General features: G+C 68.8%; 187 protein-coding genes, 7 tRNA genes, 3 rRNA genes, 1 other RNA gene, 1 pseudogene, 1 CRISPR repeat array, 1 riboswitch and 1 other annotated feature (1 of these 202 cut by a window edge). Of the genes and pseudogenes, 135 read left to right on the top strand and 64 right to left on the bottom strand.

Features of this window, described 5'->3' with window-relative positions:
• The 3 genes from ACTMO_RS0112765 to ACTMO_RS0112755 form a co-directional block, all read left to right on the top strand.
• The coding region (locus ACTMO_RS0112765; RefSeq protein WP_157063048.1) for a M48 metallopeptidase family protein at positions 1-329 on the top strand (329 nt) is incomplete at its 5' end.
• Positions 330-481: 152 nt separating this feature from the next.
• Entirely contained in the window at positions 482-655 is a 174-nt protein-coding gene (locus tag ACTMO_RS23725; RefSeq protein WP_245556159.1) for a hypothetical protein, read from the top strand.
• Complete coding sequence (locus ACTMO_RS0112755) at positions 652-1,245, top strand: DUF3558 family protein (RefSeq protein ID WP_019855080.1); 594 nt, start codon at positions 652-654, stop codon at positions 1,243-1,245. The genes ACTMO_RS23725 and ACTMO_RS0112755 overlap by 4 nt, the downstream gene beginning before the upstream one ends.
• Before the next feature lie 67 nt (positions 1,246-1,312).
• Here the strand turns inward: ACTMO_RS0112755 and ACTMO_RS0112750 are convergent, their stop codons facing one another.
• Entirely contained in the window at positions 1,313-1,990 is a 678-nt protein-coding gene (locus ACTMO_RS0112750) for a maleylpyruvate isomerase family mycothiol-dependent enzyme (RefSeq protein ID WP_019855079.1), read from the bottom strand.
• An 87-nt stretch (positions 1,991-2,077) separates the two neighbouring features.
• Here ACTMO_RS0112750 and ACTMO_RS0112745 point away from each other — a divergent pair, with 87 nt between their 5' ends.
• The 3 genes from ACTMO_RS0112745 to ACTMO_RS0112735 are packed head-to-tail and all read left to right on the top strand — an operon-like array spanning position 2,078 to position 6,612.
• Complete coding sequence (locus ACTMO_RS0112745) at positions 2,078-4,726, top strand: valine--tRNA ligase (RefSeq protein ID WP_019855078.1); 2,649 nt, start codon at positions 2,078-2,080, stop codon at positions 4,724-4,726.
• Positions 4,727-4,783: 57 nt separating this feature from the next.
• Positions 4,784-6,151 carry a bifunctional tetrahydrofolate synthase/dihydrofolate synthase gene (gene folC / locus ACTMO_RS0112740; RefSeq protein WP_026449187.1) on the top strand — a complete coding sequence of 456 codons (1,368 nt, stop codon included), beginning with the start codon at positions 4,784-4,786 and terminating at the stop codon, positions 6,149-6,151.
• Entirely contained in the window at positions 6,148-6,612 is a 465-nt protein-coding gene (locus ACTMO_RS0112735) for a DUF4233 domain-containing protein (RefSeq protein WP_019855076.1), read from the top strand. Before folC ends, ACTMO_RS0112735 begins: the two co-directional genes overlap by 4 nt.
• Before the next feature lie 94 nt (positions 6,613-6,706).
• Here the strand turns inward: ACTMO_RS0112735 and ACTMO_RS0112730 are convergent, their stop codons facing one another.
• Complete coding sequence (locus ACTMO_RS0112730; protein WP_019855075.1) at positions 6,707-7,822, bottom strand: zinc-binding dehydrogenase; 1,116 nt, start codon at positions 7,820-7,822, stop codon at positions 6,707-6,709.
• 251 nt (positions 7,823-8,073) lie between these two features.
• Between ACTMO_RS0112730 and ndk the strand changes: the two genes are divergently transcribed.
• From ndk to proB, 12 genes are all read left to right on the top strand, one after another.
• A complete protein-coding gene (ndk, locus tag ACTMO_RS0112725) occupies positions 8,074-8,490 on the top strand; it encodes a nucleoside-diphosphate kinase (RefSeq protein ID WP_019855074.1) in 417 nt (138 codons plus the stop codon).
• Complete coding sequence (locus tag ACTMO_RS0112720) at positions 8,487-9,023, top strand: GNAT family N-acetyltransferase (protein ID WP_019855073.1); 537 nt, start codon at positions 8,487-8,489, stop codon at positions 9,021-9,023. The genes ndk and ACTMO_RS0112720 overlap by 4 nt, the downstream gene beginning before the upstream one ends.
• A 201-nt stretch (positions 9,024-9,224) precedes the next feature.
• Positions 9,225-11,192 (top strand): TIGR03960 family B12-binding radical SAM protein, encoded by a 1,968-nt coding sequence (locus ACTMO_RS0112715; protein ID WP_019855072.1) that lies wholly within the window; start codon positions 9,225-9,227, stop codon positions 11,190-11,192.
• 101 nt (positions 11,193-11,293) lie between these two features.
• Positions 11,294-12,091, top strand: a complete 798-nt coding sequence (locus tag ACTMO_RS0112710; protein WP_019855071.1) for a TIGR03936 family radical SAM-associated protein — start codon at positions 11,294-11,296, stop codon at positions 12,089-12,091.
• Between the two features lie 301 nt (positions 12,092-12,392).
• On the top strand, positions 12,393-15,386 hold the full coding sequence (locus ACTMO_RS0112705) for a translation initiation factor IF-2 N-terminal domain-containing protein (RefSeq protein ID WP_019855070.1): 2,994 nt from the start codon (positions 12,393-12,395) through the stop codon (positions 15,384-15,386).
• A 399-nt stretch (positions 15,387-15,785) separates the two neighbouring features.
• Complete coding sequence (locus ACTMO_RS0112700) at positions 15,786-16,415, top strand: DUF6230 family protein (RefSeq protein ID WP_019855069.1); 630 nt, start codon at positions 15,786-15,788, stop codon at positions 16,413-16,415.
• A 48-nt stretch (positions 16,416-16,463) separates the two neighbouring features.
• Positions 16,464-17,021: a DUF6114 domain-containing protein gene (locus tag ACTMO_RS0112695; protein WP_019855068.1), complete on the top strand. Its 558-nt coding sequence runs from the start codon at positions 16,464-16,466 to the stop codon at positions 17,019-17,021.
• A complete protein-coding gene (locus ACTMO_RS23480; RefSeq protein WP_211212955.1) occupies positions 17,018-17,872 on the top strand; it encodes a hypothetical protein in 855 nt (284 codons plus the stop codon). Before ACTMO_RS0112695 ends, ACTMO_RS23480 begins: the two co-directional genes overlap by 4 nt.
• A gap of 290 nt (positions 17,873-18,162) precedes the next feature.
• Positions 18,163-18,471: a 50S ribosomal protein L21 gene (gene rplU, locus ACTMO_RS0112685; protein WP_019855067.1), complete on the top strand. Its 309-nt coding sequence runs from the start codon at positions 18,163-18,165 to the stop codon at positions 18,469-18,471.
• Between the two features lie 14 nt (positions 18,472-18,485).
• Positions 18,486-18,743 (top strand): 50S ribosomal protein L27, encoded by a 258-nt coding sequence (rpmA, locus tag ACTMO_RS0112680; RefSeq protein ID WP_019855066.1) that lies wholly within the window; start codon positions 18,486-18,488, stop codon positions 18,741-18,743.
• Positions 18,744-18,829: 86 nt separating this feature from the next.
• Positions 18,830-20,320 carry a GTPase ObgE gene (gene obgE / locus ACTMO_RS0112675; RefSeq protein ID WP_026449184.1) on the top strand — a complete coding sequence of 497 codons (1,491 nt, stop codon included), beginning with the start codon at positions 18,830-18,832 and terminating at the stop codon, positions 20,318-20,320.
• Positions 20,317-21,456 carry a glutamate 5-kinase gene (proB, locus tag ACTMO_RS0112670; protein WP_019855064.1) on the top strand — a complete coding sequence of 380 codons (1,140 nt, stop codon included), beginning with the start codon at positions 20,317-20,319 and terminating at the stop codon, positions 21,454-21,456. Before obgE ends, proB begins: the two co-directional genes overlap by 4 nt.
• Positions 21,457-21,489: 33 nt before the next feature.
• Here the strand turns inward: proB and ACTMO_RS0112665 are convergent, their stop codons facing one another.
• Positions 21,490-23,580, bottom strand: coding sequence for a RecQ family ATP-dependent DNA helicase (locus ACTMO_RS0112665; protein WP_051099292.1), 2,091 nt, complete (start codon positions 23,578-23,580; stop codon positions 21,490-21,492).
• A 151-nt stretch (positions 23,581-23,731) separates the two neighbouring features.
• Between ACTMO_RS0112665 and ACTMO_RS0112660 the strand changes: the two genes are divergently transcribed.
• The 5 genes from ACTMO_RS0112660 to nadD all read left to right on the top strand — a co-directional run bounded on the left by ACTMO_RS0112660 (position 23,732) and on the right by nadD (position 28,105).
• The gene (locus ACTMO_RS0112660; RefSeq protein WP_245556154.1) at positions 23,732-25,066 is read left to right on the top strand and encodes a glutamate-5-semialdehyde dehydrogenase; all 1,335 of its coding nucleotides are present in this window, start codon (positions 23,732-23,734) and stop codon (positions 25,064-25,066) included.
• Positions 25,067-25,182: 116 nt separating this feature from the next.
• Positions 25,183-25,779, top strand: coding sequence for a TetR/AcrR family transcriptional regulator (locus ACTMO_RS0112655; RefSeq protein ID WP_019855061.1), 597 nt, complete (start codon positions 25,183-25,185; stop codon positions 25,777-25,779).
• Between the two features lie 107 nt (positions 25,780-25,886).
• Positions 25,887-27,089: a cytochrome P450 gene (locus ACTMO_RS0112650; RefSeq protein WP_019855060.1), complete on the top strand. Its 1,203-nt coding sequence runs from the start codon at positions 25,887-25,889 to the stop codon at positions 27,087-27,089.
• A 35-nt stretch (positions 27,090-27,124) separates the two neighbouring features.
• Positions 27,125-27,346 carry a ferredoxin gene (locus ACTMO_RS0112645; protein WP_026449182.1) on the top strand — a complete coding sequence of 74 codons (222 nt, stop codon included), beginning with the start codon at positions 27,125-27,127 and terminating at the stop codon, positions 27,344-27,346.
• 135 nt (positions 27,347-27,481) lie between these two features.
• A complete protein-coding gene (nadD, locus tag ACTMO_RS0112640) occupies positions 27,482-28,105 on the top strand; it encodes a nicotinate-nucleotide adenylyltransferase (protein ID WP_026449181.1) in 624 nt (207 codons plus the stop codon).
• A 784-nt stretch (positions 28,106-28,889) separates the two neighbouring features.
• Here the strand turns inward: nadD and ACTMO_RS22950 are convergent.
• Entirely contained in the window at positions 28,890-29,528 is a 639-nt protein-coding gene (locus tag ACTMO_RS22950) for a hypothetical protein (RefSeq protein ID WP_157062875.1), read from the bottom strand.
• A gap of 576 nt (positions 29,529-30,104) precedes the next feature.
• Between ACTMO_RS22950 and rsfS the strand changes: the two genes are divergently transcribed.
• From rsfS to ACTMO_RS0112615, 5 genes are all read left to right on the top strand, one after another.
• Positions 30,105-30,515, top strand: coding sequence for a ribosome silencing factor (gene rsfS, locus ACTMO_RS0112635; protein WP_033401925.1), 411 nt, complete (start codon positions 30,105-30,107; stop codon positions 30,513-30,515).
• Positions 30,512-31,126 (top strand): histidine phosphatase family protein, encoded by a 615-nt coding sequence (locus ACTMO_RS0112630; RefSeq protein WP_019855056.1) that lies wholly within the window; start codon positions 30,512-30,514, stop codon positions 31,124-31,126. Before rsfS ends, ACTMO_RS0112630 begins: the two co-directional genes overlap by 4 nt.
• 67 nt (positions 31,127-31,193) lie before the next feature.
• Entirely contained in the window at positions 31,194-32,084 is an 891-nt protein-coding gene (locus ACTMO_RS0112625) for a DegV family protein (RefSeq protein WP_019855055.1), read from the top strand.
• Positions 32,085-32,202: 118 nt separating this feature from the next.
• Positions 32,203-32,985: a ComEA family DNA-binding protein gene (locus ACTMO_RS20995; protein ID WP_019855054.1), complete on the top strand. Its 783-nt coding sequence runs from the start codon at positions 32,203-32,205 to the stop codon at positions 32,983-32,985.
• Entirely contained in the window at positions 32,982-35,360 is a 2,379-nt protein-coding gene (locus tag ACTMO_RS0112615) for a ComEC/Rec2 family competence protein (RefSeq protein ID WP_019855053.1), read from the top strand. Before ACTMO_RS20995 ends, ACTMO_RS0112615 begins: the two co-directional genes overlap by 4 nt.
• A 43-nt stretch (positions 35,361-35,403) precedes the next feature.
• Here the strand turns inward: ACTMO_RS0112615 and thrC are convergent, their stop codons facing one another.
• Complete coding sequence (gene thrC / locus ACTMO_RS0112610; RefSeq protein WP_019855052.1) at positions 35,404-36,675, bottom strand: threonine synthase; 1,272 nt, start codon at positions 36,673-36,675, stop codon at positions 35,404-35,406.
• Positions 36,676-36,689: 14 nt separating this feature from the next.
• Positions 36,690-36,820, bottom strand: a riboswitch (SAM riboswitch).
• A 106-nt stretch (positions 36,821-36,926) separates the two neighbouring features.
• Between thrC and holA the strand changes: the two genes are divergently transcribed.
• Complete coding sequence (gene holA / locus ACTMO_RS0112605; RefSeq protein WP_019855051.1) at positions 36,927-37,895, top strand: DNA polymerase III subunit delta; 969 nt, start codon at positions 36,927-36,929, stop codon at positions 37,893-37,895.
• Between the two features lie 123 nt (positions 37,896-38,018).
• Here the strand turns inward: holA and rpsT are convergent, their stop codons facing one another.
• The 3 genes from rpsT to ACTMO_RS0112590 form a co-directional block, all read right to left on the bottom strand.
• A complete protein-coding gene (gene rpsT, locus ACTMO_RS0112600) occupies positions 38,019-38,279 on the bottom strand; it encodes a 30S ribosomal protein S20 (protein ID WP_019855050.1) in 261 nt (86 codons plus the stop codon).
• A gap of 242 nt (positions 38,280-38,521) precedes the next feature.
• The gene (locus ACTMO_RS0112595) at positions 38,522-38,731 is read right to left on the bottom strand and encodes a type II toxin-antitoxin system antitoxin (protein WP_019855049.1); all 210 of its coding nucleotides are present in this window, start codon (positions 38,729-38,731) and stop codon (positions 38,522-38,524) included.
• Positions 38,732-38,740: 9 nt separating this feature from the next.
• Positions 38,741-39,655, bottom strand: a complete 915-nt coding sequence (locus ACTMO_RS0112590) for an SPFH domain-containing protein (protein WP_019855048.1) — start codon at positions 39,653-39,655, stop codon at positions 38,741-38,743.
• Between the two features lie 167 nt (positions 39,656-39,822).
• On the opposite strand from ACTMO_RS0112590, the gene ACTMO_RS0112585 reads away from it, so the two are divergent.
• Together ACTMO_RS0112585 and lepA are read left to right on the top strand one after the other, a co-directional pair.
• Positions 39,823-40,203: a VOC family protein gene (locus tag ACTMO_RS0112585; protein WP_019855047.1), complete on the top strand. Its 381-nt coding sequence runs from the start codon at positions 39,823-39,825 to the stop codon at positions 40,201-40,203.
• A 196-nt stretch (positions 40,204-40,399) separates the two neighbouring features.
• Positions 40,400-42,253 (top strand): translation elongation factor 4, encoded by a 1,854-nt coding sequence (gene lepA / locus ACTMO_RS0112580; protein WP_019855046.1) that lies wholly within the window; start codon positions 40,400-40,402, stop codon positions 42,251-42,253.
• 147 nt (positions 42,254-42,400) lie between these two features.
• On the opposite strand, the gene ACTMO_RS0112575 is transcribed toward lepA, so the two are convergent.
• Complete coding sequence (locus ACTMO_RS0112575) at positions 42,401-43,873, bottom strand: XRE family transcriptional regulator (protein ID WP_026449179.1); 1,473 nt, start codon at positions 43,871-43,873, stop codon at positions 42,401-42,403.
• A 116-nt stretch (positions 43,874-43,989) separates the two neighbouring features.
• On the opposite strand from ACTMO_RS0112575, the gene aceA reads away from it, so the two are divergent.
• From aceA to ACTMO_RS0112535, 7 genes are all read left to right on the top strand, one after another.
• Positions 43,990-45,309: an isocitrate lyase gene (gene aceA, locus ACTMO_RS0112570; protein WP_019855044.1), complete on the top strand. Its 1,320-nt coding sequence runs from the start codon at positions 43,990-43,992 to the stop codon at positions 45,307-45,309.
• A gap of 514 nt (positions 45,310-45,823) precedes the next feature.
• On the top strand, positions 45,824-47,323 hold the full coding sequence (locus ACTMO_RS0112565) for a CoA-acylating methylmalonate-semialdehyde dehydrogenase (RefSeq protein WP_019855043.1): 1,500 nt from the start codon (positions 45,824-45,826) through the stop codon (positions 47,321-47,323).
• 170 nt (positions 47,324-47,493) lie between these two features.
• On the top strand, positions 47,494-48,675 hold the full coding sequence (locus ACTMO_RS0112560; protein ID WP_026449178.1) for an acyl-CoA dehydrogenase family protein: 1,182 nt from the start codon (positions 47,494-47,496) through the stop codon (positions 48,673-48,675).
• Positions 48,672-49,730 (top strand): enoyl-CoA hydratase/isomerase family protein, encoded by a 1,059-nt coding sequence (locus ACTMO_RS0112555; RefSeq protein WP_019855041.1) that lies wholly within the window; start codon positions 48,672-48,674, stop codon positions 49,728-49,730. The genes ACTMO_RS0112560 and ACTMO_RS0112555 overlap by 4 nt, the downstream gene beginning before the upstream one ends.
• 53 nt (positions 49,731-49,783) lie before the next feature.
• On the top strand, positions 49,784-50,692 hold the full coding sequence (gene mmsB, locus ACTMO_RS0112550; protein WP_019855040.1) for a 3-hydroxyisobutyrate dehydrogenase: 909 nt from the start codon (positions 49,784-49,786) through the stop codon (positions 50,690-50,692).
• Between the two features lie 108 nt (positions 50,693-50,800).
• Positions 50,801-51,067 carry a hypothetical protein gene (locus tag ACTMO_RS0112545; protein ID WP_019855039.1) on the top strand — a complete coding sequence of 89 codons (267 nt, stop codon included), beginning with the start codon at positions 50,801-50,803 and terminating at the stop codon, positions 51,065-51,067.
• A gap of 230 nt (positions 51,068-51,297) precedes the next feature.
• Positions 51,298-51,675, top strand: coding sequence for a barstar family protein (locus tag ACTMO_RS0112535; RefSeq protein ID WP_245556150.1), 378 nt, complete (start codon positions 51,298-51,300; stop codon positions 51,673-51,675).
• 74 nt (positions 51,676-51,749) lie between these two features.
• On the opposite strand, the gene ACTMO_RS0112530 is transcribed toward ACTMO_RS0112535, so the two are convergent.
• From ACTMO_RS0112530 to ACTMO_RS0112520, 3 genes are all read right to left on the bottom strand, one after another.
• A complete protein-coding gene (locus ACTMO_RS0112530; protein ID WP_026449176.1) occupies positions 51,750-52,517 on the bottom strand; it encodes an enoyl-CoA hydratase-related protein in 768 nt (255 codons plus the stop codon).
• A gap of 68 nt (positions 52,518-52,585) precedes the next feature.
• Positions 52,586-54,988 carry an ADP-ribosylglycohydrolase family protein gene (locus ACTMO_RS0112525; RefSeq protein WP_019855035.1) on the bottom strand — a complete coding sequence of 801 codons (2,403 nt, stop codon included), beginning with the start codon at positions 54,986-54,988 and terminating at the stop codon, positions 52,586-52,588.
• Positions 54,989-55,146: 158 nt separating this feature from the next.
• Positions 55,147-59,910 carry a type VII secretion system-associated protein gene (locus tag ACTMO_RS0112520; RefSeq protein WP_026449175.1) on the bottom strand — a complete coding sequence of 1,588 codons (4,764 nt, stop codon included), beginning with the start codon at positions 59,908-59,910 and terminating at the stop codon, positions 55,147-55,149.
• Positions 59,911-60,515: 605 nt separating this feature from the next.
• On the opposite strand from ACTMO_RS0112520, the gene ACTMO_RS0112515 reads away from it, so the two are divergent.
• Together ACTMO_RS0112515 and ACTMO_RS0112510 are read left to right on the top strand one after the other, a co-directional pair.
• A complete protein-coding gene (locus ACTMO_RS0112515) occupies positions 60,516-61,457 on the top strand; it encodes a hypothetical protein (RefSeq protein WP_019855033.1) in 942 nt (313 codons plus the stop codon).
• Positions 61,458-61,654: 197 nt separating this feature from the next.
• Positions 61,655-62,446 carry an FkbM family methyltransferase gene (locus ACTMO_RS0112510; RefSeq protein WP_157062874.1) on the top strand — a complete coding sequence of 264 codons (792 nt, stop codon included), beginning with the start codon at positions 61,655-61,657 and terminating at the stop codon, positions 62,444-62,446.
• 83 nt (positions 62,447-62,529) lie between these two features.
• Here the strand turns inward: ACTMO_RS0112510 and ACTMO_RS0112505 are convergent, their stop codons facing one another.
• The 7 genes from ACTMO_RS0112505 to ACTMO_RS24115 all read right to left on the bottom strand — a co-directional run bounded on the left by ACTMO_RS0112505 (position 62,530) and on the right by ACTMO_RS24115 (position 68,561).
• Complete coding sequence (locus ACTMO_RS0112505) at positions 62,530-63,291, bottom strand: sirohydrochlorin chelatase (RefSeq protein WP_026449173.1); 762 nt, start codon at positions 63,289-63,291, stop codon at positions 62,530-62,532.
• Between the two features lie 16 nt (positions 63,292-63,307).
• Positions 63,308-64,663, bottom strand: a complete 1,356-nt coding sequence (locus ACTMO_RS0112500) for a sulfate adenylyltransferase subunit 1 (protein ID WP_019855030.1) — start codon at positions 64,661-64,663, stop codon at positions 63,308-63,310.
• 1 nt (position 64,664) lies between these two features.
• A complete protein-coding gene (gene cysD, locus ACTMO_RS0112495; protein ID WP_019855029.1) occupies positions 64,665-65,627 on the bottom strand; it encodes a sulfate adenylyltransferase subunit CysD in 963 nt (320 codons plus the stop codon).
• A 105-nt stretch (positions 65,628-65,732) separates the two neighbouring features.
• Positions 65,733-66,458: a phosphoadenylyl-sulfate reductase gene (locus tag ACTMO_RS0112490; protein WP_019855028.1), complete on the bottom strand. Its 726-nt coding sequence runs from the start codon at positions 66,456-66,458 to the stop codon at positions 65,733-65,735.
• A complete protein-coding gene (locus tag ACTMO_RS0112485) occupies positions 66,455-66,646 on the bottom strand; it encodes a hypothetical protein (protein ID WP_019855027.1) in 192 nt (63 codons plus the stop codon). The genes ACTMO_RS0112490 and ACTMO_RS0112485 overlap by 4 nt, the downstream gene beginning before the upstream one ends.
• Positions 66,643-68,355 (bottom strand): nitrite/sulfite reductase, encoded by a 1,713-nt coding sequence (locus tag ACTMO_RS0112480; protein ID WP_019855026.1) that lies wholly within the window; start codon positions 68,353-68,355, stop codon positions 66,643-66,645. The genes ACTMO_RS0112485 and ACTMO_RS0112480 overlap by 4 nt, the downstream gene beginning before the upstream one ends.
• Positions 68,356-68,468: 113 nt before the next feature.
• A complete protein-coding gene (locus ACTMO_RS24115) occupies positions 68,469-68,561 on the bottom strand; it encodes a putative leader peptide (protein ID WP_342670108.1) in 93 nt (30 codons plus the stop codon).
• Positions 68,562-68,693: 132 nt separating this feature from the next.
• Between ACTMO_RS24115 and hemW the strand changes: the two genes are divergently transcribed.
• The 9 genes from hemW (at position 68,694) to ACTMO_RS0112435 (ending at position 77,262) form a co-directional block, all read left to right on the top strand.
• Positions 68,694-69,920: a radical SAM family heme chaperone HemW gene (gene hemW / locus ACTMO_RS0112475; protein ID WP_019855025.1), complete on the top strand. Its 1,227-nt coding sequence runs from the start codon at positions 68,694-68,696 to the stop codon at positions 69,918-69,920.
• Positions 69,921-70,124: 204 nt separating this feature from the next.
• On the top strand, positions 70,125-71,150 hold the full coding sequence (hrcA, locus tag ACTMO_RS0112470) for a heat-inducible transcriptional repressor HrcA (protein ID WP_026449171.1): 1,026 nt from the start codon (positions 70,125-70,127) through the stop codon (positions 71,148-71,150).
• Between the two features lie 89 nt (positions 71,151-71,239).
• Positions 71,240-72,418: a molecular chaperone DnaJ gene (gene dnaJ, locus ACTMO_RS0112465; RefSeq protein WP_019855023.1), complete on the top strand. Its 1,179-nt coding sequence runs from the start codon at positions 71,240-71,242 to the stop codon at positions 72,416-72,418.
• 80 nt (positions 72,419-72,498) lie between these two features.
• A complete protein-coding gene (locus ACTMO_RS0112460) occupies positions 72,499-73,239 on the top strand; it encodes a 16S rRNA (uracil(1498)-N(3))-methyltransferase (RefSeq protein ID WP_019855022.1) in 741 nt (246 codons plus the stop codon).
• Positions 73,240-73,303: 64 nt separating this feature from the next.
• Positions 73,304-73,663: a histidine triad nucleotide-binding protein gene (locus ACTMO_RS0112455; RefSeq protein WP_019855021.1), complete on the top strand. Its 360-nt coding sequence runs from the start codon at positions 73,304-73,306 to the stop codon at positions 73,661-73,663.
• 274 nt (positions 73,664-73,937) lie between these two features.
• A complete protein-coding gene (locus ACTMO_RS0112450; RefSeq protein ID WP_019855020.1) occupies positions 73,938-75,011 on the top strand; it encodes a PhoH family protein in 1,074 nt (357 codons plus the stop codon).
• Positions 75,008-75,559, top strand: coding sequence for an rRNA maturation RNase YbeY (gene ybeY, locus ACTMO_RS0112445; protein ID WP_019855019.1), 552 nt, complete (start codon positions 75,008-75,010; stop codon positions 75,557-75,559). Before ACTMO_RS0112450 ends, ybeY begins: the two co-directional genes overlap by 4 nt.
• A 13-nt stretch (positions 75,560-75,572) precedes the next feature.
• A complete protein-coding gene (locus ACTMO_RS0112440) occupies positions 75,573-76,901 on the top strand; it encodes a hemolysin family protein (protein ID WP_019855018.1) in 1,329 nt (442 codons plus the stop codon).
• Positions 76,894-77,262: a hypothetical protein gene (locus ACTMO_RS0112435; protein ID WP_019855017.1), complete on the top strand. Its 369-nt coding sequence runs from the start codon at positions 76,894-76,896 to the stop codon at positions 77,260-77,262. The genes ACTMO_RS0112440 and ACTMO_RS0112435 overlap by 8 nt, the downstream gene beginning before the upstream one ends.
• Positions 77,263-77,378: 116 nt before the next feature.
• Here the strand turns inward: ACTMO_RS0112435 and ACTMO_RS0112430 are convergent, their stop codons facing one another.
• Positions 77,379-77,879 (bottom strand): MarR family winged helix-turn-helix transcriptional regulator, encoded by a 501-nt coding sequence (locus tag ACTMO_RS0112430; protein ID WP_019855016.1) that lies wholly within the window; start codon positions 77,877-77,879, stop codon positions 77,379-77,381.
• 54 nt (positions 77,880-77,933) lie between these two features.
• Here ACTMO_RS0112430 and ACTMO_RS0112425 point away from each other — a divergent pair, with 54 nt between their 5' ends.
• Both ACTMO_RS0112425 and era read left to right on the top strand, forming a co-directional pair.
• Positions 77,934-79,709, top strand: a complete 1,776-nt coding sequence (locus tag ACTMO_RS0112425; protein WP_033401920.1) for a chloride channel protein — start codon at positions 77,934-77,936, stop codon at positions 79,707-79,709.
• Between the two features lie 24 nt (positions 79,710-79,733).
• On the top strand, positions 79,734-80,642 hold the full coding sequence (gene era / locus ACTMO_RS0112420) for a GTPase Era (protein ID WP_019855014.1): 909 nt from the start codon (positions 79,734-79,736) through the stop codon (positions 80,640-80,642).
• A gap of 117 nt (positions 80,643-80,759) precedes the next feature.
• Here era and ACTMO_RS0112415 read toward each other — a convergent pair whose 3' ends face one another.
• Positions 80,760-81,221, bottom strand: coding sequence for a DUF4190 domain-containing protein (locus ACTMO_RS0112415; RefSeq protein WP_019855013.1), 462 nt, complete (start codon positions 81,219-81,221; stop codon positions 80,760-80,762).
• 155 nt (positions 81,222-81,376) lie between these two features.
• Here ACTMO_RS0112415 and ACTMO_RS0112405 point away from each other — a divergent pair, with 155 nt between their 5' ends.
• The 5 genes from ACTMO_RS0112405 (at position 81,377) to ACTMO_RS0112385 (ending at position 84,695) form a co-directional block, all read left to right on the top strand.
• The gene (locus ACTMO_RS0112405) at positions 81,377-81,808 is read left to right on the top strand and encodes a DUF2752 domain-containing protein (RefSeq protein WP_245556148.1); all 432 of its coding nucleotides are present in this window, start codon (positions 81,377-81,379) and stop codon (positions 81,806-81,808) included.
• 28 nt (positions 81,809-81,836) lie between these two features.
• Entirely contained in the window at positions 81,837-82,721 is an 885-nt protein-coding gene (recO, locus tag ACTMO_RS0112400) for a DNA repair protein RecO (RefSeq protein WP_019855011.1), read from the top strand.
• Complete coding sequence (locus ACTMO_RS0112395; protein WP_019855010.1) at positions 82,718-83,335, top strand: GNAT family N-acetyltransferase; 618 nt, start codon at positions 82,718-82,720, stop codon at positions 83,333-83,335. Before recO ends, ACTMO_RS0112395 begins: the two co-directional genes overlap by 4 nt.
• Positions 83,336-83,403: 68 nt before the next feature.
• Positions 83,404-84,246: an isoprenyl transferase gene (locus ACTMO_RS0112390; RefSeq protein ID WP_026449169.1), complete on the top strand. Its 843-nt coding sequence runs from the start codon at positions 83,404-83,406 to the stop codon at positions 84,244-84,246.
• Positions 84,246-84,695 (top strand): hypothetical protein, encoded by a 450-nt coding sequence (locus ACTMO_RS0112385; RefSeq protein WP_019855008.1) that lies wholly within the window; start codon positions 84,246-84,248, stop codon positions 84,693-84,695. The genes ACTMO_RS0112390 and ACTMO_RS0112385 overlap by 1 nt, the downstream gene beginning before the upstream one ends.
• Positions 84,696-84,756: 61 nt before the next feature.
• On the opposite strand, the gene ACTMO_RS0112380 is transcribed toward ACTMO_RS0112385, so the two are convergent.
• Together ACTMO_RS0112380 and ACTMO_RS0112375 are read right to left on the bottom strand one after the other, a co-directional pair.
• Positions 84,757-85,176 (bottom strand): Fur family transcriptional regulator, encoded by a 420-nt coding sequence (locus tag ACTMO_RS0112380; protein WP_019855007.1) that lies wholly within the window; start codon positions 85,174-85,176, stop codon positions 84,757-84,759.
• Positions 85,173-85,583 carry an ArsR/SmtB family transcription factor gene (locus ACTMO_RS0112375; protein WP_211212952.1) on the bottom strand — a complete coding sequence of 137 codons (411 nt, stop codon included), beginning with the start codon at positions 85,581-85,583 and terminating at the stop codon, positions 85,173-85,175. The genes ACTMO_RS0112380 and ACTMO_RS0112375 overlap by 4 nt, the downstream gene beginning before the upstream one ends.
• 358 nt (positions 85,584-85,941) lie before the next feature.
• On the opposite strand from ACTMO_RS0112375, the gene ACTMO_RS0112370 reads away from it, so the two are divergent.
• From ACTMO_RS0112370 to ACTMO_RS0112350, 5 genes are all read left to right on the top strand, one after another.
• Positions 85,942-87,327 (top strand): glycine--tRNA ligase, encoded by a 1,386-nt coding sequence (locus tag ACTMO_RS0112370; protein ID WP_026449168.1) that lies wholly within the window; start codon positions 85,942-85,944, stop codon positions 87,325-87,327.
• A gap of 57 nt (positions 87,328-87,384) precedes the next feature.
• On the top strand, positions 87,385-88,041 hold the full coding sequence (locus ACTMO_RS0112365; protein WP_019855004.1) for a YdcF family protein: 657 nt from the start codon (positions 87,385-87,387) through the stop codon (positions 88,039-88,041).
• 80 nt (positions 88,042-88,121) lie between these two features.
• Complete coding sequence (locus tag ACTMO_RS0112360) at positions 88,122-89,414, top strand: deoxyguanosinetriphosphate triphosphohydrolase (RefSeq protein ID WP_019855003.1); 1,293 nt, start codon at positions 88,122-88,124, stop codon at positions 89,412-89,414.
• Positions 89,415-89,539: 125 nt separating this feature from the next.
• The gene (locus ACTMO_RS0112355) at positions 89,540-89,737 is read left to right on the top strand and encodes a hypothetical protein (RefSeq protein ID WP_019855002.1); all 198 of its coding nucleotides are present in this window, start codon (positions 89,540-89,542) and stop codon (positions 89,735-89,737) included.
• A gap of 157 nt (positions 89,738-89,894) precedes the next feature.
• Positions 89,895-91,001, top strand: a complete 1,107-nt coding sequence (locus ACTMO_RS0112350) for a serpin family protein (protein WP_019855001.1) — start codon at positions 89,895-89,897, stop codon at positions 90,999-91,001.
• Positions 91,002-91,011: 10 nt separating this feature from the next.
• On the opposite strand, the gene ACTMO_RS20990 is transcribed toward ACTMO_RS0112350, so the two are convergent.
• On the bottom strand, positions 91,012-91,953 hold the full coding sequence (locus tag ACTMO_RS20990) for a sigma factor-like helix-turn-helix DNA-binding protein (RefSeq protein ID WP_019855000.1): 942 nt from the start codon (positions 91,951-91,953) through the stop codon (positions 91,012-91,014).
• 150 nt (positions 91,954-92,103) lie between these two features.
• Between ACTMO_RS20990 and dnaG the strand changes: the two genes are divergently transcribed.
• The 7 genes from dnaG to ACTMO_RS0112310 all read left to right on the top strand — a co-directional run bounded on the left by dnaG (position 92,104) and on the right by ACTMO_RS0112310 (position 97,028).
• Positions 92,104-94,002, top strand: coding sequence for a DNA primase (gene dnaG / locus ACTMO_RS0112340; protein ID WP_019854999.1), 1,899 nt, complete (start codon positions 92,104-92,106; stop codon positions 94,000-94,002).
• Positions 93,999-94,544, top strand: a complete 546-nt coding sequence (locus ACTMO_RS0112335; RefSeq protein WP_019854998.1) for a hypothetical protein — start codon at positions 93,999-94,001, stop codon at positions 94,542-94,544. Before dnaG ends, ACTMO_RS0112335 begins: the two co-directional genes overlap by 4 nt.
• Before the next feature lie 82 nt (positions 94,545-94,626).
• Positions 94,627-95,388: a trans-aconitate 2-methyltransferase gene (locus ACTMO_RS0112330; protein ID WP_019854997.1), complete on the top strand. Its 762-nt coding sequence runs from the start codon at positions 94,627-94,629 to the stop codon at positions 95,386-95,388.
• Between the two features lie 107 nt (positions 95,389-95,495).
• Positions 95,496-95,567 (top strand) — tRNA-Asn (locus ACTMO_RS0112325).
• 510 nt (positions 95,568-96,077) lie between these two features.
• Positions 96,078-96,290, top strand: coding sequence for a hypothetical protein (locus ACTMO_RS0112320; protein ID WP_019854996.1), 213 nt, complete (start codon positions 96,078-96,080; stop codon positions 96,288-96,290).
• Between the two features lie 139 nt (positions 96,291-96,429).
• Positions 96,430-96,507, top strand: a tRNA-Ile gene (locus tag ACTMO_RS0112315).
• 32 nt (positions 96,508-96,539) lie between these two features.
• A complete protein-coding gene (locus tag ACTMO_RS0112310; RefSeq protein ID WP_019854995.1) occupies positions 96,540-97,028 on the top strand; it encodes a DddA-like double-stranded DNA deaminase toxin in 489 nt (162 codons plus the stop codon).
• 234 nt (positions 97,029-97,262) lie between these two features.
• Positions 97,263-97,737: a CRISPR direct-repeat array (repeat unit 37 nt; unit sequence GTGGCGCCAGCCTTTCGGGGCTGGCGAGGATCGCAAC).
• 510 nt (positions 97,738-98,247) lie between these two features.
• On the opposite strand, the gene ACTMO_RS0112300 is transcribed toward ACTMO_RS0112310, so the two are convergent.
• Together ACTMO_RS0112300 and ACTMO_RS0112295 are read right to left on the bottom strand one after the other, a co-directional pair.
• Positions 98,248-99,276, bottom strand: a complete 1,029-nt coding sequence (locus ACTMO_RS0112300) for a hypothetical protein (RefSeq protein ID WP_026449166.1) — start codon at positions 99,274-99,276, stop codon at positions 98,248-98,250.
• Positions 99,273-100,346, bottom strand: coding sequence for a hypothetical protein (locus tag ACTMO_RS0112295; RefSeq protein WP_026449165.1), 1,074 nt, complete (start codon positions 100,344-100,346; stop codon positions 99,273-99,275). The genes ACTMO_RS0112300 and ACTMO_RS0112295 overlap by 4 nt, the downstream gene beginning before the upstream one ends.
• Positions 100,347-100,689: 343 nt before the next feature.
• On the opposite strand from ACTMO_RS0112295, the gene ACTMO_RS0112290 reads away from it, so the two are divergent.
• Positions 100,690-101,082 (top strand): hypothetical protein, encoded by a 393-nt coding sequence (locus ACTMO_RS0112290; protein WP_019854993.1) that lies wholly within the window; start codon positions 100,690-100,692, stop codon positions 101,080-101,082.
• Between the two features lie 231 nt (positions 101,083-101,313).
• Here the strand turns inward: ACTMO_RS0112290 and pobA are convergent, their stop codons facing one another.
• Both pobA and ACTMO_RS0112280 read right to left on the bottom strand, forming a co-directional pair.
• Positions 101,314-102,489: a 4-hydroxybenzoate 3-monooxygenase gene (pobA, locus tag ACTMO_RS0112285; protein ID WP_019854992.1), complete on the bottom strand. Its 1,176-nt coding sequence runs from the start codon at positions 102,487-102,489 to the stop codon at positions 101,314-101,316.
• Between the two features lie 376 nt (positions 102,490-102,865).
• Positions 102,866-103,699: an LLM class F420-dependent oxidoreductase gene (locus tag ACTMO_RS0112280; protein WP_019854991.1), complete on the bottom strand. Its 834-nt coding sequence runs from the start codon at positions 103,697-103,699 to the stop codon at positions 102,866-102,868.
• A 385-nt stretch (positions 103,700-104,084) separates the two neighbouring features.
• Here ACTMO_RS0112280 and ACTMO_RS0112275 point away from each other — a divergent pair, with 385 nt between their 5' ends.
• The 4 genes from ACTMO_RS0112275 to ACTMO_RS0112260 all read left to right on the top strand — a co-directional run bounded on the left by ACTMO_RS0112275 (position 104,085) and on the right by ACTMO_RS0112260 (position 107,318).
• A complete protein-coding gene (locus ACTMO_RS0112275) occupies positions 104,085-104,579 on the top strand; it encodes a SigE family RNA polymerase sigma factor (RefSeq protein ID WP_019854990.1) in 495 nt (164 codons plus the stop codon).
• Positions 104,576-105,595: a hypothetical protein gene (locus ACTMO_RS0112270; protein WP_019854989.1), complete on the top strand. Its 1,020-nt coding sequence runs from the start codon at positions 104,576-104,578 to the stop codon at positions 105,593-105,595. Before ACTMO_RS0112275 ends, ACTMO_RS0112270 begins: the two co-directional genes overlap by 4 nt.
• Positions 105,596-105,721: 126 nt before the next feature.
• Complete coding sequence (locus ACTMO_RS0112265) at positions 105,722-106,468, top strand: hypothetical protein (protein WP_026449163.1); 747 nt, start codon at positions 105,722-105,724, stop codon at positions 106,466-106,468.
• A gap of 346 nt (positions 106,469-106,814) precedes the next feature.
• A complete protein-coding gene (locus tag ACTMO_RS0112260) occupies positions 106,815-107,318 on the top strand; it encodes a DUF3145 domain-containing protein (RefSeq protein WP_026449162.1) in 504 nt (167 codons plus the stop codon).
• Between the two features lie 74 nt (positions 107,319-107,392).
• Here ACTMO_RS0112260 and ACTMO_RS0112255 read toward each other — a convergent pair whose 3' ends face one another.
• Both ACTMO_RS0112255 and ACTMO_RS0112250 read right to left on the bottom strand, forming a co-directional pair.
• Positions 107,393-108,094, bottom strand: a complete 702-nt coding sequence (locus tag ACTMO_RS0112255; protein ID WP_019854986.1) for an ABC transporter ATP-binding protein — start codon at positions 108,092-108,094, stop codon at positions 107,393-107,395.
• Positions 108,091-109,179, bottom strand: coding sequence for an FtsX-like permease family protein (locus tag ACTMO_RS0112250; RefSeq protein WP_019854985.1), 1,089 nt, complete (start codon positions 109,177-109,179; stop codon positions 108,091-108,093). The genes ACTMO_RS0112255 and ACTMO_RS0112250 overlap by 4 nt, the downstream gene beginning before the upstream one ends.
• 275 nt (positions 109,180-109,454) lie before the next feature.
• On the opposite strand from ACTMO_RS0112250, the gene ACTMO_RS0112245 reads away from it, so the two are divergent.
• From ACTMO_RS0112245 to ACTMO_RS0112235, 3 genes are read left to right on the top strand one after another with little or no spacing between them, the layout of a single operon-like run.
• Complete coding sequence (locus ACTMO_RS0112245) at positions 109,455-110,663, top strand: sensor histidine kinase (protein ID WP_019854984.1); 1,209 nt, start codon at positions 109,455-109,457, stop codon at positions 110,661-110,663.
• Positions 110,660-111,295 (top strand): response regulator, encoded by a 636-nt coding sequence (locus tag ACTMO_RS0112240; protein WP_019854983.1) that lies wholly within the window; start codon positions 110,660-110,662, stop codon positions 111,293-111,295. Before ACTMO_RS0112245 ends, ACTMO_RS0112240 begins: the two co-directional genes overlap by 4 nt.
• Before the next feature lie 57 nt (positions 111,296-111,352).
• Positions 111,353-111,955, top strand: coding sequence for a hypothetical protein (locus ACTMO_RS0112235; RefSeq protein WP_026449161.1), 603 nt, complete (start codon positions 111,353-111,355; stop codon positions 111,953-111,955).
• A 147-nt stretch (positions 111,956-112,102) separates the two neighbouring features.
• Here ACTMO_RS0112235 and ACTMO_RS0112230 read toward each other — a convergent pair whose 3' ends face one another.
• The 7 genes from ACTMO_RS0112230 to ACTMO_RS20985 form a co-directional block, all read right to left on the bottom strand.
• On the bottom strand, positions 112,103-113,539 hold the full coding sequence (locus tag ACTMO_RS0112230) for an acyl-CoA carboxylase subunit beta (protein WP_019854981.1): 1,437 nt from the start codon (positions 113,537-113,539) through the stop codon (positions 112,103-112,105).
• Positions 113,540-113,699: 160 nt separating this feature from the next.
• Positions 113,700-114,947: a beta-ketoacyl-[acyl-carrier-protein] synthase family protein gene (locus ACTMO_RS0112225; RefSeq protein ID WP_026449160.1), complete on the bottom strand. Its 1,248-nt coding sequence runs from the start codon at positions 114,945-114,947 to the stop codon at positions 113,700-113,702.
• Entirely contained in the window at positions 114,944-115,183 is a 240-nt protein-coding gene (locus ACTMO_RS0112220; RefSeq protein WP_026449159.1) for an acyl carrier protein, read from the bottom strand. The genes ACTMO_RS0112225 and ACTMO_RS0112220 overlap by 4 nt, the downstream gene beginning before the upstream one ends.
• A gap of 68 nt (positions 115,184-115,251) precedes the next feature.
• Positions 115,252-116,235, bottom strand: a complete 984-nt coding sequence (locus ACTMO_RS0112215) for a beta-ketoacyl-ACP synthase III (protein ID WP_026449158.1) — start codon at positions 116,233-116,235, stop codon at positions 115,252-115,254.
• Positions 116,232-117,179 carry an ACP S-malonyltransferase gene (locus ACTMO_RS0112210; RefSeq protein WP_169509064.1) on the bottom strand — a complete coding sequence of 316 codons (948 nt, stop codon included), beginning with the start codon at positions 117,177-117,179 and terminating at the stop codon, positions 116,232-116,234. The genes ACTMO_RS0112215 and ACTMO_RS0112210 overlap by 4 nt, the downstream gene beginning before the upstream one ends.
• Positions 117,180-117,427: 248 nt before the next feature.
• Entirely contained in the window at positions 117,428-118,645 is a 1,218-nt protein-coding gene (locus ACTMO_RS0112205; RefSeq protein WP_211212951.1) for a PucR family transcriptional regulator, read from the bottom strand.
• 69 nt (positions 118,646-118,714) lie between these two features.
• Entirely contained in the window at positions 118,715-118,987 is a 273-nt protein-coding gene (locus ACTMO_RS20985) for a DUF3263 domain-containing protein (protein WP_019854975.1), read from the bottom strand.
• A 353-nt stretch (positions 118,988-119,340) separates the two neighbouring features.
• Here ACTMO_RS20985 and ACTMO_RS0112195 point away from each other — a divergent pair, with 353 nt between their 5' ends.
• On the top strand, positions 119,341-119,997 hold the full coding sequence (locus ACTMO_RS0112195) for a nicotinamide mononucleotide transporter family protein (RefSeq protein WP_019854974.1): 657 nt from the start codon (positions 119,341-119,343) through the stop codon (positions 119,995-119,997).
• Between the two features lie 53 nt (positions 119,998-120,050).
• Here the strand turns inward: ACTMO_RS0112195 and aceE are convergent, their stop codons facing one another.
• A complete protein-coding gene (gene aceE / locus ACTMO_RS0112190) occupies positions 120,051-122,900 on the bottom strand; it encodes a pyruvate dehydrogenase (acetyl-transferring), homodimeric type (protein ID WP_019854973.1) in 2,850 nt (949 codons plus the stop codon).
• 376 nt (positions 122,901-123,276) lie between these two features.
• Here aceE and ACTMO_RS0112185 point away from each other — a divergent pair, with 376 nt between their 5' ends.
• The 6 genes from ACTMO_RS0112185 (at position 123,277) to ACTMO_RS0112160 (ending at position 127,056) form a co-directional block, all read left to right on the top strand.
• A complete protein-coding gene (locus tag ACTMO_RS0112185; protein ID WP_019854972.1) occupies positions 123,277-123,714 on the top strand; it encodes a DUF3052 domain-containing protein in 438 nt (145 codons plus the stop codon).
• A 102-nt stretch (positions 123,715-123,816) separates the two neighbouring features.
• On the top strand, positions 123,817-124,281 hold the full coding sequence (locus tag ACTMO_RS0112180; protein WP_019854971.1) for a peroxiredoxin: 465 nt from the start codon (positions 123,817-123,819) through the stop codon (positions 124,279-124,281).
• Positions 124,282-124,327: 46 nt separating this feature from the next.
• A tRNA-Val gene (locus ACTMO_RS0112175) sits at positions 124,328-124,402 on the top strand.
• A 70-nt stretch (positions 124,403-124,472) separates the two neighbouring features.
• Positions 124,473-124,823, top strand: a complete 351-nt coding sequence (locus ACTMO_RS24110; protein ID WP_051099078.1) for a DUF1348 family protein — start codon at positions 124,473-124,475, stop codon at positions 124,821-124,823.
• A gap of 492 nt (positions 124,824-125,315) precedes the next feature.
• Complete coding sequence (locus tag ACTMO_RS0112165; RefSeq protein ID WP_026449155.1) at positions 125,316-125,897, top strand: TMEM165/GDT1 family protein; 582 nt, start codon at positions 125,316-125,318, stop codon at positions 125,895-125,897.
• A gap of 91 nt (positions 125,898-125,988) precedes the next feature.
• Positions 125,989-127,056 (top strand): saccharopine dehydrogenase family protein, encoded by a 1,068-nt coding sequence (locus tag ACTMO_RS0112160; protein WP_019854969.1) that lies wholly within the window; start codon positions 125,989-125,991, stop codon positions 127,054-127,056.
• Between the two features lie 18 nt (positions 127,057-127,074).
• Here ACTMO_RS0112160 and ACTMO_RS0112155 read toward each other — a convergent pair whose 3' ends face one another.
• The 4 genes from ACTMO_RS0112155 to ACTMO_RS0112140 are packed head-to-tail and all read right to left on the bottom strand — an operon-like array spanning position 127,075 to position 135,429.
• The gene (locus ACTMO_RS0112155; RefSeq protein ID WP_019854968.1) at positions 127,075-128,343 is read right to left on the bottom strand and encodes a TIGR02679 family protein; all 1,269 of its coding nucleotides are present in this window, start codon (positions 128,341-128,343) and stop codon (positions 127,075-127,077) included.
• Positions 128,340-132,545, bottom strand: coding sequence for a TIGR02680 family protein (locus tag ACTMO_RS0112150; protein ID WP_019854967.1), 4,206 nt, complete (start codon positions 132,543-132,545; stop codon positions 128,340-128,342). The genes ACTMO_RS0112155 and ACTMO_RS0112150 overlap by 4 nt, the downstream gene beginning before the upstream one ends.
• Positions 132,542-133,777, bottom strand: a complete 1,236-nt coding sequence (locus tag ACTMO_RS0112145; protein WP_019854966.1) for a TIGR02678 family protein — start codon at positions 133,775-133,777, stop codon at positions 132,542-132,544. The genes ACTMO_RS0112150 and ACTMO_RS0112145 overlap by 4 nt, the downstream gene beginning before the upstream one ends.
• Positions 133,778-133,794: 17 nt before the next feature.
• Positions 133,795-135,429 (bottom strand): DUF2397 domain-containing protein, encoded by a 1,635-nt coding sequence (locus ACTMO_RS0112140; protein ID WP_019854965.1) that lies wholly within the window; start codon positions 135,427-135,429, stop codon positions 133,795-133,797.
• 353 nt (positions 135,430-135,782) lie between these two features.
• Between ACTMO_RS0112140 and ACTMO_RS0112135 the strand changes: the two genes are divergently transcribed.
• The gene (locus ACTMO_RS0112135) at positions 135,783-136,730 is read left to right on the top strand and encodes a cobalamin biosynthesis protein (RefSeq protein WP_019854964.1); all 948 of its coding nucleotides are present in this window, start codon (positions 135,783-135,785) and stop codon (positions 136,728-136,730) included.
• 28 nt (positions 136,731-136,758) lie between these two features.
• On the opposite strand, the gene ACTMO_RS0112130 is transcribed toward ACTMO_RS0112135, so the two are convergent.
• The 3 genes from ACTMO_RS0112130 to ACTMO_RS0112120 form a co-directional block, all read right to left on the bottom strand.
• A complete protein-coding gene (locus ACTMO_RS0112130; RefSeq protein WP_019854963.1) occupies positions 136,759-137,613 on the bottom strand; it encodes an SURF1 family cytochrome oxidase biogenesis protein in 855 nt (284 codons plus the stop codon).
• 116 nt (positions 137,614-137,729) lie between these two features.
• On the bottom strand, positions 137,730-138,632 hold the full coding sequence (locus ACTMO_RS0112125; protein WP_026449153.1) for a fructosamine kinase family protein: 903 nt from the start codon (positions 138,630-138,632) through the stop codon (positions 137,730-137,732).
• A gap of 109 nt (positions 138,633-138,741) precedes the next feature.
• Positions 138,742-139,266 (bottom strand): low molecular weight protein-tyrosine-phosphatase, encoded by a 525-nt coding sequence (locus ACTMO_RS0112120; protein ID WP_211212949.1) that lies wholly within the window; start codon positions 139,264-139,266, stop codon positions 138,742-138,744.
• Between the two features lie 188 nt (positions 139,267-139,454).
• On the opposite strand from ACTMO_RS0112120, the gene cobC reads away from it, so the two are divergent.
• The 14 genes and pseudogenes from cobC (at position 139,455) to npdG (ending at position 153,482) form a co-directional block, all read left to right on the top strand.
• Entirely contained in the window at positions 139,455-140,501 is a 1,047-nt protein-coding gene (gene cobC / locus ACTMO_RS0112115; protein WP_026449152.1) for an Rv2231c family histidinol phosphate aminotransferase CobC, read from the top strand.
• Between the two features lie 61 nt (positions 140,502-140,562).
• Complete coding sequence (locus ACTMO_RS0112110; RefSeq protein WP_019854959.1) at positions 140,563-141,423, top strand: Nif3-like dinuclear metal center hexameric protein; 861 nt, start codon at positions 140,563-140,565, stop codon at positions 141,421-141,423.
• Positions 141,420-142,154, top strand: a complete 735-nt coding sequence (locus tag ACTMO_RS0112105) for a zinc ribbon domain-containing protein (RefSeq protein ID WP_019854958.1) — start codon at positions 141,420-141,422, stop codon at positions 142,152-142,154. The genes ACTMO_RS0112110 and ACTMO_RS0112105 overlap by 4 nt, the downstream gene beginning before the upstream one ends.
• Positions 142,151-143,296 (top strand): bifunctional RNase H/acid phosphatase, encoded by a 1,146-nt coding sequence (locus tag ACTMO_RS0112100; protein WP_019854957.1) that lies wholly within the window; start codon positions 142,151-142,153, stop codon positions 143,294-143,296. Before ACTMO_RS0112105 ends, ACTMO_RS0112100 begins: the two co-directional genes overlap by 4 nt.
• A gap of 111 nt (positions 143,297-143,407) precedes the next feature.
• Positions 143,408-143,802, top strand: an RNA gene (gene rnpB / locus ACTMO_RS22115) — RNase P RNA component class A.
• Positions 143,803-144,327: 525 nt separating this feature from the next.
• Positions 144,328-144,648 carry a hypothetical protein gene (locus ACTMO_RS0112095; protein ID WP_019854956.1) on the top strand — a complete coding sequence of 107 codons (321 nt, stop codon included), beginning with the start codon at positions 144,328-144,330 and terminating at the stop codon, positions 144,646-144,648.
• A gap of 36 nt (positions 144,649-144,684) precedes the next feature.
• A pseudogene (locus tag ACTMO_RS24105) lies at positions 144,685-145,054 on the top strand (hypothetical protein); the annotation flags it as partial.
• Between the two features lie 243 nt (positions 145,055-145,297).
• Positions 145,298-148,225 (top strand): ATP-binding protein, encoded by a 2,928-nt coding sequence (locus ACTMO_RS0112085; protein ID WP_019854954.1) that lies wholly within the window; start codon positions 145,298-145,300, stop codon positions 148,223-148,225.
• 11 nt (positions 148,226-148,236) lie between these two features.
• Positions 148,237-150,186 (top strand): hypothetical protein, encoded by a 1,950-nt coding sequence (locus tag ACTMO_RS0112080; RefSeq protein ID WP_245556146.1) that lies wholly within the window; start codon positions 148,237-148,239, stop codon positions 150,184-150,186.
• Positions 150,187-150,213: 27 nt separating this feature from the next.
• The gene (locus ACTMO_RS0112075) at positions 150,214-150,831 is read left to right on the top strand and encodes a hypothetical protein (protein ID WP_019854952.1); all 618 of its coding nucleotides are present in this window, start codon (positions 150,214-150,216) and stop codon (positions 150,829-150,831) included.
• 1 nt (position 150,832) lies between these two features.
• Positions 150,833-151,816 (top strand): C40 family peptidase, encoded by a 984-nt coding sequence (locus tag ACTMO_RS0112070; RefSeq protein ID WP_019854951.1) that lies wholly within the window; start codon positions 150,833-150,835, stop codon positions 151,814-151,816.
• A gap of 117 nt (positions 151,817-151,933) precedes the next feature.
• Complete coding sequence (locus ACTMO_RS0112065; protein WP_019854950.1) at positions 151,934-152,389, top strand: hypothetical protein; 456 nt, start codon at positions 151,934-151,936, stop codon at positions 152,387-152,389.
• 68 nt (positions 152,390-152,457) lie between these two features.
• Entirely contained in the window at positions 152,458-152,661 is a 204-nt protein-coding gene (locus ACTMO_RS0112060; RefSeq protein ID WP_033401913.1) for a hypothetical protein, read from the top strand.
• A 155-nt stretch (positions 152,662-152,816) separates the two neighbouring features.
• Positions 152,817-153,482, top strand: coding sequence for an NADPH-dependent F420 reductase (gene npdG, locus ACTMO_RS0112055; RefSeq protein ID WP_019854948.1), 666 nt, complete (start codon positions 152,817-152,819; stop codon positions 153,480-153,482).
• Between the two features lie 140 nt (positions 153,483-153,622).
• On the opposite strand, the gene panB is transcribed toward npdG, so the two are convergent.
• On the bottom strand, positions 153,623-154,501 hold the full coding sequence (gene panB / locus ACTMO_RS0112050; protein WP_019854947.1) for a 3-methyl-2-oxobutanoate hydroxymethyltransferase: 879 nt from the start codon (positions 154,499-154,501) through the stop codon (positions 153,623-153,625).
• A gap of 174 nt (positions 154,502-154,675) precedes the next feature.
• On the opposite strand from panB, the gene ACTMO_RS0112045 reads away from it, so the two are divergent.
• The gene (locus tag ACTMO_RS0112045) at positions 154,676-155,506 is read left to right on the top strand and encodes an arylamine N-acetyltransferase family protein (RefSeq protein WP_026449149.1); all 831 of its coding nucleotides are present in this window, start codon (positions 154,676-154,678) and stop codon (positions 155,504-155,506) included.
• 192 nt (positions 155,507-155,698) lie between these two features.
• On the opposite strand, the gene ACTMO_RS0112040 is transcribed toward ACTMO_RS0112045, so the two are convergent.
• Genes ACTMO_RS0112040 through ACTMO_RS22420 form a run of 3 tightly spaced genes read right to left on the bottom strand, consistent with a single transcriptional unit; the run spans position 155,699 to position 157,013 of the window.
• A complete protein-coding gene (locus tag ACTMO_RS0112040; protein WP_019854945.1) occupies positions 155,699-155,887 on the bottom strand; it encodes a DUF397 domain-containing protein in 189 nt (62 codons plus the stop codon).
• 54 nt (positions 155,888-155,941) lie between these two features.
• Complete coding sequence (locus tag ACTMO_RS0112035; protein WP_019854944.1) at positions 155,942-156,148, bottom strand: DUF397 domain-containing protein; 207 nt, start codon at positions 156,146-156,148, stop codon at positions 155,942-155,944.
• Positions 156,135-157,013: a helix-turn-helix domain-containing protein gene (locus ACTMO_RS22420; RefSeq protein ID WP_084792119.1), complete on the bottom strand. Its 879-nt coding sequence runs from the start codon at positions 157,011-157,013 to the stop codon at positions 156,135-156,137. The genes ACTMO_RS0112035 and ACTMO_RS22420 overlap by 14 nt, the downstream gene beginning before the upstream one ends.
• A 135-nt stretch (positions 157,014-157,148) precedes the next feature.
• Here ACTMO_RS22420 and ACTMO_RS0112025 point away from each other — a divergent pair, with 135 nt between their 5' ends.
• Positions 157,149-157,574, top strand: coding sequence for a hypothetical protein (locus tag ACTMO_RS0112025; RefSeq protein WP_019854942.1), 426 nt, complete (start codon positions 157,149-157,151; stop codon positions 157,572-157,574).
• Positions 157,575-157,665: 91 nt separating this feature from the next.
• On the opposite strand, the gene ACTMO_RS0112020 is transcribed toward ACTMO_RS0112025, so the two are convergent.
• On the bottom strand, positions 157,666-159,444 hold the full coding sequence (locus ACTMO_RS0112020; protein ID WP_019854941.1) for an NAD+ synthase: 1,779 nt from the start codon (positions 159,442-159,444) through the stop codon (positions 157,666-157,668).
• Between the two features lie 159 nt (positions 159,445-159,603).
• Here ACTMO_RS0112020 and glnA point away from each other — a divergent pair, with 159 nt between their 5' ends.
• The 6 genes from glnA (at position 159,604) to ilvD (ACTMO_RS0111985) (ending at position 175,049) form a co-directional block, all read left to right on the top strand.
• Entirely contained in the window at positions 159,604-160,947 is a 1,344-nt protein-coding gene (gene glnA / locus ACTMO_RS0112015; protein WP_019854940.1) for a type I glutamate--ammonia ligase, read from the top strand.
• Positions 160,948-160,997: 50 nt separating this feature from the next.
• Positions 160,998-164,795 carry an FkbM family methyltransferase gene (locus ACTMO_RS0112010; protein ID WP_084792118.1) on the top strand — a complete coding sequence of 1,266 codons (3,798 nt, stop codon included), beginning with the start codon at positions 160,998-161,000 and terminating at the stop codon, positions 164,793-164,795.
• 489 nt (positions 164,796-165,284) lie between these two features.
• Positions 165,285-166,848: ribosomal RNA gene (locus ACTMO_RS0112005) — 16S ribosomal RNA — on the top strand.
• 153 nt (positions 166,849-167,001) lie between these two features.
• Positions 167,002-169,784, top strand: a sequence feature (most likely nonfunctional fraction of RNA operon).
• A 153-nt stretch (positions 169,785-169,937) separates the two neighbouring features.
• Positions 169,938-173,048: ribosomal RNA gene (locus ACTMO_RS0111995) — 23S ribosomal RNA — on the top strand.
• Positions 173,049-173,157: 109 nt separating this feature from the next.
• A 5S ribosomal RNA gene (gene rrf / locus ACTMO_RS0111990) occupies positions 173,158-173,275 on the top strand.
• A 67-nt stretch (positions 173,276-173,342) separates the two neighbouring features.
• Positions 173,343-175,049, top strand: coding sequence for a dihydroxy-acid dehydratase (gene ilvD / locus ACTMO_RS0111985; RefSeq protein WP_026449148.1), 1,707 nt, complete (start codon positions 173,343-173,345; stop codon positions 175,047-175,049).
• Positions 175,050-175,063: 14 nt separating this feature from the next.
• Here the strand turns inward: ilvD (ACTMO_RS0111985) and ACTMO_RS20975 are convergent, their stop codons facing one another.
• The 3 genes from ACTMO_RS20975 to ACTMO_RS0111970 form a co-directional block, all read right to left on the bottom strand.
• Positions 175,064-175,741 (bottom strand): alpha/beta hydrolase, encoded by a 678-nt coding sequence (locus ACTMO_RS20975; RefSeq protein WP_019854937.1) that lies wholly within the window; start codon positions 175,739-175,741, stop codon positions 175,064-175,066.
• Between the two features lie 115 nt (positions 175,742-175,856).
• Complete coding sequence (locus tag ACTMO_RS22010) at positions 175,857-176,699, bottom strand: phosphatase PAP2 family protein (RefSeq protein ID WP_157062871.1); 843 nt, start codon at positions 176,697-176,699, stop codon at positions 175,857-175,859.
• Positions 176,700-176,807: 108 nt separating this feature from the next.
• Positions 176,808-176,880 (bottom strand) — tRNA-Lys (locus ACTMO_RS0111970).
• Between the two features lie 477 nt (positions 176,881-177,357).
• Between ACTMO_RS0111970 and ACTMO_RS0111960 the strand changes: the two genes are divergently transcribed.
• From ACTMO_RS0111960 to ligA, 3 genes are all read left to right on the top strand, one after another.
• Positions 177,358-178,509, top strand: a complete 1,152-nt coding sequence (locus ACTMO_RS0111960) for a L,D-transpeptidase (RefSeq protein WP_019854934.1) — start codon at positions 177,358-177,360, stop codon at positions 178,507-178,509.
• Positions 178,510-178,679: 170 nt separating this feature from the next.
• The gene (locus ACTMO_RS0111955; RefSeq protein ID WP_019854933.1) at positions 178,680-179,384 is read left to right on the top strand and encodes a hypothetical protein; all 705 of its coding nucleotides are present in this window, start codon (positions 178,680-178,682) and stop codon (positions 179,382-179,384) included.
• Positions 179,385-179,525: 141 nt separating this feature from the next.
• Positions 179,526-181,721 (top strand): NAD-dependent DNA ligase LigA, encoded by a 2,196-nt coding sequence (ligA, locus tag ACTMO_RS0111950; RefSeq protein ID WP_019854932.1) that lies wholly within the window; start codon positions 179,526-179,528, stop codon positions 181,719-181,721.
• 82 nt (positions 181,722-181,803) lie between these two features.
• Here ligA and ACTMO_RS0111945 read toward each other — a convergent pair whose 3' ends face one another.
• Positions 181,804-182,457: an ACT domain-containing protein gene (locus ACTMO_RS0111945; protein WP_026449145.1), complete on the bottom strand. Its 654-nt coding sequence runs from the start codon at positions 182,455-182,457 to the stop codon at positions 181,804-181,806.
• 295 nt (positions 182,458-182,752) lie between these two features.
• Here ACTMO_RS0111945 and gatC point away from each other — a divergent pair, with 295 nt between their 5' ends.
• From gatC to gatB, 4 genes are read left to right on the top strand one after another with little or no spacing between them, the layout of a single operon-like run.
• On the top strand, positions 182,753-183,052 hold the full coding sequence (gene gatC, locus ACTMO_RS0111940) for an Asp-tRNA(Asn)/Glu-tRNA(Gln) amidotransferase subunit GatC (RefSeq protein ID WP_019854930.1): 300 nt from the start codon (positions 182,753-182,755) through the stop codon (positions 183,050-183,052).
• On the top strand, positions 183,052-184,602 hold the full coding sequence (gene gatA / locus ACTMO_RS0111935) for an Asp-tRNA(Asn)/Glu-tRNA(Gln) amidotransferase subunit GatA (RefSeq protein ID WP_019854929.1): 1,551 nt from the start codon (positions 183,052-183,054) through the stop codon (positions 184,600-184,602). The genes gatC and gatA overlap by 1 nt, the downstream gene beginning before the upstream one ends.
• Positions 184,599-184,793 (top strand): hypothetical protein, encoded by a 195-nt coding sequence (locus tag ACTMO_RS0111930; RefSeq protein ID WP_019854928.1) that lies wholly within the window; start codon positions 184,599-184,601, stop codon positions 184,791-184,793. Before gatA ends, ACTMO_RS0111930 begins: the two co-directional genes overlap by 4 nt.
• The gene (gene gatB / locus ACTMO_RS0111925) at positions 184,790-186,298 is read left to right on the top strand and encodes an Asp-tRNA(Asn)/Glu-tRNA(Gln) amidotransferase subunit GatB (RefSeq protein ID WP_019854927.1); all 1,509 of its coding nucleotides are present in this window, start codon (positions 184,790-184,792) and stop codon (positions 186,296-186,298) included. The genes ACTMO_RS0111930 and gatB overlap by 4 nt, the downstream gene beginning before the upstream one ends.
• Before the next feature lie 67 nt (positions 186,299-186,365).
• Here the strand turns inward: gatB and ACTMO_RS0111920 are convergent, their stop codons facing one another.
• Positions 186,366-187,556: a PQQ-dependent sugar dehydrogenase gene (locus ACTMO_RS0111920; RefSeq protein WP_245556144.1), complete on the bottom strand. Its 1,191-nt coding sequence runs from the start codon at positions 187,554-187,556 to the stop codon at positions 186,366-186,368.
• Between the two features lie 168 nt (positions 187,557-187,724).
• Here ACTMO_RS0111920 and ACTMO_RS0111915 point away from each other — a divergent pair, with 168 nt between their 5' ends.
• Positions 187,725-188,432: a DoxX family protein gene (locus ACTMO_RS0111915; RefSeq protein ID WP_157062870.1), complete on the top strand. Its 708-nt coding sequence runs from the start codon at positions 187,725-187,727 to the stop codon at positions 188,430-188,432.
• 50 nt (positions 188,433-188,482) lie between these two features.
• Here ACTMO_RS0111915 and ilvD (ACTMO_RS0111910) read toward each other — a convergent pair whose 3' ends face one another.
• Both ilvD (ACTMO_RS0111910) and ACTMO_RS20965 read right to left on the bottom strand, forming a co-directional pair.
• A complete protein-coding gene (ilvD, locus tag ACTMO_RS0111910) occupies positions 188,483-190,327 on the bottom strand; it encodes a dihydroxy-acid dehydratase (protein ID WP_019854924.1) in 1,845 nt (614 codons plus the stop codon).
• 168 nt (positions 190,328-190,495) lie between these two features.
• Positions 190,496-191,077 carry a PH domain-containing protein gene (locus tag ACTMO_RS20965; protein ID WP_019854923.1) on the bottom strand — a complete coding sequence of 194 codons (582 nt, stop codon included), beginning with the start codon at positions 191,075-191,077 and terminating at the stop codon, positions 190,496-190,498.
• Between the two features lie 296 nt (positions 191,078-191,373).
• Here ACTMO_RS20965 and ACTMO_RS0111900 point away from each other — a divergent pair, with 296 nt between their 5' ends.
• From ACTMO_RS0111900 to ACTMO_RS0111865, 8 genes are all read left to right on the top strand, one after another.
• Positions 191,374-193,206: an acetolactate synthase large subunit gene (locus tag ACTMO_RS0111900; RefSeq protein WP_019854922.1), complete on the top strand. Its 1,833-nt coding sequence runs from the start codon at positions 191,374-191,376 to the stop codon at positions 193,204-193,206.
• An 8-nt stretch (positions 193,207-193,214) separates the two neighbouring features.
• Complete coding sequence (gene ilvN / locus ACTMO_RS0111895) at positions 193,215-193,721, top strand: acetolactate synthase small subunit (RefSeq protein WP_019854921.1); 507 nt, start codon at positions 193,215-193,217, stop codon at positions 193,719-193,721.
• A gap of 43 nt (positions 193,722-193,764) precedes the next feature.
• Positions 193,765-194,760: a ketol-acid reductoisomerase gene (gene ilvC, locus ACTMO_RS0111890; protein ID WP_019854920.1), complete on the top strand. Its 996-nt coding sequence runs from the start codon at positions 193,765-193,767 to the stop codon at positions 194,758-194,760.
• 102 nt (positions 194,761-194,862) lie between these two features.
• On the top strand, positions 194,863-195,120 hold the full coding sequence (locus ACTMO_RS0111885; protein ID WP_019854919.1) for a DUF397 domain-containing protein: 258 nt from the start codon (positions 194,863-194,865) through the stop codon (positions 195,118-195,120).
• 239 nt (positions 195,121-195,359) lie between these two features.
• On the top strand, positions 195,360-196,955 hold the full coding sequence (gene serA, locus ACTMO_RS0111880; protein ID WP_019854918.1) for a phosphoglycerate dehydrogenase: 1,596 nt from the start codon (positions 195,360-195,362) through the stop codon (positions 196,953-196,955).
• 261 nt (positions 196,956-197,216) lie between these two features.
• Positions 197,217-198,260, top strand: a complete 1,044-nt coding sequence (locus tag ACTMO_RS0111875; RefSeq protein ID WP_019854917.1) for a 3-isopropylmalate dehydrogenase — start codon at positions 197,217-197,219, stop codon at positions 198,258-198,260.
• A gap of 307 nt (positions 198,261-198,567) precedes the next feature.
• Positions 198,568-200,253, top strand: a complete 1,686-nt coding sequence (gene cimA / locus ACTMO_RS0111870) for a citramalate synthase (protein ID WP_019854916.1) — start codon at positions 198,568-198,570, stop codon at positions 200,251-200,253.
• A 66-nt stretch (positions 200,254-200,319) separates the two neighbouring features.
• Positions 200,320-201,102 (top strand): fumarylacetoacetate hydrolase family protein, encoded by a 783-nt coding sequence (locus ACTMO_RS0111865; RefSeq protein ID WP_019854915.1) that lies wholly within the window; start codon positions 200,320-200,322, stop codon positions 201,100-201,102.
• A gap of 81 nt (positions 201,103-201,183) precedes the next feature.
• Here the strand turns inward: ACTMO_RS0111865 and ACTMO_RS0111860 are convergent, their stop codons facing one another.
• Positions 201,184-202,422, bottom strand: coding sequence for an FAD-dependent oxidoreductase (locus tag ACTMO_RS0111860; protein WP_019854914.1), 1,239 nt, complete (start codon positions 202,420-202,422; stop codon positions 201,184-201,186).
• A 99-nt stretch (positions 202,423-202,521) separates the two neighbouring features.
• Here ACTMO_RS0111860 and gltX point away from each other — a divergent pair, with 99 nt between their 5' ends.
• The 5 genes from gltX to ACTMO_RS0111835 all read left to right on the top strand — a co-directional run bounded on the left by gltX (position 202,522) and on the right by ACTMO_RS0111835 (position 205,598).
• Positions 202,522-204,054, top strand: coding sequence for a glutamate--tRNA ligase (gltX, locus tag ACTMO_RS0111855; RefSeq protein ID WP_019854913.1), 1,533 nt, complete (start codon positions 202,522-202,524; stop codon positions 204,052-204,054).
• 208 nt (positions 204,055-204,262) lie between these two features.
• On the top strand, positions 204,263-205,051 hold the full coding sequence (locus ACTMO_RS0111850) for an HAD family hydrolase (RefSeq protein ID WP_019854912.1): 789 nt from the start codon (positions 204,263-204,265) through the stop codon (positions 205,049-205,051).
• 202 nt (positions 205,052-205,253) lie between these two features.
• A tRNA-Gln gene (locus ACTMO_RS0111845) sits at positions 205,254-205,325 on the top strand.
• Between the two features lie 43 nt (positions 205,326-205,368).
• Positions 205,369-205,441: transfer RNA gene (locus ACTMO_RS0111840), tRNA-Glu, on the top strand.
• Between the two features lie 84 nt (positions 205,442-205,525).
• A tRNA-Glu gene (locus tag ACTMO_RS0111835) sits at positions 205,526-205,598 on the top strand.
• A 144-nt stretch (positions 205,599-205,742) separates the two neighbouring features.
• On the opposite strand, the gene ACTMO_RS0111825 is transcribed toward ACTMO_RS0111835, so the two are convergent.
• Positions 205,743-206,444, bottom strand: coding sequence for an IclR family transcriptional regulator domain-containing protein (locus ACTMO_RS0111825; protein ID WP_169509063.1), 702 nt, complete (start codon positions 206,442-206,444; stop codon positions 205,743-205,745).
• Positions 206,445-206,530: 86 nt separating this feature from the next.
• Here ACTMO_RS0111825 and leuC point away from each other — a divergent pair, with 86 nt between their 5' ends.
• The 3 genes from leuC (at position 206,531) to ACTMO_RS23925 (ending at position 209,481) form a co-directional block, all read left to right on the top strand.
• On the top strand, positions 206,531-207,931 hold the full coding sequence (leuC, locus tag ACTMO_RS0111820) for a 3-isopropylmalate dehydratase large subunit (protein ID WP_019854910.1): 1,401 nt from the start codon (positions 206,531-206,533) through the stop codon (positions 207,929-207,931).
• Positions 207,932-208,054: 123 nt separating this feature from the next.
• Positions 208,055-208,657, top strand: coding sequence for a 3-isopropylmalate dehydratase small subunit (leuD, locus tag ACTMO_RS0111815; RefSeq protein ID WP_019854909.1), 603 nt, complete (start codon positions 208,055-208,057; stop codon positions 208,655-208,657).
• Between the two features lie 209 nt (positions 208,658-208,866).
• Entirely contained in the window at positions 208,867-209,481 is a 615-nt protein-coding gene (locus ACTMO_RS23925) for an HU family DNA-binding protein (RefSeq protein ID WP_019854908.1), read from the top strand.
• Positions 209,482-209,665: 184 nt separating this feature from the next.
• Here the strand turns inward: ACTMO_RS23925 and ACTMO_RS0111805 are convergent, their stop codons facing one another.
• The 3 genes from ACTMO_RS0111805 to cofC all read right to left on the bottom strand — a co-directional run bounded on the left by ACTMO_RS0111805 (position 209,666) and on the right by cofC (position 213,745).
• Positions 209,666-210,694 (bottom strand): NUDIX hydrolase, encoded by a 1,029-nt coding sequence (locus ACTMO_RS0111805; protein ID WP_019854907.1) that lies wholly within the window; start codon positions 210,692-210,694, stop codon positions 209,666-209,668.
• A gap of 6 nt (positions 210,695-210,700) precedes the next feature.
• The gene (locus ACTMO_RS0111800) at positions 210,701-212,995 is read right to left on the bottom strand and encodes an RNA degradosome polyphosphate kinase (RefSeq protein ID WP_019854906.1); all 2,295 of its coding nucleotides are present in this window, start codon (positions 212,993-212,995) and stop codon (positions 210,701-210,703) included.
• 93 nt (positions 212,996-213,088) lie between these two features.
• Positions 213,089-213,745 (bottom strand): 2-phospho-L-lactate guanylyltransferase, encoded by a 657-nt coding sequence (gene cofC, locus ACTMO_RS0111795; protein WP_019854905.1) that lies wholly within the window; start codon positions 213,743-213,745, stop codon positions 213,089-213,091.
• 106 nt (positions 213,746-213,851) lie between these two features.
• Here cofC and ACTMO_RS0111790 point away from each other — a divergent pair, with 106 nt between their 5' ends.
• The 4 genes from ACTMO_RS0111790 (at position 213,852) to ACTMO_RS0111775 (ending at position 217,655) form a co-directional block, all read left to right on the top strand.
• Positions 213,852-214,631 (top strand): lysophospholipid acyltransferase family protein, encoded by a 780-nt coding sequence (locus tag ACTMO_RS0111790; protein ID WP_019854904.1) that lies wholly within the window; start codon positions 213,852-213,854, stop codon positions 214,629-214,631.
• Positions 214,624-215,658 (top strand): NAD(P)H-dependent glycerol-3-phosphate dehydrogenase, encoded by a 1,035-nt coding sequence (locus tag ACTMO_RS0111785; RefSeq protein ID WP_051099077.1) that lies wholly within the window; start codon positions 214,624-214,626, stop codon positions 215,656-215,658. The genes ACTMO_RS0111790 and ACTMO_RS0111785 overlap by 8 nt, the downstream gene beginning before the upstream one ends.
• Before the next feature lie 89 nt (positions 215,659-215,747).
• Entirely contained in the window at positions 215,748-216,848 is a 1,101-nt protein-coding gene (locus tag ACTMO_RS0111780; protein WP_211212948.1) for a cystathionine gamma-lyase, read from the top strand.
• A gap of 360 nt (positions 216,849-217,208) precedes the next feature.
• Complete coding sequence (locus tag ACTMO_RS0111775) at positions 217,209-217,655, top strand: cysteine dioxygenase (RefSeq protein WP_019854901.1); 447 nt, start codon at positions 217,209-217,211, stop codon at positions 217,653-217,655.
• 47 nt (positions 217,656-217,702) lie between these two features.
• Here the strand turns inward: ACTMO_RS0111775 and ACTMO_RS0111770 are convergent, their stop codons facing one another.
• Both ACTMO_RS0111770 and ACTMO_RS0111765 read right to left on the bottom strand, forming a co-directional pair.
• A complete protein-coding gene (locus ACTMO_RS0111770) occupies positions 217,703-218,155 on the bottom strand; it encodes a GNAT family N-acetyltransferase (protein WP_019854900.1) in 453 nt (150 codons plus the stop codon).
• Entirely contained in the window at positions 218,152-218,814 is a 663-nt protein-coding gene (locus ACTMO_RS0111765; RefSeq protein WP_019854899.1) for a pyridoxamine 5'-phosphate oxidase family protein, read from the bottom strand. Before ACTMO_RS0111765 ends, ACTMO_RS0111770 begins: the two co-directional genes overlap by 4 nt.
• Before the next feature lie 59 nt (positions 218,815-218,873).
• Between ACTMO_RS0111765 and pdxR the strand changes: the two genes are divergently transcribed.
• Positions 218,874-219,947, top strand: the 5' portion of a protein-coding gene (gene pdxR / locus ACTMO_RS0111760) for a MocR-like pyridoxine biosynthesis transcription factor PdxR (protein WP_019854898.1). 336 nt of this gene lie beyond the right edge of the window; the window shows 1,074 of its 1,410 coding nt (coding positions 1-1,074); its start codon is at positions 218,874-218,876; its stop codon lies beyond the right edge, outside the window.

Here is a 219,947-nt window from a genome sequence, read left to right as displayed (position 1 = left end):
GCCAACTGGCCGGTGGCGGTCCTTCGTGGCGAGCGTCCGTGCCGAAGCGTAGCCGGAAACTCCTCCGGAGGGTTGTGGAGCGGCTGGACGTGCGCGATCTGGGCTACCGGTGGGGATCGCTGGGCACGGGTTCCCGCTTGAACCCGCACTGGGCCGTGATGCAGCCACCCCCGAGCCCGCTCGACTACGTGCTGGTGCACGAACTCGCGCACGCCACCCAGGCGCACCACACGCCGGCCTTCTGGCGGTTGGTGGAACGTGCCCTGCCGGACTACGAACAGCGCAAACAGCGCCTGGCCGGGTCGGGAGCGGAACTGTGGCTGGGCTGACGTGGCGGTTTCCCGGGAAACCGCCACGTGGCGTACAGCCGGAGATGTTGCCTCGGTTGCTGGCGGGGTTGGACCGGGTGCGGAGTGAGTATGCGCAAGCTCAACAGCTTGCCCAGCGGCTTTCTTATGCTCAGCCGCCTGCCTACGACGAGGTGACCGCACAGATCACCAGGAGTATCGCCCAGCGTGCTCAGGGCGGAGAGAACAGCCTGTTCGACACGGCCGAGGGTGTGATCAAGTGGGTCGATGACTTCAAGGCCGCCGTACAGCAGGCGATCACAGACACCCAGCGTGTCGAGGAAGCCAACAGGATGGGCCGGTCGTGACGCCGCATCGTAGTATTCGCGGACTGCTGGCCGTGGTGTGTCTGTGCACGGTGACGGCTTGTGGTGGAGAGTCCCCCGACAGGGCGAAGGACGGTTCCGGCGGAGGAGTAGCGAAGAGTTCCGAGGCTCCTTCCGGGGATCCCTTCGCCGTCCCCGAGGCGTTGGACCTGTCCGCGGCCTTCGGTCCGTGCGAGCTGCTCACCCGGCGGCAGGTCGAACGTCTCGGAGCGGGCCGGCCTCAGCCGGACGGCGAGTCGGCATGGGGGCAGGAGCAGTGTCGGTGGAAGAACGAGAGTTTCTCTGTCGTTCTCGCTCCGGATACCACCCAGAAGCAGGGATTGAAATTCGCTGCTTACACCAGTACTGCGGACGGTGAGCCGACGCACGAGGTGAAGGAGTATCCCGCCGTGCACGGAAACGGAAAAACCGAAACGAGATGCTCGACGATCGTCGGAACATCACGCGAGGACGTGATCTATGTTTCTTTCGCTATCGGCACGGACGGTAGGGACGATCCGGAGTACGCGCGGCCGTGTGCCATGTCGGACAGGATCGCGGGCATGATGCTGGAGAACCTGCCCGCCGAGTAGCCTTCCGGACCGGGCGGGTTCGGAGCGGACCTCGGTCGCCCGCACCGCCCGCCTTCCCGGGTGTTGCTCACGGCCACGGCCCCAGCTCGGGCAGCGGCCCGTCGCCGTCCGGGAGCCGCCGCGGGGTGCGCCCGGCCATCCAGCACGCGATCTCCCGGCACGAGCCCGTGATCCTCCGGGTGGGGGAGTCCCCGAGCTGCCAGGTCCGATCCAGCTCCTCGGGGGCGAGCACCACCCCGGCCCCCTCCAGACGCGGCAGCAGGAAGTCGATCGCGTGCTCGCAGAACTCCGGCGTCCAGTGCTGTTCGGTGTGGTCGAGGTCGAGGTCGACCGTGTGGATCTCCAGTTCGCGCCAGCGGCACAGCACCAGGTCCGCCACGGTGCCGTCACGGAAACGCACCGGACGCTGCCAGTCCCGCTCGGCCACCGAGTCCCAGACGATCTCCAGCTGGGCCTGTGAGGTCGCCAACTGTTGCACCAGCGCGATGCTCTCCTGGGCCGCGTCGCGTTCGATCGCCTCGTCCCGGTCCCCGGCGGGATAGGGGTCGACGAGTTCCCCCCGACCGGCGGCGCTGGTCATGTTCGCCAGGGCGATGGCGTTGTTCGCCAGATGGGCGACCACGTGCGCACGGGACCAACCAGGCAGTCGGGAGTCCGCGCGGAACTCCGCGGGCTCCAGTTCGCTGACCAGGTCCAACAGGGTGTGGTGGCCGTCCCTCACCCGGTCGAGAACAGTGTCGTTCATGGTTCGCGAGCCGCCTTCCACACTCGGATCCGCCGTTGAGGCCCAGCACCGTACAAGGATGCCCGAAGGGGTTCGTAGAATCCCGGTGTGACACAGACCAGCCCAGCACAGCGCCGTGAACTTCCGTCGACCTGGAACCCGGCCGACGTAGAGGCCGAGCTGTACCAACGCTGGGTGGATGCCGGCTACTTCGAGGCTGACGCGAACAGCGACCGCCCGCCGTTCTCGATCGTCATCCCCCCGCCGAACGTCACGGGAAGCCTGCACATCGGCCACGCGTTCGAGCACACGCTGATGGACCTGCTCACGCGTCGGCGTCGGATGCAGGGCTACGAGGCCCTCTGGCTGCCGGGCATGGACCACGCCAGTATCGCGGTCCAGGCTCTGGTGGAACGCCAGCTGCGGGAAGAGGGCATCGACCACCGTGAACTCGGCCGGGAAGGCTTCCTGGAACGGGTGTGGCAGTGGAAGGAACAGCACGGGGGAGCGATCCTGTCCCAGATGCGCCGTCTCGGGGACGGTGTGGACTGGTCCCGCGAGCGTTTCACCATGGACGCGGGGCTGTCCCGGGCCGTGAACACGATGTTCAAACGGCTCTACGAGGACGGGCTGATCTACCGTGCCGAACAGCTGGTCAACTGGTCGCCGAACATGCGCACCGCGATCTCGGACATCGAGGTCGAACACCGCGAGGTCGAGGGCGAGCTCGTCACGATGCGCTACGGCGACGGGGACTCCGCTCTCGAGGTCGCCACCACCCGCGTCGAAACCATGCTCGGTGACACCGCCGTGGCGGTACACCCCGAGGACGACCGGTACAGGCACCTGGTCGGCACCGAGATCGAGCTTCCGCTGACGGGCCGGACGATCCCCGTCATCGCCGACGAACACGTGGATCCCACCTTCGGCAGCGGTGCGGTGAAGGTCACCCCCGCCCACGACCCCAACGACTTCGAGATCGGGCGTCGACACGACCTGCCGATGCCGACGATCATGGACGAAGGGGGGCGTATCGCGGACACCGGCACCCGGTTCGACGGAATGGACCGGTTCGAGGCCCGCGAGGCGGTGCGGGAGGCCCTGCGGGAGCAGGGGCGCATCGTCGCGGAGAAGCGCCCCTACGTGCACAGCGTCGGGCACAGCTCCCGCTCGAAGGAGCCGATCGAGCCCCGGTTGTCCATGCAGTGGTTCGTCAGGGTGGGGCCGCTGGCCAAGGCGGCCGGGGACGCCGTGCGCGACGGGCGGGTCGAGGTGCACCCACCCGAACTGGCCAAGCGCTACTTCGACTGGATCGACAACCTGCACGACTGGGCGATCTCCCGGCAGATGTGGTGGGGTCACCGCATCCCGATCTGGTACGGGCCGAACGGGGAGGTCGTCTGCGTCGGCCCGGACGAGGAGCCACCCACCGGGGAGGGCTGGCACCAGGACGAGGACGTGCTGGACACGTGGTTCTCCTCCGGGCTGTGGCCGTTCTCCACGATGGGCTGGCCCGACGACACGGCCGACCTGCGCAAGTTCTACCCGACCAGCGTGCTCGTCACCGGTTACGACATCCTGTTCTTCTGGGTCGCGCGGATGATGATGCTCGGCCTGTACGGGATGTCCGACCGCTCGCCGGAGGAGGCGGTGCCGTTCCGCAGGATCGCGCTGCACGGCATCGTCCGGGACAAGCACGGCAAGAAGATGTCGAAGTCCTCCGGCAACACCGTCGACCCGTTGCAGTGGATCGACACCTACGGCACCGACGCCGTGCGCTTCACCCTCGCCAGGGGCGCCAACCCCGGTGCCGACGCCCCGATGAGCGACGAGTGGGTCGCCGGGGCGCGCAGTTTCGTGACCAAGCTGTTCAACGCGACCAGGTTCGCGCTGGGCAAGGACGCCTTCGCTCCCGAGCGGCTTCCGGACCGCGCCGAACTCACCGACGCGGACCGGTGGATCCTCGACCGGTGCGACGCGTTGGTCACCGAGGTGGACGAGCTGCTGGAGGACTTCCAGTTCGCCAAGACGGTGGAGGCGCTGTACCACTTCACCTGGGACGAGTTCTGCGACTGGTACGTGGAGCTGTCCAAGGTCCAGCTCGACGAGGGCGGTCGGCGCGCCGAGCACACCAGGGCCGTGCTGGGGCGGGTGCTCGACGTGCTGCTGCGCCTGCTGCACCCGATCACTCCCTTCGTCACCGAGGTGCTGTGGACGGCGCTGACGGGGCGGGAGTCGGTCGTCGTCGCCGAGTGGCCGGTTCCCACCGGGGAACCGGCGGACGCCGCCGCGGCGGGTCGGATCGACGCGCTGCGGCGTCTGGTCACCGAGATCCGTCGTTTCCGGGCCGACCAGGGGGTCAAACCGAACCAACGGGTGGCCGCCGACCTGGAGGGGTTGGAGACGGTGGGTCTCGTCGGGCACCTGCCCGCCGTCCGTTCCCTGGCCAGGCTCGACGCGCCCGGCGAGGGCTTCAACGCCTCCTCCTCCATGCGGGTGGGGCTGGCCGACGGCGAGGTCACCGTGGGGATCGACCTCTCCGGGGCCGTGGACGTCGCCGCCGAGCGCAAGCGTCTCACCAAGGACCTGGAGGCGGCCCGCAAGGAACTGGACGGCACCGAGAAGAAACTGAACAACCCGTCGTTCACCGAGAAGGCTCCGGCCGAGGTCGTGGACAAGATCCGGTCGCGCAGACAGACGGCGCTCGCCGAGATCGAGCGCCTCAACACCCGACTGGAGTCACTTCCGGAGTCGTGAGCGTGTCGCGGTGCGGGGGCCCGTGCGGCCCCCGCACCCGGGAGGAGAGTGTTGTACGTGGCCGACTCCGAACCCTCCGAGCTGCGCGAGCTGCGGGTCGTCGAGTCCGAGCTCAACGAGCGCTGGCCGGAGACCAGGATCGAGCCCTCGCTGGACCGGATCCGGGCGTTGACCGACCTGCTGGCCGAGCCCCAGCGGGGCTACCCGGTGGTGCACGTCGCCGGGACGAACGGCAAGTCCTCCACGGCACGCATGATCGACGCCCTGCTGAGCAGGATCGGTCTGCGTGTGGGGCGCTACAGCAGCCCGCATCTGCAACTGGTCACCGAGCGGATCAACATCGACGGGGGGCCGATCAGCCCCGAGTCCTACGTCGAGGCCTACCGGGACATCGCCCCCTACGTGTCCATCGTGGACTCGAACAGCGAGGTCCCGATGAGCAAGTTCGAGGTGCTGACCGGTATGGCCTTCGCGGCCTTCGCCGAAGCGCCCGTGGAGGCGGCCGTGCTCGAGGTCGGACTCGGGGGCAGCTGGGACGCGACCAACGTGGCCGACGCCCAGGTGGCCGTGCTGTGCCCGGTCTCGTTGGACCACGCCGAGTACCTCGGCTCCGACATCGCGGGCATCGCCGCGGAGAAGGCCGGCATCATCAAGAAGGACTCCGTGGTCGTGATGGCCTCCCAGAGCGAGGAGGCCCAGGAGCCCATCCTGCGCAGGGTCGCCGAGATGGACGCCACCGTCGCCCGCCAGGGTCACGAGTTCGGGGTGCTGGAGCGCTCCGTCGCGGTCGGCGGCCAGATGCTGCGGTTGCAGGGACTGGGCGGCACCTACGAGGACGTCTTCCTGCCGGTGCACGGCGAACACCAGGCCCACAACGCGGCCCTGGCGCTCGCCTCGGTGGAGGCGTTCTTCGGTGCGGGAGCCGAACGGCAGCTCGACATCGAACAGGTGCGGGAGGCCTTCGCGGGGATGGTCACCCCCGGACGGCTGGAGCGGGTGCGCACGGCCCCCACGGTGCTGGTGGACGCCGCGCACAACCCCCACGGGGCACGGGCGCTGGCCGACGCGGTCGGCTCCGAGTTCTCCTTCCGTAAACTGGTCGGCGTGGTCGGGGTGATGAGTGACAAGGACGCCCGGGGCATCCTCACCGAACTGGAACAGGTGGTGGAGGAACTCGTGGTCACACGCAACTCCTCCCCGCGTTCCACGGCCCCCGAGGAACTCGCGAGCCTGGCCGAGGAGCTGTTCGGCCGGGAACGGGTGCACGTGGAGCCCAGGTTGGACGACGCGGTGGCCTCGGCGATCACTCTCGCCGAGCAGACCACCGACCCCAACGAGTCCCTCTCCGGTGCGGGCATCGTGATCACGGGTTCGGTGGTCACGGCCGGGGAGGCCCGCGCCCTGTTCGGCAAGGAGCCCTCGTGAGCTCCGCAGGCGGGAACGGTGGACAGTCCTCCGGCGGAAGGGAGCGGGGACTGCCGCAGGCCCCGCCCGACGTCCGCGACCCGTGGAAGGGGCTGCGCGGGGTCATGGCGGGCACCCTGGTGCTGGAGTTCGTGGTGTTCGGGCTGGCGCTGCCGGTGGTCTGGCAGCTCGGTTCGGGCGTCGGCAGCGTCGGTTTCGCCGTGGTGGCCGTGCTGACGGTGCTGTTGTTGCTGGCCGGGTTCGTGCAGCGGCGCCGCTGGGGCCTCGGCGTGGCCTTGGTGTTGCAGCTCGCGCTGATCGGGTGTTTCGCGGTGCACCCTGCGATCGGCGTCATGGGTCTGCTCTTCGCCGGTGTCTGGGGCTACATCCTGTATCTGCGCCACGACGTCGCCACACGGATGCGGGAGGGCAGGTTGGCCGACCAGCTCGGTCATCCTCCCGGCCATCCGCCCCGGGGGTGAGTCCGCCCGCCACGCGTTCCCGACCAACCGGCTCATCCGTGCGGGCCGCGAGGGCGAGGCGGCGCGGAAGCCCTCGCGACCCGCACGCGAAGGGTCACTCCGACTGACGAGCCACGTCGATGACCGCCCGCCCCCGGATCTCCCCGCGGTCCAGCGCGCCGAAGGCCTCGTTCACCTCGTCCAGGGAGTAGTGTCCGCTCACCGTGTCCTGCGGTCGCAGCAGGCCACGGGCGACCAGGTCCAGCAGCACCGGCATGTCCCGGCGTGGCTTGGCCCCGTAGGAGCCCTGCACCCGCAGTTTGCGCCGGGCGATCGTGGCCAGGTTCACCTCTCCCGTCGAGCCGGGTGGGGCGATGCCCACCACCACGACCTGCCCCCCTTCGACCACCGAGTCCCTGGCGACCTCGAAGGTGGTGGTCGATCCCAGCGCCTCGAAGGCCACGTCGACGCCACGTCCCCCGGTGTGTTCCCGGATCGCCTCGGCGGGGTCGGTGACCTCGGCGGAGTTCACGGTGGCCGTGGCACCCAGGCGCACGGCCGCCTCCAGTTTCTCCGTGCCGATGTCCACGGCGATGATCTCGGAGGCGCCGAACACGCGGGCCAGCTGGATCAGGGCGGAGCCCACACCTCCGGCGGCGATCACGGCCACCTTGTCCCCCACCCGGATGTCGGCGGCGTGGCGCAGCGCCCCGTAGGCCGTCATGGTCGAACACCCCACCGCGGCGACGTCGGAGAGCTCGACTCCCTCGGGTACCCGGTACACCGAGGTGGCGGGGGTGACCACCCGCTCGGCCAGCCCGCCCATCGAGTACATCCACACCGGGGTGCCGTCCGGGAAGGACAACCTGCTCCGACCGTCGTAGAGCTGTCCCTTCGCGCGGTTGTGGGCGAAGAACTCCAGACAGATCTCCTCGTTGCCCGCCGCGCACTGCGCGCACCTTCCGCAGGGCATGATGAAGCTCGTGACCACCCGGTCACCGGGGGAGAGCCCGCTGACCGCGCGCCCCGTTCCGGCGACCACCCCGGCCACCTCGTGCCCGAGCACGGCGGGCGTGGGAAAGGGCAGTTCGCCCTTGTTGACGTGCAGGTCCGAATGACAGGCCCCGCACGAGGTGACCTCGACGAGCACCTCGTCGTCGGCGGGGTCGGCGTGTTCGACGTTCTCCAGCCGCAACGGTTCGTTGGGGGCGGTGTGTACGGCGGCGCGCATGGGTGAGCTCCTCTCACTCGGACGACAGACCAGCCGGTCGGTACGTTGCCGCCGAAGTTATCGCGCGACCCCGCCGCGTAACAGACTTGACAGTCGGACCGCCGGTGGGGCGGGTCTCGGGGCACAGAGGTCCGGCGGGCGCGGTGCCCCCACCGGGGTGGGCGGGAGTGTGGCGAATACCCTTGACCGGAAGAAGAACCGGACTCGTCCGACCGGGTCCGCGGTGACCCCGGATTCCAAGGAGAAACCCGTTGAGTGAGCGCACACTCGTCCTCGTCAAGCCAGATGGTGTCCAGCGGGGGCTGATCGGTGAGGTGATCAGTCGGATCGAGCGCAAGGGGCTCAGGCTCGTCGCCCTCGAGATGCGCCACGTCGACCGGAAGCTCGCCGAGCAGCACTACGCCGAGCACGACGGCAAGCCCTTCTTCGAGTCCCTGCTGGAGTTCATCACCTCCGGCCCGGTGGTCGCCGCGGTCGTGGAGGGACCGAAGGCCGTCGCCGCGTTCCGGCAGATCGCCGGTGGCACCGACCCCGTGGAGAAGGCGGACGCGGGCAGCCTGCGGGGCGACTACGGCCTGGAGGTGCAGTACAACCTCGTGCACGGCTCCGACTCCCCCGAATCGGCGGAACGTGAACTCAAACTCTGGTTCCCGGATCTCCAGGCATGAGTGACGACGAATTCATCACCGGACCGCACCGTGTGGACCAGCCGCACCCCGATCTTCCCCGGGCTCTGGCGGACCTGCTCGGTCGGGTGACCGTCGCCGGTGGGATCACGGGATTCACGGCCGACACCGAGCTGGAGACGCTCACCGCCACCGCGCAGCGGATCGTCGACGACACCTCCGCGAGTCCGAAGCGGCGGCACGTGCTGACGGCGGGCAAGCAGCACACCCTCGCCGGAGCGGTGGTGCTGCGCCTCGGTGAGTTCCCGGTGGAACAGCACCGTGCCGAACTCGACTGGTTGCTGGTCGATCCCGAGGTCTCCGAGAGTGACGTGGCCGGGAAGCTGTTGGACGCCGCCGAGTCCCACGCCACGGCGCTCGGACTCACCCAGTTGACGCTGCGCGTCGGTGCCGACGGTCGGACGGAGCGGTTCTACACCGACCGGGGCTGGGTCGAGCGCGGACGCTGGCCCCGGGCACGGTACGCGGGTGACGGCGAGTACCGCGACGAGATCTGGTTGACCCGTGATCTGTGACCGACCGGTCCCCGGGCGCACGGTTCGTGCCCCGGGGACGAGTCCGTGGGCGGGTGTGCGGTGAGCACCGGCCCCGGTGGTGCCGTCCCCTGACCGAACGGTCGGGTAGACGGTGCGTCGCCGGTTGCCGAAACCGAACACTCGAAAGTGCCCACGTCGCACTGCTGCCCGTATCCGCTCGTTACGCTGGGGAATGTGCCTGTGGAATCCGTATACGACCGCCTGGAACCGCTGCTGTCTCAGGTATCCAAGCCCGTCCAGTACATCGGGGGTGAGCTGAACTCCTCCGTCAAGGACTGGGACGAGGCGACCGTCCGCTGGTGCCTGATGTACCCGGACGCCTATGAGGTCGGGCTGCCCAACCAGGGCGTGATGATCCTCTACGAGATCCTCAACGAGCAGCCCGGCGTGCTCGCGGAGCGCACCTACTCGGTCTGGCCCGACCTGGAAGAACTCATGCGCGAGCACGGGATTCCCCAGTTCACCGTGGACGCGCACCGGCCGGTCGGAGCCTTCGACGTGCTGGGAGTCAGCTTCGCCACCGAGCTGGGCTACACGAACCTGCTCACGGCGCTGGACCTGGCCGGCATCCCGCTGCACGCACGGGACCGCACCGACGAGCACCCGATCGTGTTGGCCGGTGGGCACGCCGCGTTCAACCCGGAACCGGTCGCCGAGTTCGTCGACGCCGTGGTGCTCGGTGACGGCGAGCAGGCGGTGCTGGAGATCACCGAGCTGATCCGGGCCTTCAAGGAGGAGGGCACCCCCGGGGGACGCGCGGAGCTGCTGGCACGACTGGCCGCGCAGGGGGTGTACGTCCCCGGCTTCTACGACGTCCACTACCGGGAGGACGGCCACATCGAGGAGGTCGTGCCGAACCACCCCTCGGCCCCGCACCGGGTCTTCAAACGCACGACCATGGACCTGGACGAGTGGCCGTATCCGAAACAGCCGCTGGTGCCCACCGCCGAGAGCGTCCACGAGCGGATGAGCGTGGAGATCTTCCGCGGCTGCACCCGAGGATGCCGCTTCTGCCAGGCGGGGATGATCACCCGGCCGGTGCGTGAACGCTCCAACCGGGGTATCACCGAGATGGTGCAACGCGGCCTGGAGTCCACCGGGTTCGAGGAGGTCGGTCTGCTGTCGCTGAGCTCGGCGGACCACTCCGAGATCGGCGAGATCACCAAGGGACTGGCCGACCGTTACGAGGGAAGCAACACCGGGCTCTCCCTGCCCTCCACCAGGGTGGACGCGTTCAACGTCGACCTGGCCAACGAGCTCTCGCGGAACGGTCGTCGCTCCGGGCTCACCTTCGCCCCGGAGGGAGGCAGCGAGCGCATCCGCCGGGTCATCAACAAGATGGTCTCCGAAGAGGACCTCATCCGGACCGTGTCCACCGCCTTCTCCAGCGGTTGGCGTCAGGTGAAGCTGTACTTCATGTGCGGGTTGCCCACCGAGACGGACGAGGACGTGCTCCAGATCGCCGCGATGGCCAAGGAGGTCATCCGGGCTGGTCGGGAGGTGTCCGGGCGCAAGGACATCCGCTGTACGATCTCCATCGGTGGTTTCGTGCCGAAACCGCACACTCCGTTCCAGTGGGCCAGTCAGGCCCATCCGGACACCGTCGACGAGCGGATGCGCAAGCTGCGCAAGGAGATCACCTCCGATCGACGCTTGGGACGGAGCATCGGTGTGCGCTACCACGACGGCAAGCCCTCGTTGATCGAGGGACTGCTTTCCCGGGGCGACCGCCGGGTCGGACACGTGATCGAGCGGGTGTGGCGTTCCGGAGGTCGTTTCGACGGCTGGAACGAGCACTTCTCCTTCGACAGGTGGGTCTCCGCCGCCGCCGAGGTGCTGCCGCCGTTGGGGGTGGACCTCGACTGGTTCACCACCAGGGAGCGTTCCGAGGACGAGATCCTTCCGTGGGACCACCTGGACTCCGGCCTGGACAAGGAATGGCTCTGGACGGACTGGCAGGACGCCCTCGCCGCGCGTGAGCAGGACGACTGCCGTTGGACCCCCTGCTTCGACTGCGGGGTGTGCCCGACCATGGGCACCGACATCGAGGTGGGGCCCTCCGACCGGCCTTTGCTGCCCATCACCCCGGTGAACAGTGGTACACCGGTACGGAACACGGCGTTCGAATCGGCGGGCGGAGCCGACTGAGACCGTATGGTGCGGGATGTCCCGGTTGGTGTCCGCCGGGGCGGTTCGCTCTCGACACGACCACGGAGGATGCTCTGAGTCAGCAACACCAGCCTCATCCCGTGCTTTCGAGTGGCCACCGGGTGCGTTTCCGCTACACGAAGCGTGGCCATCTGCGATTCACCTCGCATCGTGATCTGGCCCGGGTCTTCGAACGCGCCTTACGGCGTGCCGGTGTGCCCGTGGCCTACTCGGAGGGCTACAGCCCGCACCCGCGGATCTCCTGGGCGGGGGCCGCTCCCACCGGGGTCGCGAGTGAGGCGGAGTACGCCGAGATGCAACTGGCCCGGGAGGTTCCCCTGGCCACGTTGCACGAGGAGCTGCGTTCCACGCTTCCCGCGGGTATGGACATCGCCGAGGTGGTGCCCGCGGGAACGGGTTCGCTGCCCGACCGGCTGGAGGCCAGCACCTGGCGGGTGGAGGTCGAGGGGATCGACTTCTCCGAGCTGCGGCGCGCGGTGGAGCTGCTGAGGGCCTCCGAATCGGTCGAGGTCGAACGAATGACGAAGAAGGGCCGTCGTACCCTGGACGCACGGGCGGCTCTGGTCGACATCCGCCTGCACGGGGCCTCGACGTCGGGTGTCGGTCCGGACGCGGAGAGTGTTTCCGGGGCGAGCGATGTCCCACGCGTGGACGATTGCCCGGATCGTGTACAGCGATATGGGATAATCGTCATGGTCGTACGGCATGCGACACCGGTTGTGCGACCCGACGACGTACTCAAGGCCCTTCGCGTCGTCGCCGACTTGCCCACGCCGGAGGTTGCGCGAGCCACCAGGTTGGAGCAGGGTCGGCTCGACGACGGAGGCACGATCGTCGATCCGCTGGCTCCGGACAGGGCGGCGGCCGGAACCCGCTAGGTGTTTGCCTCCTTCGGGTGACGGGATCGACGGACGCCGTCGACCCACCATGCGATCGCCTGGGGCTTGGCCAGGGCGCAAGGGATCCAACAGAATTACCGCCACCGAGTGGCGGAGGGCCGACAACGTATGTAGACCCCTGTGTGGCCGCGTCCGTCACGGACGCGCCCGGGGGTGAAGGAGTTGAATGTTGAACAGGGAGACGTCCGCTGGGGACTCCGGCGGACAATCAGTGGCATCCCGACGGGATGGACGGGCGCAGGGGGAAAACACCCAGCGGACCTTCGAACTGCCCCCCAAGATGCGCGTGCACGCCTTGGCGAAGATGCTGGAGGTAACCAGTCGCGAGGTGATCGCCAAACTGGGGGAGCTGGGGCACTCGGTGCGCAGCGCGCAGGCGAACATCACCCGGGAGGTCGCGCTCGAGGTGGTGGGGTCGTTGCGACCCGAACGTGTCGAGCCCACCGCGAACGGCGGACGACCCCCCGAGCGGCACACCCGGCGGGGCGAGAGCGCCGACACGGGAGCGCGTGAGGAACCGGCCACCGCATCCGAGGCGGAGGAACGGGCGAGCTCGGAGCGCGCGCTGAACGGGAGCTCCGGTGCCGAAGGACGCCAGAGCGCCTCCGCCGAGGTCCCGGCCGAGGAGAGCGGCGAGGCGGAGTCCGACCCCGCGCAGGAGGCCCTCGCCCCCACCTTCGCGCCACCCCAGGCCATGTTCCTGCCTCCCAGGCAGTCGGAGACCACGGGGGAGACCGACACCGCTACCGAGGAGACCGGTGAGTCCGCCCCCGCCGAGGAGCAGTCCGCTGCTCCGGAGTCCACCGAGAGGAACGAGAACGGCGAGTCCTCGGGCGGAACCTCGACACGCCGCAGGCGGCGACGCGGCCGCAGGGGCCGCGGACGTGGCCGGGGCGGGGACGAGGAAGGAACCTCCTCGGCCGGTGAGGCCACCGCGAGCCCGACCGCCACGGGAGAGGAGACGGCCAAGAGCGGCAAGTCCACGAAGAAGGACCGCAAGGACCGCAAGGCCAAGAAGGACAAGAACGTCGACCCCGGCGCGGAGACCTCCGCCAAGGACGAGGGGGAGACCGCCAGTGGCGCTTCCGGCTCCGAGAGCCCCGGTGCCGAGGAGGAGACGGAGGCGACTTCCGTGAGCAGGAGGAGGCGCCGCAGGCGTCGGAAGAGTTCGGCAGAGTCCGACAACCTCACCCGCGAGGACGATCCGCCGAACACGGTGGTGCACGTCCGGGAGAGCACCGGAGAGGGCTCCCGGCAGGAGGCCGAGGACGAGGTCCGCGCCATCAAGGGCTCCACCCGCCTCGAGGCCAAGCGCCAGCGGCGCCGTGACGGCAGGGAAGCGGGTCGGCGGAGGGCCTCGGTGCTGTCCGAGTCCGAGTTCCTCGCCCGGCGCGAGTCGGTGGACCGCAAGATGATCGTGCGGGAGAACGACGGTCAGACGCAGGTCGCCGTGCTCGAGGACGACATCCTGGTCGAGAACTTCGTGACCTCGGCGGGCAGTGACTCACTGGTGGGTAACGTCTATCTCGGCAGGGTGCAGAACGTGCTGCCGAGCATGGAGGCCGCCTTCGTCGACATCGGTCGTGGGCGCAACGCGGTGCTCTACGCGGGGGAAGTGGACTGGGAGGCCGCCGGACTGGCCGGTAAGTCCCGCAGGATCGAGCAGGCCCTCTCCACCGGAGACAGCGTGCTGGTCCAGGTCACCAAGGATCCGCTGGGGCACAAGGGAGCGAGGCTGACCACCCAGATCAGCCTGCCCGGGCGTTTCCTGGTGTACGTTCCCGGGGGTGGGGCCACCGGGATCAGCCGGAAGTTGCCGGACAACGAGCGCAAGCGTCTCAAGGAGATCCTGAAGCGGATCGTGCCGGACGAGTCCGGCGTCATCATCCGCACCGCCTCCGAGGGCACCAGCGAACAGGCCCTCGACCGGGACGTGCGCCGGTTGCAGGCACAGTGGGAGGTCATCAAGGAGAAGGCCGAGACTCCCAACGCCCAGGCGCCCCAGCTCCTCTACGCCGAGCCGGACCTGCTGGTCAAGGTCGTGCGGGACCTGTTCACCGAGGACTTCTCCGCGCTCACCGTCCAGGGGAACCAGGCCTGGGAGACGATCGAGGCCTACGTGCAGCACGTGGCCCCCGAACTGCTCGGACGGTTGCACAAGCACGTGAGCAACACCGACGTGTTCACCGAGTACCGGGTGGACGAGCAGATCACCAAGGCGTTGGACCGCAAGGTCTGGCTGCCCTCCGGCGGGTACCTGGTGATCGACCGCACCGAGGCCATGACGGTGATCGACGTCAACACGGGCAAGTTCACCGGATCCGGGGGGAACCTGGAGGAGACGGTCACCAGGAACAACCTGGAGGCCGCCGAGGAGATAGTGCGCCAGCTGCGGCTGCGTGACATCGGCGGGATCGTGGTCATCGACTTCATCGACATGGTGTTGGAGTCCAACCGCGATCTCGTGCTGCGCAGGCTCACCGAGTGTCTGGGAAGGGACCGGACCCGCCACCAGGTGGCGGAGGTCACCTCGCTCGGACTGGTGCAGATGACCCGAAAGCGGGTCGGCACGGGTCTGTTGGAGGCCTACAGCAGCACGTGTGAGCACTGCCGGGGTCGCGGTGTGCTGGTCTCCACCGAGCCGATCGACCACAGTCACCACGGTGGTGGCGGCGGTGGTTCGCGGCGCAACAAGCAGCGTGGCAAGTCCTCCCAGCAGGACAACTCCGGCGGGCAGCAGCGCCCGGAGAAGACGGAGTCCACGGCCGAGGACGCTCCGGCGGCCGAGTCCGGCGGTGGCAAGCAGGCCCCCGCCGCGAAGTCAGCTTCCCGGCAGGAGTCGTCCTCCCGCACGGGCTGGAAACGCGAGACGGTTCCCGCCGACGTGTCCGGTGGGGCGGAGTCCGGGGAGACGGAGGCCGCTCCGGCGGCCGCGGCGTCCACCAACGGGACGGCTCCCGCCGGGGAGGCGGAGGCGGCCGCCGGCTCCGGTAAGCCTGCCGGGGGAGAACAGCAGAAGCAGCCCGCCCAGGGCAACGAGGTCGGTGTGTCGAGTGGCTCCTCCGGGAGGGGACGGCGCAAGGCCAGCAGGCCCGCCGGAAGCGTCGGGCAAGCCCCGCAGCCCGTGGTGGTGAGCGGCTCGGGGTCCGAGGACACGGAGCGGACGGTGTCGTCCTCGGACTCCTCCGTCGTCTCGGTGGGGCCGGCGCGGCGTTCCGGACGGCGCGCCGCCGGGCGTGCGACGGGACCTCCGGTGCGGCACTCCGGGGAGTGAGAGTCCGGTTCCCGGCCGGGAGCGCTGCCCGCGCTCCCGGCCGGTTTTTTGTGCCCGCCGGGTTCCGTTGCCACGGGGCGCGGCCGAGGGCGGCCGTCCGACTCCGTCCGCGGGGTGCGACGGGTGTTGCCGTGGGGTTCTGCCGAGGTTCGCCGGTTCTTTTCCGCGTTCGGTCGTTCGCGGTGGGTGAGGAGGAACTATCTCCGTGATCGCTCCCAGGGCGGTGCGAAGTGACTAATTTCACGAATAAGCTTCGTGTTTGTCGTCACGGTATGGCGTTCCCTGTGATGTGCGTCTATGGTTACTTCCCGGTAAGAGTAATGGACGTCACTCCGTGTGTTTTTTCTCCCATGGCAGGAGTGACACCGCCACCCAGTCCCCGAGCCATCGAGGTGAACCATGGCCACTGGTCGCAAGGCCGACACCGAAGACGGCAACACGGCGGGCGGACGCACCCGCTGGAAGGTTTTCGCGCTCGTGCTCGCCGCGGGCTTCTCCGGAGTGGCCGTGATGCTCACCGGCCTGTCCAAGGGGGCCGTGGCGGCCTCCTTCACGGTCTCCGGGACGAGCTACAAGGCCTCGGCCGACAAGCTCACCGGAGAGGGCGTTGTGCAGTTCGGCTCCGTGGACCGCAGCGCCGACGAAGCACACCCGGTGCTGGTCAACGGCTTCCAGCACGCGAAACTGACCAACTTCTGCCAGTCCATCCACGTCACCGACCTTCCCGGCCTCGGTGACGCCACGGTCCGGATCAAGGCCGCCGACGGCATGAGCGCCGACAACCTGGTCCTCGGAATCGACCAGGTCGACGGTGACCTGACACTCAACAACGTCGAGATCGGCAGGGACGCCTCCGAGCTGAGCGCGGGCCCGGACGGCGCCCAGGGCGCTCCGGGAGGATTCGGGATCCAGGCCAGCGGAGCGACCATCGACGACCTGCGCCAGCAGGCGTGGTCGACCACAGCTTCCACGCTCAACCTCAACGACGTGAACATCTCCGTCGTGCCGGGCGACAAGCCCTGTTTCTGACCCGGCCGGGATCGCAGGCCGTGACACACGAGCAGAGGAGGGGCGCTCGTGGAGAAGTCGACGAAGGTTCTCCGAGGAAACACCAGGGCCCGACTGTCCACGGTCCGCAGGGCTTTCCGGAGCTGGCGCAGAACCAGACCGTTCTGGGGTGGGGTGTTCACCCTGGGGGCCGCGTTGCTGCTGCTGTACCCGCCGTACGCCTCACTGGAGTTCGGTGACATCCAGATCGCGCTGCGTACCACCGCCGGTATCACGGGTCTCGTGATCGGCATGGTGCTGATCGCCGCGGGGACGTCCTTCTGGTTCCGCCCGGAATGGAGGATCCCCGCCGGAGTCGTGACCCTGGTGCTGTCCGTGGTGGCCATCGTCACCGTCAACCTGGGATCCCTGCTGACCGGCACCCTCAGTGGTCTGGTCGGAGGTGCGCTGGCGATCGCGTGGTCGCCCCGCCAACGCCCCGGAAAACACGGAACCGACCGGGCGAGCGCCTCCGGGCGCGCGCGGGAGGGAGCGAAGCCCTCCCCGGTTCCCCGGGAACGCCCCAACCACTCCCGGCAGGAGGTCCCCACGGGTGAGACCGTAGGAACCGAGGGAGGAGAGGCGTGAGCCAACAACGGTGCCGTCCACGTTCCCCGCTGGTCGGCGGACGTCGCCGCGGAGGTCCCGCCGCTCGCGCGCGGGTGTTCGCGGTGACCTCGTTGATCACCGGCCTGATCGTGGCCGTCGGCACGACCGGCTTCGTCGGGACTCCGATCGTGGCGGCTCAGCAGCTCGAACCGAGCGGTTCCCTCCCGCCGCCCGCGAGCACCTCCTCCCCGGAGGAACCGGATCGGCCGAGCACCGACGTTTCCTCCCCGGAGGAGCCCTCCGCAACGGCGACTCCGGAGACCTCGACGGAACCCGCTCCCCCGGAGGAGGACGGAGCGAACACGGACACGGAGGAGTCACCGAGCGGGTCCACCTCCGCCGAACGACTGCCACCGGCTCCGAACCAGCCTCCCGACGTGCGGCCGGGGCCGGGGCGTGTCTGGACGTTGACGGCCAGCACGCTGACCCTGGAGGGGGTGCGCTACAACGGCTTCGCGCTCAAGGAGGTCGACGGCGAGCAGGTGCGCACCATGCACTTCACCGTCGACACGCTGCGCATCGGTGATCTGGTGCAGCGCGGCGGACTGACCGGCGACGACAGTGTGCGCGTTGCCGCGCGTCCCGGTTCCGTCTCCACCATCACCGAGGGCCCCATAGACCTGTACACGCGCAAACTGACCGGCACGCTCAACGTCGCCGGGTACCCGTTGGTCCCGATGGAGCTGTCCCCGGAGTCACTGTTGATCCCGGATCTGGACCTCGGCTTTCTCGAACTGCCGAAGCTGACCTTCACGGACGCGGTGGTGCGCAACGTCGAACTGGACGGGGGTAAACTGTTCATACCGGGCGCGAACATCGCACCGGAGTGACGGAGAGTGCGATGGGCGCGGATCCCGGACCGGGGCCTCACTGCCCCTGCGCGGAAGGCGCGCGACACCGCACTGTATGATGGTGTGGAATTTCTCGCCGCCGGACGGGCGGAGGGGGTTCGGCGTCTGTCAGACGAGGTCCGCCCGGTAAGGTCGGCCGCCGTCGTGGAGGCAGGAACCCACTGTGGCGCCGCCTGGTCGGCGTACTGGGAATCCCCGTGCGAACGGGGATGTGCGTACGTCGCAGACTGGTGAACTAGCGAAACCGAGCAGCAGGAGACTTCCGACTCATGTACGCGATCGTCAAGACCGGCGGCAAACAACACAAGGTGGCTGTCGGGGACGTCGTCGAGGTCGAGAAGCTCGAGGGCGAGCCGGGTTCCGAGGTCACCTTCCCGGCGCTGATGGTCGTCGACGGCTCCGAAGTCACCGCCGACGCCGACGCGCTCAAGAAGGTCTCGGTGACCGGTAAGCTGCTCGAGCAGACCAAAGGTCCCAAGATCCGCATCCACAAGTTCAAGAACAAGACCGGCTATCACAAGCGGCAGGGGCATCGGCAGCAGCTGACCCGCGTCGAGGTCACCGGCATCACCAAGTGAGGGCGTGAGAAGACATGTCGACCAAGAAGGGTGCGTCCAACTCTCGGAACGGCCGTGACTCGAATCCCAAGTTCCTGGGAGTCAAGCGTTTCGGCGGCCAACGAGTGAACGCTGGCGAGATTCTGGTGCGGCAGCGCGGTACCAAGTACCACCCCGGCGGTAACGTGGGACGCGGCGGCGACGACACGCTGTTCGCGCTCTCCGCCGGCTCTGTGGAGTTCGCCCGCAGGCGCGGCCGCAAGTACATCAATGTCGTGCCGAGCGAGGCCTGAACCGGCTTCGGGCACACCCGTGTTTTTCCGCGAGGGGCGGGGTCGGTCACGCACCGAACCCGCCCCTCGACTGGTTTCGGCCCCGCTTGGAGGTTCCCGTGTCGCGCTTCGTCGATCGTGTGACGATTCATGTCACCGCAGGTGACGGAGGTAATGGTTGTGCCTCGGTGCACCGGGAGAAGTTCAAGCCCTACGGCGGGCCGGACGGAGGCAACGGGGGCAAGGGTGGGGACGTCACTCTCGTCGTGGATCCCGGCGTGCACACGCTGCTGGACTACCACTACCGGCCCCACGTGACGGCCGAACGGGGCAAACAGGGACGGGGCAGCATGCGCAACGGGGCCTCCGGTACGGACCTGGAGCTGCCCGTGCCCGAGGGAACCGTCGTCTCCGACGCGGAGGGCAACGTGGTCGCCGACCTGGTGGGGGAGGGCACCAGGTTCGTGCTGGCCCGCGGCGGCCGCGGAGGCCTGGGCAACGCGGCGCTGGCCTCGAAGGCGCGCAAGGCCCCCGGTTTCGCCCTGCTGGGGGAGCCCGGCGAGAGCGGCGACTTCGTACTCGAACTGAAGTCGGTGGCCGACGTGGGACTGGTCGGCTTCCCCTCGGCCGGCAAGTCCTCGCTGGTCTCGGTGCTGTCGGCGGCACGTCCCCGGGTCGCCGACTACCCCTTCACCACGCTGACTCCCAACCTCGGAGTGGTGACCGCCGACGACAAGGTGTTCACCGTGGCCGACGTGCCCGGCCTGATTCCGGGAGCCAGCCAGGGGCGCGGACTGGGGCTCGAGTTCCTGCGTCACATCGAACGCTGCGCGGTACTGGTGCACGTGGTGGACTGCGCCACCTTCGAGCCGGAGCGCGATCCTCTCTCCGACATCGACGCCCTCGAACACGAGCTGGCCGAGTACACCCCGGCGTTGAGCCGGGAGCAGGGTGCAGTGGACCTGAGCGAACGTCCGCGCCTGGTCGTGTTGAACAAGATGGACATCCCCGACGCGCGCGCCATGGCGGATCTGGTGCGCGAACAGCTGCGGGAACGGGGCTGGCCCGTCTTCGAGGTCTCCACGGCCACCCACGACGGTCTGCGGGAGCTGCGTTTCGCCCTGGCCGAGGAAGTGGAGAACTTCCGGGCCAACCTGCCCGCCCCCGAGCCGCCGCGAGCCACGGTGCGTCCGCGCCCCGTCGACTCCGGTGGGTTCGTCGTCGAACCGGATCCGGAACTCGACGACGCCTACGTGGTGCGTGGCGAGAAACCGGAACGGTGGATCAGGCAGACCAGTTTCGACAACGAGGAGGCCGTGAGCTACCTGGCCGACCGCCTCGCCAAACTGGGCGTGGAACAGGAGCTGGCCCGACAGGGGGCCCGCCCCGGCAGCCAGGTCACCATCGGTTCCGTGACCTTCGACTGGGAGCCCACCACCCCGGAGGGCAACCTCGAGTCCGGGTCTGGTCGGGTCAGCGCGGACGAGCGCAAGGCCGCCAAGAGGGCCCGCCGTGCCGGGACCACCGACGAGGCGGGTTTTCCCGCCGACAGCGGCGAGTACCACGAGGACACCGAGACGGACGAGGACGACCTGTGACGAGTTCCGAGACTGTCACCGCCGGGCTCTCCGCCACCCGGCGGGCCGTGGCCACCGCCCGCAGGATCGTGGTCAAGATCGGCTCCTCCTCCCTGACCACCACGGAGGGCGGTCTGGACGGGCGGAGGCTGGACACGCTGGTGGAGACGTTGTCCCGTCGGGTGGCGGAGGGAAGCCAGGTGGTGCTGGTCTCCTCCGGTGCGATCGCGGCGGGCCTCGCCCCACTGGGGCTGGGCGGGCGCCCCGGAGATCTGGCCACGCAGCAGGCCGCGGCCAGTGTCGGTCAGCAGACCCTGGCCCACGCCTACGCGGCGTCCTTCGCCCGGTTCGGGCTGACGGTGGGCCAGGTGCTGTTGACCGCCGACGACGTGGTGCGCAGAGCGCACTACCGCAACGCGCGCCGGACCCTGCGGCGGTTGCTGAACCTCGGTGCCGTGCCCGTGGTCAACGAGAACGACACGGTGGCCACCGCCGAGATCCGCTTCGGGGACAACGATCGGTTGGCCGCGCTGGTGGCCCACCTGGTCGAGGCCGACGCTTTGGTGCTGCTTTCCGACGTCGACGCCCTCTACGACGGGGATCCCCGCGCCGGGCGGGCGCGGGCTGTCCGCGAGATCACCACGGCCGAGGACCTGGAGGGGATCTCGGTGGGGGGAACCGGTTCCTCCGGGCTCGGAACGGGCGGGATGACCTCGAAGGTGCAGGCCGCGCGGGTGGCCTGTTCGGCGGGAATCCCCGCCCTGCTGACCTCGGCGGAACTGGCCGAGGAGGCCCTGGGCAGGGCCGAGGTGGGAACCGCGTTCGGGACCACCGGCCCCCGACTCTCGGCCAGGAGGTTCTGGCTGGCCCACGCGGCGAGCGCCCGGGGCAGGCTGCACCTGGACGCCGGTGCGGTCTCCGCCGTGGTGCGGCGCCGTCGTTCCCTGCTCGCCGCCGGCGTCACCGGGATGGAGGGCTCCTTCGAAGGGGGCGACGTGGTCGAGTTGGTCGGCCCCTCCGGGGAGGTGGTGGCCCGAGGGGTGGTCGCCTACGACGCCTCCGAGCTGCCGGAGCTGATCGGCAGGTCCAGCCACGAACTGCCCGCGGAACAGCGGCGTGAGGTGGTGCACGCCGACGACCTCGCCCCGCTCGACTGACGGAACCGCCGGAACGGTTCGGCGTGCTCCGGTTCAGGTGGTGGCCAGGGTCAGAGGAAGCACCCCGACGGCGCCCGCCCGACGCAGCAGTCGGCTCACGACCGTGAGGGTCCATCCGGTGTCGGTGTAGTCGTCCACCAGCAGCAGCGGCCCCCCGAGCCCGGAGAGGTCCCCGCCGGAGGGGAGCTCGAAGCGGTTCCACAGTTCGGCCAGCCTCCGGGCGCTGTTCGGTCCGGCCGTGGGCGCGTGCCCGGAGACGGGAGAGACCGGGGGCAGCAGGGGGAGCCTTCCGATGGAGGCGATCCGTTCGGCCAGGCTCGACACCAGTTCCGGCCGACGCAGCGAGCCCACGGCGATCACCCCGGCCGGTCGCCGGGACCAGTCCCAGTCGGCCAGCACTCCCACACAGGCCTGCACCAGCTCCTCGGGGATGCCGGTGTCCGGGGACTGCGGGGAGAGCAGCTCCCGGAGCCGGTTCCCCCAGCCGATGTCGGTCAGCCTGCCGAGGGCGCGTCCCGGCTCGTGCTGCTCCCCGGCGGGAATCCGCCCGGCCACGTCGACACCGACCTCCTTCATCCCGGCGGGCCACATCCTGCGCGGTGTCAGGATGGTTCCGGCCCGCCGCAACTGCTGTTCGGCCCGCTCCAGCGTCTCCGCGGAGACCTCGGCGGTGAACCCCCGGCCGGTGCAGTTGTCGCACCTCCCGCACGGCCGCGCCCCCGGGTCGTCCAACGCGGAGCGCAGGAACTCCATGCGACATCCGGTGGTGGTCAGGTAGTCGAGCATGGCCCGTTGTTCGTGCTGGCGCTGTTCGGCGATCCGCCGGTAGCGTTCCGCGTCGTAGTCCCACCGCAGGCCGGTGGCGGTCCAGCCGCCCTTGACCCGGCGCACCGCTCCGTCCACGTCGAGCACCTTGAGGACCATCTCGATGCGGGAGCGGCTCAGTTCCACGTGGGGTTCCAGGGCAGCCGTGGAAAGCGGGCCGTCGGCCTGTTCGAGGGTGTTCAGCACCGCCCGCACGGTCGACTCGGGCGGGAAGGTCAGTGAGGTGAAGTAGTCCCAGATCCGCTGGTCCTCCCTGCCGGGAAGCAGCAGGACCTCGGCGCGGCGCACTCCGCGACCGGCTCGGCCGATCTGCTGGTAGTAGGAGATGGGGGAGGGCGGCGCTCCCAGGTGGACCACGAAACCCAGGTCCGGTTTGTCGAATCCCATGCCCAGGGCCGAGGTGGCCACCAGGGCTTTCACCTCGTTGTTCAGCAGGGCCTGTTCGGCGGAGCCGCGTTCGGCCGCCCCGGTGCGTCCCGAGTAGGCGGCCACCGTGAACCCCTGTTGGGTGAGGAACTCGGCCACCTCCTCGGCGGTGGAGACCGTCAGGGTGTAGATGATGCCGGATCCGGGCAGTGTGGGAAGGTTCTCCGCGAGCCAGGCCAGCCTGCGCGGTGTGTCCGGCAGGTCGAGCACCCCCAGGTGCAGGCTCTGCCGCTCGAGTTCGCCGCGCAGCACCAACGGGGCCTCGGTGGCGCCGTCGTCGCCGGTGACTCCCAGCTGCTCGGAGACGTCGTGCACAACGCGGTCGTTGGCGGTGGCCGTGGTGGCCAGCACCGGCACGCCCTCGGGGAGCTCGGCCAACAGGCTGCGCAGTCTGCGGTAGTCGGGGCGGAAGTCGTGTCCCCAGTCGGAGATGCAGTGTGCCTCGTCGACGACGAGCAGGCCGGTGGTGTGGGTCAGCTCCGTCAGGACGTTGTCCCTGAACTCCGGGTTGTTCAACCGTTCCGGGCTGACCAGCAGCACGTCCACCGCCCCCACGGCGACCTCCTCCTCGATCGAGGCCCACTCCTCCGGGTTGGCGGAGTTGATCGTCGCCGCGTGCACTCCCGCGGCGGCCGCCGCCTCCACCTGGTTGCGCATCAGGGCCAGCAGCGGGGAGACGATGACCGTGGGGCCCTCTCCGAGTTCCCGCAGCAGCGCGGTGGCCACGAAGTACACCGCGGACTTGCCCCAGCCTGTTCGCTGTACCACCAGGGTCCGTTGGCGCTCCAGGACCAGCGCGCGCACCGCGCGCCACTGGTCCTCCCGGAGGGCGGCCTCCGGCCCGGCCAGAGCGCGGAGTCGTTGCTCGGCCATCTCGCGAAGTGCCTGTTCGTCCACGGGGGGATTCTTGCGCAGTCCCCGTCGGGCGTCGGGAACGGGCCGTGGGGCTCGTCCGAAGCGGAGGGGCGTGTCGGTACCGACCACCCCGGCGGGGCCTCGCCCGGCGACTCCTTAGGCTGGGGGTGTGACTACCCACACCAACGCCGCAGAGGACACGGCCACCGTGGTCGGGACCTCCCACGACGAGCACGGGTTGCGCGAGCGCGTCCGTTCCGACGCCCGCCGGGCCCGGGCGGCCGCCACCGAGCTCGGGCTGGCCACTCGGGACGCCAAGGACGCGTTGCTGCACGCCCTGGCCGAGGCGTTGCCGCGGCGCTGTGACGAGATCCTCGCCGCCAACGCCGCCGATGTCGAGTCGGCCCGCGCCGCCGGGGCGGAAGCCAGCATGGTCGACCGACTGACCCTGTCCGAGGGACGTGTCGCCGGTATGGCCGAGGGGCTGCGCGCCCTGGCGGAACTTCCCGACCCCGTCGGTGAGGTGGTGCGCGGCAGCGTGCTGGGCAACGGACTGCGCCTGCGGCAGGTCCGGGTGCCGTTGGGGGTGGTCGGCATGGTCTACGAGGGCCGCCCCAACGTCACGGTCGACGCCGCCGGTCTGGCCCTCAAGGCGGGTAACGCCGTGCTGCTGCGCGGGTCGGCCTCGACGGAACGTTCCAACTCCGCCCTCGTGACGGTGTTGACCGACGTGCTGCGTGAACAGGGTTTTCCCGAAGACGCGGTGCGGCTGCTGCCCTGCCACGACCGGGAGTCGGTGCGTCACCTGGTGACCGCGCGCGGGCTGGTGGACGTGGTGATCCCGCGTGGCGGTGCCGGGCTGATCTCGGCCGTGGTCGAACAGGCCACGGTGCCCGCCATCGAGACCGGGGTGGGCAACTGCCACGTCTACGTCGACGCCGCCGCCGAGCACGACACCGCGCTGAGGATCCTGCTCAACTCCAAGACCCGACGGACCAGCGTGTGCAACGCGGCCGAGACGCTGCTGGTGCACCGGGACCTCGCGGAGTCCTTCGTGCCGGAGGCGGTGGCCGAGCTGCGGGCCGCCGGCGTGACCGTGCACGCCGACGAACGGGTCTGGCGGCTGGTGGGGGACACCGACGGTGTGGTGCCCGCTGCGGAGGAGGACTGGGACACCGAGTACCTGTCCTCGGACATGGCCGTCGCCGTGGTGGACTCCCTGGGGGAGGCGATCGAGCACATCTCAGCGCACGGTTCCGGGCACACCGAGGCTATCGTCACCGAGAACCTGCGTGCCGCCCAGCGTTTCACCGCCCGGGTGGACGCGGCGGCGGTGATGGTCAACGCCTCCACCGCGTTCACCGACGGTGGGGAGTTCGGCATGGGGGCCGAGATCGGGATCTCCACGCAGAAGCTGCACGCCCGCGGGCCGATGGCCCTGCCCGAGCTGACCACGACCAAGTGGCTGGTGTACGGCGAGGGACAGGTCCGGCCCGCGAACTGATCCCCGTCTGGGGCGGTGGTCTCCGCCGAGGGCGCGGTGTGGTTGCCGGTGACCTCACGGGCCGGATGCTCTACCGTCGGTGTCCTGGTGTCTCGGTTCGGTGTCGGGAGGCGGGTGTGTGTGAGGACCGGCGATCACGGCGCAGACGTGATCCGGCCGCGACCAGGACGGCGTTGTTGCGGGCCGCCGCCGAGTTGTTCGCCGAACGTGGTTTCGAGCAGACGACGGTGCGGGACGTGGCGGCCAGGGCCGAGGTCAATCAGGCTCTGCTGTTCCGTTACTTCGGTTCCAAGCAGGAGTTGTTCGCCGAGGTCCTCAACCGCAACAGCGAGACGTTGTTGGAAACCGTGCCCCCGGCCGAGCTGCCGAGACGGATCCTGGAGAACGTGCTTTCCGAGGGTGCCGTGGTGGGGGGTGAGCACACGCTGGTGGGGATGCTGCGTTCCTTCGGTGACGAGCGGGCCGCCCGCGTGTTGCGGGACGAGTTGGGCGAGTCCTACTCCCGACGGTTGGCCCGTCTCAGTGACGCCCGGGACGCGCGGCTGAGGGCCGACCTGGTGCTCGCGTGGTTGTTCGGCATCGGGATGCTGCGTTCGGTGCTGCGTAAGTCACCGTTGGCCGAGGCCGACGAGCGGGAGGTGCTCGACCACGTGACCCGCACGGTCGCCCTGCTGCTGGAGAACTCCGAGTCCGGCGATCCGGCGGAGGAGTGAACTCGCCGAATTCCACCTTTTCGGAGGAGTGCACGGCCGGAGACGGCTTCCTACCATGACTTTTGGTAAGCGGTTGCTTACTTTTGTCTCGTGTCCGGGAGCCGCACATGACCACGACCGACCCGACGCCGCGGACCTACCCCTTCAACGCCCCCGACAGGTTGCGCCTGGACCCCTTCTACGCGGAGCTGCGCAGACAGGAACCGGTCTCCCGGGTTCGGCTCCCCTATGGGGAGGACGCCTGGTTGGCCACCAGGTACTCCGACGTCAGGACCGTCTTCGCCGATCCCCGGTTCAGCAGGGCCGCCGCCGTGGGCCGGGACGAGCCCCGCGCCCGCCCCACGGCGCAACAGACCGGCATCCTCACGATGGACCCTCCCGAACACACCAGGTTGCGCAAACTCGTGGCCAAGGCGTTCACCGCACGCAGGGTGGAGCAGCTGCGTCCCCGCGCCCAGCGGATCGCCGACGACCTCGTCCGGGGGATGCACCGCAAGGGCCCGCCGCTGGACCTCGTCGAGGAGTTCGCCCTGCCACTGCCGATCACCGTGATCTGCGAACTGCTCGGAGTGCCCTACTCCGACCGGAAGGACTTCCGCGTCTGGTCCGACGCCTTCCTGTCCACCAGCAAGCTCTCCGCGCAGCAGGTCGAGGACTACATCACGCAGATGCGGGGCTACATGGCCGGACTGATCGAACAACGCCGCGCCCAGCCCGCCGAGGACCTGCTGAGCGGTCTCATCCAGGCCCGCGACGAGCAGGACAAGCTCTCCGAGACCGAACTGGTGGACCTGGCCGTCGGCCTCCTGGTGGCCGGGCACGAGACCACGGCCACCCAGATCCCCAACTTCGTCTACGTGCTGCTGACGCACCCGAGTGAACTCGAATGGCTGCGGAACAACCCGGACCGGGTTCCCGACGCCGTCGAGGAGCTCATGCGATTCGTGCCGTTGGGGGTCAACGCCGCCTTTCCCCGCTACGCCCTGGAGGACGTGGAGCTCGGCGGGGTGCTGATCCGTGCCGGAGAGCCGGTGCTGGCCAGCCTCGCCTCGGCCAACCGGGACGAGAGCGTGTTCGACGACCCGGAGGAGCTGAACCTCACCCGGGAGTCCAACTCCCACATCGGTTTCGGGCACGGGCCGCACCACTGCCTGGGGGCCCAGCTCGCCCGGATGGAGCTACAGGTGGCCCTGGGGACGTTGTTGCGCGAGTTCCCCGGGCTGCGGCTCGGGGCGGACGAGCAGGACGTGGTCTGGAAGAGCGGGATGCTGGTCCGTGGGCCACAGCATCTTCCGCTGGCGTGGGACTGAAACCCGAGAACGAGACGGACTGGAGGTCACCCGAGATGAGCTGGCTGGTAGAGGTCGACGGACAGACCTGCATCGGATCGGGAATGTGTTCGGCGATCGCGGAGGGCTATTTCGCGGTGGAGGAGGGGGTCTCGCGTCCGCTGCACAGCGACGTCGAACCCAACGACGAGGTGGTGGACGCCGCGGAGTCCTGCCCGGTGGAGGCCATCGCGGTGTGGGAGCGGTCCTCGGGGCGGAAGTTGGCTCCCGAGGAGTGAACACCGTGAACCCGGCGGGAGGCTCCCGCCGTTCTGATGGGGGACACGCCGGACGGGGGACCGCCCGTGGGCTCGCTCACCGGGCGGGCGCCTGCCCCTCCGGTGGCGTGTCACGGCGGGTTAGGCTGGGGCACCATGTCGCGTCCTCGTCGAATCGGCATCATGGGGGGAACCTTCGACCCCATCCATCACGGGCACCTCGTCGCCGCGAGTGAGGTCCAGGCTCAGTTCGGCATGGAGCAGGTGCTGTTCGTGCCCACCGGGCAGCCGTGGCAGAAGGAGCACGAGGACGTCAGCCCGGCCGAGGACCGGTACCTGATGACGGTGATCGCCACCGCCTCGAACCCGAGGTTCTCGGTGAGCAGGGTGGACATAGACCGCGGCGGCCCGACGTACACGATAGACACCCTGTCCGACCTGCACGCCCAGTATCCGGACGCGCGGTTGTACTTCATCACCGGCGCCGACGCGTTGGAGCAGATACTGTCCTGGCACCGGGTGCAGGACCTGTTCGACCTGGCTCATTTCATCGGTGTCACCCGGCCCGGTTATGCACTCGACGACGAGCACCTGCCGCGGGGATCGGTCACCCTCGTGGAGATTCCCGCCATGGCGATCTCCTCCACCGGGTGCCGTCAACGGGTCTCCGCCGGGCTGCCCGTCTGGTACCTGGTTCCGGACGGGATCGTGCAGTACATCAGCAAACGCGGCCTCTACCGGAGCTTCGGCCAGTCACCGGCACCGGAGTGGGGACCATGATCATCCGGTACAACACGGGTACAACTCGGATCACCTCACCCGGTCGCTCCGCGGTCGGGAGCCGAGCCCAACGCCGAATCAACCAGTGAGCGGGTGCGCTCGATCGCCTCGGGCCACTCGTGGGTGTAGGGGTTGCGGAGCCTCTTCCGGAGTCGCCTGCCTGCTTGCCTGGTGCGTCCGTGGGAGAGCCGCCAGCTTTCTGGGCGGCGGCCAAGCCGGTGTTGGGCGTGCGGCATCCCCGGACGCGGAGCGGAAGGCAGGCGACCCAGGCGGCAGGGACCGCCGAGGAGGCTCATCACCCGCACACCGGTACGGCTTGGCACCGTGGCCGGTTGAGTACCTGTCCCTGGTGTCGTTTGCTGATGTTGTGCGAATCGAACAGTCTCAAAGGGACTCTTCGTGGGAAGATACCTCCGAGGCTGTTCGTTAATCAGCGCTGAACAGGGACCTGGTAAGGGTCCTTGGTCTGATGAGGGTCGCTACCACTACTGGTATTGGTGACCAGACCAGAGAAGATGATGAGTCCGACCACTGCGATAGCCGCACCGACTATCTGAGCGACCCGGGCCAGCCCCGGATCCCGGCGTCTCCCCCAGAACCCTGCGCCGAGCAGGACGAGTCCAACCAGTAGGGGACCATACCCGAAGGGGATCGATGCCCAGAACACTACTCCAACAAGGACCGTGAACGATATATAACGAAACGCTATGGCCCTGTTGCTTCGATGAGGTGTATCAAGCTCCGTGCTCGTCATGGGGATCTCGTCTCCTCGGCTCAATGCGGGTTAGCCTGATGTCTCCCAGTATAATCCACCATCGGCTTGTGCTTGTTGGAAAATAGAGACATTAGCCTGCTGGATGCAGTTGAAGTATTCGACGAGGCAGAACTGGCCCTGCGTACGAACCTCCCATATGTTCCAGCCAACACCGTAGGACACGTTCCGGTTAGTTTCACCCTTGTAGTTCCAGCCGGGGACATACGTCGATCCCCAGGTGCTGATCTTGTTGGTGGCAGTGATGGTCATACCATCGCCGCACCAGCCAACTTCCTGGTTGTACCTCCATATCGCGCCGCCGTAGGCGTTCTGGCCTTCGTACCACGTATGCTCGCTCCAGCATCCTGCGGCCGCGATGGCACGTTCGCGCTCTTGTGTGCTCAGGGGGTCTCCGGCTCGTTCGGCAAGCTGGGCATACTCTTCCGGAGTAACAGCTTCCGCTGATGGCGGCCCCCCAGAAACAACCTTGACTACTTTCGCCTCCGTCGGGACATCTCCGCTGGTGGAAGCGTTCGCAGCGGGGGCGGCGGAGACCGTCACCACTAAAGCAACTCCAGCCAAGAATAAGCCTCTGAGTCTTGCTAGCACAAGCAACCTCTCTTCCGTATCTATCGAAGGGAAAACCTTCCCGATCTTCTTATCAACCACAAAGGCGAAAGTGTTTCTAGTTTGCATGAATTGAAGCAGTTGGGTATCACACAGAAAAATTAACTCTTTTGGTGGTGCATAAAAGTATCTTTTTCTGGCGATGTGAGCACTTAGGGGACTCTTGACTTCCCGATTTGCCCGCTGGGAGCGGCTCGGTGCCGGATGAGCTAGGGGAATGGAGCCTGGACGCTCAGACGTGCGATGGGGTGGCTCCGTGCCTCGACCGGTACAAATCCGGTACATCCGAGGGTGGCCATCGACCGCAGACGATGGCAAACCACGATCACCGTTTGGCCTGTTCAGAGAGCCACACCGTCTCGTCGTTCCCGGGCAGGGAAGTCGAGGTGCAGTACATCAGCAAACGTGGCCTCTACCGGAGCTTCGGCCAGTCACCGGCACCGGAGTGGGGACCCGCGTGAGCGGCGACACCCCTACCGTTCCGTGGGGCGGGCGGGGCGTGTCCTCTCGTCCGCCGTCGGGCGTCCCGGAAACCGGCGGATTCCGCGTTCCGGACACCGAGTGGTTATCCTCGTTCGAGGTATGCGGTCGCAGCACGTGACCACCGAGAGGAGCGATGTGGCAGCCAGCGAAGACGCCCGTGAACTGGCCCTGGTAGCGGCGCGGGCCGCGTCGGACAAGAAGGCCGAGGACCTGGTCCTGCTCGACGTGTCCGACCGGCTCGTGGTCACCGACTGTTTCGTGATCGCCTCCGCGCCGAACGAGCGGCAGGTCGACGCGATCGTCGAGTCGGTCGAGGAGAAGATGCGCGCGGCGGGAACGAAACCCGTGCGTAGGGAGGGCACTCGGGAGGGACGCTGGGTGCTGCTCGATTTCGTCGACGTCGTCGTGCACGTTCAGCACTCCGAGGAGCGCGCCTTCTACGAGCTGGAGAGGCTCTGGAAGGACTGCCCGGTCATCGAGTTCGAGGAGGAGACCGCGGCGACGAACCTCCCCCGGACCGGCGACGAAGAGGACGACCAGGCGTGACCCTGCAGCGATTGGTGCTCTGGCGGCACGGTGAGACGGAGTTCAACGTGACCGGCCGCATTCAGGGACACCTGGACAGTGAACTCACCGAGGTGGGGCTGGAGCAGGCCAAGCGGGCCGCTCCGGTGGTCGCCGAGTTCGGCCCCGAGGTGGTGGTGAGTTCCGACCTGCGCCGGGCGCGGGCGACGGCGGCGGCTTTCGCCGAGGTCAGCGGCCATGAAGTCAGACTGGACAAGCGGTTGCGCGAGACCCATGTCGGTGAGTGGCAGGGACTCAGCGGGGCCGAGGTCGAGGACGGCTGGCCCGGCTGGATGGGAACCTGGCGGGCCCAGCCGACCTGGGCTCCCCCCGGAGGGGAGTCCAGGGTGGAGGTGGCCGAACGGGCCCGTGAGGTCGTACGCGAACTCGACGAGTCCTGCGGTGGAACGGCGCTGGTGTGCGCACACGGCGGGTTGATCACCGCGTTGACCGCCAGCCTGCTGGAGTGGCCCACGGAGATGTGGCCGAGTCTGGGCGGGGTGGGCAACTGCCGATGGGCGGTACTGTCCCGGAACGCGGTGGGCAGACAGGGATGGCGGTTGCTGACCTACAACGGTGGGTTGCCGGAATGACCGCGGTCGCGAAGGCGGGGGCCGGTGCGGCTTCCCGCGGTGGGCGCGGACGAGCGTGGGTTCTGCCGTGACCACGGCCGTGGTCACGGATTCGGCGGCCGGTCTGCCGCCGGAGCGGGCCGAGTCCCACGGCGTGCGCGTGGTGCCGTTGCACGCCCGGGTGGACGACCCCGCCGGGGGCGGGAGGATTCTCGCGACGGACGAGTTGACCGCCGCCCTCGAACAGGGCAGACGGGTGAGTACCGCTGGTGCCACGGTTCCGGAGTTCACTCGCGTGTACCGCGAGGCGCTGGGCTCGGGCGCGGACTCCGTGCTGTCGGTGCACCTGTCGGGAAGGCTGTCCGGTACGTGTGACGCGGCGCGGGTCGCCGCGCGCGAGGTGGATCCCGTCCGGATCCACGTGCTCGACTCCCGCTCCGTGGCGATGGGGCTGGGGTTCGCCGCGTTGGCTGCGGCGGAACGGGCGCGCTCCGGCGCGACGGTGTCCGAGGTGTCCGGTGTGGCGGAACGCGCCGCCTCGCGTGCCGCCGTGCTGTTCTCGGTGCGGACGCTGGAGTATCTCCGTCGTGGTGGACGGATCGGCTCGGCGGCGGCGTTGGTGGGCACGGCGCTGTCGGTCAGGCCGCTGCTGCGGGTGCGGGACGGCGCGATCGAGGCCGTGGAGAAGGTCCGCACCACGAACAGGGCCCTGAGCAGGCTGCGGGAGCTGGCCGTGGCCACCGCCGGTGCGCAACCCGGGGTGGCGGTGGCCGTGCAGCATCTGGCGGCTCCGCGACGGGCGAACGAGCTGGCCTCCTCGCTGGTGCGGCGTCTGCCCTCGTGTTCCGACTGTGTGGTCTCCGAGATCGATCCCACCGTCGGGGCGCACATCGGGCCCGGCGCGTTGGGGGTGGTCGTGTTGCCCGGCGGATGGCACGTGCCGGACACGGAGAGGCCACCCGGCGCGGGGAACCGGTGAGGAGTCGGCAGCCGAACCTCCCGTGACCGGGAAGCGTTCGTCCACAACCCGCACTGTTGTGCACAGGAGGACGGATCGTCCGTTCCGCCTCTCCGCCAGGCCGGGCTAGTTTCGCACCATGTCCGACTCCTTCTCCCTCCGTGGCTCCGAACGGTCCGCCGAGTCCGGTGAGTCCGGTCGGCACGCCACCGAGCCGCCCGCACGTCGACGGTTGCGGGAACTGATGGCCGATTCGGACCAGGACGAGCAGGGCGAGGCCTCCACCGAACGGGCGGGTGGATGGCGGGAGCGGATCGCGGGGGTGCTGCGCCGGGCACTGCCCGATCCCGGGCGTGCGGGGTGCCTCGGGACGAGTGCCGTGGCCGTGCTCGGATGTCTGGTGTTCGCGTTCGGGTGGGGCTCCGGGAACGAGCCCGCCCGGGTTCCCGTGCGGGAACCGACCACGGTGGATCCGGTGTCCACCACGACCGCCGCCACCGAGAGCATCGTCGTCAGCGTCGTCGGACGGGTCCACCGGCCCGGACTGATCACCCTGGACGGGGGCGCGAGGGTCGCCCAGGCGTTGCGGGCCGCGGGTGGGCCGCTGCCGGACACGGACACGCTGGGACTCAACCTGGCCCGGCAGCTCTCCGACGGTGAGCAGCTCTACGTGGGGGTCGAGCCTCCGGAGGAGGCGTCCTCGGGCGGGAAGGCGGAGGGGACGGAGCGCTCCACCGTCGACCTCAACGAAGCGGGGGAACGGGAACTGCGGGAACTTCCCGGCGTGGGACCGGTCACCGCCGACAGCATACTCCGGTGGCGTGCCGAGCACGGGCCGTTCGCCTCCGTGGAACAGCTGCGGGAGGTGGACGGTATCGGACCGGCCACACTCGCCAGGTTGCGTGAGCTGGTTCGGGCGTGAGCACGGCGCGGGCGTTCGTCTCCTCGGCGGAGACCTCGTCCACACTCGACTTCCGACTGGTCCCCGGAGCCGTGGGTAGCTGGGCCACCACAGTGGTCTGTCTGCACTTCGGTTGGCCGACGGCGGCGGTGCTGGCGGCGCTGGGAGCTCTGCTCGTCGTCTCCTCGGTGGTCTCCTCTCCGCGAGGACGGTGGGTGAACGGAGCCGTCCTGCTGGCCGTGTTGGTCACCACCACGGCGTTCGGGCTGGCCGTCCGGCTCCGCCACCTCGACGGGCACGAACTGCGCGCGGTGGGGCGACGAACCGACAGCGTGCAGGTCCGCGTGGAACTCACCGAGCGCCCCACCCCCACCGCCGCCGCCCCGGAAAAGGGACGTCCGGCGGGGAAGAGGGCCGTGGTCCGTGCCCGGCTACGTGCCTTTCGGGCCGACGAACACTGGTACTCCACGAGCGGGGACGTGCTGCTACTGGTTCCGGGTTCCTCGTGGCAGGGACTGTTGCGGGGACAGCGGATCGGGACCACGGCAGCCGTGCTGCCCCCGCACGGCCGGGATCCGCTGGTGGCGGTGCTGGCGGTGCACCAGCCTCCGGGGAACGTGACGCCTCCACCGCTGTCCCAGCGGGTGGCGGAGAACCTCCGCGCGGGACTGCGACGCGCGAGTTCGAGCTCGCTCGGACCGGAAGCGGCCGGACTGCTTCCCGGGCTGGTGGTGGGGGACACCGGCGGTCTGCCCGCCACGGTGCGCGAGGATTTCCGGGACGCCGGACTGACCCATCTCACCGCCGTGTCCGGGGCCAACCTCGCCATCGTCTGCGGTGCCGCGCTGGTGTTGTTGCGCTCGGTCCGGGCGCCACCGGTCGTCGCCGCCTCAGGTGCGGCGGGAGCGCTGCTCGGTTTCGTCGTCCTGGCGGGAGGGGAACCGAGCGTGCTGCGTGCGGCTGTGATGGGGGGCATCGGTCTGCTGGCGCTGCTGCTGGGCAGGCGGGGACAGGCGTTGCCCTCCCTGGCGACGAGCGTGATCGTGCTGCTGGTGGCGGTTCCCCGGCTGTCCGTCAGCCCCGGGTTCGTGTTGTCGGTGGCCGCCACGGCCGCGCTGGTTCTGCTGGCTCCCCGCTGGTCGGGATGGCTGCGTGCCCGGGGCGTGCCGCGTGGCTTCGCCGAGGTGCTCGCCGTGCCCGCTGCCGCCCAGGTGGCCACGGGTCCGGCCGTGGTGGCCCTGTCCGGTGAGTTCAGCCTGGTGGGAGTGCTGGCCAACATGGTGACCGAGCCGATGGTGGCTCCGGCGACCGTGCTGGGGGTGTTGGCCACGGTGACGAGTCCCTGGTTCCCGTGGTTGGGGGAGGTCCTCACCCTGGCCGCGGCGCCGGCTCTGGAGTGGATCCTGCTGGTCGCCCGCCAGGCGGGCGGTCTTCCCACGGCCACGGTGCCGCTTCCCGGTGGGCTCACCGGAGCTGCCGTGTTCACGGTCGCGGTGCTCGTGCTGTGGCTGGTGGTCCGTTTCGGACGGTTCCGTCCCTGGACCGTGGTGGTCCTGGTGCTTTCGTTGGTCGTGGTGCTGCTCGGCCCGGTGGCCGTGCGGCGGCCCTGGCCGCCCCGCGACTCCTGGGGGGTGGTGGCCTGTGACGTGGGACAGGGCGACGGGTTGGTGTTGGCCACCTCGCGGAGTGGGACCGCCGTGGTGGTGGACACCGGTCCCTCGGCGGAGCTGATCGACGAGTGTCTGGACCGTCTCGGGGTGCACCGTGTCCCGCTGTTGGTGCTCACCCACCCGCACGACGATCACTTCGCCGGGCTGGCCGGAGTGTTCGCCGGTCGTGAGGTCGAACGGGTGGGCCTCGCCCGACAGCGGAGCTGGGCGGACACCGACGTACTCGGGCGAGTGCGTTCGGCCGGGGCGCGGGTGGTGCGCCTGGCGGGCGGACAACGGTGGAGCTGGCCCGGGCTGGGGGTGCGGGTGCTCGCCCCGGAGGGCGACACCGGAGTCGCGCCCGGAAGGAGGGTCAACGACTCCTCGGTGGTGCTGAGGGCCACCACCCGGGTGGGGAGGGTGTTGTTGACCGGTGACATCGAGCTGCGTGCCCAGCGCAGGCTGCTCGACGACGGGGAAGCCCTGCGCGCGGAGATCCTGAAGGTTCCCCATCACGGCTCGCGGTACACGAGTGAGAAGTTCCTGCGGACGGTGGATCCACGGTTGGCCCTGGTCAGTGTGGGCAGCGACAACGACTACGGGCACCCGAGCGCCACCGTGCTCGACACCCTGCGCGCCACGGGGGTGTTGGTACGGCGTACGGACCGGAGTGGGACGGTCGCCGTGCTCGGAACAGCGGAGGAGATGACCGTGGTCTCTTCGGGAAGCCCGGTGCGCCGGCGGTGACACCACGCCGGGGCACAACCCGACGTGGTGTCCGTGGCGCGGATCAGTCGTTCAGGGCCCGGTCCACGGCCTCGGTGGTGGGGGCCACGGTGGCCTTCGGCCCGATGTGCTCCTGCAACGAGTCCATCGTCTTGAGACCGTCACCGGTGATGAGCAGCACCGTCTCGGCGTCGGGGTCGATCTGCCCGGCCTCGATCAGCTTCTTGGCCGTGGCGACGGTGACCCCACCCGCGGTCTCGGCGAAGATGCCCTCGGTGCGGGCCAGCAGCCGGATGCCCTCCACGACCTCCTCGTCGCTGACGTCCTCGACGGCCCCGTTCGTACGACGCACGGTGTCCAACACGTACGGCCCGTCCGCGGGAGCACCGATGGCCAACGAACGCGCGATGGTGTCCGGCCGAACCGGCTGGACCACGTCCTGGCCCTCCTTGTAGGCGTTGGCCACCGGGGAGCACCCGGAGGCCTGGGCGCCGAAGAGCCGGTACGGACTGGGTTCCACCAGTCCCACCTCGCCGAGTTCCCGGAAGCCCTTGTCGACCTTGGTGAGCTGGGAGCCGGAGGCGATCGGCACGACCACCTGTTCGGGAAGACGCCATCCGAGCTGTTCGGCGACCTCGAAGGCGAGGGTCTTGGAGCCCTCCGAGTAGTACGGACGGACGTTGACGTTCACGAACGCCCAGTCCTCGTGCTCACCGGCGAGTTCGGTGGCCAGCCTGTTCACGTCGTCGTAGTTGCCGTCCACGGCCAACAGCGAGCCGTCGTACACGGCCGTCATGAGCACCTTCGCCCGTTCGAGCGAAGAGGGCACCAGGACCACCGAGTCCCAGCCTGCCCGGGCCGCTGCCGCTCCCACCGCGTTGGCCAGGTTGCCGGTGGACGGGCAGGCGAGGACCTTGAAGCCGAACTCGCGGGCGGCGGCCAGGGCGACGGCCACCACCCGGTCCTTGAAGGAGTGCGTGGGGTTTCCGGTGTCGTCCTTGACCCAGATACGTTTGACACCGAGCGCCTCGGCCAGGGCGTCGGCGCGTATGAGCCGGGTACAACCGGGGTCGGTGTTCGGGTGCCGTTCCACATCGGACGGAACGGGCAGCAGTTTCTTGTACCGCCAGATCGAACGGGGCCCGGATTCGATGTCCTCACGGCGGACCCGACCGAAGTCGTAGGTGACTTCCAGCGGAGAGAAGTCCTCCAGGGAGACGAACTCGGGGGCCAGGGGTTGCCGGTGGCCCTCCTCCTTCGAAACCAGTTCCGCGGCCGGTCCCAGGTCGAGTTTCCGGTTCGACGTGTCGGCCTGTGTTCGGGCGGCAGCTGTCATCGCGAGGTCCTTTCCCCTCATCTGTCCCGCTGGCGGGTCGGAATTGGCACCACTTGCGTCGTCTGCCTCGCGCTCGTGATCACGACAGGCGACGCCGGTTGCCGGGGCTTCACAGGGCCGTTCCCTCTGCCCCTCTGGATGAGCTATCCATGTTGTGCGGGCAACGCTACGGCATGAGCCCGTGATCCGACCACTGTGATCCAGCATCCGGGACGGGAGGGGGGAGCCCGGCCCGGTGCGAGAATGGGGGCATGAATCCGGCACCGGCGTCGTTGCATCTCGTGGTCGGCGAAGAGGAACTGCTGGTGGAGCGTGCCGTTTCCGAAACCCTCGCCGCCGCGCGGGAGAGTGATCCCGGTACCGAGCTCCGCCGGGCGAGGGTGAGTGAACTCACTCCTCCCGAACTCGACGAGATGCTCAGTCCCTCGTTGTTCTCCGAGGGGCGTGTCGTGGCACTGGAGGCGGCCCAGGAGGCGGGCAAGGAGATCGCCGAGGCGGTGCTCTCCCACGCGCGTGCGCCCGCCGAGGGAGTGGTTCTCCTCGTGCTGCACAACGGCGGTGGGCGTGCCAAACAGGCCAAGGAACTTCCCGCCACCCTACGGAAGCTCGGTGCCACGGTGACCGAGTGTCCCCGGCTCACGCGTCCTTCCGAGCGGGAGAGCTTCGTGAAGGCCGAGGCGAGCCGTTGCGGGGGACGGATCGAACCCGCCGCGGTGAGCGCGTTGCTGGAGACCGTGGGCAACGATCTGCGTGAGTTGGCCTCCTCGGTGTCGCAGTTGGTCGCCGACACCGACGGGAAGGTGGACGAGGCGGCGGTGCGGCGCTACCACCAGGGCAAGGCCGAGGTGACCGGTTTCGTCGTGGCGGAGAAAGCGGTCATGGGGGACCGTGCCGGGGCACTGGAGGCGCTGCGCTGGGCGCTGCGGCTGGGGGTGCCGCACGTGTTGATCGCCGACGCCCTGGCGGACGCGGTGCGCACCATCGGTCGGGTCGCGAGCGCCGGAGGAGGGGACCAGTACCGGCTGGCCAAGGAACTCGGCATGCCCCCCTGGAAGGTCAAGAAGGCCCAGTCCCAGGCACGAGGGTGGAACCGGGCCGGTGTCACCAGCGCCATGGGGCTGGTGGCCGAGCTGAACGGGCAGGTGAAGGGACAGGCGGCCGATGCCGACTACGCCCTGGAACGGGCGGTGCTCGGGTTGGTCGAACTGCGTGCGCGGTGACCCCACGAACCGGCGGACCTCCGCGCCGAGTGGGGAGGTCCGCCGGTGGGGAAGTCGCTTCGCCCGCGCCGGGCCGGGCCGTCACCGGGACGGGCTCGCCCCTGGAGAGCGGTGCGAGGGGCCTCAGAGCTGGTTCAGCTGCCGGGCCATCGAGGACTTCTTGTTGGCCGCCTGGTTGCGGTGGATGACGCCCTTCTTGGCCGCCTTGTCCAGCGCGCGGCTCGCGGCCCGCTCCATCTCGGCGGCCTTCTCCCTGTCGCCGGCGGCAGCGGCCTCACGGAACCTGCGCATCGCGGACTTGACCGAGGTCTTGACCGCCTTGTTGCGCCGGCGGTTGCGCTCGTTGATCAGGATGCGTTTCTTGGAAGACTTGATGTTGGCCACTGGTACGCCTCTTTCTGATCGACCGGAGTGTGCTACCGCGTTCGAACGGCGCCGCCCCACCTCACGAGGTTCTCGTCCCGGTGCGACCGGGAGCGGGCGGCCTTCCTCCACGTCGGAACTGCCACGCGGTGCGGTCGGCCATGGTAGCAACGGGCTCCCGACCCCCCGCGCGTGGCCTCCGTCGGCTCGGTGTCCGACTCGTGTACGAGCCCGTCTCCACGGGCATGGGGCGCGGGGCCCGCTCAGTCCGGGGGGAGTTCGTCCTTGCGGGGTCTTCCCCTGCCACGTTGTCGCGTGGTTTCGCTGGGCAGTCTGCCCGCCTCCTGCAGTGCCTTGCGCAGCAGGAACTCCATCTGCGCGTTCGTGCTGCGCAGCTCGTCCGCCGCCCAGCGGGCGAGCGCGTCGTGCACTGCCGGATCCAGCCGGAGCAGGAAGCTCTTGCGGGAGGCCACCTGAGTTCCTCACTGGTACAGCGAGCCGGTGTTGACCACCGGTTGGGTCGCCTTGTCACCACACAGTACGACCAGCAGATTGCTGACCATAGACGCCCTGCGCTCCTCGTCCAGCTCGACGACCTGGTCCTCGGCCAGTTGTCCGAGGGCGGACTCGACCATACTCACCGCGCCCTCGACGATGCGCTGCCGTGCGGCCACGACCGCGTCGGCCTGCTGGCGTTGCAGCATCGACTGTGCGATCTCCGGGGCGTAGGCGAGGTGGGTGATCCTGGACTCGATGACCTTCACTCCGGCCGAGTACACCCGTTCGGAGATCTCCTTGGACAGCTTGGCGGTGATCTCCTGGGCGTTCTCCCGCAGTGAGAGTTCCCGTTGTCCCCGGCTGTCGTAGGCGTAACTGGTGGCGATGTGTCGCACCGCCGTCTCGGCCTGGGTCTCGACGAACTCGACGAAGTCGTCGACGCCGAAGGAGGCCTGCGCGGTGTCGTCCACCTGCCAGACCACCACGGCGGCGATCTCGATGGGGTTGCCCTCGGCGTCGTTGACCTTCATCACGCTGGTCTCGTGGTTGCGGATCCGGGTGGAGATGCGTTCCCGCGTGGTGAACGGGTTGACCCACTGCAACCCGGTAGGACGCAGGGTGCCGGTGTAGCGGCCGAGGAACTGCAGCACCCGCGCCTCGCCGGGTGAGACGGCCACGAACCCCGCGAATCCCACCAGGGTGAGGATCCCCAGCAGGAGTCCCGTCACGAGTATCCACCAGGTGGAGCTCGCGATGCCGGAAACGATCAGTGCCGTGGCCACGACCAGCAGCAGGATGCCCAGCCCGAGTATCGGAAGCCCCGGGACTCGGTGCGCGGGGTGTTCCCGGATCTCCGGTTGCGGCATCGCCACGTCCGTGTCGGTGCTCTCGGTGCTCATCGGGACCTCCTCGCTCGTTTTTTCGGTGTCCACAAGACATCATAGTGATATCACTTTTTGGTTGGGGAGCAAACCTTCGGACACGAAGGATCCCCGTCGCCGGGGACGGATCGCCGGTGTCCGGCGACCGTTCGGCGGATCCGGCCGCGATCGGGTAGGACGGGGACATGGAGGTACTCAGCAGCAGGATGATTCTGCGGCCCGGCGACCACGACCGTTCGGTACGCTTCTACCGGGACACGCTCGGACTGGCGATCCACCGCGAGTTCCCCGGCGGCACGGTGTTCTTCCTCGGTCAGGGTCTGCTGGAGGTCTCCGGCAGCGGCGGTGCCGGTCCCAGCGAGGACCAGATGCTGTGGTTGCAGGTGCGCGACGTGGTCGAGACCGTCGACGAGCTGCGCGGACGTGGGGTGGAGGTGCTTGCCGAGCCCGTGCGCCAACCCTGGGGGTTGATCGAGGGAACCGTCGCCGATCCGGACGGGATGCGGATCGTGCTGGTGCAGGTGCCGCCCGAGCACCCGCTGCGTGCCGACACGCGAGCGGGCTGAGCGGGAGGTCCGGACCGCGACCTGTCGTCGGCTGGAGTGGCCCTCCGGGAGCGGTTCCGGCGCGGCGTGTCGGGCACCGCGGACCTCACGAGGTGGTCTTTTCCGGAGCTGGCATCGGACATCCGGAACTTTCGTGGGACGATGGGGAGCAAAAGCCCGCCCGTACGCGAGTCGACATCCCGCGAGGAAGACTTCAGTGAGCACCTTCGCAGACACGACCTTCACCTCTCCTGAACGCATCAGGAACTTCTGCATCATCGCCCACATCGATCACGGCAAGTCGACCCTGGCCGACCGGGTGTTGCAGCTCACCGAGGTGCTCGACGAGCGCGCGTACCGGGACCAGTACCTGGACCGGATGGACCTGGAACGTGAACGCGGCATCACCATCAAGTCGCAGAACGTGCGGCTGCCGTGGCAGCTCGACGGCGAGGACTACGTGCTGCACCTGATCGACACGCCGGGACACGTGGACTTCACCTACGAGGTCAGTCGCTCCCTGGCGGCCTGTGAGGGAGCGATCCTGCTGGTCGACGCGGCACAGGGAATCGAGGCCCAGACCCTGGCCAACCTCTACCTGGCCATGGAGCACGACCTGGAGATCATCCCCGTGCTCAACAAGATCGACCTGCCCGCCGCGGAGCCGGACCGCTACGCCTCCGAGCTCGCCCACATCATCGGTTGCTCCGAGTCCGACGTGCTGCGGGTCTCGGCCAAGAGCGGTGAGGGCGTGGCCGATGTTCTCGACGCGGTCGTGCTCAACGTGCCCCCGCCGGAGGGAGAACAGAACTCCCCCGCCCGTGCGATGATCTTCGACTCGGTCTACGACACCTACCGGGGAGTGATCACCTACATCCGTGTCGTCGACGGCAGGATCTCCCCGAGGGAGAAGATCCGGATGATGTCCACCGGCGCCACGCACGAGCTGCTCGAGGTGGGGATCATCTCTCCGGAACAGAAGCCCTCCGAGGGGCTGGGAGTGGGGGAGGTCGGCTACCTGATCACGGGGGTGAAGGACGTTCGCCAGTCCCGGGTCGGTGACACGATCACCCTGGCCAAGGGGGGTGCGGAGGAACCGCTGCCCGGCTACCGCGATCCGATCCCGATGGTCTACTCCGGGCTCTACCCCATGGAGGGCTCGGACTACCCGGTCCTGCGGGACGCCCTGGACAAGCTGTTGCTCAACGACGCCGCGCTGACCTACGAGCCCGAGACCTCCGGGGCGCTCGGGTTCGGTTTCCGCTGCGGGTTCCTGGGGCTGCTGCACCTGGAGATCACCCGGGCCCGCCTGGAACGGGAGTTCGGGCTCAACCTGATCTCCACGGCCCCGAACGTGGTCTACGGGATCACCCTGCAGGACGGCACCGAAGTCGAGGTGACCAATCCCTCCGACTGGCCGGAGGCCAAGATCGCCGAGGTCCGTGAGCCGATCGCCAAGTGCACGATCATCGCTCCCTCGGAGTTCGTCGGTGCGATCATGGAGCTGTGCCAGGCGCGGCGGGGACGGCTCGACAGCATGGACTATCTCTCCGAGAGCCGGGTCGAGCTGCGCTACACCATGCCGCTGGCCGAGATCGTGTTCGACTTCTTCGACCACCTCAAGTCCCGCACCCGGGGGTATGCCTCCATGGACTACGAGGAGTCGGGAACCCAGGCCGCGGACCTGGTCAAGGTGGACATCCTGTTGCAGCACGAGGCGGTGGACGCGTTCAGCGCGATCGTGCACAAGGACAACGCCTACGCCTACGGCACCAGGATGGCCTCCAAGCTGCGGGAGCTCATCCCCCGCCAGCAGTTCGAGGTGCCGATCCAGGCCGCCGTGGGATCGCGGATCATCGCCCGCGAGACGATCCGGGCCATGCGCAAGGACGTGCTCGCCAAGTGCTACGGCGGCGACATCAGTCGGAAGCGCAAGCTGCTGGAGAAGCAGAAGGAAGGCAAGAAGAAGATGAAGACGGTCGGCCGCGTCGAGGTGCCGCAGGAGGCGTTCGTGGCCGCGCTGTCCACCGACGAGGGTGCCAAGGACGAGTCGTCCAAGGGCAAGAAGTAACCCCTGGGGTTTCGCGGCGACCGCGCCCGTGAGCCGCACCGGCACGTGAGGCGGGCCTCGCGGTGGTGTGGTGGGGCGGTCGAGCGCCCGCACCGTGTCCACTGGACCGCGAGACCCTCCGGCCCACGCACCGACGGGATCGACTTCCTACTCGTGGGCTTCCAGGAAGGCGTAGACGTCGGCCTCGTCCACACCCGGGAAGGTGTCCGAGGGCAGCGCGGAGAGCACGTGGGAGTGGGCCCGGGCCGAGGGCCAGACCATGCCCTGCCAGCGGTTGGCGAGTTCGGCGGGGGGACGTTGACAGCACTCCCCGTGCGGACAGCCGGACTTCGAGTGGTTGGTGGTCTCCCGTCCGCGGAACCATCGGGACTCGGTGTAGGGAACACCCAGGGTGATGGCGAAGTCCCGTCCCCGACTGGGGTCGACGTGGGCGACGCACCAGTGGGTGGCTCCCGGTTTGTCGGTGTACTGGTAGTAGGTGGAGTACCGGTCCGGTGAGGAGAACACCTGCCTGCCCGCCCAGTACCGGCACATCCGTTGGCCCTCGATCGCTCCGGTGGGATCGGCCGGGAACTCCAGGCCGTCGTTGGCGTAGGCCTTGTAGATGATGCCGGTTTCGTCGTTGCGGACGAAGTGGCACACCAGGTCCAGGTACTGGGTGGCCAGATTGGTGAAACGGTGGGCGGCCATCTCGTAGGACACGGAGAAGACGTCGCGCAGGTCCTCCACGGCGAGGTCGCGTTCCGCCTTGGCCTGCCGCAGGTACTCCACGGCCGGGGCCTCCGGGATCAGCACGGCGGCGGCGAAGTAGTTCGCCTCCACGCGTTGCCGCAGGAAGTCGGCGAAGTCGCGGGGCTGGCGGTGGCCGAGGGTGAGATGCCCCAGGGTCTGGAGCAGGATGGTGCGGGGGCTGTGCATGCCCAGCGACTCCCGGCGCAGGAAGATCCGCTTGTGCCGCAGGTCGGTGACGGAGCGGACCGAGCGGGGCAGGTCGGTGACGAACCGCAGCCCGTAACCGAGATGGGTGGCGATGGACTGGATCAGTCCCTCGGAGAGCGGCCCACCGTGGTAGCCGACCCGGTGGAGTATCCGGCCGGCGGACTTCTCGATCTCGGGGAAGTAGTTTCCGTGTTCGCGCATCATGGCGCGTAGTTCCGCGTTGGCGGCCCGGGCCTCTTCCGGGGTGGCCACGCGTTTGGTCTCCCGGCGTCGGAGTTCCTCGTAGAGCGCGAGCACGTGCTCCAGGACTTCGGTGGGGACGCGTTTGCTGATCTTCAGCGGCGGCACGTCGAGCTGCTGGTAGAGCGGGTCCAGTTGGGCCTGTTCGACGGCGATCTCCAGCTCGGCCCGACGGTTCGGTGGTTTCTTGGACATCAGCTCGTCGACCGAGCTGCCCAGTGCCGCGGCGAGTGACCTGAGTAACGAGAGCTTGGGCTCGCGGTGGCCGTTCTCCAGCAGCGAGAGCTGCGAGGGAGCGCGGTCGACGCGTTTTCCCAGCTCGGAAAGGGTGAGTCCGGCCGCCTTGCGCATGTGGCGCAGGCGCTGCCCGAACACCAGCAGGTCCTGCTCGGTGGAGAACGTGCCGCTTTCTTTCTCCGAGTCGTCCGTGAACTCCGACATGAGCTTCACTGTAACAGAAAAAATCCAAAATTTTGTCTTGATAGCTCCTCGTTTTTTCTTGGTGAGGTACCAATACTGGTCAGTAGCAGGCCGCAAGCGATCGAAAGGGACACACCATGCCTCAGCCCGGCACCCGCGAACAGGCCCTCCAGGCAGCCGAGGAACTCCGGCGCGACTGGGAGACCAACCCCCGCTGGAAGGGGGTCGAGCGCAGCTACTCGGCCGCCGACGTCATCCGTCTCCGTGGCTCCGTCCAGGAGGAGCACACACTGGCTCGGCAGGGAGCCGAGCGGCTGTGGAAGCTGCTGCACGAGAACGACTACATCCACGCCCTCGGAGCGCTGACCGGTAACCAGGCGGTCCAGCAGGTCCGCGCCGGACTGCAGGCGATCTACCTGTCCGGCTGGCAGGTCGCCGCCGACGCCAACCTGGCCGGCGAGACCTATCCGGACCAGAGCCTGTACCCCGCGAACTCCGTTCCCCAGGTGGTCCGGCGCATCAACAACGCGCTCAAGCGGGCCGACCAGGTCGCCTGGGCCGAGGCGCTGGACGCCGAGGCCACCGAGGTGGAGCAGGAGGACCGGCACTGGCTGGCCCCGATCGTCGCCGACGCCGAGGCCGGTTTCGGCGGTGTGCTCAACGCCTACGAGCTGATGAAGGGCATGATCCAGGCCGGCGCCGCCGGTGTGCACTGGGAGGACCAGCTCGCCTCCGAGAAGAAGTGCGGCCACCTCGGCGGCAAGGTGCTCATCCCCACCAGCCAGCACGTCAAGACGCTCAACTCGGCCCGGCTGGCCGCCGACGTCGCCGGGGTGCCCACTCTGGTGGTCGCGCGGACCGACGCCCAGGCCGCCACGCTGTTGACCAGCGACGTCGACGAGCGGGACCAGAAGTTCGTCACCGGTGAGCGCACCTCCGAGGGCTTCTACAAGGTCAACAACGGCATCGAGCCGTGCATCGAGCGCGGGCTCGCCTACGCGCCCTACGCCGACCTGATCTGGATGGAGACCTCGACTCCGGACCTGGACGTGGCCAAGAGGTTCGCCGAGGCGATCAAGGCCCAGTACCCGGACAAGATGCTGGCCTACAACTGCTCGCCCTCGTTCAACTGGCGCAAGAACCTGGACGACAGCACCATCGCCAAGTTCCAGCGTGAGCTCGGCCAGATGGGCTACAAGTTCCAGTTCATCACCCTGGCCGGCTTCCACGCGCTGAACTACAGCATGTTCGACCTGGCGAAGAACTACGCCTCCGAGGACATGAGCGCCTACGTCGACCTGCAGGACCGGGAGTTCGCCGCCGAGAAGGACGGCTACACCGCCACCAAGCACCAGCGGGAGGCGGGCACCGGCTACTTCGACCAGATCAGCATGGCGGTGAACCCGGACTCCTCGACCACCGCCCTGGCCGGTTCCACCGAGACGGCCCAGTTCTGAGTCGGTTGTCGGCAACCGGGCGCAACGTCGTGCGGGACGGGGCCGCGGCGCCGTCCCGAGGACCCGGATGCGCCGGGCCGCGCGGGATCCCCGGTTTCGGCGCGGTCCGACCGTCGGAAGAAGGAGGTGCACACCAGCTCCCACGACCGTGAGCACTCCACTCCTGCGGGGGTGTTCACCCAGACGCACCAGCGGCCCTGTGGCGGGGTGTGATGATCGCGATGGTGCGAGTGGGCGGGAACCCGGATCGGCGGGTTCCCGCCCACGCTTGTGTACGGCCTGGGGAAGGGCTCACACGGTTCGTCGTGCTCGTGCGGTGCCCGGTTTCCGGGGTGGCCTGCCGCCGTTGTCCCGTCCGCCTCTCCTCGCGCGGAACTTTTCTTCACCCGATCGCGTTGTGATGTAGCACACCCTTTTGCGGTGTGGTGGAGTGGGTGAATGATTGGCCCACCAAAAGTTTGTCTTCCTAGTTATGGCGTCCGCCCAGCGGTGCGGGGGAAGGGTGCGTAGGCAGATGACCGACGAGCTGGAGCACTTCATCGGAGGCGAACGTGTCGCGGGCACCTCGGGGGCCTACGACGACGTCTTCGACCCGAACACGGGCACGGTGCAGGCCAGAGTGCCGCTCGCCTCGGCCGAGGAGGTGGACTCCGCCGTGCGGGACGCGGCCGAGGCACAGCGCACGTGGGCGAGCTGGAACCCCCAACGGCGCGCCAGGGTGCTGATGAGGTTCCTCGAACTGTGTAACGAGGAGATGGACTCGTTGGCCCGGCTGCTGGCCTCCGAGCACGGCAAGACGGTCCCGGACGCCAAGGGGGACGTCCAGCGGGGTCTGGAGGTGGTCGAGTTCGCCACCGGGATCCCCCACCTGCTCAAGGGGGAGTACACCGAGGGAGCCGGTGCGGGCATCGACGTGTACTCGATGCGTCAGCCACTCGGTGTGGCTGCGGGAATCACCCCCTTCAACTTCCCAGCGATGATTCCGCTGTGGAAAGCAGCCCCCGCGATCGCCTGCGGAAACTCCTTCGTGCTCAAACCCTCCGAAAGGGACCCCTCGGTGCCGCTGCGGCTGGCCGAGCTGTTCGTCGAGGCCGGACTGCCACCCGGCGTGTTCAACGTCGTCAACGGCGGCAAGACGGCCGTGGACTCCCTGCTGCTGCACCGGGAGGTGGCCGCCGTCGGCTTCGTCGGCTCCTCCGACATCGCCGAGTACATCTACTCCACGGCAGCGGCCCACGGCAAACGCGCGCAGTGCTTCGGCGGCGCCAAGAACCACATGATCATCATGCCGGACGCCGACCTGGACCAGGCGGTGGAGGCGCTGGTGGGAGCGGGGTACGGTTCCGCCGGCGAACGCTGCATGGCCATCTCGGCGGCCGTGCCGGTCGGACAGCCCACCGCCGAGGCACTCGTGGAGAAACTGACCGAGCGGGTCCGCCGACTGCGGACGGGAACCAGCTTCGACGAGTCCGCCGACTTCGGACCGCTGGTGACCGAGCAGGCCAGGAAGCGGGTCGAGGACTACATCGCCCTCGGGGTCGCCGAAGGCGCGGACCTGCTGGTCGACGGTCGCGGGTTCCGGATGCCGGGCCACGAGGACGGGTTCTTCCTCGGTGCCTCGCTGTTCGACAACGTCACCCCCGAGATGCGGATATACCGCGAGGAGATCTTCGGGCCGGTGCTGTCGGTGGTGCGCGCGGCCGACTACGAGGAGGCGCTGCGCCTGCCCAGCGAACACGAGTACGGCAACGGAGTCGCGATATTCACCAGGGACGGCGACTCGGCACGGGAGTTCGCCAGCAGGGTCAACACCGGAATGGTCGGTGTCAACGTCCCCATCCCGGTCCCGATCGCCTACCACACCTTCGGCGGGTGGAAACGTTCCGGCTTCGGGGACCTCAACCAGCACGGCCCGGACTCCATCCGGTTCTACACCAGAACCAAGACCGTGACCTCGCGCTGGCCCTCCGGGCGCAAGGAGGACGCCAGCTTCACCATCCCGACGATGCACTGACCCCGCGACCGGCCGCGAACACCGACGGTGTTCCGAGTGCCGGGAAGGGCCCCGTGGGAGCGGCGTCGGCGATCCCGTCGCGCGATCACGGGGCACCCGTGGCGGGACGACAGGTCGACAGCGAGGAAACGACGTCGCGATCCGACGTCACGACCGAGCAGGAGTTCCCAGTGACCGCTTCCGTCGCAGCGACAGCATCGCCGCGGTCCCCGTTCGCCCTCACGGAGGACCAGCGTGCGATCAAGGAGACCGCCGGTGAGTTCGCGGCCGAACGTATCGCCCCCCACGCGCAGGAGTGGGACCGCGACAAGCACTTTCCCGTGGACGTGCTCGGGGAGGCGGGCGATCTCGGCATGGGAGGTGTCTACGTCGACGAGCAGTACGGGGGCAGCGGGCTCAGCCGCTTCGACGCCGCGCTCGTCTTCGAGGAACTGGCCACCGGCTGTCCCACCATCGCGGCCTACGTCTCGATACACAACATGGCCGCCTGGATGATCGACGCCTACGGCGACCACGAGCAGCGCGCCGCCTGGCTGCCGCGGATGTGCTCCATGCGACGACTGGGCAGTTACTGTCTCACCGAGCCCGAGGCGGGCTCCGACGCGGCCGCGCTGCGCACCAGGGCGGTGCGCGACGGCGACCACTACGTGGTCAACGGCGTCAAGCAGTTCATCTCCGGAAGTGGCTACGCGGGCGTCTACGTGGTGATGGTGCGCACCGGCGAGCCCGGCCCGAGGGGCATCTCCACGCTGGTGGTCGACGGCGAGACCGAGGGGATCTCGTTCGGGCCGGAGGAGCGGAAGATGGGCTGGAACGCCCAGCCCACCCGGCAGGTCGTCTTCACCGACGCGCGGGTTCCCGTGGGCAACCGGCTCGGGGAGGAGGGCGACGGTTTCCGGATCGCCATGTCCGGACTGGACGGAGGACGACTCAACATCGGAGCGTGCTCCCTGGGCGGGGCGCGTTCCGCCCTGGAACTCAGCACCACCTACGCCGAACAGCGGCACGCCTTCGGCTCCCGCATCGGCGACTTCCAGGCCGTGCGTTTCAAGCTCGCCGACATGGCCACCGAGCTGGAGGCCGCCCGCACCCTGCTGTGGCGGGCCGCGGCCGCGCTCGACGCCCGTGACCCGGAGGCCACGCGGCTGTGCGCCATGGCGAAACGCCTCGCCACCGACAGCGGTTTCCGCGTGGCCAACGAGGCTCTTCAGATCCACGGGGGTTACGGATACCTTTCCGAGTACGGACTGGAGAAGATCGTGCGTGACCTCCGGGTACACCAGATCCTGGAAGGCACGAACGAGATCATGCGTTTGATCATTTCCCGTGGACTGTTGGAGTCTGACTCATGACCACCCAGGAGAACGCCGAGCAGCAGGTGCTGTTCGAGGTACAGGGCGCGTTGGGGCGGATCACGCTCAACCGGCCGAAGGCCCTGAACTCGTTGACCTTCGACATGGTGCGGGCGGTCACGTCCGCGCTGGAGCAGTGGCGCACCGACGACCGGGTGCGTGCCGTGCTCGTCGAGGGGGCCGGGGAACGCGGCCTGTGCGCGGGCGGCGACATCCGTGCCATGTACGACGCGGTCAGGGCCGGACGGGTCGACCTCACCGAGACGTTCTGGGCCGCCGAGTACCGGATGAACGCCGCGTTGGCCCGCTACCCCAAGCCGGTCGTGGGGATCATGGACGGCATCTGCATGGGCGGTGGCGTCGGGATCTCGGCACACGGTTCGCACCGGGTGGTCACCGAGCGGTCCAAGGTGGGGATGCCCGAGGTGGGAATCGGTTTCGCCCCCGACGTGGGGGGAACCTACCTGCTCTCCCGCGCCCCCGGTGAGCTGGGCACGCACCTGGCGCTGACCGGGGAGCCGGTGAGCGGGGCCGACGCGCTGCACTGCGGCCTGGCCGACCACTACGTGCCCGGTACGGACCTGGACGACCTCGTCACCGCGCTCACCTCCGGTGAGGTCGACGCCTGCCTGGAGAAGTACTCCACCACGCCGCCGCGTTCCGAGCTGGGGCGGGCCGCCGCCTGGATCGACGAGGTCTACGCCCGGGACTCGGTCGAGGAGATCCTGGAAGGGTTGCGTTCCCGACCCGAGGAGGAGGCCCAGCGGGCCGCGAGCACGATCGCCACGAAGTCCCCCACCTCGTTGAAGGTCACGTTGCGGGAGCTGCGCGGCGCCCGGGAGCTCGACTCCCTGGAACGGGCGCTGGAGCAGGAGTACCGCGTGTCGCTGGGGTGCGTCCACCGCGGCGACTTCATGGAGGGGGTGCGCGCGACGGTGGTGGACAAGGACCGTAATCCCTCCTGGTCACCGGCCACCCTGGCGGAGGTCGACGAGGAGCGGGTCGCCGCCTTTTTCGAACGTCCGGCCGGTGGGGACCTCGTGCTCCCCACCTGAGCCCGAGCCCCCGGCCGCAGGAACTGTCGGATCACGAGAAAGGTGGATCGGCCATGGCTGTCATCGGATTCATCGGGCTGGGACACATGGGAGGCCCGATGTCGGCGAACCTGGTCAAAGCCGGACACACCGTACGGGGCTTCGACCTCGCGTCCGAGGCGACGCGGCGGGCCGCCGAACACGGGGTGACGGTCGCCGCTTCGGCGGTCGAGGCGGTGGAAGGGGTCGATGCCGTGGTCACCATGCTGCCGGGGGGTCAACACCTGCTGGAGTGCTACGACCGGATCCTCGCGGCCGTCTCACCCGGGACACTGCTGATCGACTCCTCGACGGTGGACGTCGCCGACGCGCGACGGGCGCACGAGCTGGCCGAGGAGGCCGGTCTGGACTCCGTGGACGCGCCGGTCTCCGGCGGCACCGCCGGAGCGGAGGCGGGGACGCTGACCTTCATGGTGGGGGGAACCGAGCGGGCCTACCTGGCCGCGCGGGACTTCCTCGAACCGATGGCCCGCAAGGTGATCCACTGCGGCGGTGCGGGCAACGGGCAGGTCACCAAGATGTGCAACAACCTCATGCTGGCGACCTCGATGCTCGGGGTGGCCGAGGCCTTCGTGCTCGGCGAGCGACTCGGGCTGTCCCACCGGGCGCTGTACGACGTCGCTTCGGTGTCCACCGGCCAGTGCTGGTCGCTGACCACCAACTGTCCCGTTCCGGACATGGTGGAGACCAGCCGGGCCAACCACGACTACGAGCCCGGTTTCGCCGCCTCCCTGATGCTCAAGGACCTGGGGCTGGCGGTCTCGGCCGCGGACCGCAGTGGCGCGGACACGGAACTGGCCCGGCTGGCCGCGCGGATCTACGAACGCTTCAACGAGGAGGGCGGTGGCGGCTACGACTTCAGCGCCGTGATCGACTCCATCAGGCGCCACTCCGGGGAGGTGGGCACGGAGCAGCGGGGCTGAGCCCGACCCTGGTGCTCTCTCCGCTGCGGTGCCCGCCGGGAGACGCCGTGGCCTCCGGGACGCCCGTCGCGCAGGCGGGTGTCCTGCGGGGTAGGCTGGCTTGCCGTGATGGGCGGAGTGGTCGCGGTGTGGGACGGGATCGAGTCGTGGCTGGTGATGCTGCCCTACCCGTTCCAGGTGACGCTGGTGCTGGCCGTGCTCATCCCCCTGTGCTGGCTCGTGGCTCGGGGCCTCGACCGTGGGGTGGACGAACTCGTGGCCAGGTTGACGAGGACACGCGAGGCCGACCCTCCGGTGCGTGTGGGGCGGCGGCGTGTTCGCGTGCGAACCGGCACGGGCCTTATCGTGAAGGGGCGACGTGTCGAAGCGGAGTAGTGCGGCGTCCCCCGCCGGAGAGTTCCGGGGGAGGCGCGGGTGAGTTCGCGAGGCCGCGTCACGTTCGTGTTGCTGGTGATGCTCGCCCTGGTGGTCTTCGGGTGGCTCGCCGAGCACGTGGACCTCGTGTGAGCGGCGAGACGGCGGTTTCGGTGCGGAGCGCGAATCGTGGGCGACTGACGATGAGTCCGGTGGGGTTTCCGAGACGGGGTTCGAGAAGGGACGTCGAGGTGGTCGAATCCGCTCCGTTGCCCGTGTTCGCCACCACCGGTGAGGCGGTGCGCCGGGCCCGGGCTTCGGGAGCTTTCCCACACGTGCTCGACGGCGGTGAGGTGTTCGGCAAGAGGGCCATGCTGGACGCCGTGGCGGCGACACTGTCCTTCCCCGAGTGGGCGGGGCGGAACCTGGACGCACTGTACGACTGTCTGATCGACCTGTGTTGGCTGCCGCCGGGGGAGCACGTGCTGGTGTGGTCGCGTCACCGCGTGCTGGCCGAGCACGACCCGAAAACCTACCGCCGGATCGGCACGGTGCTGCGCACCGCCACCGGAGCTTCCGGTGAGCGGGTGTTCCGGGCGGTGTGCGCCGACGACGAACCCGGCGGGTGAACCGCACGGCAGTCCCACCCTCTTCGGTGGGGGCGGGGTCGGGGGGGACCCCGCCCGGTGGTCTTCCACGCAGCTCAGCGCTCCCAGGAGGGCGAGCGTTTCTCGGCGAAGGCCCGCATTCCCTCGGCCGCCTCCTCGCTGGCGAAGTGGCGGGCCGACAGCTCCAGCATGTTCGCGAAGTCCGTACGCATATCCTCCGGTCGGGGAGTGCGCAGCATCTCCTTGGTGGCGGCCAGGGCGTTCGGAGCTCCCTTGGCCAGCATCCGCGCGTAGCGGTCCACTTCGGCGTCCAGCTCCCCGGCGGAGACCGCGGAGTTGAGCAGGCCGATCTCGACCGCCCTGCGCGCGTCGAAGGTCTCGCCGGTGAGGAACAGTTCGTGGGCCTGCCGGGGGTGCAGCCTGGGAAGTACGGTGACCGAGATCACCGCGGGGACGACGCCGATGCGCACCTCGCTGAACGCGAAGGTGGCCTCCTCCGCCGCCACCGCGATGTCGGCCGCGGCGACCAGCCCCAGACCGCCGGCGCGGGCCGGACCGGCGAGCTTGGCGATCACGGGTTTCGGGCTGGTCCACACGCGTTCCACCAGCTGCGGGACCTCGTTGATGCCCTGGTTCCGCGCGTCCTCGGTGCGGGACTCCTTCAGGTCCATCCCGGCGCAGAACACGGATCCGGTGTGGGCCAGTACGATCAGACGGACCTCGGGGTCGGCGAGGGCACCGTCCAGCGCCTCCAGCAGCTCGTGACGCAACCGTCTCGACAGGGCGTTGCGATTGTGCGGTGAGTCGAGGGTGATCGTGGCGATCCCGTTGTCCACAACGCGATGCACGAGTTCGTCAGCCATGCGCCGCAGCCTAGTCGGGAGAGGACCGCTGTGACGAGATCGACGACGAAATCCTGGGAAGCCCTGATTCAGTTCACCGGGTAGCGCTCGAACCACTCGGGGGTCTCCGGGGGAGCGGGGCCGAACTCCAGCGCGGCGTCGGTGGCCATGCGTTCCACGGTCTCGCGCAGCTCCAGTTCCCGGGTCCAGCGTTCCTCCACCGTCTCCGGAGCCGAGGCGGCCAACAGCCCCCCGGCCACCGCCCCGCACACCGCACTGTCCCCCGAGTGGTTGACCGCCGTCCGGATGCCCAGGGCGAAGTCCCCCCGTGCGCAGAGCGCGGAGTAGACCCCGATCCCCAAAGCCCCCACGGCGGTGAATCCGGTGCCGAAGGTTCCGGTGACGCGTTCCGGCGGGACCGGCCCCTCCTCGGCCAGGTCCACGGCGGTGGCCAGGGTGGACCGAACGTGCTCCCCTTCCTCCCGGCGCTCCACCATCGCCAGGGCCTCCGCCACCGACTCGGACAGCGGGACTCCCCGTAACAGCCGGGAGACCACCACGGCCAGGCTCGCCGTGCCCATCCGGGCGTCGGGGTGACCGTGGGTGAGCCCGGCCAGCTCGGCGGCCACCCGGAACGTCTCGGCCGGGTCCGCGCTCCACAGCGCGGCGGGAACGGCGCGTAACAGGGCCGTGCCGCCGTCGGAGTCGCTCTCCGGTGTCTGCGGGTCCCCCATCTCCCGTTGCCCCTTGGCGAAGGCGATCAGCGTGCGCATCATGGTCCGTCCCGGCGTGCGGGTCTGGAACAGTCCGCGCAGGCCCACCAGCCAACCGTCCGGTTCGGGTGCCACCGACAGGAACTTCCCGGCGGCGCGGGGCCAGCTCAGGTGCTGGGTGTGCAGCCACCGCTGGTAGGCGTGCTGCACGTACCCGGTCGGGAGGTCGACCTCCGTCCCGCGCCGGGCGAGCCCGGCACGAACCATCCCCTCCAGGGTGAACAGCAGGATCTGCGTCTCGCTGCCGATCCGCCCCGAGGGATGGCCCGCGGGCACGTACTCCAGCAGCCCCGAGGGACCGTAGCGGTCCGTGATCTCCTGCCAGGAGTCCCCGGCCACCGCCCCTCCGAGCGCCTCGCCGACGGCGCAGCCGAGCACGCAGTGCGTGAAGAGCCCCTGCCAGACCTCGCTGGTGCGGTACTGCCCGCTCGGTTCGTCCTCGTCGTTCTCCGCGGCTTCCTCGAAGGTCGGGACTGTCGGAGGAGACTCCCCCCGCCGCGGGGCGTCGCCGGCAGTCACCCCGAACTCGCGTACCGCCTCGGCGGTGACTCGTTCGACCAGGGGATCGACGCGCGGAACCCGCCCCGTGACCTCGTGAAGCCGGTCCGGACCGTGGCGGGCTCCGAACAGCTGCCCGCAGAGCAGCGCCGAGACGAGGGTGTCTCCGCCGTGGTCGACGGCCACCCGCAGTGCCCCGGCGAAGTCCTCGGGAGAGCTGATCACCGCGCGCAGCGCCACGGCCAACGCCCCGGCCCCCGTCCGGCAGTCCGCTGCGGCCTCCAGGTTCCTCCTGGTGGGACGGCTCCCCGCCGGGCGGAACCCGCTCAGCCGCACGGCTTCGGCCACCTCGGGGCAGACACGTTCGCGTCCGGCCAGTTCCACGGCCTCGGCGGCGCAGGATCGCGGGTCACCACCCCGCATCAGTCCGAACAGGACGGCCGCGGCGAGCCCGGCGGGCCGGTACCCCCGGAGGCCGCCGTGCGTCAGGGCGGCCATCCGTTCGCCCAGCAGCAGGGCCGAGGACGGGTTCTCCGCCCACAGCGCCGCCGCGACCGCCGCGACCGGAACGGCACCGGCCGACTCGGCGGTGTTGACGGGTTCCTCCGGGGTGCCGGGGCGAGCGCCCTCCTCGATGCGGCCCAGGGTGAACAGCGTCACCGGATCGGCCTCACCACCCGGAGAACTCCGGGAATCGACGGTAGGCTCTCCGTCCGCGACACCGCCCCCACAGGCGGACGAGTCGGGGCACTCGGGGTGGGTGGCTCCGTGGGGGTGCGGCAGACACCGCTGACCGCGTAGCATCGCCTCCACCGGGTGGGCCTCGCCGTGCTGGTGGAACTCGGCCCGCGCCCGAACCAGTTCGTCAACAACGGACAGAACCGTGCTCGTGCGCGGCACCTCCGGGGCCCGCCGGACGAACGTCTCGGCCACCGCGCACCCCCGGAGCATGCCCAGCAACCTTCCCCGCGCCTCGGGACAGTCGCCGAACAACGTTCCCGTCTCCGTTCCGGGGACGCTGCCGGTGTGCGTGAGCCCGTTTTCCAGCGTTCTCGCCCACAACGGTCCGTGCGGATCGGTGCGGAGCAGCCGCCAGTGGTTCAGCAGGGCGCGCTCCCGCCCGTCCCGCAGCGGGGGTCGTACGGAACGTCGCCTGTCCGCGCGGAACCTCGCGAGCAGCCGCGCCTCGTCCTCCCCGAGGGGAGTCGTCGTCTCCTCCACGGCACCAGTCATCCTCGTCGTCGGGGCGGAGTCCCGCCTGTCGCCCAGGGTCCCGCCCGGTCGACCTCCGGGAAAACCCACGGAAAGGCTCCAGCCGGTTCGGCCGGTTGACGGTGTACCGGCACCTCACGGGCCGCCGTCCACACCGGTGCATCGACTCAGCGGGAGGTTCCGTTACCGCCGCTTTCCTCGCCGAGATACCGTGTCATCCATTCCGGAGGCTGCTCTTCCGAGAACGGTTCCTCCGGATCCCGCAGACGTTGCCGGTCCGCCAGCAGCGTCTCGGCGACCTCACGCGGTTCGAGCCGTTCGACCAACTCGGTCGGTAGTGCCTCGTCACCGCGGGAGGCGCCCAGCAGGCCGCCGCAGAGGGCGGCGGTGGCGGCGCTGTTGCCGGGGTGGGAGGCGGCCAGGGTCACGGCCTCGCGCCACGAGTCCGGACGGGACAACGCTGCCGCCAGGGCGATGGCCAGTGCCTCCGGGGCCCGCCAGCCGCTGCCGAGCTCCCCCAGGGCCGTGGCCTCCGGTGGTCCGTTCTCGGCCAGTCGCACCGCCGAGCGGACCGCCTCCGCCGTGTTCGTGCTCCCCTCGTACTTGTCCAGTTCCGCCAGCGCCCGCCGGGTCGCCTCCGCCAGCGTCGTACCCCGCAGCAGCGCGTTGACCAGCCCGGCGAGCATCCCGGCGGGAAGGTAACCGTCCGGGCTGCCGTGAGTCAGCACCGCGCTTTCCGCGCCGAGGGTGAAGGCGACCGCGAGGTCGGGGGCGAACAGCCCGAGCGGGGCGGCGCGGGCCGTGCCGAGGAAGCCGTCCGCGTCGTTGGGCGGGTTCAACGGTCCCGGCCTCGTGCCGTGCTGGGCCGGGGCGGCGAGGGCGGCCAGGCTGGCATGGTCGGGAAAACGCTGGGCACGCAGGACGGGCGTCTCACCCGGCCAGTGCTCGCGTGGAGGATGCCGCAGCACGACCCCCTGGGTGCCCAGCCACTGCCGCAGACTCGTGCGGATGTTGTCCACGGTGGTGGTATCGGAGTCGTGCAGCCGTTTCCGCAGTTCGGCGCGCAGCACACCGTGCAGCACGAACAGCAGCTGTTGGCTGAGGCAGCTCCCCCGGCCGTCCGTGCCCACGAGTCTCTCGAGCTCGTCGGCGTCGAGCTTTCCCGTGTCGGTGGAAAACATCAACGGTGTACCCAGGACGTCGCCGCACAACGTGCCCAGCACGCAGCCACGGAGACGCTGGTCGAGGTCCAGCTCCGAAGGGGACTCCTCCGCGAGAGCCCCCGTGTTCCGGTTCCGCCCGTGCGTCCCGAGCAGCCGCGCGGCCTCCTCGGCACCGAACGTGTCGATCGCCAGTGCGCGCAGTCCCTCGTACAGCTCGGTGGGCACGTCCCCGTCCCCGTCCTGGATCCGCCTCCAGGCACTCAACAGCCGGGACTCCTCGGCAGACAGGGACTCGTTGCCCGTGGCCTCCTCCGTCGGGGGCGGTTCCTCCGCGTGCCGTTCCCACTCCGGGGGTGCCTCCTCGGCGGAGGAGGGATCTTCTTCCTTCCCGGCGTCCTCGCCCTCCGCCGGGGAGGCCGGGGAGTCGGAGATGGCTACGTCCGTGCCCGTGGGCGCGTGCTCCTCGGGCGGCGGTGCGTCTTCCTCGGTGTCCGGGATTCCCTCCCCCTCCTGTTCGTCGGTCCCGGGAGACGGCCGTTGCGCTTCGGACTCCGCCGAGGCGGAACCCGAGGAGGCCGTGTCGCGCACGGGCAGCCACGTCCGGGGCGGTGTTTCCCCGCCCGCACCGGAGGCCTCCGCCGCTCGTTCTCCGGGGGGAAGCGGGTAGCGCCGCAGCCATTCCGCGTCCTGGGGCGGGGCCGGTCCGAACTCCAGCTCGGCGTCGGCGGCGATCCGTTCGATCGTCTCGCGCAGGTCCAGCGTCCGTACCCATTCCTCCGGAATCGAGTCGGCGGACAGCGCGGCCCCCATGACGGTGCCGCAGACGGAGCCGGTGGAGTCGCTGTCGCCGGAGTGGTTGACCGCCAGCAGCACGGCGTCGGTGAACGAGTCGGGGTGGGTGAGCGCGGCGTAGACCGCTATGCCCAGCGCTTCCTCACCGACCCATCCGCCACCGAGCCGCCGCTCGATCGTCTCCGGTCCTCGTTCCCCGGCGGCGGCCAGCTCCTCGGCCCGTTTCAGGCAGGCCGTCGTCTCCTGGTGCTCGTCCCACCGGCTCAGTTCCCCCAACGCCGTGTCGAGGGCCTGGTGGAGGGAGAACCCGTCGAGGAGGGCCCGCACGATCACGGCGAACGCCCCGGCCGGGAGGTAGCCGCTCGGATGGCCGTGCGTGAGGGCGGCGCTTTCGGCCGCGACGCGGAAAACCTCCCGCCGATCGGTCGACCACAGCGCCACGGGGGCGGCTCGCATGACCCCGCCGCACCCCTTGGAGTCGTTCAACGGAGCGGCCACCGAACCGGCTCTGCGTTCGCGGCCGAAGCCGTGCAGGGCCTGGATGCACGTGGTGCCCGGGGCCCGTCGTTTGAACAGCTCGCGCCGCCCGATCAGCCACCCGTCCGGTTCGTCCTCCTCCGCGGGGCCGCGCGCCTCCTTCCAGTCGAACCCCTGGGTGTGCAGCCACCGTTGGTAGGCGTGTCGCACCACCTCGACCGGAGGAGTCGCCCTCCCCAGGCGCCTGGAGGTCCCCGCACGGATGATGCCCTCCAGGGTGAACAGGGTCATCTGGGTGTCGTCGCTGACCACCGCGGACGCGTTCCCCTTCTCCGGGAATCCGGTCACCCCGGCGGGACCGAACCGTCCCCGGATGGTGGCCAGCGGGTCGAACTCGACGAGATAGCCGAGCGCGTCCCCCACCGCCCCTCCGAGCAGGGGACCGCGGAACCCGCCACCGCCGACAGCGGAGTCCGGAGGATCCTCCGTGGGAGCGGTGGTGCCGGAGGACTCTCCGGTGGAGCTTTCCGTTCCGGAGGGGTCGGGGACCTCCTCCACCACGGCGGAACCGCTCGGGGAGGAGTGTTCGGCGGGGGCCCGCCCACCGAACGTGGGATCGAATCCCAGGGAGGAGACGTCCCCGTGGCCGGGGTAGCGCTGCCGCCATCCCTCGTCGTCCGGAGGGGAGGTTCCGAACTCCCGCAGCGCGTCCCGTCCGAGGTCCTCGACCGTTTCGCGTTGACGCAGGTCCCGCAGCCACACCCCGGGAAGCGCCGACCTGCCGTACATCGCCCCGGCCAGGGCTCCGCAGACGGCCCCGGTGGAGTCGCTGTCGCCGGAGTGGTTGACCGCCAACAGCACCGCCCGGGCCAGGTTCTCCGTGCTCGACACGGCACAGACGGCGATGGCCAGCGCCTCGGAGGCCGTCCAACCGGCCCCGAGCACGTCCTTGAGGCGTTCGGGGGTGGGGCTGCCGTGCTCGGCGAGCTCCACGGCACGGGCCAGGGCCTGTTCCGTGCCGCAGTCGGGCGCGTACTCGGCGAGGACCGTGCGGGCCCGCGCGAGTGCCGTGGCCAGTTTCTGACCGTCCCACAGCTGACGCAGCAGCACCCCCAGCACTCCGGCGGGAAGGTACCCCTCGGGCGCGCCGTGGGTCAGCGCGGCACAGGCGCAGGCCATCTCGAAGACGGTGTGCGGATCGCGCGACCACAGCGCGGCGGGCAGCGCGCGCAGCATCCCGCCGTTGGTCTCCGAACGCCCCAGCGGTTCGGCGACACTGCCCGGCCGTTCGGAGGAGACGAACTCCCGCAGGGCGCTGATGTTGCTGCTGGCGGGGGAGCGCACCGCGAAGAACTCCGGCAGGGCGACCAGCCACCCGTCCGGTTCGGGGTGGGTGTGCAGGAACGGCCCGGCGGCACGTTCCCAGGAGTACCCCTGGGTGTGCAGCCAGCGTTGCAGTCCCAGCTGGATCGCGGGCAGCGGGTTCTCGCTCACTCCGGTGCGGACGGCGAGATGACCCCGGATCATGCCTTCGAGGGTGAACAGCGTCAGCTGCGTGTCGTCGGTGAACGCACCCGGGTGCTCGGTGTTGCGGTCGTAGTCGGTCACCCCGTCGGTGCCGTAACGACTTCTGATCTGTTCGAGCGGGTAGAACTCGACGGGGGCTCCGAGGGCGTCCCCGGCCGCCGTGGCCAGCAGACTTCCCAGGAAACGTTCCCCGAAGGGATCGTCGCCCACCCGCTCGCGTTCCTCCTGCTGGGGCGGTGACGGCAGGTCCGGCGCCGACTCGGAGGAGGTGGACTCCGGGGCCGTGGCGGAGGAGGGGGTGCTCGTGGTGGGACGGCCGGGGGTGGTGATCGTGGAGACGTCGGTCCGCGCGGTCGTCTCGGCGGCGGAGGCTCCGTTGGCGGTGTGGTTGGCCGTGACGGGAAGCCCCGCCGCGCGGATCAGGTCCTCGGCGGGAACACGGACCTTGACGACACTGTTCGGGTTCACCTGCAGGTCCGTGCCGAGGGGACGCATTCCCGCCAGGGAGCGGCCCGTCATGCGTTGCCAGCTGGTCCAGTTGCCCGGCAGCTGTGTCTCCGAGGTGAAGACCTGCAGCTGTTTGCGGCCCGAGTGGTGGTTGAGGGTGAACAGCCCGTCGCCCTGGGGTTGGGCGAACAGGATGAGTTCGGTCTCCAGCAGGGCGGCCAGCAGGGTCTGGGCGGGGGCGTAACCGGTGGTGGTCAGCTGCAGGGCCCGTTCCACGTCGTTGGTGGGGGCGGGCAGCCGCAGCGCCACCGGGGACGGGCGGTAGTTCGGGTTCGGGGAGAAGTCCTCGGTGATCCGACCGTGTTCGTCGACGCGGAAGCCGCCGATGAATCCCCAGGGCGGTACCTCCGCGTTGGGGTCGGTGAAGATCGGATCCACCACGTACAGCCAGCTGTTCGGCTGTTGCGCTGCCTGTTCCCGCATCGCGGGTGTAATAGCCGGTCGGCTCGGCTGCTGACTGCTCATCGCCCCCGCTGCTTCCCCTTGTCAGGTTCTCGGTGTGGTCCGGCGGTCTTCGTCACGTGATGACGGAGGCCGCTTCGAACGCGGTTCGGTCGGGACGTGCCTGCCTGGCGGCCCGCCGAGCGATCGGTTGAGCGCGTCACTGCGTGGTCGTTACTGTCTCATGACCTTATGGAGTGAATATCGGTATCTCCTGTTTACCAAACACGCGTGCTGTGCTGGCCGGTACTCGTTCGAACCGGAAGCTGAGGCCCGGCGACGGGCGGAGTGTCGGGGGTAGCGTCCGTCCCGCCGCCGGGGCGCGCCCCGTGGGCGCACTCCGATCATGAGGGTAGATCCCCCTTCTCCGGGGCGTATCGCCCCGAATTGCTCCGAATACCTCAGCGCGGGGCGGTGTGACTGCTCCGTTCGGAGCAATTCGAGGGGTGTGCGTTTGTCGGGTAAGCCGCGCGGGAATTCGGAACCGGGGCGGAGAACGGGTGTGCCGTGCGGAAAAGCGGTTCGCGACGAATCGATGTGCACGCGGAAGGCAACTTTCGCCCTCCCGGCGCGTCCCACGGGACAGAAAACCGAAAGGGAACTCCCCACGCGAGAAGGAGAAGTCCGACATGCACAAGACGTTTGCCGCCGCCTTCGCCGCACTGACCGTTCTCGGAGGCGCGGGAACGGCTGTTTCCGCGACCATCCCCGAGAAAACGGAAAAGGATCCCGCTACGTCCGTGTCACAACACGGGGGTCTGTTCACCACGGTCACCGGAAAACTGGTACGCGCGGAGTCCGGCTACGCCATCACCGACTCGGAGAGCGGGACCAGTTACGCCCTCGACTTCGACTCCAAGGTGGTGCTTCCCTACGTCGGTGAACGCGTCCGGGTCACCGGCAGTCTGCCGGGGCGCTTCGGGGGTGACACGGATGATCCGCTGACGGTGCGCACCGTGGAACCGGTGGAGAGTGACGGGAAGCTGCCCGAGCGGGGAACCACGGAACTGCGGATGCAGGTCCGTACCGACGGAAACGTCCCCGCCGGGATGACCTTCTACGGTCTCTTCGACCAGCCGGAAGGCCCCGCCCAGGGCGAGGTGGACGGAATCGAGGACCTCGGGGCGATCGCGCTGAACGACTTCGACGGCGACGGGGTGTACTCCGCCTCGGTCGGTCTGCGGCAGGGGAGCAGCTCGGTGGCACGTGTCGCCGTGGGCAGTACCGCCACGGGCCCGCGCGAGGTGATCCACCCGCAGAGCACAGTTCGGCAGGACAACACGGTCGTGCTCGACGGGGACACCACCGTCACCGCCGACTACACGCCCGTCCGCTCCTGCGGTGACGTGCCCTTCAGCCCGGAGACGGACCACGGGGCCTTCGGCGTGAACGCCACCGGTGTGGACTGCGGCGTGGCCCGTGACGTCGCCGCCGACGCCGAGGGCAACCTCGGCGAGAACTACCGCAGCCACGACTTCACCTGCCTGGCCGAGGAGTCCGGCGGTGAACTGGGTGGTTACGACTACACCTGCCTCCACGGGGTGCGGAAGGTGACCTTCTCCGCCTCCTGAGCCGCATCCCCGCGGCTTCTCCGGCCGGACGGCCCGTCGCCCGGCCGGAGAACCGTGTGCTCCACGGACCCGGTCTGTCGGCGGGGAGGTAGTTCCGTTCCTTACACGAGCGGGGGACACCGAGTGTCCGAAGAGGACGTGGTTGGGTTAGTTTGGACCGTCGGCAGAGACGGTTTCTGGGGGAGGTGTATCCACGCATGAGGAATGAACCAGCCGGTGGCCGAACGCGTCCCGAACCGCGCGGATCCCGTGCCCACGGGCGTCGACTGCGGACGATGGCAGCCGCGTTGCGGGGTGCCTCGCGGTGGTCGGTGATCGAGCCGGAGGTCGAGGGGCTGAAGGAGGTGGTCGGAGCCGGGGACGTGTGCTTCGACGTCGGTGCCGCCTACGGCATGTACAGCTTCGCCCTGGCCCGTCTCGTCGGCTCGGCGGGGGAGGTACATTCCTTCGAGCCCCAGCGCAAACCGCACCGGATACTGGCGACCGGCGCGCTGCTGACCGGCGTGCGCAACCTCCGGATCGCCCGCGCGGCGCTGGGTGGGCGTTCGGGCAGGGGCAGGATCACCGTTCCCACCCGTTTCGGACTGCCGATCCACGGGCACGCCCATGTGGGTGAGGGGGTGGCGAGCGCTCCTCCCACGGGGCTCTTCCGCGGAAGTCGTTCGGTGGTGACCGACACGTTCTCCGTGGACCAGATACGGCGTTTTCGGGGAATTCCCCGGGTCGATTTCATGAAAATCGACGTCGAGGGCTATGAGCCCACCGTTCTCGACGGTGCGGAGAAAACCCTGGAGGAATGCAGACCAACGCTGTTGCTCGAAATCGAACAACGGCACCTTTCCCGCTACGGTCTCGATCCGTCCGCATTCCTGGTCCGGTTGCGGAAAATGGGATACCGACCCCACGTGTGGCATTCGGGGAGCTGGATTCCCGTCGACGGGGTGACCCCGCGCAAACGAAACTACCTGTTCACCGCATCCCGGCCGTGAACGGGTCCACGACACCGGCGGAGATCCGGCGCAGCACCTCCGGCCGGGAGCGAGGTGCGGAGAGCGCCCCCTGCCGGTGGAACTCATCGTCCTTCCGGGCCGAGCGCGGCGAGAGGCCGGTCCAGCGCCGACTCGTAGCGGCCCACGACCAGTTCGGCTACGTCGTGGTCGTCCCCCATGGGCTCGGCCAGCAGCGGCTCGGAGACGTGCTCAAGCGCTCGCTCGATCACCCGGTCCGGCAGCCTGCCGGGGGCGAGGAACCAGGAGCCCACCGCGAAGCGCCGGGCCCCGGCCGCGCGCAGCCGTTCCACGGCGGTGGGCACGTCCGGCTCGGACGCCGCGGCGAAGGCGGGCACCACCCCGGCCCAGGCGGTACGCCGACGCCAGGACTCGGCCACCTCCGCCACGAGCCTGTTCGCCGGGGGGTGGGCCGAACCGGCGCCGGCGAGCACCACCCCCATTCCCGTGTCCCCGAGGTCCACCCCCGTGTGCAGCAGCCTGCGCCAGGCGGCCGCGCGCAGCCGCGGATCCGGTCCGAGGACCCCGGAGACGCGCACCGACAGTCCCGGATTGCGCCGCCGCGCCTCGGCCACGGCCTCCGGGATGTCCACGCTCGCGTGGTAGGCGTGGCCCAGCAGCAGCGGAACCACCACCCCCTGCCGGTGTCCGTCGGAGTACACGGAGTCGAGTACCTCGCCCAGCGACGGCGCGGACAGGTCGAGGAACGCCTCCCGGACGTCCAGCTCGGGACGCACGGAACGGACCACGTTCAGCAGCCGCCGGACGGTCTCCGCCGAACGTGGGTCCCTGCTTCCGTGCGCCACCGCGACCAAGGGGGCACTCATGTTCCGGCTCCCGGAGTCAGTGGTTCACGCTCGCCGCGAGCGGGGCCAGTGGCACACCGACGAGACCGGCCGCCAGCGTCGAACCGTCCGAGGGGTCGAGCACGATGAACGAGCCCGTGCGCCTGCTGTCCGCGTACTCGTCGACGGGCAGCGACTCGGAGGTGCGCAACCGGACCCGGCCGATCTCGTTGAGCTCCAGCTGTTCGGGAGAGTCCACTCCGGACAGTTCCTGCTCGTCGAAACGGGTGGTCAGCTCGGTGGCCATGGCCTGTACCGTCCGCGTGCCGTGCTTGACGAGCAGGCGGGCGCGTGGTGTGAGCGGTTTCTCGGCCAGCCAGCAGAGCGTGGCGTCGAACTCGTCGGTGACCCGGGGCTGGTTCTCGGCGGCGACGATGACGTCGCCGCGTGCCACGTCCACGTCGTCCTCGAGCAGCACGGTCACCGACCGGCCCGCGGCGGCACTGGGAACCTGCCCGTCCGGGGTGTCCACCTTGGCCACCCTGCTGCGGATACCCGCGGGCAGCACGACGACCTCGTCGCCCTCGGAGACCACACCGGCTGCCACCTGCCCGGCGTAGCCCCGGTAGTCGGGGTACTCGGTGGTGCGCGGGCGGATGACGTACTGCACCGGCATGCGGAACGGCACGTCGTGCGGATCCGGTGCCACCGGGACGGTTTCCAGGTGCTCCAACAGCGACGGTCCCGTGTACCAGGGAGTGCGCTCGGAGCGCTCCACCACGTTGTCGCCGTGCAGGGCCGACACCGGCACGGTCACCACGTGCTCGTCCGCGTACCCCAGCGCCCGGGCGTGTTCGGTGAACTCGGCCGCGATGCCGGCGTGCACCGACTCGTCGAAGTCGACCATGTCGATCTTGTTCACGGCCAGCACGAGCCGGGGAACCCCGAGCAGGGCGAGTACGGCGGCGTGCCTGCGGGTCTGTTCCAGCACCCCCTTGCGTGCGTCGACGAGCAGCACCGCGAGCTGTGCGGTGGATGCCCCGGTGACCGTGTTCCTGGTGTACTGCACGTGGCCGGGGGTGTCGGCCAGCACGAAGGTGCGCTTGGCCGTGGCGAAGTACCGGTAGGCGACGTCGATGGTGATGCCCTGCTCCCGCTCCGCACGCAGCCCGTCGACGAGCAGGGACAGGTCGGGGGTGCTCAGGCCGCGGTCCGCGCTCGCCCGGTGCACCGCGTCGAGCTGGTCGGCCAGCACCGACTTGGTGTCGTGCAGCAGCCGACCCACCAGGGTGCTCTTGCCGTCGTCGACCGAACCGGCCGTGGCCAGCCGCAGCAGGTCGGTGTGCACCGGCAGGGCCACCTCGGTGCCGCTGTCCGGAGCGAACCGCGTGAGGGTCTCGGTGTCGTCGGTCATATCAGAAGTAGCCCTCCCGCTTGCGGTCTTCCATGGCCGCCTCGGACATCCTGTCGTCGGCTCTCGTCGCGCCGCGCTCGGTCAGGTGACTCGCGGCGACCTCGGCGATCACGTCGTCGACCGTGTAGGCCTCGGACTCCACGGCACCGGTACACGAACCGTCCCCCACGGTCCGGTACCGGACGGTCTTCTCGACGACCTCCTCGCCCTCACGGGGACCTCCCCACGGGCCCGAGGTCAGCCACATGCCGTCCCGCTCGAAGACCTCCCTGCGGTGGGCGTAGTAGAGACTGGCCAGCTCGATCTTCTCGCGCTGGATGTAGCGCCACACGTCCAGCTCCGTCCAGTTGGACAGGGGGAACACCCGCATGTGCTCACCGGCGCGGTGCTTGCCGTTGTAGAGGTTCCACAGTTCCGGGCGCTGCCTGCGCGGATCCCACTGCCCGAAGGAGTCGCGCAGGCTGAACACGCGTTCCTTGGCGCGGGCCCGCTCCTCGTCGCGCCGGCCCCCACCGAACACGGCGTCGAAGCGGTTCTGCTCGATGGCCTCCAGCAACGGCTGGGTCTGCAGCGGGTTACGGGTTCCGTCCGGGCGTTCGGTGAGCCGGCCGTCGTCGATCCAGTCCTGCACCCGGGCGACGACCAGGCGAAGGTCGTGCCTGCTGACGAGCTCGTCGCGGAACCGCAGGACCTCTTCGAAGTTGTGGCCGGTGTCCACGTGCAGCAGGGGGAACGGGACGGGGGCCGGGCGGAAGGCCTTCAGCGCCAGGTGCAGCAGTACCGTGGAGTCCTTGCCTCCGGAGAACAGGATCACCGGGCGGTCGAACTCCCCGGCGACCTCCCGGAAGATGTGGATCGCCTCGGACTCCAGCGCGTCGAGGTTGTCCACCTGTGGCGGAGCCTCGGACGTCGCCGGATCCTCCGACAGGTCGAGATTCTGATCCATGATCGCTTCCGTCGTCATCAGCGTGCCTTTACACAGTTGTCGGATCACCCCGTGGAGGGATGGCGGAGCACACGGTGTGTCGTCTCGACACGGCCCCGGAACGTGTCGCGACACACCGGACCGCTACGCGTGCAGCCCGCACTCCGTCTTCGAGAACCCGCTCCAACGACCACTGCGCGGATGCTCACCTGGCGCGGGTTTGGCCGTGCACGGCTGGCACCCGATCGAGGGGTATCCCGCGGGGACCAACGGGTTCACCAACACATTGTGCTCGGCTATGTAATTGTCCATGTCCTCGTCCGTCCACGCCGCCATCGGATTCAGCTTCACCAGGTTGTTCCGCTCGTCCCAGGTGACCAGGGGGGTGTCCGCCCTGGTGGGAGAGTCGACCCGGCGCAGCCCGGTGACCCACGCCTCGTAGCGGGCCAGGGTGTTCCGCAGTGGAACCACCTTGCGCAGGTGGCAGCACCGACCCGGATCCCGTTCGTACAACCGTGGCCCCTCGGAGGCGTCCTGCTCCTCCACGGTCTGTTCGGGCATCGCGTTGACGATGTTGACGTCGTAGCTCTGCGCGACCGCGTCCCTGGTGCCGAGGGTCTCGGCGAAGTGGTAGCCGGTTTCGAGGAAGAGGACGTCCACCCCGGGCTGAATCCGTGACACCAGGTCCACCAACGAGGCGTCCTGCATGTTGGAGGCCACGATCATCCTGTTGCCGAAGGTCCGCGCCGCCCAGGAGAGCACCTCCGTGGCGCTCGCTTCGGACAACTGCTCACGGGCCTCTTCCACGAGGGCTTGAAGCTCTTCGTCCCCACGCCGAACGCCGATGTCGGGGGTGCTCTCCGCGGTCATGGTTGCTCGTCCTCCTCGGTCAGTGCCAATCCTGCGAGTCGTACCGTGAACACACGGCGGCACGCCTGACATTTCCACGCGCCCGTGGGCTCGGCCTGCGGCACGAGCTCCTCGTCCCCGCAGTACGGGCAGTAGAACGGAACAGCCCTGCCCTCGGGGCCGGGCTCGGTGGAACGTCCCCCGTTCACGTTAGCTCCCCATCACTGACGCGGTTGGCCCACTGGGCGAAAGTCTCGTCCTCCGACCGCTGGTCGAGGTAACGACGCACCAGACGTTCCACATAATCGCCCACCTCGGCCGAGGTCACCTTGTGGCCACGGATCTTGCGTCCGAACCCGGCGTCCCGACCGAGTCCGCCACCCAGGTGCACCTGGAAGCCCTCGACCTGGTTGCCCTGCTCGTCCTGCACGAGCTGCCCCTTCAGGCCGATGTCGGCCACCTGGGTACGGGCACAGGCGTTCGGGCAGCCGTTCAGGTTCACGGTGACCGGGTTGTCCATGTTCCCCTGCACGTCAGCGAGCCTGCGCTCCAGGTCCTCGACCAGCTCCGTGGCCCGGTTCTTGGTCTCGACGATGGCCAGCTTGCAGAACTCGATGCCGGTGCAGGCCATGACGCTGCGTCGCCACGGCGAGGGGCGGGCCCGCAGGCCGAGCTCGTCGAGGTCGGAGATGAGGTTCTCCACCTCGGAGCCGGGCACGTCCAGCACCAGCAGGTTCTGTTCCACCGTGGTGCGGATGCGGCGGGAGCCCACGCGCTCGGCGGCCTTGGCGACCTCGATGAGCGTGGAACCGTTCACCCGGCCCGCGACCGAGGTCACCCCCACGTAGTAGTTGCCGTCCACCTGCTGATGGACGCCGACGTGATCCCGCGGCCCATCGGGCAGCGGCGGTTCCGGACCGTCCAGGAGCCCGCGGCCGAGGTACTCGTTCTCCAGCACCTCGCGGAACTTCTCCGCTCCCCAGTCGGCGACCAGGAACTTCATCCTGGCTCGGTTGCGCAGCCGTCGGTAGCCGTAGTCCCGGAAGATCTGCACGACCGCGTGCCAGACCTCGGGGACCTCCTCCAGGGGCACCCAGGTGCCCAGGCGCACGGCGAGTTTGGGGTTGGTGGACAGCCCGCCACCGACCCAGAGGTCGAAGCCGGGACCGTGCTCCGGGTGGTGCACCCCGATGAACGAGACGTCGTTCGTCTCGTGCACCACGTCCTGGCGCGGAGACCCCGAGATGGCCGTCTTGAACTTCCGCGGCAGGTTCGACAGGGAGCTGTCACCGATGTAGTGGTGGGCTATCTCACGGATCGCGGGAGTGGCGTCGACGATCTCGTCGGCGGCTATCCCCGCCACCGGCGAGCCCAGGATCACGCGGGGGCAGTCCCCGCAGGCCTCCGTGGTGTAGAGACCGACGGACTCCAGCCTCTCCCAGATCGCGGGCATGTCCTCCACCCGGATCCAGTGCAGCTGGACGTTCTGCCGGTCGGTGACGTCGGCGGTGTCCCGCGCGTAGGTCTGGGAGATCTCGCCGATGACCCGCAGCTGCTCGGTGGTGAGCGCGCCACCGTCCACCCGGATGCGCAGCATGAAGTAGGAGTCGTCCAGCTGTTCGGGCTCTATGGTGCCCGTCCGCGCTCCGGGGATCCCCGGAGCGCGCTGGGTGTAAAGCCCCCACCAGCGAAAACGCCCGCGCAGGTCCGAGGGGTCGATGGAGTCGAAACCGCGCCGGGCGTAGATGTTCTCGATCCGGCTGCGCACGTTGAGCGGGTTGTCGTCCTTCTTGGACTGCTCGTTGCCGTTGAGCGGTTCGCGGTAGCCGAGCGCCCACTGTCCCTCCGCGCGTCCTTTGCCCCTGCGGGCCGGTGCGCGGCGTTTCGGCTGGCTCGGTGCTTCCGTCGGGGGGACCATGCGGCCGACCTCCGGGATGACGTGGCGTGCTTGGGCAGCGAAAGACTGTCTGGGAAAAGCGACCCACGATTCGGCCGAGCCGAATCGGGTATGACGGGAAACTCGGGGACGCGCTAGCCCGCGCTACGGCACAGCGCGCTGGACACCCGGCGAAGATCCACGTAGCGGCGGGCGACCAGCAGCAGCTCGGTGGGGGTCGCGTCCATGTTCGTCAGCGTGCCAGGAGCTCACCGGGTGGTCCAGCGTCATCCGCATGGTGGGACGAGTATGACCCGGGTTACCTTCGGGAGCGGGCTCGGTGCTCCGTGCGGTGGGACGGGGCTGGGACACTGGGAGTCGTGAGCGCGCATCCACCGACCGGCGAAACCCCGCCCCGGGACGGAACCCTGCCCTCCGAGGCGTTCGAGGGGCTCGGCGAACGTCCGTTCGGGGTCTACGTGCACGTGCCGTTCTGCGCCACCCGGTGCGGCTACTGCGACTTCAACACCTACACGGCCGACGAGCTGGACGGGGGTGGCGGCAGCACCGGCGGGTGGTTGCGCGCGCTGCGGCGTGAACTCCTGCTGGGAGCGCGGGTACTCGGCGGGCAGGCGGCTCCCCGCGCGGGGACGGTGTTCGTCGGTGGCGGGACTCCCTCGTTGCTGGGAGGAGAGGGACTGGCCGAGGTGCTGGAGGCGGTCCGCGACTCCTTCGGGCTGGCACCCGGTGCGGAGGTGACCACCGAGGCGAACCCGGAGTCCACCTCCCCCGAGTTGTTCGAGCGGATCAGACAGGCGGGCTACACCAGGGTCTCGCTGGGGATGCAGTCGGCCGCCGAGCACGTGCTGCGCGTGCTGGACCGCAGGCACACCCCCGGGCGTGCCGTCGCGGCGGCGGGAGAGGCCCGGGCGGCCGGCTTCGAGCACGTGAGCCTGGACCTGATCTACGGTACTCCCGGCGAGAGCACCGGGGATCTGCGCACGACCCTCGACGCCGTGCTGGAGGCCGGGGTGGACCACGTCTCGGCCTATTCACTGATCGTGGAGGAGGGTACCGCCCTGGCCCGGCGGGTTCGGAAAGGAGAGCTTCCCGAACCGGACGAGGACGTACTCGCCGAGGACTACGAACTGATCGACGGAACGCTGTCCGAGGCCGGGTTCCGGTGGTACGAGGTCTCGAACTGGGCCGCTCGCCCGGAGGGGCGGTGTGCGCACAACCTCGGCTACTGGCGGGGCGGCGACTGGTGGGGGGCGGGCCCTGGGGCGCACAGCCACGTCGGCGGGGTCCGCTGGTGGAACCTCAAGTACCCGGCGCGCTACGCGGCGGCCCTCGACGAGGGGATCTCCCCCGCGGCGGGTCGGGAGGTGCTCACCTGCGAGGACCGGCGCGTCGAACGGATCATGCTGGAGCTTCGGCTGGACAGCGGACTGCCCGTGGACGTGCTCGACGGTACCGGGCTGTCCGAGGCCCGCCGGGCCGTCGAGGACGGGCTGCTCCGGCGGGACGCGCTGCGCGCGGGCCGGTGTGTGCTCACCGACCGGGGGCGGCTGTTGGCCGACGGGGTCGTACGGCGTCTGATCGGATGAGTTCGGCCCCTCGGGCGGGCCTTCCCACGGGCGGGGCCGAGAGATCCGCCCCCGTAAGGGGTGGTCTCCCGCCGACTCCCGACCGCACCTCTCGGCTGAGAGCCCGAAACACCGTAAACTCGGACAGTGGACGGCAGGCACGAACCCGTGTGTGCCGAGTCGGACGTGTCCGCGAGTGAGGACGCGCCGGAGGAGGAGGTGACGCTGGTGAACGCGGACGAGCGCCGTTTCGAGGTGCTACGCGCGATCGTTGCCGACTACGTGTCCACCAACGAGCCGGTCGGTTCCAAGACGCTCGTCGAACAGCACAATCTCGGCGTGTCCAGTGCCACTGTACGCAACGACATGGCCGTGCTCGAAGAGGAAGGCCTGATCGCCCAGCCGCACACGAGCGCGGGTCGGATCCCCACCGACCAGGGGTACCGCACCTTCGTCGACCGGTTGCACGAGATCAAGCCGTTGACCTCCCCGGAACGCAGGGCGATCCACGCCTTCCTGGAGGGCGCGCTGGACCTCGACGACGTCATGCGGCGCAGCGTGCGGTTGTTGGCCCAGCTCACCCAGCAGGTCGCCGTGGTGCAGTACCCGACGTTGACCCAGTCGACGGTGCGGCACGTGGAAGTGGTGACCATCACTCCGGCGCGACTGATGCTGGTGTTGATCACCGACACCGGACGTGTCGACCAGCGTATGGTCGACCTCGGTGACGTCCTGGGTGACGAGGACGTTTCGCGACTGCGGACCGTGCTCAACTCGGCCATGGTCGGCAAACGGCTGGCCGACGCCTCCGCCTCGGTCTCCGAGCTTCCCGAGGAGGCACCTCCGGAGCTGCGGGAGATCATGACCAGGGTCTGCGGGGTGCTCATCGAGACACTGGTGGAACACCCCGACGAACGCATGGTCCTCGGAGGTACCCACAATCTGACCCGAAACGTCGCGGACTTCCCGGGGTCGCTGCGCCAGGTGCTGGAGGCGTTGGAGGAGCAGGTGGTCGTGCTGCGCCTGCTGGCCGCCGCCCGGGACTCCGAGGGCGTGACGGTCCGGATCGGGATGGAGAACGAGGCCGAGGAGATGCAGAGCACCTCGGTCGTTTCCACCGGTTACGGTTCCCATGGGACGGTGCTGGGGGGCATGGGCGTGGTCGGCCCCACTCGGATGGACTATCCGGGAACGATGGCAGCGGTTCGTGCCGTTGCGTCCTACGTGGGAGAGATCCTGGCGGGACGGTGACCCCCGCCTGGCAGGCGTGTCGAGCGGCACCCGTCCCCCGGGAATCTTCGGCATGTACCCGCTAGACGAGCAGAGGAAGAACGCACAAGGTGGCCAAGGACTACTACGGGATCCTCGGGGTATCCAAGGACGCGACCCAGGATCAGATCAAGCGGGCTTACCGCAAGCTTGCGCGGGAACTGCACCCCGACGTCAACAAGGAGGAGGGTGCCCAGGAACGCTTCCGGGAGGTGAGCACCGCCTACGAGGTCCTCTCGGATCCCAAGAAGCGTCAGGTCGTCGACCTGGGCGGCGATCCGATGGACAACGGCGGCGGTGCGGCCGGAGCGCGTGCCGGTGGCGACCCGTTCGCCGGTTTCGGCGGTCTTGGCGACATCATGGACGCGTTCTTCGGCGGTGGTGCCGGAGGGGCCGCGGGTCGGGGACCCCGCAGCCGGGTCCAGCAGGGCTCCGACGCGTTGCTGCGCCTGGAACTGACCCTGGAGGAGTGCGCCCGGGGAGTCAACCGTGACGTCACGGTCGACACCGCCGTGGTGTGCGACGCCTGCCAGGGTGGCGGTTCGAGCGCGGGAACGGCTCCCTCCACCTGTGACACCTGCGACGGGCGGGGTGAGATCCAGTCCGTGCAGCGTTCCTTCCTGGGGCAGGTGATGACCTCACGGCCCTGCCCGGTGTGCCGGGGCTTCGGTGAGGTCATCACCGATCCGTGCCAGCAGTGCGGAGGCGACGGGCGGGTGCGTTCCCGCCGCACGATCACCGTCAAGATCCCGGCCGGTGTCGGGGACGGGATGCGGGTCCGTCTCGCCGGTGAGGGCGAGGTCGGCCCGGGAGGTGGCCCGGCGGGCGACCTCTTCGTCGAGGTGGAGGAACAGCCGCACGAGCGCTTCGTGCGCGACGGCGCCGACCTGCACTGCACCGTGCAGGTGCCGATGACGGCCGCCGCGCTGGGCACGGTGGTGACCATCGAGACCCTCGAAGGCGAGGAGGAACTCACCGTCGAACCGGGAACGCAGCCGGGAACCGAGTACGTGCTCGACGGGCAGGGGCTGCCCAAGCTGCGGTCCAACGGGCGGGTCAGCGGTCACGGCGACCTGCACGTGCACCTGGACGTGGTCGTACCCACCAAGCTGGACGAGCACCAGGCCGACCTGCTGCGGCAGCTCGCCTCCAGCCGGGGCGAGGAACAGCCCGAACCCACCGTCAGCGCGAGCGGCAACGGGCACCGGGGCGGGATCTTCTCCCGGTTCCGTGGGTTCGGTCACCGGTGAGATGCGGGCGGCCCCCACGGGTGGCCGCCTTCGGATCTCGTCCGTGATCCTGTCCGTCTCCCCCGAGTGAGTGAGTTCCGATGTCATCCACGCTGCCGGTGTTCTCGGTCGACGAGTTGCCCGCCGAGTCCCGTACCCGGTTGACCGGCCCGGAGGGCAAACACGCGGCTACCGTGCGCCGTATGCGTTCCGGGGAACGGCTGGTGCTCTCGGACGGGCGCGGCGGACTCGCCGAGTGCGGCGTCGTGGAGGTGCTCAAGGACGCGCTGGAGCTGGAGGTGCGGCAGCGTCGGGAGGTTCCCCCCTCCGAACCCCGTGTGGAGCTGGTGCAGGCGCTGGTGAAGGGGGATCGCGGGGAGCTGGCCGTGGAGCTGGCCACCGAGGCCGGGGTGGACTCGGTCATCCCCTGGAGGGCGGAGCGCTGTGTGGCCAAGTGGGACGACGGTCCGCGCGGTGCCAAGGCGCTGACACGGTGGCGCAACGCCGCGTCGCGGGCGGCCAAACAGGCGCGCAGGGCGTGGGTCCCGAGCGTGGAGGAACCGGTCGGCACCGCCGCGGTGGCCGAGTTCCTGCCCGACTACACGGCGGCTCTGGTGCTGCACGAGTCGGGGGAGTGCTCCCTGCCGGAGATCACCCTTCCCCACAGCGGGCGGCTGGCGCTCGTGGTGGGCCCGGAGGGGGGAGTCACCGAGGCCGAACTGAGCGCGCTGTGCGCGGCGGGGGGCAGGCCGGTCCGCCTGGGCCCCGAGGTGCTACGCGCCTCGACGGCAGGGGCGGTGGCGCTCGGTGCCCTGGGAGCTCTGACGGGACGGTGGGCGTGAGCGGCGTACGCCCCGGCGTGGATCACTCTTCGGGCGGAGAGCGTCTCACGGATAGTCTGCGGGCATGGTCGACAACGAAGCCTCACTGTTCGAGCGCATGATCTCCGGGGAGATCCCCGCCGATTTCGTGTACCGGGGCGAGCGTGTGATCGCCGTCCGGGACATCAACCCGCAGGCCCCGGTTCACGTGCTGATCGTCCCGCGCGAGCGCTACCGCAACGCCGCCGAGCTGGCCACCCACGACCCGGAGCTGACGGCCGAGCTCGTCCGGGTGGCGGCCGAGATCGCCGAGAGCGAGGGGATCGCCGAGTCCGGGTACCGTCTGCTGTTCAACACCAACGAGGACGCGGGGCAGACGATCTTCCACGTGCACCTGCACCTGTTGGGCGGGCGGCAACTGGGCGCACTGGCCGAGCCGGTCTGAGCACCGGCCGGAGCCTTCGCGGTAACCGGGTCGGTGCTCGCCCGGTGCGGCCGGCGAGGCGGAAGCGGTGAGCGCTCCGTGTCCCCGGACTCCGTCCGGCGGGCCGCCGACCCGGGGTTTCCGAAGGGGAGGATCGTTACCACCGCCGCCGGTCACGGCGAGGGGCACGACACCCCGCGTGGCGGCGGGCGAGTTGTCGGTTGCTCTACCATCGGGGTGGAAGGGATCCAGTAACTGACCGCGCGGAAAGCGCAGAAAGCAGGCCGGTAACAGCGTGGCCGGAATCGCAGCGGATGGGGAGGCTCCCCGGACGGGAGAGCAGCTACCCCGGACCCAGCGGACCCAGTCGAGTCGCACCGTCCCGGACACGGCGATCCTCGCCCTGCTCGGTTCCCGGGACGAGAACCTGCGCACACTCGAGGAGGTTCTCGACGCCGACGTGCACGTGCGGGGCAACGAGGTCACCCTCACCGGGGAGTCCGCCCAGGTCACCTTCGCCGAGCACGTGTTCGACGAGTTGATCGAGCTGGTTTCCAAGGGCAACCAGCTCAGTCCGGACGTCGTGCGGCGCAGCGTGTCCATGCTCGCCACCGAGAACGGTGACTCTCCCGCCGACGTGCTGAGCATGGACGTGCTGTCCAGACGTGGACGCAGCATCCGTCCGAAGACGGCGAACCAGAAGCGTTACGTGGACGCCATCGACGAGAACACCGTGGTGTTCGGTATCGGTCCGGCGGGTACGGGAAAGACGTACCTGGCGATGGCCAAGGCGGTGCGGGCGTTGCAGGCCAAGGAGGTCAACCGGATCATCCTGATCCGGCCCGCCGTGGAGGCGGGGGAGCGACTCGGCTACCTGCCGGGAAGCCTGTACGAGAAGATCGACCCCTACCTGCGTCCGCTCTACGACGCGTTGTACGACATGGTCGACCCCGAGTCGATCCCGCGACTCACCCAGGCGGGCACCATCGAGGTCGCTCCGCTGGCGTACATGCGGGGTCGTACGCTCAACGACGCCTTCATCATCCTGGACGAGGCGCAGAACACCACGCCGGAACAGATGAAGATGTTCCTCACCCGGCTGGGGTTCGGCTCGCAGATCGTGGTCACCGGCGACGTGACCCAGATCGACCTGCCCGGAGGCCAACGCAGTGGGCTGAAAGTCGTTCGTGAGATCCTGGACGGCATCGAGGACGTGTACTTCTGCACCCTGGACAGCCAGGACGTGGTGCGTCACCGCCTGGTAGGGGAGATCGTCAACGCCTACGACCGTTGGCACGCGCTGCAGGAGGCCGGGGTGGACACCTCCTCGGCGGGGCAGTTCGAGGACCGAGCACGGAAACGGGCATGAGCATAGAGATCGCTAACGAGTCGGCTGTCAGCGTTCCGGAGACGACCATCGTTTCCGTGGCTCGCTTCGCGTTGGACCGCATGGGGGTCAGCAGCCTGGCGGAGCTCTCCATCGTGCTGGTCGAGCTCGACGTGATGGCGGACCTGCACGAGCGGTGGATGGACCTGTCCGGTCCCACCGACGTGATGGCCTTCCCGCTGGAGGAGTACGAGACCCCCCGTGCCCCGGAGTCCACGGAGCCGGATCCGGGGATGCTCGGTGACATCGTGCTGTGCCCGGAGTTCGCCAGGGATCAGGCCCGCAACGCCGGACACCGGATGGAGGACGAGCTCTATCTGTTGACGGTGCACGGCGTGTTGCACCTGCTCGGCTACGACCACGCCGAACCGGAGGAGGAGCGTGAGATGTTCGCGCTGCAGAACCGGTTGTTGGCGGAGTTCCGGGAGGCCAAGTCGGAGGCGGACCGCGCGGCACAGCAGCGGGACGCCGACTCCCGGGTGCTCGGGGTGGTCGGACTGGAGGAGTCCGGCGAGGACACCGAGCGGTAAGACGGGTGCGGCGTTGTTGTTTCCGGCGGGAACGTGGTTGATTCTCTGGGCGGTGCTGCTGGTGCTGGCCGCCGGGGTGTTCGCGGCCGCCGACGCGGCCGTGGGCACGGCGTCCCGGGCCAGGGCCGAGGAGCTGCTCCGGCAGGGGCGCTCCGGGGCGGGCCAGCTCGTGCGGGTGCTGGCCGACCGCCCCCGACACGTCAACCTGCTGCTGCTGTTGCGGCTGACCTGCGAGTTGACCGCCACCGTGCTGGTGACTGTGGTGGTGCTCCGCGCGTTTTCCTCTCCCGGCTGGGCTGTGCTGCTGTCCGTGCTGATCATGCTGGTGGTCTCGTACGTGCTCGTCGGGGTGGGGCCGCGCACCATCGGCCGTCAGCACCCCTACGGGGTGGGGCTCGTCCTCGCGGGGCCTGTGGCCCTGCTGGCGCGGGTGCTCAACCCGTTGACGAGACTGCTGATCCTCGTCGGTAACGCGATCACCCCCGGCAGGGGTTTCCGGGAGGGGCCGTTCTCCTCGGAGGTGGAGCTGCGCGAACTGGTCGACCTGGCCGGTGAGCGTGGCGTGGTGGCCGCCGGGGAACGCGAGATGATCCACTCGGTCTTCGAGCTGGGGGACACCGTCGCCCGAGAGGTGATGGTCCCGCGGACCGAGATGATCTGGATCGAACGTACCAAGTCGGCGCGGCAGGCCCTCACACTCGCCCTCCGCTCCGGTTTCTCCCGTATTCCGGTGATCGGGGACAGCGTCGACGACGTGGTCGGCGTGGTCACGCTCAAGGAGTCGGCCAGGGCGCTGGCCGAGCGTTCCGCCTCGGACTCACCCGAGCCCACCGTGGCCGAGCTGATGCGTCAGGCCAGCTTCGTCCCGGACTCCAAACGGCTGGACGAGCTGCTCAAGGAGATGCAGCTCTCGCGCAGTCATATGGCCATAGCGGTGGACGAGTACGGCGGCACGGCGGGTCTGCTCACCATCGAGGACATCATCGAGGAGATCGTCGGCGAGATCACCGACGAGTCGGACCGGGAGGAGCACCGCCCGGTGGAGTGGCTCGACGAGGAACGGGTGCGGGTCAGCTCGCGGCTTCCCGTGTCCGATCTGGGGGCGCTGTTCGGGGTGGAGCTGGACGACTCGGAGGTGGAGACGGTCGGGGGGCTGCTGGCGCACAGTCTCGGACGTGTCCCGCTGCCCGGTGCCGAGGCCGAGATCTCCGGGCTGCGTCTGCGGGCGGAGGGCGGCAAGGACCACAGGGGGCGCATCCGGATCAACGCGTTGTTGGTCGGCAGGGCCGCGGACACCGGTGCGCACCACGGTGAGGAAGGAAGGGAAGCCCATCATGGGTGAACGGATCGAGCCCGCTCCGGAGCAGCTCGACGCGGAGGACTCCAAGATCGTGACGCTGGCCCGGTCGGCCCGGGCCCGGATCGGGGCTACCGAGGGGGCGGCGGTACGGGACACCGACGGCAGGACCTACACGGGATGCACCGTGGATCTGGGTGTGCTGCGGCTGAGCGCCCTGCAGTCCGCCGTGGCGGCTGCCGCCTCCAGCGGTGCCGAGGGGCTGGAGGCCGCGGCGTTGGTCACCGACGGGACGGAGATCGACCCGGATTCGCTGGCCGCGGTGCGGGCGTTGGGCAGGCGGGTTCCCGTGTTCCGGGCCGACGGCGGGGGCGTCGTCTCCGACGTGACCCGCGACGTCGAGTAGTCGGGGGAACAGCCGGGGGAGGTTCGCCCGGAGGCCTTCGAGTAACGACCCTCCGGATCGGTCGGGTGTGGTGTGCCGGAGTCCGGCGATGTCGGGAACCGTTCCGCGAGAACTCTTCAGGTCCAGTGCGTCAGCCCCGCGTCGTAGGGCGAGGCACGTGGCGGGGGTTCCTCCCCCGCCTCGGTGAACGCCTGGAGGGCCTGCACCAGCCCCGCGCGCTGTTCGTGGGGGATGCGTTCGACGATGGCCGCGATCTCGCCGCGGCGGTACTCGGTGACCCGGTCCACCAGATCGCGACCGGCCGTGGTGAGACCCACCGTGATCTCCCGGCGCGAGTCCGGGTTGCTGTTCCGTTCGGCCCATCCGGCCGTGACGAGCCTGTCCACGGTTCTGGTGGCCGTGGAGGGGTTCACGCCGAGCATCTCGGCCAGCGACACCAGTTTCAGCGGCCCCCGGGAGCCCAGTGCCACCAGCAGGCGGAACTGGGGAAGTGTGATCGGCCCGGCAACCGCGGCGACCGATTTCGCCGAGATTCCCACCAGTAACCGGGACGCGGTCAGCACCGCCTCGGTGATCGCGTCCACTTCGTCACCGTGTGGCGGCTTCTCATCACTCATGTCGCCATTTTCACATTGACGTGCACGGGGCAAGAATTGCATTATGCAATGGTGATGGCGGTGGCCGGAAAACGATCAGCAGCCCTGACCGGATCGGTGTGTGGGCGGATCGCTGCCTGGCTCCGCGAACGCGGCAGCGGCCTGATGGCCCTCGCTCTGCTGGTCGGGGTCGGCGCCGGACTCGGCGCCATCGCGTTCCGGTGGTTGATCACCTCGGCGACCGAGCTGTTCACCGGCCGGCCGGAGTACACCACCGCCCCGGGGGCCGCACACGAATGGCTTCCCGGGCTCGGCGTCTGGTTCCTCGTGCTCGCGCCCGCCGTGGCGGGACTGCTCTACGGCCCCCTGATGTACTGGCTGGCCCCGGAGGCCAAGGGACACGGTGTTCCCGAGGTCATGTACGCCGTGTCCGAACAAGGGGGGCGCATAAAACCCCAGGTCAGCTTCGTCAAGGCCGTGGCTTCGGCCCTGTGCATCGGTGGTGGGGGCTCCGTCGGCAGGGAAGGACCGATCGTCCAGATCGGCTCGGCACTCGGCTCCACGGTGGGACACAACATCCGCCTGCCCGAGCGCCGGATGCGTGTGCTGGTCGCCTGCGGTGCCGCGGGGGGCATCGCCGCGACCTTCAACGCTCCGATGGCGGGCCCCTTCTTCGCCATGGAGCTCATTCTGCGGGACTTCGCCGTGGAGTCCTTCGGCGCTGTCGTGCTCTCCAGCGTCACCGCCAGCGTCATCGGCCGGGCCGTGATGGGCAACGAGGCCTTCCTCACCCTGCCGGACTTCCACCTGCACAACCCGACCGAGTTCCTGCTGTTCGCCCTGCTGGGGATCCTCGTCGGCGCCGCCGGAGTGCTGTTCGGCAAGGTGCTCTACGGGATCGAGGACGTCTGTGACCACCTCTGGCGGGGACCGGAGTGGTTGCGTCCCGGGGTCGGAGGGCTGCTGCTCGGTCTGGTGCTGCTGGTACTGCCGCAGATGTACGGGGTCGGCTACCCCGTGCTGAACCACGCCATCGGCGGGGACTACGCGGTGTGGTTCCTGCTCGTGCTGCTGCTCGGCAAGATGCTGGCCACCAGTCTGACCATCGGTATCGGCGGCTCGGGCGGAGTCTTCGCCCCCGCCCTGTTCATCGGGGGGATGGGCGGAACCGCCTTCGGCATGATCGCCAACGAGCTGCTGCCCGGGGTGGCCGGCTCCCCGGGAGCCTACGGGCTGATCGGCATGGGGGCCGCCTTCGCGGGCTCGGCCCGGGCCCCGATCACCGCGGTGATCATCCTGTTCGAGCTGACCGGACAGTACTCGATCATTCTGCCGCTGATGCTGGCCGTGGTCGTGGCGACCCTGGTCAGCAGGACCCTGAGCAGGGACACCATCTACACGAGCAAGCTGAGCAGGCGCGGCATCGACCTGGACGCCAGGTACCGCCGGGGCCGCCTGCCGGACCGCACCGTGGCCGACGTGATGGAACCGCTGCCCCCCGCGCTGGAACCCCACACCACGCTTCCGGAGGCCGCCCAACGTCTGGCCCACTGCGGGGACTCCGCGTTGCCCGTGGTGGACTCCGAGGGCGGGTATCGGGGATGTGTCACGGCCGCGGCCGTCGCCGAGGTGCTCGGTGACGGCACCACGAACACCGGCCAGGTCGGTGACCTGCTCGAAAAGCCCCCGGAGGTGGGGACTTCGACCTCACTCGTCGACGCCCTGGACGCGCTGGTCTCCCTGGACGTCACTGCCGCTCCGGTACTGGACGAGCGGGACGGTCGACCCGTGGGCTGGATCAGCCACCGCACCCTGTTGAGCTGCATGGGGACCACCGCTGGCAGGCGCTGAGCCCCCTACGGCGACAATGGGGCCGTGACCAGCTCAAGTGAAACACACCGTTCAGGGTTCGCCTGCTTCGTCGGACGGCCGAACGCGGGCAAGTCGACACTGACCAACTCCCTCGTCGGGACCAAGGTGGCCATCACCTCCAGCAAGCCGCAGACCACCCGGCACACCATCCGCGGCATCGTGCACCGCCCCGACGCGCAGTTGATCATCGTGGACACTCCCGGGCTGCACCGGCCACGGACCCTGCTGGGGGAGCGACTCAACGATCTGGTGCACACCACGTGGTCGGAGGTCGACGTCATCGGTTTCTGCGTGCCCGCCGACCAGAAGATCGGCCCCGGTGACCGCCACATCGCCCAGGAACTGGCCAAGGTCGCCCGCCGCACTCCGGTGATCGGGATCGTGACCAAGACCGACCTGGTCGCCAAGAAGCGTGTCGCCGAACAGCTGGTGGCGATGCAGGAACTCATGGACTTCACCGAGATAGTCCCGGTCTCCGCCGTGGACCGTTTCCAGGTCGACCTGCTGTCCGACCTGCTGGTGCGTCAGGTGCCGGAGGGCCCGCAGCTGTACCCGGAGGGAGAGATCACCGACCAGCCGGAGGAGTCACTGGTGGCCGAGCTCGTCCGGGAGGCCGCGCTGGAAGGGGTCCGCGACGAACTGCCGCACTCCCTGGCGGTGACCATCGACGAGATGGCCCCCCGGCAGGGCTACGACAACCTGGTCGACATCTACGTCTCCCTGCACGTGGAGCGTTCCAGCCAGAAGGCCATCGTGATCGGCAGGAACGGGGAACGGCTCAAGGAGGTCGGGGAGCGGTCCCGCAGGCAGATCCAGGCCCTGCTCGGCAGCAAGATATACCTGGACCTGCAGGTCAAGATCGCGAAGGAGTGGCAGCGGGATCCGAAGCAGTTGCGCAAACTCGGCTTCTGAACTCCGGTGGCTCGCACGGCCCGAGGCCCCGTCCCGCGACGAACCGGTGTGGGACTCCCGAGTCGGTGGAGTGGGGCTCGCGCCGCATACCCCGATGCTCCTGACCGGGATGCTCCCTCACACGCTCGTACCGGCGGTACCGACCAGGAACGGCAGGCTGCCGAGTCCGAACGCGAGGAAGGAGAGGACCCCCAGCAGGAACAGGCCCAGCAGGCAGTAACCGATCACGAGCCCCGCCGTGGCCATCCCACTGCCCCGGGTGCCGTCGCGGCTGATCTGCGACTGGGCCACGTGACCGAAGATCACCCCAAGAAGCGCGAGTAGTCCACCGGGCCACAGACCACACATGAACGGGATCGCGACCAGCGACAGCACCATCGAGGTGATGGCCAACCCGTTGTTGCGTGGGAGCTGTCCCCCCTCGTAACCGATGTAGATGTTCTGGCTGCCGGGATACTGCTGACCCGGTTGGTAGCCGGGATACTGGAAACCTCCCGTGTAGGAGGACTGGTGCGGTTGGGAGAAGTCGCCGCTGTTCGGCGGCTGGTCGTGCGGTCCCGACCCGTACGGGTTGGTCATCTACAGGCTCCTTCGACGACGTCGTGCGGATCCAATCATGCCGCCACCGTGGTTGTGTGCCGTCTTCGGTAATAGGATCACCGATCGGGAGGGCGCTCCGTCAGGCGACGGTTCGACGTCCGGGCAGCCGTGTGAGGTTCCCGAGGGGAGCCACCGTGACGTGGAGGTCGGTGGTGCGCACCGTGATCGCGCGGACTCCGTTCAGAGCCTGGCGTACGGCACTGCTCGCCCTGGGACTGGGAACGGCCGGAGCGTTGTTGGTGATCTCACCTTTCGACCTCCCCTGTGTGTTCGCCGCGCTGGGTTGGAACGGCCCCATGTGCGGGGGAACGCGGATGCTCGCCGCGCTGTTGCGGGGACACCCCGTCCGTGCCCTGGAGTACAACGCCTTCGCCGCCTTGGTCCTGCTGCCCTCGACGGTGGCGCTGCTGGTTGCCGGGGCGCGCTACGAGACGGGACGTGCGCGGCGACTGTGGCCATCGGGGGTGGCCGGGACGGTGGCCGCGGCCCTGATGGGGGGAGGGCTGCTGCTCTGGACGGTGCTGCGCAACCTGCCGGTGGAACCCTTCACGACGTTGGCGGTCTGACCTCTCGACCCGGTGGGAGGATGGCGGGGTGAGCCTGTATCGGGATGTCGGTGTCGTGCTGCGGGTGGGCAAACTCGGTGAGGCGGACCGGATCATCACCCTGTTGACCCGGCGGTACGGCAAGGTCCGTGCCGTGGCCAAGGGGGTGCGTCGTACGGGATCCAGGTTCGGCGCCCGTCTGGAACCCTTCGCGCACGTGGACACGCAGCTGCACACCGGCCGCACTCTCGACGTGGTCACCCAGGTCCAGACCCTGGACGCCTTCGGCGTGGGCATCGTCGCCGACTACCGGCGTTACACCACGGCCTGCGCGGTGCTGGAGACGGCGGACCGGATCGTGGCCGAGGAACGCGAGCCGGTGCTGCGCATGTACTTGCTCGTGGTGGGGGTGCTACGGGCGCTGGCCGACGGGCGGCGGGACGCCTCCCTGCTGCTGGACGCCTTCGTGCTGCGTGCCATGGCCTTCGCCGGATGGTCCCCCGCTCTCGGGGAGTGCGCACGCTGTGGCCTCTCGGGCCCGCACACCGCCTTCAGCGTTCCGTTGGGGGGCACGGTGTGTGGCCAGTGCCGCCCAGCCGGGGCGAGCCGTCCCTCCTCGGCCACGATCTCGTTGATGCGGGCGCTGCTCGACGGGGACTGGGACGAGGCCGAGATCTCCGAGGACCCGGTACGCAGGGAGGGAAGCGGTCTCGTCGCGGCGCACCTGCAGTGGCACCTGGAACGTCAGCTGCGTTCCCTGCCGCTGGTCGAGCGTTCCACGGCACACGGCACGGAGGCAACGTCCGGGAATTCCCCCGAAGCCGGATCCGGGCAAGGGGGGCCGGATCCCGTTCCCGAGCTGATCCGCGAACGGGCCGGGACACTGGAGCCCTCCCGGGGGGAGCACCCCGCCGGTCCCTCGGGGCGTCGTTGAGGGTTCGTCGTTTCCGCCCCGGTGACGAGGTGGACGTGCGTCGGATCTGCGTGGCCACGGGCGATGCCGGTGAACACGCGCGCAACATCCTGAACGAGCCCGAGCTGATGGCGCACGTGTTCGCCTCCCCCTACCTGGCGCTGCAACCCGAGCTGTGTTTCGTGGCCGAACTCGCGGGACAGCCGCTCGGTTACGTGGTGGCCGCCCGCGACTCGGTCGGGTTCTTCCGCGACTGGCGACGTCACTGGTCGCCACGGTTCGCGCGCAGCCACCCCGCTCCCTCCCGGCGGGAGTCCCTCCTCCGTGCCGGTGACGCCGACGTCCAGCTGCGCTCACTGCTGCACCGGCCGTGTTCGATGTTGCTTCCGGACACGGAGACCTATCCCTCCCACCTGCACGTCAACGTGCTCGCCGGAGCACGCGGCAGGGGAGTGGGCGCCGCACTGCTGCGGGTGCTGTTCGAGGCACTGGCCGAGGCGGGATCTCCCGGGGTGCAGCTCGGCGTGCGGGCCACGAACGCCTCGGCGCACGCCTTCTATCGGGCGATGGGAATGACCAGGCTGTCCTTGGACGACGGTCCGGCGATCCGTTTCGCCCGCCCGCTGGGCCGGTGAACGGCACGCGTCCGGGAGAATGGGGCCGCCGTAGTCGAACCGGCTCAGTGATCACGAAGGGAAGCCCGATGCTGCGACGCCGTGGGCGGGGCAGGGAAGCTTCGGACGTACGAGCACCCGACCCGCACCCCTCCGGTGCGAAACCTCCGGAACTGCCCCTGGAACTGGTTCCCCATCACGTGGCCGTCGTCATGGACGGCAACGGCAGGTGGGCCAACGAGCGGGGACTGCCGCGTGTCGAGGGGCACAAGCGGGGCGAGGCCGTGGTGCTCGAACTGGCCCGCGGCGCCATCGAGCTGGGGGTGCGGTGGCTCTCGCTGTACGCGTTCTCCACGGAGAACTGGAAGCGCAGCCCGGAGGAGGTCAAGTTCCTGATGGGCTTCAACCGGGACGTGATCCGTCGTCGGGTGGACGAGCTCGACGAGCTGGGGGTGCGGGTCCGCTGGGCGGGGCGTCGTCCCAAGCTGTGGCGCAGTGTGGTCAACGAGCTGCGTTCGGCCGAGGAGCGGACCGCGGGTAACCAGGTCATGAACCTCACGATGTGCGTCAACTACGGTGGACGCGCGGAGATCGGCGACGCCGCGCGGGAGATCGCCAGGCTGGCCGCGCAGGGACACATAAACCCGGACCGGGTCGACCAGCGTACGGTGGCTCGCCACCTCTACCAGCCGGAGATGCCGGACGTGGACCTGTTCATCCGCCCCTCCGGGGAACGTCGCACCTCCAACTTCATGCTCTGGCAGTCCGCCTACGCGGAGATGGTCTTCCAGGACACGTTGTTCCCCGACGTGGACCGGCGGCACCTCTGGGAGGCCTGTCTGGCCTACGCCGGACGGGACCGGCGTTTCGGAGGCGCGGTGGACCGGGCGGCGCAGCACACCGCCGGGGAGTCGGAACAGGGGGACGACTGATGTCCAGGGAAGCGGCGACCACCGCCGATCTGCTCACCTCGGCCAAACGGGTCCTGGAGAGCTACTACGAGGTCCGGGTGGACGACGACGGCGCGTTGAGCTTTCTGCACTCCGGGATCCCCTGCGCCGTGCAGGCGATGCAGCTCGCCGACGGGCTCACGGTGCTGAGCCTGACCTGTGTGCTGGCCTGGGACCTCCCCGAGTCCGGGGAACTCTCCCACTGGGTGGCCGAACGTGCCGGTGAGGGGCTGTTCGGAACACTCGGGACGGTGCGCACCACCGGCGGCACGGATCTCACCCTCCGCTACGCCTTCCCCGCCGAAGGACTGGCCCCCGCTCCGCTGAGTACCCTGCTGATGCTGGTCGTGTCCACCGCCTCGCGGTTGCGCGAGGAGTTCGAGGCCCGCTTCGAGGCGGGGGGAGGGGAGGAGCCGCCGGAGTCCGACTGAGCCACCCGGCGGGGACGGAGGTCGGCGGGGAAGGGTTCCTCCCTGCCCTCGGGGGAGGGCCTCAGCGCGCGCCGCAGTCCGCGCAGGTCCCGACGATCTCCACGGTGTGGTGGACCTGGGAGAACCCGTGTTCGGCGGCGATGCGTTCGGCCCAGTCCTCCACGGGAGGGTCGGCCACCTCCACGGTCCGGCCGCAGTGTCTGCAGACCAGGTGATGATGGTGCTGGTCGGAGCACTTGCGGTAGACGGCCTCCCCGGACTCGCTGCGCAGTACGTCGACCTCTCCGGCCTCCGCGAGCGACTGCAGGGTCCGGTAGACCGTGGTCAGCCCGATGCCCTCCCCCCTGTGCCGCAGTTTCTCGTGCAGCTCCTGCGCGGAACGGAAGTCGTCTATCTCGTTGAGCAGACGCGATACCGCCGCTCGCTGTCTGGTGGCCCGCAGGCCCGGGATCGCGGCCGCGGGACGCTCGCTGGAGGTCACGCTGTCTCCGTCTCCTGTCGGTGTTCTCCGGGGACGTGTGTCGGCTCGTCGAGAGGCTCCTCGGTGCGGTGTGCGTCCTCCTCGGCGTGCGCCACGGCGTCCACGACGATGTGGGCCAAGTGATCGTCGACCAGCCGGTAGACCACCTCCCGACCGTTCCTCCTGCCGTGCACGACTCCGGCGTCCTTCAGCACCCGAAGGTGCTGACTGATCAGGGGCTGGGTCACTCCCAGGGCGTCGACCAGGTCGTGGACGCAGCGTTCCGCCCTTCGTAACTGGAGCACGATCGCGATCCGCACCGGGGCGGCCAGGGCCCGCAGCAGGTTGCCCGCCTCGGAGAGCGTGGCCGGATCGCAGGGGGGCGCCGGGGCGGCCCGCTCGTGAAGGTGCCCCTCGTCGCTGTTCATGAGATGTTCCGGGGACGTGACCATGCGGTGATCACCCACTCGTTCCGGACGGTGCCGCGGATGCCGCCGTCCCTTGACCGTGTCATCCTCTCGGCTTTTCGTGGCGCAGGCCTCGGGGCCGACGGGGCCATTCTACGGGCCGTGACACGGGGGCGACGTCCCTGTGGACGGGACGACGACGCCTCCGGGACGTGAGGGACCGTCGCCGGTCGGGTGGGCGCGTGGGCTCACGGACCACCTGGGTACGCTGGGGACCCCACCGGCAAGAATCCGTACCAGCTTGGTCGGCTCGTCCTCTCCGGGGTCGCCGAGAGCACCGACCAGAGCCCGAACAACCAGCGACGAGCGTGGAGTGAACGTGCCCACCGACCAGATCGAAACGATCGTGAACCTGTGCAAGCGCCGTGGCTTCGTCTACCCGAGCGGGGAGATTTACGGCGGTACCCGGTCGGCATGGGACTACGGGCCGCTCGGGGTGGAGCTCAAGGACAACATCAAGCGCCAGTGGTGGCGCAGCGTCGTACAGGGACGCGACGACGTCGTCGGACTGGACTCCTCGGTCATCCTGCCGAGGCAGGTCTGGGAGGCATCCGGCCACGTCCAGGAGTTCGTCGATCCACTGGTCGAGTGCACGGCCTGTCACCACAGGCACCGTTCCGACCAGCTCGCCGAGGACTACGCCGCGCGGACCGGCAAGGAGGTCGACGAGAACGACCTCTCCGAGGTTCCCTGCCCCAACTGTGGGACGCGCGGTCAGTTCACCGAGCCCAGGATGTTCAACGGTCTGCTCAAGACCTTTCTCGGGCCGGTGGACTCGGAGGAGGGGCTGCACTACCTCCGCCCGGAGACCGCGCAGGGGATCTTCGTCAACTTCCTGAACGTGATGACCACCGCGCGGAAGAAACCGCCCTTCGGGATAGGGCAGGTCGGCAAGTCCTTCCGCAACGAGGTCACCCCGGGCAACTTCATCTTCCGCACCCGTGAGTTCGAGCAGATGGAGATGGAGTTCTTCGTGGAGCCGGGCGAGGACGAGTCCTGGCACGAGTACTGGATCGCCACCCGGACCGAGTGGTACACCGACCTGGGTATCAACCCGGACAACCTGCGGCACTACGAGCACCCGAAGGAGAAGCTGTCGCACTACTCGAAGCGCACCGTGGACATCGAGTACCGCTTCGGGTTCAGCGGCAGCGAGTGGGGTGAGCTGGAGGGTATCGCCAACCGTACCGATTTCGACCTGACCACCCACTCCAACCACTCCGGGGTGGACCTCTCCTACTTCGACCAGTCGAGCAACTCGCGCTACCGCCCCTACGTGATCGAACCGGCGGCCGGGTTGGGCCGTCCGATGATGGCCTTCCTGGTCGACGCGTACCGGGAGGACGAGGCCCCCAACGCCAAGGGGGGCGTGGACAAGCGGGTCGTGCTCAAGCTGGACCGGAGACTGGCGCCGATCAAGGTGGCCGTGCTGCCGTTGTCGCGCAACTCCGACCTGTCCCCGAAGGCGCGTGACGTGGCCGCGGCGCTGCGCCGCAACTGGAACATCGACTTCGACGACGCCGGAGCCATCGGGCGTCGTTACCGCAGGCACGACGAGATCGGGACGCCGTTCTGTGTGACGGTGGACTTCGACACCCTCTCCGACCACGCCGTGACGGTGCGCGAGCGGGACACGATGGAGCAGGAACGGGTCTCCGTCGACAAGCTGGAGTCCTACCTCGCGGCCCGGTTGGTGGGCTGCTGATCGACCGAGGGGCGGGTACCCCGCCGGAGGTGTCGACGGATCTGCAACGATGCCGGTGTGAGCGATCACCCCGATTCCACGCGGATTCCGGCCTCCCGGCGGGTGGCCCGTTGGTTGCGGCGGAGTGTGCTCGGCGCGGTGTTGGTGGCGCTGTTGGTACTGGGCGGCACGGTGTTCCGGGTATGGCAGGTCGCCCAGGTCGACGAGCGGAGCAGCGCCGACATGATCGTGGTGTTGGGAGCGGCGCAGTACAACGGTGATCCCTCGCCGGTGCTGCGGGCTCGGCTCGAACACGCCCTGGAGCTGTACCGGCAGGGGCGGGCGGGCCACGTCGTGACGGTGGGTGGCGGACAGCTCGGTGACAACTACACCGAGGCCGAGGCGAGCCGGATGTGGTTGGTGGAGCACGGAGTGCCCGCGGGTGCCGTCACCGAGGCGGAGGTGGGCAGTGACACGCTCCGCAGCATCAGCGCCGTGGCCGAGGTCGCGCGGGAGAACTCGTGGAACTCCGCCCTCATCGTCAGCGACCCCTGGCACTCCTGGCGTTCCCGCACGATGGCCGAGGACCTCGGCCTGCGGGCGACGGTGTCCCCGACCCGCAGCGGTCCCACCGGGGAGGTTCGTACCTACTACATCCTGCGTGAGGCCGCGGCGATGCTCTTCTACCGTCTCACCCACGCCTCGGCCGGGGTGGCCGGGCACGGTCTGGGCTGAGCCGGTACCCGCCCGCCCGGGCCCGGCACACCCGTTGCCGAGCACGGGAGGATGTCGGGGTTTTTCGTAAGCTGTGGGCGATGTCCTCTGGTGACACACCCGGCTACACCGGGTACGACCGGCAGCGGTGGTTCGCCGAACCCCCGAAGCGGACCGAGGTGGCCGACGGTTCGGATTCGTCGCGTTCCCCTTTCGCGCGGGACCGGGCACGGGTGCTGCACTCGGCGGCGCTGCGTCGTCTCGCGGGCAAGACACAGGTGGTCGGTCCGGAGGAGGGGGACGTTCCGCGCACCCGGTTGACCCACTCGCTCGAGGTCGCCCAGATCGGACGGGGCATCGCGGTCGAACTCGGTGCCGACCCCGACGTGGTGGACACGGCGGGGTTGGCGCACGACATCGGGCATCCGCCGTTCGGGCACAACGGGGAGTGGGCTCTGGCCGAGCTGGCCGTGGACTGCGGTGGTTTCGAGGGCAACGCGCAGACGCTGCGCATCCTGACCCGGCTGGAACCCAAGCTGCTCGGTTCGGACGGACTCGGGCGGGGACTGAACCTGACCAGGGCCTCGCTGGACGCGGTCTTGAAGTACCCCTGGCCGCTGTCCGCCTCCCGGGACGGGAAGTTCGGGGTCTACGGGGCGGACTCCGCCGTCTTCGAGTGGGTGCGTCAGGGGGTCCCTGCCGGGAGGCGGTGCCTGGAGGCCCAGGTGATGGACTGGGCCGACGACGTCGCCTATTCGGTCCACGACCTGGAGGACGGGGTGCGTGCCGGCCGGATCTCGTTGCGCGCCCTGGGCGACGAGGGGGAACGGGACGAGATCCTGCGGATCGCGAGCGGGAACTTCCTGCGGCAGCGGATGTTGTCCGCCGGACTGCTGGAGGAGGCGGTCACCGGCTTGTCGGGGATGCCCGCCCTGGCCGAGGTGCTCGACTACGACGGTTCGGTCCGGGCGCAGGCGGCGCTCAAGGGGTTGACCAGTGAGCTCGTGGGCCGGTTCGTCACGGCGGCGGTGCGGGGCACGCGTGGCGTGTTCGGGCAGGGGCCGCTGACGCGTTACGAGGCCGAGCTGGTGGTGCCCGACCGGGTGCGGGCCGAGGTCGCCGTGCTCAAGGCCGTCGCGCTGCGTTACGTGATGCGGGACGAGCGGCGGCTGCGGGTGCAGCGGAGGCAGCGGAGGATGCTGCGGGAGCTGGTGGAGGCCCTCCTCGAGGGCGCCCCCGACTCGTTGGATCCGCCGGACCGGCTCGCGTGGTCGAACGCCGCCGACGACGGCGAACGGATGCGGGTCGTGTTGGACCGGGTCGCTTCGCTCACCGACTCCCAAGCCGTGACCTGGTATGAGCGGTGCGTGTCCAAAGACGGCGATTTCGTGTGAGCTATGTCAGACAGGGCGGCGTTTGCCGTTCCTGTTGGGGCACGCTGACACGTAGCGTGATTTTCGCTGGTCATGATTAACTCTTTCGAGTGAAACAGGTCCGTGAGGCCGCGAGGAGACCCCCGATGTCCAACGAGACGAACCGGCACCACATCCAGAAGCTCGTCGTCGACGGGGAGCCCTATGTCAACTGCGACAACGTCGCCGACTGGGTGAAGGACCTGCGCTGGCAGGACCCCGCTGCCGAACGCGCAGCGGGCTACATCGCCCAGGAGCTTCGGCTGATGGGGCTGGCCGACATCGAGGAGGAGTCCCTGCGCTGAGCCGCAGGGGAGAGCCACGGCGGGCTCACCGATCGAGCCGGACGGTGACGAGCACCGGAAAGCCCGCTCACACTCGCCCCGAGCCACCGGGGAGTGGCAGACTCGCGCGGGACCGGAGCGAAGCGGCTCCCGTGGTGGATCGGAGCGCGACGTCATCGTGGACGCACAACTCGAATTCCCGCTGCGCCTGCACCGAGTTCTCACCTCCGAGGTCGGGCGCAACTTCTGCTGGTCACCCTATTCGGTGGTGAGCACGCTCGGTATGCTCGCCTCGGCCGCCCGAGGGAGTACCCGGGCGGAGACGGCACGGATGCTGGGGGCCGAGCCCGACGGACGTTTCCCCGAACAGCTGCGCGCGGTGGCCGAGCAGACCGTCGCCGTCGCCGAGGACGTGGACGCCGCCGTGGCCAACCGGTTGTGGGTCGACGAGGAACTCGTTCCGCGTGCCGAGTACCGCGCGGAGTTCTCCGACTGGCCCGGAAGCCGGATACGCACCACGCCCTTCCGCGTCGCCCCGGAGCGAGCCCGGCAGGAGATCAACGCGGACGTGGCCGAGGTGACCAGGGGGCTGATACCGGAGTTGGTCAAGGCGGGAACGGTCGACTCGGAGACGGTCGCCGCCCTGGTCAACGCGCTCTATCTGAGAACCCCCTGGAACAGTGCCTTCGAGCGGCGGGACACCGCCCCGCTGCCGTTCCACGCTTCCGGAGGCACCCGGTCGGTTCCCACCATGCGGGTGAACGCGACGCTGGGCTATGCCCGTGTCGAGGGCTGGCAGGTGGTGCGGTTGCCCGCCCGTGGTGAGGTGGAGGCGCTGGTGCTGCTGCCCGACTCCGCGCTGGAGGCGGCCGAACCGGCACTGACCCCCGCGCGGCTGCGCCGTCTGGTCACGGCCCCCCAGCAGCGGCAGGTGGAACTGAGGATGCCGAAGTTCGAGGTCACGGGCTCGGCGGAGCTGAACGAGCCGCTCACCGCGCTGGGGATGCGCACCGCCTTCACCCCCGAGGCGGATTTCGGTGGGCTCACCGAGAAACCGCTGCGGATCTCCACAGCCGTGCACGAGGCGGTGCTGCGGGTGGACGAGAACGGCCTGGAGGGAGCGGCGGCCACGGCGGCGATGATGCGGCTCACCGCGTTGGTGGAGGAACCGGAACCGCTGCGGGTGACGGTGGACCGTCCCTTCTGGTTCCTGGTACGCCACTCCCGAGGGGGAGCCGTCTACTTCCTCGCCCGGGTCGTATCCCCGGAAGGTGAGGCGGGGTAGGAGAGGGCCGTCACGGCGCCGTGGCCAACAGCCGAACCCGGGTGAGCTTGTCGGGGTTGACGATGTCGTGGATCTCGGCGGCACGCCCGTCGCGGACCGCGAAGCCCACTACTCGTGGGGCCACCGCACGGTCGAACGGGGTGCCCGCCGGCGAACCGGGCAACAGCAGTCCCGGATCACCGTTGACCAGCACGGACCGCATGTTCTTCAGGGCCGAGCTGGCGTATCTGCGGATCAGGGCGAGCAGGAAACGGGTGACCCTGTCCCGGCCGTGCACGGGACGCAGCGCGGTGCGCGCCTTGCCGTCGCTGTCCCCGTGCACGCTGACCCGCGGGTCCAGCATCCGGGCCACCGCCCACTGGTCCTCCGCCGAGAGCGCCGCGAGCAGGGCCTGGACCGTCTCGTGCTGTTGGGATGCGGGTACCCGTCGCGGCGGGTGTGCCTCGTCCACGGTCCGGCGTGCCCGGCAGGCGTGGTGTCCGGCCCGCTCCTCGGTGCAGCCGAGCAGGACGGCGATCTCGGTGAGGGGAAGCCCCACCACCTCGCGCAGTACCAGGGCCACGCGCTGTTCCGGGGGCAGCTGCTGGACGATCCGCAGTGCGGCCATGCGTACGTCCTCGGCCCGCACCACGCTGCCGAGCGGGTTCGTGGCCGGGCAGTGGTGCTCGGTCACGATGGGTTCCGGAAGCCACGGGCCCACGTAGTGTTTCCGGCGGCTGACCGCCAGCCGAGCCCGCTCCAGGGCGAGGGCGGCCACGGTTCGGGTCGTTTGGACTTCGGGACGGTCCCCTTCGGGGGCCTCGGTGCCGGGGAGGCCGCTGAGCCGCGTCCGGGTTTCCTCCACCACGTCCTCGGAGTCCGAGATGCTTCCCGTGAGTCGGTAGGCGAGTCCGAACAACCGAGCGCGCTGCTCGTCGAACTCCGTGGCGAGGACGTCTTCCGTGGATCGCACACCGCGATTCTGCCCGAAGAACCCGGGTGTGCTCGGTGGATGCCTCGGTCGGGTGGTTTCGGGGTGTTCGGGTGAGCCCCGCCGCCGACGGCGTCAGCACTCCGGCGACCATCACGGGTCCCTGCCGCGAGGACCCTTTAGACTGACCATGTGGCGGGACGAATCCGGGAGAGCGACATCGCCGAAGTCCGCGAACTCAACCGGATCGACGAGATCGTCGGTGAGTACGTCGCGTTACGCCGTGCCGGAGGGGGTGCGTTGAAGGGGCTGTGCCCCTTCCACGACGAGAAGACCCCCTCGTTCAACGTGCGCCCCAACCACGGGACCTTCCACTGCTTCGGCTGTGGTGAGGGCGGCGACGTGATCGCGTTCCTGATGAAGACCGAGCATCTCGGTTTCGTCGAGTCCGTGGAGCGCCTGGCCGACCGGGTGGGAGTGCGGCTGCGTTACGAGGGCGGAGAGCCCACGAGCAGACGTGAGCCCGGTACCCGGACCCGACTGGTGGAGGCGAACCGACTGGCCGCCGAGTTCTACGCCGAGCAGCTGCGTTCCGGGGAGGCCCAGCCGGCCAGGGAGTTCCTGCTGGAACGCGGTTTCGACGAGTCGGCCGCCGCCCGCTTCGGCTGCGGCTTCGCGCCCAGTGGGTGGGACCGGCTGACCAAACACCTGCTGAACAAGGGTTTCGAGCTGGAGGAGCTCTACAAGGCCGGGTTGTCCCGGGAGGGACGGAGGGGGCCGATCGACCGCTTCCACCGACGTCTGCTGTGGCCGCTGCGGGATCTGGGTGGTGACGTGGTCGGTTTCGGCGCCCGTCGTGTCTTCGACGAGGACCCGATCGAGGCGAAGTACGTCAACACCCCCGCCACCCCGCTGTTCAACAAGTCCCAGGTGCTGTTCGGGCTGGACCTGGCCAAGAGGGAGATCGCCAGGCGGCACCAGGCCGTGGTGGTGGAGGGCTACACCGACGTGATGGCGATGCACCTCGCCGGGGTGCCCACCGCCGTGGCCTCCTGCGGCACGGCCTTCGGCGAGGAGCATCTCGGGGTGCTGCGTCGGCTGATGATGGACGACGACACCTTCCGGGGCGAGGTCATCTACACCTTCGACGGGGACGAGGCGGGCCAGAACGCGGCTCTGAAGGCTTTCGAGGGTGAGCAGCAGTTCGCCGCGCAGACCTACGTGGCCATCACCCCCGAGGGCAGGGATCCCTGCGAACTGCGCCAGCACCACGGCGACCGGGCGGTCCGCGACCTGGTGGCCCGGCGGCGTCCGCTGTTCGAGTTCGCCATCCGCAGCCTGCTGGATGGCTACGACCTCGACTCGGTGGACGGACGGGTGGCCGCGCTGCGCAGAACGGTTCCGTTGGTCGCCCGGATCAAGGACCAGGCCAGCCGGACCGGTTACGCGGTGCAGCTCGCGCACTGGACCGGTTGGAACGACGAGAACCAGGTCGTCCGCCGCGTGCGGGAGTACGCGGGCGAGCCCGTGCGGGAGTCGCGGCGCCGGGGTGTGCGGCGCGCTTCCGCGGCAGGTACGACCGAAGTGGGGGCGGACCTGCCGGAGCGGCCCGCCCGTCACGATCCGCGCTGGTGTCAGCGGGAGGCGTTGAAGGCGGCGTTGCAGGCGCCGGCCCTGGCGGGTCCGGTCTACGACTCCCTGCCCGAGGAGGCGTTCACTGAGTCGGCGTACAAGGCGTTGCACGAGGCCCTGTTGAAGGCGGGCGGTACCCAGTCCGGGCTGGCGGGGGCCTCCCTGGTGGAGGCCGTGCGCGCCCAGTGTCCCGACGAGACCACCGTCCGACTGTTGTCACAGTTGGCGGTCGAGGCCCCGGACACCAAGTCCGAGCAGGATCACCGCTATGTCAGCGGGGTGCTCGGCAGGGTCCGAGAACGGTTGGTCGCCCGCCAGATCGACGACATCAAGTCGCGGGTACAGCGGCTCTCCCCCTTGGAGAACGCCGAGGAGTACCGGGCGTTGTTCGGTGATCTGGTCGCTCTGGAGCAGTACCACAAGTCGCTGTTGCAGCAGGCGGTGGAGGGTGTGACATGACCTCCTGGTTCGGGCGGGTGCTCGCGCGGCTGCGCGGTACCGCCGAGCTGCCGGAGCGTTTCGACGGGGTGCTGGGGCCGGAGGAGCGGGTGCTGGCCTCCGCACGGAGCCCGGAGGGCGCCTTGGTGGCCACCAACCACGGTCTGTGGGTTCCCGAGCCCGCCGGCTCGCGCAGGATCGGCTGGCATCTGGTGAACCGGGCCGTCTGGCGGGACGGGGTGCTGGTGCTGACGGAGGCGAGTGAGCACCGTAGCGCCGGAGGGGCCGTGTTGCTGCGTGACCTGCCCCGGCGGCGTTTCCGGTTGGAGGCCCCCGGCCGGTTGCCGGACGTGGTGCACGCCAGGGTGACCGGTTCGATCAGGTCGACCCAGTACCGTGAGTTGCCGATGGGCGGTGCCCGTTTCGTGCGGCGGAGGGTTCCCGGCAGGGACGGAACGGTGTTGCAGGTGCGACCGGACCGCGACGCCGACGAGAAGACCCTGGCCGAGTACGCGGACGAGGTCGCCCGGCGTCTGGCGGACGAGGAACGCGGCTCGGTGTGAGTTCTTCCCACACGCTTTCTTCTCCGGCCGAACCCGTATACAGTACGGTCGTACTGTTAATGGTTTCGAGGAGTGACGTCCCGTGTGGGATCCGGAAAAGTACCTGGAGTTCGCCGCGTACCGGCAGCGTCCCGCTGTCGATCTGCTCGCCAGGATGGGGGAGAACCCGGCGCGGCGGGTGGTCGACCTGGGATGCGGAGCCGGTGATGTCACTCCGCTGTTGACCCGCAGGTGGCCGCGGGCGCGACTGGAGGCGCTGGACTCCTCCCCGGAGATGGTGCGCGCCGCCGTGGCGGCCGGGGTTCCCGCGCGGGTGGAGGACGTGCGGGAGTGGGAACCTCCCTCCGACACCGACGTGGTGTTCTGCAACGCGGTTCTGCACTGGGTGCCGGGGCATCTGGAGCTGGTTCGTGGTTGGCTGCGTGCGCTGGGCTCGGGGGCGGTTCTCGGAATGCAGGTGCCCGGAAACTTCGACGCCCCGGCGCACCGGACGTTGTACCGGCTGGCCACCGAGCCGGAGTGGGCCGAGGAGCTGGGAGGGGTTCCGCGAGGGCCGGAGTGCGTGGCGGAGCCGGTGGAGTACGCGCGCGGGCTGACCGGGCCGGGGGTTCGGGTCGACGCGTGGGAGAGTACCTACGCGCACCAGCTGTACGGTGCCGATCCCGTGTTGGACTGGTTGTGCGGAACCGCGTTGCGTCCCGTGCGGGCGTTGCTGGGCGAGCGGCGGTGGCGGTGTTTCCTGGACGAGCTGGCGCCGCGGCTGCGGGAGGTCTATCCGCGCGAGGCCGACGGGTCCACGTGGTTCCCGTTCCGGCGGATCTTCGTCGTCGCATGGCGCGAATAGGTTCTGAGCAGGGATTTTGCCGCGAGGGGAGGGGGGTGTTCGGGCGGGTTCGCGGGTGCGCTACAGTAGATGACGTCAGCGCGGGGCGCTGGGAGAAAAGAAAACATTCCTCCGTAGCTCAATGGCAGAGCATTCGGCTGTTAACCGAAAGGTTGCTGGTTCGAGTCCAGCCGGAGGAGCAAGGGCCCAGGTGAAAGCCTGGGCTTCTTTGTGTGTCCCGGGTTTCCCCGGCGAGGAGTGTGTACGGGACCGTCCGGAATGTCTCCTGTCCGTTGAGGCGTGGATCGTCCGTTTCCGGGAAGGGACGAGAAGAGGTGCCCCGCGCCTTTCCCAGTCGTCCTCAGACGTCGGATCCTACGGTGTTCTCCGGTTTTCGGTTTTCCGGCGGGGTGCTGCGCATCGAAGTGCCATCATCCCGGATACATCCGATCGGGTGCATCGGTGTCGGAAAGGTCAGTCTCGGGTAACGATCCGTGGTCCATTGACGATCTTGTGGGTGCGGCGACAGTGACCGTTCGTTTATTTGTGCAGTACACGGCTTGATCGCTGCCTCCAGGTGGGAGAGACCGCCGGAGTAGAGTGGTTGTCGCGATCGATTCGTTGCCGCGAGAACACAACGTGGCCTCCTCGCTCTTCGTCCCCGGGGCGAGGGAATATGACAGGGGATCGCAGGAAACGGGGGAGATATCATGTCCGCACCCGGTATCGGAAAGGATCCTCGGCAGCTCTCGTTGCCCGACTTCTCGTCGGTGAGCCGACTGCCGAAGCCGCTCAAGGCGCTGGTTTACCTGGTCATGTTGGCGTTGCTGACAACGGCGGGGGTGAGTGCGCTGTTGGCGACCACCGTGATCATCGGCCAGCTGACCGGTTCGTTCGACATCACGATGTTCATCGGCCGTTGAGAGCCCGCCGGACTGGATCACGGGATCGGCGCACTTCGGGTGCGCCGATCTTTTCGTGGGAACGGTACCCTGGAGTCACGCGGACCCCGGCGCACCAGGGGGCAGCGGACCCGATACGATCAGTGCGTACGGTCCGCGCGGGGCGGTAGCTCAGCAGGTCAGAGCAGCGAACTCATAATTCGTCTTGTCGTGGGTTCAAGTCCCACCCGTCCCACCACAACACCGGGGGAAAATCCGCCCGGTTCGTCCGTGCGGATTTCTCGCGGGCAGCAAACGGGCAGCAGTACGGCCGAGTTGGCCGAGGCCGTGGCGCTGTTCCAGCACGCCCGTGAACTCGTCGACGACGTGCTGGCCCTGTCCGAGAGCACCCGCGGGCACGTGGTGGGCTATCTGGCCACCCTCGGCGTGAGCGGCGAGCAGCCCCCGCCGAGCCTGCCGCACCCGTCCACGCTGGACCGCGTCCCCACCGACGCGGCCGGAGACCACCGCTGGGTCGAACGGGTGCGCTCACGGCTGCCCGACTACACCGGCGGACAAACCACCGGGCTGGTCTACGACCAGGACGGCACCGAACTCACCGAAACCAGCGGGCGCGAGGAGGTCTCCGGGCGTGCCCGCGACCTCATCGTGCTGAACAATCGTATGTGTCCCGGTGAACGGAACTGTGAGGCCGCCGTGACCGCGATCCTGCCCCAAGGGGCCACGTTGGTGGTATGGCAGCCTGGCCAGTGGTACTGACCGCTCCCTGTCCGGGTACGACAGTGCTGTGTCCGCAGCGAGAAGTACGGGCCGTGGTGGGCCGGTTTTAGGCAAAATCGGGACATGTACCCCCGCGCAGGCGGGGACTCGGTGGTTGGGGAGGGGAAGTGTGTGTCGACACGCCGGGAGGTTCCCAAGCCTCTGCTCGGCGTGTCGGTCACGGGATGGTCACAGCGCCAGTGTGGATATCCCGGACATCCCTGCTCATCTGCCGTGGCGCCAGCCTTTCGGGGCTGGCGAGGATCGCAACCGGGAGTGTCGGCCAGGGTTTTGAAGAAGGCCAACGCATGTGGCGCCAGCCTTTCGGGGCTGGCGAGGATCGCAACTGTTGGGACTCGGTGCGGGTGCGGCTGCTGGACGGGTGGCGCCAGCCTTTCGGGGCTGGCGAGGATCGCAACCGCGGCTGCGCCATTGGTAGAGGGTGTGCACGGGGATGTGGCGCCAGCCTTTCGGGGCTGGCGAGGATCGCAACGGTTGTACCGTCCGCGAACTGCTCTGGCGAATGGAGTGGCGCCAGCCTTTCGGGGCTGGCGAGGATCGCAACCGCGACTCCGAACAGCACGTTCCTGAGGTCGTCGAGTGGCGCCAGCCCTTCGGGGCTGGCGAGGATCGCAACACGCCGAGTTCGTCCAGTACCTGGTGGTGCCGGTAGTGGCGCCAGCCCTTCGGGGCTGGCGAGGATCGCAACGACTTCCCGTCCGAACAGGAGGTGGACGGGGTCGCAGTGAGTGGGCGTGGGCGCTGAAGTACACCGGGATTGGCCATGTCCGCCCCCACGACCTCCGGAACACGTACGCGTCGTGGCTGTTGCGACGGGGATCTCGCCGGAGGGGCGTAAGCTGCTCGGCCACGCCAGTCACCAGACGACCGAGCGGTACGCGCCTCTGATGGACGACGGGCACGACGAGGTCGGGCGGCGGGCAGCACCCCTCCCCACAACGACAACCAACCACGCCCGACGGGACCCAACCGAGGGCGCGGCCTAACCAGGATCGGACCACGATCCTCCCCACACCTGTCCCTTTCCGGCCGGGTTCACAGCTGTTCGAAGACGGTTTTGCCCGATTCTGGTTTCACGGCGTGGTGATCCGCCGCTTGTGCTCGTGCTCCTCGCAGATTTCCGGACGGTTCTTGTGTCTCCGACGAGGGGACCCTCCGTCCACCGTGTTCTCCCGGGCGGGAGGAAACCGTGCCGGTTCTATCCGGTGTTTTTGCGGATGAGTCCGGTGTATCCGGCCACGAACAGGGTGGCGAAGGCCCAGCCGAGCGCGGTGAACAGGTATCGGCTGAGATAAAGGGCTTGGCCCCAGTTGGTGGTGGTGGCGATCTCGCAGCGTTGTCCGCCCCCGGTTTTCAGTAGCGGTATGGCGGTGTCGATGCCGAGTCCGATGCTTTCGGCCGCCGAGCACACCCCGGTGTCGGGGTGGGTGCGTACGGCCAGGCCGAACAGCCCCGCCAGCAGCACCAGCCCGACGGTCAGTACACACAGTCCGGCCAGATAGCCCAGTGCCCGGAAGGGGCGGTGTCCGTAGCCGATGAAGGTACCGCTGAGCCGGTGCAGCAGCCTGCGGAGCCAACCGCCGAGTTCGCCACGGCGGCGCAGGTCGCGTTGTTGGGCGATGAGGATCTCCCGAGCCTCCGGTTCGTGTCCGGCCGCGCTGTGGACATTGGCCAACTGTTGGTAGGGCTGGGGGACGTAGCCGGGGGTGTGCCCGCTCAACATCCGCAGCCACTGGTGGTAGCTCGCCGCCTTCGGAATGAGGGGATAGCGCAGCCCGTCCACCCGTAGTCGTCGTGGTCGGTCGGATCCGGTGACTAACTCGTCCAGCGGAATGACCACGTCTCCGGAGACCTGTGTACTCCGTAGATCCAGCACCAACCGTTCCCCACCGGCGTTGTGCACCGTTGCTTCGGTCAGTTCCAGATCACCGGCGACATGTGCTCCCAGCAGTCGCAGCGTCCCCCGGTGGCTGTCGGATTCGGCGGTGAATCCCCGGTCGAGGACCAGGTTGTTGCCGACGGTGATTCTCTCCACATGCAGGGCTGGCCCGTTGCTCGCGGTCAGGCGTGCCCCGCGCAGGCTGAGTTGGCCGGTGACGGTGGCTCCGGGCAGCCGGAGGGTGCCCTCGGTGCTGTCGGATTCGGCGACGAAGCCTTCGTTGAGGAAGAGATTGTTTCCTACGGCGAGGTTGTCGGCGGCCAGGGCCGGCCCGTTGCTCGCGGTCAACCGCGCCCCCCCAGGCTGAGTTGGCCGGTGACGGTGGCTCCGGGCAGCCGGAGGGTGCCCTCGGTGCTGTCGGATTCGGCGACGAAGCCTTCGTTGAGGAACAGGTTGTTACCGAGGCTGGCTCGGTCGGGCCCGTTGTTCGCTATCAGGCGTGCCCCGCGCAGGCTGAGTTGGCCGGTGACGGTGGCTCCGGGCAGCCGCAGGGTACCCCGCTGGCTGTCGGACTCGGCGACGAAGCCTTCGTCGAGGAACAGGTTGTTGCCGACGGTGGCCCGATCCGCGTGCAGGGCGGGGCCGTTGGTGGCTCTGAGGTGGGCACCGCCCAGATTCACCTGACCGGTGATGCCGGTCCCCGGCAGTCGAAGGGTGCCTCGTTCGCTGTCGGATTCGGCGGTGAACCTCTCGTTGAGAAAGAAACTTTCTCCGACGGTGGCTCGGTCGGCGGCCAGGGCCGGCCCGTTGCTCGCGGTCAACCGCGCCCCACCCAGACTGAGTTGACCGGTGACACTGGCCCCGAGTAGTCGCAGCGTACCCCGCCGGCTGTGCGACTCCGCGACGAAATCCCGATGGAGAAAGAGATCGCCGCCGATGAGGGCCCCCTCGATGTCCAGGGCGGGAACCTCCCCGGCGACCAACCGGGCTCCGCGTAGACTGAGATCGCCGGTGATGTTGGCGTCCACCAGACTGATCCCGGCGCTTCGGATGTCGTCCAACCCCACGTCGTGTTCACACACCAGGTCGTTCGCGTCCAAACCGACCAGTGTGCTCGCGGAGAGATCCAGGTGCGGCAGATGGGCCCGTGTGCCCGTGAGGACCTCCTCGAACTCGCACCGGTGCAGCACCAACGGAACCACGGCCCGGACGTCGGTCAGATCCAGTACGCCGGTGATCCGTGCTCCCCGCAGCCACACCCCGCGTGGATCGAGTTTCCCGGCTTCGGGGCCGAACAGCAGTTCCCGAATCGCCGCGGCCGGAACCTCGCGAGCGGGCTCCTCGGTGACGTCCAGGACCTCGCCCGCCTTCGCGGCTCTGTGTAAACGAGTCCTTGCCCGCGCGGCATCAGACACCATGTCCGGATCATAGGAAGTCACGCCGCACTGTGGGCCGCTTTGGCGTCGAACAGTCACGTTCGCTCCGAGCATGGCGCGTTCCGGACCGAACCGACACACGATGTTGATCAATCCGTCGATCGGCGGTAAGCAGGCAACCGTGGAGTGCGTCTTCGGGGGCTGTCCTCCGGGGCCACCACAAGAAGATTCTTCCTGGAAAGTTTTCGGGGTGGTTCCGTCGTCGGGGTGTGATTCACGATACTGTATCGATTCAAAAGAGGGAACCCGAATCCTGGATCGACCACCGGAGTGTGCCGCCTCGGGTGGGTCGACGCTGTCCCGGCGTCGAAGGAGAGCGACACCGATGCGTGATTTCGACGAGTGGCACCGGCTCGGAACCCACTGGCACGCCTATGTGGAGGTACGGGAGCAGGGTTTTCCCTCCACCCGTGCGGGACGGTTACGGCGCACGCCGGACCGCGTGTTGTGCAGTCCACGTGCGGTGGCCGAATGGCTGTACCGGATGAAACGTGTCTATCTGCCCGCGCGGCCGGTGAAACTGCTCGGCTCCGGAGCGGGGTGGGGAGTGCTCGGGGACGAACGCCACCTGGAACGGGACCTGTTCGAGGACGAGCTCGCGGCTTCGCGTGGCGACAGTCTCTATCTCTCCTTCGGCTGCGAGCACGACCGGATGGATCTCTGGGTGGAGGCGGTCACCGCGCAGGACTGCTCGGAGCCGCACCGGGAACAGGAGTAGTACCGAGGATGTGCCCCATATGCGGAGGACCGACCATCCCGCCGCAGGGCGGTGGCCCACCGAAGTGCCCGAGGTGTGGGTGAGGCGCGCTCGCGAAGGGTGGCTACCGGGGCGAAGCGCCGCCGACGGCCCGCCGACACCGGCGAAGGCCGGGCGCGAGTCCCTCGGAGTCAGCCGTGGGGAGCTCCGCCCGGCCTCCCAGCGGTCCGGGCGGAGCCTCGGCGGGGCGGGTCAGACCGCTGCCAGTCCCACGTAGTTCTCGGCGAGGGTGGTGGCCGCCGCCGTCGACGAACGCAGGTAGTCGAACTGGGAACGTTGCAGCCTGCGGTCGTAGGCGGCGTCCGGTCCGTCGAAGCGGTGGGTCAACGAGGTCATCCACCAGGAGAAGTGCTGCACGCGCCACACCCTGCGCAGGCACTCCTCGGAGTACGTCTCCAGCCCCGTGGTGCTCCCGTGGTGGTAGTAGTCGGTCAGCGAGCGAGCCAGCCGGTCCACATCGGCCACGGCCAGGTTCAGCCCCTTGGCACCGGTGGGCGGAACGATGTGGGCCGAGTCACCCGCCAGGAACAGTCTTCCGTACCTCATGGGTTCCGAGACGAAGCTGCGCAGCGCGGTGATGTTCTTGTCGATGACGGGGCCCTCGCGCAGTTTCCAGTCGGAGGTTCCCAGACGCGTCTGCAGTTCCTCCCAGATCAGGTCGTCGGGCCACTGTTCGATCGATTCGTTGGGGTCGCACTGCAGGTACAGTCTGCTCAACGTGGAGGAACGGAGACTGTGCAGGGCGAAGCCGTTGGGGTGGTTCGAATAGATCAATTCCTCGCTGGACGGTTCCACCTCGGCGAGGATCCCCAGCCAACCGAACGGGTAGACACGTTCGTAGGTGGTGAGTTCCTTTTCGGGAATGGTGGTTCTGCTGACTCCGTGAAAACCGTCGCATCCGGCCACGTAATCACAGTGCAGTTCTCGGACGCGGCCCTCGGAGGTGAAACGTACGACCGGTTTTTCGGTTTCAACCCCTTCCACCGTTACGTCCGGAACCTCGTAGTAGACCCGGCCGCCGTCCCGTTCCCTGCGTTCCGCGAGGTCCTTGACGACCTCCTGCTGGCCGTAGACGGTGATGCTGCGTCCCCCGGTGAGTTCGCTGAGGGGAATACGTAGCCGGTCCCCGTCGAACTGGACGTTGACCCCGTGGTGGGGGTGCCCCTGTTTCTCCAGACGGTCGGCCACGTCGGCCTCCCGCAGCACGTCGACGGTGCCCTGCTCCAGAACTCCGGCGCGGACCCGCTGTTGGACGTACTCGCGGCTGCGCCGTTCGAGCACGACGGAATCGATCCCCTGTAGGTGCAGCAGCTGGGACAGCAGCATCCCCGCCGGACCCGCGCCCACGATCGCGACCTGGGTGCGCATTCCATCCTCCCCTCTCGTCATGCGGTTGACTCAGCTTCTCAGTCGTGAATGCGAATTCAGCCACAGGGCTTCCGCTCAGCGAAAGCAGCAGGGTGTTATCGGAGTAGCGTTTCGTATTCGGTCGCGGACCTCGTGTGTCGGGATGAGCCTGTTCGGGGAATTCTTCCGAGGAGATGACGAATTGTTCCGTGGTCGTGGCTGTGCGGAACGGATGGCCCGGTGTGTGTTCGGTCACGACGGCGTGGGGAATCGTTCTCTCGTTGGTCGTGTCGTTCCACCGAAACGAAAAGTAAGATTTTCTTCGTCCATTGTGACGTTTCGGGGAACGGCCCCGCCTTCCGTCGGGCTCCGGGGCGGGGCCGTTCGGAGCAGTCGGCTACGACCCCAGCTGTGACTTCCGGGCGGACTCGGCGAACCGGTCGAGATGACGCAGCGTCTCGTCCCGGACAACCGTGGGGAGGTAGAACAGCACCCGGTCCACACCGGCGCGTTCGTACTCCTCCAGCGTGGCGGGATCGTCTCCGGCGGCGTACAGGGACACCGGGACACGCCATCCCGCACGGTCCCGCACCCGGTTTATCCGCCCGGACAGGTCCGAGGTTCCGGCCCTGGGCAGCCACCCTCCGCCGTACTCGGCGACCCGTTCCACCGAGCGTTGGCTCTCGCCGCCGACGTAGATCGGCGGGTGGGGTCGTTGGACCGGCTTGGGCCAGCAGTACGAGGGTTCGATGTCCACGTGCTCGCCGTGGAACTCGGCCTCCTCCCGCGTCCACAGCCGCTGGACGGCCCGGACCCGCTCGTCCATGAGCGTTCCCCGCCCCCGCGGCTCGGTGCCGTGGTTGCGCATCTCCTCGCGGTTCCAACCCGCACCGACCCCGAGGATCGCTCTTCCACCCGAGACCCGGTCCAGACTGGCCACCTCCTTGGCCGTGATGATCGGATCCCGTTGGATCATCAACGCGATCCCGGTGGCCAGCAGCATGTGCTCGGTGGCCACGGCCGCCGCCGTGAGACTCACGAAGGGGTCCAACGTGCGGTAGTAGTGCCGGGGCAGCTCACCCCCTCCGGGGTAGGGCGTCCGCCTGCTGCTGGGAATGTGGGTGTGTTCGGCGAGGAACAACGCGTCGAAACCACGCTGTTCGGCGGCTGCGCCCAGCTCGTCGGGGGCGATCCCCTCGTCGGTCACGAACGTGGAGATACCGAATTTCATGTGTCCTCGGCGCCGACACGGCGCCTTCCTCCCAACCGGTGTGTTCGTTTCCGGCACGGACTCCCCGGCACGACGGGACGGCTTTTCCGGCGCGGCCTCGCACACCGCGGCACCGAGTCCCGTCGACGGATCCCGGGCTGTCCGTGGCCGATCCGTCACGTTGACGAACAACCGTGATCGCCGGTGCGTATTCCCGACCGGGTAAGATCACGGTCCCGTTCCGGGGACGTCGCCGGCGTGGCTTTTCCGGACGCACCGCAGCACGGTCGGTGACCGTGTCCGTCGGGGTGTCGTGGAGAAGGTCGGGCCCACGACTTCCTGCCGGAATGCGTCGGTTGACAGGTGCCGCCCGGCCCGGCGGGAGTCGGACGACGGACTGACGGACATGGATGATGAGCTGACGACCGAACTCGTAGCCCTCTACCACGAGCACTACCGCCAACTGCTGCGGATGGCCCTGTTGCTCGTGGACGACAGGTCCGCAGCCGAGGACGTGGTGCAGGACGCGTTCGTGCGTGTGTTCGACTCCAGAGCCCGTCTGCGCGATCGGGACAAGGCCCTGGCGTTCCTGCGGCGGGCCGTGCTCAACAGGGCGAGATCCTTGTTACGCAGGCGCCAGGTGTCCAAGCGCTACCAGCACCGCCTGGTGCAGCGCGAGCCGGCTCCGGACGAGAGCGTGCAGCGGGTCGACCGGACCGTGCTCGCCGAAGCACTCGCCCGGTTGCCCCGGCGTCAGCGGGAGGCTGTCGTACTGCGTTACTACGCTGATTTCAGCGAGGCTTACGCGGCGGAAATAATGCGGGTGACCCCCGGGGCGGTGAAGGCCTACTGTTCGCGCGGAGTCGCGCGGTTGTCGAGTTTGCTGAGGGAGCGCGTGTGACGGAGCGAAACGCCGCCTCCGAGGAGAGTTCGGACGAGCGTTTGCTGCGTGCGGGGCTGCACTCGCTCGTCGAGGGCGTGGAACCGGAACGGAACGCGTTGGCCCGGTTGCTCGCCCGGCGGCGCCGTCGCATGGTGCTCCGCTCCGTGTTCGTGGGCAGCGGCGTGGCGGTGGCCACCACGGTCGTCCTGTTGTTCGCGTTGGTGGTGCCGAACGGCCTGTGGAGCACGGAGCCCGTCCCCGTGGGGATCGGTCCCGACAGCTACCTGGTCCGTTCGGGCGGTGGCTCCCTGGTTGCGGTCTCCCTGGAGTCCGGCGACGTGATCCGGGAGCTCGGTGATCCCGGTGACCTGGTGGCGGTGGCCAGGGGCCGGGATCGGGTCTATGTCGCCCCGGCCACGGGCGGGGTCGTGGCCATGGGTTCTCGCCGGACGGAGGAACCGCTGGAGGGGGTGCCCGAGGGGGAGGTGGTTACCGCCCTGGCGGCCGCGGGCGAACGAGTGGCGGTGGCCTACGAGGACAGGGTGCTGGTGGTCTCCGACGGAGGGGCACGTCGGATCGGGTTCGAACCGGGACTGGTGGTACGGGACGTGGCGGTCGAATCCGGCGGCAGGCTCGCGCTGGTGGTTCAGGATCGGGACGGATCCGTCGGGCTGCGGACGGTGGTGCCGGGAGAGGACGGACCCCGGCGGTTGGGAAGGTCCGTGGTCTCCTGCGGTCCGACGCGTGTGACGTGGACGTCGACGGGCTTGGCGGTGTTGCGTCCCGTCTCCTGTGGGGACGGGGAGTCCGTGCGGATCACCACGGTCGATCCGCGTGAGGGCACCAGGCTGGCCGGCGGGGTGCGCGTCGGTGTGGGCGCTCCGGTGGGACAGAGCCTGCGACTGTCGGCCGACACCGCCGATCGGATGCTGGTCTCCGCCGGGGGGAACAGGAACTGGCTGGTGGAGGGGGGAACGGTGCGTTCCGTTCCGTGCCCGGACTCGGGGTGTTCCGCCGGAACCGCCGTCATGTGACCGGTTTCGCCGGTGGTGTGCCCGTTTTCCGGAAGGAACTCGCTTTCGGTCACCGAACGTGTTCGGAACACACCGCTGATCGGGCAATGGACTGCCCGGTGGTTGGCCGGTGAGGATCCCCGTGGTGTGGCGGTTTCCGAGTTCCGGAGGGTGATCGAGGTGGGCGCACACTGGTGGGAAGTGCTCCGGCTGTGTCGGGTGGCGGGGCAGCGTCCGTCCTGGCAGCACGCTGCGGCGTTCGTCGTCTCGGTCTGGACGCTGTGGTGGATAGGTGGCCAGTTCCTGGTGCCGCAGGCGGCTCCTTCGGCCCTGGAGATCTGGACCAACCTGCTGGAGCGGGCGGGAATCACCGATGTTTCCTGGAGTGACCGGGTGGTGCGGGCCTGGCAGCGGGCGGGCATGGTTCTCGCGGTGGCCGGTGGTCTGTTGTGGGCGGCGACCACGGAGCGGGGACAGACCCCCGCCCTCGCGGGCTGGGTGGCCGTGATGCTCGCCTCCCAGTATCTGGGGTACCAGCCGGCGGTGCTCGTGGCGCTGGTGTCCCTGGTCGGTCTCGTGTCCGTGTTGTGGCTCGTTTCCCTGGTGAACGGGCGGTTCGTGGACAGGTATCCGCGTCTGTTGCCCGCCGATGTCCTCCGTGCCGGGGTCACGGCCGCCGCTCTTTCGGCGGTGGTGCCGTTGTACGCACCGGCGATCGGGGTGTTCCGTTTGTTGCGTCCCTACTTCACCCAGCCGCCGAGAACGCTGTCCGCCGCGGACGCGGAGGTGGTCGGCCTGTCCGGCACTTCCCGTGTTCCCGTGCGCGCGGAGGAGGCGCCGGAGCGGGAGTCGACGCCCCCCGGGCGGCGGACGCACGGAGCCACCGAGTCGTGAGACGACGGCTGGTGTGACGACGGTCGACGTATCGTGTGTCATGTCCCCTTTCGAGTGGAGTTGGTGCGGAGTCAGACGGAGAGGAATATCCTTTTAGGACATAAGAGAGGGGGGTCGTCCCCTGGACGGAATCGTTTCGAACTGCTGTTTTCCCGTGCGGGGACGTGCCCTCGGACTGGTCCTCCCGCCGGTTCCCGAGCACTGTAGTCCTCAGTGGACAAACGGTCGTGGTTTCGCGGTGCGTGTGGAGCGTGCGAAGCCGGAACTGTTGTGATCGACTGGTGGACGTCGAACTTCGCTTCGGGGTCGTGGACGACGTCTCTCGTGGCACGGGCGGAGGTCAGCAGTGAGTACGTCCGACCTTACGAGCGGGGTGGTCTACATCCACTCCGCGCCGGGCACGGTGTGCCCGCACGTGGAACGGGCTGTCGCGGGCGTGCTCGACACCCGCTGTGCTTTCCGGTGGACGGCCCAGCCGGCCGCCCCCGGACAGCTGCGCGCCGAGCACGTCTGGTCCGGTCCCGCCGGCACCGGTGCACGACTGGCCGCCGCACTGTTGGCCTGGCCGATACTGCGGTTCGAGATCACCGAGGACCCCAGTCCCGGCGTCGACGGGGAACGTTTCTGCCACGTCCCGAGACTGGGGCTCTGGCGGGCACGCACCGGAGCCAACGGGGACATCGTGGTCGGTGAGGACCAGCTGCGTACCCTCGTCGCGGAAGGGCACGACACCGAATCCTTCCGCCACCGCGCGAGTGAGCTGCTGGGCGGTTCCTGGGACGAGGAACTGGAACCCTTCCGCGGCGCCGGAGAGGGGCCTCCGGTGGAACGCCTGCACAGCGCGGGCTGAACCGCGCCGCTGCCGGAGGACGAACGACTCGGAACGGGTAACGGGGGCCGTGTGGGCGTCCTCGCCCCCGATCCCTAACCGGCCGCCACACCACCGCCCGGCACCACCCTGCCGCTCATCCTGCCGTCCCGGATCGACACGTGCCGGTTCGCCCGGTCCAGGTACTCGGTGTCGTGGGTGACCATGACGGTGGCCACCTCGTACTGACGCGTCACCTCGGCCAACAGGTCCACGACGGCGGCGCCCCTGTCGTGGTCCAACGCCGCCGTGGGCTCGTCCACCAACAGCACGGAGGGGCGTGTCACCAGCGCGCGCGCTATGTTGACCCGCTGGCGTTCCCCTCCGGAGAGCCGGTGCGGTCTGCGGTGTTGTTTGCCGGACAGTCCCACCGTGGCGAGCAGTTGTTCGCACTCCTGCCGAGTCTTTCGTGGGCTCAGTCCACGCATGTGTTGGGTGACCTGCAGCTGTTCGACGGCGCTCAGCGAGGGGACCAGGTTCGGCTGTTGGAAGACGATCCCGATCCGTTCCAACCGCAGCCGGGTCACGGCCGCACGAGGCAGCGTGGTGATGTCGGTGTCGTCCACCAGGACCGATCCGTCCGTCGGTGACAGCAGTCCCGCCGCCACGGCGAGCAGACTCGACTTGCCCGAACCGGACGGTCCCGTGACGGCCAGCAGCTCACCGGCGCCCACCTCCAGGGAGACGTCCCGCAGGGCGGTCACGGTTCGCTCCCCGTCCGGGTAGCTCAGCGATATGCCGCTCATGGTCAGACTCATCGTCCGCCTCCCAACGCGGTGAGTGGGTCCACGGACGTGATCCGCCGTACCGCGAGTGCGGCACCGGCCATGCCGAGCACCACCATTCCCAGTACGGGCAGCAACGTCGTGGACAGGGTCAGTTCGAAGGGCACGACTCCGGAGGCGAGCCACCCCAGGACCACACCGGCGGCACCGCCGAGTCCCGCGCCCAGCACCAGCACGACGAGGGACTGGGTCAACGCGTCCCGCAACAGGTAGCGGGTGGATCCGCCGAGTGCCTTGAGCACGGCGATGTCCCCGCTGCGTTGGATGGTCCATACCGTCAGGAAGGCCCCGACCACCAACGCCGATATGACGTAGAGGAAAGCCTGCATCATCAGTAGTGAACCGTTCTCGGAGGAGAACGAGCCGATCGCGTTCAGGCTTCCGCCGAGCGTGGTCGAAACCGTGTGGGCCGCGGAGTCGGCCGCCGCGAGGTCGGCCCCGTCGGTGGTGCGCACCGCCAGGACGGTCGCCAGCGGGGCCTCGGTGCCCGGGGCGCGGGCCGTGCGCAGCTCGCGCCACGTGTCCAGGCTGGTCCAGACCACCGGGGTATGACTGTAGAAGGACGAGGAGGCCTGCCGGTCGATCCGGAGCTCTCCCGCGCCCGTGGAGAGGTGCTCTCCCGTGGACAGCCCCTCCTCCTCGGCCAGGGAGTGACTGATCACCACACCGCCCTCGGTGAGCCCGCTCGGGGCCGCCGGAGTCCGTGGGGGCAGGCCGAAGACGGTGACCGTGGTTTCGGCACCGTCCGGTGTCGCCACTCTGACGGTGCTGATTCCGAGGGGAGTGACCTCGTTGACCCCCTCGGTGCTGCTCCAGACGTCACGTTGTCGTTCGGTCACGGAACTGTCCGCGAAGGACTCCGTGGGTGGCTCCGAGCCGCTGCCGCCGAACACCACGTGGGTGGCCGGCAGCTCCTTGACGGCGGAGGTGGACTGGGCGGCCAGCCCCGAGGTCAGCCCGGAGAGCAGCACGATCAGCAGTGTGATCAACAGGACGACCGACCCCATGAGGGTGAAACGCCCCTTGGCGAAACGAATGTCTCTGATGGCGACGAACACGGCTCTTTTCTCCTCGTGCCGTTGGGCTTACGACTCCACCCTCGCCCGCGGCGGCCGCGTTGCCATCGTTCCGGAGTGCGAAACCCGCCTGCCGTGGGGTTGACTCGGAACTCAACCGAACGATTGATGCGAACTCCGGGACTTCGTTGAACACTGGTACCGACGACTCCCGTCGTGACGCCCCCGGGAAAACTCCCTTCCCCCGTCGATCGTCCCGGACCCGCCCGTCGGGGACCGTGCCGTCCCGGGCCCCACTCCCAGGAGGTAGCGCGCTGTTGAACGGTCACCATCCGGCGGAGTCGGTGGTGCTGCGCGTGCTGCGAGTGGCACTGCACGCCGGGTTCTACCTGCTGCTCGGCATAGCCACCGTGCGGCTGCTCGGCACCCGCGACGCCGGGACCACGACCTTCGCCGCGTTGGGCGGGGCGGTGGCGCTGGCGGCGCTCTACACCGTGGGTGCCCTGCCACCCCACCGTGCCCACGGACGCCGTGCCGCACTGGTCTGGTTGGCGGGTGTGACCGGACTGTGGGCCCTGCTCCTGCTGGCAAGCCCCGACTTCTCCTGGATCGCCTTCCCGCTGTTCTTCCTGCACCTGCACCTGTTGCGCAGAGTCCACGCCGTGACGGCCGTGGCCGTGATCACGGGGTTGGTGGTCACCACCCAGGTGCTCCACACCGACGAGGTCAGCGTGGCCATGGTGCTCGGCCCGAGTCTCGGCGCGGTGTTCGCCGTGGTGATGGCCTGGGGGTATGCCGCCGTCCACACCGAGAGCCAACAGCGGCGACGCCTCATCGAGGACCTGCGTGAGACCCGCGCCCAACTGGCTGCCTCCCAGCACGAGGCGGGGGCCGCCGCCGAGCGCGAACGGCTGGCCAGGGAGATCCACGACACCCTCGCCCAGGGGCTGTCCAGCGTGGTGCTGTTGCTGCGTGCCGCCGAGTCGAGCCTCGACGAGAGTCCGGAGCAGGCGCGTTCCCGGATCGCCGAGGCCCGCCGAACCGCCTCGGAGAACCTGGAGGAGGCCAGGGGGTTCGTGCGTGAGCTGCGGCCTCCGGCCCTGCGCCAGGCCGGCCTCGGGGACGCCTTGCGGAGGCTGTGCGCCCGAACCGAACGCGAGTCCGGGTTGCGCTGCCGCCTGCGGGTGGACGGCGAGGCGGTGGCGCTGCCTCCCGAGTACGAGATCGCGCTGTTACGGGCCGCCCAGGCCAGTCTCGCCAACGTCGTCCAGCACGCCCGCGCCGACACCGCCATGGTGACCCTGGGGTATCTGACCAAGCAGGTGACGCTGGACGTCTACGACGACGGGGTGGGATTCGACCCCTCCGTGCTCGGCCAGGCGCGGGGGGACGGCACCGGCTACGGGCTGTCCGCGTTGAGCGAGCGTGTCGAGCTGCTCGGTGGTGAGTTGAGCGTGGAGAGCGCGGAGGGCGGTGGCACCGTGGTCGCGGTGCGACTGCCGTTCGGGGAGGAGGTGGACCGGTGAACGAACCGCTCCGGCTGCTGCTCGTCGACGATCACCCGGTGGTACGCAGCGGGTTACGGGCCATGTTCGAGGACAGTTCCGACATGCTGGTGGTCGCCGAGGTCGCCGACGGTGAGGCCGCCCTGGAGGTGCTGCGGCACACGGAGGTGCGGGTGGTGCTGATGGACCTGCAGATGGGGGAGGGGATGGACGGTGTCACCGCAACCAGGGAGATCACCTCGCTGCCCGACCCGCCCGCCGTGCTGGTGCTGACCGTCTACGACACCGACGCGGACATCCTCGCCGCGGTGGAGGCGGGGGCGACCGGTTACATGCTCAAGGACGCCCCACCGGAACAGCTCCGTGCCGCGGTGAAGTCGGCCGCGGCGGGGGAGACAGCGCTGGGGCCGGACGTGGCCTCCCGGTTGTTCGACCGGTTGAGATCCCCGGGCGAGGCCCTGAGCCCGCGTGAGGTGGAGATCCTGCGGCTGCTGGCACAGGGGCTGTCGAACAGGGCCCTGTCCCGGGAACTCTTCATCAGCGAGGCCACGGTCAAGACCCACCTGGTGCACATCTTCGACAAACTGGGTGTGGACAACCGCACCGCCGCGATCACCACGGCCCTGCGGCGGGGGATCATCCGAAGCGGGTGACTCCTCTGCCCGTGAGAGCCCCTCCGGGCGGGTTCGGGCGTATGGCACGCTCGTGACGTGCCACCGAGAACCGGTTTCCGTCGTCGGCGACGCCTGCTCTGGAACGCGTGTCTGACCCTCGCCGTCGTGGCGGTCTCGGTGGGGGGAGGGGTGTTGGCGCGCTCGTTCTACGCTTCCCCCACCTCGTCGTCGGGGGAGACCTCCGCACAACTACCGCCGTTCACGGATTCCTCCCAGGACCCGCCGGGAAGGCAGCGGGTGGTTCTGAAGCCCGGGGCCCGACGGCACCCGGACAGCACGGTGGTGCGGAACCTGCTGCAACGGCACTTCGACGCGATCAACCAACGCAACTACCAGCAGTGGCGCACCACGGTGGTGCAGGCCAAGAGACTCAACCAGCCCTACGGGAAGTGGCGGGAGGAGTACGAGAGCACCAGGGACGGTTCGGTCACCGTCCACCGCATCGTCCGTGGCCCGGAGGGTACGTTGCGGGTGATCATGTCGCTGGTCAGCGTGCAGGACAGGGAGGACGCACCGAAGGACATGCCCGCGACCTGCCTGCGGTGGCGTGTGGTGTACCAGCTCGTCGTCGAGGAGGGCAAGCTCAGGCTCGGTCAGGGGCTCCCGGACAGCTCGCTGCACAACGAGTGTGCGAACTGAAAAGCCCCCGGCGCGCGGGCGGGTGTCCCGCGGCGTGGCGGGACACCCCGTGCGGCGGGTGATCCTCACGTGCCCCGAGGGGCGGCGGGGCTTCCCGACGCCCCGTGTACTTCGCCCACCCGGGGGCACACGTGCACGCGGGAGCGGTCACAGCGGTATGTTGCCGTGGTTCCCACGCCTGGGGGGGACGGAGTCGAGCGCGCGGGCCAGCCGTTCCCGGCTGGTCGAGGGGTCGATGATCTCGTCGACCACGCCGATCGAACGGGCCCGTTCGACCCCTCCGGACACGCGCTGGTGCTCCTCGGCCAGCCGGTCCTGCAGCGCCTCCCGTTCCTCCTCCGGGGCCGCGGCGATCTCCTTGCGGTGCAGGATCCCCACGGCGGCGCGGGGTCCCATGACCGCCACCTCGGCCTCCGGCCAGGCGAACACGGTGTCGGCGCCGAGCGAGCGGGCGTTCATCGCGATGTAGGCCCCGCCGTAGGACTTGCGGGTGATGAGCGTGACCCTGGGGACGACGGCCTCGCCGAAGGCGTGGAGCAGTTTCGCCCCTCGGCGCACCACACCTCCCCACTCCTGGTCCACCCCGGGCAGGTATCCGGGAACGTCGACCAACACCACGAGGGGGATTCCGAACGAGTCGCACATCCGCACGAAGCGCGCGGCCTTCTCCGCCGACAGTGAGTCCAGACAGCCACCCTTGCGGATCGGATTGTTGGCCAGCACGCCCACCGTGCGACCGCCGAGGCGCCCCAGACCGGTGACCATGTTGGGAGCCCACTTGGCCTGGATCTCCTCGAAGACGCTCGCCCCGGAGGGGTCGCTGTCCAGAATCCCCCTGATCACGGGTTTGACGTCGTAGGCGCGTCGTGCCGTTTCGGGAAGCAGCGCACGCAGGTCCTGCCTGTCGCCGGTAACCGTGTGATCGAACTTCCCCTGGGCCGCGATCAGGTTCGTCACGTGCCGGGCACGCGCGTAGGCGTCGGGTTCGTCGGAGGCGACCACGTGCACCACCCCGGACTTGCTGCCGTGGGCGTCCACGCCGCCGAGCCCTTCCTGGTCGATCTCCTCGCCGGTGACGCTGCGCACCACGTCGGGGCCGGTGACGAACACCCTCCCCGAGGGGGCCATGACCACCACGTCGGTCAACGCCGGGCCGTAGGCGGCTCCGCCCGCCGCGGGACCGAGAACCACCGAGATCTGGGGAACACGCCCGGAGGCCCGGATCATCGCCGCGAAGACCCGGCCGACCGCGTCCAGCGCTTCGGCCCCTTCGGGCAGGCGCGCACCACCCGAATGCCACACCCCCAGGACCGGAACCCCCTCCTCCAGGGCGGTGTCGATGGCCGCCACGATGTGGCCGCACCCCGCCGAGCCCATGGCGCCGCCCTTCACCGTCCCGTCGGTGCAGTAGGCGATCACCGGACTGCCCTCGATGCGACCCCGCACCGCGAGGGCACCGCTGTCGTCCCTGTCGTGCAGGAAGGTCAGGGAGTCGACGTCCAACAGTTGGGAGAGCCGCAGCTCGGGGTCACGCGGGTCCCAGTCGACACCCGGTGTTTCGGTGTGGGAGGCAAGCGCTGTCACGGGATACTCCGATGCTGGATACGTGGGTGGTGTTGCCGGGAACCGTCCTCGACGGTGCCGACGCGGCTTTCGTTGGCGGGAGCCCTCGTGCGGGAGAGCGGTGTGCGGACGCCGCCGGAGGACGACGGCGTCCGCACCGATCCTGCTCTCCCGGCGGTGCTCACGCGCGGGTGAAGGCCAGCGCGACGTTGTGACCGCCGAAGCCGAACGAGTCGTTGACCGCGGCGGTCAACTGCTTCGTTCTCGGCTCGCCCGCGACCACTTCGAGTTCGACCTTCGGATCGGGCTCCTCGAGGTTCCTCGTGGCCGGGATCACCCCGTGGTACAGCGAGAGCACCGTGATGATGCTCTCCACCGCGCCGGCTCCGCCGACGAGGTGCCCCAGCGCCCCCTTGGGGGCCGTGAGCAGCACGTGATCCCCGAGCGCCTTGCGCACGGCGGCCGCTTCCCCTACGTCGCCGACCACCGTGGAGGTGGCGTGGGCGTTGACGTGTTCCACGTCCGTGGTGGACAGTCCCGCCGAGCCGATGGCCTCGTTGATCGCGTTGACCTGCCCGATACCGTCCGGGTGGTTACCGGTGATGTGGTAGGCGTCGGAGGTGATACCGGCCCCGGCGAGCCGGGCGTACACCCGCGCACCGCGCGCCGCGGCGTGTTCGGCGCTCTCCAGGACCACCACACCGGATCCCTCACCCATCACGAAACCGTCCCGAGCGGCGTCGAACGGCCGGGAGGCACCCTCCGGATCGTCGTTGCGGGTGCTCAACGTGCGGGACTGGGAGAAACCGGCCACGGTGATCGGCCGGATACACGCCTCGGCCCCGCCCGCGACCACGACGTCGGCACGTCCGGAACGGATCATGTCCAGTGCCTTGGCCAGCCCCTCGGCGCCGGAGGCACAGGCCGAGGCGGGGGAGTGCACGCCCGCCCGGGCCCGGAGCTCGATGCTCACGTGTGCCGCGGGCCCGTTGGGCATCAGCATCGGCACGGTCAGCGGTGAGACCTTGCGCAACCCCTGCGACTTCAGCAGGTCGTGCTGTTCGAGCAGTGTGTTGGGCCCACCGATCCCGGTGCCGATGGAGACTCCCAGTCGCTCGGGATCGACCGGCTCGTGCTGCTCGTCCGGCAGGTCGAAACCGGCGTCGGACCAGGCCTGCCGGGCGGCGATGAGCGCGATCTGCTCACAGCGGTCCATGCGTCGCAGCCGGACCCGGGGGAGTACCTCGGAGGGCTCCACAGCCAGCGGTGCCGCGATGCGGGAGGGCAGGTCGTAGGTGTCGACCCAGTCCTCCTCCAGCGGACGGCCGCCGCTGGCACCGTTCAGCAAACCGTCCCAGGTGGACGCGACGTCCCCGCCGAGCGGAGTCGTCGCGCCCATCCCGGTGATCACAACGTCGTTTACCGTCATGCGTTCTTGACGATGTAGTCCACCGCATCGCCCACGGTCTTGAGGTTGGCCAGTTCGTCGTCGGGGATCTTGACCCCGAACTTGTCCTCGGCCTGCACGGCGATCTCCACCATCGACAGCGAGTCGATGTCCAGGTCGTCGACGAACGACTTCTCGACCGAGACCTCTTCGGCGTCGACTCCGGCGACCTCCTCGACGATGCTCGCCAGGCCCTGCGTGATTTCCTCGTTCGCCACCTTGTTTCCTTCCTGTTCCGACTGGATCGGTGCTCCGTTTCCGGGAGCGGTTCCCGGGGAGCCGGTGTTCACGGACAGATGATCACCTGGCCCGCGTAGGACAGTCCTGCCCCGAAGCCGACCAGCAGCAGCACGTCACCGCTGTTTATCTCCCCCGCCGAACGCATGTGGTCGATCGCCAGCGGGATGGACGCGGCCGACGTGTTGCCGGAATGCACGATGTCACGGGCCACCACGAGATCGTCACGGGCTCCCCGGGAACGCAGTTTCTTGGCCACGGCCTCGACGATGCGCAGGTTCGCCTGGTGCGCCACCAGGACATCCACATCGGACAATTGGAGGCCGGCCTGTTCCACCGCACGGGCGGCGACCGGGGCCACTTCCGAGGTGGCCCAGCGGAACACGGTCTGCCCCTCCTGGTAGATGTAACGGTTCTCCCGCAGGTAGATCGTGTCCACCATGTCCCCCGCGCTGCCGAGGGCCGCCGGGCCGATGGCCGGCTCCTCGGCGGGGGAGACCACGGCGGCCCCGGCGCCGTCCGCGAAGATGATGCAGTTCGCCCGGTCCTGCCAGTCGAGCCACTCCTGGAAGCGTTCGGCCCCGATCACCAGAACGTTGCGTGCCGATCCGGCCCGCACGAGGTCCGAGGCGGTGTTCAGCGCGTAGCAGAATCCCGCACACGCCGCGTTGAGGTCGAAGGCCCCGGCGGCCTTGATGCCGATCCGGTCGGCCACCTGGGCGGCGGCGTTGGGGATCGGTCCGGGCATGGTGCAGGTCGCGATGATCACCTGGTCCACTTCGGCCGGAGAGAGACCGGCGTCGGCGACCGCCTTGGATCCCGCCTCCACCGCCATGTTCACGACGGTCTGGTCGTCCTCGCCCAGCCTGCGGCTGACGATGCCGACGCGTTGCTGGATCCACTCGTCGCTGGTGTCCACGATGCGTGCCAGATCGTCGTTGGTGACGGTCCGGTTTCCCTGTGCGCTGCCGAAACCGATGACCCGTGTAGCGCTGGGGCCCTCGGTCAGGCGCAATGTCGACGTTTTGCTCACGAATCGCTCTCCGAATCGGTCCGGCCGTGGGAGGACAGCGTATCCCCGGCCTTGTCCAGCTCGGCGGGGGTCTTCACGGCGACCGCCTTGGTGCCCTTGAGCTCCCGGCGCACCATGCCCGCCAGGGTTCCCGCCGGAGGGAGCTCGATCACGGAGCGCACACCGCGTTCGGCGAGCGTGGCCATGCACGCGTCCCAACGGACCGGTTCGGTGACCTGGGCGACGAGTCGACGCAGGATCTCGGATCCGTCGGTCACCGCCGCCCCGTCGGCGTTGGACAGCATCGGCCTCCGGGCGTCGGAGGGGGAGAGTTCCTTCGCGTGGGCCTCCATGGCCTCGCGGGCTGGGGCCATGAACTCGGTGTGGAAGGCGCCGGCGACCTCCAGAGGGCGCACCCGACTGCCTTCGGGAGGTTCGGCGGCGAGCTTGTCCAGGTTGTCCGTGCGCCCCGCCGCGACGATCTGTCCGGCCCCGTTGTGGTTGGCCGCGCGCAGGTCGAGTTCCTCCAACCGGGCGAGCACGTTCTCCCGGTCACCGCCGAGCACGGCCGCCATTCCGGTCGGTTGCAGGGCACAGGCGGCGGCCATCTCCCTGCCGCGCACCGCGGCCAGTGACATGGCCTCGGCGGGTTCGAGGACCTCGGCCAGCGCGGCGGCGGCCACTTCCCCGATGGAATGGCCCGCCACGGGCAGGTCCGGCGGAAGCTCGCCGTGGTCCTTCCGCAGTCGCTCGGCCGCGAGCAGCGCGTTGGCGACCACGAGAGGTTGGGTCACGGAGGTGTCCCTGATCTCGTCGGAGTCCGCGGTGGTCCCCAGTCGGAGCAGGTCCAGACCGGTGATCTCGGACCACTCGGTCAGACGTTGCTCTGTTCCGTCCAGTTCCAGCCACGGTTGGAGCATTCCGGGTGCCTGGGCACCCTGGCCTGGAGCTAGCAGCGCGATCACACTCAACACTGAACACGTTCCGGCCGGGGGTACGTGATGCTGGCACCCACGAAGTCAGCGTTGATTTTTTGTGGGAACCCTACAAAAACAGTGTGGTGAAGGTGCCCTCCCGGGCGATCCCGACCCCGGCTTATTCGTCACCCGGGGCGGGAGGGAACAAAACGGACCCGTCTCCGCCCGGTGTGAGCGACCCTACAGAGTCCCACGGTGTGGAGCCAAGCCCGCCGAACGGGTGTCCCGCGCGGAGCTCACCACAGTCCGCGTGCCCTGGCGAGCCGCCCCACCCCCAGCGCCACACGCAGCGTGTGTGCTCCACGCGGACTGGAGGGGGTACGGCCGGTGATCTCGGAGATGCGGCGCAGCCGGTAGCGGACCGTGTTCGGATGCACGTAGAGCTTGCGCGCACAGTTCTCCAGGACCCCGCCGACCTCCAGATAGGTGTTCAGCGTCTCCATGAGCGCCCCACCCGCGTCGGTCAGCGGCAGTACCATCCCCTCGACCAGAAGTCGCTCCGCCTCCGGATCACCGGCCAGGGCCCGTTCCGGAAGCAGGTCCTCCGAGGCCACCGGACGCGGCGCCTCCGGCCAGGCCACCACGGCACGCAGCCCCGACATCGCGTCCCCCGCCGAGCGGTGCGCCTCGGCCAGACTCTCGACCGTGGGACCGACGATCACCGGCCCCTCGCCGAAGGCCTCCGCGAGCACACTCGCGGGGTCCCGCACGGCACGACCGTCCGAGGCCTTGCCGAACACGACCACCAACCTGCTCCCCTGCACCCCGAGCAGCACCGAGCGACCGGCGCGGGCCGCCCTGCTGCGTACCTGGTAGACGATGCTCGGCGGATCGTCGGAGGGAGCGCTGCCCACCATGACGGTGGCCTCCGAGGAGGGTTCCCACCCCAGCGCGGCGGCCCGGGAGAGCAGGGACTCCTCCGCGTCCCCCCGGACGATCCCGTCGACCACGAGTGCCTCCAGCCGGGCGTCCCAGGCCCCGCGCGCCTCGGCGGCGGCCGCGTAGGAGGTGGCCGCGGCGAAGGCGATCTCCCGGGTGTAACGCAGGATCGACTCGGTCAGCAGCACCCGCTCGGAGTCGTTCTCGGCGAGGTCGGGCAGCTGCTGTTCGAACACGTCGATGGCCGTGCGCACCATTTCGAGCGTCTGACGCAGGCTCACCCAGCGCGGCAGGTCGCGGGGAGCGGCACGGAACGCCTCGGCGGTGAGCCGGATGGCCTCGGTGGGGTCCTGCAACCAGGAGACGAAGTTGGACACGCCGGTCTGGGTGACCAGCAGCACATTGGAACGTTGGTCGGCGGGGAGTCGGGAGAACCACGGAAGCCGTCGTTCCATGGCGCTGATGCTGGCGGTGGCCAGTCCTCCGGAGGCCCGTTCCAGCCGACGCAGCGTGCCGGCCGAAAGTTCGGTGCTCGTCCGGTGGGCGCCGTTGTTCTCGTCGTCGGCGACCTGCATGTTCACCAGCCTCGCACGTTCCGGCGAAGCCGTTCGGGCAGGTGGCGGAAGCGGCGTTCGCGGGAGGGGTCAGCCGTGGGAGGGCCCCGGCTCCTCGTCGGCGGTGCGTCGGGCGTCGGTTCCGGCCGGATCGGGGAACCGGCGGTCGCGCACCCGCAGCAGTCTGGTGACCAGTGCCGGTTCCTGGTCCAGGGCCTCCGGCTCGTCCAGCAGTCGGTTCAGTCGCTGGTAGTAGCGGGTGGCGGACAGCCCGAACCGCTCCTCGATGAGCCGTTCCTTGGTCCCGGTATGTCGCCACCACTCGCTCTCGAAGGCGAGTATGGCCCGGTCGGTGTCGTTCACCTGCTTCTCCCCTGGATGACGGGACGCGGTCGGCGGGGACGCCGCGGTGCGGTCCGCGGTCCGGAAAAGGGCGCTCGGCGGCCGTCGTGCCGTGGAGCGGGACGTGTCGTCGAGTCTACGCGTGGATCCTTCGCGAAGGCGACGAGTCGTTGCTCTCCTCACGGAAGGGCGGACGGTGTCGTGTGGTTGTCCGGGAGGGGCTCCTGTGGGCCGGTTCGCGCGGCGGGGAGTCGTGGCCGGACTAGGGTGGCACGGCGACCGTGCGTTCCGTCGGTGGTTTCCGGGTGCGGCCACCGGGCCGCCGGGAGAGCCCGCTGTCCGCCGCGTCGCGTTCCGGGTGGGGAAGGAGTGTGATGGAGGAGATCGCCGGATGGCCGCTTCGGCACGGGATCGTCGTGCTCGGACAGTCGGTGTCCTGGGCCGAGCTCGTGGGCCAGCTCGCCGCGCTGGCGGTGGTGTTTCTGGCTCGGCTGCGCGCGTTGGTGACCTGGCCGGTGCAGATAACGGCCACCGTACTGCTCTTCCTCGTCTACGCCGGGGCGGAACTCGGTGGGATGGCCACCAGACAGGTACTGATCATGATGATCTCGGTGTACGGCTGGTGGGCCTGGCGACGGGGGCGGGACGCGGTGCACGGTGTCGCCGTCCGTCGCGGCACGAACCGGCAGCGGGTGGGCACGACGGCGGTGTTCCTGGCCGGCGTGGGGCTGTGTGGAACCGTGTTCGCGGCGCTGGACGTCTCCTGGGCCCCCTGGCCCGACGCCTGGATCTTCGTCGGCACGTTGGTGGCGTTCTGGGCGCAGGCCAAGGGGTTCGTCGAGTTCTGGCTGGTCTGGCTGGCCGTGGACGCGGTCAGCGTGCCGCTGCAGATCATGTCGGGACTGTGGTTCAGCGCCGTCGTCTACGTGGTGTTCGCGGGGCTGGTGCTGCACGGTTGGTTCGGCTGGCGTCGCGTGGAACGGAGACGCCGTGCCCACAGGGACTCCCGCGCGGACTCCGTGGCCGCGTGAGCGACGGTGGGCCACGGCGTGCTGCCCCGTCGCCGCACACCGTGGCCGGAGGTTCAGGCGTCGCCGGACTCGGAGCGCTGCGGTCCCGCCGCCTGGGGGTCGGCTATGCGGTACCGGGCCGCCGCCTCCGTGACGGTGGAACGGTCGACCTCGCCGCGCCGGGCCAGTGCGGCCAGTGTGGCGACCACCGTCGACTCGGCGTCGACCAAAAAGACCCGACGCGCCGCCGGTCGGGTGTCGGAGAAACCGAACCCGTCCGCGCCGAGGGTGGTCATCTCCCCGGGAACCCAGGGGCGGATGAGGTCGGGAACGGCACGCATCCAGTCGCTGACCGCGACCACCGGACCCGGTTGTCCCTCCAGCATCCGGGTGACGTGGGGTTTGCCGGTCGGTTCCTCGGGGGAGAGCAGGTCGGCCCGGTCCGCGCGTTCGGCCTCGCGGCGTAGCTCGGTCCACGAGGTCACCGACCACACGTCGGCCGCCACTCCCCAGTCGGAGAGCAGCATCTCCCGCGCACGCAGTGCCTCGGGCATGGCCACCCCGGACACCAGCAGCTGAGCCCGGAGACCGGTGTCCTCCTCGGCCGGGAGATAGCGGTACATCCCACGCAGCAGCGCCTCCACGTCCAGCCCCTCTGGTTCGGCGGGCTGTTGGTAGGGCTCGTTGTAGACGGTGAGGTAGTAGAAGACGTTCTCCTGCGGCTGTCCGTACATCCGGCGCAGGCCGTCCCGCACGATGTGGGCCACCTCGAAGGCCCAGGCCGGGTCGTAGGAGACCACCGCCGGGTTGCTGGCCGCCAGCAGTTGGGAGTGCCCGTCGGCGTGTTGCAGCCCCTCCCCGACCAGGGTGGTGCGCCCCGCCGTGGCTCCCAGCAGGAACCCCCGTGCCATCTGGTCCCCGGCCGCCCACAGACCGTCTCCCGTGCGCTGGAACCCGAACATCGAGTAGAAGATGTAGACCGGGATCATGGGCTCGCCGTGGGTGGCGTGACTGGTTCCCGCCGCCGTGAACGAGGCGACCGATCCGGCCTCGTTGATGCCCTCGTGCAGGATCTGTCCCCGGTCGCTCTCCCGGTAGGCGAGCATCAACTGGTAGTCCACCGGGGTGTAGGTCTGCCCGGCGGGGTTGTAGATCTTCTGGGAGGGGAACATCGAGTCCATCCCGAAGGTGCGGGCCTCGTCCGGGATGATCGGAACCAGGCGCGGGCCGATCTCGGAGTCCTTGGCGAGTTCCTTCAGCAGACGGACGAACGCCATGGTCGTGGCGACCTCCTGCTTGCCGGAGCCCTGGCGGACCACGTCGTAGACCCTGTCACCCGGAAGTACCAGCGGCTTGGAGCGTGTCCGGCGTTCCGGCAGGTATCCGCCGAGTCGTTCCCGGCGCTGCCGCAGGTACTGGATCTCGGGTGCGTCACTGCCCGGGTGGTAGTAGGGCGGCAGGTAGGGGTCCTGTTCGAGCTGGGCGTCCGAGAGGGGGATGCGCAGACTGTCCCGGAACAGTTTGAGGTCGTCGAGCCCGAGCTTCTTCATCTGGTGGGTGGCGTTGCGTCCCTCGAAGTGGGCGCCGAGCCCGTAGCCCTTGATCGTCTTGGCGAGGATGACCGTGGGTTGGCCGTGGTGCTCCAGCGCCGCCTTGTAGGCGGCGTGGATCTTGCGGTAGTCGTGTCCGCCCCGGCGCAGGCCCCAGATCTGGTCATCGGTGTAGTTGCTGACCATCTCCTTGGTGCGCGGGTCCCGGCCGAAGAAGTGTTCGCGCACGAAGGCGCCGTCGTTGGCCTTGTAGGTCTGGTAGTCCCCGTCCGGGGTGGTGTTCATCAGGTTGACCAGGGCCCCGTCCCGGTCGGCGTGCAGCAGCGCGTCCCACTCGCGTCCCCAGATGACCTTGATGACGTTCCAGCCCGCTCCGCGGAAGAACGCCTCCAGCTCCTGGATGATCTTTCCGTTGCCCCGCACCGGGCCGTCCAGTTGCTGGAGGTTGCAGTTGACCACGAAGGTCAGGTTGTCGAGCCCCTCGTTCGCGGCGACCTGCAGCAGTCCCCGGGACTCCGGCTCGTTCATCTCCCCGTCGCCGAGGAAGGCCCAGACGTGCTGGTCGCTGGTGTCGCGGATCCCCCGGTCCCGCAGGTAACGGTTGAACCGTGCCTGGAAGATCGCGTTCATCGGCGACAGCCCCATGGACACGGTGGGGAACTCCCAGAAGTCCGGCATCAGCCTGGGGTGCGGGTAGGAGGGCAGCCCCCCTCCCGCCCCGGCGTGCGAGTACTCCTGGCGGAAACCGTCGAGCTGTTGCGCCGAGAGCCGTCCCTCCAGGAAGGCACGGGCGTAGATCCCGGGGGAGGCGTGCCCCTGGACGTAGAGATGGTCACCTCCTCCCGGGTGGTCCTTGCCGCGGAAGAACCAGTTGAACCCGACCTCGTAGAGGCTGGCCGAGGACGCGAAGGAGGAGATGTGCCCGCCGACGCCGATGCCGGGACGCTGGGCCCGGTGGACCATCACGGCCGCGTTCCAGCGCATCCACGCCCGGTAGCGTCGTTCGGTTTCCTCGTCCCCGGGGAACCAGGGTTCGAGTTCGGTGGGGATGGTGTTGACGTAGTCGGTTCCGGTCAACGAGGGCACCCCGACTCCCTGTTCGCCCGCCCGTTGGAGCAGGCGCAGCATCAGGTATCGGGCGCGTTGTTTCCCTCCCGCGGACAGCGCCGAGTCGAAGGATTCGAGCCATTCCTCGGTTTCCTCCGGGTCGATGTCCGGAAGCTGCGCCGGCAACCCGTTTCGGATGACCCGCACTCGTTGGGGTGAGTTCGCGCCGCCGGTGTCGCTGCTGTGCGGGGACAAAGGACTCTCCTCGAAGACGTGGTGCGCGTTCTCCGGGCCGGTGTGGCCCGTGCTCGGTTCATCGTCTCCCATACTGTGCCGCGTGCGCGAACCGTCACAGTTACCGGCCGGTATGTCCGAGACCGGGTTGTGTGTGTGCCGAAGTGCCGTCAGTCTCGTGGCGTGAACAGTGACGAGCCCCGCGACACTCGCGGGATCGGTGGTGTCTCGGGGACGCGGGAGGTACCCGGACCGCCCGTGCGTGGGAGGACCGGGGCGGAGGCCCCTGTTCTGCGGGGGTGGGTGTCGCGCTCGCGAGGTTCACTGGGAGTGTTGACGTGCGATGTCGGGCGATCCGTGGTTGCGCCGGGAGGCGTGGACGGTGTTCGCTGTCGACAAGATCGTGCAAACTTGTCCGTGCGTGGGGCGACCGCCTCGCGCACATGGGAATTGGAGGAGTGAGAAAGCCGTGGTCGCCGCGGAAGACGCCGGTAGGAACACAACCGACGTCGCCGAAAAGCTCGATATCGAGCCCGACATGGTGGTGCAGGAAATCGGCTGGGACGAGGATGTCGATGACACCGTCCGAGAAGCGATCGAGCAGCGGTGTGGCGCCGAACTGCTCGACGAGGATGCCGACGAAGTGGTCGATGTCGTCTTGCTGTGGTGGCGTGACGAAGACGGCGACCTGACGGACACACTTCTCGACATCATGACGCCGCTGGCCGACGACGGTGTCATCTGGGTGCTGACGCCCAAGACGGGGCGGGAGGGACACGTGGAGCCCAGTGACATCGCGGAGGCCGCTGCCACGTCCAATCTGGCCCAGACTTCCAATCTGAGTGTCGGCGAGGGGTGGACCGGAACCCGGTTGGCCTACCGCAAGCCCGCCAAGACCAAGAAGTGACCGCGGCGCGCACCGGTGGTCGTCCGACTGCCGGTGCGCGTTTCCGGCGAAGCGGTGTAGGTTCGGCGCCGCAACACCGTCGTCTTACGGAGGTATGGGCGCATGACGCTCGAGGTCGGTGCCGCAGCGCCGGACTTCACGCTGCCGGACTACAACAAGGAGAAGGTGTCGCTGTCCGACTTCCGGGGCGACAAGAACGTGCTGCTGGTCTTCTACCCGTTCGCCTTCAGCGGGGTCTGCCAGGGCGAGCTGTGCCAGGTCCGTGACGACCTCGGCGAGTTCCAGAACGACCGGGTGCAGGTTCTCGGGGTGTCGGTCGACTCCCCGTTCGCGCTCAAGGCGTGGGCCGAGCAGGAGGGCTACACCTTCCCGCTGCTTTCCGACTTCTGGCCGCACGGGGAGGTCGCCAAGGCCTACGGCGTGTTCAACGAGCAGTCCGGCATGGCCAACCGGGGAACCTTCCTCGTCGACACCGAGGGCGGGATCCGGTTCGCCGAGATGAACCAGCCGGGCGAGCCTCGTGACCAGGAGGCCTGGAAGAAGGCGCTCGCGGAACTGTCCGCGTGAATCTCCGCGGTGGTCGGCCTGTATGATGTGGGTCGGCCATCGCCGAGGGCGCATAGCTCAGCGGAAGAGCACCTGCCTTACAAGCAGGGGGTCGCTGGTTCGATCCCAGCTGCGCCCACCACACCCACTCTGACCAGTGAAAACGTCGACGAGTCGGTGTTCGTGTCGATCGTCTGACGTGTGGCGACACGGTGGTTTTCGCCGCCACCGCTCCGATCCTTCGGGCCGCCGTGCGAGGCACGAACCGCGCTGAACAGGCGCTTACCGCCGAGCACCCCCGGAAACCCCGTGCTGCCGAGCGGGTGACCGCCGCCTGCACCACGAAGACCGTCCGGCGCGATCGGGACCTTTTTCTCACCGGGCGTGACCGGATGGTGGATTTCCCGCGGAAGAAATGGGTGAGGGAACCGGACTCCGTGTTGTGCGGGAAGCTGTGTTCGTTCGGAAACGACGTGATCGCGATATGTTTCCGGCGTGGGTTCCGGGGGTGGCGCGGCTACGACAACGGGGGACCTGGGAGTTTCGCGGGAACGGGCCCATGACCGTGATGAGGCGACCGTCGACGACGTTGTGATCCGACGACGTCTCCACGGCCGGAACCCCGAGTGCGGGTGGGAAAGTCCGCTGCCGGCTCACCGGGTTCGCCGGCCCCGCACCGTCCGCGCGGGTTCCTCCCGTGCCCGAACGTGCCGTGCGGCGCCGAGCTCCCCGTTTCGTCCCGGAAACTCCCGCTTTGCGTTCCGACCGCATCGGGAGAATGGGTTCTGCGGAAAAATATATTTCCCGAAGTGGACATGCGGTTTCGACGAACCGAAAATGTTTTTTGGGTCCGTTTCGGCGCCGATTTTGCCGTTCCTTTTTTCGTCCGTGGTGTTTTTTCTTCCCGTCCTTTTCGTTAGTCTGCTGTCGCGGCGCCGCGGAAAAGGATTCTCCCGTGGAGAACGATCTGCCGGGAAACGCGCGGGTTCCCGACGGCGTGATCCGTCCGTGCCGCCTGGTTCTTCTCGTTCGACGTGTGAGAGGTGGAACAGGGCGTGTTGGCCAGTTTCGCGCTCAGCTCGGCGGCCATCTTCCTGGCCGAGCTCGGCGACAAGTCGCAGCTGCTGGCGATGAGCTTCGCCACGCGCTACCGGATCCGGCACGTGCTGCTGGGGATCACGCTGGCCACCGCCGTGGTGCACGCACTCTCGGTGGCGCTGGGGCTCGGACTCGGTGCGGCGCTGCCCACCGACTGGATCGGGATCTTCGTCGGCGTGGCCTTCCTGGGTTTCGCGGCCTGGACCGTGCGGGGTGACGAGCTGTACGAGGAGGAAACAGGACGAACCGGACGGCGTGCCGCAGGTTCCGCCCTGCTCGCGGTCGGCACGGCGTTCCTGCTCGCCGAGCTGGGGGACAAGACCATGCTGGCCACGGTCACCCTCGCCACCCAACACGACTGGTTCGGCACCTGGGTCGGTTCCACGGTGGGGATGGTGCTGGCCGACGCCCTCGCGGTCGTGGCCGGACTGACGGTGAGCAGGTACCTGCCCGAACGTCTGGTGCGCTACGGAGCCGCGGTCCTGTTCGCCGTGTTCGGGACATGGCTGATCGTCTCCGGACTGGTCGCCGTGGGATAGGTTGGAGACCAATCCGGGTTCGCCCGACCGGGTGGAACTCGTGCGGGTGGCCCGGTCGTGACCCCACCACCTGTGTTTCGGGAGGCCACCCATGGTCTGGATGCTCTACGGCGCCACCGGCTACACCGGGAGACTGGTCGCCGAACTGGCCGTCCGACGCGGACACCGTCCGGTGCTGGCCGGGCGGAACCCGGAGGCGTTGGCCGCTCTGGCGGTCCCCCACGGCCTGGAGTACCGGACCCTGGACCTGCGGGACCCCGAGACGCTGGAAGCCGGACTGCGGGACGTCGACGCGGTGGCACACTGCGCGGGACCGTTCTCCCGAACCTCAGCCCCCATGGTCGAGGCCTGTCTACGCACCGGAACCCACTACCTGGACATCACCGGTGAGATCGACGTGTTCGAGCGGTTGTTCGCCGAGGACGAGCGGGCGCGCGCCAGCGGGGTGACGCTGCTTCCGGGGGCGGGTTTCGACGTGGTCCCCACCGACTGCCTGGCCGCCATGGTGGCCGCGCGACTGCCGGAGGCCACCGATCTCGACCTGGCCTTCCTCCCCGTGGGAGGAGTCAGCCCGGGCACGCTGAAAAGCGTGCTGGAAGGGGTGGCCCTGGGCGGTCGGGCGCGTGTGGACGGCACCCTCCGGGAGGTGCCGGTGGGGTGGCGCAGACGCAGCGTCGACTTCCCCACGGGAACGCGAACCGTCTCCGCCCTGCCGTGGGGGGACGTCGCGACCGCCTACCGCACCACCGGAGTGGGCACCATCACCACCTTCGCCCATCTGCCCGGGCTGAACCGTCTGAAACCGGCACTGGCGGAGAAACTGGGACGGGTTCTCGCCGTACCGCCGGTGCGTCGCGCCGGTGAGACCGCCGTCGACCTCCTGGCACGGGGACCGGGCCGCGAACGCCGGGCGAACAGCAGGGTCGAGGTGTACGCCGAGGCCGGCGACGCCGAGGGCAACACCGTTCGCGCCGCGCTCGTCGGACCCGACACCTACGACCTGACCGCCGAGGCGGTGCTGCGGATCGTCACCGACCTGAGCCGGGGTGTCCTCCCCACGGGTACCCGGACCCCGGCCACCGCCTTCGGGCCGGACCTCGTCCGGGAGCTGCCGGGCGTCCGGGTGGTGGAACCCGAACACGTGCGGGCCCCGGAGTGATCCCGCACCTCCCGCCGCTCACAGACCGGCGCGCAGATCCGCGAGCAGCCACGTGAGCACGGTTTCCTCCTCGACGACCCGGCCCGCCGTGGACATCACCTCCGCGAGGTCCGGATCCCACGGGGTCTCCACGGCCTCCCCGTCCAGGATCGGCAGGTCGGTGCGTTCCGCGGAGGCCAGGTCCACGGCGGAGCGGTAGTCGGCCGCCGACATGCGCCACGGTCGCACGCCCGCCGTGGTCCACAGGGAGCGCATGATGGAGATCCCGGACCAGTCGAAGTCCCCGTGGTAACGCAGCACGGCCCCGTCCTCGCCCAGCCGGTCGAGCAGCTCGGCCGCCACGGTCGACGGTCTGCCGGAGACGCAGACCAGCGGATGTCGGATCCCGCTCTCGACGGCGGCCTCCAGCACACGAGGGTTCTCGCACACCGCCACCACCGTTGCGGGACGCACCAGCCGCTCGGGTGCGGCACGCAGGTCGAGCTGGGTCAGATGCGTGGGAAGGCCCGCCTCGGTCCGCCCGGTCACCGCCGCTGCCCAGCCCGTCGTGTCGTCGATCGGGAGAGCCCAGCACAGCACCGTGGCCGAGACCGCGTCGGGACTCACCCCGCAGGTCTCCCACAGGTAGCGCCGTTCCCGCTCGTTGTTGGGAGGGTCGGTCTCGTGGGCGATGGCGGCCGCCCGCAGCACCACCCGGCTCAGGGTGGTGCCGTTGTCCAGCAGGTGTGCTCCTCCCGCCGCCCGCGCGGCCAGCTCCGCCCGGGACCAGCGGCTCCGGGGGCTCGTGCCCGGGGTGAGCACCATCCGGGAGAGCACCGCCGCGGCCTGCTCGGCGACCGGTTCCAGGTCCTGCTCGGCCACCCGCCCGTACCGGCGTATCCAGCTCACCCACGCGGCGGCCCACGGCGCCGAGTCCAGCCCGCGCGCGGTGAGAGCCGCGGTGAACACCTCGGTCACCCGGTCGTTGCGGGCGGCCCGGGCGGCCGAAGCCGATTCGCGCCGGGTGACCGGACGCCCGTGCAGGATCTCCAGCACCCGCTCCAGGTCCAGCCCGAACCGGGTGTCCCGCACGGCGCGGTCCAACTTGGCCACGTTGATCCGGGTGCCCTGTCCCCACATGGGCCTGCCGTAGACCTCGCCCACCCGCTTCCGGGTCCGCTCGTCCGGCAGTTCCAACCGGAAGGTGGCCGGCCGGTCGGGCGCCTCCAGCGCCTGCCTGGCCTTCTCCCACAGCCCGTGCAGTTCCGGAACGTCCCAGACCGCGCGTACGTCCTCGACCTCGCTCACTGTTCAGCCCGTTCCAGGCCGCGACCGTTCCACACGGTGTGGGTGCAGGCGATCCCGTGCCCGCTGCGCGGTCGCAGCACGTCGTAGATGTGCATCTTCGGGATCTTGGGAGACACGCCCCAGCCGCTCGGCCAGGTGATCAGCCAGTCCATGTCCAGGTCGACCAGCAGCCCGAGCATACGTGCCACCGTCGGGTCGTCCAACCGTTCGAAGGCCTCGTCCAACAACACCAACCGCAGCGGCTCGTGTCGCACGGCGGAGGACTCGATCGCGTCGTAGAACGAGGCGGCCGCCGCGAACAGGGTCACATAGGACACCAGTCTGGTCTCTCCCGAGGACAACTGACGCAGCCTGCGTACCCGTTGGGAGCCGTCCGGGCCGGTGTCGCGGACCCGCACGGTGAACTCGTACCAACCGCGGTAGTCCAGCGCCTCGGCCAGGATCTCGGCGTAGCCTCCGGAGACGCTCTCCCGCTGGGACTCGATCAGGTCGGTGAACACCCTGCGCAGCAGCGTGTCCTGCTCCTCGGTCCGGCGGGCGAAGGGGGTGCGGATCACCTCGACGGCCTGACGCATGTCCTCGCTGAGCGAGGCGGCCGGTTGCCAGTCCAACTGGACGTGGACCCCCTGACTCGAACGGGCTCCCTCCAACACCCGGTTCATCCGGTCGCACAGGTCCCGGGCGGTGGAGATCTGGTCACGCAGCCGCTCCGCGAGGTCGCGGATCAGGTAGTCGGCGAAGATGGCGCGGTAACGCTCGTTGAGGTACTCGCGCTGCTCGGAGAGGCGTTCGGCGGTCTGACGTGCCGCCTCGGCCACCGGAAGCGGGCCCTCCTCACCGAGTACCGTGACGGTCAGCGCCCGGGCCCGTTCCTCCGTGGTGATGTCGTAGTGCCCGCTCAGCGACTGCTTCAGCGGGTGCAGCCTGTCGTGCACCTCCTTGAGCCCGCGGGAGGGGGGCGACTCGGGGACGGACAGCAGTGTTCCGACGGCCTCCTCGACGTCCGGAGGAGAGGTGGGAAGTTCCCCCTCCACGGCCCCGGCGGCCGCCGACCAGAAGGCGGGCAGCAGCATGGCATCCCGCAGGGCCTCCACCGCCGTGCGTTCCTCCGAGTCGCGCTCGGTGAGACGCTGTCGCGCCGAGTTCAGCTTCTCGGAGAGTTTGCCGACCTCCTCCCGTGCCGCCGAGGCCCGTTCGCGCACCTCGGGGATCTCCGCGCGCAGCCGTTCCCGTTGTTCCTCCAGATCGGCCACCTGCTCGGACACCCGCCGTCCCTCCTCACCGACCGAGGCGGACAGCTCGGCCAGCACGGCGGTCTGCTCGGCGTGGTGCTCGCAGTGCTGTTCGGCCAGCGACTCCGCCGCCATGCGGTCGGCGACCGTGGCGTCGTGGTGCAGCATCGTCGTGCGCACCTGTTCGAGCGTGCCCAGACAACGCTGGCCGATCGTCTCGCGCAGTGAGCTCAGCGCCTCGTGGGCCTCGTTGGCGGCGCGGTGGGCCGCCGCCAGGGAGTCGCTGTCCGGTCGCAGCCCCGCCTGCCCCGCGACCCGGGCCAGCTCGGCGTGCACGGCCTGCCAACGCCGGTCGGCCAGCTCGTGTTCGCCGCGCAGCTTGTTCGCGGTGCGCTGCGCGTCGTCGGCGTCGTCCACCGCCGTGGAGAACCTCGCGTGGGCACTGAACAGTTCCCCGTCGTCCGGATAGGACTCCAGTGCCTCGTCCAACGCCTCGGCGTGACGGAGGGTCTCGGCACGGCGTCGCTGGGCCTCGGCCAGCTCCGCCCGCAGTCCGGTGAGTTCGTCCTCCAGCTCGGCGATGCGTCGTTCCCGCGCGGCCTGTCGCGCTCCCGCGCCCACGTACTCGGCCGTTTCCTTGACCCAGGCACCGGAGAGGGGTCCGCAGCTCCACCGGCCCTCGGTGTCGACCGCGAGGACACCCCGTCGCGGGGACACGGCCACGGTGTTCAGCAGTCGCAGCACCCGTTCGGCGGACACCGGTGATCCCGGTTCCACGGCGGGCACCAGCAACCCGGCCAGAGTGCTCCCCCCGGCGGGCTCACCGGGGTGGGCCAGCAGCTCCGCGGTGTCCGGATCCACTGCGGTGCCGTCGGCGCTCACCCACGCGTTCAACAGGCCACTCGCCTGCAACGCCCCCTCCAGCGCGGCGCGCTCGTCCTCCGGCAGGGAGTCGGCGAAGTCGACCGTGCGGTAGAACGGTGACCCCTCGGCGGGGTCACGTTCGGCGCTCGCCCAGCAGGGACGCGAGGGGTGGGGTTCCCCGCCGGAACGCAGTTCGGCCAGCTCGCCCTCCCGCGTCCCGACCGCGCAGCGTGCCTGCTCCAGCTCGCGTTCGGCGTCGGTGACGCGTTCCCGCGCCCTCCGCAACACGGGCTGGACCGCCTCGCGGAGACGTTCCCGTGTCCGGCGGGCGGCGAGTCTGTCCGCGACGAGGTCGTCGACGGTGGGCAAGGCGGGCAGCTGCTCGGAACCGGACTCGCCGGCCAGGGGGGTCTCGTTCCACCAGGAACGGGCCCGCTCGACCCAGTCGGAGGCGGTGTCCCGCAGATCCTGGCGCAGCTGGTTGCGTCGGGCCGCCGCACTGGTCGCGGTGTCCCGGGCCCGTTCGGCCTGTTTGCGGATCTCCTCGACCTCGGCACGCTGGCGCTCCGAGTCCACCGCCTGCTGGTGCAGGGCCGTGACCAGGGCGGCCCGTTCCCGTGCCGCCTCGGCGGCCCGTTCGGCCCGCTCCTCGACCTCGTGCAGCCGGGAGGCGAACTCCTCGGTGTCCGGCTGGGGAGGTGTGTGCCGTTCCACGGTCAGCCACTCCGACTCCGACTCCGGGTCCGTGGTGGCCCGCACGTACTCGGAGTGCACAGTGGCCTCCGCCTGGGGGACCGTGGGTACGGCCGGTACCAGTGAACGGTCCAGCCCGGAGGCGCTCATCCGTTCGGCGGCCCGCTCGCAGTGCCGACCGGCCGCCTCGACGTCGGAACCCAGCCGGGACAACATGCCGAGCACGGTGGAGACCGAGCGTTGTTCCTGGTCGCGATGACTGCCCGCGGTACGCAGCGCGCCCTCGGCGGCGGAACGGGCGTTTTCCACCAGGGCCCGGCGGTCGTGCAGGTTCCGCAGCTGGGTGTAGGCGGGGCTGGCGCGCAGCGCCTCCAGCGAGGACTCCAGCTCCCGTTCCTGGCGTTCGAGTTCGGAAACCCGTTCCTCGGCGCTGGTCCTTCCGTCCTGTTCGGAGGTGTGACGCCGCTCCAGCTCCGCGATCTCGGAGTGCAGCGCGTCCCGCTGCTTCCGCGCCTCGCGCACGGCCTCGGCCCTGGAGCGCAGCACGGTGAAGGCGTAGTCGGAATAGCTGGCCATGAACGTGGACAGCGCCGTGTCCGCCGTGCTCAGGCGCAGGATGTTCTCCCGGATCGACTCTAGGTCCTCGAAGGAGGTGGCCAGCCGCTGCACCAGCGCGGGATCCAGCGGGGGGAGGGCGTCGGAGAGGATCTGTTCGAGCTGACCCTCCTGGACCCGCAGCCCCACGTCGGGATTGCGCAGGGTCCGTTGCAGGTGCAGCAGGTCCCCGTACCGTTCCGGGGTGATCCCGTAGACGACGTCGGCGATGTGTTCCCGGAAGGAACGTTCGTCGAAGATCCCGTCCGCCCCGAGCTCCTCCCGCAGCTGGGTGGGCCCCAGCGGGAACCCGTCCGGATTGACCAGGCGCAGGTCGTGGCCCACCCGGCGCTCCGTCACGAAACGCCAGGAGTCGCTGACCTGGTTGGCGGAAACGGTCGCCTTGACCCCCACCCCGCAGGTGAGGAACCGTTCACCGCCGTCGTCGAGTCGTCGGCTCAGTTCCACCCAGGCGTAACCGGTGCGGTTCCCTCCGCCCTCGCGTTCGTCCAGCATCAGCCGTCTCATGCTGACCGTGTCGAAGCCCTTCGACCCGATGTGGCGGAGGTCCCCGTCCAGGCACAACGGCAGCAGCAGCTCCAGGGTGCGGGACTTGCCCGAGCCGTTGGTCCCCTGGAAGACCGCCCGTCCGCCCCGCAGGTCGAACTCCTGGTCCGCGTACTGCCAGATGTTGATCACTCCACCCCGGCGCAACCGCCAGCGGTCCCCGTGTCCGCCCCCCGTGCCGTCGGAGCCGGGGGCGAGGCGGTGGCCGCGGTCTTCCGCGCCGTCGGGATGGGTCACCGCTTCCGTGCTCACTGCCGGAGTGCTCCTTCCAGGTGGTCGAACAGGTCCGGGGTCTCGGCCCGCTGTTCGGGACTCGGTTCCGGGTCGTCGGTGGCGGGATCGGGCTCGCCGTCCGGGATCGGAAGCCAACGATGGGCGCTGGGGCTGAGCAGCCACCCGGAGTGCTCCTCCTCCCCGTCCGGGACCAGCACCCCGACGCGGTGCAACAGCTCGACGACCGCCCGGGTCAACGACTCGGGGTCCTCCTTGGCCCGCCGGGACCAGGCCGAGGGGTAGCTCTCCAGCAAGCCGGTGCACACCCGGGTGAAATCCTGCCACGTCACCGGATGACGTCGGTCCGCGGAACGTGGCTCCGTCGCGTCCAACAGATCCGGCAGCGCGAGCTGGGCGACACGGGCCACCGTCGAGGTCCCGGGGAAGGGCGTGTCGTTGAGGTAGTCCTGCGGGTCGGAGGTGGCGATCCCCTCCGAGCGGGACTCGGCGACGAGACCGAAGTAGCGTTCCAGCGTCCGCGTCTCCCGCAGGCGGTGTCTGCGCAACCAGGTCGCCTGGGCGGTGGGCAGATCCGCGTAGTGCACCACGGGATCCTCGACGAGTCTGCGGCGCACCGCCTGCTCCACGGTGGGTACGTGCGAACCGCTCGTTCCGGCGGCGAGGTCCACCAGACCGCCGGGATCCTCGGCCTCACCCAGCGGCCCGCCGAGCAGATGCCCGAGCAGATCGGTGTCCACCGTGATCAGCGCTTCGGTGGTGGCGTCGTTCGCCAGCGGAGCCACCGCCCCCTCGGTCTCGGTCAGCACTCCGAGCGAGACCAGGTGGCGCAGTGCCGAGGCCAGCGAACGCCGGTCGGCCGGGTCGTCACCGAGGGCGACACCCGCCTCCGCCGCGGCGGAGCGCACGTCGGCGACCAGCCGGGAGAGCAGGATCTGCTTTCCGCATCCGGTCAGGGCGGCCAGCGTGAGGGCCACACAGGCGTATCCCCGGGGGGACAGCGCGGCGACACCCCGGGTCGCGTCCCGCCCGGGGCCGGACTTGTACAGCCGCGCGTAGCGTCGACTGATCACCAGTCGGTAGCCGAGCAGCGTGCCGAACAGTTCCCGCAACACGCCGCGGTGGCGGTAGACCATGCCGAGCAGCTCGCCGTCCGGACCGTCGGCGCGCAACAGCGGTCGCCGCAGCAGGGTTCTGGCGCAGCGCACCACGTTGGCCGCGTCTATGTCGCCGAGCAGTTCGAAGCTGTCCACACCGTGTTCTCGTCCGCTCACCGGGCCGCCCCACTGATCCTGTCGGAGGTCTCCGCGTTTCCGTCGTGCTCGCCGGTGGTCTCGGCCGGTCGCAGTTCGAGTGCCGTGCCCTCGAGTACGAGTTCGCCGGTGACACTGGAGATCCGCGTGTCCCCGCTGGAAGGACGCAGGGTCAACCGCAACCCGTGCGCCGGTTCGACCGCCGTTCCGCTCTCGGAGGGGGAGTCCCGGGCGGCCATGGCCAGGGTCAGCAGTTCGCACAGTATCTCCAGGGCGTCCGCGGACAGCCGCACGGCACCCGGGTCCCCCCGGGCGGCGGCCAGCTCCGCGACGGCGGCGGCCCGGCGCCGCTGCTCGGCACGCCGCTCGTCCAGCAGGCGCTGTTCGGTCATCGGATCGTGCAGCACCCTGGAGCTTCCCACCTGCGCACTCCGGTCGGAGCGGTTGCGCACGTTCACCGGACGCTGCACCCGTCTGCCGTCCCTCCAGGAGATCGTGTGCTCGTCCCCGTCGTGGTCGGCAGCGGGTTGCAGACACCGGGCGGAGTGCAGACCGAAGGCGGCCGCGTAGAGCTCGTGGGCCTCCTCCCGGCTGGACCGGTCGAACCAGGCCGCCAGTTTCAACAGCTCCCCGCGGTGGCCGGGAACCGGGCCACCTCCCGAGGTGGCGTGTTTGACGCTGGCCAGCAGCGAACCGATGGCGCGCGCCGTGGCCTCCCGCAGCGCCGAGACCTGGCTCGGGCGGCCCGGTGCGTCCAGGAACCACTCGGTGAGTTCCTGCCAGTCGGCCTCGGTGCGTCCCCGGGCCCGTTCCACCTCCTCACCGAGGTCCTCCTCGGTGTCCAGCACCGCGAGCAGTTCCCGCCTGCGCCCGGCCAGCACCCGCAGGGACTCCGCGACGGGTTCGGTGTGGCGGATGACATCCTCGACGACCGACTGGATGTACTCCACCAGCAGGTTGCGGAACCCGGATATCTCGGTGGGAGCCAGCTGGTGCCGGGTCACCACCTGCCCCAGGTAGGCGTAGAAGTCCCGGACCGTGGCGGCCAGCTCGGCGTGTTGCAGGAACACCGTGGTGACCTGCTCGCAGAGTCGTTCGCGGGCGTCTCCCGTGCCCGTCCGTTCGGCGAGCGCGGCGGGCAGCAGCTCGACGATCTCGCGCAGCCCCCGCTCCACGGCGGGGAGCAGTTCCCGCGACACCTCCCGAGCCCCCTCGGGGACCCGCAGCAGCGCGTCCACGTCCCGCTGTACCCGCACTCCGAGCTTGCTGACCTGGAAGCGCGCGCTGCCGTGCTGGAACTCGGCGATGCTGGAGGCGACGGTCTCCCGTCGCCCGAAGGTCAGGTTCCCCCACTCGCGGAGTTTGCGCAGTCTCTCCACCACCGTGGACAGTTCCGACTCGCCCTCGGCGATGCGTCCCTCCCGTTCGGCCACCGCCAGGGAACCGGCCACTTCGGAGGCGGACAGGTCCGCGAGCAGGGTGGAGGTGAACAGACGCATGATCGCCAGATAGGTGCGGTGCCCGCGCACCTGGAGGTGCCGGTACAGCCGCAGTCGCTGTTCCTCGGGAGTGTGCCCGGTGGCGAGCTCCTCCTCGACCGGTCGTTCCCATTCCGGGGAGGGGGGCGCGGGTGACTCCTCGGCCTCGTGCACGGGGGCCTGGTGGCCGCGCAGTGTGGCGGGCGTCTCCTCCGGGAAAGCCGGTGAGGGGGCGGACTCGGCACGTGGTTGCGCGGCTTCACGATCGGCGGTCACGGTCGGCCACGATAACCCCGCCCCGTGGTGAGACCGAAAACACTCCGTCACCGTGAGGGCTTCTTCGCCCGCGGCGGTTCGCCCGGTGAGGAGCCCCGCCGGTTGGGAGGTCTCCGGGACTCTCGCGCGGACCACCCCGGTGGGCGGATCGTGTCCGGGGAAACACTCCGAAAGGGGACATCAGGGGGCGTTCGGTGGGGGCGGTAGCGTGCTGTTCCGGGGCGACGTGGAACTGTCGAGGAGGAAACACGGTGAACACGGGGCGGGCGGTAGGACTGTTACTGGGGGTCGCCGCCGACGCGGTGCTGAGCGATCCCGAACGGAGGCATCCGGTCGCCGCCTTCGGTGGGCTGGCCGAGCGCTTCGAACGGGTCGTCTACCGGCGCGGTCGGCTCGCCGGGGCCCTCCACACCGGCGGACTCGTCGGTGGTGTCCTGGTGCTCGGCTGGGCGGCGGAGCGGGTGGGACGACGTGGTCCGGCCACCCGGGCGGTTCTGACGGGGGTGGCCACCTGGACCGTGCTCGGTGGGGCTTCGCTCGGGCGCGAGGGCACGGTGTTGGCCCGCCACCTCGAGGCCGGGGAGCTGGAGCAGGCCCGTGTGCGACTGCGGGGGCTCTGCGGCAGGAGCGCCGACGGTCTGGACGACCAGGGGTTGGCGCGGGCCACGGTCGAGTCCGTGGCCGAGAACACCTCGGACGCCGTGGTGGCCCCGTTGTTCTGGGGGACGTTCGGAGGGGTTCCCGGGCTGCTGGCCTATCGCGCGGTGAACACGCTCGACGCCATGGTCGGTCATCCGAGCGAACGCTACCGGGAATTCGGATGGGCCGCGGCACGGCTGGACGATCTGGCGAACCTCGTGCCTTCTCGGCTGGCCGCCGGACTGACCGCGTTGTGTGCCCCGGTGGTCGGTGGCTCGGCCAAGGGGAGCTGGCGGGCCAGGCGGCGGGACGCCGCCGCCCACCCGAGCCCGAACGCGGGGCAGGTGGAGGCCGCCTTCGCGGGGGCGCTGGGGATTCGTCTGGGTGGGCGTACCGACTACGGGCACGTCGTACAGCATCGCCCGGTGCTCGGGGAGGGGCGTACCGCGGACGGCGGCGACGTCACCCGGGCAGTGGAGTTGTCCCGGCTGGTCGGAGCCGTGGCCGGGGCACTGGCCGCCGGGACGGCCGTGTTCGTCACGAGGTCGGCGCGGCGCTGACCCCACGGTCGCCGGGCACGGCGGACGGTCACTCGGTTCCGGGAACCCCCTCCCGTTCCCGCCGCTCCTCCTCGGCGACGAGCTGGGACACGGATTTGCGCCGGGGCCGTTGCCGCCGACTCGGGCCGGTGGAGGCGGCCCTCGTCGCTCCTGCGCCGGGTGAGCGTGCCTCGGTGTAGATCAGGTATCCCGCCGCCAGGGGGGCCATGGTGCCGAAGATGATCCACTGCATGGCGTAGGAGAGGTACGGCCCCGACTCCAGCCGGGGCAGCGGCATCGCCCGCACCGTTCCCGGTTGGTCGGCCACGAGCGAGAAGTACCCCGGCCGCATCGGGATGTCCACCCCGCGCCCGACGGTGTCGGCGTTGATCGCGTAGGCCCACCGGTGCCCGTCGTGGCGGAACAGCTCACGGTTCTCGCTGTCGTGCTCGTCCAACCGGATCCGTGCGGTCACCCGCACCGTTCCCGAGGGAGGGGCCGGGTACTCGGGCGCCCGGGTCGACTCCACCGGCCGGATGAACCCCCGGTCCACCAGCAGTGTGGTCCCGTCCTTCAGTCGGAAGGGGGTCAGCACCTCGAAAGCGGGCTCGCCCAGCACCGTGCGCTGCCAGGCCAGCGTCTCCCCGCGGGGCAGGTAGTGACCGGTGAAGGTGACCCGGGTCCACTCGTCGGACTCGCTCGGGGCGGCGCCGTCCGGCAGCACCCGCTCCAGGGGAACCGGTTCGGCACGCATGGACGCCCGCACGGCCTCGTTGCGTGCCTGGGTCTCGGCGTGCCTGTCGAACTGCCACGGTGCCAGCACCGTGAAACAGAGCATGGAGAAGACGCCGACCAGCAGGACGAGGCCGATCCAGCCGGGGCGCAGCAGAAACCCGAAACGCACGGGTCCACGGTAGGCCGTGTGTCGACTCCCGCCGCACCGCCCCGGCGGAGGGGAGGGCGGGATCACGGAGAGGAGGCACGCTCGCCGTGTGGCGAGGTGGTACCGGCGGGGAGCGCTCAGTGCCCGCGCAACGCCTCGCGCGCCACGCCCACCGCCCGGGCGGCGAACCCCCGCCCGAAGAGCACGCCGTGCACCAGTAGCGGAAAGAGCTGATGCAGTCCGACCCGTTGGCGCCACCCCTCGGCGAGGGGCCGCTCGTCCTCGTAGGCCCCCAGTATCTCCTCCAGATGGGGGCAGCCGAACAGGTTCAGCATGGCCAGATCGGTCTCCCGATGCCCACCGTGAGTCGCCGGGTCGATCATCCACACCCCGGTGGAGCCGTCGACGGGGTCGTGGCCCCAGTGCACGTTGCCGCTCCACAGGTCACCGTGCAGGCGCGCGGGAGGCTCGTCGGCACCGGGAAGCTGGTCGAGCAGTTCGCAGGCCTCGTCGATCGTGGCGGCCTCGTCCGTTCCCAGCGTCCCGGCGTCCACCAGCTCGCGAACATAGGGCTCGACCCGGAGCGCACGGTAGAAGGTGGGCCAGTCCGTCCCGGGATCGTTGCGCATGGGGGCGAGTCCGATCCAGGCCTCCCGGGGCCCTCCCGGCGGAGGGCAGCCGTGTGCTCGGGCACCGGAGGCGTGCACGCGTGCGAGTTGCCGACCGAAGTCCTCGGCCGCCTTCCGGGTGGGGGTGACGGCGCTCACGTGGTCGGTGACCAACCACCGCTCGTCCTGACCGTGGACCCGGGGAACACGTGCCTGCCCGGACTCGCCCAACCAGCGCAGCGACGCGGCTTCCGCCTCGAGCGCTCCCGGCATCCCGGAAGGAGCGGACTTGGCGAACACGCGGTCACCGGTGGCCAGAGTCACCTCGTAGGCCTCGGAGGCGTCGCCTCCCCCGAGAGGGCGTGCCCGCTCCGCGTGGGAACCGGTGAGCCGCTCCACCGAGGTCGCCAGTCCGTCGGGTAGGTGTCGCACTTCTCGCCTTTCGCCGAGGTTGTCGTCCGTTCGCCGGGTGGCCGTGACCGCCCGGTGTGCCGCCACGAGTCGTCCCCAGCCGGTCGTTCCGAGGCCTCGGAAGGACCTCTCAGGCGGGTGCCTCCGAGGAGTCGGAGGGCCGGTGTTCGCCCAGTCGCGCCCGAACCCAGTCCAGCATCCCCGGAACCGAGGACTCGATCATCTCCATGACCCGGTCGAACCCGCGTTCTCCGCCGAAGTAGGGATCGGGCACCTCGGCCCACTCGTCGGAGCCGGGGTCGAAGGAGCGCAGCAGCCTGGCCCGGTCCGGGTTCGGCAGCGAGTCGCGGAGCACCCGGAGGTGACCGGCGTCCATGGCCAGCAGCAGATCCGCTCCGAGGTGGTGTTCGTCGAGCTGGGCCGCGGTGTGCTCGGTGGGGTAGCCGTGGTCGGCCAGCACCGCGCTGGTGCGTGGGTCGGCCGACTCCCCGACGTGCCACGGTCCGGTTCCGGCGCTGGAGACCTCCACCCGGTCGTCCAGGCCGGCCCGACGCAGGTGTTCACCGAAGACCAGCGCGGCCATCGGGGACCGACAGATGTTGCCGGTGCAGACGAACGAGACGTGCAGCGGCTTCGCAGTGGAGTCGAGTGTCACGTCCCCAGTGTCCAACTCCCGTCCGTGGGATCGGAGCAGGGTCCCGGGCTTCTCCCCGGCGTGTCCGGAGTGCCGCCCTCGGGGCGCCGCCCGGAGGAACTCGGCTGGCCGAGGGAAGCGAAAGGGGGCGACTCCCTCCTTGCCCGTGCGTGCCGGAGGGGAACCGCCGGACGGCTAGACTGCCGGGGATGACTAGCCGGGACGATCGGGAGATGCTGCGCCACCACGGTGACGTGGACGCCGCGGCCGGCCTGCTCGACTTCGCGGTCAACGTGCGACTGCGCAGGCCCCCCGAGTGGTTGCACAAGCGGCTGGTCGCGGCGTTGGAACGCCTCGGGAGCTACCCGGCCGCCGAGGACGAGCGCGCCGCGCGGGACGCCACGGCCCAGCGGCACGGGCGCCTCCCCGAGGAGGTGCTGCCGCTGGCCGGGGCGGCCGAGGGTTTCGCACTGCTTCCCGCCCTGCGTCCGCGTTCGGCCGTCGTGATCCACCCCTCCTTCACCGAGCCCGAGCTCGCACTGCGCAACGCCGGGCTCGAGGTGACCAGGGTGCTGTTGGACCCGGCGGAGGGTTACCGGTTGCGAGCGGAACGGGTGCCGGAGGAGGCCGACCTCGTCGTGCTCGGCAACCCGACGAACCCCACCTCGGTGGTGCACCCCGCCGAGACCGTTCGGGCGTTGGCCCGCCCCGGGAGGGTGCTCGTGGTGGACGAGGCCTTCATGGACGCGATTCCGGGGGAGAGCCAGTCGCTGGCTTCCGAGCGGCTTCCCGGGGTGCTCGTGCTGCGCTCGTTGACCAAGATGTGGGGACTGCCCGGCCTGCGGGCCGGTTACGCGTTGGGCGAGCCGGAGCTGCTGGAGCGGTTGGGCAGGTGTCGCCCCCACTGGCCGGTCGGTACGTTGGGGTTGGAAGCCCTGATCGGATGTGCCTCCCCCGAGGCGGTTCGGGAGTCCGAACGCGCGGCGACCGAACTCGTGCGCTACCGGGAGGAGCTGGCCTCCGACCTCGATGCGATCCCCGGCCTGGAAGTGGGACGACCGGCAGCGGCTCCGTTCCTGCTGTTGCGTAGTGAACGGGGAGCCCGGGTGCGTGCCTGGTTGCGGGAGCGGGGAATAGCGGTGCGCCGGGCCGACACGTTCCCCGGACTGAGCGGGGACCACTTCCGGGTGGCCGTGCGGGAACCCGGGGAGAACGCCGAGCTGACGGCGGCGCTGCGGGGGATCCTCGGCTCCTGAGCGTCGGCGTGCCGCGAGCCCACCCCGCCGAGAGTGCAGTGACGAGACGGAAAGCGACACGATGACCACACGGATCGAAGACGTCGTGGGAGTACTGGAGTCGGCCTATCCTCCGGAGCGCGCCGAGTCGTGGGACGCGGTCGGGTTGGTCTGCGGTGATCCCCGGGCCGAGGTCGGCAGGGTGGTGTTCTGCGTGGACCCGGTCGAGGAGACCGTGGAGGAGGCCCTGGAGGTCGGGGCGCAGCTGTTGGTGGCGCACCACCCGTTGCTGCTGCGCGGGGTACACGGCCTGCCCGCGGACACACCCAAGGGGCGGCTCGTGCACCGGATGATCCGTTCCGGCCTCGGGCTCTACTGCGCCCACACCAACGCCGACACGGCCAGTCCCGGGGTCTCCGACGCCCTGGCGGCCGCGTTGGGGCTCACCGTCACGGCACCGTTGTGCCCGCACGCGGAAGGCGCGGCGACCGGGCTGGGCCGGATCGGTGAACTCCCCGAGGCGGAGCCGTTCGAGGACTTCGTACGTCGGGTCGCCGGAGCGCTTCCCACCACGGAGTGGGGTGTTCGCGGAGCGGGCCCCCGAGGACGGAGCGTTCGTCGGGTGGCCGTGTGCGGGGGTTCCGGGGACTCGAACCTGGATGCGGCCGTGGACGCCGGGGTCGACGCCTACGTCACGGCGGATCTGCGCCACCATCCCGCCTCCGAGCACGTGGCACGTGGCGAGGTGCCGGGCGGTGCGGTGCCCAACCTCGTCGACGTGGCTCACTGGGCCAGTGAGTGGCCGTGGTGCCGGCAGGCGGCCGATATCGTCACGACGGCACTGTCCGACGAGGTCGAGGTCCTCGTTTCCGCACGCCGTACCGACCCGTGGACGGTCCACGCCCACGGCACCGCCACCGATACTGGGAGGATGCCCGAGTGAAAGCCGATCCAGCAGCACAGCAGAGGCTGCTCGAACTCGCCAAGGTGGATGCCGAGCTCAATCGCATCAACCACCGCAGGAGAACACTGCCCGAGCTGGAACGCATCGGGGATGCCGAGCGCGAGGCCAGGGAGAAGCGGGACGCCATGGTGGCCGCGCAGACCGCGCTGGACGATCTGCAGCGCGAGGTCGAACGGCTGGAGAACGAGGTCGACCAGGTGCGTGCCCGCCAGCGGCGGGACCGCGAGATGATGGACTCCACCGGTTCCTCCAAGCAGCTCGAGGACCTGCAGCACGAGCTGGAGACGCTGAGCAGGCGCGAGGCCGCCCTGGAGGAGGACATGCTGGAGGTCATGGAGCGGCGGGAGGCCCAGGAGACCGACCTGTCCCACAGCAGGAAGGCGGTGGAGACGGCCGACTCCCGTCTGGAGGACGCCAGGCACCAGCGGGACCAGGCCCTGGCCGATCTGGACAGTGACGAGGCCAAACGTCTGGCCGAACGGGAGTCTCTGGTGGCCGGCCTGCCCGAGGACCTGCTGAACCTGTACGAGCGGATCCGCAACCAGCGGGGGACGGGCGCCGGGCATTTCCAGGGCGGTCGTTGCGGAGCCTGTCGGCTGGAGGTGGACCGGGCCGCTCTGGCCGCCATCCGGGATGCCGCCAGAGACGACGTGGTCCGTTGCGAGGAGTGCGGCGCGATCATGGTGCGTACGAAGGATTCGGGACTGTGACCTCACGAGTGATCATCGAGGCCGACGGTGGCTCGCGCGGCAACCCCGGCCCCGCCGGTTTCGGTGCCGTCGTCCGGGACGCCTCCAGCGGGGAGGTGCTCGCCGAACGTCGCGGAGGGATCGGCGAGGCCACCAACAACGTCGCCGAATACCGGGGGCTGATCGCCGGTCTGCGCGCCGCGCTCGAACTCGGCGCCGAGGAGGCCGAGATCCGGCTGGACTCCAAGCTGGTCGTCGAGCAGATGTCGGGAAGGTGGCGGGTCAAGCACCCCGACCTGCAACCGCTGGCGAGTGAGGCGACCCAGCTCGTCTTCTCCTTCGCCGCGGCGCGTTTCCAGTGGGTGGCCCGGGAACGGAACAGTCACGCCGACCGGCTGGCCAACGAGGCCATGGACGCCCAGGCCGACGGGGAGGAGGTCGGCGGTTCCGGACGGAACGCGGACACCCCGCCGGAGCCGGCTCCCACCGGGGGCGGATCCTCCTCGACGTCCGCGGTGACCAGTTGGTCGGGAGCCGTGGGGACTCCCACCAGGCTGTTGCTGCTGCGCCACGGGCAGTCCGCGCTGTCGGTGGAGCGGCGTTACTCGGGCAGAGGTGACGTCGCCCTGACCGACCTCGGGCACCGGCAGGCTCAGGCCGCGGCCAAGCGGCTGGCCTCCGTGGAGGCGGTGACGGACTCCGCCGTGGTGCTCACCTCCCCGCTGTCCCGGGCCCGCGCCACCGCCGAGGCCGTGGTCGCGGCAACCGGCGGGGAACCGGTGGTGCACGAGGGGTTGGCCGAGACCGACTTCGGTGCCTGGGAGGGGCTCACCTTCCTGGAGGCCTCCGAGAGGTATCCGAGACTGCACACCGCCTGGTTGGGGGATCCGAGCGTCACTCCTCCCGGCGGGGAGAGCCTGAACACGGTGTTCGAGCGTGTGAACGCGGCGTTGGACGGGATGCTGCGGGAGCACGCGGGAAAGACCCTCGTGCTGGTGACCCACGTGACCCCGATCAAGGCGATCCTGCGTACGGCGCTGTGTGTGGGCCCGGAGCTCTTCTATCGGTTGCATCTGGACCTGGCCTCGTTGTCCGTGGCCGAGTTCTATCCCGACGGCAACGCTTCCGTGCGGTTGGTGAACGACACCTCCCATCTGGGCTGAACAACCGCCGTCGGACGGCCCGTGGTGGGAGGACCGGAGTCGTCGGGCCGGTGGCGTGGCCGGGGTGGGAATGTCGGTCCCGGTGGGTGTGTTCTAGCCTGGAGAGGCGGACGAGCCGACCGGGCGGCCGCGGCGGAGTCCCTTCCGCCGAGGAAAGTCCGGACTCCACAGGGCAGGGTGGTTGCTAACGGCAACCAGGGGTGACCCTCGGGAAAGTGCCACAGAAAGCAGACCGCCCGGCCGACAGCGGCCGGGTAAGGGTGAAAGGGTGGTGTAAGAGACCACCAGCATCCCTGGTGACAGGGATGGCTCGGTAAACCCCACCCGGAGCAAGGTCAAGAGGACACCCTCGGGTGTCTGCGCAAGTGTTCGAGGGTGGCCCGCCCGAGACTTGCGGGTAGACCGCTTGAGCCTGTCGGTGACGGCAGGCCCAGATGGATGGTCGCCACACGGAGGTGCCGCGAGGCCCTCCGTGACAGGATCCGGCTTACAGGTCGACTCGTCCGCCCTCCGCGCGTCGTTCCCGTGTCGCCACGACACGGGAACGTTCTCTTATCGCGGGCCCGTGCCGGACGACCTCTCACATTCCCTCCGGCGGGTGAATTACCGAGACGCGGATCACTCTGGATGTCCGATATGCCCCACTGATGTGATGGATTCACGAAAGTGTGATCGTCTATCGGGCATCATGGATGACGAAGAACACGCGTGGACGGACGTCGGGTATCGGGTGACGAGTCGTGGAAGGACGGTCTTCGGTTGGTTGTTCGGACGGCTCGGCTCGACTCGACCGTTCGGCCGTACCGTCAGCGGCGGCGGAACCATCCACTCAGGACCGGTTGTGACGGGCTGCTCCACACGGGTGGTTCCGTCCACCGGTGGGGATACTGTGAGCGTGGCACGTTCCGCGCCACACCCGGCGGAGGCTACCACTACCGCTGTCGGACGTGTCATGTTCTAGACGACATCGTGTGCCGGGACACCCGGACAGTTGAGAAGGCCGACACCCGCTCGTACACAGAGGGAATCCAATGACCACCGTGTCACTCCAGGCACTCGAGCAGCTCGGGGCGTTCGTCAGGACGCAGCCGCTGGTCGAAGTGCTCGCCCAGACCAATCTGGATACCGACGGTATCAGGGGTTGGATTCTGGACAACCTGCTTCCGTTGTTGCTGCTGACCGTGGCGCTGATGCTGTTGTGGCTGGGTGGAGGCAAGGGCGACAACGCGGGCGTGATGCGTCGTGTGGGCGGTGTCTTCGTGGCGCTGGCCGTGATAGGTCTCGCCGTCAGCGGTACCGGAGTGGACATCGGTACTTTCATAGCCGGCCTGTTCAGCACCAGCAGCGGGTGAGAACCGGCTTTCGGCCGATGGGCAGGTGGCAACGACATGCAGGTACGTACCGACGACGAGGTCTACCGGGTGGACGCGGTCTGGCTCGGTCCGCCGAAAGCGACGTTTCCCTGGCGTGCGCGTTACGTCGCGTGGGGTGTGGGCATTCTGGTGTTCCTGCTGGTGCTCGCGGCCGAACGCAGAATGGGAATCGGTTTCGGCTTTTTTTCCACGGCCTGGGCGCTGGTCATCACGATCGCGCTGACCCGACTGATCTGCTCACGGATCAGTCACGAACGGCCGCTGAGCGCCGTGCTGGTCATGTGGTTGCGCGAACTCACCGCACCGCGTGGCAAGAACTCGGGCAGAGGCGGGGCCGTCAGTGCCGCGAAGGTCCGAGTACGAGCACAGCGTCCACGTCCGCGTCCGAAGAAGTCCGGGCGCGCTTCGCGCGGAGGTTCCGGATCGCCGGGACGAACCCAGCGGCCCGACGGGACGGCGGAGACCGCTCGCTCCTCCTCCGGAAGTCGTTCCCGTCCCCGACGGGGACGTAGCGCCGAACCCCCTCCCACGGGACGGGTCGCCGCCCGGCGCGGCGGACGTTCCTCCGGGGAGTCCGCGCAGCGGACCAGGAATTCCAACAGACGTGCGCACAGCAAGGAGGTTCGCGGTGTTCGGTCGCGGGCGAGGTCGTGAGCGTGACTCCAAGAAGGTCTCTGACCAGCAGTACCGCGCCGCGTCGAAGAAGACGTCGAAGACCGCGCGCTCCGGGAGGAACAAGGACCGCAGACTCCCGGGGGAACAGTCCCTGCCCAGCTACACCCCCTCCATAGCGGCCCGGTCCATCGACGGCCACCTGCTGCGCACCGGTCAGGACGTGTTCGCCTGGTACCGGCTCTCCCCACAACGGTGGTCCTTCCGCTCCGACTCACAGCGACAGGACCTCATCGCCGCGATCGCGGGGCAGTACGCCGAACTCCAGGGGCGCTGGCTGCACCTGCGGGTGACCAACCGTCCCTACCCGATCCGCATGTGGGCCGAAGCGCACGTGCGCAACGCGCACAACGCCCTGCCCGACGTGCCGGGGGCCCTGAGCTTCGACGACTACATGGTCGGTGAACAGCAGCAGCTCATGGGTCGGTCGATGGCCGAGAAAGAGGTCTACCTGGGAGTGCAGGTGCAGACCCGCAACGTGGTGGACCGGGCCGTCGAACGGGCGGCGCCGCTGCTGCGGCGCGTGTTCCCCGAGGCGGTCGACGCGGAGCTGGTGGCCCTGGACAGCGAGATCGAACACCTCGACCAGGTGATCGGTTCGGCCGGGCTGGACGGCAGACCCGTCACCGCCGAGGAGATGTCCTGGCTGATGCACCGCTCCTGCTCGCTGGGTCTGCCCGCCCCCCGCAACCTTCCCGCCACACCGAGTGGTTCCTGGCAACCGGAGGACCTGGCCTCGTTCACCGACGCGGCCGACATGCACCAGGAACCGTACGCCCCGACCGTGACGGTGCGGGGACGGACCGGTTCCAACGCGGGAGTGAGCAGGCACGTGGCCGTGCTGACCCTCGGCCGGACACACGGCCTGCAGATCCCCGAGGTCGACGACCCCTGGCTGCAACACTCCGACCGGCTGCCCGCCCCGGTGGAATGGTCGGCGCGGATCTACGTGCGCCGCCCCGAGGACGTCGGAGGGGAACTACAGCGCCAGATGAACAAGGTGCGTTCCCAGGTGCGGCACTACACCGAGGAGCACGGACTGGAGCCGCCGACCTCACTGGCCAGACAGGCCGGTCGGGTGCTGGAGATCGACGACGAGATGACCTCGGGCTTCACCGCGCTGGCCACACGAGTGCGTTCCTGGTGGCGCATGGCGGTGTCCGGGCCGACCGAACGCGACGCCCTGCGGCTGGCCCAGCAGCTGCTCGATCTGTACAAACCGAAGGTGGCCATCGAACACCCCGAGGCCCAGTACGCGATGGCTCGGGAGTTCATCCCCGGCGAGCAGCTGGCCTCCGGCGCCTACCTGCGCCGTGGTTCGGTGGTGTGGGCCGCCTCGGCGGTGCCGCAGGCCACGGCCGAAGTGGGGGATCGGCGAGGGGCGCTGATCGGGGAGACCTGCACGGCCACCCGCCGCCCCGTGGCCTGGGACCCGTGGATGGCCCAGGAGGTCCGGGACGCCTCCGGACTGACCGCCATGGTCGCCGGTCTCGGAGGAGGTAAGTCCTTCCTCGGCGGGGGACTCGTCTACAAGACCCTGCGCTCGGGCGCGTACTGGACCCTGCTGGACCCTTCGGGTCCGCTGGCGGAGCTGTGCGAACTGCCGGAACTGCGTCCCTACGCGCGTCCGATCAACCTGCTCAACGCCCAACCCGGCATTCTCAACCCCTACCGGGTGGTGGCCGAGCCGGAACTCGAACACTTCGTCGACGAGGACGACCCCGAACGCAGCTGGCGTCGGGAGCGAGCCATGGCGGCGGCCACCCGACGCCGACTGGTGCTCGACGTGCTCACCGGGCTGTTGCCCTACGACATCTCCCGGATGCCCCAGACCCGGATCGTGCTGCTGCGCGCGGTGCGCGCGGTCGGGGGACGACCGGACGCGCATCCGGGGATGGTCTTCGAGGCGTTGCGTCGTGACGCCAGCGAACACCACGAACACGCCGTGGTGGTGGCGGACTTCCTCGACGAGATCCGCGAGCGCATGTCGCTGCTGATTCCCGAGGCCGACGCCGATCCCTACTCCCAACGCAGGGAGGACCGGCTGACCGTGTTGACGATGGCGGGACTGACCCTGCCCAAGGACGGGGTAGGCAGGGAACACTGGACCGACAGCGAAGCCCTCGGTGTCCAGCTGCTCAACCTGGCCGCCTGGCTGACCCAGCGGACCGTCTACGAGCGTCCCAAGGAGGAACGCAAGGGAGTCTGGATCGACGAGGCCTTCTTCCTGTCCGAAGTGCCCACCGGCCGGGTGTTGATGAACCGTTTCGCCAGGGACTCCCGGAAATGGAACGTCCGGGTGCTGCTGTCCAGCCAGATTCCCGCCGACTTCCTGCGGATCCAGGGGTTCGTGTCCCTGCTCGACTCGGTGTTCGTCGGCCGATTGGACGACGAACAGGCGCAGTCGGACGCGCTGCGACTGCTGAAGGTCCCGGTCGACGCGGGATACGAACAGGTCGTGTCCTCACTCGGCCGCCGCCCCGGTCCCTCCCGGAACAACACCGAACGGGACCGCTCGCCGCGCCAGTTCATCTTCGGCGACGGAGCAGGGGGAGTGGAACGCATCCGGGTCGACTTCAGTGGTCCGCACCTGCAACACCTGCGTGAGGCGCTGGACACCACGCCGGTCTCGGTCGACTCCGAGGCGGACGACACGGACAAGGATCCGGCGCTCACCCCCAACTCGGACTCGGTCGCCGAGATCGGCGGTGCCGGCTCCGAGGAGGTGCCGGACGAGGAGGCCGAGATGTTCGGCGACTTCGCGGAATGGGAGCTCACCGCAGCGGGGGTCGGCGGCAACGAACCGCCACCCACGGACGTGAGTGAACAGCAGACGGGTGACAACGTTCACCGGAACGGTGACCGGACGCGGGGAGTCTCCTGATCGTGTTGGTGGTGTTGGTCACAGCCGTGGTCGTCGGGTGGGTGTTTCTCGGCCGTCGACGTGCCGCACGCGGGGCCCTCCCCCCGGCGGGTGGACGGACGCGGCGGGGGGCGCTGCTGGGGGTGGCGGCCCTGTTGGGGTTGCAGGCGCTGACGGGCGCACCGGTGCACGCCCAACCGTTCGACTGCACCGAACCGCCCAACCCGGAGCGGCCGGGAACCGGCATGGTCGGAGCCGTGGATCCCGCCCCCATCGGGGTGGGGCAGTCCGGCAGTGCCTACGACGAGTACGGCTACGCCGGTCATGTCTGGCACACCTACGACCTGGGGTGTGGCCCACAGGGGGTCAACAACCCCAACGCGATGGTCGACACCTGGATCGGCAACCAGCTGTTCAACGTCGCGAAGAACCTGGTCGGGATGACCAACGGGTTGCACTACTCGTTGCTGTCCGGCGACCTGATGAAGCCGCTGGACGAGATGATCGCCACCGGAACCGTGGCGCTGTACGACAGCGTGTTCGCACCCTGGTTCGGCGTGGTGGCGGTGATCCTGGCGATACTGCTGTTCCGCTACATATGGCAGGGCGATCTGGCCACCATCGGCAGGAAGACGATGTGGGCACTGGCGGCCCTGTGGTTCGCCTCGGCCACCTATCTGACCCCGCTGGTCTACACCCACGCGTTGGACGACGTCGTGATCACCGGAACCTCGGCCGTGCAGGGGGGGTTCCTGCGCGAGGTGGGTGTCGACGAGCGGGACGCCCTGCCCACACTGCTGCACAACGAGGTCGTCTACCGCGGATGGTTACGCGGCGAGTTCGGTTCCCCGGACTCCGAGAAGGCCGAGCAGTTGGGTATGCGCCTGCTGGACGCGCAGGCCTGGAGCAAGCGGGAAGTGCTCTCCGGTGAGGCCGACGGCTCGGGAGAGCGGAAGAAACGGGCCTTCGAGGAAGTGGCCGCGCAGATGGGCAGCGCCTACGGCTACTTCCAGGGGGTCGACGGCAGCCGGATCGGCGCGGGCATGCTCGGTATGCTTCAGGCCCTCTCCTACACCACGTTCCAGCTGCTCGCCAAGGCCGCGATCCTGCTGGCCCAGGTGCTGCTGCGGGTGCTGATACTCGCCGGTCCCCTGATCGGCCTCGTCGCACTGCTGCACCACGAGGTGCTGCGCGGCGTGGGACGCATCGCCGGTGCCGCCCTGCTCAACGTGGTGTTGATCTCCGCCATGGCCGGGCTGCACACTCTCGTGCTGAACTGGATATTCGATCCCAGCCGCGGGTTCTCGCTGTTGACCCGGATGCTGTTGGCCGCGTTGCTCACCGTCGTGTTCCTGATGATCGGAAAACCGGTCCGTCGCATGGGACAGATGATCGAGCTGTCGGCCGGTGTCGCCGGGGGCGCGGTCCCCGGTCCCCAGTCCTCGTTTTTGTCCCGTCTCCGAGGGGGAGGAGCCTCCGGTTACCACGGTGGTCCGCAGGACGACTTCTGGGAGCAGGTCCGCAGCACCGGTGCGCGGGACACCACGGCCACCTCGGGAACGGCCGGGCAGCCCCGTCCGGAGTCGGAAGGCCCCACGGTGATCGCCACGGCGCAACGGACGGACCGTTCTCCCCGGGGCGGGGCATCCGGTGGCGGGGAGATCCCCGGGGCCGCGAACACGCAGGCGACGACCCCGGGCGGCGGCGCCGTGACCCAGCACCGCCCCGGCACCAGACGGAACTCGGGCGCGCTTCCCGAAGGGGAAAGCAGCCGCACCGTGGACACCTCCCCGATCACCGAGGGGGCGTGGAACGACCGTGACGACGATCCGGTGGTGGTGCCCTCCCGGGTCGGCGGGTCGAGCCCGCTGCGGAGGACGGAGGACACCGCCTCCCGTGGCCCGGAGCCCGAGGTGCTGGCCGGCAGACCGGTCAACGTGGTCTACCGGCCCTCGCGCGGGTTGGAGGTCGCCGATGAGTGAACGTTGCGCGCAAGGAGGCCGGTTCTGATGCCGATCCGGACACATCGGGGGCGGGCCGCGGTCTACCGCAGGCTGTGGGGATGGCCGTTGCGCTCCCCGAAGCATCTGGTGGCGGCGATCGTCCTCGTGGTGGCGACGGTCAGCGGGGTGGGGTTCCTGTTACCGGGCCCCCTGCCGGGTGCCGGCGCGGGCGGTTCCGGCGGCGAGTCCGTCCGGGACTACGAGCGGTACTCCCGGGACGATGCCGTCGACAACGACACCGGTCCGTCGGACTCCGGGTTCCAGGGGGCGCCACCGTCCATTTCGGTCCCCACCGCACGGCCCGAGTCGGTTCCGGCGGATCCGGCCGGTCTGGACGTGGTGCGCCAGTGGGTCACCCGGTGGAGCCGGACCTCCGAGGACACGACCCGCCAGCAGTGGTTGGACGGGCTGCGCCCGTACACCACCTCCGAGTTCATCGGGGTGATGAACACCGTGGACCCGGCGAACGTGCCCGCCACCGAGATAACGGGAGAACTGCGGGTCGACGAGTCGACCGAGACCTCGATGCGGGTCCGAGTGCCCACGGACGGTCCCACCCTGCGGGTGCATGTGGTCCGTTCCGAGCAAGGATGGCGTGTGTCCGGTTACGACAGGGTGGACTGAGATGCGCAAGGTCGCTGTGGTGCTGGTGCTGCTCACCGGATTCGGTGGACTGATCGGAGTGGGGGCCGTGACCGGCCTGCTCGCCGGGATCGGCGGGGGCGAGCGGAGCCGTTGGGCGGGCTGTGACACCGCTCTGGGCGCCTCCGAGGTCTCCCTGTCCCGGGGCCAGCGGATGGCCCGGGCTCTCGGGCAGGAGCAACGGGAGGTCGTCCGGCGGATCATCGAGATAGGGAAGCGACGTGACCTTCCGCCCCGTGCCTGGCAGATCGCGATCCAGGCGGGTAAGACCGAGTCGAACCTGCGCAACCTGAACTACGGACACGCCGACTCCCTCGGGGTCTTCCAGATGCGTCCCTCGATGAACTGGGGGACGCCTCGGCAGGTGACCGACCTCGACTACGCGATCAACAAGTTCTACGACGTGTTGACGGAGGTCGAGGGGTGGAAGGAGATGCGCCCCGGCTCGGCGGCACAGGCGGTGGAGCGTTCGGCCTTCCCCTCGCGCTACCACGACGCGGAGTCGATGGCGGCGTACCTGGTCAACCAGGAGGGCGAGGTGCGGGCGGTGAGCGACTGCTCCGCCGTGCCGGACGCCGGTGAACTCGCCGCCACGGTCGTCGGTTACGCCAGGCAGCAGCTCGGTTCCCCCTACGTGTGGGGGGCCGAAGGGCCGAACACCTTCGACTGCTCGGGACTGACGCAGCGGGCGTGGGCCGCCGCCGGGGTACGCATCCCCCGGGTCTCGCAGAACCAGTACTACGACGGTGGAACCATGATTCCGCTGCGGCGCGCCCGGACCGGAGACCTCGTGTTCTGGGGACACGGCCGCAACCCCGACTCGGTGCATCACGTGGCGCTGTACCTGGGGGACAACAGGGTGCTGCACGCCCCCCAGCCGGGGGAAACCGTGGAAATCACCGAACTGTGGGATGGAGGGGAACTGCTTCCGACGGCGGTGCGTCCCGCGCCGTCCCGGAAGAGCTGAGATCGTTTTCACACACCGGTGCGTGTGACCACCGGAGAGGCCGACACACCCGGGGCGGGTGTCTTCACGGCCGAACGGTGGCGCCACGGTTCCGCCGCTGTTCCTAGGAGGACGAGCATGTTCACTCCCGACCCGATCCCCCGCCCGAGTGGACCCCCGGAGTCGAGCACCCCGCTGGCCGACTACCTGGCCCGGACCCCACCGGGCACGGACGAGGACTACGTTGTGCTGCCGCGTTCGTTGGTCGAGTCCATGCCGTTGCCGTGGCAGCGGCACATGCGTGATCTGCTCGCCGAGTTCCACCAGGCCTTCGCGCACCTGAACTGGCCCGTCTACCGGGTGGTGCCCACCCGGTGGGAGTTGGTGGCCGATCTGGACGAGCAGCAGCTCGCCGAGATCGGGTGCACCGTGGAACTCGGGGACGGCGGCGAACTGGAGTACCGGTTGCGGGACGGAAGCCGGGTCGAGGATCCGGAGCACCACCGGGTGCTCGTGCCCTGTCCGGACCCGTTGCCGCGACGCGGTGACGGCTCGGGGGGACGTGCCGCGGAGCCGGCTCCTCCTCCGGGGTGAACACCCGGCACGGACGCTCCGACGTGCGGGACCGTGACATCCCCACCCGGGCGTGCGAGGCTCGACACATGAGCGGGAAAGGCTGGTACTTCTGCTTGAAACACCGGCGGGTCGAGGCGCCGGAGGAAGTGTGTCGCGCGCTCAACCGTCTCGGGCCGTACGGCGACCGTGTCTCGGCCGAGAACGCGTTGGACATCGCCCACCGCCGTACCGAGGAGGCTGACGAGGCCGACCGGCGTTGGGGTGAGGGCTCGGGTGCGGCGGAGAGCTGATCCTTTCTCTCCGGGAGCGTGGTCGCGAAGCCCGGAACGGGCGGGCGGTTTCCGTTCCGGAAGTCACGAGCCGCCTGGACGAGCCCGGTGTTCACCTCGGCGGGTACGAGGGGGTGGATAATGTCCCGTGATCCACGGAGACGGAGGGAGCCGCGGTGGTTGATGTCGGAAACCTGACCGTCGGTGTCTTGGGGGGCACGGGCGCTCAGGGCAAGGGACTGGCGATCCGCTGGGCACAGGCCGGGCTGCGGGTGTTGCTCGGATCCCGCTCGGCCGAACGTGCCGAGCAGGTGGCACAGGAGGTCGCCGAGGTCAGTGGTGGCTCCGTGCGGGGGTGCGACAACGCGCGGTGCGCCTCCGAGGCGGATGTGGCGCTGGTGGCGTTGCCGTGGGAGGCCCACGCGGAGACGCTGCGTGGACTGCGCGCCGAGCTCTCCGGAAAGATCGTGATCGACTGTGTCAACCCGCTCGGTTTCGACGGCAAGGGCCCGTACGCGTTGGAGGTCGAGGAGGGAAGCGCCGCCCAACAGGCCGAGGCACTGTTGCCGGACTCCCGGGTGACCGCGGCGTTCCACCACGTCTCGGCCGTGACGTTGGCCGACACGAGTGTGTCGCACGTGGACCTGGACGTGCTGGTTCTCGGGGACGACCGAGAGGCCACGGACCTGGTGAGGGCGTTGGCCGACGTCATCCCCGGTGTTCGGGGTGTCTACGGGGGAAGGCTGCGCAACGCGCACCAGGTGGAGGCGTTGACGGCCAACGTCATCGCGATCAACAGGCGGTACAAGGCGCACGCGGGGATCCGCGTCACCGACGTCTGAGGCCTCCTCGGTGGGAGGTGGACCGGTTTCCTCTCCGGCGGGACACCTCGGAGCGGAAACCGGCCCTCCTGCCGAGCCGGATACTCCTCACGGGTGGTTCACCCACCCGTTCCACCCTGTCCGGGAGCGGTAACCGGAGGTCACTCGAAGCCGTGTTCCGGTGCCGGGAACTTGCCGTCCCGGACGTCCTCGGCGAAGCTGCTCGCCGCCCGGGAGAGGGTCTCGCCCACTTCCGCGTAGCGTTTGACGAAACGAGGGGCGTGCCCGGTGTCGAGTCCGGCCATGTCGGTCCAGACCAGCACCTGCCCGTCGCAGTCGGGGCCGGCGCCGATGCCGACGGTGGGGATGCTCAGCTCCTCGGTCACCCGTTTCGCCGCGGAAGCCGAAACCATTTCGAGCACCACGGCGAAGGCTCCCGCCTCCTGCAACGCCCGCGCGTCGTCGAGCAGTTCCCTCGCCCGCTCCCCACGGGCCTGTACGCGGTAGCCCCCCAGGCCGTGTTCGCTCTGTGGGGTGAAACCGAGATGGCCCATGACCGGGATGCCCGCGGACACGAGAGCTTCGACGTGCGCCGCGTACCGCGCTCCGCCTTCGAGCTTGACGGCGTGCGCCCCGTCCTTCATGAAGCGCGTCGCGGTGTGCAGGGCCTCCTCCGGGGAGGCCTGGTAGGAACCGAACGGGAGGTCCGCCACGACCAGGGCGTACTCCACCGACCGCGCCACCGCGCGGACCAGCGGAAGCATCTCCTCGACCGTGATCGGCAGGGAGGACTCGTAGCCGTAGACGGTGTTGGCGGCCGAGTCACCGACCAGCAGCACGGGAATACCGGCCCGGTCGAAGATCCGTGCCGTGTAGGTGTCGTAGGAGGTCAGCATCGGCCAGGCTTCGCCACGCCGCTTGTACTCCCGCAGGTGGTGGATGCGTACTCTGCGTCGGGGCTGACCGGAACCGTAGGGGGCGGTCGTCTCCTGCCCCTCGGTGGCGGATCCCCGGGTGTTCTCGGTGTCGGACATGGTCATCCTCTTCCTCGCGGCCCGGTCGTCGGGTCCACGGGTCGTGCGGATGTTTGTACCCCCCAAGAGTGACACCGGGGAAGGCGGAACTCGACCCTTTCCGCCCTACGTCACAGCGGACGGCGTCTCGGTCGGGACCTCGTTGACTTCGACAGCACTCGAAGTGCGAGCTTGTATCATATGACAGTGACCGCGGAGCGACAGCACGTGACAGACGAGTGGAACACGGACGTCGTGGACGTCACGGCGTATCTGGAACGCATCGGCGAACCCCGGCTCTCCCCTTCAGTGGAAGCCCTGCACCGGCTGCACCGGGCGCACGTGCGCACCATCCCCTTCGAGAACGTCGACGTGGTGCTCCGCAGCCACCCCGGACTCGAGATGGCGGACATCCAGGCGAAGTTGGTCCACCGGAGGAGAGGCGGATACTGCTACGAACACGCCCTGCTGTTCGCGGCCGTGCTGGAACGACTCGGTTTCACCGTGACGAGGTACATGGCACGGGTGGAACCCACACACCCCGGCCCGTACACCCACATGATGCTGGTGGTCTCGGTCGACGGGGCCGAGTATCTCGCCGACGTGGGATTCGGTGCCGGGATCCTGGAACCGATGCCGTTGCGGGAGGACACGGAGGTCGACCAGGCCGGCTGGCCGCACCGGCTCCGCCGGGAGGGCAGTAGCTGGACGCTGGAGCGGTGGACGGGCGGACGGTGGGAACCGCTGCACGCCTTCGACCCCATACCCTCCCGTCCGGTGGACTACGAGGTGGCACACCACTACACCGCCACCCACCCCAACTCGCCCTTCGTGGGCAAACCGGTGGTCATGCGTCTTGACCAGGGCAGGCTGCGCAAACTGGTGGGCACGGAGTTCGTGGTCGAAACCCCCGAGGGGGAGTCCGGGCGAGAGACGGTCCCACCGGAGCGGTTGGGGGAGACGCTGAGGGAACTCGACGTCGAGCTCACCCCGGAGGAACTGAGCGCCCTGCGCACCGAGCTGGGGATGTGAGCCCGGTTTTTCGCGCTCGTTCGGGGGAGGTGTTGTCCGGGGCGCCCTTCCGGTGAGGCGGACCGCGTGAGGTGGTGCCCTCCGGGCCGGAGCCCTGGAGGGCACCACCTCGGTTCCTCCGTTCGGATGCTTCTTCGGTTCCTGGGGTTCTCGCCGGAAGCCGTGTTCGGCGGGCGAGGGGCCACAGGTGGGTCAGCCGCGCAGTGCCCGCAGGAAGGCGCTCCACTGGGCGGTTCCGAAGGCCAGGGTGCCTGCGGTGCGGTTCTTGGTGTCGCGGACCTCGGTGCCCTGGTCGGTGAAGCGCACTTCGACGCAGCTGTTGTTGCGGGGTCCGCTGTAGCTGCTGACGAACCAGCCGGTGACGGGGTTCTCGGCGTTCACGGGGTCACACTCCTTCGGCGTTCAGGGTTCCCGCGGCGGGCGGAGTCGACGTGCTCACGGCTGTGTGGTGCGGTCAAGCAGGGTAGTCAGAAACTTCGTCCAATGGCTACGGGTGAAGCTCAGGGTGCCGGCGGTGCGGTTCTTGGTGTCGCGGACCTCGGTGCCCTGGCCGGTGAAGCGCACCTCGACGCAGTTGTTGTTGTTACCCCCACTGTAGCTGCTGACGAACCAGTTCCGGGAGTATTTCTCAAGCGTGACCATGGTCCAGCTCCTTCATGTGTTTGGTTATGAAATCCTGCGATTCCTGTGGTCCGAGCGCTATGGCGCGTAGCCTGTCGAAGGCACGCACACATTCGTCGATGTCTCGCTGCTCGACTACGTAGACACCAGCTCCGATGAACGTTGGTTGATGGACGATGTCTGGGACGTTTTCTCCGAAGCGGAGTATTTCAATAGGACCGCCTAGTAGGGGATGATCTCCGGCATCCAACGGAACGACTTGAACCACCACGTGTGGATGTCGTTCGATCCTCTCCAAAAGATGCTTAAGCTGACGTTGCAGAACCTGTTGACTTCCTATAGGGCGCCGCAAGGCCGCTTCTCCGATTACGAACCATATGAGTGGTGGGTTCGTGCGTTCCAGAAGTTCCTGGCGCTCCAGTCGGAAACGTACGTGAGCTTCGGAGTCTTCCCTGCGGATATTCGGGGTAATAGCTTCCGCAGAGCGCATCATTGCTCTGATGTAGTCCTCGTGCTGCAACAGTCCTGGTATGAGCTCACTGTCTGCGTAGTAGATCTCCGTCGCGTCCTGCTCATGATCCAATAGACGTCGGAAGGCGCCGGGAAGTCCGTCCGAGTAGACTCTGCGCGGTTTGCGTTGCCGAGCTGCTTGTGCCAAACCTTTGATCTGTTCACGTGAGTCACTCGGTGCGTTGAAGTGGTCTAGCAGCGACTCGATCTCGATAACCTTCAGCGAAGCCTGTCCACGTTCGAGCCTGCTGATGAGGCTCGCATCGCATTCGATTACCTCGGCTGCTTCTTTCTGGCTCTTGCCTGCGCCTTCTCGAAGTCTGCGTAGCTCTGCCCCGAGCTGTCGTCGCTCGATAGTGGCACGCGACTGAGCCATCCCGGGACCTCCCGTAACGTCACTCGATTAGGTCCTAGGTGAATCACCTAGGACCTTTTACTATGGCTGTGTAACCAACCACACACTGTCCGTCCAACACGGGCAGTCTATCCAGTCGGTGGGGAGAGGATCTCCGTGCGTTTCGGCTACACCCTCGAACACGGTCCGGCGCAGCATCCCCGTGGTGCCCCGGACCCGTTGATCACCAGCCTCGAGGTGGACACCGCCCATCGCGACCCCGAGCTGTTGCGGGAGGAGCTGTACGACTGGGCGGTGGCCGAACTCCGCCGTGGTGACCACGAGTTCGGGCTCTACACCGCCGAGTTCGGCTCCTGGCGCGCCACGGGCGGCACCGGCTACTACCTGCGGGTGCTCTACCTCGTCTGGAGCGGTGACGAGGTGCTCACCACCTACACCGAGGACAGTCCGGTCAACATCGCCGGGGTACGGCTGCTGACCAACCAGGCCGACGCCTTCGAGGCGTTGCGTGCCACCGACCGGGAGTCCGAGCATCACGCCAACGGGCGAATGGCACTGGCTCGCCCGGAAGCCGTGGAATGACGCGGCGGAGCCCCTGACCCGTGGACCGCCACAGGACCTCCGATCCACCGCAGCGGGAACCCGTGACGGGTTCAGCCGGAACGGCTGAGGTTCACACGGGACGCTCCTCACGCCAGAGACTGGTCAACGGGAGCCGACGGTCCCTGCCGAACGCCTTCGGGGTGATCTTGGTCCCCGGCGGGTACTGCCTGCGCTTGTACTCGGCCCGGTCCACCATCCGCAGGACGCGCTCCACGAGATCCGCGTCGAAGCCCTCCGCGATCAGGTCCGCGTAACTGCGGTCGCCCTCCACGTAGCCGTCCAGGATCTCGTCGAGTACCTCGTAGGGCGGCAACGAGTCCGTGTCCACCTGCCCGGGGCGCAGCTCGGCGGAAGGTGCCTTCGTGATCGACCCCTCGGGAATCGGCGGTGTCTGTCCCCGCTTCTCCGCCTCCGCGTTGCGCCACCGGGCCAGGCGCCACACCAGGGTTTTGGGAACGTCCTTGATGGGGGCGAAGCCACCCACCGCGTCCCCGTAGATGGTCGAATAACCCACCGCGAGTTCGGTCTTGTTGCCGGGGGCGAGCACCAGGTGCCCGTGCTGGTTCGACAACGCCATCAGGGTCATGCCCCGGCAGCGGGCCTGGATGTTCTCCTCCGCCAGTCCGGACAGCCCCAGTTGGTCGACGAAGACCCGGACCATGTCCTTGATCGGATGGACCCGGAAATGACAACCGATCCGTTCGGCCAGTTCCGCCGCGTCGGACCGGGAGTGCTCCGAGGAGTAGTGGGAGGGCATGGAGACCCCGTACACCCCCTCCGGTCCCAGGGCGTCGGCCGCCAGGGCCGCGCACACCGAGGAGTCGATGCCCCCGGAGAAGCCGAAGGTCACCGAGCGGAAACCGTTCTTGTGTACGTAGTCCCGCAACCCGGTGACCAGAGCCGCCCACACCTCGGCCTCCTCGGTCAGGGGCTCGGCGACCGTACGGTCCTCGCGCAGCGGTTCGTACTCCGGCACGGGGTCGGGGGAGAGGGTGATCCGTTCCACCCGGAAGGCGGGCAGCGTCTTCGGGCGGAAGTGCGGTGGGGTCTGCTGGTCCATCGGTTCGGGGGAGACCTCGGTGCGGGTGTGTCCGCCCGCGTTCAGCTCCAGGTCGTGCACCAGCAGGTGCTCGGAGAAACGCGGCGCGCGTGCCAGGATCTCCCCGTGGTTGGTGGCGATCATGGAATCGCCGTCGAAGACCAGTTCGTCCTGGGCGCCGACGAGATTGACGTAGGCCATGGGGGCCTCGGCCTCGGCGGCACGGCGTACCACGAGCGAGGTGCGTTCGGTGTTCTTGGCGTGTTCGTAGGGGGAACCGTTGACACAGACCACCATGTCCACACCGACCTTGCCGAGGGCGGTGATCGGGCCACCGTTCTGCCAGATGTCCTCGCAGACCACCACACCCACGTCCACGCCGTGCAGCCGCACGATCGGCAGCTCGTGGCCGGGGGCGAAGTAACGGGCCTCGTCGAAGACCCCGTAGTTCGGCAGGTGGTGTTTGAAGTAGGTGGCGGTGATCTCGCCGCCGTGGATCAGCGAGACCGCGTTGCGGACCCCCTCGTCGTCGCGGTCCAGGTGCCCCACGATCACCAGGGCGTCACCGCAGCCCGCCTCCCGCAGACGTTCGGCCAGCGATCCGAGTTCGGCACGGTTGGCCGCCGCGAAGGACCTCCGCAACGCCAGGTCCTCCACGGGATAGCCCGCCAGCACCATTTCCGGGAAGGCGACCAGATGGGCCCCCTGTTCCACGGCCTGACGGGAGCGTTCCAACACCAGCGAGCTGTTGCCCGCGACGTCGCCGACGCGGGCGTCGACCTGAGCCAGAGCGAGGCGCAACTGCGGCATGACCCCATCCTCGCGCAGCACGACGGCGGCGGTGCGCCGGGGAGGGTGTGTGTCCCGGCGTCCCGGACGACGAGCCGGAAACTCTCCGACACGATCTCGTGTCGCACTCGTAACGGAGTGGGTGCGACACCTCCGGGCAACGAGACTTAGGCTGCGGGTATGGACCGTCAGCAGGAGTTCGTGCTCCGCACCTTGGAAGAACGCGACATCCGCTTCGTGCGGCTGTGGTTCACCGACGTTCTGGGAATCCTGAAGTCGGTGGCCATCTCGCCCGCCGAACTCGAAGGGGCCTTCGCGGAGGGGATCGGTTTCGACGGGTCCGCCGTCGAGGGGTTCTCGCGTATCTACGAGTCGGACATGGTCGCCAAACCCGATCCGACGACCTTCCAGGTGCTTCCCTGGGAGACCGCGGACGGACAGCACTATTCCGCTCGGATGTACTGCGACATCACGATGCCCGACGGATCACCCTGCTGGGCCGATCCGCGTCACGTGCTGCGCCGTACCCTCTCCAGGGCGACCGAGGCGGGATTCACCTGCTACGTGCATCCGGAGATCGAGTTCTTCCTGCTCAAGAACCTTCCGGTCGACGGGAGCGCACCCGTGCCCGCCGACTCGGGCGGATACTTCGACCAGGCCAGCCACGACGCGGCCCCGCACTTCCGGCGCAACGCCATCGAGGCGCTGGAGGCCATGGGGATCTCCGTGGAGTTCAGTCATCACGAGGGAGCCCCGGGCCAGCAGGAGATCGACCTGCGTTACGCCGACGCGCTCACCATGGCCGACAACGTGATGACCTTCCGCTACGTGGTCAAGGAGGTGGCGCTCACCCAGGACGTGCGGGCCTCGTTCATGCCCAAACCGTTCAGTGAACAGCCGGGTTCGGGAATGCACACCCACGTGAGCCTGTTCGAGGGGGACCAGAACGCCTTCTACCACCCGGAGAACCCCTACGAACTCTCGGACACCGGCCGTGCCTTCGTGGCCGGGCTGCTGCGGCACGCCCGGGAGATCAGCGCCGTGACCAACCAGTGGGTGAACTCCTACAAGCGGCTCGTCGTCGGCGGCGAAGCCCCCACGGCGGTCTGCTGGGGACACGCCAACCGCTCCGCGCTGGTGCGGGTGCCGATGTACTCGCCGGGCAAGTCCTCCTCGCGGCGCGTGGAGGTGCGCAATCTGGACTCGGCGTGCAATCCGTACCTGGCCTACGCGGTGATCCTCGCGGCCGGGCTGCGCGGGGTGCAGCACGGCTACGAACTCCCGCCTCCGGCCGAGGACGACGTCTGGTCGCTGACCGAGAGCGAACGCAAGGCCGCCGGTTACCCGAACCTGCCGCAGAACCTCAACGAGGCGCTGGCCGAGATGGAGGGTTCCGAACTGATGGCCGAGACCCTCGGTGAGCACGTCTTCGACTTCTTCCTCCGCAACAAGCGGGACGAGTGGAACGCCTACCGCAGTCACGTGACGCCGTACGAGTTGCGCACCCTGATGCCGATGCTGTGATCCGGTCGGGGCGTGTGGGAACTCGGGGCCGCGACGGTAAGTTCTGCGTCGTGAGTGATCCCCTGGACCATTCCGAGCCGACCCCATGGCCGTCCACAGACCCGGAACACCCCGATGAGGCGGAGGAGTCCGCCGACGAGCCGGCGTGGCCCGTGGAACTACCCGAGGAGACCGGACACCAACAGATTCGGGCGGAATCGGGCTCCACGGGGCCGAGGCCACACGGCTGCACGATAGCCCGCCACGGACAGCTCGCCGGGGCGCGTGTGCTGCGTGACTCCTTCCTGCGCCACCACCCGGGGGGACGGTTCACGATCCTGCTGTTGGATTTCGCCTCCTCCCTGGAGGAGTCCGAACGTGCCGAGGTGCACACCCCCGCCGACATCGGCGTCACGGACACCGAGTTCGCCCGCCTGGCCATGGCCTGTGACGGCCCACTGCTCAACGCGGTGATGCTGCCGAGGCTGCTCGCGCTCCTGCTGGAGTCCGCCTCCCCGGTGCTCTACCTGTCCCCCGCCGTCCAGGTGTTCGCCCCCTTCGGGGAGCCGCTCTCCGTCCTGACCGAGACGGAACCGGTCGGTCTCGCTCCGAGGGTGCTCCGTCCGCTCCCCGCGGACGGGCTGCGTCCCGGCCCGAAGGACCTGGCTCGGGTGGGTTCCTTCGACACCAACCTGCTCGCCGTGCACAGCGGGGCCGAGGCCGTTCTGGAGGAGTGGACCACGCAGGTCCGGGCCGATCCCGGAGCCGCCGAGGGGTTCCTCGAGGGGTTGCCCGCCATGGCGGCACACCGTGTGCTGCGTGACCCCGGAGTGGGGCTTTCGGTGTTCAACGCCGGACAACGACACCTGGAGGTCTCGGACGGGGGATACACGGTGGACGGATCCCCGCTGCGCAGTGTGCACTTCGAGGGATTCGAACCACAGCGTCCCTGGCTGTTCTCCGCCGAGTACGCGGACCGTCCGCGTGTCCTGCTGTCGGACTTCCCCCAACTCGCCGGGTTGTGCGCGGGTTACCGCAACGCGCTCGTCTCCCGGGGGCTGACCGACGAACGTGCCCACCCCTTCGAACGCCTGCCCGACGGCACGCTGATCCCCCCGGGAGTGCGCAGCGCCTACCGGGCGCGGTGGACACGTCGGGACAACGATCCACTGCCCAGTCCTTTCGAGGAGCGGGACGAAACCGGTGCGGCGGAGGCGGAGTTCCTCGAATGGGCGGCGGCCCCGGCGGACGAACGACAACGCGTGGCCGGATGCTCGCTGTGGGCCCACTGTGTCTGGGAGGACGACCCGACACTGCGGCGGGACTACCCCGAACCGCTCGGTACGGACGCGGCCGCTTTCGCCGAGTGGAGCGCCGGTGTGGGAGTGGCCAGCGGCAGGATCCCACCCCGCGCGGTACGCGCGCGTGGCCGCGAACGCTCCGAGATGACGGACCAACTGGGGGTCTCCGTGCTGGGGTCCGGAGAACTGGCCGAGCTGGTCCGTCTCGCCGTACGTGCCTCGGGAGTGCCCGCGGCCGACGAGCCACAGTATCCGGTGGTGCTGCGCTGCGACCCGACGATCCCGGTTCCGGCCGGGCACCACCTGATCGACATACGGGCCGACGGGGGAACGGACTCCGCTGAACAGGGAGGCGTGAGCGGGGAGCCCACCGAGATCTGGGCACTGTCCCAGGCGGGCAGACACGCGGCCCGACACGCCGGTGTCCAGGCCAGGGTGCTGGCACTGCCGTTTCCCGAGCGCCCCCCGGTGGGGGACGAGGAACGCGGCGCGGCACGTGACCGTGCGGGACTCACCGACGAGTTCGTCTTCGCCGCCTTCGCCGACCACACCGACGAACACCGGGCCAACGTGCTGGGCCTGGTGACCGCCTTCGGCGCGGCGTTCGGGGAACGCTCCGACGTGCGGTTGTTCGTGGCGGTCAGCGGCGCCGAGGAGTTCCCCGAAGCGGCCGAACGGCTGCGGTTGGCCACGGCCACCGATTCCCGCATCGTCCTGTGGGAGGAGTCCGACGCCGCGGAACTGGCCACGTCTCTGGCCGACTGCGTCGTCTCACTGCACCGTTCGGAGAGTGGCGCCGGTGGGGACCGGTACGCGCTGCGTCTGCTGGGGGTCCTCGCCCGGGCGGTTCCCGTGATCACGGTCGACCACGGGTCCGTGGCCGAACTGCTCGGTTCCTCCGGCGCGTCGCTGGTGCGCTGCCAGGGAGGTGGTGAACCCGACGTCGACGCCGCGGTAGCGGCACTGCGCGAAGCCGTCGCCGATCCCGGTGCCACGGTGCGTTCCGGGGCGGCGGCCCGCGCTTTCCTCGCCGAGCGGCACTCCACGGTGCGGGCCGGGGAACAGCTGCGGGAACGGGTGGAGGCGGCCTACCGGAACTGGCGAGCCAAGTGGGCGCGGGACCGGCAGGACGGCGCCGACGATCCGCTACGACCGCTGTTGGTGGCGCGTCACGCACTGCACCGTCCCCCGGAGGTGGGTATGGGCGGACGCAACGCCGTGACACCCGCGCTGCGCAAGGCGGTGCTCAAAGCGCTCGGACACTACGACGAGCACATCCGCGACGTCATTCGGTCCCTGCTGGACGGAATGGAGAAGACCGCCTCGGAACTGTTGCGGCGCCAGCAGGAACACTCCGACGACCTCGACGTCAACGCCGTGCGGGCCGAGTTGTCGCAGTTGTCCCAACACCAGGAGCTGCTCGGATCCCGGTTGGCCGGTGTCGACGACGGTGCCGCACAGCTGCGTGCCGATCTGACCGAGCACGATCGCAGGCTGCGTTCACTGGAGGAAAGGGGCAACGCGGTCGAGGAGAGCGGGCTCTCCGAACTCACCGAGCGCATCGAAACGCTCACGGGGGCGGTGGAACGCACCCTGGACCGCGTGGATCGCCTGGAGCGTCGTGTCGAGGACTCGGAGCGGACCCACCAGGAACAACTGGACCACGGTCTGCGTCGCACCGCCCTGGACGTCGACAAGGCGCTGCGCGGCACGGACGCGCTCAGGCGCATCGTGGTCCGGGAACACGAGCGACACGGAGGGGCCGACCACGTCTCGGGGACACCCGTGGTGTGTGAGGCGGGACTGCTGAGGCTGCCCTCGGGGGACAGCGTGATGCTGCCCTGGCTGTCCTCCCACCACCACTGGGACGCCGAGGTCTCGGCACTGATCGACTCACTGCTGGAACCGGGCGGCGTTTTCCTGGACGTGGGGGCCTATGTCGGTTACCAGAGTGTTCGTGTCCTGGGAAGGCTGAACCACACGGGCAGGGTGGTGGCCGTCGAACCCGACCCCGCGGCTCGTCGTCTGCTGGAACACAACGCGGAGATCAACGTGGCCGAGCCGGTGCGGGAGAGGCTGACCGTGTTGGAGTGTGCGGCCTGGGACAGTGACCGGGAACTCGTGGGGGAGCCCGTGGACACGGGAGGAGTGCGGATTCGTCCCCCTGAGGATCCGCCGGGATCGTCTCCGCAGGCGATGTCGGTGCGTGGGGTGCGGCTGGACGGGGAACTGGACAGCACGCACGGGGTCGGGGAACGGAACCTCTCCGTGGTGCACGTGGACGTCGGAGGGGGGCTCTATCGTGTCCTGTCCGGACTGGAGGGACTGCTCGCCGAGCACCGTCCTTCCGTGATCTGTTCCTTCACTCCTTCGGCTCTGGAGAGCCTCGGGGAGGATCCGGAGTGGGTGTTGCGCCGGTTCGAGGAGTGGAAGTACGAGATCCTGCTCGTGGGCAGGAACGATCCGGTTTCCGTCGAGCAGTTGATGCGGGCCATCGGGGCCTCCGAGACCAGAACGGTGAAACTGTGGCTGCGTCCCCGGGAGGAGGCCGCTCCCGACGCGGGATAACCGCGCGGTTTCTGGTGGGTGAAGCGGCAGTCCGGGGGAGTGAACCGCCGGTGCCACCCCCCTCGTGAGTGCCGCGGAGAGGGTGTGTAAAGTGTTTGTTGTCAGCACGGCGGGGCCTGCTGGGGACCACGGTGAGTTCGGGTTTGTTCGGATTCGGGTGTGGTTCGTGGTGGGTCGTGTGGTGTTGGGTGTTTGAGAGGAATCGCGTCACATCGTGGTGCTTGGTGTGCTGCCGTGGCCTGTTGTGGGGCTGTGGTGGTGTGGGTTCCCCCCGGTGGGGGGTGCTGATTCCGGGTGCTAGGATGGGCGTGGTTGACAACGAGGACATGCGGGAACGGTTGTGAGGGCCGTTTTCGGGTGTGTGCCCACGGTGGTGGGTGTGTTCTTTGAGAATTCAACAGTGCCTCGTGTTGTGTGTGCGTGTGGGGCCTGTGTTGTGGGTCTTGTGGTTGTTGTGAGTGTTTTTGCTGGGGTTTTTTCTCTGGTTGTTTGTTGGAGAGTTTGATCCTGGCTCAGGACGAACGCTGACGGCGCGCTTCACACATGCAAGTCGAACGCTCGCACCCCGGGTGCCTTCCCCTCTTTTTGGGGGGTGGGTGGGGTGTGGGAGTGGCGGACGGGTGAGTAACACGTGAGTAACCTGCCCTGGGCGTGGGGATAACCCTGGGAAACTGGGGCTAATACCGGATGGCTCGCATGCCCCGCATGGGGGGTGTGGGAAAGGTTCTCTCCTGTGAGGGGGGGTTCCGGCCTGGGAGGGGCTCGCGGCCCATCAGCTTGTTGGTGCGGTGAGGGCGTACCAAGGCGATGACGGGTAGCCGGCCTGAGAGGGTGATCGGCCACACTGGGACTGAGACACGGCCCAGACTCCTACGGGAGGCAGCAGTGGGGAATTTTGCGCAATGGGCGGAAGCCTGACGCAGCGACGCCGTGTGGGGGAGGACGGCCTTCGGGTTGTAAACCCCTTTCGGCCCTGACGAATGTGACGGTAGGGGCTAAAGAAGCGCCGGCTAACTACGTGCCAGCAGCCGCGGTAATACGTAGGGCGCGAGCGTTGTCCGGATTTACTGGGCGTAAAGGGCTCGTAGGCGGTTTGTCGCGTCGGTCGTGGAAATGTGCGGCTTAACCGGGCACGTGCGGCCGATACGGGCAGACTCGAGGGCGGTAGGGGCAAGCGGAATTCCTGGTGTAGCGGTGAAATGCGCAGATATCAGGAGGAACACCGATGGCGAAGGCAGCTTGCTGGGCCGTTCCTGACGCTGAGGAGCGAAAGCATGGGGAGCGAACAGGATTAGATACCCTGGTAGTCCATGCTGTAAACGTTGGGCGCTAGGTGTGGGGACCGGGTGATGGTGTCCGTGCCGTAGCTAACGCATTAAGCGCCCCGCCTGGGGAGTACGGCCGCAAGGCTAAAACTCAAAGGAATTGACGGGGGCCCGCACAAGCGGCGGAGCATGTGGATTAATTCGATGCAACGCGAAGAACCTTACCTGGGTTTGACATACACCGGATCGCTCCAGAGATGGGGTTTCCTTTCGGGGCTGGTGTACAGGTGGTGCATGGCTGTCGTCAGCTCGTGTCGTGAGATGTTGGGTTAAGTCCCGTAACGAGCGCAACCCTTGTCCCGTGTTGCCAGCGGTGCGGCCGGGGACTCGCGGGAGACTGCCGGGGTCAACTCGGAGGAAGGCGGGGACGACGTCAAGTCATCATGCCCCTGATGTCCAGGGCTTCACACATGCTACAATGGCCGGTACAGAGGGTGGCGAGACCGTGAGGTGGAGCGAATCCCGGAAAGCCGGTCTCAGTTCGGATCGGGGTCTGCAACTCGACCCTGTGAAGTCGGAGTCGCTAGTAATCGCAGATCAGCAGTGCTGCGGTGAATACGTTCCCGGGCCTTGTACACACCGCCCGTCACGTCATGAAAGTCGGTAACACCCTAAGCCCATGGTCCAACCCGGTTGCGGGGGGGGCGTGGTCGAAGGTGGGACTGGCGATTGGGACGAAGTCGTAACAAGGTAGCCGTACCGGAAGGTGCGGCTGGATCACCTCCTTTCTAAGGAGACCCTGTTGAGGCGGGCGTTACACGCACGCGTGGTGGGGCACTGTTGGGTTCTCTGGGGGCGCACCCGTGTGGTGGGCTCTGGTGGCTGGTTGAGAACTGTATAGTGGTGGCGAGCATCTGATCATCGTGTGGTGGTCGGTGTGTGGTTTCGTGTCCAGGGGCGTACGGTGGATGCCTGGGCATCAGACGCTGAAGAAGGACGTGGGAGGCCGCGATAGGCCTGGGGGAGCTGTCAACCGAGCTGTGATCCCAGGGTGTCCGAATGGGGAAACCCGGCCGGGGTGATGCCCGGTCACCGGTGCCTGAACAGTGGTATAGGGCATCGGGAGGCACGGGGGGAACTGAAACATCTCAGTACCTCCAGGAGGAGAAAACAAACAGTGATTCCCTCAGTAGTGGTGAGCGAACGGGGAGCAGGCTAAACCGGGTGCGTGGGCGAGTCGGCAGACGGTGCGTGCCCGGGGTTGTGGGAGTGTGTGGTGTCTGTGCTGCCGCGCAGGCGCGTGTGCCCGATGGTGAGCCGAAGGTGTTGGAAGGCACCGGCGCAGTGGGTGAGACCCCCGTAGGTGAACACGGTCGGGTGGGCGTGCACGCATGTCCCGAGTAGCGCGGGGCCCGGGAAATCCCGTGTGAATCGGCCAGGACCGCCTGGTAAGCCTAAATACGTCTGGTGACCGATAGTGGATGTGTACCGTGAGGGACTGGTGAAAAGTACCCCGGGAGGGGAGTGAAAGAGTTCCTGAAACCGTGCGCCCACAAGCCGTCAGAGCATCCCCGTGCGGGGGTGTGATGGCGTGCCTTTTGAAGAATGAGCCTGCGAGTTAGTGGTGCGTGGCGAGGTTAACCCGTGAGGGGAAGCCGCAGCGAAAGCGAGTCCGAACAGGGCGGGACAGTCGCGTGCTCTAGACCCGAAACCGAGTGAGCTACCCGTGGCCAGGGTGAAGCGCGGGTAAGACCGTGTGGAGGCCCGCACCCACCAGGGTTGAAAACCTGGGGGATGAGCTGCGGGTAGGGGNGAAAGGCCAATCAAACTCGGAGATAGCTGGTTCTCCCCGAAATGCATTTAGGTGCAGCGTCGTGACAGGCCTGGTGCTGGTAGAGCGACTGGATGGCGAAGGGCCCGGTGCGGGTACTGACGTCAACCAAACTCCGAATGGTGTCAGGCAGTGCGCGGCAGTGAGTCCCTGGGGGACAAGCTCCAGGGTCGAGAGGGAAACAGCCCAGATCACCGGCTAANGCCCACGGTGGTGGGTGTGTTCTTTGAGAATTCAACAGTGCCTCGTGTTGTGTGTGCGTGTGGGGCCTGTGTTGTGGGTCTTGTGGTTGTTGTGAGTGTTTTTGCTGGGGTTTTTTCTCTGGTTGTTTGTTGGAGAGTTTGATCCTGGCTCAGGACGAACGCTGACGGCGCGCTTCACACATGCAAGTCGAACGCTCGCACCCCGGGTGCCTTCCCCTCTTTTTGGGGGGTGGGTGGGGTGTGGGAGTGGCGGACGGGNGAGTAACACGTGAGTAACCTGCCCTGGGCGTGGGGATAACCCTGGGAAACTGGGGCTAATACCGGATGGCTCGCATGCCCCGCATGGGGGGTGTGGGAAAGGTTCTCTCCTGTGAGGGGGGGTTCCGGCCTGGGAGGGGCTCGCGGCCCATCAGCTTGTTGGTGCGGTGAGGGCGTACCAAGGCGATGACGGGTAGCCGGCCTGAGAGGGNGATCGGCCACACTGGGACTGAGACACGGCCCAGACTCCTACGGGAGGCAGCAGTGGGGAATTTTGCGCAATGGGCGGAAGCCTGACGCAGCGACGCCGTGTGGGGGAGGACGGCCTTCGGGTTGTAAACCCCTTTCGGCCCTGACGAATGTGACGGTAGGGGCTAAAGAAGCGCCGGCTAACTACGTGCCAGCAGCCGCGGTAATACGTAGGGCGCGAGCGTTGTCCGGATTTACTGGGCGTAAAGGGCTCGTAGGCGGTTTGTCGCGTCGGTCGTGGAAATGTGCGGCTTAACCGGGCACGTGCGGCCGATACGGGCAGACTCGAGGGCGGTAGGGGCAAGCGGAATTCCTGGTGTAGCGGTGAAATGCGCAGATATCAGGAGGAACACCGATGGCGAAGGCAGCTTGCTGGGCCGTTCCTGACGCTGAGGAGCGAAAGCATGGGGAGCGAACAGGATTAGATACCCTGGTAGTCCATGCTGTAAACGTTGGGCGCTAGGTGTGGGGACCGGGTGATGGTGTCCGTGCCGTAGCTAACGCATTAAGCGCCCCGCCTGGGGAGTACGGCCGCAAGGCTAAAACTCAAAGGAATTGACGGGGGCCCGCACAAGCGGCGGAGCATGTGGATTAATTCGATGCAACGCGAAGAACCTTACCTGGGTTTGACATACACCGGATCGCTCCAGAGATGGGGTTTCCTTTCGGGGCTGGTGTACAGGTGGTGCATGGCTGTCGTCAGCTCGTGTCGTGAGATGTTGGGTTAAGTCCCGTAACGAGCGCAACCCTTGTCCCGTGTTGCCAGCGGTGCGGCCGGGGACTCGCGGGAGACTGCCGGGGTCAACTCGGAGGAAGGCGGGGACGACGTCAAGTCATCATGCCCCTGATGTCCAGGGCTTCACACATGCTACAATGGCCGGTACAGAGGGTGGCGAGACCGTGAGGTGGAGCGAATCCCGGAAAGCCGGTCTCAGTTCGGATCGGGGTCTGCAACTCGACCCTGTGAAGTCGGAGTCGCTAGTAATCGCAGATCAGCAGTGCTGCGGTGAATACGTTCCCGGGCCTTGTACACACCGCCCGTCACGTCATGAAAGTCGGTAACACCCTAAGCCCATGGTCCAACCCGGTTGCGGGGGGGGCGTGGTCGAAGGTGGGACTGGCGATTGGGACGAAGTCGTAACAAGGTAGCCGTACCGGAAGGTGCGGCTGGATCACCTCCTTTCTAAGGAGACCCTGTTGAGGCGGGCGTTACACGCACGCGTGGTGGGGCACTGTTGGGTTCTCTGGGGGCGCACCCGTGTGGTGGGCTCTGGTGGCTGGTTGAGAACTGTATAGTGGTGGCGAGCATCTGATCATCGTGTGGTGGTCGGTGTGTGGTTTCGTGTCCAGGGGCGTACGGTGGATGCCTGGGCATCAGACGCTGAAGAAGGACGTGGGAGGCCGCGATAGGCCTGGGGGAGCTGTCAACCGAGCTGTGATCCCAGGGTGTCCGAATGGGGAAACCCGGCCGGGGTGATGCCCGGTCACCGGTGCCTGAACAGTGGTATAGGGCATCGGGAGGCACGGGGGGAACTGAAACATCTCAGTACCTCCAGGAGGAGAAAACAAACAGTGATTCCCTCAGTAGTGGTGAGCGAACGGGGAGCAGGCTAAACCGGGTGCGTGGGCGAGTCGGCAGACGGTGCGTGCCCGGGGTTGTGGGAGTGTGTGGTGTCTGTGCTGCCGCGCAGGCGCGTGTGCCCGATGGTGAGCCGAAGGTGTTGGAAGGCACCGGCGCAGTGGGTGAGACCCCCGTAGGTGAACACGGTCGGGTGGGCGTGCACGCATGTCCCGAGTAGCGCGGGGCCCGGGAAATCCCGTGTGAATCGGCCAGGACCGCCTGGTAAGCCTAAATACGTCTGGTGACCGATAGTGGATGTGTACCGTGAGGGACTGGTGAAAAGTACCCCGGGAGGGGAGTGAAAGAGTTCCTGAAACCGTGCGCCCACAAGCCGTCAGAGCATCCCCGTGCGGGGGTGTGATGGCGTGCCTTTTGAAGAATGAGCCTGCGAGTTAGTGGTGCGTGGCGAGGTTAACCCGTGAGGGGAAGCCGCAGCGAAAGCGAGTCCGAACAGGGCGGGACAGTCGCGTGCTCTAGACCCGAAACCGAGTGAGCTACCCGTGGCCAGGGTGAAGCGCGGGTAAGACCGTGTGGAGGCCCGCACCCACCAGGGTTGAAAACCTGGGGGATGAGCTGCGGGTAGGGGNGAAAGGCCAATCAAACTCGGAGATAGCTGGTTCTCCCCGAAATGCATTTAGGTGCAGCGTCGTGACAGGCCTGGTGCTGGTAGAGCGACTGGATGGCGAAGGGCCCGGTGCGGGTACTGACGTCAACCAAACTCCGAATGGTGTCAGGCAGTGCGCGGCAGTGAGTCCCTGGGGGACAAGCTCCAGGGTCGAGAGGGAAACAGCCCAGATCACCGGCTAAGGCCCCCAAGTGTGTGCTGAGTGGAAAAGGATGTGGGATCGCCGAGACAACCAGGAGGTTGGCTTAGAAGCAGCCATCCTTGAAAGAGTGCGTAACAGCTCACTGGTCAAGTGATCCTGCGCCGATAATATAGCGGGGCTTGCAAGCACACCGCCGAAGCCGTGGCACCGCCCCTGGCGGGGTGGTGGGTAGGGGAGCATCCCTCACCGCGGTGAAGCATCCCCGTAAGGGGGTGTGGAGTGTGGGGGAGTGAGAATGCAGGCATGAGTAGTGCTAGGACAGTGAGAATCTGTCCCGCCGAATGACCAAGGGTTCCAGGGCCAGGCTGATCCGCCCTGGGTGAGTCGGATCCTAAGGCGAGGCCGACAGGCGTAGTCGACAGGACAACGGGTTGATATTCCCGTACCCGCCTTGACACGTCCCATACCAGCCCCCACGACACCAGCATCAACCGGTGGGCCCGGTCTCGTTCGCGAGACCACGGCTGGACCGGTGGTGGTGTGTGTGGTGGGTGTGTTGGTCAGCGACGGGGTGACGCAGAAGGGTAGCCCAACCCGGGCGATGGTGGTTCCCGGGGTAACGGTGTAGCCGGCCGGCCCAGGCAAATCCGGGCCGGCGTCGACGGTGAGACCGGAGGCCGAGCCAGTGTGGCGAAGTGGGTAAGCCCCGGCTGCCGAGAAAAGCCTCTAGCGAGTGTGAGGGCGGTCCGTACCCGAAACCGACACAGGTGGTCTGGTAGAGCATACCGAGGCGAGCGGGCGAACCGTGGTTAAGGAATTCGGCAACATGTCCCCGTAACTTCGGGAGAAGGGGAGCCGCCGCTGGTGACCCCCCCTGCGGGGTGAGCTGGCAGCGGCCGCAGAGAATGGGCCCAAGCGACTGTTTACTAAAAACACAGGTCCGTGCGAAGTCGTAAGACGCGGTATACGGACTGACGCCTGCCCGGTGCCGGAACGTTAAGGGGAGCCGTGAACCCCCCACGAGGGGGTGTGGCGGCGAACCGAAGCGCCGGTAAACGGCGGNGGTAACTATAACCATCCTAAGGTAGCGAAATTCCTTGTCGGGTAAGTTCCGACCTGCACGAATGGCGTAACGACTTGGGCGCTGTCTCGACCACGGACCCGACGAAATTGCACGACGAGTTAAGATGCTCGTTTCGCGCGGCAGGACGGAAAGACCCCGGGACCTTTACTACAGCTTGGTATGGGCGTCCGCGGCGGCTTGTGTAGGATAGGTGGGAAACTGGGAAGGTCACACGCCAGTGTGGCCGGAGTTGCTGGTGAAATACCACTCTGGTCGTTGTGGGCGTCTAACCTCGGTCCGTCACCCGGACCAGGGACAGTGCCTGGTGGGTAGTTTAACTGGGGCGGTTGCCTCCCAAACAGTAACGGAGGCGCCCAACGGTTCCCTCAGCCTGGACGGAAACCAGGTGACGAGTGCAAGTGCACAAGGGAGCTTGACTGTGAGACCGACAGGTCAAGCAGGTGCGAAAGCAGGGACTAGTGATCCGGCACCGGCACGCGGACGCGGTGTCGCTCAACGGATAACAGGTACCCCGGGGATAACAGGCTGATCTTGCCCAAGAGTCCCTATCGACGGCATGGTTTGGCACCTCGATGTCGGCTCGTCGCATCCTGGGGCTGAAGTCGGTCCCAAGGGTTGGGCTGTTCGCCCATTAAAGCGGCACGCGAGCTGGGTTTAGAACGTCGTGAGACAGTTCGGTCCCTATCCGCCGCGCGCGCACGGAGACGTGCGGGGAGCTGTCCCCAGTACGAGAGGACCGGGACGGACGAACCTCTAGTCTGCCAGTTGTCCCGCCAGGGGCAGGGCTGGTTCGCTACGTTCGGCACGGATAACCGCTGAAAGCATCTAAGCGGGAAGCCCACCCCAAGACCACGTCTCCCACCCCCCACCGGGGGGATAAGGCCCCCAGCAGACGACTGGGTCGATAGGCCCGACATGCACCCACAGCAATGTGCTCAGTGGACGGGTACTAACCGGCCGAACGACGAACACCCACACCCCNCCCCCGCGCTCGCCACCACTACACAGCCTCAACCACCCACCCCCCAACAAGGGGCACCACAACTCCATACAACACACGCCCCCGCCCCCCCGTGGCGGCGGGGTCGGTGGCCACAGCGGAGCGGGACACGCCCGGACCCATCCCGAACCCGGCAGCTAAGCCCTCCAGCGCCCGACCTACTGCACCCCCACGAGTGCGGGAACCACGGACACCGCCGACCCCCCCACCACACCCACCCCCGACATCCAGTCACCTACTACCCTCGACGTGTGAACGAAGACACCGTCTTGAGGGATGACAAGGTTTCCGAGTCCGGTACCCCCCGGAGTCCGCTCAAGCCACGTAGCCACGAGGTCACGGACGGTCTGGAACGGGCGGCCGCACGCGGTATGTTGCGTGCCGTCGGTATGCGCGACGACGACTTCTCCAAGCCGCAGATCGGTGTGGCCTCCTCCTGGAACGAGATAACCCCCTGTAATCTGTCCCTGAAACGCCTCGCGGGCAGTGCCAAGGAAGGCGTCCACGCGGCCAACGGGTATCCACTGGAGTTCGGCACGATCTCGGTTTCCGACGGAATCTCCATGGGGCACGAAGGAATGCACTATTCGCTCGTGTCCCGTGAGATGATCGCCGATTCGGTGGAAACCGTGATGCAGGCCGAACGACTGGACGGCTCGCTGCTGCTGGCGGGATGCGACAAGAGCCTGCCCGGTATGCTGATGGCGGCCGCGCGGCTGGACCTGGCCTCCGTCTTCATCTACGCGGGATCGATCCTTCCGGGGAAGGTCGACGGCAGGGACGTCACGATCATCGACGCCTTCGAAGCCGTCGGTGCCTGCGCCCGCGGGCTGATCTCCCGTGCCGAGGTCGACCGGATCGAACGGGCGATCTGCCCGGGCGAGGGTGCCTGTGGTGGCATGTACACCGCCAACACGATGGCCTGTGCCGCCGAAGCACTGGGTATGTCCCTGCCCGGTTCGGCCAGCCCTCCTTCCGTGGACCGGAGGAGGGACGCCGGCGCGCGGGAAGCGGGACGTGCGGTGGTGCGCATGCTGGAGCAGGGCATCACGGCGCGGGACGTGTTGACGAAGGAGGCTTTCGAGAACGCCATCGCCGTGGTGATGGCCTTCGGGGGCTCGACCAACGCTGTGTTGCATCTGCTGGCCATCGCCTACGAGGCCGGGGTGGAGCTGACCCTGGAGGACTTCAACCGAGTGGGAGACCGGACTCCCCATCTGGCCGACGTGAAACCGTTCGGCGAGTACGTGATGACGGAAGTCGACCGCATCGGTGGGGTTCCCGTTGTCATGAAGGCCCTGCTGGACGCGGGACTTCTGCACGGGGACTGTGTCACGGTGACCGGCCGCACCGTCGCCGAGAACCTGGAGGAACTGGCTCCCCCGGAACTGGACGGTTCCGTGCTGCACCGACTGTCCGATCCGATACATCCCACCGGCGGTCTCACCGTGTTGCGGGGCTCGTTGGCCCCCGAGGGAGCGGTGGTGAAGAGCGCGGGTTTCGACACCGCCCGTTTCGAGGGCACCGCAAGGGTGTTCGACGGGGAACAGGCCGCGATGGACGCGGTGGAGGCTGATTCGCTCCGTTCCGGTGACGTGGTCGTCATCCGCTATGAGGGACCGCGTGGCGGCCCCGGGATGCGGGAGATGCTGGCGGTCACGGGAGCGATCAAGGGAGCCGGCCTGGGCAGGGACGTGCTCCTGCTCACCGACGGTCGTTTCTCCGGCGGTACCACCGGGCTGTGCATCGGACACGTCGCCCCGGAAGCCACCGACGGGGGGCCCATAGCCCTGGTGGAGGACGGAGACCCGATCCGGCTCGATCTGCGGGAACGTACTCTCGACCTGCTCGTTGACGAGGAGGAACTGAAACGGCGTCGTTCCGCCTGGTCCCCGCCGGAGCCCCGTTACCGCCACGGGGTGCTCGGCAAGTACGCCAGACTGGTGGGGTCCGCCGCGCAGGGAGCCGTGTGCTGAGCCCCGTCGGGAACTCACCCGGTTCGCGGGCGTGTGTCGTCCTCGGGACTCTCCGGGGAGTGGGGAGCTGACGGTGGGCTCTCGGGGGTGTGCTCCGCCCCCTGTCTGCTTCCCGCCTCGTCGACGGCCCGCACGACGAATTCACGAACCAGATTCGCCCATTCCCGGTGGTGGCGCAGCATCGCGTGTCCACCACCGGGTACGCGGCGGAAACGGACCCGGTGGCCGCTCTGTGCGGCGCGTCGTGCGTAGTCGGCCGAGGCCCTGGCCGACGTGGTGCGGTCCCGGTCCCCGTGGACGAGGAGCACCTCGGTGTCGCCGAGGTGCTCGTAGGGATCGGAGCTTTCCACCCAGGGGGCGAGCGCGCAGACCCCGTCCACACCGGGTTCGTCCCCCAACAGCAACGCGGCTCGGCCACCCATGGAGTGACCCACGAGCACGATCCTCGTGTCGGGCTGCCGGGCTCGGATGGCCGCCGTCGCCCATCGGGCGTCGACCAGTGGATCGCGGAGCGGCTCGTTCCATCCACGCAGGCGGTTCCGGAGTAGCCACACTCCCGCCGGTCGTGGGGCGGTGTTCACGGCCGTGCGCAGGGTTCTCGCCAGCCAGCCCATGCGCAGATAGGCCAACCGCCAGGGACGCATCGGTTCCTCGCTGCGGGGTCGTCCTCCGTGCAGGACCAGTACCGCCACGGGCGCCGTGTCGGTTGTGAGCCTGTGAAGCCGAGCCGTGGCGGGAGATCCGCCGACCAGGGGAATCGGATTTCGGGTTCGTGCACGCATGATCTCGGTTCGGTCGGACCGGTACTCAACCGGTGGGGGGATGGTGGGTGTCGTCCGCCCCGGTGGAAGGGGGGTGTTGTCGTCCACGGCGTAGACGGGCGCGTTCGACCAGTCTGTCGCGTACCGGAGCGAGTCGGTGCGACAGGGTGCACAGACTGATCAGCAGGAGCGTGAGACTCGTACCGAGCATCCAGCCCGCCAGCACGTCGGACGGTGAGTGCACTCCCAGAACCAGTCGGGAGAAACCGGTGACCAGTACCAGCAGTACCGCCAGGCTCCCGACCCCGTACCACCGCCTCCGTGGGGAACCCGAATGTTGGACCAGCAGGAACGCCAGCATCAGGTAGACGGCGGCGGAGTGGGCCGAGTGACCCGAGGGAAACGCGAAGCTGTCCTCGGTGACCGCGTTGGGAGCAGGAACAGGACGGGGGCGGGCTATGATGATCTTGACCAGGAAGACGACGGTCGCGGTTCCTGCCGAGCTGAGCAGCATCAACAGTGGGGGAGCCCAGCTTCGGGCCCGGAAACCGAGCCACACGGACACGGAGAGCACCACGAGGGCGAGTGTGATCCCGTCGCCCAGGTACGTGATGGTGTTGAAGACCGCCACCGTGGTCGGATCCCGCAGCACCGCGATCCGTTCCAACAGCTCCCGGTCCAGGGTGAGCAGCGCGCTGTGTTCGTAGACCTGCTCCGTGATCGCGGCGAAGGCCCGGAAGCCGAGCACCGCCAGGGTCAACCCGAGCACGGGAAGAACCCACGGGTACCAGAAAACCAGTTCGCGCCAACCGGCATGACCGGACTCGGCTCCGCTTCGTCCGTTCCGATCCGGAGTGTGGTGTTCCTCACCGGATGGGGCCATTGTCATGGGATGTTACTCCGCGAGTAGGGATGGCTGCCGTACGTCGGTGTCGAGTTTACGGACGTGCCTCGCCGCGGAAACGAAAAATCCCGGGCCGAAGCCCGGGATCCGATGTGCGCCAATAGGGACTCGAACCCCAAACCCACTGATTAAGAGTCAGTTGCTCTACCACTTGAGCTATTGGCGCGTTGTGTTGTTTTCGCTTTGTTCGCCTGCCGGGTCATCCCTCTCGCTGGCGACATGTGAAACATTAGCACGCTGGGAGCGGGGCGGTTTCGAGGGGGGTCGTTTCGCTCGTGGGGTGTGCGGTGAGGTGCTTGTGCGCTGTTGTTCCTTCCTGCGGGGTCGGTTCGGGACGTGGGGTCGGTCGAGCCGGGTTTCACCGAAGGGGTCGGTTTCGCGGGTGGGGGTGAGGTCACGGAATGGCTACGGAGTGGTCGTGGTGACAACCCCGTGCTGGGTGACGGCGTCACCCGGGTGAAAGTCGTACGGTTTTCACTCTTCGTGTCCTTATGGGGGATGTTCTTCTCGATCTTCACCCTTTGAGGTATTGATCTTCGTACGACTGAGCGGGGAACGATACATCGTCTTGAACGGAATGCCGCTGATGAAGCTGTTACATCACTCTTCGGGAGGAAGATCGTTTCTTCTCGGAGCTCGGGGCGTGGTCCTGGGGCTCGTCGTGGCACTGGCCACGGGGTGCGGAGCCGCCACCGGGGGTGGCGGGTCGAACGGGGACTCCGCCGCGGAGGAACCGAGCGGGCCGCCCGCCCTGGAGTTCACTCCCGAGGGAGGGGCCACCGACGTCTCCCCGGTGGACGACATCGGGGTGAAGGCGCTCAACGCCGAACTGACGGAGGTGACGATGACCAACTCCTCCGGGGAGGAGGTCGCCGGGAACCTGGCCGAGGACGCGGCGAGCTGGGCGGTCGGGGAACCGCTCGGATACGGCAAGACGTATCGGATCGTCGCGAAGGCGACGGGCGGCGACGGCAGGACCCTGACCGAGAGCTCGGAGTTCACCACGCTGACTCCCGAGAGTCTCACCTACGTGTCCATGAATCCCCTGGACGGACAGACCGTGGGAGTGGGTCAGCCCCTGGCGTTCTACTTCAGCGAGGACGCGCCCGCCCCGGACAAGGAACGGGCCGAGAAGGCCATCGAGATCAGCACCGAACCCGCCGTCGAGGGGGCCTTCTACTGGTTCGACGACCGCGAGGTGCACTGGCGTCCCGAGAACTACTGGAAGTCGGGGACCAAGATCTCGATCGACGTGAACGTCTACGGCAAGAACCTGGGCAACGGCGTTTACGGAAAAGAAGACCGCAGCGCCACCGTCCGTATCGGTGACCGCGTGATCCTGCGGGCCGACGGACAGAGCCACCGGATGAAGGTCGAGGTGAACGGGGAGGTCAAACGGACTCTGCCCGTCTCGCTCGGCCGCCCCTCCTTCCCCTCGCACAACGGGACGCACGTGGTGATGCGCAAGCACGACAGCTACCTCATGGACTCCACCACCTACGGACTCGGCCTGGACGAGGGGGGCTACCGCACCCGGGTCAAGTGGGCGGTGCGCATCTCCAACGGAGGTGAGTTCCTGCACGCCGCTCCCTGGTCCGTGGCCGATCAGGGGGAACGCAACGTCAGCCACGGCTGCATCAACATGAGCCTCGCCGACGCCAAGTGGGTCTACGACCTGGTGAAGAAGGGAGACGTGGTGGAGGTCACGAACTCGGGTGGAGACCAGTTGGCCTCCTGGGACGGTTTCGGGGACTGGCAGATCCCGTGGAGTGAGTGGACCGCAGGCAACAGGTGAGCGACCGTGCCCCGGAGTTCCCCGGAAATCCCACGAACGGGTAAGCGATGCTGATAGGAAGTCCCCCGGGGGGTGACCCCGTGGCCGAGGAGTCTCGTTTTCCGGCGCGCGGAGGGGACTTCGGCTGCCGTGCTCGTTACCGAACACCGGGACAGGAAGGGAGCGGGACCGTGCTGGGATTCGTGCGTCGCGTACTCGGTCGGTGGAGACGCGGACGGAACCGGGAGCCCGGGGATTCGGTCTCCCCGGAGGAGGCCCGGCGGCGTGCCCGTGCCTTCTGGCGGCGCTGGGAGGAGCTGCTTCCCCTGGTGGGCTCAGCCCTGGGGGACGGAACCCCGCATCGGGTGGACCACCAGCTGGCCGAGGCGGTCGCCGAACTGCACCCCGGGTTGAACTTTTCGATCGAACGGGGGACGGAAGCCGTCTACGCCCTGGTGCTCACCTCCCAGGCGGATCCGGAGCTGCGTCCCTACACCGACGCGTGGAAGGCGGAGGCTCCCGAACCCGACTCGCTCTGGGAGTACCACGACGCGGTGCCGCCCGTGCCGGACCCCACGGAGGTGACGGTGAACCTGCACGGCAAGGGCTATCCGCTCGGGCAGGTCCGGGTGGCCGCCCAGTACGACGAGAGCAGGCAGCTGGTCGACGTCGCCGTGTACCACCCCGGCTTCGCCGAGCTGGAGGCCGCCGAGCGGGAGGCACTGACGTTTCTGCCCCTGCACGCCACCCTGGGGGAGAGACTCGCGGCCGACCGGCTGGGACGGGTGGAGACGGCCGTCGTTCCCCCGGAGGGAGCGGTGGACCTGCTGAGTTTCCGGGAGCGAGTGCGGGCGCTGGCCGGACAGCACGGTTCCGGGAGGGACGCGGGAGGCTGATCCGGGTCCGCACGGCGGAAACGCTGTTCGGAGCGGGCACGAGCCGTGCTCGGAAACGGGCAGCCCCGCGGTGTTCACCCGGCGGGGTGCGGAGCGCGGGGAGCGCGCGCCGGTGTCGGGACCGCTGGTTAGTCTCGGGACGTGACCGGCAGCGAACGTACACACGAGCACGATCCGCGGGACACGGCGACGGTGAGCGGGGAGACGGAACGGGAGGATCTTCCCCCGGGTTCCCCGGACACCGAACAGGCCGAGGGGTTGGAGGACGTTCCCCGGCAGACGCGCGCTCGCTACGACGAACTCGTGGAGCAGGTGCGCTTCCACCAGTTCCGTTACTACGTGCTCGACTCCCCCACCATCACCGACGGGGAGTTCGACGAGCTGTTCGTCGCCCTGCAACGGATGGAGGAGGAACATCCGGCACTGCGCGGTCCGGACTCTCCCACCCAGCAGGTCGGTGGAACCTTCTCCACGGAGTTCACCGCTGTCGACCACCTGGAACGGATGCTCAGCCTCGACAACGCGTTCAACGTCGAGGAACTGTCCGCCTGGGTGCACCGGGTCGAACGTGAGACCGGCACCACGCCGCACTTCCTGTGCGAACCGAAGATCGACGGGCTGGCGGTCAACCTGCTGTACCGGGACGGCAGGCTGGAACGGGCGCTGACCCGGGGGGACGGCCGGACCGGGGAGGACGTGACGCTCAACGTCCGCACCATGCGGGACGTGCCGGAGCGGTTGGCGGAGAGCTCGGAGTACCCCGTGCCCTCCCTGGTGGAGATCCGCGGCGAGGTCTACTTCCGGCTGGACGAGTTCGCCGAGCTCAACGCCTCGCTGGTGGAGGCGGGCAAAACGGCGTTCGCGAACCCGCGCAACGGTGCCGCCGGTTCGCTGCGGCAGAAGGACCCACGGATCAGCAAGACCAGACCCCTGCGGTTGATCTGCCACGGTCTCGGGAAACGGGAGGGATTCGAACCGGCCACCCAGTCGGCCTCCTACGCGGCGTTGCGTGCCTGGGGGTTGCCCGTTTCCGAGCACACCGTGGTGCTGTCCTCCCTGGAGGATTTGGTCGAGCACGTCCGTTACTGGGGGGAGCACCGCCACGACGCCGAGCACGAGATCGACGGAATCGTGATCAAGGTCGACGACGTGGCCCTGCAACGCAGGCTGGGGACGACCTCGCGCGCCCCCCGGTGGTCCATCGCCTACAAGTACCCGCCCGAGCAGGCGACCACGGAGTTGACCGACATCCGTGTCAACGTCGGTCGAACCGGGCGGGTCACTCCCTACGCCGTGATGCGTCCGGTGAAGGTGGCGGGCTCGACGGTGGCCATGGCCACGCTGCACAACACCGACGAGGTGCGACGCAAAGGGGTGCTGATCGGCGACCGCGTGGTGATCCGCAAGGCCGGCGACGTCATTCCCGAGGTCCTCGGGCCGGTGGTGGACGCCCGGGACGGCACCGAGTGGAGCTTCACCATGCCCGACACCTGCCCCGAATGCGGTTCGGAGCTGCGGCGGGAGAAGGAGGGCGACGTCGACATCCGCTGCCCGAACGCACGTTCGTGCCCGGCGCAGTTGCGTGAGCGGCTGTTCCACCTCGCGGGAAGGGGGGCCTTCGACATCGAGGTGCTGGGCTACGAGTCGGCTTCGGCGCTGTTGGACGCGGGGGTGCTCGTCGACGAGGGCGACGTGTTCCACCTGGACGAAGAGAAACTGCTGCGCACCGAGTTGTTCCGGGCCAAGGACGGTTCGCTGACGGTCAACGGACACAAGCTGCTGAACAATCTGGAGTCGGCCAAGCAGCAACCGCTGTGGCGGGTGTTGGTGGCGCTGTCCATCCGTTTCGTGGGCCCCACGGCGGCCCAGGCGTTGGCCCGTGAGTTCGGTTCGCTGGACTCCGTCGAGAAGGCGGACGAGGAGGAACTCGCGGCGGTGGACGGGGTGGGTCCCACGATCGCCCGGGCGGTTCGCGAGTGGTTCGAGGTGGACTGGCACCGTGAGGTGGTCCACAAGTGGCGTGCCGCCGGAGTGCGGATGGAGGACGAACGCGACTCCGCCGTGCCGCGCAACCTCGAGGGGCTGTCGATCGTGGTCACCGGTTCCCTGCCGACCTACTCGCGGGACGAGGCCAAGGAGGCGATCATGAACCGTGGGGGCAGGGCCGCCGGATCGGTGTCGAAGAAGACGGCCTTCGTGGTGGTCGGTGACGCCCCCGGATCGAAGTACGACAAGGCGGTCCAGCTCGGTGTGCCGGTTCTGGACGAGGAGGGTTTTCGGGTGCTGTTGGAACAGGGCCCCGAGGCGGCCGAGGAGAGGGCCCTGGAGCCCGGATGAGCCCGTCGCCGGGCCCACCCGCTCGCCCCGTCGGGACGTGGTCTCGCGGGAACGGGGCCGGGTGGGCACTGGGGGTGCGGGCTCAGCCGTCCAGCACCACGGCCACGATGCCGGCCAGGTGGGCCAGCCGGGCCACTTCCGAGGTGCGGAACCTCGGACCGCCCGGGCGTCCGGCCAGCAGCACGCGGTCGGGCTTGCCGATGGGGGTGGCGGCCAACTCGGTTCCCAGCTCCCGCCAGGTCTCCGGAACCCACGAGTCGTCCGCGTCGAGGACCGTCGCCCGGGGAAGAGGCAGCCAGGGGAGCTGGAGGTGTTCGATCTCCGGGGCGGAGCCGCTGGAGGCGAGGTGCTCGGAGCCGCCCGCACGGTGCGCGAAGACCATCGCCCACCCCGAACGGATGATCCGGGGAACTCCCTCGGCGAACAGCTCCAGCCCACGAGCCGGCTCGGCCGCGATCTCCTCGACCAGCTCCAGCTCGCGGTGCGTGTCCAGCACTCCCGCGTAGGGACGCACCGCGTCGACCCGCACTCCCTCCACCGACTCGGCGGCCGTGATCAACACGTCGGGGAGTCTGCCGGAGGGCAGTTCGACGACCAGGTCGTCCACCGCCCCGTCGCTGCTCCGCTCCACCACGTCCACACCGAGAATGTCGGCTCCGATCTCGCCCAGCGCGCCCGCCACCGCCCCGAGAGTGCCGGGACGGTCCGGGATCTGGACCCGGATGAGGAAGGACACCGGTTTCACGCCTCCAGCCTCGTGCGCGGCACCTCGCCGTCCGCGCCTGACGGTTCACCGGCGGTCCGTGACCGCCGTGCTTGGAGCAGACCGGCCAAATTGTGACAGACGTGGGAGGCTGTCGATCGGGCGTGGCCGTGAACTCCGTGTGAACCGGAGCTCGGCGGACGAACCACCCGTAGGCCCCCGAGGCCGCTGCCCATAGACTCGATGACACCTCATTACCCCGAACACGTGTGGTAGCCGGAAACGAACGGATACCAGAAAGAACCGGACATGATAAGGGGTCCGCGCATTGTCCACGATCTCCCGTGACGAGGTGGCGCACCTCGCCGGACTCGCCAGACTGGCCGTTTCCGAGGAGGAACTCGACCGGTTCGCAGGTCAGCTCGATGTGATTCTCGACGCGGTGGCCAGGGTGGGCGAGGTCGCCGCCGACGACATACCGCCCACGTCCCACGCGGTACCGGTGACCAACGTCTTTCGGCCCGACGAGGTACGCGAGGGGCTCTCCCGGGAGCAGGCCCTGGCCGGAGCTCCGGCGACCGAGGAGAACAGGTTCCGCGTACCACGGATTTTGAACGAGGAGGCGTGATGACCTCGACGACGTCCGGTCCGGAGGGGGGCGGTGCCACCGAGCTCACCCGTCTGACGGCCTCCGAACTGGCAGCCCGACTCGCCTCCGGCGAGGTGTCCGCGGTGGAAGTCACCCGGGCTCATCTCGACCGTGTCGAAGCGGTGGAGCCCGCGGTGGGAGCCTTCCTCCACGTGGACCGGCGGGAGGCGCTCGAAGCGGCGCGCCGTGCCGACGAGGACCGCGCCGCGGGCAGGGCGGTCTCGCCGCTGGCGGGAGTACCGCTGGCGCTCAAGGACGTGTTCACCACCACCGACATGCCCACCACCTGTGGTTCGAAGATGCTGGAGGGGTGGGTCCCGCCGTACGACTCCACGGTGGCGGCGCGCCTCCGCGAGGCCGGTGTGGTGATTCTCGGCAAAACCAACATGGACGAGTTCGCCATGGGGTCCTCCACCGAGAACTCCGCCTTCGGTGCCACCCACAATCCCTGGGATCTGGAGCGGGTACCCGGTGGTTCCGGTGGTGGCTCCTCGGCGGCGCTGGCCGCCTTCGAGGCGCCGCTGGCCATCGGGACCGACACGGGCGGCTCCATCCGCCAGCCCGCCGCGGTCACGGGCACCGTGGGAGTCAAGCCGACCTACGGCGGTGTCTCACGCTACGGCCTGGTCGCCTTCTCCTCCTCCCTGGACCAGGGAGGACCGTGCGGACGCACCGTGTTGGACGCGGCCATGCTGCACGAGGTCATCGCCGGGCACGACCCGATGGACTCGACCTCGATCGACGCGCCCGTGCCCGGGGTGACGGCCGCGGCGAAGGAAGGAGCCGCGGGTGACCTCCGGGGGGTCCGCGTGGGAGTCGTCCGCGAGTTCTCCGGGGAGGGCTACCAGCGGGGAGTGCTGGACTCCTTCCGTACCGCCGTGGAAACCCTCACCGAACTCGGTGCCGAGGTCGTCGAGGTCTCCTGTCCCCACTTCGAGTACGCCCTGGGGGCCTACTACCTGATCGCCCCCAGCGAGTGCTCCTCGAACCTCGCCCGGTTCGACGCCATGCGTTACGGGCTGCGCGTCGGTGACGACGGGGACCGCAGCACCGAGGAGGTCATGTCCCTCACCAGGGAGCAGGGCTTCGGTGCCGAGGTCAAACGACGGATCATGCTCGGCACCTACGCGTTGTCCTCCGGTTACTACGACGCCTACTACGGTCAGGCGCAGAAGGTGCGGACGCTGGTCAGCCGGGATTTCGCGGCCGCGTTCGAGCGGGTGGACGTGCTCGTCTCCCCGACGACCCCCACCACCGCCTTCCGCATCGGGGAGCGGGCCGACGACCCGATGGCCATGTACCTGGCCGACCTGTGCACGATTCCCAGCAATCTCGCCGGCAACGCGGCCATGAGCGTGCCCTCCGGGCTCGCGGCGGAGGACGGTCTGCCGGTCGGACTGCAGATCATGGCTCCCGCCATGGCCGACGAACGGCTGTACCGGGTGGGGGCGGCCTACGAGGCGGCCAGGAACGCCGCCGCGGGCGGCGCGCTGATCGACCGTGTTCCACAGTTGGAGGTGGCCCGATGAATCCCAAGCTACGGGCGTTGCTCGCGGTGGGAGCCGAGTTGTCCAGGGGAATTGGCCTACGCGGCAAGATCCGTCAGGCCCACAGGGACAGGGACCGGCTGGTGATGGCCGACGCGATCGTCACCGTTCTCGGGCTGATCACCGGGGTGGCGTTGGCGGTTCGTGAGGTACGTAAGGCGGGACAGCGATGACGGCGGTCGCCGAGATCATGGATTACGACGAGGTGCTGCGTCGTTTCGATCCGACGTTGGGCCTCGAGGTGCATGTCGAGTTGTCCACGGCCACCAAGATGTTCTGTGGCTGTGCCAACGAGTTCGGCGCCGAGCCGAACACGCGGGTGTGCCCGGTCTGTCTGGGGATGCCCGGTGCGTTGCCCGTGGTCAACGGCACCGCCGTGGAGTCGGCCATCCGCATCGGTCTGGCGTTGAACTGCGAGGTCGCCGAGTGGTGCAGGTTCGCGCGGAAGAACTACTTCTACCCGGACATGCCCAAGAACTTCCAGACCTCGCAGTACGACGAGCCGATCGTCTTCGACGGTCATCTCGACGTGGAGCTCGACGACGGGCAGACCTTCCGTGTGGGCATCGAACGGGCGCACATGGAGGAGGACACCGGCAAGTCCTCCCACGTGGGGGGTGCCGACGGCCGGATCCACGGTGCCGAGCACTCCCTGCTGGACTACAACAGGGCCGGGGTTCCCCTGATCGAGATCGTCACCAAGCCGATCACGGGAGCCGGGGAACGTGCCCCCGAGGTCGCGCGTGCCTATGTCACGGCGCTGCGCGACCTGCTGCGTTCCATGGGGGTTTCCGACGTCCGGATGGACCAGGGATCGCTGCGCTGCGACGCGAACGTCTCGTTGGCCCCCAAGGGTGAGACCGGTTTCGGCACCCGTACCGAGACGAAGAACGTCAACTCCTTCCGCAGCATCGAGCGCGCCGTGCGTTTCGAGATGCGCAGACAGGCCACGCTGCTGAGCAACGGCTCGGAGATCGTGCAGGAGACCAGGCACTTCGACGAGTCCACGGGGGAGACCTCCTCGGGACGGCGCAAGGAGGAGGCCGAGGACTACCGGTACTTCCCCGAACCGGATCTGGTTCCCATCGCTCCCTCCCGGGAGTGGGTGGAACAGCTGCGCGCCACCCTCCCCGAGATGCCGTGGGAACGGCGCAGGCGGGTGCAGCAGCAGTGGCAGCTCTCGGACGAGGAACTGCGTGACCTGGTCAACGCCGGTGCCCTGGATCTCGTCTCGGCCACCGTGGACGCCGGGGCCACGCCGTCCGAGGCCCGTTCCTGGTGGGTGGCCTATCTGAGCCAGCGGGCCAACGAACGTGGTGTGGAGCTGGCCGCGTTGCCGATCACGCCGTCCCAGGTGGCCAGGGTGATCGAGTTGGTGGGGGAGGGCAAACTCACCCACAAGCTCGCCCGGCAGGTCGTCGACGGGGTGCTGGAGGGGCGTGGTGAACCCGACGAGATCATCGCGGCCGACGGGCTGGAGGTGGTCTCCGACGACTCCTCGCTGCGGGCCGCCGTGGACGAGGCCCTGGCCGCCCAGCCCGACGCCGCCGAGAAGATCCGTGGTGGCAAGGTCCAGGCCGCCGGTGCGATCGTCGGCGCCGTGATGAAGGCGACCAGCGGGCAGGCCGACGCCAAACGGGTCCGCGAGCTGGTGCTGGAGGCCTGCGGGCAGCAGTGACCTCCCGCGGAGCACGCGGCCGGTTGTGACGGCCGCGTGCTCCCCGGCGAGGCCGGACCGGTCGGGTCTACTCCTTGCCTCCTCCGCCTCCGGAGGGTGGCTCGACCCGGATCACCCGGTCGTCGCTGGAGACAGGATCTCCGCCGTTCCTGTTCGAGGTGCCCAGCCACAGCATCCCGTCCGGTCCTCCCGCCGCCGCGGAGAAACGTCCGTAGGTGTCCTCCAGTCCCCGCTGGGGCTCTCCGGTGAAGGTTCCCTCCGGGCCCGGGCGCATGGTGGAGACGGCCTGTTGCCCGCTCAGGGTGACGACCAGGCTCGCCCCCACGGTGGCGCAGTCGGAGATCCCCGGGTTGTCCCGCCAGCTCCACGCTGGGGGGCCTGTTTCCTCCCCGGGGACGAGCCGGTGGAGTATCTCGCGGTCCGACCCGCGGTCGGTGACCCAGAAGGCCGTGCCGCGCTCGGCGGCACACACTCCCTCCGGAGTGGTGAGCCCCGTGGAGACCACCGGAGAGTCCGGGGAGGGATTGTCCTCGGTGGGTTCGCCGAAGGAGTCGATCCGCAGGAGCTTTCCGGCCAGGTTCTCCGGGTCGGAGGCCCGCTCCGGCGAGCCCGCGTCGCCGGTGGCGACGATCAGGGAGTCCCGGCCTCCCACGGTGATGGCCCCGCCGTTTCCGCTGGGTCCACGCGGGATGCCGGTGAGTACGGCCTCGGGTGGGTCACCGGGGGCTATGCGCACCACCCTGTTGTCCGTCTCGGTGGTGACGTAGGCGTAGACCAGACCGTCCTCGGCGTAGCTGGGAGAGAGGCTGAGTCCGGTCAGACCTCCTCCGCCGGTGGGGTCGACCGGGATCCTGGTGATCTCCTCGGTGGGGCGCCCGGTGTGCACCCGCAGGACACGCCCGGTGGTGCGTTCTCCCACCAGCGCGGAGTTCCCTCCCGGCAGCGCGGCCACCGCGCCCACCGGTGCCAGGCAGGTGGCGACCACGGCCGGGTCGGGGTCGGTGCATCCTTCCGGTGGTTGTTCCGGGCGGGAGCGGGGACGCTCTCCGGAGGGCGGTTCCTGCTCCTCCCCCTCGACCCGGGGTTCCGGGCCGGCCTGGGGACGCAGCGAGGGCTGCTCCCGCCAGCTCCGCGGGTGCTGCTCGGGGAAGTCGGCGCATCCCCCCACGAGGGCGAGGGCGGTCAGCACGGCACCGGCGACCGCGTACCTGCCCGGTACACGGCCGCGGGGTTCTCGGTTGCCTGAGTGGAGCACCACGGTCACCGACGATAGCCGTTGCGCGGTGAACACGGCACGTGAGGCCGAGCGCCGGTCGCCGCGGGGACGTTCCGGAGGAGGGCTTTCCGTAGCCATCCTCCGGCAGGAGGCCCGCCGATCGCGCCGAAAGGGTCGCACGCTCCGATGTGGATGTCCTAGCCTGCCAGCGTGCGCATCCACGATGATCGGCCCGACGAGAACGGGTGGTCCGTGTCACCGAACGATTCCTCGCGGGCGGACCCTCTCGGTGTCGACCCGCCCAAGACGGGGGGCGTCACCGGGCTCGACTACTACGACGACGAGGCCTACGGGAACACCGGGGCGGGAGCGCTGCGTGGGGACCTGGAGTTCCACGACGAGTTCCCCACCGTCCCGGAGGGCACGGCCTGGCACCGGGGCCTCGATCTCGGTCTGCTGCTGGTGCGTTCGGTGCTGGGGGTGGTCTTCGTCGCCCACGGTGCCAGGAAGCTTTTCGGGGCCTTCGGGGGAGCCGGACTCGACGGCACCGCAGAGGTGCTGGCCGCCGCGGGGTTCCGCCGCACCGAGGTGCTGGCCGCGGTCACCGGGGTCACCGAGTTCGGAGCGGGGATCCTGCTGGTCCTCGGGCTGTTCACCCCCCTGGCCGCCGCCGGGGTACTCGGTGTGATGACCGGTGCCGTGCTGCTGCGGGCGGGGGACGGGTTCTTCCTGGACCAGGGAGGAGCGGAGTATCCGCTGCTGGTGGGGGCGGTGGCGTTGGGCCTGCTGTTCACCGGCCCGGGCAGAGCCTCCGTGGACAACGGCAGTGTGTGGTTCCGACGTCCGGTGCTCAGCGGCACCACGGGGCTGCTGCTGGCCGCGGCCGTCGTGACCGGGGTGTTGTTGGGGCTGCGCTGAGCGGTTCCGTGGCACACCGGTCGGCGCCCGTCGGGACGCCGACCGGGGACTCACCGTGCGAGGGAGCGCACCGCACCGAACGAGGCCGAGGTGGCCAGGCTCGCGTAGGCACGAAGCGCGGTACTCACCTCCCGCTGCCGTTCGTGCGGTTGCCACGGGTGCTCGGAGCTGTCCATCTTGGCCCGGCGTCGGTCCAGTGTCTCGTCGTCGACGAGGAGTTCGAGTTCACGCTTGGCCACGTCGACGAGGATCTCGTCACCGTCCTGGACGAGTCCGATCGTTCCGCCGTTGGCGGCTTCGGGGGAGACGTGTCCGATCGACAGTCCCGAGGTTCCGCCGGAGAAACGCCCGTCGGTGACCAGGGCGCACTCCCGGTCCATGCGCGCTCCCTTGAGGAAGGCGGTCGGATGCAGCATCTCCTGCATACCGGGACCACCGGCGGGACCCTCGTACCGGATGACCAGCACGTCGCCGGCCTCGATCTCCTTGTTGAGGATCGCGGAGACGGCCTGCTCCTGGCTTTCCAGCACCCGCGCCCTGCCGTGGAAGCGCCAGAGCTCCTCGTCCACGCCCGCCGTTTTGACCACAGCCCCGTCCGGGGCCAGGTTCCCGCGCAGCACGGCCAGTCCGCCGTCCGGGGTGTGGGCGTGGGCCACGTCGCGGATGCATCCGTTCGCGGCGTCGGTGTCCAGTGAGGACCAGCGGTTGTCGGTGGAGAACGCCTCGGTGGTGCGCACACCACCCGGTGCGGCGTGGAAGAGTTCCACCGCCCGAGGACTCGGCGACTTCCCGCGAACGTCCCACCGGGACAGCCACTCATCGAGGTTCGCGCTGTGCACGGAGCCGACGTCGCGGTGGAGGAGACCGGCACGGTCGAGTTCGCCGAGTATCGCCGCGATGCCGCCCGCCCGGTGGACGTCCTCCATGTGGTAGGTGGAGTTGGGGCTGACCTTGGCCAGGCAGGGAACCCGCCTGCTGATCTCCTCGATGTCGGAGAGCGTGAAGTCGATCTCACCCTCGCGGGCCGCCGCGAGAGTGTGCAGCACGGTGTTCGTCGAGCCGCCCATGGCCATGTCCAGGGCGAGCGCGTTGTCGAAGGCCTTCTTACCGGCGATCGAGCGCGGCAGCACCGTGGCGTCGTCGTGCCGGTACCAGCGTTCGGCCAGCTCGACCACCGTGCGTCCCGCGTCCTCGAACAGGTCGCGGCGTTCGCGGTGGGTGGCCAGGGTCGAGCCGTTGCCGGGAAGGGCCAGGCCGAGGGCCTCGGTCAGGCAGTTCATCGAGTTCGCGGTGAACATGCCCGAGCACGAGCCGCAGGTGGGACAGGCGGACCGTTCCACCTCGGTCAGTCCGGCCTCGTCCACCTCGGAGTTCGCCGAGGCGGCGATCGTGGTGATCAGGTCGGTGGGGGCGTGGGCCACGCCGTCGACCACCACGGCCTTGCCCGCCTCCATCGGTCCTCCGGAGACGAACACGGTCGGGATGTTCAGCCGCATCGCGGCGTTGAGCATCCCCGGAGTGATCTTGTCGCAGTTCGACAGGCACACCAGAGCGTCGGCGCGGTGGCCGTTGACCATGTACTCCACCGAGTCCGCGATGAGTTCCCGGGAGGGCAGCGAGTACAGCATGCCGCCGTGTCCCATGGCGATCCCGTCGTCGATCGCGATGGTGTTGAACTCGCGGGGAACACCTCCGGCGGCACGAACGGCCTCCGCGATCACCCCGCCCAGGTCACGCAGGTGTACGTGTCCGGGGACGAACTGGGTGTAGGAGTTGGCGATGGCCACGATCGGTTTGCCGAAGTCGTCGTCGCTCATGCCGGTGGCGCGCCACAGGGAGCGGGCGCCCGCGGCGTTGCGACCGTGTGTCGTCGTGCGGGAACGCAACTCGGGCATGGGGTAACTCTCACTTCGTGGGAAGTCGCCGGAGACGGCGAAGTTCGTCGCGCCTTGTGGGCGTCGTGGCGTTCGCGGTGAGTACGAGCCTACTCTGGGGATTTTTCGGTTCGTCTCGCGGTCTCCTTGTGCGGACTCTGTCCGTATCGTGAGAGATGCGCCGGGCGTTCAGGAGGTGGAGTCGTCGGTCTCCGGCGGCGTCGTGGCCAGGGGGTCCCGGATCCTTCCGCCGCTCAGCACGGACAGCCGCGGGAGGTCCCGGACTCTCACGACGGGCAGCACGATCCCACGCTCGGTGTCGGTCACCGCGCGAACCCAGCGCCGTTCGTCCAGGCTCAGGGCCCTGATCTCGGACCACTCCAGGTGGCGGGTGCGGAACAGCGTCCGCGCGGTCACGCCGGAACGATCGACCACCGTGCGTATACGAAAGATCCAGTAGAGCAGGCCGAGAGGGATCACGTACAGCACGGACAACCAGGGCAGGGCCATCGCCGCGGGGCTGATGCCCACGGCCACCACCAGGATCACCAGCACTGCGACCCGGGTGAACCGGAAAACCATGCGGGGGTTCTCCGGCAGGGCGTCCTCCTCCGCCGGATCGCTCCCCGAGTCCGTGCTCTCCGGGGCGGAGTCCGTGTGCTGGTCGTCGCTGTCCCGCCCGGCGGTGGCGGCTTCCGCCTCCTCCTGCGGAGGGTGGGAGTCGTGGGTGGTGCTGTCCGGCGTCGGCTCCGGGGTACTGGCTTGGCTCATTCCTCGATGGTCTCACCTGGGCAGCGGGGGTGGTTCGACGGCGCGGACTCCCGTGTCCACCGTGACTCCGCTTCCAGCCGTGACCACCATGTGGGAAGTTCTTCCCGTGGGTTTGACTTCCGTTGCCGCTCGGACTAACGTTCGCACCATGCTGCGCATCAACGACATTCTCGTACTTCCCGGGCGCGTCGACGCCTGAGGAGTACGAAGCGTCGACGCGCCAACCCTCGTTCGGCCCCGTGCCGGCGAGGGTTTTTTCGTGCCCGGCCCCATTCATCGACCACGAGGCAGAATCGATGACCAGCGCCAAAACCAGGCAGAATCCGACCCCGGAAACATCCTCGGGGCAGCGTCCGAAACCGGCTCCGCCCAACGGCGCCCCCGTCAGAGCCACCGGCGCCCAAGCGCTGGTCCGTTCACTGGAAGCCGTGGGCTGTGAGGTGGTTTTCGGCATCCCGGGCGGAACGATCCTCCCCACCTACGACCCGTTGCTGGACTCGACCAGGGTTCGCCACGTGCTCGTTCGACACGAGCAGGCCGCCGGACACGCGGCGACCGGGTACGCGCAGGTGACGGGAAGAACCGGGGTCTGCATGGCGACCTCGGGCCCCGGGGCCACCAACCTGGTCACCGCCCTGGCCGACGCGCACATGGACTCGGTCCCGGTCGTCGCCGTCACCGGCCAGCAGAGCACCGGTCTGATCGGTACCGACGCCTTCCAGGAGGCCGACATCTGCGGGATCACCCTGCCGGTGACCAAACACAACTTCCTGGTCACCGATCCCGCCGAGATTCCGCGCACCATCGCCGAGGCCTTCTACATCGCCTCAAGCGGGCGCCCAGGGCCGGTGCTGGTCGACATCCCCAAGGACGTCCAGCAGCTGACCACCTCGTTCTCCTGGCCCCCGGAGCAACGGCTGCCCGGTTATCGCCCCGTGGGCAAGCCCCACGGCAAGCAGATCCGCGAAGCGGCCAGGCTGATGACCACGGCGAGAAGGCCCGTGTTCTACGTCGGTGGCGGGGTGCTCAAGGCCGAGGCCTCCGCCGAGCTGGCCCAACTCGTCGACCGCACCGGCATCCCCGTGGTCACCACCCTGATGGCCCGCGGCGCCCTTCCCGACTCGCACCCCTCCCACCTGGGGATGCCCGGCATGCACGGAACGGTGCCCGCCGTGGCCGCGATGCAGCGCGCCGACCTGTTGATCGCCCTGGGGGCGCGCTTCGACGACCGGGTCACGGGACAGCTGTCTGGGTTCGCTCCCGAGGCCAAGGTCGTGCACGCCGACATCGATCCTGCGGAGATCTCCAAGAACCGGGTCGCCGACGTGCCGATCGTCGGCGACTGCAAGGAGGTCATCGCCGAGCTGACCGAGGCCGTCGACCAGGCCGAGAGCGAGTACGGTTCCGGCGATCTCACCGAGTGGTGGGAACAGCTCTCGGGGTGGCGCGAGCGTTTCCCGCTCGGATACGACTGGCCCTCCGACGGGACGCTCTCGCCCGAGTACGTGATCGAACGGATCGGGCAGTTGGCGGGCCCGGAGGCCGTCTACACGGCCGGGGTGGGACAGCACCAGATGTGGGCGGCCCAGTTCATCAACTACCAACGCCCGAGAAGCTGGTTGAACTCCGGCGGTCTCGGGACCATGGGATACGCCGTGCCCGCCGCCATGGGGGCCAAGGCCGGGGCCCCCGACCGTCAGGTCTGGGCCATCGACGGCGACGGCTGTTTCCAGATGACCAACCAGGAACTGGCCACCTGTGCCATCGAGCGCCTTCCGATCAAGGTGGCGGTCATCAACAACGGCAACCTCGGTATGGTCCGACAGTGGCAGAACCTTTTCTACGCCGAGCGCTACTCACACAGTGACCTCGGCACCCACCGGCACCGCATCCCGGACTTCTCGCTGTTGGCCGAGGCCCTCGGCGGGGTGGGTATGCGGTGCGAGTCCGCCTCCGACGTCGACAGCGTCATCGAGCGGGCCATGGAGATCGACGACCAACCCGTCGTCATCGACTTCGTGGTGGGCAAGGACGCGCAGGTGTGGCCGATGGTGGCGGCGGGCACCGGAAACGACGAGATCATGGCGGCGCGCGGAATCCGCCCGCTGTTCGACGACGACGAGGGGTGAGCGCGCCGATGAGCCGACACACACTCAGCGTGCTGGTGGAAAACGTTCCCGGGGTGCTGGCCAGGGTCTCGGGGTTGTTCTCCCGGCGCAGTTTCAACATCGAGTCCCTTGCCGTCGGCCCGACGGAACATCCCGAGATCTCGCGGATGACGATCGTGGTCTCGGTGGAGGAACAACCTCTGGAACAGGTCACCAAGCAGCTCAACAAACTGGTCAACGTCATCAAGATCGTCGAGTTGGACCCGGGCTCCTCGGTCCAGCGTGAGCTGTTGTTGGTGAAGGTGCGGGCCGACGCGTCGGTGCGCAGTCAGGTGCTGGAGACAGTGCAACTGTTCCGGGCCAAGGTGGTCGACGCCTCGCCGGAGGCACTGACCATCGAGGCCACCGGGGACTCGGACAAGCTCGACGCGCTGCTGCGCATGCTCGAACCCTACGGGGTTCGCGAGATGGTCCAGTCCGGAATGGTCGCCATCGGCCGCGGAGCACGTTCGATCACGGCAACCGCAGTGCGGTGATCCCAGCGGGGACACCGGAGAAAGGAACGAGGAACACAGTCACATGGCAACCGAGATCTTCTACGAGTCGGACGCCGACCTCGGCCTGGTGCAGTCGCGCAAGGTCGCCATCATCGGGTACGGCAGCCAGGGACACGCGCACGCGCTGAGCCTGCGCGACAGCGGTGTCGACGTCCGGATCGGACTGCCGGAGAACTCCGGGTCGCGGGAGAAGGCCTCCGAGGAAGGGCTGCGGGTGGTCACTCCCGCCGAGGCCTCCGCCGAGGCCGACCTCATCATGATCCTGGCCCCGGACACCAAGCAGCGGCAGATCTACGCCGACGACGTCGCGCCCAATCTCAACAGCGGGGACGCGCTGTTCTTCGGTCACGGGTTCAACATCCGCTACGGGCTGATCCAGCCGCCCTCGGACGTGGACGTGGCGATGGTCGCCCCGAAGGGGCCCGGTCATCTGGTGCGTCGTCAGTTCGTCGACGGCAAGGGTGTGCCCTGCCTGATCGCGGTGGAACAGGATCCCAGCGGCAACGCCCAGCAGCTCGCCCTGGCCTACGCGGCCGGGATCGGCGGCGCGCGGGCCGGGGTCATCAGGACCACGTTCACCGAGGAGACCGAAACCGACCTCTTCGGTGAGCAGGCCGTGTTGTGCGGTGGAACCAGCGCGCTGGTGCAGACCGGGTTCGAGGTGCTCGTCGAGGCCGGCTACCAGCCCGAGATCGCCTACTTCGAGGTGCTGCACGAGCTCAAGCTGATCGTCGACCTGATGTGGGAGGGGGGTATCGCGGGCCAGCGGTACTCCTGCAGCGACACCGCCGAGTACGGTGACCTCACCCGGGGCCGCCGGGTCATCGACGAGCACGTCAAGGAGTCGATGCGCCAGGTGCTGTCCGAGATCCGCGACGACTCCTTCGCCAAGGAGTGGATCGCCGAGGACGAGGCGGGCAGGCCGAGGTTCAAGGAGTTGCAGGCCGAGGGCAACGCCCACCAGATCGAGGAGGTCGGGAAGCGACTGCGGTCGTTGATGTCCTGGACCAGGAACTGAGACGCCGGTTCCCTCGGGTCGCTCGTCGGGTGCCCCACCGGACGAGCGGCCCGCCTCCGTTCACGGGGGGCCGTGCTGGACGGGCCGGTGTGGCGGGGCGCTATGATCCGCTCCGTGAGCGAGGAAACGCAGCCGGTCGATGACAAGGCGCACATCAGGGATCAGCTCGACTTCAGCAACGCTGAGTGGATCACCAGTACCGACGAGGACGACGAACCGGGCGTCGAGATCGCCTTCGTGGACGGTTACGTGGGGATGCGCAACGGCGCCGACCCGGACGGACCGGTGCTCGTGTTCACCCCCGAGGAATGGGACGCGTTCGTCGCGGGGGCCAAGGACGGCGAGTTCGACGAGCCGTGAGTCGGTCGGTTGCCCCGACTTCGCACGGGGAGTGCTCGGGGGTGCGCCGTTCGTGCCTGCTCGCACGGCGAGCGTGCCTCCGGGGCGCCGTTTTCCGACCGGGTCGGGTTCCCCGGCGTTACGGTGATACGTCCAACACTTGTGTGAACGGATTCTCATATCAGCGTTAAACTGCTGCACCGTCCGGCACAATGGCGTGCCTTTGCTTCGACCCTGACCTCTGTTACTGGAGCGCGCCCGTGACCAACGCAAGCCGTCCTGTCGTCCTGATCGCCGAGAAGCTGGCTCCTTCGGTGCTGGAAGCATTCGGAGACGAGGTCGAGATCCGCCACGTCGACGGCACCGATCGCCCCGCACTGCTCGAGGCCGTTGCCGACGCCGACGCGCTGCTGGTCCGTTCGGCGACGAAAGTCGACTCCGAGGTTTACTCCGCGAGCACGCGGCTGAAGATCGTCGCCCGTGCCGGTGTGGGACTGGACAACGTCGAGGTCCCCGCGGCCACCGAGCGCGGCATCATGGTGGTCAACGCCCCCACCTCCAACATCGTCTCCGCGGCCGAACACGCCATCGCGCTGCTGCTGGCCGTCTCCCGCAACGTCGCGGTCGCCGACGCGAGCCTGCGTGGCGGCGAGTGGAAGCGCAGCGCCTTCAGCGGCGTCGAGCTCAACGGCAAGACCGTCGGTGTCATCGGTCTCGGCAAGATCGGTCAGCTCGTCGCGCAGCGTCTGGAGTCCTTCGGCACGAAGCTGATCGCCTACGACCCCTACGTCTCCGCCGCCCGCGCCGCCCAGCTCGGTATCGAGCTGGTCAGCCTCGACGAGCTGTTGCAGCGGGCCGACATGATGTCCATCCACCTGCCGAAGACGGCGGAGACCCTCGGTCTCATCGGGGCCGAGGAACTCAAGAAGTGCAAGCAGGGCGCGATCATCGTCAACGCCGCCCGCGGCGGGCTGATCGACGAGGACGCGCTGGCCGACGCCCTGCGCAGTGGCCACCTCGGTGGGGCGGGGATCGACGTCTACAGCACCGAGCCGACCACCTCCAGCCCGCTGTTCGAGCTGTCGAACGTGGTCGTGACCCCGCACCTGGGAGCTTCCACGGTGGAGGCGCAGGACCGCGCCGGAACCGACGTGGCCCACTCCACGTTGCAGGCACTGCGCGGCGAGTTCGTGCCCGACGCCGTCAACGTGCAGGGTGGCCCCGTCGGCGAGGAGGTGCGCCCCTACCTGCCGCTGACCCAGAAGCTCGGCTCCCTGCTGTCGGCCGTGCTGGGAAGCACTCCGAGCTCGGTCACGGTCGAGGCCCGGGGCGAGCTGGCCGAGGAGGACGTCTCGATCCTGCAGCTGGCCGCGCTGCGGGGACTCTTCGCCGGGGCCGTCGACAGCCAGGTGACCTTCGTGAACGCTCCGCAGCTGGCCGAGGACCTCGGGGTGGACATCGATGTGAAGACCGCTCCGGAGAGCGCCAGCCACCGTAGCGTGGTCTCGGTGCGCGCGGTGCTGTCCGACGGGCGTACCGGGGTGGTCTCCGGGGCGCTGGACGGCCCGAACCAGACCGAGAAGCTGGTCGAGGTCAACGGCAGGCATTTCGACCTGCGGGCCGAGGGCAGCGTGCTGCTGCTGGAGTACCCGGACCGCCCGGGTGTCATGGGCAAGGTCGGCACCCTGCTCGGCGAGGTCGGGATCAACATCGAGGCGGCCCAGATCAGCCAGACCTTCGACGGTTCGGACGCGATCATGCTGCTGCGGGTGGACCGTCCGGTGGACACCGGGGTGCTGGAGCCGATCGGTGCCGCGGTCGGGGCCAAGACGGTACGCACCGTCAGCTTCGAGTGAGCCCTCCCGGGTGCTGTCCCGGGTGTTTTTCGAGGTTGTTCGCGCCGGGGGTCGTCGCGTGTGGCGGCGGCCCCCGGCGCGTTCGTGTGTGGTCGGTACATCTGTCGTCCGAACGAAGGACATTCACTCGATCAGGTGTCCCACGGTGCGGGAGATGCCGTCCACTCGGAGGGTCCGGCGTGCCGAGCGTTGATCGGGACGGGGTAGTCTGCCGCACAACGTTTCAGTCCCAAGTCGGGGCAGTACTCGGGAGGTGTGTGCATGCGGCTCGCTGTGATCCCAGGGGACGGGATCGGGCCGGAAGTGGTGGCCGAGGCGCTGAAGGTACTCGGGGAAGTGGTGCCCGAAACGGAGATCACCCGATACGATCTGGGCGCTGCTCGCTGGCACAACACCGGGGAGCTACTGCCCGAGTCCGTACTGGGTGAGATGCGTGAGCACGACGCCATCCTGCTCGGTGCGGTGGGGGACCCGTCGGTGCCCAGCGGAATACTCGAACGGGGACTGCTGCTGCGCCTGCGCTTCGAGCTCGACCACCACGTGAACCTGCGCCCGGCGCGGCTGTATCCGGGGGTGCAGAGCCCGGTGGCGGAACCGGGTGACATCGACATGGTGGTCGTGCGGGAGGGGACCGAGGGTCCCTACGCGGGCAACGGTGGCCTGCTGCGCAAGGACACCCCCCAGGAGGTCGCCACCGAGGTCAGCCTGAACACGGCCTTCGGCGTCGAACGCGTGGTCCGGGACGCCTTCGCCAGGGCCGCGGCACGTCCGCGCAAACATCTGACCCTGGTGCACAAGACCAACGTGCTCAGTCACGCCGGTTCGCTGTGGTCCCGCGTCGTCGAGGAACTGTCGTTGCAGTATCCGGACGTCACCGTGGCCTACGAACACGTGGACGCCACCACGATCCACCTGGTGCAGGATCCGAGCAGGTTCGACGTGATCGTCACCGACAACCTGTTCGGCGACATCATCACCGACCTGGCCGGCGCGGTCACCGGCGGTATCGGTCGGGCCGCCAGCGGCAACATCGACGCGACGAGGCGGAATCCGAGCATGTTCGAGCCCGTGCACGGCAGTGCACCGGACATCGCCGGCCAGGGGGTCGCCGATCCCACGGCGGCGGTGCTGTCCGTGGCTCTGCTGCTCGACCACGTGGGCTACACCGAGGCGGCCCGCCGGGTGCAGGCTTCGGTGGCCTTCGACCTGGCCACCAGGGACCACTCCGCCCCGGGCGCGACGCACGCCATCGGTGACCGGTTGGCCGCGCTCGTCTCCTCCAGGGAGGTCGTTCAACAGGCCTGAACGGCTGCCCGACGCGGATCCGGTTCCCCCGGAGCGCCTCCGGCGCGGAGGCCCGTGTCGGGCCCCGTCCTGTGTCCGCATGGCGGGAAACCGAGCCCACTGTGTGGTGGAGATGCGGTGTGTGCGACCATGTACCCATGGTCCGGCACGTACGGGACATTATCGGCGGGCGCGTCGGGTGAACTCGGTTTCGACACCCGACGCGCAGACCTCTCGCGGCCGCGAGAGGTCTTTTTTTGTTCCGCGCGAGACCGAACTCCCGTCCGCGCCACCAGGACCGAAAGGACTTCGCCCCTTGGGAGGGACAGTGAACCGCACCAGCCCGGCAGGAACACCGTCCGCGGACACCTTCCACGTCTACGACACGACACTCCGGGACGGAGCTCAGCGCGAGGGAATCTCCTACTCGGTGTCCGACAAGCTCGCGGTCGCGCGGACACTGGATTCGCTCGGCGTGGGATTCATCGAGGGTGGGTGGCCCGGCGCGTTGCCGAAGGACACCGAGTTCTTCCAGCGAGCGGCGGACGGGGAGCTCGAACTCAGGCACTCCGTGCTCACCGCCTTCGGTGCCACGCGCAGACCGGGTGTCTCCGTGCGGGAGGACGCCCAGGTCGCCGCGCTGCTGGACTCCCGGGCACCGGTGGTGACCCTGGTGGCGAAATCCGACCGCAGGCACATCGAGCGCGCCCTGCGTACCGAGGTGGAGGAGAACCGCGCGATGGTCGCCGACACCGTGCGCCACCTCGTCGAGCACGGACGTCGGGTCTTCCTCGACGCCGAACACTTCTTCGACGGCTACGCACACGACTCCGACACGGCGTTGCGCGTGCTGGAGGCGGCCGTGCACGCCGGAGCGGATCTGGTCTGCCTCTGCGACACCAACGGCGGTCAGCTCCCGACCGGCCTGGCGCACACGGTCGAGGAGGTCGTCGAACGCACCGGGTTCCGCGTCGGCATCCACTGCCAGGACGACACCGGTTGCGCGGTGGCCAACACCCTGGCCGCGGTGCAGGCCGGGGCCACCCACGTGCAGTGCACGGCCAACGGTTACGGCGAGCGCGCCGGCAACGCGGACCTGTTCGCCGTGATCGGCAATCTCGAGACCAAGCTCGACATCCCGGTGCTTCCGGAGGGCAACCTCGGTGAGCTGAGCAGGGTGTCCCACGCGCTGGCCGAGGTGGCCAACCTCGCCCCCGACACGCACCAGGCCTACGTGGGTACCTCCACCTTCGCGCACAAGGCGGGACTGCACGCCAGCGCGATCAAGGTGGACCCCGAACTGTACAACCACATCGAGCCGGAACGCGTCGGCAACGGGATGCGCGTGCTGGTGACCGAGATGGCCGGGCGAGCCAGTCTGGAACTGAAGGCGGCCGAGCTCGGGCTCGACCTCAGCGGTTCCCCGGAGGCGGTGACCGGCGCGGTGCAGCGGGTCAAGGAACTGGAGGCGCACGGGTGGTCGTTCGAGGGGGCCGACGCCTCCCTCGAACTGCTGCTGCGTCGTGAGCTCGCCCTGGCCGAGCAGCGCGCCCACGGAACGGAGGACGGGGTGGCACCCCGGGACTCCTTCGGAGCCCCGTTCGAGCTGGAGTCCTACCGGGTCTCGCTCGACCACCGCCCGGACGGGCAGGTGGTCTCCGAGGTCACGGTGAAACTCCATGTGCGCGGGGAACGCGTCATCGCCACCGCTGAGGGCAACGGGCCGGTCAACGCTCTGGACGCGGCCCTGCGCACGGCCCTCGTCCCCCGGCTGCCGTGGTTGGACGAGGTGGAGCTGGTGGACTACAAGGTGCGTATTCTCACCGACACCTCGGGTACGGACGCGGTGACCCGGGTGCTGGTCGAGTCGAGGGACGAACACCGGGAGTGGACCACGGTGGGAGTGCACGGCAACATCGTCGAAGCCAGCTGGTACGCGTTGCGGGACGCCTTCGCCCACAAGGCGATACGACGTTCGGAGGTGGCCGAGGCGAGCCTGCCGAACGGCGGATGACCAGGCGAGTCGTTGCCCGTCCCGACACGTAGGCTGTTCGGGGAACGTAGACAACGGAGGTTTCGCTTGCGCCTGGCACGTGTTGCTCAACCCGAGGGGGTCTCGTTCGTCGCCCTGGAGCCGGACCCCAACTCTCCTGGCGAGAAGGTACTCGCCGTCGAGATCGACCAGCACCCGTTCGGGGAGCCGACGTTCACCGGTCGCAAGTGGCCGATGGCCGACGTGCGACTGCTGGCGCCGATCCTGCCGACCAAGGTGTTGTGCGTGGGCAAGAACTACGCCGAACACGCCCGGGAGATGGGCTCGGAGGTGCCGTCCAACCCGGTTCTGTTCATGAAGCCCTCCACGACGATCATCGGCCCGAGCGCCCCCATCAAGATGCCGCCCGACGCCGAGCGGGTGGACTACGAGGGGGAGCTGGCGGTCGTGATCGGACAGCCGTGCAAGGACGTCCCGGAGGCACGGGGCACCGACGTGGTGCTCGGTTACACGATCGCCAACGACGTGACCGCCCGCGACCTGCAGCGGGCGGACGGGCAGTGGACGCGGGCGAAGAGCTACGACACCTTCTGCCCGCTCGGCCCGTGGATCGACACCGCCGTGGACGCCTCGGACCTGGGGCTGCGCACGGAGCTGGACCGCGAACTCAAGCAGGAGTCCCGCACCTCCCTGTTGTTGCACGACGTGGGGGGACTGGTCTCCTACGTCTCCCGGGTCATGACCCTGTTGCCCGGTGACGTGATCCTCACCGGCACCCCGGCCGGTGTCGGGCCCATGGAGCCCGGCCAGAAGGTCTCGGTCTCCATCGAGGGACTGGGCACGTTGACGAACCCCGTCCAGCGGGCCTGAGCCCGTCGCCGGTCCGGTCCGGCCGGAGCCGCGGCCGGACCGGACGTGGCCGGGCGCCGCCGTCCGAGGACTCCGCGAGGCTCACCCGTGCCGGAGGGCGCTGTTGGGGGGACGTTCCGGCAGAGCGCCGTAGGCGAAGACGTACGGCGGGATCGCGCGCAGCAACGGAATCCGTGGCAACAGTCGCAGGGGGAGCGGAAGTCCCACACGCGTGCCGAAGTCGATGTCACCCCGCAGACCCGGTTCGACGACGTTGTCGTGGACGGCGCGTTGCGCCCGTTGCAGCAGGGCGGTCACCGGTTTCCTGCGGCGCTGGACGGCGGCGACGTGGTGTCTGCGCAGACGTCCCCGTCGGAGGGGATCCGCGAGGTGGCGGGCCGCTGCCACGGCGTCCTGCACCGCGAGGTTGATGCCGATTCCGCCCACCGGGGACATCGCGTGAGCCGCGTCGCCGATGCAGAGCAGCCCCGGCACGTGCCACCTGCGCAGTCGGTCCAGTTTCACGTGCAGGAGCCTGACGTCCTCCCAGTCCCGGACGAGTTCGCGGCCGTCGTCGAGCCAGGGCAGTCGTCGCCGGAGCCGTTCGTTGAACTCCTCGACGGGGCGGTGGCGTTCTTCCGCGTCGGAGTCCTTGGGGATGACCGAGGCGACCTGGTAGTAGTCGTGCCGGTCGAGCAGAACGGTGAACGCGCCTCCGCTGATCGAGGCGTAGACCCCTCGCGGATCCCCCTGCCGACGTGGGAGACGGAACCACCGCACGTCCATCGGAGTGGGATAGGTCCGGGGGCGTGTCTCCGGGATCCGCCGGGCGAAGGAGTCCCTGCCGTCACAGGCCACGGTCAGCGTGGCCCGCAGCCGTTCGGTGCTTCCGTCCGTGCGGCGGTAGAGGACACCGTTGACCCTGCCGTGCTCGCGCAGCGGCCCGAGGACCTCGCTGCTCATCAGCAGGGTGAAGTTCGGTTCCCGGCGGGCCTCCTCCGCGAGCAGGTTGAGCAGGTCCCACTGGGGAACCATGGCCACGTAGTCGTACTTCAGGGGAGCGCGGCGGAAGTCGGCCAACAGCTGGGAGCGTCCCTCGGGGCCGACGGGGATCGCGACGCGGTCTATCCGGTTCTGGGGAAGTTCGGCGAAGCGCTCCGCCAGCCCCAGCTCCTCCAACAGGGACATGGTCGTGGGATGCACCGTGTCCCCCCGGAAGTCGCGGAGGAAGTCGGCGTGCTTCTCCAGCACGGTCACGGACACGCCCGCCCGGGCCAGCAGGAGACCGAGCACCATGCCGGCGGGGCCGCCACCGACGATGCAGCAGGTGGTTCCGGTCATCGTTCCTCCCAAAATTCAACGTTTGTTGAATAACGTCAGCATGAGTGGAACGGACGCGCCGGTCAACCCACCCCGGGTGGCGGATAGGCTGAACCAGTCATGAGCACGTCGAATGTCACCACAGCCGCCGAGCCCGACCGTCCCGTGCGCGCTCGTTTCTGCCCGTCACCCACGGGGACACCGCACGTCGGGCTGATTCGCACCGCCCTGTTCAACTGGGCTTTCGCCAGACACCACAACGGATCGTTGATCTTCCGGATCGAGGACACCGACGCCAGCAGGGACAGCGAGGAGTCGTACCAGTCCCTGCTGGAGGCGCTCCGTTGGCTGGGGCTGGACTGGGACGAGGGGCCCGACAAGGGCGGCCCCCACGGTCCCTACCGGCAGAGCCAGCGACACGAGATCTACGCCGACGTCGCACGCCGCCTGTTGGAGGCGGGGGAGCTGTACGAGTCCTTCTCGACTCCCCAGGAGGTCGAGCAGCGTCACCGGGAGGCGGGCCGCGACCCCAAACTGGGCTACGACAACGCGGATCGCGACCTCAGTGAACAGCGAAAGGCGGAGCTGCGCGCGGAAGGGCGCACTCCGGTGCTGCGGTTGCGCATGCCCGACCGCGACATCGGGTTCACCGACCTCGTCCGCGGTGAGGTCACCTTCCCCGCGGGAAGTGTGCCGGACCCCGTGCTGGTACGCGGCAACGGGGACGCGCTGTACACGCTGACCAACCCCCTCGACGACGCCCTCATGGGGGTCACCCATGTGCTGCGGGGGGAGGACCTGCTGTCCTCCACACCACGGCAGATCGCGCTCTACGAGGCGTTGCGGCGCTCGGGGATCACCGACATCACCCCCCGGTTCGGTCACCTGCCCTTCGTCATGGGCGAGGGCAACAAGAAGCTGTCCAAGCGTGATCCGCAGTCCGACGTCTTCCACCACAGGGAACGTGGTTTCCTGCCCGAGGGGCTGCTCAACTACCTGGCCCTGCTGGGCTGGTCCATTTCGGATGACCGGGACGTGTTCAGCGTCGAGGAGATGGTGCGTTCCTTCGACATCGGAAGGGTCAGCGCCAACCCCGCGCGGTTCGACCAGAAGAAGGCCGACGCCATCAACGCCGCCCACCTGCGCGCGCTGTCCGTGGACGAGTTCGTCGAACGGGTCGTCCCCTACCTGCAGCAGGGGGGTGTGCTGCCCGCCCGCCCCACTGCCGAGCAGTGGGAGCTCGTGCGCGGGGCCGCCCCGTTGGTCCAGGAACGGGTGGTGGTGCTCTCGGACGCGGTGGGGATGATGGGGTTCCTCTTCGCCGGCGAGGAGTTCGAGCCGGACCGGGACGCGGCCCGGAAGGCTCTCGGCGCCGACGCCGAACCCGTGCTGTCCGCGGCCGTCGAGGCGCTCGACGGGCTCGGCGAATGGGAGACCTCGGCGATCGAGAACGCGTTGAAGTCGGCGATCGTGGAGGGGCTGGGGATCAAGCCGCGCAAGGCCTTCACTCCCGTACGAGTGGCTGTCACCGGCCGTACCGTCTCCCCGCCCCTGTTCGAGTCCATGGAGCTGCTCGGCAGGCGGACCAGCCTTTCCCGACTGCGTGCGGCCCTGGAGCGCACGCGCGCGGAATCCACCGAGAACGGTTCCTGACCGGGTGTAGCGGGGCCGGCTCCCGGGGCCGGCCCCGAGGTCTCGGCGCCGGTGCGGACCGTGGGTCCGACACGGTGGCGTTGCTCCGGACGTGGTTCCGCGCTCCGCTGCACGTGCTGTTGCACGCCGGGACTAAACCGTGACAGTGATCTGAGTATCACCAACTTGGGCGAGTCGACCACTCCAGGTGGGGGCCTAGCCTCACGGGGTGACATCCGCACGTGAGCTATCGACCCACGAAGCCGGCAGGATCAAGGCCGTATGCCTGGACATCGACGACACCTTGCTGGACAGCCAGAGCTCGGCGAGACGGGCTTTCGCCACGTTGACCGGCAACGACGCCGCCTGGCCCGTATGGCAACGGATCACTGCCGAGCACCACGCGCGTATGACGGCGGGCGAGATCGACTTCGAGACGATGTGCCTGCGTCGTACGCGTGACTTCTTCGCCGCTTTCGGGGAGCGGCTGGACGAGGACGAGGTGCGAGCACGCGAGCGGCGTCGCATGGCCGCGATGCGGGAGTGCTGGGAACTGTTCGACGACGTCTCCGAGTGCCTGGACTGGTTACGGGCCAGTGGTCTGGCCGTGGCCGCGATCACCAACGCCCCGGGGGAGTACCAGCGGCACAAGCTCGCCGCCGTGGGACTGGCCGAGGTCTTCGACGTGATGTTGATCTCCGGCGAGTACGGGGTGTCCAAGCCCTCGGAGGAGATCTTCTACGCGGCCTGTTCCTCCCTGGGCCTGGCACCCCGACAGGTGGCCCACGTGGGCAACAGTCTGGAAGTGGACGCCGAGGGGGCGGCACGGGCCGGGATGCACGGCGTGTGGCTGGACCGGAGCGCGGGAGACCCCGCGCGGGGGAGTTGCCGGCGCGCGGGGGTGTCGGTCATATCGAGCCTGTACGAACTCCCGGAACTGCTCGTCTGTGACCTGTCTTACCCGAGGGAGGAGCTCGGAGAGGTCCTCCGGGGCGGCGGTCTCGTCGTCTCCGGGTGAGTGCCCGGCGCGGCGAGTTCACCCGTCCGCGTGGTGTTCTCGCCGCGCTCACCTGCTGGTTCGGGATCATCAGGGGGGTGCTTTTCGTGGGCGCGTGGGAATGGTCTAGTATGTTCACCAACGCGATGAACAAAGGCCACTCACTCGGAACCCCCGGGGAGATCGGGAAACCGGAGAGTGGTACGATGTTCCGCGGAGCCGATGGGGTATGGTGTAATCGGCAGCACGACTGATTCTGGTTCAGTTAGTCTAGGTTCGAATCCTGGTACCCCAGCTGGAAAACGCTCGCACAATCGAGCGTGTGAGTGTTTGTCCGTGGTCCCGTCGTCTAGTGGCCTAGGACGCCGCCCTCTCAAGGCGGTAACGTGGGTTCGAATCCCATCGGGACTACTCCGCCACTTCCGTTCCGCGGATGTGCGGCCGGATCGTTGTCTGCGGAGAGCGGATCGGCTCGAACAAGTTCACAGCGAACCTGGTCCCGTCGTCTAGTGGCCTAGGACGCCGCCCTCTCAAGGCGGTAACGTGGGTTCGAATCCCATCGGGACTACTCCGCGAGCGGCCCGGTGTGCGGAGCACACCGGGCCGCTTTCGTGTGCGGGGCGATCACCTCCGGAGGGAACACCACCGACGGTTCTCCCGCGCCGGTGCGGTACCGAGGCGGGAGAACCCGTGTCCGGTTCCCTCCGGGGTTTCACAGTCTGTTCTGTAGTCCCTCCGCCGCGGCCAGCAGGTCGGCGGCCCACCTGCTTCCCGGTCTGCGGCCCATGCGGTCTATGGGTCCGGAGACCGAGATGGCGGCCACGACGGCACCCGAGGAGTCGCGCACGGGAGCGGAGACGCTGGCCACTCCGGACTCCCGTTCCGCCACGCTCTGGGCCCACCCACGTCGACGTACCTCCATGAGGGTGCGTTCCCCGAAGACCGCTTCGGCCAGTACCGCCCGCTGGGTGGACGAGTCGGCCCAGGCGGCCAACACCTTCGCCCCGGACCCCGCCGTCATGGGCAGCGTGGTGTTGACGGGGACGGTGTCCCGCAGTCCGCTGGGGGGTTCGGCGGTGGCCACGCAGGTGCGTTGCATTCCGTCGCGGCGGTAGAGCTGCACGCTCTCGCCGGTGATGTCGCGGAGTTTGGGAAGGACGGAGGACGCGGCCTCCAGCAGCGGGTCCACGGCTCCCCCCGCCAGCTCCCCGAGTGCGGGACCGGAACGCCAACGTCCGTCCGAACCGCGCCGAAGCATCCGGTGCGTTTCCAGTCCGACTGCCAGTCTGTGTGCCGTTGCCCTGGGTAAACCCGTGCGTTCGCAGAGTTCCGCGAGGCCGCACGGTTCCTCGGCGGCCGCCTGAAGGACGGCCACCGCTTTGTCTAGAACACCGATACCGCTATGCTCTCCCACGAGGCGATATTAACGTCTCGTTATATGAGATGTCCACGAAGTGGGAGCCGTACCACTCGGCTCCCACGTCCACGAGGGGAGGAGCGATGGGTAGCACGCTCGCCGAGAAGGTATGGAACGAGCATCTGGTGCGCCGTGGTTCCGGAGACGAACCCGACCTGCTCTACATCGACCTCCACCTCGTGCACGAAGTGACCAGCCCGCAGGCCTTCGAGGGACTGCGGCTGGCGGGACGCGAGGTGCGCCGCCCGGACCTGACGTTGGCGACGGAGGACCACAACGTCCCCACCGAGGGGGTCGAACTGCCCATCGCCGATCCGGTCTCGCGCACGCAGGTGGACACCCTGCGCAAGAACTGCGCCGAGTTCGGGATCCGCCTGCACTCGATGGGGGACACCGAACAGGGCATCGTGCACGTCGTCGGGCCACAGCTGGGGTTGACCCAACCGGGGACCACCGTGGTCTGTGGGGACAGTCACACCTCCACACACGGTGCTTTCGGCGCCCTGGCCTTCGGAATCGGCACCTCCGAGGTCGAGCACGTGCTCGCCACCCAGACCCTGCCGTTGCGTCCTTTCCGCACCATGGCGGTCAACGTGGAGGGGACCCTGCGGCCGGGGGTGACGAGCAAGGACGTCATCCTGGCTGTCATCGCCAGGATCGGTACCGGTGGTGGCCAGGGCTACGTCCTGGAGTACCGGGGCTCGGCCGTGGAGTCCATGAGCATGGAGGCCCGGATGACCATGTGCAACATGTCGATCGAGGCCGGGGCCCGCGCCGGGATGATAGCCCCGGACGAGACGACCTTCGAGTACCTCAGGGGGAGGCCGCACGCCCCGGGGGGAGCCGACTGGGACGCCGCCGTCGAGTACTGGAAGTCGTTGCGCACGGATCCCGACGCCGAGTACGACGCCGAGGTAACCATCGACGCCGACGAACTGACTCCCTTCGTCACCTGGGGGACCAACCCGGGGCAGGGCGCTCCGCTCGGGGAAAGGGTGCCCGACCCGGAGTTCGTCGCCGACGAAGAGCAGCGGGCCGCCACGGAGAAGGCGCTGGAGTACATGGGACTGACCGCCGGTACTCCGCTGCGGGAGGTGGCGGTGGACACCGTCTTCCTCGGTTCCTGTACCAACGGAAGGATCGAGGATCTGCGCAGTGCCGCCGAGATCCTGCGCGGGCACAGGGTCTCCCCCGACGTCCGGATGCTGGTGGTGCCCGGCTCGATGCGCGTACGTCAGCAGGCCGAGCGGGAGGGGTTGGACGAGGTGTTCACCGCCGCCGGTGCGGAGTGGCGTTCGGCGGGGTGCTCCATGTGCCTGGGGATGAACCCCGACCAGCTGACCCCCGGGGAACGGGCGGCCTCCACCTCCAACCGGAACTTCGAGGGAAGACAGGGCAAGGGGGGGCGTACCCATCTGGTCTCGCCGGTGGTCGCGGCGGCCACGGCGGTGCGCGGCACCCTCTCCTCTCCGGAGGACCTCTGATCCAGGGAGTGGCCACTCGGCCACCGAGGCCGGGCGCGGTCGTCGCCGGTCTCGTGACATCCGAAGAACGTACCCGAACCTCCCGGCCGTACGAGGCGGCCGGCCCGCACAGGAGCGACACACATGGAACCGTTCACCACCCACACCGGCATAGGAGTGCCGCTACGGCGGTCCAACGTGGATACGGACCAGATCATTCCCGCCGTGTACCTCAAACGTGTCGCCAGAACCGGCTTCGAGGACGCGTTGTTCGCCGCCTGGCGCTCCGACGAGAATTTCGTTCTGAACATCGAACCGTTCAACCGGGGAAGCGTGCTGGTGGCCGGACCGGATTTCGGAACCGGCTCCTCACGGGAGCACGCGGTCTGGGCGTTGAAGGACTACGGATTCCGCGTGATCATTTCTTCGCGTTTCGCCGACATCTTCCGCGGCAACGCCGGCAAACAGGGACTGTTGGCGGCGCGGTGTGAGCAGTCCGATGTGGAGTTGTTGTGGAAGTTGTTGGAAACCGAGCCGGGAACCCGGATCACCGTTGATCTGAACGCCCGCACCGTGCGGGCCAAGGACCTGACCGTTGGATTCGAGGTGGACGAGTACACCAGGTGGCGCCTGCTGGAGGGGCTGGACGACATCGGTCTGACGATGCGTGCGGAGGAGGCCATCGATTCCTTCGAACGTTGCCGGCCCGGTTTTCTGCCCCGCACTCTGCCCTCTCCGGCGGGCTGAGCCGGTGTCCGGCTGTGTTTTCCCGGCCGGGAAAACACAGCCGGACGACGTGAAAACGTTCGCGTGGTCCTTCCGCGCGGTTCCCGTCGGGACAACGGCGCGTCGTCACGGGGAAAGCTGGCGTGGCGAATGGCATCCGCTGGTGCGGAGATTTACCGTGGCCCGTGAGTAGGCCCGACGGGCCGTTGGTTGTCCTGGGAGGGACTGACGTGAACAAAGCACAACTGATCGAGGCGCTGGCCGAACGCCTCGGAGACAAAAAGACCGCCAGTCAGGCAGTGGACAACGTCGTCGACCTCATCGTCCGGAACGTCAACAAGGGCGAGAAGGTGAACATCACCGGTTTCGGTGTTTTCGAGAAACGGGCCCGGGCCGCGCGCACGGCCCGTAATCCGCGCACCGGGGAGGCGGTGCGGGTCAAGAAGACGAATGTTCCGGCCTTCCGGGCGGGCACGCAGTTCAAGGAGGTCGTGGGGGGACAGCGGAAGCTGCCCCGCACGGGCTCCTCCCGGTCGACGACAGCGGGCCGTGGCACCTCCGCCGCCGCGAAGAGTGCCACGACCACCAGAAGCACGACGAAGTCCACCACCGCGTCCACGGGGACGAAGTCGTCTACGTCGAAGTCGACGGGCACCTCCTCCAAGTCCACGGGTGGGGCCAAGACGACGGCCGCGAAGTCCTCGGGGACGCGTACGACGGGCTCGACCGCGAGCAAGTCCACGGGCGGCTCCCGCGGTGGTGCCAAGGGCACCACCGCCAAAACGGCGAGCAGGAGTTCCACGGGCTCGACCCGCAAGTCCACCACGCGCACGACCAGGAAGTGATGTCCGGAATCGCTGTCGCCCGTGCTTGCCCGGCGGCCTCGGGTGGGATGAGCGTGGAGGGCGGACCACCCGACCCACGGTCGGGAGAGGCCGAGAGGACGGTCGCGTGCCGACCGTTTCTCCGGGGGCCGGCGCACTCCGGGCAAGCACGGGCCTTCGTGCGGGAAGGTCGCGGGGACCGAAGTCAGGGGCGTTCCGGAGCCGGGTCGGGAAAGTAGTCCGCGGCGACCAGTCGCGGAGCGGGGCCCGTACCGTTCCCGGAGTGCGTTTCCGGCAGGAAGGACAGCACCCACACGCTGGCTTTGCGGCTGCCGACCTCTCCGAGGGGCAATCCCGAGGAACGCGCCAGTCTGGTGAGCAGGTCCGGGATGACACCGCCCTGGCTGCACACCACCGTGGTCTCGCCGGTGGCGGCGATGTTCAGCACCCGCCGCACTCCCGCCTCCGGGGCCTGCCGGTAGGCCTCCTCGGACAGCGTGGTCTCCTGCCCGACGGTCTGGCCGAGTTCCTCGGCCAGCGACGCCACGGTCTGTTCGCAGCGCAGCCGCGGGGCGGCACGAACCTTCTCCGGGCCGAACAGCGTGAGCAGCGTGTGCAGCGAATGCCGCTCGCGCCATCCCTCGGCACTGAGCGGCCGCAGTGTGTCGTCGCCGGAGAAGTCGGCGCGTCTACCCGCCCGGGCATGGCGGACGAGCAACACGGTGTGCAGGGTGGGCGGTAGTTCTCCGAAGGAGTCCACCACGCTGTTGTCGGCGGGGTAAGTGAGCCACTCGTGCGCCTCGGAGAGCGGAACCCAGCACAGCTGGTCCACCTCCTCGTTCGGTACGAACTCACCGGGCAGTGCCCTGGCGGCGAAGTAGTGCACGTGCTTGAGCGCCCGCCTCCCGTCGGGAGTGGGCACGGGATAGCTGATTCCGCGGAGACCGCGGGAGAGCACACAGGTCAGGCCGGTTTCCTCGGTGACCTCGCGGGCCGCGGTGTGGGCGACGGTCTCACCGGGGTCCACCTTCCCCTTCGGCAGTGACCAGTCCCCGTAACGGGGGCGGTGGACCACGGCGATCTCCGGGAGGCCCCGGGGGCCGGAACGCCACAACACCGCCCCGGCCGCGTGGACCTCGGGATCCCGGGCCTCGTCCACCAGTTCGGCGGGAGCCGTCGACGTCGCCGGCTCCGCGGGGAACTCCCCCTCGGAGCCCGATCCGTGCTGGGGCATGCGTTCTCACACCTTCGCGCCGTGCTGTCGCAGCATTTCCACTTGGTGGTCCTTGACGTGCTGGTTCTGGTGGGGGGACGCCTCCCAGTCGCCCTTCTCGTTGAGGACCCAGCACCGTGTCTGCGGGTGGAGGGCGGAGTCGAGCAGCGCGTCCAGCTCGGCGGTGAGCCTGGGATCGGTGACCTGCACCTGGGCTTCGATACGTCGGTCGAGGTTGCGGTGCATCATGTCGGCGCTGCCGATCCAGTGTTCCCCCGCTCCCTGGAAGTGGAACACCCGGGAGTGCTCCAGGAAACGTCCGAGGATGGAACGGACCTCGATGTTCTCGCTCAGTCCGCGGACGCCGGGTTGCAGGGCACAGATACCGCGTACCACCACCCGCACTTCCACTCCGGCCAGGGAGGCCCGGTAGAGGGCGTCGATGATCTGTTCGTCGACCAGTGAGTTCACCTTCATCCGGATTCCGGCCGGTTTACCCGCTCTGGCCAGCTCGATCTCGCCCTCGATCCGTTCGACGATACCGGTGCGGATTCCCTGCGGGGAGACCAGGATGCGTCGGTAGGTGTCGTGTCTGGCGTAGCCGGTGAGCACGTTGAACAGGTCGGTGAGGTCGGCGCCGATGTCGTCGTCGGCGGTGAGCAGGCCGAGGTCCTCATAGATCCGAGCTGTTTTCGGGTTGTAGTTCCCGGTGCCCAGATGGCAGTACCGGCGCAGCGTGGAGCCCTCCTGGCGGACCACCAGTGCCGTCTTGCAGTGCGTCTTGAGCCCGACCAGCCCGTAGACCACGTGCACGCCGGAGCGTTCCAGTGCACGTGCCCACTGGATGTTGGCCTGCTCGTCGAAACGTGCCTTGAGCTCCACCAGGGCCACCACCTGCTTGCCCGCCTCGGCGGCGTCTATCAACGAGTTGACGATCGGCGAGTCCCCCGAGGTGCGGTAGAGAGTCTGCTTGATCGCCAGGACCTGCGGGTCCACCGCGGCCTGTTCGATGAACCGCTGCACCGAGGTGGAGAAGGCGTGGTAGGGGTGGTGCACCAGCACGTCCCCCTCGCGCAGGGTGGCGAAGATGCTCTTGGAGGTGTTGCCCTCGGCGAAGGCCGGGTGGGTGGCGGGCACGAACGGTGCCCCCTTCAGGTCGGGGCGCTGGAGCCGTTCGAGCTGGAACAGGCAGGACACGTCGAGCAGTCCGCGTACCTCGACGACGTCGTGCGGGTCCACGTCCAGTTCGCGCAGCAGCAGTTCCAGCATGGTGCGGCTCATCGTCTCGGCGATCTCCAACCGCACCGGAGGACCGAAGCGACGTCGCGACAGCTCGCGTTCCATGGCCTGGAGCAGGTCCTCGTCCCGGTCCTCCTCGACCTCGAGGTCCGCGTTGCGGGTGACGCGGAATATGTGGTGCTCGGTGACCTCCATCCCGGGAAAGAGCTTGTCCAGGTGGGCCGCGATGAGCTCCTCCAGTGGGACGAAGGTGGTTCGTTGCCGGTCCCGTTGCTCCTCGACCCGGATCAGCCTGGCCACGTTGTCCGGCACCTTGACCCGGGCGAACCGTTTGATGCCCGCGTCCGGGTCGGTGACCATCACGGCGAGGTTCAGGGAGAGTCCGGAGATGTAGGGGAAGGGGTGGGCGGGGTCGACGGCGAGCGGGGTCAGGACGGGAAAGACGTGGTCCTGGAAGTAACGCGTGAGGTGGGCCTTGTCCTCGTCCTCCAGTTGCGCCCAGTTCAGGATCCGGATCCCGTTGGCCTCCAGCTCCGGGAGCAGCTCGTCCAGGAACACGCGGTCGAGTTTCTCGACCAGGTCCTGGTTGCGTGCCGCGATACGGACGAGTTGTTCGTGGGGGGAGAGTCCGTCGGTGCTGCGCACGGAGAGTCCGGTCTCCTCGCGTCTTTTGAGTCCGGCGACGCGCACCATGTAGAACTCGTCCAGGTTCGAGGCGAAGATGGCCAGGAACTTGGCCCGTTCCAGCGGCGGCTGGGAGTGGTCCTCGGCCACGGCGAGTACACGGGCGTTGAAATCCAACCAGGACAGCTCGCGGTTCAGGTACCGGTTCTCCGGCAGGTCGGTGCTCGCCGCGGCCCGGGTGACCGCGGGCGGTGCGGCGGGTACCCGCGCCCTGTCCGACTCGCTCTCCGGCCGGACACGCGTCTCCCCCCGCTCGACGGGGTCCTCCGGTAACGAGGGGGAGGCCTCCCCCTGGTCCGCCTCCCACACGGAGGGGGAGCTGTGTGGTGGGGCGGACTCGCGCTCGTTACCTCGCTGTGGGACCGACTCGGAAAGCCGGTCGTCGCCGTCCGTGCTCACGCTTCCATTCTCGCCCATGAAAGTGGGGACACGCTCACCCGATCGAATGGGTGGAACGTGATCTCGGTCGCTGCCGCCGCCCCGAGAGGGCCGTCACGCCGAGTGGCCCACACAGTCCGCGCGGACCTCCCCACGCAGCACCGACCGGGTGTGCTCACCCAGTCCGAGTGCCTCGGCGACCCCCAGGTCGGCGGGGACGTCCACGTCACAACGCAGCGACTCCGCCGCCCGCGCCAACCGCCGCGCCCCGCCGTGTCCGTGTACCCGGGCCGAATCGGTTCCGAAACCGGGGCGCAGGTCGGTGTCGCCCCGGGCGAGCAGCAACGTCGTTCCGGTGCCGTGCCTGTCGGCGCAGAAGGCACGTTGCCCCGCGGACTCGGCGATCGCCGCGTCCAGCTCGGCGGGTCGCAGCGCAGGCAGGTCCGCCTGTAGCACACCCAACCGGGCCCGTGGACGGCGTTCGCGCAGCATCCTCGCCCCGTGTTCGAGCGCGGAGTTGAGTCCCTGGTCGGGGGAGTCCGCGATGACCTCGACGCCGTGCGCGCGGAAACGGGCATCCAGCGTCGGGTCCGAGGTGACCACGACAACCCCGGCGACGCCCTCGGCCGCGCGTGCCGCCAGCACCGTGTCCGAAACCAGCGCGGTGACGAGTTCGGCGTGTGCCCGCGCGGTCGGGCTGGCCGCCCGCAGACGACTCTTGGCGATCCGCAGCGGTTTGATCGGAACGAGCAGATGAACCCCGCAAGACACCCCACCATGGTGCTCCGGAGGCGAGTCCCGTCGCCATGCCCCGGGAGGGGCCGTGCGGAAGACGGTGCGGGTATGTTGGCTGTCGCCGGAACGGGAAGGAGTTGGGGTGTTCGAGCCGAAGAGCCTGCGGCATGCTCGCAGTGGGACCAGAGAGCGTGTCCGCGGGGTGACGGGCAAGCTGTGGCTGGCAATCGCGGTCGTGGTGTTCTACCCGCTCAAGACCCTGTTGGGGCGGACACGACTGACAGGACTGCGTAACGTCCCCGCCGAGGGCCCCGCGCTGCTGGTGCTCAACCACGTCTCGCACATCGACCCGATCTACGACGCGGTCGCCGTGCACCGCGCCGGACGACTTCCGCGTTTTCTGGCCAAGAACACACTCTGGAACATCCCGGTGCTGCGGGGAGTCCTGCGCGGTCTGGGACAGATTCCCGTCTACCGGGGGACCGTGGACGCCCAGAAGAGTCTGCGTGAGGCGCACGAGGCCCTGCGCTCGGGCAAGGTGGTGCTGATCTATCCCGACGGGACCATCACCAAGGACCCCGACGGTTGGCCGATGGTGCCCAAGATAGGTGTGGCCCGGCTCGCGCTGGAACACGACGTTCCGGTCATCCCGGTGGCCCGGTGGGGTACGCGGGAGATCTACGACGGTTACGGCAAGCGTTTCCGCCCGTTGCCGCGCAAACGGGTGACCACCGTGTTCGGCGAGCCGTTGGACCTGGCGGAGTACCGGACGAAGGAACCGGACACCCGCACTCTGCGGGAGGTCACCGATCTGGTCATGACCAGGGTCCGCGAGCTGTTGGCCGAGGTGCGGGACGAGCCGGCCCCCACGTCCTTCTACTCGGCCCGGAAGCGCACGAGCGGAGAAGAGGACCATGCCTGAGGGGACCTCAGCCGTGTCCCGGCGTGGGATCGAACGAGCGGCCGTGCTGGGAGCGGGCTCCTGGGGAACCACCTTCGCCAAGGTGCTCGCCGACGCGGGAACCGACGTCCGTCTCTGGGCGCGGCGTTCCTCCGTGGCCGAGGGGATCGAACGTGAACGGACCAACGAGGAGTACCTGCCGGGTGTGGAGCTGCCCCGGCGGCTGAGCGCCACGGACGACGCGACGGAGGCGGTGCGTGGGGCCGAGGCGGTCGTGCTGGCCGTTCCCAGCCAGACGTTGCGGGAGAACCTCGCCGGTTGGCAGCCGTTCCTGCCGGAGGGGGCCACTCTGGTCAGTCTCGCCAAGGGGGTGGAGCTGAGCACCCTGAAGCGGATGAGTCAGGTGATCTCCGAAGTGGCCGGTGTGGCCGCTGAGCGGATCGCCGTGGTCTCCGGTCCCAACCTCGCCAAGGAGATCGCCGCGGAACAGCCGACCGCGACGGTGGTCGCCTGCTCCGACCACGACCGGGCGGTGGCGTTGCAGCGGGCCTGTTCCACCGGTTACTTCCGCCCCTACACCAACACCGACCTGGTCGGGGTCGAGGTGGCGGGAGCGTGCAAGAACGTGATCGCGCTCGCCTGCGGTGTGGCCTCGGGACTGGGCTACGGGGCCAACACCATGTCCACGTTGATCACGAGAGGGCTGGCCGAGACCACGAGACTGGGCGTGGCCCTGGGAGCCGAGCCCATGACCTTCGCCGGGTTGGCCGGGATGGGGGATCTGGCGGCGACCTGCCTGTCCCCGTTGTCCCGTAACCGCACCTTCGGGGAACGGCTGGGCAGAGGCGAGTCCCTGGCCGAGGCGCAGCGGGCCGCGCACGGTCAGGTCGCCGAAGGGGTCAAGTCCTGCACCTCGTTGTGCGCCCTGGCCGACAGATGCGGTGTGGAGATGCCGATCGCCGAAGTCGTGCACCGGGTGTGTCACGAGGGGCTGGATCCGGTTCCCGCCGCCGCCGAACTCCTCGGCAGGGAACGCAAGCCCGAGTAGTCCGGTGTGCTCCCGGAACCGTGGGCCGTTCGGCCCGGGTGTCCCGACGAGACACGGAACGGACGAGGATCGAGACGGAGGAGCTGTCGTTGTTCGGCGACGGAACGCGTTGTGTGCACGCCGGAGAGCCGGAGGCCGGAGCCGGGGACCCGTTCATGCCCGGACCGGTCTTCGCCGCCCCCTACCATCTGGGAGGCGCGGACCGCGTGGGCGAGGCCGACTTCTACGGGAGAGCGGGCAATCCCGGGTGGAGGGCGCTGGAGCGCGCTCTCGGCGAACTCGACCGGGGGCACTGCGTGCTCTTCCCCTCCGGCATGGCCGCGATCGGAACCCTGCTGCGGACGTTGCTACGTGAGGGGGACACTCTGGTGCTTCCCGCGGACGGTTACTACGCGACCAGGGAGTTCGTGCGTACCGAGTTGTCCGAGTTGAACCTGCGGGTGCGTCGGCTGCCCACTGCGGGGGAACTCTCCGGGGAGGACTTCGCCGGGGCGCGTGTGGTGTTGCTGGAAACCCCCTCCAACCCGGGTCTGGACGTCTGCGACATCGAGATGGTCGCCGAGTACGCCCACCGGGCCGGGGCACTGGTGGCGGTGGACAACACCACTGCCACACCGTTGGGTCAACGGCCGTTGGAACTGGGGGCTGACGTGGTGGTCGCCAGTGACACGAAGGCGGTGTGCGGACACAGTGACCTGCTGTTGGGTCATGTCAGCACCGCCGACCGGGAGACGGCGGAGCGTCTGAACCGGGCCCGTGGGCTTTCGGGGGCGGTGCCCGCGCCCTTCGAGACCTGGTTGGCCCACCGGAGCCTGGCCACCCTCGATCTGCGGTTGGAGCGGCAGGCCGCCAACGCGGCCGCGCTCGCCGCGGCACTGGTCGAACATCCCGCCGTCTCGGGAGTGCGTTGGCCGGGACTTCCCTCCGATCCCGCCCACGAGACGGCCGCTCGTCAGATGCGCCGGTGGGGCGGGGTGCTGCGTTTCGAGCTGCCGGACGCGGCCTCGGTGGAACGCATGCTCGAACGCAGTCACCTGGTTTCGGGGGCCACCAGTTTCGGCGGTGTGCACAGTACGGCCGACCGCAGGGCTCAGTGGGGGGATCCCGTTCCCGAGGGGTTCGTGCGGTTCTCCGCCGGATGCGAGGACACCGAGGACCTGGTGGCGGACGTGCTCGGCGCGTTGGACTGAGGAGCACACAGGGATCTCGCCGACGGTGTCCCCACGGAAGGGTGGTGGGCGGGACCGCCTGTCTGTGGTTCCGGAGGCCCGGACAACCCACGACCGTGTGATATCGCACGCGCGTGCCGGAATCGGCCTTGACGTGGGGGAAGGCCGTTGCTTGACTCGACGTCGTGTTGGCGCGTGTGATGAAGGCTTTCCCGACGGCGGAGCGGACCCGGCAGGGTGCGCGCCGCCACGTCGAGCTACGCCTGGTATCCAGCGCGCTGTGTCCTTCGTGTTGAACGACGCGGATCGGCGGAGACGAGTGATCGATCCGCCCGCGTCACGTGTTCAGCCCTGATTCCCTCGACCACGAAGGACCTCTCCTTGTTCGCCGTTCCCCCGAACACGCTTCCGAACGCGTCCGAGTCCGGCCTGGCACACCCCGTCCGTGTCGCCCGCGAGGTCGCGGAGGACCGCCGCCGTTGGGCCCACCGGGTGCGTTACGACAGGGACGCACGCTGGTCCCTGCTGCTGTACAGCACCGACGAGTACGAGGTGTGGGTGTTGAGCTGGCTGCCGGGTCAGCGCACCGAACTGCACGACCACGGAGGCTCCGACGGGGCCTTCACCGTGGTCTCCGGGGTGCTGACCGAACGGGCGGTGCGTTCGGACTCCGGCAGACACGACGCCGAGGCGCTGCACGTTCTCGTGCCCGGACAGTCCCGGGTGTTCGGCCCGCACTACGCGCACCAGGTGCACAACGAGGGGCCGGATCCGGCGATCAGCGTGCACGTGTACCGCCCGGCACGGGCCGTCATCCCGACGACCTGAACACGTCGCTGGGGAAGGCCGTCGGCGGCCTCCGGAAGGGAGGCCGGTCAGTTCCTTTCCGGTTCCGTGACCGCCTCGTCGAGCGTTTTGGTGAAGTGCAGCGAGGAGATGGTGAACCCGTTACCGGTGTAGAGCCGGTGCGCGGTGTGGCGCTGGGTTCCCGAGTCGAGGTGCAGCTGTCGGACTCCGAGCCGTACGGCCTCGCGTTCCACCCAGCCCAGCAGCCCGGTCGCGTACCCGTTTCCCCGAGCTTCGGGCAGCGTGCACAGGTCGTCCACATAGAGGTGACGACCCCAGGCCAGTGTGTCGCCGACACGGAAACCGACGGCGGCCCGGGCCTCGGGCCCGGTGTCGAACACACAGGCCAGGCGGTACCCCTGGTCGAACTGAGGGGACACGGCGGCCAGGAAGTCCTCGGGGGAGTCGAGCCAGGGGCGGAGTTCGCGCAGTACCGGGTGGGCGATCCGGGCCTCGGCACGGTCCAGTTCTCGGATGTTCACGGTGTCCTCCGTGTGCTCACGTGTTCCGGTACGGGGCGTCGCCCGGGTTGTTCCGAACTCGGTCGAGGGGTTCCCCAGTAGCTGTGCAGGGGCAGCACGCCGGCCCACACCCGGTCCTCGGCGACGTCCTCCGGGGTGTCGCCGGGATCGCCCTCACGTGTCTTGACCGAGGCCTCGGTCAGGTCCAGGCCGACCACGGCGGTGCCCGCGAGTTCACGGCGGTCCGGGTGTCTGGCGTGCTCCCAGGATCCGGGGGCCAGGTGTTCGGTGATCGCGCGCAGGGCGTTCCACTTGGCCTCCGGATCGGTGACGGCGAACGGGCGGCCGTGGATGACCGCCGAGCGGTAGTTGACCGAGTTGTGGGCGGTCGCTCTGGCGTAGACGATGCCGTCCAACAGGGTCACCGCCACGCACATCTCGGTCCCGTTCGCCGCCTCACGCAGCAGGCGTGAGCCCGTGGAGCCGTGCAGATACATCGTTTCGTCCACGCGTGCGAACGCCGTAGGCAGGACACGGGGGCGACCGGAGACGGTGAAACCGACGTGGCACAGCAGGGCGTGGTCCAGAACCTCGTGGAGTTCCGCGCGTTCCGAACGAGCGCGGTGTTTGCCGCGTCGCACCGTACTGCGTTCCGTGGGGGAGAGCTCTCCGTGGGACACACGACGAAGATCCGCTCCCCGGTGGCATTATTGAAGGGCCAATCAGGGAGTGTTTCGAGATGCCACCCAGTATTCCCGCTCCCAGTTCACCCCTCCTGGAACTGGTGATCGAACTCGACCGCACGGCGAGTCGCCCGCTGGCGGTCCAACTGGCCGACGCGCTGCGCAGGGCCGCCACCCGCGGGCAGCTGCGCACCGGGGACCGGCTGCCGTCCACACGCGCGTTGGCCCGCCATCTCTCCGTCAGTCGTACGGTCACGGCCGCCGCCTACGACCAGCTGCACGCCGAGGGCTGGATCTCGGGACGACGCGGATCCGGCACCTACGTCACCGCGGCACCTCCGGGCAGCGGACACTCCCACCGGGGAGGGGAGGTGCAGGAGGAGGCAACCCCCTCGTTCCGTGTGCTGCTCACCCCCGGAGCTCCGTGGGCGGAGGGGGTGGATCGCGCCGCTTGGCGGCGGGCCTGGAGAGCCGCTGGGGACCGCGCCCCGGCCACCCTGCCGCACCGCGCCGGTGTTCCCGAGTACCGGGCCGCCGTGGTGGAACACCTGCTGCGGCACCGGGGACTGGTCGTGGAGGGTCCGGCGGAGAACTCGGTGCTGGCCACGGGCGGCACGACCAGCGCCGTGGCGGAGCTCGCCGCCTCGGTTCTTCCCCGCGGAGCCCGGGTGGCCGTGGAGGAGCCCGGTTACCAACGAGCGGCCGAGGCGTTGTGCGCGGCGGGGATCGAGGTGGTTCCCGTGCCGGTGGACCACGCCGGGGTGGTGGTGGAAGACATTCCCGAACACGTCAGCGCCGTCTACTGTTCCCCCGCCCACCAGTACCCCCTCGGGGGGCGACTGCCCGCCCGGCGACGGATAGCGTTGATCGAACGCGCCCGTCGCTCCGGCTGGCTGATCGTGGAGGACGACTACGACGGGGAGCTGCGCTACGATGTGGCCCCGCTTCCGGTGCTGGCCTCGATGGCCCCGGACGTGGTGGTTCATCTGGGCACCACGAGCAAGATCCTCACTCCCACCCTCGGGGTGGGATGGCTGTTGGCTCCCGAGTGGGTGACCGAGGCCATTCTGGAGTATCGGGAACGGACGGGTACCCGTCCGGCCCCGGCGGGGCAGTGGCTGCTCACCGAA

The sequence above is a fragment of the Actinopolyspora mortivallis DSM 44261 genome, from assembly GCF_000384035.1.
In the GTDB taxonomy this organism is placed as follows: domain Bacteria; phylum Actinomycetota; class Actinomycetes; order Mycobacteriales; family Pseudonocardiaceae; genus Actinopolyspora; species Actinopolyspora mortivallis.
The sequence above is the reverse complement of the archived record's forward strand: the minus strand, read 5'-3'. Positions and strand labels throughout refer to the sequence as shown.

What these genes read in the sequence shown, in the direction of transcription:
- ACTMO_RS0112750 (WP_019855079.1), bottom strand. Translation starts at nt 1,990, where the DNA reads ATGAACGACACTGTTCTCGACCGGGTGAGGGACGGCCACCACACCCTG.
- ACTMO_RS0112730 (WP_019855075.1), bottom strand. Translation starts at nt 7,822, where the DNA reads ATGCGCGCCGCCGTACACACCGCCCCCAACGAACCGTTGCGGCTGGAG.
- ACTMO_RS0112720 (WP_019855073.1), top strand. Translation starts at nt 8,487, where the DNA reads ATGAGTGACGACGAATTCATCACCGGACCGCACCGTGTGGACCAGCCG.
- ACTMO_RS0112705 (WP_019855070.1), top strand. Translation starts at nt 12,393, where the DNA reads ATGCGCGTGCACGCCTTGGCGAAGATGCTGGAGGTAACCAGTCGCGAG.
- ACTMO_RS0112700 (WP_019855069.1), top strand. Translation starts at nt 15,786, where the DNA reads ATGGCCACTGGTCGCAAGGCCGACACCGAAGACGGCAACACGGCGGGC.
- rplU (WP_019855067.1), top strand. Translation starts at nt 18,163, where the DNA reads ATGTACGCGATCGTCAAGACCGGCGGCAAACAACACAAGGTGGCTGTC.
- rpmA (WP_019855066.1), top strand. Translation starts at nt 18,486, where the DNA reads ATGTCGACCAAGAAGGGTGCGTCCAACTCTCGGAACGGCCGTGACTCG.
- ACTMO_RS0112665 (WP_051099292.1), bottom strand. Translation starts at nt 23,580, where the DNA reads ATGGCCGAGCAACGACTCCGCGCTCTGGCCGGGCCGGAGGCCGCCCTC.
- ACTMO_RS0112650 (WP_019855060.1), top strand. Translation starts at nt 25,887, where the DNA reads ATGACCACGACCGACCCGACGCCGCGGACCTACCCCTTCAACGCCCCC.
- ACTMO_RS0112645 (WP_026449182.1), top strand. Translation starts at nt 27,125, where the DNA reads ATGAGCTGGCTGGTAGAGGTCGACGGACAGACCTGCATCGGATCGGGA.
- nadD (WP_026449181.1), top strand. Translation starts at nt 27,482, where the DNA reads ATGTCGCGTCCTCGTCGAATCGGCATCATGGGGGGAACCTTCGACCCC.
- ACTMO_RS20995 (WP_019855054.1), top strand. Translation starts at nt 32,203, where the DNA reads ATGTCCGACTCCTTCTCCCTCCGTGGCTCCGAACGGTCCGCCGAGTCC.
- thrC (WP_019855052.1), bottom strand. Translation starts at nt 36,675, where the DNA reads ATGACAGCTGCCGCCCGAACACAGGCCGACACGTCGAACCGGAAACTC.
- holA (WP_019855051.1), top strand. Translation starts at nt 36,927, where the DNA reads ATGAATCCGGCACCGGCGTCGTTGCATCTCGTGGTCGGCGAAGAGGAA.
- ACTMO_RS0112590 (WP_019855048.1), bottom strand. Translation starts at nt 39,655, where the DNA reads ATGAGCACCGAGAGCACCGACACGGACGTGGCGATGCCGCAACCGGAG.
- ACTMO_RS0112585 (WP_019855047.1), top strand. Translation starts at nt 39,823, where the DNA reads ATGGAGGTACTCAGCAGCAGGATGATTCTGCGGCCCGGCGACCACGAC.
- ACTMO_RS0112575 (WP_026449179.1), bottom strand. Translation starts at nt 43,873, where the DNA reads ATGTCGGAGTTCACGGACGACTCGGAGAAAGAAAGCGGCACGTTCTCC.
- aceA (WP_019855044.1), top strand. Translation starts at nt 43,990, where the DNA reads ATGCCTCAGCCCGGCACCCGCGAACAGGCCCTCCAGGCAGCCGAGGAA.
- ACTMO_RS0112565 (WP_019855043.1), top strand. Translation starts at nt 45,824, where the DNA reads ATGACCGACGAGCTGGAGCACTTCATCGGAGGCGAACGTGTCGCGGGC.
- ACTMO_RS0112555 (WP_019855041.1), top strand. Translation starts at nt 48,672, where the DNA reads ATGACCACCCAGGAGAACGCCGAGCAGCAGGTGCTGTTCGAGGTACAG.
- mmsB (WP_019855040.1), top strand. Translation starts at nt 49,784, where the DNA reads ATGGCTGTCATCGGATTCATCGGGCTGGGACACATGGGAGGCCCGATG.
- ACTMO_RS0112545 (WP_019855039.1), top strand. Translation starts at nt 50,801, where the DNA reads ATGGGCGGAGTGGTCGCGGTGTGGGACGGGATCGAGTCGTGGCTGGTG.
- ACTMO_RS0112530 (WP_026449176.1), bottom strand. Translation starts at nt 52,517, where the DNA reads ATGGCTGACGAACTCGTGCATCGCGTTGTGGACAACGGGATCGCCACG.
- ACTMO_RS0112520 (WP_026449175.1), bottom strand. Translation starts at nt 59,910, where the DNA reads ATGAGCAGTCAGCAGCCGAGCCGACCGGCTATTACACCCGCGATGCGG.
- ACTMO_RS0112515 (WP_019855033.1), top strand. Translation starts at nt 60,516, where the DNA reads ATGCACAAGACGTTTGCCGCCGCCTTCGCCGCACTGACCGTTCTCGGA.
- ACTMO_RS0112510 (WP_157062874.1), top strand. Translation starts at nt 61,655, where the DNA reads ATGAGGAATGAACCAGCCGGTGGCCGAACGCGTCCCGAACCGCGCGGA.
- ACTMO_RS0112505 (WP_026449173.1), bottom strand. Translation starts at nt 63,291, where the DNA reads ATGAGTGCCCCCTTGGTCGCGGTGGCGCACGGAAGCAGGGACCCACGT.
- ACTMO_RS0112500 (WP_019855030.1), bottom strand. Translation starts at nt 64,663, where the DNA reads ATGACCGACGACACCGAGACCCTCACGCGGTTCGCTCCGGACAGCGGC.
- cysD (WP_019855029.1), bottom strand. Translation starts at nt 65,627, where the DNA reads ATGACGACGGAAGCGATCATGGATCAGAATCTCGACCTGTCGGAGGAT.
- ACTMO_RS0112490 (WP_019855028.1), bottom strand. Translation starts at nt 66,458, where the DNA reads ATGACCGCGGAGAGCACCCCCGACATCGGCGTTCGGCGTGGGGACGAA.
- ACTMO_RS0112480 (WP_019855026.1), bottom strand. Translation starts at nt 68,355, where the DNA reads ATGGTCCCCCCGACGGAAGCACCGAGCCAGCCGAAACGCCGCGCACCG.
- ACTMO_RS24115 (WP_342670108.1), bottom strand. Translation starts at nt 68,561, where the DNA reads ATGGACGCGACCCCCACCGAGCTGCTGCTGGTCGCCCGCCGCTACGTG.
- ACTMO_RS0112460 (WP_019855022.1), top strand. Translation starts at nt 72,499, where the DNA reads ATGTCATCCACGCTGCCGGTGTTCTCGGTCGACGAGTTGCCCGCCGAG.
- ACTMO_RS0112455 (WP_019855021.1), top strand. Translation starts at nt 73,304, where the DNA reads ATGGTCGACAACGAAGCCTCACTGTTCGAGCGCATGATCTCCGGGGAG.
- ybeY (WP_019855019.1), top strand. Translation starts at nt 75,008, where the DNA reads ATGAGCATAGAGATCGCTAACGAGTCGGCTGTCAGCGTTCCGGAGACG.
- ACTMO_RS0112435 (WP_019855017.1), top strand. Translation starts at nt 76,894, where the DNA reads ATGGGTGAACGGATCGAGCCCGCTCCGGAGCAGCTCGACGCGGAGGAC.
- ACTMO_RS0112430 (WP_019855016.1), bottom strand. Translation starts at nt 77,879, where the DNA reads ATGAGTGATGAGAAGCCGCCACACGGTGACGAAGTGGACGCGATCACC.
- ACTMO_RS0112425 (WP_033401920.1), top strand. Translation starts at nt 77,934, where the DNA reads ATGGCGGTGGCCGGAAAACGATCAGCAGCCCTGACCGGATCGGTGTGT.
- ACTMO_RS0112415 (WP_019855013.1), bottom strand. Translation starts at nt 81,221, where the DNA reads ATGACCAACCCGTACGGGTCGGGACCGCACGACCAGCCGCCGAACAGC.
- ACTMO_RS0112390 (WP_026449169.1), top strand. Translation starts at nt 83,404, where the DNA reads ATGCTGCGACGCCGTGGGCGGGGCAGGGAAGCTTCGGACGTACGAGCA.
- ACTMO_RS0112385 (WP_019855008.1), top strand. Translation starts at nt 84,246, where the DNA reads ATGTCCAGGGAAGCGGCGACCACCGCCGATCTGCTCACCTCGGCCAAA.
- ACTMO_RS0112375 (WP_211212952.1), bottom strand. Translation starts at nt 85,583, where the DNA reads ATGAACAGCGACGAGGGGCACCTTCACGAGCGGGCCGCCCCGGCGCCC.
- ACTMO_RS0112360 (WP_019855003.1), top strand. Translation starts at nt 88,122, where the DNA reads ATGTCCTCTGGTGACACACCCGGCTACACCGGGTACGACCGGCAGCGG.
- ACTMO_RS0112355 (WP_019855002.1), top strand. Translation starts at nt 89,540, where the DNA reads ATGTCCAACGAGACGAACCGGCACCACATCCAGAAGCTCGTCGTCGAC.
- ACTMO_RS0112335 (WP_019854998.1), top strand. Translation starts at nt 93,999, where the DNA reads ATGACCTCCTGGTTCGGGCGGGTGCTCGCGCGGCTGCGCGGTACCGCC.
- ACTMO_RS0112320 (WP_019854996.1), top strand. Translation starts at nt 96,078, where the DNA reads ATGTCCGCACCCGGTATCGGAAAGGATCCTCGGCAGCTCTCGTTGCCC.
- ACTMO_RS0112295 (WP_026449165.1), bottom strand. Translation starts at nt 100,346, where the DNA reads ATGGTGTCTGATGCCGCGCGGGCAAGGACTCGTTTACACAGAGCCGCG.
- ACTMO_RS0112290 (WP_019854993.1), top strand. Translation starts at nt 100,690, where the DNA reads ATGCGTGATTTCGACGAGTGGCACCGGCTCGGAACCCACTGGCACGCC.
- pobA (WP_019854992.1), bottom strand. Translation starts at nt 102,489, where the DNA reads ATGCGCACCCAGGTCGCGATCGTGGGCGCGGGTCCGGCGGGGATGCTG.
- ACTMO_RS0112280 (WP_019854991.1), bottom strand. Translation starts at nt 103,699, where the DNA reads ATGAAATTCGGTATCTCCACGTTCGTGACCGACGAGGGGATCGCCCCC.
- ACTMO_RS0112275 (WP_019854990.1), top strand. Translation starts at nt 104,085, where the DNA reads ATGGATGATGAGCTGACGACCGAACTCGTAGCCCTCTACCACGAGCAC.
- ACTMO_RS0112255 (WP_019854986.1), bottom strand. Translation starts at nt 108,094, where the DNA reads ATGAGTCTGACCATGAGCGGCATATCGCTGAGCTACCCGGACGGGGAG.
- ACTMO_RS0112225 (WP_026449160.1), bottom strand. Translation starts at nt 114,947, where the DNA reads ATGACGGTAAACGACGTTGTGATCACCGGGATGGGCGCGACGACTCCG.
- ACTMO_RS0112205 (WP_211212951.1), bottom strand. Translation starts at nt 118,645, where the DNA reads ATGCAGGTCGCCGACGACGAGAACAACGGCGCCCACCGGACGAGCACC.
- ACTMO_RS0112195 (WP_019854974.1), top strand. Translation starts at nt 119,341, where the DNA reads ATGGAGGAGATCGCCGGATGGCCGCTTCGGCACGGGATCGTCGTGCTC.
- aceE (WP_019854973.1), bottom strand. Translation starts at nt 122,900, where the DNA reads ATGGGAGACGATGAACCGAGCACGGGCCACACCGGCCCGGAGAACGCG.
- ACTMO_RS0112180 (WP_019854971.1), top strand. Translation starts at nt 123,817, where the DNA reads ATGACGCTCGAGGTCGGTGCCGCAGCGCCGGACTTCACGCTGCCGGAC.
- ACTMO_RS0112160 (WP_019854969.1), top strand. Translation starts at nt 125,989, where the DNA reads ATGGTCTGGATGCTCTACGGCGCCACCGGCTACACCGGGAGACTGGTC.
- cobC (WP_026449152.1), top strand. Translation starts at nt 139,455, where the DNA reads ATGACTAGCCGGGACGATCGGGAGATGCTGCGCCACCACGGTGACGTG.
- ACTMO_RS0112110 (WP_019854959.1), top strand. Translation starts at nt 140,563, where the DNA reads ATGACCACACGGATCGAAGACGTCGTGGGAGTACTGGAGTCGGCCTAT.
- ACTMO_RS0112095 (WP_019854956.1), top strand. Translation starts at nt 144,328, where the DNA reads ATGACCACCGTGTCACTCCAGGCACTCGAGCAGCTCGGGGCGTTCGTC.
- ACTMO_RS0112075 (WP_019854952.1), top strand. Translation starts at nt 150,214, where the DNA reads ATGCCGATCCGGACACATCGGGGGCGGGCCGCGGTCTACCGCAGGCTG.
- ACTMO_RS0112070 (WP_019854951.1), top strand. Translation starts at nt 150,833, where the DNA reads ATGCGCAAGGTCGCTGTGGTGCTGGTGCTGCTCACCGGATTCGGTGGA.
- ACTMO_RS0112065 (WP_019854950.1), top strand. Translation starts at nt 151,934, where the DNA reads ATGTTCACTCCCGACCCGATCCCCCGCCCGAGTGGACCCCCGGAGTCG.
- ACTMO_RS0112060 (WP_033401913.1), top strand. Translation starts at nt 152,458, where the DNA reads ATGAGCGGGAAAGGCTGGTACTTCTGCTTGAAACACCGGCGGGTCGAG.
- panB (WP_019854947.1), bottom strand. Translation starts at nt 154,501, where the DNA reads ATGACCATGTCCGACACCGAGAACACCCGGGGATCCGCCACCGAGGGG.
- ACTMO_RS0112045 (WP_026449149.1), top strand. Translation starts at nt 154,676, where the DNA reads ATGACAGTGACCGCGGAGCGACAGCACGTGACAGACGAGTGGAACACG.
- ACTMO_RS0112035 (WP_019854944.1), bottom strand. Translation starts at nt 156,148, where the DNA reads ATGGTCACGCTTGAGAAATACTCCCGGAACTGGTTCGTCAGCAGCTAC.
- ACTMO_RS22420 (WP_084792119.1), bottom strand. Translation starts at nt 157,013, where the DNA reads ATGGCTCAGTCGCGTGCCACTATCGAGCGACGACAGCTCGGGGCAGAG.
- ACTMO_RS0112020 (WP_019854941.1), bottom strand. Translation starts at nt 159,444, where the DNA reads ATGCCGCAGTTGCGCCTCGCTCTGGCTCAGGTCGACGCCCGCGTCGGC.
- glnA (WP_019854940.1), top strand. Translation starts at nt 159,604, where the DNA reads ATGGACCGTCAGCAGGAGTTCGTGCTCCGCACCTTGGAAGAACGCGAC.
- ACTMO_RS22010 (WP_157062871.1), bottom strand. Translation starts at nt 176,699, where the DNA reads ATGACAATGGCCCCATCCGGTGAGGAACACCACACTCCGGATCGGAAC.
- gatA (WP_019854929.1), top strand. Translation starts at nt 183,052, where the DNA reads ATGACCTCGACGACGTCCGGTCCGGAGGGGGGCGGTGCCACCGAGCTC.
- ACTMO_RS0111930 (WP_019854928.1), top strand. Translation starts at nt 184,599, where the DNA reads ATGAATCCCAAGCTACGGGCGTTGCTCGCGGTGGGAGCCGAGTTGTCC.
- gatB (WP_019854927.1), top strand. Translation starts at nt 184,790, where the DNA reads ATGACGGCGGTCGCCGAGATCATGGATTACGACGAGGTGCTGCGTCGT.
- ilvD (WP_019854924.1), bottom strand. Translation starts at nt 190,327, where the DNA reads ATGCCCGAGTTGCGTTCCCGCACGACGACACACGGTCGCAACGCCGCG.
- ACTMO_RS20965 (WP_019854923.1), bottom strand. Translation starts at nt 191,077, where the DNA reads ATGAGCCAAGCCAGTACCCCGGAGCCGACGCCGGACAGCACCACCCAC.
- ACTMO_RS0111900 (WP_019854922.1), top strand. Translation starts at nt 191,374, where the DNA reads ATGACCAGCGCCAAAACCAGGCAGAATCCGACCCCGGAAACATCCTCG.
- ilvN (WP_019854921.1), top strand. Translation starts at nt 193,215, where the DNA reads ATGAGCCGACACACACTCAGCGTGCTGGTGGAAAACGTTCCCGGGGTG.
- ilvC (WP_019854920.1), top strand. Translation starts at nt 193,765, where the DNA reads ATGGCAACCGAGATCTTCTACGAGTCGGACGCCGACCTCGGCCTGGTG.
- ACTMO_RS0111885 (WP_019854919.1), top strand. Translation starts at nt 194,863, where the DNA reads ATGATCCGCTCCGTGAGCGAGGAAACGCAGCCGGTCGATGACAAGGCG.
- ACTMO_RS0111875 (WP_019854917.1), top strand. Translation starts at nt 197,217, where the DNA reads ATGCGGCTCGCTGTGATCCCAGGGGACGGGATCGGGCCGGAAGTGGTG.
- ACTMO_RS0111860 (WP_019854914.1), bottom strand. Translation starts at nt 202,422, where the DNA reads ATGACCGGAACCACCTGCTGCATCGTCGGTGGCGGCCCCGCCGGCATG.
- gltX (WP_019854913.1), top strand. Translation starts at nt 202,522, where the DNA reads ATGAGCACGTCGAATGTCACCACAGCCGCCGAGCCCGACCGTCCCGTG.
- leuC (WP_019854910.1), top strand. Translation starts at nt 206,531, where the DNA reads ATGGGTAGCACGCTCGCCGAGAAGGTATGGAACGAGCATCTGGTGCGC.
- leuD (WP_019854909.1), top strand. Translation starts at nt 208,055, where the DNA reads ATGGAACCGTTCACCACCCACACCGGCATAGGAGTGCCGCTACGGCGG.
- ACTMO_RS0111805 (WP_019854907.1), bottom strand. Translation starts at nt 210,694, where the DNA reads ATGCCCCAGCACGGATCGGGCTCCGAGGGGGAGTTCCCCGCGGAGCCG.
- ACTMO_RS0111785 (WP_051099077.1), top strand. Translation starts at nt 214,624, where the DNA reads ATGCCTGAGGGGACCTCAGCCGTGTCCCGGCGTGGGATCGAACGAGCG.